The sequence below is a fragment of the Herbidospora sp. RD11066 genome (assembly GCF_054661255.1).
Window position 1 is genome coordinate 590,283 of record NZ_BAAGDO010000003.1, and the last position, 221,207, is coordinate 811,489.

Annotated in this window: 229 protein-coding genes, 4 tRNA genes, 1 other RNA gene and 1 riboswitch (2 of these 235 cut by a window edge); of the genes, 106 read left to right on the forward strand and 128 right to left on the reverse strand. The window is 68.3% G+C overall.

What is annotated here, in order from left to right; translation table 11 throughout:
• Positions 1-939, reverse strand: the start of a protein-coding gene (locus tag ACYQ78_RS14255) for a ribonucleoside-diphosphate reductase subunit alpha (protein ID WP_459801288.1). Its footprint begins 1,341 nt before the window's first position; the window shows 939 of its 2,280 coding nt (coding positions 1-939); it begins with the start codon at positions 937-939; its stop codon lies beyond the left edge, outside the window.
• 78 nt (positions 940-1,017) lie between these two features.
• Positions 1,018-1,231: riboswitch (cobalamin riboswitch) on the reverse strand.
• A 101-nt stretch (positions 1,232-1,332) separates the two neighbouring features.
• Here ACYQ78_RS14255 and ACYQ78_RS14260 point away from each other — a divergent pair.
• Entirely contained in the window at positions 1,333-2,112 is a 780-nt protein-coding gene (locus ACYQ78_RS14260; RefSeq protein WP_459801289.1) for an MBL fold metallo-hydrolase, read from the forward strand.
• Here the strand turns inward: ACYQ78_RS14260 and ACYQ78_RS14265 are convergent.
• Positions 2,086-2,664 (reverse strand): TetR/AcrR family transcriptional regulator, encoded by a 579-nt coding sequence (locus tag ACYQ78_RS14265; protein WP_459801774.1) that lies wholly within the window; start codon positions 2,662-2,664, stop codon positions 2,086-2,088. The two genes, ACYQ78_RS14260 and ACYQ78_RS14265, sit on opposite strands and share 27 nt — an antisense overlap.
• Before the next feature lie 83 nt (positions 2,665-2,747).
• Between ACYQ78_RS14265 and ACYQ78_RS14270 the strand changes: the two genes are divergently transcribed.
• Complete coding sequence (locus tag ACYQ78_RS14270) at positions 2,748-3,587, forward strand: SDR family NAD(P)-dependent oxidoreductase (protein WP_459801290.1); 840 nt, start codon at positions 2,748-2,750, stop codon at positions 3,585-3,587.
• Positions 3,588-3,819: 232 nt separating this feature from the next.
• Positions 3,820-6,267: a lamin tail domain-containing protein gene (locus ACYQ78_RS14275; protein ID WP_459801291.1), complete on the forward strand. Its 2,448-nt coding sequence runs from the start codon at positions 3,820-3,822 to the stop codon at positions 6,265-6,267.
• Positions 6,268-6,329: 62 nt separating this feature from the next.
• Here ACYQ78_RS14275 and ACYQ78_RS14280 read toward each other — a convergent pair whose 3' ends face one another.
• From ACYQ78_RS14280 to ACYQ78_RS14305, 6 genes are all read right to left on the reverse strand, one after another.
• Complete coding sequence (locus tag ACYQ78_RS14280) at positions 6,330-7,394, reverse strand: hypothetical protein (RefSeq protein ID WP_459801292.1); 1,065 nt, start codon at positions 7,392-7,394, stop codon at positions 6,330-6,332.
• Between the two features lie 7 nt (positions 7,395-7,401).
• Positions 7,402-8,484, reverse strand: coding sequence for an aldo/keto reductase (locus ACYQ78_RS14285; RefSeq protein WP_459801293.1), 1,083 nt, complete (start codon positions 8,482-8,484; stop codon positions 7,402-7,404).
• A 90-nt stretch (positions 8,485-8,574) separates the two neighbouring features.
• The gene (locus tag ACYQ78_RS14290; RefSeq protein ID WP_459801294.1) at positions 8,575-9,033 is read right to left on the reverse strand and encodes a protein-tyrosine phosphatase family protein; all 459 of its coding nucleotides are present in this window, start codon (positions 9,031-9,033) and stop codon (positions 8,575-8,577) included.
• A gap of 7 nt (positions 9,034-9,040) precedes the next feature.
• A complete protein-coding gene (locus ACYQ78_RS14295) occupies positions 9,041-9,571 on the reverse strand; it encodes a hypothetical protein (protein ID WP_459801295.1) in 531 nt (176 codons plus the stop codon).
• A complete protein-coding gene (locus ACYQ78_RS14300; RefSeq protein ID WP_459801296.1) occupies positions 9,568-10,932 on the reverse strand; it encodes an ATP-binding protein in 1,365 nt (454 codons plus the stop codon). Before ACYQ78_RS14300 ends, ACYQ78_RS14295 begins: the two co-directional genes overlap by 4 nt.
• Entirely contained in the window at positions 10,929-11,606 is a 678-nt protein-coding gene (locus ACYQ78_RS14305; protein WP_459801297.1) for a response regulator, read from the reverse strand. The genes ACYQ78_RS14300 and ACYQ78_RS14305 overlap by 4 nt, the downstream gene beginning before the upstream one ends.
• 135 nt (positions 11,607-11,741) lie before the next feature.
• Between ACYQ78_RS14305 and ACYQ78_RS14310 the strand changes: the two genes are divergently transcribed.
• Entirely contained in the window at positions 11,742-12,056 is a 315-nt protein-coding gene (locus ACYQ78_RS14310) for a hypothetical protein (protein WP_459801298.1), read from the forward strand.
• The gene (locus ACYQ78_RS14315) at positions 12,053-12,679 is read left to right on the forward strand and encodes a class F sortase (protein ID WP_459801299.1); all 627 of its coding nucleotides are present in this window, start codon (positions 12,053-12,055) and stop codon (positions 12,677-12,679) included. Before ACYQ78_RS14310 ends, ACYQ78_RS14315 begins: the two co-directional genes overlap by 4 nt.
• On the opposite strand, the gene ACYQ78_RS14320 is transcribed toward ACYQ78_RS14315, so the two are convergent.
• On the reverse strand, positions 12,634-13,827 hold the full coding sequence (locus ACYQ78_RS14320; RefSeq protein WP_459801300.1) for an MFS transporter: 1,194 nt from the start codon (positions 13,825-13,827) through the stop codon (positions 12,634-12,636). The genes ACYQ78_RS14315 and ACYQ78_RS14320 overlap by 46 nt on opposite strands.
• Positions 13,828-13,914: 87 nt before the next feature.
• Between ACYQ78_RS14320 and ACYQ78_RS14325 the strand changes: the two genes are divergently transcribed.
• Positions 13,915-14,520 carry a CGNR zinc finger domain-containing protein gene (locus tag ACYQ78_RS14325; RefSeq protein ID WP_459801301.1) on the forward strand — a complete coding sequence of 202 codons (606 nt, stop codon included), beginning with the start codon at positions 13,915-13,917 and terminating at the stop codon, positions 14,518-14,520.
• On the opposite strand, the gene ACYQ78_RS14330 is transcribed toward ACYQ78_RS14325, so the two are convergent.
• Complete coding sequence (locus ACYQ78_RS14330) at positions 14,507-15,460, reverse strand: helix-turn-helix transcriptional regulator (protein ID WP_459801302.1); 954 nt, start codon at positions 15,458-15,460, stop codon at positions 14,507-14,509. The two genes, ACYQ78_RS14325 and ACYQ78_RS14330, sit on opposite strands and share 14 nt — an antisense overlap.
• 61 nt (positions 15,461-15,521) lie before the next feature.
• Here ACYQ78_RS14330 and ACYQ78_RS14335 point away from each other — a divergent pair, with 61 nt between their 5' ends.
• Positions 15,522-16,025: a DinB family protein gene (locus ACYQ78_RS14335; RefSeq protein ID WP_459801303.1), complete on the forward strand. Its 504-nt coding sequence runs from the start codon at positions 15,522-15,524 to the stop codon at positions 16,023-16,025.
• Here ACYQ78_RS14335 and ACYQ78_RS14340 read toward each other — a convergent pair.
• Together ACYQ78_RS14340 and ACYQ78_RS14345 are read right to left on the reverse strand one after the other, a co-directional pair.
• The gene (locus tag ACYQ78_RS14340) at positions 16,015-17,775 is read right to left on the reverse strand and encodes a discoidin domain-containing protein (RefSeq protein WP_459801304.1); all 1,761 of its coding nucleotides are present in this window, start codon (positions 17,773-17,775) and stop codon (positions 16,015-16,017) included. The two genes, ACYQ78_RS14335 and ACYQ78_RS14340, sit on opposite strands and share 11 nt — an antisense overlap.
• Positions 17,736-19,400: a cellulase family glycosylhydrolase gene (locus ACYQ78_RS14345; protein ID WP_459801305.1), complete on the reverse strand. Its 1,665-nt coding sequence runs from the start codon at positions 19,398-19,400 to the stop codon at positions 17,736-17,738. Before ACYQ78_RS14345 ends, ACYQ78_RS14340 begins: the two co-directional genes overlap by 40 nt.
• Before the next feature lie 402 nt (positions 19,401-19,802).
• Between ACYQ78_RS14345 and ACYQ78_RS14350 the strand changes: the two genes are divergently transcribed.
• The 4 genes from ACYQ78_RS14350 to ACYQ78_RS14365 all read left to right on the forward strand — a co-directional run bounded on the left by ACYQ78_RS14350 (position 19,803) and on the right by ACYQ78_RS14365 (position 22,900).
• Positions 19,803-20,390 carry an SRPBCC family protein gene (locus ACYQ78_RS14350; RefSeq protein ID WP_459801306.1) on the forward strand — a complete coding sequence of 196 codons (588 nt, stop codon included), beginning with the start codon at positions 19,803-19,805 and terminating at the stop codon, positions 20,388-20,390.
• A gap of 90 nt (positions 20,391-20,480) precedes the next feature.
• A complete protein-coding gene (locus ACYQ78_RS14355) occupies positions 20,481-21,221 on the forward strand; it encodes a carbonic anhydrase (protein ID WP_459801307.1) in 741 nt (246 codons plus the stop codon).
• A gap of 106 nt (positions 21,222-21,327) precedes the next feature.
• A complete protein-coding gene (locus ACYQ78_RS14360; RefSeq protein WP_459801308.1) occupies positions 21,328-22,296 on the forward strand; it encodes a 5'-nucleotidase C-terminal domain-containing protein in 969 nt (322 codons plus the stop codon).
• A 67-nt stretch (positions 22,297-22,363) separates the two neighbouring features.
• Positions 22,364-22,900: a DUF6461 domain-containing protein gene (locus tag ACYQ78_RS14365; protein WP_459801309.1), complete on the forward strand. Its 537-nt coding sequence runs from the start codon at positions 22,364-22,366 to the stop codon at positions 22,898-22,900.
• Here ACYQ78_RS14365 and ACYQ78_RS14370 read toward each other — a convergent pair.
• On the reverse strand, positions 22,897-23,259 hold the full coding sequence (locus tag ACYQ78_RS14370; protein ID WP_459801310.1) for a nuclear transport factor 2 family protein: 363 nt from the start codon (positions 23,257-23,259) through the stop codon (positions 22,897-22,899). The two genes, ACYQ78_RS14365 and ACYQ78_RS14370, sit on opposite strands and share 4 nt — an antisense overlap.
• Before the next feature lie 78 nt (positions 23,260-23,337).
• On the opposite strand from ACYQ78_RS14370, the gene ACYQ78_RS14375 reads away from it, so the two are divergent.
• The 3 genes from ACYQ78_RS14375 to ACYQ78_RS14385 all read left to right on the forward strand — a co-directional run bounded on the left by ACYQ78_RS14375 (position 23,338) and on the right by ACYQ78_RS14385 (position 25,791).
• A complete protein-coding gene (locus tag ACYQ78_RS14375; protein WP_459801311.1) occupies positions 23,338-23,886 on the forward strand; it encodes a DUF1707 SHOCT-like domain-containing protein in 549 nt (182 codons plus the stop codon).
• 59 nt (positions 23,887-23,945) lie between these two features.
• Positions 23,946-24,803 (forward strand): helix-turn-helix domain-containing protein, encoded by an 858-nt coding sequence (locus ACYQ78_RS14380; protein WP_459801312.1) that lies wholly within the window; start codon positions 23,946-23,948, stop codon positions 24,801-24,803.
• A gap of 73 nt (positions 24,804-24,876) precedes the next feature.
• A complete protein-coding gene (locus ACYQ78_RS14385; protein ID WP_459801313.1) occupies positions 24,877-25,791 on the forward strand; it encodes an SMP-30/gluconolactonase/LRE family protein in 915 nt (304 codons plus the stop codon).
• Here ACYQ78_RS14385 and ACYQ78_RS14390 read toward each other — a convergent pair.
• Positions 25,781-26,500, reverse strand: coding sequence for a TetR/AcrR family transcriptional regulator (locus ACYQ78_RS14390; protein ID WP_459801314.1), 720 nt, complete (start codon positions 26,498-26,500; stop codon positions 25,781-25,783). The genes ACYQ78_RS14385 and ACYQ78_RS14390 overlap by 11 nt on opposite strands.
• 98 nt (positions 26,501-26,598) lie before the next feature.
• Here ACYQ78_RS14390 and ACYQ78_RS14395 point away from each other — a divergent pair, with 98 nt between their 5' ends.
• Positions 26,599-26,820, forward strand: coding sequence for a hypothetical protein (locus ACYQ78_RS14395; RefSeq protein ID WP_459801315.1), 222 nt, complete (start codon positions 26,599-26,601; stop codon positions 26,818-26,820).
• 17 nt (positions 26,821-26,837) lie between these two features.
• Entirely contained in the window at positions 26,838-27,125 is a 288-nt protein-coding gene (locus ACYQ78_RS14400; RefSeq protein WP_459801316.1) for an antibiotic biosynthesis monooxygenase family protein, read from the forward strand.
• Between the two features lie 13 nt (positions 27,126-27,138).
• Here the strand turns inward: ACYQ78_RS14400 and ACYQ78_RS14405 are convergent, their stop codons facing one another.
• Positions 27,139-28,014 (reverse strand): oxidoreductase, encoded by an 876-nt coding sequence (locus ACYQ78_RS14405; protein WP_459801317.1) that lies wholly within the window; start codon positions 28,012-28,014, stop codon positions 27,139-27,141.
• An 87-nt stretch (positions 28,015-28,101) separates the two neighbouring features.
• Between ACYQ78_RS14405 and ACYQ78_RS14410 the strand changes: the two genes are divergently transcribed.
• Complete coding sequence (locus ACYQ78_RS14410; protein ID WP_459801318.1) at positions 28,102-28,458, forward strand: MerR family transcriptional regulator; 357 nt, start codon at positions 28,102-28,104, stop codon at positions 28,456-28,458.
• A 2-nt stretch (positions 28,459-28,460) separates the two neighbouring features.
• Positions 28,461-28,817: a DUF488 domain-containing protein gene (locus ACYQ78_RS14415; protein ID WP_459801319.1), complete on the forward strand. Its 357-nt coding sequence runs from the start codon at positions 28,461-28,463 to the stop codon at positions 28,815-28,817.
• A 16-nt stretch (positions 28,818-28,833) separates the two neighbouring features.
• Here the strand turns inward: ACYQ78_RS14415 and ACYQ78_RS14420 are convergent, their stop codons facing one another.
• Positions 28,834-31,143, reverse strand: coding sequence for a hypothetical protein (locus tag ACYQ78_RS14420; RefSeq protein WP_459801320.1), 2,310 nt, complete (start codon positions 31,141-31,143; stop codon positions 28,834-28,836).
• A gap of 115 nt (positions 31,144-31,258) precedes the next feature.
• On the opposite strand from ACYQ78_RS14420, the gene ACYQ78_RS14425 reads away from it, so the two are divergent.
• The 4 genes from ACYQ78_RS14425 (at position 31,259) to ACYQ78_RS14440 (ending at position 34,695) form a co-directional block, all read left to right on the forward strand.
• Entirely contained in the window at positions 31,259-31,687 is a 429-nt protein-coding gene (locus ACYQ78_RS14425) for a hypothetical protein (protein WP_459801321.1), read from the forward strand.
• Positions 31,681-31,893: a helix-turn-helix transcriptional regulator gene (locus tag ACYQ78_RS14430; protein ID WP_066359887.1), complete on the forward strand. Its 213-nt coding sequence runs from the start codon at positions 31,681-31,683 to the stop codon at positions 31,891-31,893. Before ACYQ78_RS14425 ends, ACYQ78_RS14430 begins: the two co-directional genes overlap by 7 nt.
• 5 nt (positions 31,894-31,898) lie before the next feature.
• A complete protein-coding gene (locus tag ACYQ78_RS14435; protein ID WP_459801322.1) occupies positions 31,899-32,825 on the forward strand; it encodes an NAD(P)-dependent alcohol dehydrogenase in 927 nt (308 codons plus the stop codon).
• A 112-nt stretch (positions 32,826-32,937) separates the two neighbouring features.
• Positions 32,938-34,695 carry an endonuclease/exonuclease/phosphatase family protein gene (locus tag ACYQ78_RS14440; protein WP_459801323.1) on the forward strand — a complete coding sequence of 586 codons (1,758 nt, stop codon included), beginning with the start codon at positions 32,938-32,940 and terminating at the stop codon, positions 34,693-34,695.
• Between the two features lie 506 nt (positions 34,696-35,201).
• On the opposite strand, the gene ACYQ78_RS14445 is transcribed toward ACYQ78_RS14440, so the two are convergent.
• Genes ACYQ78_RS14445 through ACYQ78_RS14455 form a run of 3 tightly spaced genes read right to left on the reverse strand, consistent with a single transcriptional unit; the run spans position 35,202 to position 36,261 of the window.
• Positions 35,202-35,498: a hypothetical protein gene (locus ACYQ78_RS14445; protein WP_459801324.1), complete on the reverse strand. Its 297-nt coding sequence runs from the start codon at positions 35,496-35,498 to the stop codon at positions 35,202-35,204.
• 2 nt (positions 35,499-35,500) lie between these two features.
• Entirely contained in the window at positions 35,501-35,935 is a 435-nt protein-coding gene (locus ACYQ78_RS14450) for a MerR family transcriptional regulator (protein WP_459801325.1), read from the reverse strand.
• Positions 35,932-36,261, reverse strand: a complete 330-nt coding sequence (locus tag ACYQ78_RS14455; RefSeq protein WP_459801326.1) for a hypothetical protein — start codon at positions 36,259-36,261, stop codon at positions 35,932-35,934. Before ACYQ78_RS14455 ends, ACYQ78_RS14450 begins: the two co-directional genes overlap by 4 nt.
• Before the next feature lie 154 nt (positions 36,262-36,415).
• On the opposite strand from ACYQ78_RS14455, the gene ACYQ78_RS14460 reads away from it, so the two are divergent.
• Both ACYQ78_RS14460 and ACYQ78_RS14465 read left to right on the forward strand, forming a co-directional pair.
• Positions 36,416-36,781, forward strand: coding sequence for a hypothetical protein (locus tag ACYQ78_RS14460; protein ID WP_459801327.1), 366 nt, complete (start codon positions 36,416-36,418; stop codon positions 36,779-36,781).
• 34 nt (positions 36,782-36,815) lie between these two features.
• Positions 36,816-37,565, forward strand: coding sequence for a class I SAM-dependent methyltransferase (locus ACYQ78_RS14465; RefSeq protein WP_459801328.1), 750 nt, complete (start codon positions 36,816-36,818; stop codon positions 37,563-37,565).
• On the opposite strand, the gene ACYQ78_RS14470 is transcribed toward ACYQ78_RS14465, so the two are convergent.
• Together ACYQ78_RS14470 and ACYQ78_RS14475 are read right to left on the reverse strand one after the other, a co-directional pair.
• The gene (locus tag ACYQ78_RS14470; RefSeq protein ID WP_459801329.1) at positions 37,546-38,208 is read right to left on the reverse strand and encodes a response regulator; all 663 of its coding nucleotides are present in this window, start codon (positions 38,206-38,208) and stop codon (positions 37,546-37,548) included. The two genes, ACYQ78_RS14465 and ACYQ78_RS14470, sit on opposite strands and share 20 nt — an antisense overlap.
• The gene (locus tag ACYQ78_RS14475) at positions 38,205-39,293 is read right to left on the reverse strand and encodes a sensor histidine kinase (RefSeq protein ID WP_459801330.1); all 1,089 of its coding nucleotides are present in this window, start codon (positions 39,291-39,293) and stop codon (positions 38,205-38,207) included. Before ACYQ78_RS14475 ends, ACYQ78_RS14470 begins: the two co-directional genes overlap by 4 nt.
• Positions 39,294-39,455: 162 nt before the next feature.
• Here ACYQ78_RS14475 and ACYQ78_RS14480 point away from each other — a divergent pair, with 162 nt between their 5' ends.
• Together ACYQ78_RS14480 and ACYQ78_RS14485 are read left to right on the forward strand one after the other, a co-directional pair.
• Positions 39,456-39,785, forward strand: coding sequence for a DUF6223 family protein (locus ACYQ78_RS14480; protein ID WP_459801331.1), 330 nt, complete (start codon positions 39,456-39,458; stop codon positions 39,783-39,785).
• Positions 39,786-39,854: 69 nt separating this feature from the next.
• Positions 39,855-41,093 (forward strand): APC family permease, encoded by a 1,239-nt coding sequence (locus ACYQ78_RS14485; protein WP_459801332.1) that lies wholly within the window; start codon positions 39,855-39,857, stop codon positions 41,091-41,093.
• Here the strand turns inward: ACYQ78_RS14485 and ACYQ78_RS14490 are convergent.
• Positions 41,086-41,427, reverse strand: a complete 342-nt coding sequence (locus ACYQ78_RS14490; RefSeq protein WP_459801333.1) for a helix-turn-helix domain-containing protein — start codon at positions 41,425-41,427, stop codon at positions 41,086-41,088. The genes ACYQ78_RS14485 and ACYQ78_RS14490 overlap by 8 nt on opposite strands.
• A 271-nt stretch (positions 41,428-41,698) precedes the next feature.
• Between ACYQ78_RS14490 and ACYQ78_RS14495 the strand changes: the two genes are divergently transcribed.
• Entirely contained in the window at positions 41,699-41,977 is a 279-nt protein-coding gene (locus tag ACYQ78_RS14495) for a hypothetical protein (RefSeq protein ID WP_459801334.1), read from the forward strand.
• Between the two features lie 94 nt (positions 41,978-42,071).
• On the opposite strand, the gene ACYQ78_RS14500 is transcribed toward ACYQ78_RS14495, so the two are convergent.
• From ACYQ78_RS14500 to ACYQ78_RS14530, 7 genes are all read right to left on the reverse strand, one after another.
• Positions 42,072-42,305 carry a hypothetical protein gene (locus ACYQ78_RS14500; protein WP_459801335.1) on the reverse strand — a complete coding sequence of 78 codons (234 nt, stop codon included), beginning with the start codon at positions 42,303-42,305 and terminating at the stop codon, positions 42,072-42,074.
• A gap of 74 nt (positions 42,306-42,379) precedes the next feature.
• Complete coding sequence (locus ACYQ78_RS14505; RefSeq protein WP_459801336.1) at positions 42,380-43,075, reverse strand: hypothetical protein; 696 nt, start codon at positions 43,073-43,075, stop codon at positions 42,380-42,382.
• Complete coding sequence (locus ACYQ78_RS14510; RefSeq protein ID WP_459801337.1) at positions 43,072-43,977, reverse strand: ABC transporter ATP-binding protein; 906 nt, start codon at positions 43,975-43,977, stop codon at positions 43,072-43,074. The genes ACYQ78_RS14505 and ACYQ78_RS14510 overlap by 4 nt, the downstream gene beginning before the upstream one ends.
• Complete coding sequence (locus ACYQ78_RS14515; RefSeq protein WP_459801338.1) at positions 43,974-44,348, reverse strand: GntR family transcriptional regulator; 375 nt, start codon at positions 44,346-44,348, stop codon at positions 43,974-43,976. Before ACYQ78_RS14515 ends, ACYQ78_RS14510 begins: the two co-directional genes overlap by 4 nt.
• A gap of 133 nt (positions 44,349-44,481) precedes the next feature.
• On the reverse strand, positions 44,482-45,366 hold the full coding sequence (locus ACYQ78_RS14520) for an alpha/beta hydrolase (RefSeq protein ID WP_459801339.1): 885 nt from the start codon (positions 45,364-45,366) through the stop codon (positions 44,482-44,484).
• A 149-nt stretch (positions 45,367-45,515) separates the two neighbouring features.
• Positions 45,516-46,304 carry an SDR family oxidoreductase gene (locus ACYQ78_RS14525; protein ID WP_459801340.1) on the reverse strand — a complete coding sequence of 263 codons (789 nt, stop codon included), beginning with the start codon at positions 46,302-46,304 and terminating at the stop codon, positions 45,516-45,518.
• A 36-nt stretch (positions 46,305-46,340) separates the two neighbouring features.
• Positions 46,341-46,703 (reverse strand): nuclear transport factor 2 family protein, encoded by a 363-nt coding sequence (locus tag ACYQ78_RS14530; protein WP_459801341.1) that lies wholly within the window; start codon positions 46,701-46,703, stop codon positions 46,341-46,343.
• A 78-nt stretch (positions 46,704-46,781) separates the two neighbouring features.
• Between ACYQ78_RS14530 and ACYQ78_RS14535 the strand changes: the two genes are divergently transcribed.
• The 5 genes from ACYQ78_RS14535 (at position 46,782) to ACYQ78_RS14555 (ending at position 50,180) form a co-directional block, all read left to right on the forward strand.
• A complete protein-coding gene (locus ACYQ78_RS14535; RefSeq protein ID WP_459801342.1) occupies positions 46,782-47,576 on the forward strand; it encodes a MerR family transcriptional regulator in 795 nt (264 codons plus the stop codon).
• 216 nt (positions 47,577-47,792) lie between these two features.
• Positions 47,793-47,921 (forward strand): hypothetical protein, encoded by a 129-nt coding sequence (locus tag ACYQ78_RS14540; protein WP_459801343.1) that lies wholly within the window; start codon positions 47,793-47,795, stop codon positions 47,919-47,921.
• A 240-nt stretch (positions 47,922-48,161) separates the two neighbouring features.
• Positions 48,162-48,857 (forward strand): hemerythrin domain-containing protein, encoded by a 696-nt coding sequence (locus tag ACYQ78_RS14545; protein WP_459801344.1) that lies wholly within the window; start codon positions 48,162-48,164, stop codon positions 48,855-48,857.
• Positions 48,858-48,932: 75 nt separating this feature from the next.
• Positions 48,933-49,526: a TetR/AcrR family transcriptional regulator gene (locus ACYQ78_RS14550; RefSeq protein WP_459801345.1), complete on the forward strand. Its 594-nt coding sequence runs from the start codon at positions 48,933-48,935 to the stop codon at positions 49,524-49,526.
• A gap of 411 nt (positions 49,527-49,937) precedes the next feature.
• A complete protein-coding gene (locus ACYQ78_RS14555; RefSeq protein WP_459801346.1) occupies positions 49,938-50,180 on the forward strand; it encodes a hypothetical protein in 243 nt (80 codons plus the stop codon).
• A gap of 114 nt (positions 50,181-50,294) precedes the next feature.
• Here ACYQ78_RS14555 and ACYQ78_RS14560 read toward each other — a convergent pair whose 3' ends face one another.
• The 3 genes from ACYQ78_RS14560 to ACYQ78_RS14570 all read right to left on the reverse strand — a co-directional run bounded on the left by ACYQ78_RS14560 (position 50,295) and on the right by ACYQ78_RS14570 (position 52,925).
• Positions 50,295-51,203, reverse strand: a complete 909-nt coding sequence (locus ACYQ78_RS14560) for a CU044_5270 family protein (RefSeq protein WP_459801347.1) — start codon at positions 51,201-51,203, stop codon at positions 50,295-50,297.
• The gene (locus tag ACYQ78_RS14565; protein ID WP_459801348.1) at positions 51,196-51,768 is read right to left on the reverse strand and encodes an RNA polymerase sigma factor; all 573 of its coding nucleotides are present in this window, start codon (positions 51,766-51,768) and stop codon (positions 51,196-51,198) included. Before ACYQ78_RS14565 ends, ACYQ78_RS14560 begins: the two co-directional genes overlap by 8 nt.
• A gap of 203 nt (positions 51,769-51,971) precedes the next feature.
• Entirely contained in the window at positions 51,972-52,925 is a 954-nt protein-coding gene (locus ACYQ78_RS14570) for a GlxA family transcriptional regulator (protein ID WP_459801349.1), read from the reverse strand.
• A gap of 77 nt (positions 52,926-53,002) precedes the next feature.
• Here ACYQ78_RS14570 and ACYQ78_RS14575 point away from each other — a divergent pair, with 77 nt between their 5' ends.
• Positions 53,003-53,935, forward strand: a complete 933-nt coding sequence (locus ACYQ78_RS14575) for an NADP-dependent oxidoreductase (RefSeq protein ID WP_459801775.1) — start codon at positions 53,003-53,005, stop codon at positions 53,933-53,935.
• 188 nt (positions 53,936-54,123) lie between these two features.
• On the opposite strand, the gene ACYQ78_RS14580 is transcribed toward ACYQ78_RS14575, so the two are convergent.
• Positions 54,124-54,849 (reverse strand): PP2C family protein-serine/threonine phosphatase, encoded by a 726-nt coding sequence (locus ACYQ78_RS14580; protein WP_459801350.1) that lies wholly within the window; start codon positions 54,847-54,849, stop codon positions 54,124-54,126.
• A complete protein-coding gene (locus ACYQ78_RS14585; protein ID WP_459801351.1) occupies positions 54,846-55,652 on the reverse strand; it encodes a GntR family transcriptional regulator in 807 nt (268 codons plus the stop codon). Before ACYQ78_RS14585 ends, ACYQ78_RS14580 begins: the two co-directional genes overlap by 4 nt.
• Positions 55,653-56,238: 586 nt before the next feature.
• Between ACYQ78_RS14585 and ACYQ78_RS14590 the strand changes: the two genes are divergently transcribed.
• The 3 genes from ACYQ78_RS14590 (at position 56,239) to ACYQ78_RS14600 (ending at position 59,316) form a co-directional block, all read left to right on the forward strand.
• Entirely contained in the window at positions 56,239-56,865 is a 627-nt protein-coding gene (locus ACYQ78_RS14590) for a hypothetical protein (RefSeq protein WP_459801352.1), read from the forward strand.
• On the forward strand, positions 56,865-57,176 hold the full coding sequence (locus tag ACYQ78_RS14595) for a hypothetical protein (RefSeq protein ID WP_459801353.1): 312 nt from the start codon (positions 56,865-56,867) through the stop codon (positions 57,174-57,176). Before ACYQ78_RS14590 ends, ACYQ78_RS14595 begins: the two co-directional genes overlap by 1 nt.
• Before the next feature lie 1,153 nt (positions 57,177-58,329).
• Complete coding sequence (locus ACYQ78_RS14600) at positions 58,330-59,316, forward strand: hypothetical protein (RefSeq protein ID WP_459801354.1); 987 nt, start codon at positions 58,330-58,332, stop codon at positions 59,314-59,316.
• Between the two features lie 39 nt (positions 59,317-59,355).
• Here the strand turns inward: ACYQ78_RS14600 and ACYQ78_RS14605 are convergent, their stop codons facing one another.
• Entirely contained in the window at positions 59,356-60,678 is a 1,323-nt protein-coding gene (locus tag ACYQ78_RS14605; protein WP_459801355.1) for a hypothetical protein, read from the reverse strand.
• Between the two features lie 686 nt (positions 60,679-61,364).
• Between ACYQ78_RS14605 and ACYQ78_RS14610 the strand changes: the two genes are divergently transcribed.
• Positions 61,365-61,925, forward strand: coding sequence for an NUDIX hydrolase (locus ACYQ78_RS14610; RefSeq protein ID WP_459801356.1), 561 nt, complete (start codon positions 61,365-61,367; stop codon positions 61,923-61,925).
• Here the strand turns inward: ACYQ78_RS14610 and ACYQ78_RS14615 are convergent.
• From ACYQ78_RS14615 to ACYQ78_RS14640, 6 genes are all read right to left on the reverse strand, one after another.
• Positions 61,906-62,598, reverse strand: coding sequence for a hypothetical protein (locus ACYQ78_RS14615; protein WP_459801357.1), 693 nt, complete (start codon positions 62,596-62,598; stop codon positions 61,906-61,908). The two genes, ACYQ78_RS14610 and ACYQ78_RS14615, sit on opposite strands and share 20 nt — an antisense overlap.
• A gap of 521 nt (positions 62,599-63,119) precedes the next feature.
• Positions 63,120-63,192 (reverse strand) — tRNA-Ala (locus tag ACYQ78_RS14620).
• 63 nt (positions 63,193-63,255) lie between these two features.
• Positions 63,256-63,948, reverse strand: coding sequence for an HAD-IA family hydrolase (locus ACYQ78_RS14625; RefSeq protein WP_459801358.1), 693 nt, complete (start codon positions 63,946-63,948; stop codon positions 63,256-63,258).
• 5 nt (positions 63,949-63,953) lie between these two features.
• Positions 63,954-64,073 carry a DLW-39 family protein gene (locus ACYQ78_RS14630; RefSeq protein ID WP_212735470.1) on the reverse strand — a complete coding sequence of 40 codons (120 nt, stop codon included), beginning with the start codon at positions 64,071-64,073 and terminating at the stop codon, positions 63,954-63,956.
• Between the two features lie 533 nt (positions 64,074-64,606).
• Positions 64,607-64,981, reverse strand: a complete 375-nt coding sequence (locus ACYQ78_RS14635) for an ATP-binding protein (RefSeq protein ID WP_459801359.1) — start codon at positions 64,979-64,981, stop codon at positions 64,607-64,609.
• A 39-nt stretch (positions 64,982-65,020) separates the two neighbouring features.
• Complete coding sequence (locus tag ACYQ78_RS14640; protein ID WP_459801360.1) at positions 65,021-65,533, reverse strand: DUF305 domain-containing protein; 513 nt, start codon at positions 65,531-65,533, stop codon at positions 65,021-65,023.
• Positions 65,534-65,621: 88 nt separating this feature from the next.
• On the opposite strand from ACYQ78_RS14640, the gene ACYQ78_RS14645 reads away from it, so the two are divergent.
• Positions 65,622-70,022 carry a HAMP domain-containing protein gene (locus ACYQ78_RS14645; protein ID WP_459801361.1) on the forward strand — a complete coding sequence of 1,467 codons (4,401 nt, stop codon included), beginning with the start codon at positions 65,622-65,624 and terminating at the stop codon, positions 70,020-70,022.
• On the opposite strand, the gene ACYQ78_RS14650 is transcribed toward ACYQ78_RS14645, so the two are convergent.
• Both ACYQ78_RS14650 and ACYQ78_RS14655 read right to left on the reverse strand, forming a co-directional pair.
• Positions 70,019-71,290: a sensor histidine kinase gene (locus tag ACYQ78_RS14650; protein WP_459801362.1), complete on the reverse strand. Its 1,272-nt coding sequence runs from the start codon at positions 71,288-71,290 to the stop codon at positions 70,019-70,021. The genes ACYQ78_RS14645 and ACYQ78_RS14650 overlap by 4 nt on opposite strands.
• Entirely contained in the window at positions 71,287-71,955 is a 669-nt protein-coding gene (locus ACYQ78_RS14655) for a response regulator transcription factor (protein WP_459801363.1), read from the reverse strand. The genes ACYQ78_RS14650 and ACYQ78_RS14655 overlap by 4 nt, the downstream gene beginning before the upstream one ends.
• A 112-nt stretch (positions 71,956-72,067) precedes the next feature.
• Here ACYQ78_RS14655 and ACYQ78_RS14660 point away from each other — a divergent pair, with 112 nt between their 5' ends.
• The gene (locus tag ACYQ78_RS14660; RefSeq protein WP_459801364.1) at positions 72,068-72,685 is read left to right on the forward strand and encodes a hypothetical protein; all 618 of its coding nucleotides are present in this window, start codon (positions 72,068-72,070) and stop codon (positions 72,683-72,685) included.
• Positions 72,686-73,010: 325 nt separating this feature from the next.
• On the opposite strand, the gene ACYQ78_RS14665 is transcribed toward ACYQ78_RS14660, so the two are convergent.
• The 3 genes from ACYQ78_RS14665 to ACYQ78_RS14675 form a co-directional block, all read right to left on the reverse strand.
• Entirely contained in the window at positions 73,011-73,958 is a 948-nt protein-coding gene (locus tag ACYQ78_RS14665) for a cation diffusion facilitator family transporter (protein WP_459801365.1), read from the reverse strand.
• A 56-nt stretch (positions 73,959-74,014) separates the two neighbouring features.
• Entirely contained in the window at positions 74,015-74,380 is a 366-nt protein-coding gene (locus ACYQ78_RS14670) for an ArsR/SmtB family transcription factor (protein ID WP_459801366.1), read from the reverse strand.
• 96 nt (positions 74,381-74,476) lie between these two features.
• On the reverse strand, positions 74,477-74,827 hold the full coding sequence (locus ACYQ78_RS14675; RefSeq protein WP_459801367.1) for a PRC-barrel domain containing protein: 351 nt from the start codon (positions 74,825-74,827) through the stop codon (positions 74,477-74,479).
• A gap of 127 nt (positions 74,828-74,954) precedes the next feature.
• On the opposite strand from ACYQ78_RS14675, the gene ACYQ78_RS14680 reads away from it, so the two are divergent.
• Positions 74,955-75,266, forward strand: coding sequence for a DUF5709 domain-containing protein (locus ACYQ78_RS14680; RefSeq protein ID WP_459801368.1), 312 nt, complete (start codon positions 74,955-74,957; stop codon positions 75,264-75,266).
• Between the two features lie 103 nt (positions 75,267-75,369).
• The gene (locus tag ACYQ78_RS14685) at positions 75,370-76,182 is read left to right on the forward strand and encodes an SAM-dependent methyltransferase (RefSeq protein ID WP_459801369.1); all 813 of its coding nucleotides are present in this window, start codon (positions 75,370-75,372) and stop codon (positions 76,180-76,182) included.
• On the opposite strand, the gene ACYQ78_RS14690 is transcribed toward ACYQ78_RS14685, so the two are convergent.
• On the reverse strand, positions 76,179-76,367 hold the full coding sequence (locus tag ACYQ78_RS14690; protein ID WP_459801370.1) for a DUF5999 family protein: 189 nt from the start codon (positions 76,365-76,367) through the stop codon (positions 76,179-76,181). The two genes, ACYQ78_RS14685 and ACYQ78_RS14690, sit on opposite strands and share 4 nt — an antisense overlap.
• 378 nt (positions 76,368-76,745) lie before the next feature.
• Between ACYQ78_RS14690 and ACYQ78_RS14695 the strand changes: the two genes are divergently transcribed.
• Positions 76,746-77,117: a ribosomal maturation YjgA family protein gene (locus tag ACYQ78_RS14695; protein ID WP_459801776.1), complete on the forward strand. Its 372-nt coding sequence runs from the start codon at positions 76,746-76,748 to the stop codon at positions 77,115-77,117.
• Here the strand turns inward: ACYQ78_RS14695 and ACYQ78_RS14700 are convergent.
• The gene (locus tag ACYQ78_RS14700) at positions 77,053-78,999 is read right to left on the reverse strand and encodes an MMPL family transporter (RefSeq protein ID WP_459801371.1); all 1,947 of its coding nucleotides are present in this window, start codon (positions 78,997-78,999) and stop codon (positions 77,053-77,055) included. The two genes, ACYQ78_RS14695 and ACYQ78_RS14700, sit on opposite strands and share 65 nt — an antisense overlap.
• A gap of 83 nt (positions 79,000-79,082) precedes the next feature.
• On the opposite strand from ACYQ78_RS14700, the gene ACYQ78_RS14705 reads away from it, so the two are divergent.
• Genes ACYQ78_RS14705 through ACYQ78_RS14715 form a run of 3 tightly spaced genes read left to right on the forward strand, consistent with a single transcriptional unit; the run spans position 79,083 to position 81,107 of the window.
• Positions 79,083-79,496, forward strand: coding sequence for a MarR family winged helix-turn-helix transcriptional regulator (locus ACYQ78_RS14705; protein ID WP_459801372.1), 414 nt, complete (start codon positions 79,083-79,085; stop codon positions 79,494-79,496).
• A gap of 38 nt (positions 79,497-79,534) precedes the next feature.
• Entirely contained in the window at positions 79,535-80,131 is a 597-nt protein-coding gene (locus ACYQ78_RS14710; RefSeq protein ID WP_459801373.1) for a dihydrofolate reductase family protein, read from the forward strand.
• Positions 80,132-80,174: 43 nt separating this feature from the next.
• On the forward strand, positions 80,175-81,107 hold the full coding sequence (locus ACYQ78_RS14715) for an NAD(P)-dependent alcohol dehydrogenase (RefSeq protein ID WP_459801374.1): 933 nt from the start codon (positions 80,175-80,177) through the stop codon (positions 81,105-81,107).
• Here ACYQ78_RS14715 and ACYQ78_RS14720 read toward each other — a convergent pair.
• The 4 genes from ACYQ78_RS14720 to ACYQ78_RS14735 all read right to left on the reverse strand — a co-directional run bounded on the left by ACYQ78_RS14720 (position 81,097) and on the right by ACYQ78_RS14735 (position 84,696).
• Complete coding sequence (locus ACYQ78_RS14720) at positions 81,097-81,420, reverse strand: DivIVA domain-containing protein (protein ID WP_459801375.1); 324 nt, start codon at positions 81,418-81,420, stop codon at positions 81,097-81,099. The two genes, ACYQ78_RS14715 and ACYQ78_RS14720, sit on opposite strands and share 11 nt — an antisense overlap.
• A gap of 6 nt (positions 81,421-81,426) precedes the next feature.
• Complete coding sequence (locus ACYQ78_RS14725) at positions 81,427-82,506, reverse strand: ZIP family metal transporter (RefSeq protein WP_459801376.1); 1,080 nt, start codon at positions 82,504-82,506, stop codon at positions 81,427-81,429.
• Positions 82,507-82,657: 151 nt separating this feature from the next.
• Positions 82,658-84,154, reverse strand: coding sequence for an aldehyde dehydrogenase family protein (locus tag ACYQ78_RS14730; protein WP_459801377.1), 1,497 nt, complete (start codon positions 84,152-84,154; stop codon positions 82,658-82,660).
• 41 nt (positions 84,155-84,195) lie between these two features.
• Positions 84,196-84,696: a PadR family transcriptional regulator gene (locus ACYQ78_RS14735; protein WP_459801378.1), complete on the reverse strand. Its 501-nt coding sequence runs from the start codon at positions 84,694-84,696 to the stop codon at positions 84,196-84,198.
• 27 nt (positions 84,697-84,723) lie between these two features.
• On the opposite strand from ACYQ78_RS14735, the gene ACYQ78_RS14740 reads away from it, so the two are divergent.
• Positions 84,724-84,918: a hypothetical protein gene (locus ACYQ78_RS14740; protein ID WP_459801379.1), complete on the forward strand. Its 195-nt coding sequence runs from the start codon at positions 84,724-84,726 to the stop codon at positions 84,916-84,918.
• Between the two features lie 67 nt (positions 84,919-84,985).
• On the opposite strand, the gene ACYQ78_RS14745 is transcribed toward ACYQ78_RS14740, so the two are convergent.
• Positions 84,986-89,023: an nSTAND1 domain-containing NTPase gene (locus ACYQ78_RS14745; protein ID WP_459801380.1), complete on the reverse strand. Its 4,038-nt coding sequence runs from the start codon at positions 89,021-89,023 to the stop codon at positions 84,986-84,988.
• A 91-nt stretch (positions 89,024-89,114) separates the two neighbouring features.
• Between ACYQ78_RS14745 and ACYQ78_RS14750 the strand changes: the two genes are divergently transcribed.
• Positions 89,115-91,328: an FUSC family protein gene (locus ACYQ78_RS14750; RefSeq protein WP_459801381.1), complete on the forward strand. Its 2,214-nt coding sequence runs from the start codon at positions 89,115-89,117 to the stop codon at positions 91,326-91,328.
• Here the strand turns inward: ACYQ78_RS14750 and ACYQ78_RS14755 are convergent.
• Genes ACYQ78_RS14755 through ACYQ78_RS14770 form a run of 4 tightly spaced genes read right to left on the reverse strand, consistent with a single transcriptional unit; the run spans position 91,325 to position 94,173 of the window.
• Positions 91,325-91,837, reverse strand: coding sequence for a CAP family protein (locus tag ACYQ78_RS14755; RefSeq protein WP_459801382.1), 513 nt, complete (start codon positions 91,835-91,837; stop codon positions 91,325-91,327). The genes ACYQ78_RS14750 and ACYQ78_RS14755 overlap by 4 nt on opposite strands.
• A 39-nt stretch (positions 91,838-91,876) precedes the next feature.
• Entirely contained in the window at positions 91,877-92,368 is a 492-nt protein-coding gene (locus ACYQ78_RS14760) for a CAP domain-containing protein (protein WP_459801383.1), read from the reverse strand.
• A gap of 36 nt (positions 92,369-92,404) precedes the next feature.
• Positions 92,405-93,841, reverse strand: a complete 1,437-nt coding sequence (locus ACYQ78_RS14765) for a multicopper oxidase family protein (RefSeq protein ID WP_459801384.1) — start codon at positions 93,839-93,841, stop codon at positions 92,405-92,407.
• Positions 93,823-94,173 (reverse strand): hypothetical protein, encoded by a 351-nt coding sequence (locus tag ACYQ78_RS14770; RefSeq protein WP_459801385.1) that lies wholly within the window; start codon positions 94,171-94,173, stop codon positions 93,823-93,825. The genes ACYQ78_RS14765 and ACYQ78_RS14770 overlap by 19 nt, the downstream gene beginning before the upstream one ends.
• A 112-nt stretch (positions 94,174-94,285) precedes the next feature.
• Between ACYQ78_RS14770 and ACYQ78_RS14775 the strand changes: the two genes are divergently transcribed.
• Both ACYQ78_RS14775 and ACYQ78_RS14780 read left to right on the forward strand, forming a co-directional pair.
• Positions 94,286-95,392 carry a sensor histidine kinase gene (locus ACYQ78_RS14775; protein WP_459801386.1) on the forward strand — a complete coding sequence of 369 codons (1,107 nt, stop codon included), beginning with the start codon at positions 94,286-94,288 and terminating at the stop codon, positions 95,390-95,392.
• Positions 95,389-96,045 (forward strand): response regulator, encoded by a 657-nt coding sequence (locus ACYQ78_RS14780; protein WP_459801387.1) that lies wholly within the window; start codon positions 95,389-95,391, stop codon positions 96,043-96,045. The genes ACYQ78_RS14775 and ACYQ78_RS14780 overlap by 4 nt, the downstream gene beginning before the upstream one ends.
• Here the strand turns inward: ACYQ78_RS14780 and ACYQ78_RS14785 are convergent.
• From ACYQ78_RS14785 to ACYQ78_RS14795, 3 genes are all read right to left on the reverse strand, one after another.
• Positions 96,032-98,182 carry an MMPL family transporter gene (locus tag ACYQ78_RS14785; protein ID WP_459801388.1) on the reverse strand — a complete coding sequence of 717 codons (2,151 nt, stop codon included), beginning with the start codon at positions 98,180-98,182 and terminating at the stop codon, positions 96,032-96,034. The genes ACYQ78_RS14780 and ACYQ78_RS14785 overlap by 14 nt on opposite strands.
• A gap of 12 nt (positions 98,183-98,194) precedes the next feature.
• A complete protein-coding gene (locus ACYQ78_RS14790) occupies positions 98,195-98,740 on the reverse strand; it encodes a TetR/AcrR family transcriptional regulator (RefSeq protein WP_459801389.1) in 546 nt (181 codons plus the stop codon).
• Between the two features lie 61 nt (positions 98,741-98,801).
• Positions 98,802-99,635, reverse strand: a complete 834-nt coding sequence (locus tag ACYQ78_RS14795) for an alpha/beta hydrolase (RefSeq protein WP_459801390.1) — start codon at positions 99,633-99,635, stop codon at positions 98,802-98,804.
• Between the two features lie 75 nt (positions 99,636-99,710).
• Between ACYQ78_RS14795 and ACYQ78_RS14800 the strand changes: the two genes are divergently transcribed.
• Positions 99,711-100,262, forward strand: coding sequence for a GNAT family N-acetyltransferase (locus ACYQ78_RS14800; RefSeq protein WP_459801391.1), 552 nt, complete (start codon positions 99,711-99,713; stop codon positions 100,260-100,262).
• Positions 100,263-100,285: 23 nt separating this feature from the next.
• Here ACYQ78_RS14800 and ACYQ78_RS14805 read toward each other — a convergent pair whose 3' ends face one another.
• Positions 100,286-101,419 carry a glutathione-independent formaldehyde dehydrogenase gene (locus ACYQ78_RS14805; protein ID WP_459801392.1) on the reverse strand — a complete coding sequence of 378 codons (1,134 nt, stop codon included), beginning with the start codon at positions 101,417-101,419 and terminating at the stop codon, positions 100,286-100,288.
• Between the two features lie 157 nt (positions 101,420-101,576).
• Here ACYQ78_RS14805 and ACYQ78_RS14810 point away from each other — a divergent pair, with 157 nt between their 5' ends.
• Genes ACYQ78_RS14810 through ACYQ78_RS14820 form a run of 3 tightly spaced genes read left to right on the forward strand, consistent with a single transcriptional unit; the run spans position 101,577 to position 105,117 of the window.
• A complete protein-coding gene (locus ACYQ78_RS14810) occupies positions 101,577-102,959 on the forward strand; it encodes a serine hydrolase domain-containing protein (protein WP_459801393.1) in 1,383 nt (460 codons plus the stop codon).
• A 9-nt stretch (positions 102,960-102,968) separates the two neighbouring features.
• Positions 102,969-103,625 (forward strand): response regulator, encoded by a 657-nt coding sequence (locus tag ACYQ78_RS14815; protein WP_459801394.1) that lies wholly within the window; start codon positions 102,969-102,971, stop codon positions 103,623-103,625.
• 4 nt (positions 103,626-103,629) lie between these two features.
• Positions 103,630-105,117 carry a sensor histidine kinase gene (locus ACYQ78_RS14820; RefSeq protein ID WP_459801395.1) on the forward strand — a complete coding sequence of 496 codons (1,488 nt, stop codon included), beginning with the start codon at positions 103,630-103,632 and terminating at the stop codon, positions 105,115-105,117.
• A 55-nt stretch (positions 105,118-105,172) separates the two neighbouring features.
• Here the strand turns inward: ACYQ78_RS14820 and ACYQ78_RS14825 are convergent, their stop codons facing one another.
• Positions 105,173-105,595 (reverse strand): hypothetical protein, encoded by a 423-nt coding sequence (locus ACYQ78_RS14825; protein ID WP_459801396.1) that lies wholly within the window; start codon positions 105,593-105,595, stop codon positions 105,173-105,175.
• A gap of 168 nt (positions 105,596-105,763) precedes the next feature.
• Here ACYQ78_RS14825 and ACYQ78_RS14830 point away from each other — a divergent pair, with 168 nt between their 5' ends.
• Entirely contained in the window at positions 105,764-106,021 is a 258-nt protein-coding gene (locus tag ACYQ78_RS14830; RefSeq protein WP_459801397.1) for a DUF6343 family protein, read from the forward strand.
• Here the strand turns inward: ACYQ78_RS14830 and ACYQ78_RS14835 are convergent.
• Complete coding sequence (locus ACYQ78_RS14835) at positions 106,014-106,640, reverse strand: winged helix-turn-helix transcriptional regulator (protein ID WP_459801398.1); 627 nt, start codon at positions 106,638-106,640, stop codon at positions 106,014-106,016. The genes ACYQ78_RS14830 and ACYQ78_RS14835 overlap by 8 nt on opposite strands.
• A gap of 68 nt (positions 106,641-106,708) precedes the next feature.
• Here ACYQ78_RS14835 and ACYQ78_RS14840 point away from each other — a divergent pair, with 68 nt between their 5' ends.
• The 4 genes from ACYQ78_RS14840 to ACYQ78_RS14855 are packed head-to-tail and all read left to right on the forward strand — an operon-like array spanning position 106,709 to position 110,380.
• Positions 106,709-107,080 carry a VOC family protein gene (locus tag ACYQ78_RS14840; RefSeq protein WP_459801399.1) on the forward strand — a complete coding sequence of 124 codons (372 nt, stop codon included), beginning with the start codon at positions 106,709-106,711 and terminating at the stop codon, positions 107,078-107,080.
• Between the two features lie 39 nt (positions 107,081-107,119).
• Positions 107,120-107,539, forward strand: coding sequence for a hypothetical protein (locus ACYQ78_RS14845; protein ID WP_459801400.1), 420 nt, complete (start codon positions 107,120-107,122; stop codon positions 107,537-107,539).
• A 41-nt stretch (positions 107,540-107,580) separates the two neighbouring features.
• The gene (locus ACYQ78_RS14850) at positions 107,581-108,156 is read left to right on the forward strand and encodes a TetR/AcrR family transcriptional regulator (RefSeq protein ID WP_459801401.1); all 576 of its coding nucleotides are present in this window, start codon (positions 107,581-107,583) and stop codon (positions 108,154-108,156) included.
• 58 nt (positions 108,157-108,214) lie between these two features.
• Entirely contained in the window at positions 108,215-110,380 is a 2,166-nt protein-coding gene (locus tag ACYQ78_RS14855) for an FtsX-like permease family protein (protein WP_459801402.1), read from the forward strand.
• Positions 110,381-110,908: 528 nt separating this feature from the next.
• Here ACYQ78_RS14855 and ACYQ78_RS14860 read toward each other — a convergent pair.
• The 11 genes from ACYQ78_RS14860 to dnaA all read right to left on the reverse strand — a co-directional run bounded on the left by ACYQ78_RS14860 (position 110,909) and on the right by dnaA (position 126,468).
• Positions 110,909-112,930, reverse strand: coding sequence for an NACHT domain-containing protein (locus ACYQ78_RS14860; protein WP_459801403.1), 2,022 nt, complete (start codon positions 112,928-112,930; stop codon positions 110,909-110,911).
• A 662-nt stretch (positions 112,931-113,592) separates the two neighbouring features.
• Positions 113,593-113,862: a hypothetical protein gene (locus ACYQ78_RS14865; RefSeq protein ID WP_459801404.1), complete on the reverse strand. Its 270-nt coding sequence runs from the start codon at positions 113,860-113,862 to the stop codon at positions 113,593-113,595.
• Between the two features lie 537 nt (positions 113,863-114,399).
• A tRNA-Ile gene (locus ACYQ78_RS14870) sits at positions 114,400-114,473 on the reverse strand.
• Positions 114,474-114,555: 82 nt separating this feature from the next.
• Positions 114,556-115,464: a DUF3566 domain-containing protein gene (locus ACYQ78_RS14875; protein WP_459801405.1), complete on the reverse strand. Its 909-nt coding sequence runs from the start codon at positions 115,462-115,464 to the stop codon at positions 114,556-114,558.
• Complete coding sequence (gene gyrA / locus ACYQ78_RS14880; protein WP_459801406.1) at positions 115,461-117,980, reverse strand: DNA gyrase subunit A; 2,520 nt, start codon at positions 117,978-117,980, stop codon at positions 115,461-115,463. Before gyrA ends, ACYQ78_RS14875 begins: the two co-directional genes overlap by 4 nt.
• Before the next feature lie 37 nt (positions 117,981-118,017).
• Positions 118,018-119,964: a DNA topoisomerase (ATP-hydrolyzing) subunit B gene (gene gyrB, locus ACYQ78_RS14885; protein WP_459801407.1), complete on the reverse strand. Its 1,947-nt coding sequence runs from the start codon at positions 119,962-119,964 to the stop codon at positions 118,018-118,020.
• Between the two features lie 335 nt (positions 119,965-120,299).
• Entirely contained in the window at positions 120,300-120,809 is a 510-nt protein-coding gene (locus tag ACYQ78_RS14890; protein WP_459801408.1) for a DciA family protein, read from the reverse strand.
• Positions 120,799-121,971: a DNA replication/repair protein RecF gene (recF, locus tag ACYQ78_RS14895; RefSeq protein ID WP_459801409.1), complete on the reverse strand. Its 1,173-nt coding sequence runs from the start codon at positions 121,969-121,971 to the stop codon at positions 120,799-120,801. Before recF ends, ACYQ78_RS14890 begins: the two co-directional genes overlap by 11 nt.
• Positions 121,972-122,020: 49 nt before the next feature.
• Positions 122,021-122,968, reverse strand: coding sequence for a phosphogluconate dehydrogenase (NAD(+)-dependent, decarboxylating) (gnd, locus tag ACYQ78_RS14900; RefSeq protein WP_459801410.1), 948 nt, complete (start codon positions 122,966-122,968; stop codon positions 122,021-122,023).
• Positions 122,969-123,026: 58 nt separating this feature from the next.
• Positions 123,027-124,163 (reverse strand): DNA polymerase III subunit beta, encoded by a 1,137-nt coding sequence (dnaN, locus tag ACYQ78_RS14905; RefSeq protein ID WP_459801777.1) that lies wholly within the window; start codon positions 124,161-124,163, stop codon positions 123,027-123,029.
• Between the two features lie 601 nt (positions 124,164-124,764).
• Entirely contained in the window at positions 124,765-126,468 is a 1,704-nt protein-coding gene (gene dnaA, locus ACYQ78_RS14910) for a chromosomal replication initiator protein DnaA (RefSeq protein ID WP_459801411.1), read from the reverse strand.
• Between the two features lie 453 nt (positions 126,469-126,921).
• Between dnaA and rpmH the strand changes: the two genes are divergently transcribed.
• The 9 genes from rpmH to ACYQ78_RS14955 all read left to right on the forward strand — a co-directional run bounded on the left by rpmH (position 126,922) and on the right by ACYQ78_RS14955 (position 132,740).
• Positions 126,922-127,059: a 50S ribosomal protein L34 gene (gene rpmH / locus ACYQ78_RS14915; RefSeq protein WP_155339926.1), complete on the forward strand. Its 138-nt coding sequence runs from the start codon at positions 126,922-126,924 to the stop codon at positions 127,057-127,059.
• 68 nt (positions 127,060-127,127) lie between these two features.
• A complete protein-coding gene (rnpA, locus tag ACYQ78_RS14920) occupies positions 127,128-127,484 on the forward strand; it encodes a ribonuclease P protein component (protein WP_459801412.1) in 357 nt (118 codons plus the stop codon).
• Positions 127,481-127,759: a membrane protein insertion efficiency factor YidD gene (gene yidD, locus ACYQ78_RS14925; RefSeq protein WP_459801413.1), complete on the forward strand. Its 279-nt coding sequence runs from the start codon at positions 127,481-127,483 to the stop codon at positions 127,757-127,759. Before rnpA ends, yidD begins: the two co-directional genes overlap by 4 nt.
• Positions 127,760-127,763: 4 nt before the next feature.
• A complete protein-coding gene (gene yidC / locus ACYQ78_RS14930; RefSeq protein WP_459801414.1) occupies positions 127,764-128,711 on the forward strand; it encodes a membrane protein insertase YidC in 948 nt (315 codons plus the stop codon).
• Between the two features lie 14 nt (positions 128,712-128,725).
• Positions 128,726-129,220, forward strand: coding sequence for a Jag family protein (locus ACYQ78_RS14935; RefSeq protein WP_459801415.1), 495 nt, complete (start codon positions 128,726-128,728; stop codon positions 129,218-129,220).
• 178 nt (positions 129,221-129,398) lie between these two features.
• The gene (gene rsmG / locus ACYQ78_RS14940) at positions 129,399-130,076 is read left to right on the forward strand and encodes a 16S rRNA (guanine(527)-N(7))-methyltransferase RsmG (protein ID WP_459801416.1); all 678 of its coding nucleotides are present in this window, start codon (positions 129,399-129,401) and stop codon (positions 130,074-130,076) included.
• Positions 130,077-130,280: 204 nt separating this feature from the next.
• Positions 130,281-131,162: a ParA family protein gene (locus ACYQ78_RS14945; protein WP_459801417.1), complete on the forward strand. Its 882-nt coding sequence runs from the start codon at positions 130,281-130,283 to the stop codon at positions 131,160-131,162.
• A 75-nt stretch (positions 131,163-131,237) separates the two neighbouring features.
• Complete coding sequence (locus ACYQ78_RS14950) at positions 131,238-132,194, forward strand: ParB/RepB/Spo0J family partition protein (RefSeq protein WP_459801418.1); 957 nt, start codon at positions 131,238-131,240, stop codon at positions 132,192-132,194.
• A gap of 384 nt (positions 132,195-132,578) precedes the next feature.
• Positions 132,579-132,740: a LexA family protein gene (locus ACYQ78_RS14955; RefSeq protein ID WP_459801419.1), complete on the forward strand. Its 162-nt coding sequence runs from the start codon at positions 132,579-132,581 to the stop codon at positions 132,738-132,740.
• A 343-nt stretch (positions 132,741-133,083) separates the two neighbouring features.
• Here ACYQ78_RS14955 and ACYQ78_RS14960 read toward each other — a convergent pair whose 3' ends face one another.
• Together ACYQ78_RS14960 and ACYQ78_RS14965 are read right to left on the reverse strand one after the other, a co-directional pair.
• Complete coding sequence (locus tag ACYQ78_RS14960; protein ID WP_459801420.1) at positions 133,084-133,830, reverse strand: alpha/beta hydrolase; 747 nt, start codon at positions 133,828-133,830, stop codon at positions 133,084-133,086.
• A gap of 1,013 nt (positions 133,831-134,843) precedes the next feature.
• The gene (locus ACYQ78_RS14965) at positions 134,844-135,881 is read right to left on the reverse strand and encodes a threonine aldolase family protein (RefSeq protein ID WP_459801421.1); all 1,038 of its coding nucleotides are present in this window, start codon (positions 135,879-135,881) and stop codon (positions 134,844-134,846) included.
• Positions 135,882-135,912: 31 nt separating this feature from the next.
• Here ACYQ78_RS14965 and ACYQ78_RS14970 point away from each other — a divergent pair, with 31 nt between their 5' ends.
• Entirely contained in the window at positions 135,913-136,341 is a 429-nt protein-coding gene (locus tag ACYQ78_RS14970) for a DUF4279 domain-containing protein (protein ID WP_459801422.1), read from the forward strand.
• Between the two features lie 1,090 nt (positions 136,342-137,431).
• Here ACYQ78_RS14970 and ACYQ78_RS14975 read toward each other — a convergent pair.
• A complete protein-coding gene (locus ACYQ78_RS14975) occupies positions 137,432-138,382 on the reverse strand; it encodes a D-alanine--D-alanine ligase family protein (RefSeq protein WP_459801423.1) in 951 nt (316 codons plus the stop codon).
• A gap of 59 nt (positions 138,383-138,441) precedes the next feature.
• A complete protein-coding gene (locus tag ACYQ78_RS14980; RefSeq protein WP_459801778.1) occupies positions 138,442-139,674 on the reverse strand; it encodes an aminotransferase-like domain-containing protein in 1,233 nt (410 codons plus the stop codon).
• Between the two features lie 273 nt (positions 139,675-139,947).
• Here ACYQ78_RS14980 and ACYQ78_RS14985 point away from each other — a divergent pair, with 273 nt between their 5' ends.
• Positions 139,948-140,568, forward strand: coding sequence for a GNAT family N-acetyltransferase (locus ACYQ78_RS14985; protein ID WP_459801424.1), 621 nt, complete (start codon positions 139,948-139,950; stop codon positions 140,566-140,568).
• A gap of 66 nt (positions 140,569-140,634) precedes the next feature.
• On the opposite strand, the gene trxA is transcribed toward ACYQ78_RS14985, so the two are convergent.
• The 8 genes from trxA to ACYQ78_RS15025 form a co-directional block, all read right to left on the reverse strand.
• The gene (gene trxA, locus ACYQ78_RS14990) at positions 140,635-140,958 is read right to left on the reverse strand and encodes a thioredoxin (protein ID WP_459801425.1); all 324 of its coding nucleotides are present in this window, start codon (positions 140,956-140,958) and stop codon (positions 140,635-140,637) included.
• Positions 140,959-140,988: 30 nt separating this feature from the next.
• Positions 140,989-141,918 carry a thioredoxin-disulfide reductase gene (gene trxB / locus ACYQ78_RS14995; RefSeq protein WP_459801426.1) on the reverse strand — a complete coding sequence of 310 codons (930 nt, stop codon included), beginning with the start codon at positions 141,916-141,918 and terminating at the stop codon, positions 140,989-140,991.
• Between the two features lie 115 nt (positions 141,919-142,033).
• Positions 142,034-142,906, reverse strand: a complete 873-nt coding sequence (locus ACYQ78_RS15000) for an anti-sigma factor family protein (protein ID WP_459801427.1) — start codon at positions 142,904-142,906, stop codon at positions 142,034-142,036.
• Complete coding sequence (sigM, locus tag ACYQ78_RS15005) at positions 142,896-143,540, reverse strand: RNA polymerase sigma factor SigM (protein WP_459801428.1); 645 nt, start codon at positions 143,538-143,540, stop codon at positions 142,896-142,898. Before sigM ends, ACYQ78_RS15000 begins: the two co-directional genes overlap by 11 nt.
• Positions 143,541-143,636: 96 nt before the next feature.
• The gene (locus ACYQ78_RS15010) at positions 143,637-145,118 is read right to left on the reverse strand and encodes a protein kinase family protein (RefSeq protein WP_459801779.1); all 1,482 of its coding nucleotides are present in this window, start codon (positions 145,116-145,118) and stop codon (positions 143,637-143,639) included.
• A 199-nt stretch (positions 145,119-145,317) separates the two neighbouring features.
• On the reverse strand, positions 145,318-146,931 hold the full coding sequence (gene murJ / locus ACYQ78_RS15015; protein WP_459801429.1) for a murein biosynthesis integral membrane protein MurJ: 1,614 nt from the start codon (positions 146,929-146,931) through the stop codon (positions 145,318-145,320).
• 41 nt (positions 146,932-146,972) lie between these two features.
• On the reverse strand, positions 146,973-149,036 hold the full coding sequence (locus ACYQ78_RS15020) for a DUF6049 family protein (RefSeq protein ID WP_459801430.1): 2,064 nt from the start codon (positions 149,034-149,036) through the stop codon (positions 146,973-146,975).
• 37 nt (positions 149,037-149,073) lie between these two features.
• The gene (locus ACYQ78_RS15025; RefSeq protein WP_459801431.1) at positions 149,074-149,577 is read right to left on the reverse strand and encodes a YbaK/EbsC family protein; all 504 of its coding nucleotides are present in this window, start codon (positions 149,575-149,577) and stop codon (positions 149,074-149,076) included.
• Positions 149,578-149,691: 114 nt separating this feature from the next.
• On the opposite strand from ACYQ78_RS15025, the gene ACYQ78_RS15030 reads away from it, so the two are divergent.
• Positions 149,692-151,107, forward strand: a complete 1,416-nt coding sequence (locus tag ACYQ78_RS15030) for a CCA tRNA nucleotidyltransferase (protein WP_459801432.1) — start codon at positions 149,692-149,694, stop codon at positions 151,105-151,107.
• A 2-nt stretch (positions 151,108-151,109) separates the two neighbouring features.
• Complete coding sequence (locus tag ACYQ78_RS15035) at positions 151,110-152,327, forward strand: adenosylmethionine--8-amino-7-oxononanoate transaminase (RefSeq protein ID WP_459801780.1); 1,218 nt, start codon at positions 151,110-151,112, stop codon at positions 152,325-152,327.
• Here ACYQ78_RS15035 and ACYQ78_RS15040 read toward each other — a convergent pair.
• Positions 152,311-153,612, reverse strand: a complete 1,302-nt coding sequence (locus tag ACYQ78_RS15040; RefSeq protein ID WP_459801433.1) for an MFS transporter — start codon at positions 153,610-153,612, stop codon at positions 152,311-152,313. The two genes, ACYQ78_RS15035 and ACYQ78_RS15040, sit on opposite strands and share 17 nt — an antisense overlap.
• Before the next feature lie 91 nt (positions 153,613-153,703).
• Between ACYQ78_RS15040 and idi the strand changes: the two genes are divergently transcribed.
• A complete protein-coding gene (idi, locus tag ACYQ78_RS15045; protein ID WP_459801434.1) occupies positions 153,704-154,291 on the forward strand; it encodes an isopentenyl-diphosphate Delta-isomerase in 588 nt (195 codons plus the stop codon).
• Positions 154,292-154,338: 47 nt separating this feature from the next.
• Here the strand turns inward: idi and ACYQ78_RS15050 are convergent, their stop codons facing one another.
• Positions 154,339-155,418 (reverse strand): inositol-3-phosphate synthase, encoded by a 1,080-nt coding sequence (locus ACYQ78_RS15050; protein ID WP_459801435.1) that lies wholly within the window; start codon positions 155,416-155,418, stop codon positions 154,339-154,341.
• Positions 155,419-155,439: 21 nt separating this feature from the next.
• A complete protein-coding gene (locus tag ACYQ78_RS15055) occupies positions 155,440-156,036 on the reverse strand; it encodes a PadR family transcriptional regulator (RefSeq protein WP_459801781.1) in 597 nt (198 codons plus the stop codon).
• A gap of 837 nt (positions 156,037-156,873) precedes the next feature.
• Here ACYQ78_RS15055 and ACYQ78_RS15060 point away from each other — a divergent pair.
• The 3 genes from ACYQ78_RS15060 (at position 156,874) to ACYQ78_RS15070 (ending at position 161,867) form a co-directional block, all read left to right on the forward strand.
• Positions 156,874-159,264, forward strand: a complete 2,391-nt coding sequence (locus ACYQ78_RS15060; protein ID WP_459801436.1) for a transglycosylase domain-containing protein — start codon at positions 156,874-156,876, stop codon at positions 159,262-159,264.
• A gap of 70 nt (positions 159,265-159,334) precedes the next feature.
• A complete protein-coding gene (locus ACYQ78_RS15065) occupies positions 159,335-160,660 on the forward strand; it encodes a glycosyltransferase family 87 protein (RefSeq protein WP_459801437.1) in 1,326 nt (441 codons plus the stop codon).
• Position 160,661: 1 nt separating this feature from the next.
• Complete coding sequence (locus tag ACYQ78_RS15070) at positions 160,662-161,867, forward strand: glycosyltransferase family 87 protein (protein WP_459801438.1); 1,206 nt, start codon at positions 160,662-160,664, stop codon at positions 161,865-161,867.
• A 37-nt stretch (positions 161,868-161,904) separates the two neighbouring features.
• Here ACYQ78_RS15070 and ACYQ78_RS15075 read toward each other — a convergent pair whose 3' ends face one another.
• The gene (locus ACYQ78_RS15075; RefSeq protein WP_459801439.1) at positions 161,905-162,675 is read right to left on the reverse strand and encodes a deoxyribonuclease IV; all 771 of its coding nucleotides are present in this window, start codon (positions 162,673-162,675) and stop codon (positions 161,905-161,907) included.
• 111 nt (positions 162,676-162,786) lie between these two features.
• Here ACYQ78_RS15075 and ACYQ78_RS15080 point away from each other — a divergent pair, with 111 nt between their 5' ends.
• A complete protein-coding gene (locus ACYQ78_RS15080; protein ID WP_459801440.1) occupies positions 162,787-162,963 on the forward strand; it encodes a hypothetical protein in 177 nt (58 codons plus the stop codon).
• A gap of 54 nt (positions 162,964-163,017) precedes the next feature.
• On the opposite strand, the gene ACYQ78_RS15085 is transcribed toward ACYQ78_RS15080, so the two are convergent.
• Complete coding sequence (locus ACYQ78_RS15085; protein WP_459801441.1) at positions 163,018-163,326, reverse strand: hypothetical protein; 309 nt, start codon at positions 163,324-163,326, stop codon at positions 163,018-163,020.
• A gap of 166 nt (positions 163,327-163,492) precedes the next feature.
• Between ACYQ78_RS15085 and rpsF the strand changes: the two genes are divergently transcribed.
• From rpsF to rplI, 4 genes are all read left to right on the forward strand, one after another.
• A complete protein-coding gene (rpsF, locus tag ACYQ78_RS15090) occupies positions 163,493-163,783 on the forward strand; it encodes a 30S ribosomal protein S6 (protein ID WP_459801442.1) in 291 nt (96 codons plus the stop codon).
• 68 nt (positions 163,784-163,851) lie between these two features.
• Positions 163,852-164,412 carry a single-stranded DNA-binding protein gene (locus tag ACYQ78_RS15095; RefSeq protein WP_459801443.1) on the forward strand — a complete coding sequence of 187 codons (561 nt, stop codon included), beginning with the start codon at positions 163,852-163,854 and terminating at the stop codon, positions 164,410-164,412.
• Positions 164,413-164,477: 65 nt separating this feature from the next.
• Positions 164,478-164,714, forward strand: coding sequence for a 30S ribosomal protein S18 (rpsR, locus tag ACYQ78_RS15100; RefSeq protein WP_030452635.1), 237 nt, complete (start codon positions 164,478-164,480; stop codon positions 164,712-164,714).
• An 18-nt stretch (positions 164,715-164,732) separates the two neighbouring features.
• A complete protein-coding gene (rplI, locus tag ACYQ78_RS15105) occupies positions 164,733-165,179 on the forward strand; it encodes a 50S ribosomal protein L9 (protein ID WP_459801444.1) in 447 nt (148 codons plus the stop codon).
• 70 nt (positions 165,180-165,249) lie between these two features.
• Here rplI and ACYQ78_RS15110 read toward each other — a convergent pair whose 3' ends face one another.
• Positions 165,250-166,560, reverse strand: a complete 1,311-nt coding sequence (locus tag ACYQ78_RS15110) for an MATE family efflux transporter (protein WP_459801445.1) — start codon at positions 166,558-166,560, stop codon at positions 165,250-165,252.
• A 259-nt stretch (positions 166,561-166,819) separates the two neighbouring features.
• On the opposite strand from ACYQ78_RS15110, the gene dnaB reads away from it, so the two are divergent.
• Positions 166,820-168,181, forward strand: a complete 1,362-nt coding sequence (gene dnaB, locus ACYQ78_RS15115) for a replicative DNA helicase (RefSeq protein ID WP_459801446.1) — start codon at positions 166,820-166,822, stop codon at positions 168,179-168,181.
• Positions 168,182-168,188: 7 nt separating this feature from the next.
• Here the strand turns inward: dnaB and ACYQ78_RS15120 are convergent, their stop codons facing one another.
• The 5 genes from ACYQ78_RS15120 to ACYQ78_RS15140 all read right to left on the reverse strand — a co-directional run bounded on the left by ACYQ78_RS15120 (position 168,189) and on the right by ACYQ78_RS15140 (position 171,939).
• On the reverse strand, positions 168,189-168,917 hold the full coding sequence (locus tag ACYQ78_RS15120; RefSeq protein ID WP_459801447.1) for a metallophosphoesterase: 729 nt from the start codon (positions 168,915-168,917) through the stop codon (positions 168,189-168,191).
• Between the two features lie 10 nt (positions 168,918-168,927).
• Complete coding sequence (locus tag ACYQ78_RS15125) at positions 168,928-169,383, reverse strand: SRPBCC family protein (protein ID WP_459801448.1); 456 nt, start codon at positions 169,381-169,383, stop codon at positions 168,928-168,930.
• A gap of 27 nt (positions 169,384-169,410) precedes the next feature.
• The gene (locus tag ACYQ78_RS15130; RefSeq protein ID WP_459801449.1) at positions 169,411-170,181 is read right to left on the reverse strand and encodes a helix-turn-helix domain-containing protein; all 771 of its coding nucleotides are present in this window, start codon (positions 170,179-170,181) and stop codon (positions 169,411-169,413) included.
• A gap of 58 nt (positions 170,182-170,239) precedes the next feature.
• Positions 170,240-170,995 carry an ABC transporter permease gene (locus ACYQ78_RS15135; protein WP_459801450.1) on the reverse strand — a complete coding sequence of 252 codons (756 nt, stop codon included), beginning with the start codon at positions 170,993-170,995 and terminating at the stop codon, positions 170,240-170,242.
• 86 nt (positions 170,996-171,081) lie between these two features.
• Positions 171,082-171,939 (reverse strand): ABC transporter ATP-binding protein, encoded by an 858-nt coding sequence (locus tag ACYQ78_RS15140; protein ID WP_459801451.1) that lies wholly within the window; start codon positions 171,937-171,939, stop codon positions 171,082-171,084.
• 133 nt (positions 171,940-172,072) lie between these two features.
• Between ACYQ78_RS15140 and ACYQ78_RS15145 the strand changes: the two genes are divergently transcribed.
• From ACYQ78_RS15145 to dnaN (ACYQ78_RS15155), 3 genes are all read left to right on the forward strand, one after another.
• On the forward strand, positions 172,073-173,557 hold the full coding sequence (locus ACYQ78_RS15145; RefSeq protein WP_459801452.1) for a sensor histidine kinase: 1,485 nt from the start codon (positions 172,073-172,075) through the stop codon (positions 173,555-173,557).
• 6 nt (positions 173,558-173,563) lie between these two features.
• The gene (locus tag ACYQ78_RS15150; RefSeq protein ID WP_459801453.1) at positions 173,564-174,211 is read left to right on the forward strand and encodes a response regulator transcription factor; all 648 of its coding nucleotides are present in this window, start codon (positions 173,564-173,566) and stop codon (positions 174,209-174,211) included.
• A gap of 67 nt (positions 174,212-174,278) precedes the next feature.
• Positions 174,279-175,370: a DNA polymerase III subunit beta gene (gene dnaN / locus ACYQ78_RS15155; protein WP_459801454.1), complete on the forward strand. Its 1,092-nt coding sequence runs from the start codon at positions 174,279-174,281 to the stop codon at positions 175,368-175,370.
• A 3-nt stretch (positions 175,371-175,373) separates the two neighbouring features.
• Here dnaN (ACYQ78_RS15155) and ACYQ78_RS15160 read toward each other — a convergent pair whose 3' ends face one another.
• From ACYQ78_RS15160 to upp, 6 genes are all read right to left on the reverse strand, one after another.
• A complete protein-coding gene (locus ACYQ78_RS15160; protein WP_459801455.1) occupies positions 175,374-176,060 on the reverse strand; it encodes a FadR/GntR family transcriptional regulator in 687 nt (228 codons plus the stop codon).
• 103 nt (positions 176,061-176,163) lie between these two features.
• Positions 176,164-177,492: a helix-turn-helix domain-containing protein gene (locus ACYQ78_RS15165; protein WP_459801456.1), complete on the reverse strand. Its 1,329-nt coding sequence runs from the start codon at positions 177,490-177,492 to the stop codon at positions 176,164-176,166.
• A gap of 145 nt (positions 177,493-177,637) precedes the next feature.
• Entirely contained in the window at positions 177,638-178,168 is a 531-nt protein-coding gene (locus tag ACYQ78_RS15170; RefSeq protein ID WP_459801457.1) for a PH domain-containing protein, read from the reverse strand.
• Entirely contained in the window at positions 178,165-178,332 is a 168-nt protein-coding gene (locus ACYQ78_RS15175) for a hypothetical protein (RefSeq protein ID WP_157519910.1), read from the reverse strand. Before ACYQ78_RS15175 ends, ACYQ78_RS15170 begins: the two co-directional genes overlap by 4 nt.
• Positions 178,333-178,405: 73 nt before the next feature.
• Positions 178,406-178,600, reverse strand: a complete 195-nt coding sequence (locus ACYQ78_RS15180) for a three-helix bundle dimerization domain-containing protein (protein WP_459801458.1) — start codon at positions 178,598-178,600, stop codon at positions 178,406-178,408.
• 95 nt (positions 178,601-178,695) lie between these two features.
• On the reverse strand, positions 178,696-179,334 hold the full coding sequence (gene upp / locus ACYQ78_RS15185; RefSeq protein WP_459801459.1) for a uracil phosphoribosyltransferase: 639 nt from the start codon (positions 179,332-179,334) through the stop codon (positions 178,696-178,698).
• A gap of 139 nt (positions 179,335-179,473) precedes the next feature.
• On the opposite strand from upp, the gene ACYQ78_RS15190 reads away from it, so the two are divergent.
• The 4 genes from ACYQ78_RS15190 (at position 179,474) to ACYQ78_RS15205 (ending at position 181,034) form a co-directional block, all read left to right on the forward strand.
• On the forward strand, positions 179,474-179,962 hold the full coding sequence (locus tag ACYQ78_RS15190; RefSeq protein WP_061290611.1) for a tRNA adenosine deaminase-associated protein: 489 nt from the start codon (positions 179,474-179,476) through the stop codon (positions 179,960-179,962).
• 19 nt (positions 179,963-179,981) lie between these two features.
• Positions 179,982-180,464: a tRNA adenosine deaminase-associated protein gene (locus tag ACYQ78_RS15195; RefSeq protein ID WP_459801460.1), complete on the forward strand. Its 483-nt coding sequence runs from the start codon at positions 179,982-179,984 to the stop codon at positions 180,462-180,464.
• A gap of 23 nt (positions 180,465-180,487) precedes the next feature.
• Positions 180,488-180,922: a tRNA adenosine(34) deaminase TadA gene (tadA, locus tag ACYQ78_RS15200; protein WP_459801782.1), complete on the forward strand. Its 435-nt coding sequence runs from the start codon at positions 180,488-180,490 to the stop codon at positions 180,920-180,922.
• Positions 180,923-180,946: 24 nt separating this feature from the next.
• Positions 180,947-181,034, forward strand: a tRNA-Ser gene (locus tag ACYQ78_RS15205).
• Between the two features lie 47 nt (positions 181,035-181,081).
• Here ACYQ78_RS15205 and ACYQ78_RS15210 read toward each other — a convergent pair.
• The 3 genes from ACYQ78_RS15210 to ACYQ78_RS15220 all read right to left on the reverse strand — a co-directional run bounded on the left by ACYQ78_RS15210 (position 181,082) and on the right by ACYQ78_RS15220 (position 182,651).
• Entirely contained in the window at positions 181,082-181,372 is a 291-nt protein-coding gene (locus ACYQ78_RS15210) for a type II toxin-antitoxin system VapB family antitoxin (RefSeq protein WP_061290615.1), read from the reverse strand.
• Positions 181,373-181,405: 33 nt separating this feature from the next.
• The gene (ypfJ, locus tag ACYQ78_RS15215) at positions 181,406-182,263 is read right to left on the reverse strand and encodes a KPN_02809 family neutral zinc metallopeptidase (protein ID WP_459801461.1); all 858 of its coding nucleotides are present in this window, start codon (positions 182,261-182,263) and stop codon (positions 181,406-181,408) included.
• 302 nt (positions 182,264-182,565) lie between these two features.
• A tRNA-Ser gene (locus ACYQ78_RS15220) sits at positions 182,566-182,651 on the reverse strand.
• An 89-nt stretch (positions 182,652-182,740) separates the two neighbouring features.
• Between ACYQ78_RS15220 and ffs the strand changes: the two genes are divergently transcribed.
• Together ffs and ACYQ78_RS15230 are read left to right on the forward strand one after the other, a co-directional pair.
• Positions 182,741-182,838: signal recognition particle sRNA small type (gene ffs / locus ACYQ78_RS15225), an RNA gene on the forward strand.
• Positions 182,839-182,869: 31 nt separating this feature from the next.
• Positions 182,870-185,488, forward strand: coding sequence for a DNA polymerase III subunit gamma and tau (locus ACYQ78_RS15230; protein ID WP_459801462.1), 2,619 nt, complete (start codon positions 182,870-182,872; stop codon positions 185,486-185,488).
• 5 nt (positions 185,489-185,493) lie between these two features.
• Here the strand turns inward: ACYQ78_RS15230 and ACYQ78_RS15235 are convergent, their stop codons facing one another.
• Positions 185,494-185,973, reverse strand: coding sequence for a hypothetical protein (locus ACYQ78_RS15235; RefSeq protein ID WP_459801463.1), 480 nt, complete (start codon positions 185,971-185,973; stop codon positions 185,494-185,496).
• Positions 185,974-185,985: 12 nt separating this feature from the next.
• Positions 185,986-187,320, reverse strand: coding sequence for a helix-turn-helix domain-containing protein (locus ACYQ78_RS15240; protein ID WP_459801464.1), 1,335 nt, complete (start codon positions 187,318-187,320; stop codon positions 185,986-185,988).
• A 279-nt stretch (positions 187,321-187,599) separates the two neighbouring features.
• On the opposite strand from ACYQ78_RS15240, the gene ACYQ78_RS15245 reads away from it, so the two are divergent.
• The 5 genes from ACYQ78_RS15245 to ACYQ78_RS15265 all read left to right on the forward strand — a co-directional run bounded on the left by ACYQ78_RS15245 (position 187,600) and on the right by ACYQ78_RS15265 (position 191,496).
• Complete coding sequence (locus ACYQ78_RS15245; RefSeq protein ID WP_459801465.1) at positions 187,600-187,932, forward strand: YbaB/EbfC family nucleoid-associated protein; 333 nt, start codon at positions 187,600-187,602, stop codon at positions 187,930-187,932.
• Positions 187,933-187,934: 2 nt separating this feature from the next.
• Positions 187,935-188,534, forward strand: coding sequence for a recombination mediator RecR (gene recR / locus ACYQ78_RS15250; RefSeq protein WP_459801466.1), 600 nt, complete (start codon positions 187,935-187,937; stop codon positions 188,532-188,534).
• On the forward strand, positions 188,527-189,060 hold the full coding sequence (locus ACYQ78_RS15255) for a DUF5063 domain-containing protein (protein WP_459801467.1): 534 nt from the start codon (positions 188,527-188,529) through the stop codon (positions 189,058-189,060). The genes recR and ACYQ78_RS15255 overlap by 8 nt, the downstream gene beginning before the upstream one ends.
• 91 nt (positions 189,061-189,151) lie before the next feature.
• Positions 189,152-190,426 carry an aspartate kinase gene (locus ACYQ78_RS15260; protein ID WP_459801468.1) on the forward strand — a complete coding sequence of 425 codons (1,275 nt, stop codon included), beginning with the start codon at positions 189,152-189,154 and terminating at the stop codon, positions 190,424-190,426.
• Entirely contained in the window at positions 190,423-191,496 is a 1,074-nt protein-coding gene (locus ACYQ78_RS15265; protein WP_459801469.1) for an aspartate-semialdehyde dehydrogenase, read from the forward strand. Before ACYQ78_RS15260 ends, ACYQ78_RS15265 begins: the two co-directional genes overlap by 4 nt.
• Here the strand turns inward: ACYQ78_RS15265 and ACYQ78_RS15270 are convergent.
• Positions 191,493-192,020: a hypothetical protein gene (locus ACYQ78_RS15270; RefSeq protein WP_459801470.1), complete on the reverse strand. Its 528-nt coding sequence runs from the start codon at positions 192,018-192,020 to the stop codon at positions 191,493-191,495. The genes ACYQ78_RS15265 and ACYQ78_RS15270 overlap by 4 nt on opposite strands.
• Before the next feature lie 267 nt (positions 192,021-192,287).
• Between ACYQ78_RS15270 and ACYQ78_RS15275 the strand changes: the two genes are divergently transcribed.
• Positions 192,288-192,908 carry a TetR family transcriptional regulator gene (locus tag ACYQ78_RS15275; RefSeq protein ID WP_459801471.1) on the forward strand — a complete coding sequence of 207 codons (621 nt, stop codon included), beginning with the start codon at positions 192,288-192,290 and terminating at the stop codon, positions 192,906-192,908.
• A gap of 40 nt (positions 192,909-192,948) precedes the next feature.
• Complete coding sequence (locus ACYQ78_RS15280) at positions 192,949-193,692, forward strand: bestrophin-like domain (RefSeq protein WP_459801472.1); 744 nt, start codon at positions 192,949-192,951, stop codon at positions 193,690-193,692.
• On the opposite strand, the gene ACYQ78_RS15285 is transcribed toward ACYQ78_RS15280, so the two are convergent.
• Positions 193,673-195,172, reverse strand: a complete 1,500-nt coding sequence (locus tag ACYQ78_RS15285; RefSeq protein WP_459801473.1) for a hypothetical protein — start codon at positions 195,170-195,172, stop codon at positions 193,673-193,675. The two genes, ACYQ78_RS15280 and ACYQ78_RS15285, sit on opposite strands and share 20 nt — an antisense overlap.
• A gap of 91 nt (positions 195,173-195,263) precedes the next feature.
• Here ACYQ78_RS15285 and ACYQ78_RS15290 point away from each other — a divergent pair, with 91 nt between their 5' ends.
• On the forward strand, positions 195,264-196,211 hold the full coding sequence (locus tag ACYQ78_RS15290; protein ID WP_459801474.1) for an LLM class F420-dependent oxidoreductase: 948 nt from the start codon (positions 195,264-195,266) through the stop codon (positions 196,209-196,211).
• Positions 196,212-196,271: 60 nt separating this feature from the next.
• Complete coding sequence (locus tag ACYQ78_RS15295; protein WP_459801475.1) at positions 196,272-196,637, forward strand: YkvA family protein; 366 nt, start codon at positions 196,272-196,274, stop codon at positions 196,635-196,637.
• Between the two features lie 244 nt (positions 196,638-196,881).
• Here ACYQ78_RS15295 and ACYQ78_RS15300 read toward each other — a convergent pair whose 3' ends face one another.
• From ACYQ78_RS15300 to ACYQ78_RS15310, 3 genes are all read right to left on the reverse strand, one after another.
• Positions 196,882-198,078, reverse strand: coding sequence for an amidohydrolase family protein (locus ACYQ78_RS15300; protein WP_459801476.1), 1,197 nt, complete (start codon positions 198,076-198,078; stop codon positions 196,882-196,884).
• 69 nt (positions 198,079-198,147) lie between these two features.
• Positions 198,148-198,942 (reverse strand): SURF1 family cytochrome oxidase biogenesis protein, encoded by a 795-nt coding sequence (locus tag ACYQ78_RS15305; protein WP_459801477.1) that lies wholly within the window; start codon positions 198,940-198,942, stop codon positions 198,148-198,150.
• A 19-nt stretch (positions 198,943-198,961) separates the two neighbouring features.
• Positions 198,962-199,444 carry a winged helix-turn-helix transcriptional regulator gene (locus ACYQ78_RS15310; RefSeq protein WP_459801478.1) on the reverse strand — a complete coding sequence of 161 codons (483 nt, stop codon included), beginning with the start codon at positions 199,442-199,444 and terminating at the stop codon, positions 198,962-198,964.
• Positions 199,445-199,492: 48 nt separating this feature from the next.
• Here ACYQ78_RS15310 and ACYQ78_RS15315 point away from each other — a divergent pair, with 48 nt between their 5' ends.
• Positions 199,493-199,990 (forward strand): N-acetyltransferase family protein, encoded by a 498-nt coding sequence (locus ACYQ78_RS15315; protein WP_459801479.1) that lies wholly within the window; start codon positions 199,493-199,495, stop codon positions 199,988-199,990.
• Entirely contained in the window at positions 199,987-200,574 is a 588-nt protein-coding gene (locus tag ACYQ78_RS15320) for a TetR/AcrR family transcriptional regulator (RefSeq protein ID WP_459801480.1), read from the forward strand. Before ACYQ78_RS15315 ends, ACYQ78_RS15320 begins: the two co-directional genes overlap by 4 nt.
• Here the strand turns inward: ACYQ78_RS15320 and ACYQ78_RS15325 are convergent.
• Positions 200,531-200,848, reverse strand: coding sequence for a hypothetical protein (locus ACYQ78_RS15325; protein ID WP_459801481.1), 318 nt, complete (start codon positions 200,846-200,848; stop codon positions 200,531-200,533). The genes ACYQ78_RS15320 and ACYQ78_RS15325 overlap by 44 nt on opposite strands.
• Positions 200,849-200,937: 89 nt before the next feature.
• Here ACYQ78_RS15325 and ACYQ78_RS15330 point away from each other — a divergent pair, with 89 nt between their 5' ends.
• The gene (locus ACYQ78_RS15330; RefSeq protein ID WP_459801482.1) at positions 200,938-202,377 is read left to right on the forward strand and encodes a DUF7059 domain-containing protein; all 1,440 of its coding nucleotides are present in this window, start codon (positions 200,938-200,940) and stop codon (positions 202,375-202,377) included.
• 231 nt (positions 202,378-202,608) lie between these two features.
• Here ACYQ78_RS15330 and ACYQ78_RS15335 read toward each other — a convergent pair whose 3' ends face one another.
• Positions 202,609-205,542 carry an AfsR/SARP family transcriptional regulator gene (locus ACYQ78_RS15335; RefSeq protein WP_459801483.1) on the reverse strand — a complete coding sequence of 978 codons (2,934 nt, stop codon included), beginning with the start codon at positions 205,540-205,542 and terminating at the stop codon, positions 202,609-202,611.
• A gap of 170 nt (positions 205,543-205,712) precedes the next feature.
• Here ACYQ78_RS15335 and ACYQ78_RS15340 point away from each other — a divergent pair, with 170 nt between their 5' ends.
• Positions 205,713-206,237 (forward strand): hypothetical protein, encoded by a 525-nt coding sequence (locus ACYQ78_RS15340; RefSeq protein WP_459801484.1) that lies wholly within the window; start codon positions 205,713-205,715, stop codon positions 206,235-206,237.
• A 189-nt stretch (positions 206,238-206,426) separates the two neighbouring features.
• On the opposite strand, the gene ACYQ78_RS15345 is transcribed toward ACYQ78_RS15340, so the two are convergent.
• Positions 206,427-207,074 carry a GNAT family N-acetyltransferase gene (locus ACYQ78_RS15345; RefSeq protein WP_459801485.1) on the reverse strand — a complete coding sequence of 216 codons (648 nt, stop codon included), beginning with the start codon at positions 207,072-207,074 and terminating at the stop codon, positions 206,427-206,429.
• A 162-nt stretch (positions 207,075-207,236) separates the two neighbouring features.
• Complete coding sequence (locus ACYQ78_RS15350) at positions 207,237-208,547, reverse strand: pyridoxal phosphate-dependent aminotransferase (protein ID WP_459801486.1); 1,311 nt, start codon at positions 208,545-208,547, stop codon at positions 207,237-207,239.
• A gap of 97 nt (positions 208,548-208,644) precedes the next feature.
• Between ACYQ78_RS15350 and ACYQ78_RS15355 the strand changes: the two genes are divergently transcribed.
• Together ACYQ78_RS15355 and ACYQ78_RS15360 are read left to right on the forward strand one after the other, a co-directional pair.
• On the forward strand, positions 208,645-209,589 hold the full coding sequence (locus ACYQ78_RS15355) for a LysR family transcriptional regulator (RefSeq protein ID WP_459801487.1): 945 nt from the start codon (positions 208,645-208,647) through the stop codon (positions 209,587-209,589).
• A 9-nt stretch (positions 209,590-209,598) separates the two neighbouring features.
• On the forward strand, positions 209,599-210,267 hold the full coding sequence (locus ACYQ78_RS15360; protein ID WP_459801488.1) for a ribonuclease HII: 669 nt from the start codon (positions 209,599-209,601) through the stop codon (positions 210,265-210,267).
• Here the strand turns inward: ACYQ78_RS15360 and ACYQ78_RS15365 are convergent.
• The 11 genes from ACYQ78_RS15365 to ACYQ78_RS15415 form a co-directional block, all read right to left on the reverse strand.
• Complete coding sequence (locus ACYQ78_RS15365) at positions 210,251-210,892, reverse strand: potassium channel family protein (RefSeq protein ID WP_459801489.1); 642 nt, start codon at positions 210,890-210,892, stop codon at positions 210,251-210,253. The two genes, ACYQ78_RS15360 and ACYQ78_RS15365, sit on opposite strands and share 17 nt — an antisense overlap.
• A gap of 50 nt (positions 210,893-210,942) precedes the next feature.
• Positions 210,943-211,329 carry an SCO5389 family protein gene (locus ACYQ78_RS15370; protein ID WP_066375573.1) on the reverse strand — a complete coding sequence of 129 codons (387 nt, stop codon included), beginning with the start codon at positions 211,327-211,329 and terminating at the stop codon, positions 210,943-210,945.
• A gap of 34 nt (positions 211,330-211,363) precedes the next feature.
• Entirely contained in the window at positions 211,364-212,290 is a 927-nt protein-coding gene (locus ACYQ78_RS15375; RefSeq protein WP_459801490.1) for an ATP-binding protein, read from the reverse strand.
• A gap of 59 nt (positions 212,291-212,349) precedes the next feature.
• On the reverse strand, positions 212,350-213,870 hold the full coding sequence (locus ACYQ78_RS15380) for a serine/threonine-protein kinase (protein ID WP_459801491.1): 1,521 nt from the start codon (positions 213,868-213,870) through the stop codon (positions 212,350-212,352).
• A gap of 79 nt (positions 213,871-213,949) precedes the next feature.
• Positions 213,950-214,342 carry an RrF2 family transcriptional regulator gene (locus tag ACYQ78_RS15385; protein ID WP_459801492.1) on the reverse strand — a complete coding sequence of 131 codons (393 nt, stop codon included), beginning with the start codon at positions 214,340-214,342 and terminating at the stop codon, positions 213,950-213,952.
• Positions 214,343-214,347: 5 nt separating this feature from the next.
• Entirely contained in the window at positions 214,348-215,205 is an 858-nt protein-coding gene (locus ACYQ78_RS15390; protein WP_459801493.1) for an ABC transporter permease, read from the reverse strand.
• Positions 215,195-215,980, reverse strand: coding sequence for an ABC transporter ATP-binding protein (locus tag ACYQ78_RS15395; RefSeq protein WP_459801494.1), 786 nt, complete (start codon positions 215,978-215,980; stop codon positions 215,195-215,197). Before ACYQ78_RS15395 ends, ACYQ78_RS15390 begins: the two co-directional genes overlap by 11 nt.
• Complete coding sequence (locus ACYQ78_RS15400) at positions 215,977-217,062, reverse strand: ABC transporter substrate-binding protein (RefSeq protein WP_459801495.1); 1,086 nt, start codon at positions 217,060-217,062, stop codon at positions 215,977-215,979. Before ACYQ78_RS15400 ends, ACYQ78_RS15395 begins: the two co-directional genes overlap by 4 nt.
• Positions 217,063-217,173: 111 nt before the next feature.
• Complete coding sequence (locus ACYQ78_RS15405) at positions 217,174-218,409, reverse strand: LCP family protein (protein ID WP_459801496.1); 1,236 nt, start codon at positions 218,407-218,409, stop codon at positions 217,174-217,176.
• A 66-nt stretch (positions 218,410-218,475) separates the two neighbouring features.
• Positions 218,476-219,882 carry an LCP family protein gene (locus tag ACYQ78_RS15410; protein ID WP_459801497.1) on the reverse strand — a complete coding sequence of 469 codons (1,407 nt, stop codon included), beginning with the start codon at positions 219,880-219,882 and terminating at the stop codon, positions 218,476-218,478.
• Between the two features lie 71 nt (positions 219,883-219,953).
• On the reverse strand, positions 219,954-220,973 hold the full coding sequence (locus tag ACYQ78_RS15415) for a LacI family DNA-binding transcriptional regulator (protein WP_459801498.1): 1,020 nt from the start codon (positions 220,971-220,973) through the stop codon (positions 219,954-219,956).
• Between the two features lie 211 nt (positions 220,974-221,184).
• On the opposite strand from ACYQ78_RS15415, the gene ACYQ78_RS15420 reads away from it, so the two are divergent.
• Positions 221,185-221,207: the 5' portion of an ABC transporter substrate-binding protein gene (locus ACYQ78_RS15420; RefSeq protein WP_459801499.1), read on the forward strand. The gene runs 1,738 nt beyond the window's last position; 23 of the gene's 1,761 nt are visible here — the first part of the coding sequence; the start codon lies at positions 221,185-221,187; the stop codon falls past the right edge of the window.

The following is a 221,207-nucleotide window of genomic DNA, read 5'->3' on the forward strand; positions in this document are numbered from 1 at the left end:
GCGGGCGTCCTCGCCGGTGTTGTCCTTGAGCTCCAGGAACTCCTCGACGTCGGGGTGCCAGGGCTCCAGGTAGACGCACGCGGCGCCCTTGCGGCGGCCGCCCTGGTTCACCGCCGCCACCGAGGCGTCGAGGGTGCGCAGGAACGGGACGATCCCGTTCGAGTGGCCGTTGGTGCCCTTGATCAGGGCGCCCCTCGACCGGACCCGCGACCAGGAGATGCCGATGCCGCCGGCGAACTTCGACAGGTGGGCGACCTGGGCGTACCGGTCGTAGATCGAGCCGAGTTCGTCGCGGGGAGAGTCGACCAGGTAGCACGACGACATCTGGGTGTGCCCGGTGCCCGAGTTGAACAGCGTCGGCGAGCTGGGCAGATAGGCCAGCGACGACATCAGGCGGTAGAGCTCGACCGCTTCCTCGGGGGTCTGGGCGAGGCCGCAGGCGACCCGGAGGAGCCAGAACTGGGGGGTCTCGACGGGCAACCGCGTCTGGGGGTGGCGGAGCAGGTAGCGGTCGTACACGGTTCTGAGACCGAAGTATTCGAAGCGGTGATCGTTGGCCGGGTCGACCACGGCGTCGAGCAGGTCGGCGTGGTCGGCCACGAAGGCGGCGGTGGGGTCGCCGATCAGGCCGAGGGCGTGGCCTTCCTTGATCGACTGGCTGAACGTGTCGGCGTCCACCTCTTTGGTGATGTACGCCGCCAGCAACCGTGCGGCCAGCCGGGAGTACTGCGGCTCCTCGCCGATCATCTCGGCGGCGGTCTGGATCGACAGACGGTCGAGTTCGGCGGTGGTGGCGCCGTCGTACAGGCCGCTGATGGTCCTGGTGGCGACCCGGAGCGGCTCGACGTCGGCGAGCCCGCCGGAACAGCCTTCGACCGCACGCACGATCCTGGTCACGTCGACCGGTTCGAGTGATCCGTCGCGCTTCTTGATGCGCATTCCCGCGCTCGTCCTCTCCTCGCGAACACACCGAGGCGCGCGGGCACGAGGGCACCGGGCGGGGCCGTCCCACGCGGCCTCGGTCCAAAGCGGTTGGCAGGTCTTCGGACTCGCGGGCGTGCTCTGTACGAGCGCCTACCGGCCGTCGCTTCCCAGACCCTCGAAGGATCCAGTGCTCGATGACGGCTTTCGTTCCCACTCACCGCTGCGGGGCAGTCCCGGATTCGCACCGGGTTCCCTCTTGCGACGCCCCACCTGGCCGGTGAGGCGAACCAACGCGTGGGACACCATATATGGGATCGATCTCAGCTGCCACATCAACATCTGGTGCCCGATTGTGCTAGTAGTGACCCCGCCCGAGGGCTCCTGGACGGGTGTGCGCAGGATGGGATGATGGAGTCCGAACGGAAAACCTGCACCGTACGGCTGGTCGGCGGGCCCACCGCGCTGCTGGAGATCGGCGGCCTCCGACTGCTCACCGACCCCTGCTTCGACGGGCCCGGACCGATCGCCAGCGGCACCCGCACCCTCATCAAGACCGCCGGTCCCGCCGTCTCACTGGAGGAACTGGGCGATCTCGACATCGTCCTGCTCTCCCATGACCAGCACGCCGACAACCTCGACCGTTCGGGCCGGGCCCTGCTCGACGAGGTGCCCGAAGTGCTCACCACCCCCGAGGCCGCCGCACGGCTCGGCGAGGACATCACCGGGCTGACGTCCTGGGAGCACCAGACCTTCGAACGCCCCGACGGCGGCTCGTTGCGCATCACGTGGGTGCCCGCCCGGCACGGCCCACCGGGCACGGAAGATCTCACCGGGCCGGTGACGGGCTTCGTGCTGACCGCTTTCGATCTACCCGCGATCTACGTGAGCGGCGACAACGCCGACCTCGAAGCCACCAGGGAGATCACCGAGCGCCTCGGGCCGATGGACGCGGGCCTCTTCTTCGCCGGGGCCGCGCGGACCCCGCTGGTCGACGGCTTCCTGACCTTCACCGCCGAGGAGGTCGTGGAGGCGACGCTGATCATGGGCGCCGAAGTGGTGATCCCCGTCCACATGGACGGCTGGCAGCACTTCACCGAAGGCCCCGGCGACCTGTGGGACGCCTTCGAGAAGTACGAACTCGACGACCGGCTGGTGCTGCTGTCAGCCGGTGATTCCTTCAGTTTCTAGGGTCTTCACGTACGCCCCCACCGCCGCGACGACCGCCCTGCGATGGCGGGCCCGGCGCGCCTCGTCGTGGGGGGCGCCGAGGGTGCGGATGGCGGGCGGGGTGATGCTCCACGCCTGGGCCACGGCCAGGGCGATCATCAGGGCGTCCATGCCGCGCTCGGCGTCGAGGCCCAGCGCCTCGGAGACCTCCCCCGACTTGCCCAGGTGGGCGGCGAGTTCGGCCTCGGAGGCGTCGGGGTGCTCCAGGGTCTTCCACTGGGTCAGCCGCAGCAGGCCGGGATCTTCGGCGAACCGGTCGAACAGCGCCGCCGCGTAGCCCGGCAGGTCGGACGGGGTGAACGGGACGACGTCGGCCAGGACCCGCAGGCGGGCGTCGAGGACGGCGTCGAACAGGGCGTCCTTCGACCCGAAGTAGGCGTAGATGGCCTGCTTGTTGGCCTCCGCCGCCTTGGCGATGCGGTCGACCCGGGCGCCGGCCAGACCGCGTTCGACGAACTCGTCGTAGGCGGCGTCGAGCAGGCGGGCACGGGTCGCGGCGGAGTCGTAGGCCATCACACCTGGATTCTAAACCAACCGGTTGGATTCTATGGTTAACTAAACCATCTGGTTGGTTTAATCCATCGAAGGGATCGATCATGCGCGCAGTGGTGACCGGCGGGGCTTCCGGCATCGGATACGAGACCGCGCTCGGCCTGGCCCGCGCCGGGGCCGAGGTGACCCTCGCGGTCCGGAATCCGGAGAGCGGTCTCGTCGCCGCCGAGCGGATTCGCGAGGCGACCGGGCGGAAGGTGGCGGTCGGGCGGCTCGACCTGGCCGATCTCGGGTCGGTGCGTTCCTTCGCGGACGCCTGGGACGGGCCGCTCGACGTCCTGGTGAACAACGCGGGGATCATGGCGCTGCCGGAGCTCACGCGTACCGGCGACGGGTGGGAGTTGCAGTTCGCCACCAACCACGTCGGGCACGCCGCGCTGGCCATCGGCCTGCGGCCCTCGATCCCCGACGGGGGCAGGATCGTGGTGGTCGCCTCGGCCGCCCACCTGATGTCTCCGGTGCACTTCGACGACGTCCACTTCGAGCGGCGGGCCTACGACCCGTGGCAGGCCTACGCGCAGTCGAAGACGGCCAACGTGCTGTTCGCGGTGGGGGCGGCGCGGCGGTGGCCCGGACTCCTCGTCAACGCCGCGCATCCGGGCGGGATCATGACCAACCTCCAGCGGCACCTCGACGACGCCCAGCTCGACTTCGTCGGCGCGAAGGACGAGCAGGGGAACGTCCTGGAGGTACCGCCCGGGTGGAAGACGCCCGAGCAGGGGGCGTCCACCTCGCTGCTGCTGGCCCTCGGGGAGGTCGAGGTCAGCGGGCGCTACTTCGCCGACGACCAGGAGGTGCCGGTCGGGCCTTCGCTGGCCGATTACGCGGCCGACCCGGTTCTGGCCGACCGGCTCTGGGACGAGACGGCCCGGCTCCTTGGCTAACTTTGACGTTCATTCACCGTCGGCGGCTCACGAACACTTCACCGCGATTGTCGGCAAGCCGTATCCGAATGTCGTCAAATCGCTGTTTGCGCACGTCGCAGGCCCCGAGAAGTGAAACGTCACGGAAAGAAACGGAGAACTCCTCGGTAGTAGCAGAATGTGCCATTTCCAAGAGATATGGGCTGGCACCATGCTCTCTGAGGAACACTGTCCTGAGGAGGAGCACACACCCGTGGCAAAACCCAGAGCCCGCAGGCTGATCACGGCGGCCAGCCTGTCGTCGTTAATGCTCGCGGCATCGCTGAGCGCCCTTCCCGCCGCGAACGCGCTGTCGTCCGACGTCGTCATCTCCGCGGTCTACGGCGGCGGCGGCAACTCGGGCGCGACCATCAAGAACGACTTCATCGAGCTGGCCAACCTCACGGGCAACCCGATCAACGTGTCCGGTTGGAGCGTTCAATACGCCTCGGCCGCCGGTGCCGTCTTCCAGATGACGAACCTCTCGGGCACGATCCCGGCCAACGGCAAGTACCTCGTCCAGCAGGCCGCCGGCGCCGGCGGCAGCCTGAACCTGCCGACCCCCGACGCCACCGGCTCGATCCCGATGTCGGCCACCTCGGGCGTCGTCGCGCTGGTCACCGCGCAGATTCCGCTGGTCGGCTGTGGCATCTCCTGCTCGACCGCTCCGAACGTCAAGGACCTCGTCGGCTACGGCGCCACCGCCAACGTCGAGACCCTCGCGGCCCCCGGCCTCACCAACTCGACGGCCGCCGCCCGCTCCGGCTCGATGATCGACACCGACAACAACTCGGTCGACTTCTCCGCGGGCGTGCCGAAGGCCACCAACACCGCCGGCACCACGGTCACCGCGGGCGACACCGGCGGCCCGACCGACCCGACGCCCGGCACGGTCAGGATCCACGACATCCAGGGCTCCGGCCGGATCTCCCCGATCGTCGGCACGAACGTCACCAACGTGCCCGGCATCGTGACGGCCGTCCGCACCACCGGCAGCTCGCGCGGTTTCTGGTTCCAGGACCCCACGGCCGACGCCGACCCGCTGACCTCCGAGGGCCTGTTCGTCTTCATGGGCACGACCTCTCCGACGGTCGTCCCCGGTGACGGCGTCCTGGTCTCCGGCCGGGTCACCGAGTTCCGTCCGGCCACCGGTTCGCAGGCGCTGACCGAGCTCGGCGGCACCATCGTCACCACCAAGGTGTCGAGCGGCAACACGCTCCCCGCGCCGGTCCCGGTCAGCCTGCCCGCCGTCTACACCAAGTCGGGCGCCCTTGAGGCGCAGCCTCTTGAGCCGTCCTCGTACGTCCTCGACTACTTCGAGGTCCACGAGGGCATGCGGATGACCGTCGACCAGCAGACCAAGCTGGTCAGCCCGGTCAACACCGAGTTCGGCGAGCTCTGGGTGACCTACACGCCCAGCCACAACCCGACCCCGCGTGGCGGCCACATCTACCTGAACTACGCCGACAACAACGCCGGCCGTTTCTTCATCCAGTCGCTCATCGGCGCCCCCGCCGCCAACGTCGGCTCGACGCTGGCCGCCGGCACCACCGGTGTCATGGACTACCAGAGCTTCGGCGGCTACGTCCTGCAGGCCACCCAGCTCGGCGCCATCACCGAGGGCGGCCTCAAGCGCCAGAAGGTGACCCCGGCCAAGAAGGCCGGCGACCTGTCGATCGCGACGTACAACGTCGAGAACCTCACCGTCGCCGACTCGGCCGCGAAGTACCAGCGTCTCGCCGAGGCCGTCGTCACCAACCTCGGCACCCCGGACATCCTCGCCCTCGAGGAGATCCAGGACAACAACGGCACCGCCACCGGCACCGTGGCGGCCGACCAGACGATGGCCAAGTTCATCCAGGCGATCGTCGCGGCCGGCGGCCCGACCTACGACTGGCGCTCGATCGACCCCAACGAGGGCAACGACGGTGGCGCCCCCGGCGGCAACATCCGCCAGGTCTTCCTGTTCAACCCGGCCCGCACCACCTTCGTGGACCGTCCGGGCGGCGACGCCAACACCGCGGTGACCGTGGTGCGCGAGCGTCCGACCAGCAACCAGGTCTACCTGTCGGCTTCGCCCGGCCGCATCAACCCGACGTCGTCGGTGTGGGCGTCCAGCCGCAAGCCGCTCGTCGGTGAGTTCCTGTACGACGGCAACAAGCAGCTGTTCGTCATCGCCAACCACTTCAACAGCAAGGGCGGCGACCACCCGCACTCGGCAGCCGTCCAGCCGCCGAACCGTACCTCCGAGGTCCAGCGCATCGGCCAGGCGACCGAGGTCCGCAACTTCGTCGCCGACCTGGCGACCAAGTCGGCGAACCAGGCCCGCGTGGTCGTGCTCGGCGACATCAACGACTACCAGTTCAGCCCGACGCTGGCGACGCTGACCGACAACGGTTCGCTGCTGAAGGCCCTGATCAACGACCTGCCCGAGGGTGAGCGCTACAGCTACATCTTCGACGGCAACTCGCAGACGCTGGACCACATCCTGGTGAGCCCGAACATCAAGGGCTACGCCTACGGCGTGGTGCACATCAACGCCGAGTTCGCCGACCAGGCGTCCGACCACGACCCGCAGATCCTCCGGATCCTGACGGGCTGCAACACCGAGCCCCTCCCCGAGCGCTGCCGCCCCGGCAGCCCGGTCGTGGACGTCGAGTAACACCCCGTTTCAGCAAGTGGCGAGCGCCCGTCCTCTTCCCCGGGGGACGGGCGCTCCGTCTTTCAACAGGGGTCGAGCCGCGCGTGGTCGCGGTCGCAGAGCGGGTCCCAGTGGCGGGCGGCGTGCATGATCGAGGCGGCCAGTCCGGGGTGGGCGGCGGCCCAGAGGTCATCGAAGACGTAGAACTGCCGGAACCCATTGGGGTGGACGTGAAGCGTCGCCTGGATCAGATGGTCGCTCTCGAGGATGACGGCCCGGTCGGGGAACCGCCATCCGGGCAAGGTGAACGTCTCCATCAGATCCATCGCGGCGGCATGGGCGACCGGATGGGAGTTCGTGAGATCGGGCGCCATCTCGAAGACGTCCGGAGTGGAGTGAGGTCCCACGTATGACGCGTCGTGGATGAAGGGCCACAGGTTGCGCCGCTCCAGTGCGGCCCGGATGCCCGAGTCACCTGGGGAGATCAGCGCGCGAAGAGCGATGAACTCTCCGTCCCATTCCGGCTTGTCGGCATCACGCAGAGCCGCCGTCAGACCGGGTAGCCGGACGCCCGGCACCATCGCCATGGGGGACCAGCCGAACCAGATCCCGTCGATGTCCAGAACGACCAGGTAGGTGGCACCCTCCCCGCCTGAGAACTTCTCGGTGAGCGCGTCGACCGGATCGGGAGGCGTGAAGCCGCCCGCTTCCGTGACGTCGGTCGGCAGTTCGGCATTCTCGGTGCCGAGATAGGCCCAGCGGTCGGGGGCGGCGGCGAACGCGTCGTCGTCGAGCAGGTAGAAGGCCAGCTCGATGTCATCGTCGTCGGTGAGCGCCCGGACGTTTCCCTCGCCGACGTTGAGCCTGCGCTCGACATAGAGGTGCTTTCGGAGGAAATCGGGAAATTCCTCCCGGCCACCCGGGAGGATCAGCTCTCTGCCCGGGTAGGCCGATTTCTGCTGGAAGATCGAGGCCAGGCCGTAGATGTCCACTCCGATCTCCCGTGTCAGCCAGTCGAGGAGGGCTTCCAGGTCGGTGGGGGCCTGGCTCCGTAATCGCCGGAACCATTCGTAGACGGTCGGTTCGGGAAAGTGGCGGATCCACTTTCCCTGAGGACCTTCGTAGGCGCTTCGGTAGATCAGGTACACGCGTTCATCAATAGCGCACCGAGCTCTGGAGCAGGGGCGGGTAGACGATCGAGGATTCGCCGTCGACGGTCGTTCCGGCGAATTGGAGCATCGCGCGGGTCTCGCCGTTGACCGCCGCCGGATATCCCAGGGTGGGCGCCGAGATATCGTCCAGGACCTTGAGCTGTTCGGGGGTCAGGGTCACGTCGAGCGCCGCGAGGTTGCTCTCCAGGTGGTCGACCCTGCGCGCGCCGACGATCGGCACCACCGTGCCGGGGCGGGCCCGCAGCCAGGACAGGGCGACCGCCGCCGACGACGCGCCCGCCTGGTCGGCGACCTCGGCCAGCACGTCGATGACCTGGTAATCCGCCTCGGTCGGGCCGCCCACGTAGCCCGTGCGGGCCGAGTCGGTGACCTCGGCGCCTCGGCGGTACTTGCCGGACAGGAAGCCGTTCTTCAACGGGCTCCACGGGGTCAGGGCCAGGCCCTGGTCCAAAGCGAGCGGGGCCACTTCGCCCTCGACCGTCCGGGCCAGGAGGGAGTATTCGACCTGGAGGGCGATCAGCGGGGTCCAGCCGCGCAGCGACGCCATGGTCTGGGCTTGGGCGGTCACCCACGCCGGGGTGTTGGAGAAGCCGATGTAGCGGATCTTCCCGGCCTGGACGAGGTCGTCGAGGGTCCGCATCGTCTCTTCCAGCGGGGTGTTGCGGTCCCAGTTGTGGAGCCAGTAGAGGTCCAGGTAGTCGGTCTGGAGGCGGCGCAGGCTCTCGTGGAGCTGGGCGATGATCGAACCACGGCCGGCGCCGCCGCCGTTCGGGTCGCCGGGATACATGTTGCCGAAGAACTTCGAGGCCACGACCGTGTGGCCACGCAGGCCCGGTCGCGCCGCGAAGTAGTCGCCGAGGATCTTCTCCGAGTGGCCGTTGCTGTAGAAGTTGGCCGTGTCGACGAAGTTCCCGCCCCGGTCGAGGTAGGTGCCGAGGATCTTCTCCGACTCCTCGACGTCGCATCCGGCCGAGCCGGGGTCGTCGCCGAAGGTCATCGCCCCGAGGGCGAAGGGGCTGACCCGGAGGCCGGAGCGTCCGAGGGTGACATAGTGGTCGAGCGGCATTTTCGTGCTCCTTTCGTCTACCTCCCACCGAAGCGCTGAGATGCAAAGGAAGGTAGAACGATCCGCTCGACCTCTTGCCTGATCCTGCCGCTAGCGGGAATCGAGGCCGGTCGTCAGGTAGTCCACGAAGTGGGTGTTGTGGAGCGCGAGGGGTGATCTCCGGGTGCGGATGAGGGGGATCACGTCGTCGAGGGCGTACCCGAGGAGCAGGAGGGTCTGGGCCACGACGAGGCCCGAGCGGTTGTAGCCCGCCCTGCACCGCACGAGCACCCGCTGCTCCGAGCGGACCGCTTCGGCGGTGAATTCGGCCATCGTCACGACCGTGCGGACCTGTTCCGGGGTCAACGGGCCGTCGGGGACGTGGCAGACGTGGTGGACGGCCGGGTCGTCGGGGCCGTGGCCGTCGAGGCGGATCATGCTGACGACCACGTCGAACTCGTCGGTCACCACGACCGGGAGCAGGCCGGACGGGTCGCCGCGGAAATGGCCGCCCATGGACAGTCTGGGGATGATCTCGTGCCAGGGTTCGGTGTCGTAGGGGATGTCCACGGATCCATTATTCGGCCGCGCGGGGAAATTCCGAGCAGCGGAACGAGCCGAAGCTCGCTCTCCCCCGCCGCACCTCGACCGTGACCGCGTCGGGGTCGATGTTCGAGCGCGCGGCCACGGCGGCGGCGGCCGTGCAGGTGAGCTGGCCGGCCCACAACGTGCGGTCGCGCTGGGCGGCGATGGTCTCGCGGGGGACGGGGACAGGCGCGGCGGCCGAGTCGGGGGTCTCGACGGTGATGCGGACCTTGGCGGCGTCGGCGGTGACGGCGCCCAGGGTGCCGATCCAGGTTTCCAGTTCGGTGGCCAGGCCCAGTTTCCGTTCCGGTTCGCTGGGGCCGTCGATCAGTAGATTCAGAGTCTCCTTCAGCGACGGCCACGGCATCGGGCGGGTGACGGCGCGCAGGCGCTGGCCCGACACGAAGTAGAGCCGCATGCTGGGCTGGAAGCCGCTGGCGGGTTCGCCGCCGTCCTGTACGCCCGTGGGGCTGATGCCACAACCGGTCAGCACCAGCACGACGACCAGCAGGATTCTTCTCATCGCGGTTCCCTGGGCAGGGTCAGGCGGAACAGCGCGCCGCCCTCGGGGCGGTTGACGACCTCGATCGTGCCGCCGTGGAGGCGGGCGTTCTCCAGGGCGATGGCCAGGCCCAGGCCACTGCCGTCCGATCTCGTACGGGCGGCGTCGGCCTTGGAGAAGCGGTCGAAGACGTGGGGGAGCAGGTCGGGGTCGATGCCCGGCCCCGAGTCGGCGACCTCGATGGCGAGGCCCTTCAGCGTGATGGTCACGGGCTGGGCGCCGTGCCTGAGCGCGTTGCCGACCAGATTGGCCATGATGACGTCGAAGCGGCGCGGGTCGAGCCTGATGCGGACGCCGGGGTCGATGGCCACGGTGACGTCCGAGGTCCATCCTCGGGTACGCAGACTCGCCGCCACCGCCTCGGCGACGTCCACGTCGTCGACGACCAGACCGGCGGCGCCGGCGTCGAAGCGGGAGATCTCCATCAGGTCTTCGACCAGTTTGACCAGGCGGCCGACCTCCAGGTTCAGCAGGGCGGCCGCCTCCGGCAGGTCGCCGTCGAGCCGTGCGGCCTCCTCCTCGATGACGTCGGCCATGGCGAGGATCGAGGCCAGTGGGGTGCGCAGTTCGTGGGAGACGTCGGCGACGAACCGGCGGGCATTGCCCACGCTCGATTCCAGGGCGGCGGCGGTGGCGTTGAAGGTCTCGACGAGCCTGGCCAGTTCGTCCCGGCCGGTGGCCTTGAGGCGGGTGTCGAGTTCACCGGCGCCCAGGCGGCGGGCGGCGCGGTCGAGATCACGTACAGGTCTGAGGACTCCACCGGCGGCGACCAGCGCGAACAGCACGGCCAGCAGCAGCACGGGCACGACGCCGTTGCGGGCGGCGGCGACCAGCGCCTCCTGGTCGGCGGCCTCGGCGTCGAGCGAGGAGATCAGGTAGACCTCGACGCCCGACGGCGTGCCCTCCCGGCGGAGCAGCACGGGCGTGCCCACCACGAGATAGGCCGAGCCGTCGCGCACCACCCGCTGGTAGACCAGCCGTTGTTCGGCGGTGACGCGTCGCCGCAGGTCGGGACCGAGAGGAGCGGTTCCGTCGCCGGAGGCCACCAGCCCGGAATCGCCGTAGACGGCGGCGCCGGTCGCCTCCAGGAACGCGGGGGCGACGCCGTTGGCGAGCTGCTGGAGGGCCGCCTTCGACGGCGGGTGCTGCATGTTCTCGGTCAGGGTCGAGACGCGGAGCCGGAACTCGTTGACGACCGACCACTCGGTGCGGGTAAGCATGAGGTCGCGGGCCTGCTTGTAGACTAGCCCGGCCGCCGTGAGCGCGCTCAACCCGGCCAGCACGGCGAACACCACGACCAATCGGGCCCGAAGCCCTCTCACAACGGTCCGAACCGATATCCGAACCCGCGCACGGTCTGGACGAACCTGGGCTGGGACGGAACGTCCTCGATCTTGGTGCGCAACCGCTGGACACAGGCGTCGACAAGTCGCGAGTCGCCGAGGAAGTCCAGGTCCCAGACCGATTCCAGGAGCTGCTGACGGCTGAACACCTGCCCCCGCGACGCCGACAGTTCGAGCAGCAACCGCAGCTCCAGCGGGGGGAGAATCAGACCGACCCCGCTCTTGGCCACCGTCAGCGCGCCCCGGTCGATCACCAGGTCGCCGTAGACCTCCTGGCCGACCGCCGAAGGGGCCGCCCAGCGCCGCAGGACCGCTCTGATCCGGGCCTCCAGCACGCGCGGCCGCACCGGCTTGACCACGTAGTCGTCGGCGCCGGCCTCCAGACCGCTGACCACGTCGAGGTCGTCGCCCCGGGCGGTGAGCATGACGATCGGCAGGTGGCCACCGGCTCTGATCCGGCGGCAGACCTCGAAGCCGTCGAGGCCGGGGAGCATCAGGTCGAGGACGACGATGTCCATCGTTGTCTCACGGAGCCGTCGAAGGCCCTCCTCGCCGGTCTCGGCGGTCGCGACCTCGTGGCCGTGGCGGCTCAGCGACAGGCGCAGTCCTTCGCGGACGGAACGGTCGTCCTCGATGAGCATCACTCGGGCCACGGGACCCAGTATCCGGCTTGATCAGCGCATATCTGGTCGAAAGCGGCGTTCATTACACGCTCATGACATTCCGCTCATGGCCCGCGGACATCGCGCTGCCAGGCTCCCGGGTCGAGACCAGACCCTGGAGGATGTATGCGATTCACTCTGGCCGCCACCGGCCTCGCCATCGTGGCCACGCTCGCTTTCGCCGCCCCGGCCGCCGCTTCGCCGTCGCCGGTGCCCGAGCAGACCCGGGCCTCGGCCGAACCGGCGCCGGTGCCGTCCGAGCGGTCCCGGGCCGACGCGTCCCCCGCGCCGGTGCCGCGGCGCGGGGACAGCCGTCCGGTGCCCGATGGTGCTCCGGAGACGGGGGGCGGCATGCCGGTCGCCCTCCCGCTCGGCGGGGTCCTTCTCGTGGCGGGGGCCGCGACGGGCCTGATCGCCCTGCGGCGTCGTAGCGCGGCGTGACCCGCAGGGTCCTCGGCCTGGCGGCCGCCACCCTCACCGCGACCGGGGCCCTGCTCGCGGGCGGCACCCTCCTCACCGAGGACCCGCCGCCGCCCGCACCACCCGCGCGGGAGTCGGCCGCCCTGCCGCCGGCTCCCGCGCGGACCACGCTGACCAGGGCACGGCCTGTTCGGATCGATGTCGGGAGCATCGGCGTACACACCGAACTGATCATGCTCGGGCTCAGGCCCGACGGCACCGTGCAGGTGCCGTCGGAGCCTGAGGAGGCGGGCTGGTACGCACCCGGCTACTCCCCCGGCGAACCCGGCGGCGCGGTGATCCTCGGGCACGTCGACGGCGGCGGCCGTCGTGGCGTCTTCTACGACCTCGGCCGGATGCGGCGCGGCGACGCCATCGACGTCACCCGCGCCGACGGGCAGGTGGCCCGGTTCACGGTCAGGTCGGTGGAGCGGGTGCCGAAGAACGACTTCCCTTCAGACCGTGTGTACGGCCCCCTCGACCACCCCGGCCTGAGATTGGTGACGTGTGGAGGAGACTTCAACCCGGCCACCGGCCACTACCGCGACAACGTGATCGTCTACGCCGACCTGACGGTCTCCGACAAGTCGGTCCGCAGCGCGTAGGGCACGAACACCGCCAGCACGACGACCGAGACGACGCTCGCCAGCGCGAACACCGCGCGCACCTCCCAGAGTTCGGCCGCGACCCCGGCGAGGGCGGCGCTGACCGGGATGACGCCCCAGCTGATCATGCGGGACGCCGCGTAGATGCGGCCGAGCAGGTCGGGCGGGGAGAGGTTCTGCCGAATCGTGGCGACGAGGATGCGCCACACGCTCGACCCGGCGCCCGCCGTGATCGCCCCGGCCGCGACCGCCCAGAGGGGTGCGTCGAGCGCGATCGGCAGCACGAGCAGCACCGTCCCGACGGCGTCGGCGATGAGCAGGCGGGTCACGCCGAACCTCAGCCGGAGGCGTTCGACCACGGCCGACGCGATCAGCCCGCCGACGGCCATGCCGGTGAGGATCAGCCCGTAGTGGGCGGGGGTGAGGCCGAGGGGGCCGGGGGCGAGGGCGTACACGACGAAAAGGGCCGTGTGGATCGCCCAGGGGATGTTCATGGCGGCCGTGAAGAGGGTCAGCGTGCGCACGACCGGCTGCCCCCACAGGTGCCGGAACCCCGCGACGACCTTGGTGTTCCCGCTGCTCACCGGGGCCTGGCGCAGGACCATCAGGGCCAGGCCCGCGACGGCAAGGGCGTAGAGGCCCGCGCTCAGGCCGGTCGCCAGCACGAGGCCGACCGCGGCCAGCAGGCCCGCGAGGGGCGGGCCGACGAGCTGGTTGGTGAGGTTGATCGTCGCCTCGATGCGGGCGTTGGCCCGGTTGCGGCCCTGCTGGTCGACGACGAGCGGAATGGTCGAGGTCAGCGCGGTGTCGACCAGCGTCTCGGCCGCGCCGAGCAGGATCGCGGCGGCGAGCAGTCCGGTCAGGGACAGCGTTTCGGTGAGGAAGGCGACGCTGATCCCGGCCAGCAAGGCGGCTCGGAGCAGGTTGACTCCGGCGAGAAGCAGGCGGCGGTCGACGCGGTCGACGATCCATCCGGCGTGCAGGCCGAAGATCGGCCAGGCGAGGGTGAGCGCGGCGGTGACCGCCGCGACGCCGCCCGGTGAGGCGCCGACGCCGAGCGCGAGCAGCGGCAGGACGAACAGGGCGATGCCGTCACCGAGGTTGGCCGCGCCGGTGCCGAACCACAGGGCGTTGAACGATCGGCCCATCCGATTCTCACCTTTCAAAGGCATTTGATCGGTCATAGCGTGCAGCCTGATGTTCTTACCTGTCAATGGTGTTTTAATGGTGAGATGATGGAGGTCGAGCTGGTCGGCAACGCGTTCTGCCTGGACTTCACGAACACGGTCAACACCCGCCCGATCGCCCGCCGCGACTGGCTCGCCACTCCAGAAGAGGCCCTGACCTGGTCAGAGGCGGCAGGGCATCCGCTTGGACAAAGCGAGTCCGGCGCAGACGAAGCCCGCAACCTTCGCGATCCGGCGGAAGCAAGTACGACCCGGAGGCGCCACGATCTGGCCGATGCCCGTGAATTCCGCGAGACGGTGTTCCGGGTCTTTCAACCCTTGGCCCATGGCTCCGAGGCCCCCCAAAATGACCTTGATCGGATCGTCGAGGTCTATGGGGAGGGCGTTGCCCGGGGGCGACTCCATGGACATGACGGAAATTTCCGGCTGGAGTGGGGGCCGCCGCGGACCGTCGAAACCCTGATGTGGGAGGTGGCCGCCTCCGCGATGGAGTTGCTCACGCACGGGCCGCTCGATCGGCTCGGGGAGTGCCCCTCGTGCTTTTGGTTGTTCCTGGACGTCAGCAAGAACCGGCGCCGCCGCTGGTGCAGCATGACCACCTGCGGAAGCCGTGACAAATCACGCCGCTACTACGCGGGCATCAGGCCCGACTGAAGCGCGCACCCCATTCCCGCACCTGTTCCGCCAGCTCCGGCGGGTGCACCACCCGGAACTCCGCCCTGACGAGCCCCAGTGCCATGACCGGCCAATCGAGGGAGTTCGTCGTCATCTCCATGCGGCACCGCCCGGCGCCGATCGCCTCGACCGTGCACCATCGCCCGATCCGCTCCCGCACGGCCTCGGCCGGCGCCTCGATCACCGCCTCGACCCGATAGGGCTGCGGCGTGTTCTCCAGCCCGGCCTTCACGAAGGCGGCGGCGTCGGAGGCCGGGAGTTCCCGGGGCCTGAACCGGTCGCCGGTCTTCTCCGGACCGGTCATCCGGTCGACGCGGAAACTCCGCCAGTCGTGCCTGGTCAGGTCGTAGGCCACCAGATACCACCGGAAGCCCGTGCAGACGAGCCGATGCGGCTCGGTCAGCCGCTCGGACCCCCGGCCGTCGGCCGCCGTATACGAGAACCGGAGCTGCTCCTGGTCGCGGCAGGCCAGCGCCACCGCCGTCAGGATGTCCGGGTCGATCCCCGCCCGGGGTGAGCCGCTCCAGCCGCTCGGCACGGTCATGGTCCGCAGCGCCTCGACCCGGTGCCGCAACCGGGCCGGCATGACCTGGACGACCTTCGCCAGCGCCCGTACGGAAGATTCGGCGATGCCCTCGACGGCGCCCTGCGCGGCGGCCTGGAGCCCCACGGCCAGGGCCACCGCCTCCTCGTCGTCGATCACCAGTGGCGGCAGGGCGGCTCCGGCGGCGAGCTGGTAGCCGCCGTCGACGCCGCGTTGCGACTCGACCGGATAGCCCAGCTCACGCAGCCGGTCGACGTCGCGGCGCAGCGTGCGGACCGACACCCCGAGCCGTTCGGCCAGCTCGCCGCCGAGCCAGTAGCGCCGGGTCTGGAGCAGGGAGAGCAGCCGCAGGGTCCGGTTGCTGGTGTTCGCCATGGTTCGATTCTGGTGGTCGTACAGGACAGGAAGTGACCGCTATCGAGGCCAGACTTGAGGCATGGACGAACGCAACGACATCCTCTCGACCCTGGCCAAGCACCGGGGCTTCCTGCGCTACGCGGCCCAGAACCTGACCGACGAGCAGGCCGCCGAGCGAAGCACCGTGAGCGAGCTGTGCCTGGGCGGCCTGATCAAGCACGTCACCTCGGTCGAGCGCGGCTGGGCCGAGTTCATCGTCGAGGGCGCGAAGGCGATGGACGACTTCAGCCAGATGACCGAGGCCGACTGGCAGCGCCGGGCCGACGAGTTCCGCATGCTGCCGGGCGACACCCTCGAAGGCGTCCTGGCCGAATACGAGAAGGTCGCGCTGAAGACCGACGAGCTGGTCGCGAGCCTGCCCGACCTGGGCGCGGCCCGGGAACTGCCCAAGGCCCCGTGGAACACGGAGGAGAGCTGGACGGTCCGGCGAGTGCTGCTGCACATCATCGCCGAGACCGCCCAGCACGCCGGTCATGCCGACATCATCCGTGAAGCGATCGACGGTCAGAAAACTATGGGGTGACCGCGATGTTGGTCAGTCCCGTCACCGCGTTGGTGACGGTGTTGGAGGCGTGGACGATGTTGAGATCGCCCGCGCACTTCGAGGTCGACGTGATCCTGATCGCGTAGGCGCCCACCCCGCCCAGGTCGGAGCGGTTGCCCCGCCAGACGTTGCCGCAGCCGTTCTGGAACGACGGCGTCGTGGCGGGGTTGTGGGTCTCGTACCCGTTGACGAACGTGCCCGGCGAGCTGAACGTGCCGATGTTGTTCTCGATCAGGTAGTCGATGCCCTTGGCGTCGATCCAGGAGTCGGCCGAGTTCTGGCCGGAGATCCCCCGGCCGTTGAAGGTGTTGCCGCGGATCACTCCGCCGAACGTGCCCTCCTTGATGTCGACGTGCTCGGCGGCCACGTTCGGCCCGATGGTGTTGCCGATGACCTGCACCCGGTCGCTGCGGTCGACGCCGCCGACGTTGCCGTGGCAGGCCCAGTTCGAGTTCGCCGAGCCGATGTAGACGGCCTCGCCGTAGCCCGGCTGGACCAGCCCGGTGTTGTCGATGCGGGAGTTCTGGATCACTCCGTCCGCCGACGACCTGCGGAAGTGCACCGCTTCGTCCTCGACGTGGTGGACGTACACCCCGTCGATCGTGACGTGGTGGGAGTTGTCGAGGACGATGCCCTTCTTGGAGTCCTTCACGGTGAAACCGGTCAGCTTCCAGTAGGGCGCGTTGAACAGCCAGAGCCCGTAGCCGGAGTCCCAGCCGCTCGTGGGCGCCGGGCAGGAGGGCGCCGTCCCGGACGGCCCGTCGTTGACCAGCACGGCGCCCGCCGGGCCGGTCAGCGTGATGGGGGCCGACGCGGTGCCGGCCCGCTGGGTGAGGAACGCGCCGTGGTACTCACCGGCCGCCAGCCGGATCGTCTGCCCCGGCTGCGCGTTGCCCAGAGCGGCCACGAGCTGCGCCGACGTCGAGACGTCGACGGTCGAACCGCCGCCGCCGCTCCCGGTCTGCGCGCTGATCTGGTTGCTCGCCGCCGACCGGTTCCCGGCGGCGTCCCTGGCCCTGATCGTGTACGTGTACGAGGTCGACGCCGCCAGCCCGGTGTCGGTGTGGCCGGTCCCGGTGACGGTGGTCACCAGGGTGCCGTTCCGGTAGACCTCGTAGCCGGTCACCCCGACGTTGTCGGTCGAGGCGTTCCACGCCAGCGTGACGCTGCTGCTGGTCGTGGCCGTGCTCCGGAGGTTGCCCGGGACGCTCGGCGCGGTCGTGTCACCGCCGCCGCCGGCCGGGGATCCGTACACCTCGAACTCCCAGAGGGAGTAACCCCACACGGTGCCCCGCGCGGTGCCGTAGACCCGGACGTAGCGCCCGGTTCCGGACACGGTCAGGTCGTCGATCGCGCCGTTGCCCGTGGTCGTCGAGAAGATCGACGACCAGCCGTCGGTCCCGTTGGCCGAGACCTCGATCCGGTACGCCGACGCGAAGGCCGCCTCCCAGTTCAGTCTCACCCGGGAGATCGTGTGGGAGGAGCCGAGGTCGACCCTGATCCACTGCGGGTCGACCCCTTCGGCCGACGCCCACCGCGTGGCCGTGTTCCCGTCGAACGCCAGGCTCGCGGGCAGCGCCGCCGCCTCGATCGACGAGGCCGTGGCCGGCTTCCCCTGGGAGACCAGCGTGTCGGCCGCCCACGAGGAGGTCCCCGGCACCAGCACCGCGGCCACTACGGCCGCGACGGTCAGAAGTCGTCGGCGGTACGAATGCGGTCGCGCACCCATACACCCGCCTCCTTCAACCGAGAGGTGCCCGTGTACGGCCCGCTGGAGCAGGTCCCCGAGGTGAAGACGGCGCCCGTGCGGTTGTCGTCGGAGTAGTTCCAGTTGACCCAGCTGATCTTCTTCTGGGCCATCAGGTCGATGTACTGCTGCGACCGGCTGAAGTTGTTCGGCCCGTCACCGGAGGCCTCCTGGGTGCCGAACTCGGTCACGAACATCGGCAGCAGGTCGGCGGCGCGCGACAGCGCGTTCAGGTAGATGGTGCCGTGCGAGGCGGCGTAGAAGTGGAAGACGTACATGATGTTGGTGCCGGTGACCGGGTTGGCGCGGATCGTGTCGGTCTGGTCGCCGGGGCCGGAGACGCCGAGCGACGACCAGTCGGGGGTGCCGACCAGGATCGGGGCGTCGGGGTCGTTCGCGCGGATGGTCGGGATCAGCTGGTTGGCGTAGTTGCGGACGACCGACCAGGTGACGCCGCTGCCGTTGGGCTCGTTGGCGATCTCGTACAGGACGTTCTTCTTGGCGTTGTGGCGCTGGGTGATCTCGGTGAAGAAGGTCCGCGCCCTGGCCAGGTTGTAGTTGGGGTCACCCGGGGTGAGCATGTGCCAGTCGACGATGGCGTACATGCCACGGGCCGACGCCTGCTCGATCAGGCTGTGCACGCGGTCGGTGTAGAGACGCGGGTTGGTCTCGTAGCCGCCCTCCTGGATGTACATGGAGATGCGCAGGACGTCGGCCTTCCAGTCGGTGGCCAGGGCGTCGAGCGAGGCGGTGTTGAGACACTGGTTGTACCACTGGATGCCGTGGCTGCTCATGCCTCTGAGCTGGATCTGCTTGCCGTTCTCGTTGCAGAGCTTGGTCCCGCAGACCCGCAGCTGCCCGTTGGCCGCGACCGGCGTGCTGCCGGAGGTGCCACCCGTGGTCTGCACGGTGACCGCGGTGCTGACCGCCGACCGGTTGCCGGCGGCGTCCCGCGCCCGGACGGTGTACTGGTAGGACGTGTTCGCGGTCAGCCCCGTGTCGGTGTGGGTGGTCCCGGTGGCGGTGGCCACCTGGGTCCCGTTCCGGAGCACCTCGTAGCCGGTCACGCCGACGTTGTCGGTGGAGGCGTTCCAGGCCAGCGAGACGCTGGAGGCGTTCGCGCCGGTGGAGCGCAGGCTGCCCGGCACGCTCGGCGCGGTGGTGTCACCGCCACCCGAGGCCGGGTTGCCGTAGACCTCGAACTCCCAGAGGGAGTAACCCCACGCGGTGCCACGGGCGGTGCCGTACACCCGGATGTACCGCCCGGTGCCGCCGACGCCGAGGTCGTCGATGGCGCCGTTGCCGGTGGTCGTGGAGAAGATGGACGTCCAACTGTCCGTACCGTTGGGCGAGACCTCGACCCGGTAGGCCGACGCGTACGCCGCCTCCCAGTTCAGCCTGACCCGCGAGACCGTGTAGTTGGCGCCCAGGTCGATGCGGATCCACTGCGGGTCGACGCCTTCGGCGGAGGCCCACCGGGTGGTGGTGCTGCCGTCCACCGCCTTGCCCGCCTCGAACCCAGCGGCCTCGATCGACGACGACGTGGCCGCCTTCCCGCCGGAGATGAGCGGGGGCGGAGGGGCGGCTTTCGCGGGGGCGCTCGCCATGGACAGGATGGCGAGCGTGACTGCTACGGCAGCCGCTCCTAACGAGCGGCGACGTCTGGGGCGATCGTGCATGTGCACTCCCTGGCAAACAGCGGACTGAACAGTTAGGAAGGTTTCCTAACTTGACGGGGAGCGTAAATGACGAGTAATCCCGACGCAAGGGTCCCCTGGAATGGGAGCGCGCCCACCACGGGTCAAGATGGTTGATTATTCAACGGATTGCGGTCGAGTGGTCGCTGTCCGCTTTCTGGCACGATGTGCTCTTTATCCATGCCGATCAGGGGACATATTGGCAATCACTGACAGATGTGATCATGGGAGGTGTGTTCATGTCCTGAATGCGATAAATGTTCTGCCATGAACACGAGGCTGCTTCGTCTGTTAAGCGCTCCCCTCCTCGCCATGTCCCTGCTGCTCTCGGTCTTCGGTGCGCCGGCGCGTGCCACGACCGACCCCCTCGCGCAGGAGTGGCTGGACACTTGGAACACGTACAAGTTCACGCAGGTCGCGAACCCGCTGCCAGCCGGCCGGTCGCGCGCGTCCCAGAGCATCTCCATCACGATCAACGCGCCCCGCGCTGAAGTCTTCGCGAAGTACTCCAACTTCAACAACCACATCGGTGCGAACCCTGTGCTCCAGCAGGTCATCACCCACAGCGACAACACCGCGCTCGGCCGTCGGGCCAAGAACCTCACCGCCATCGAGGTCATCCCGGCGTCGCCGGCCCCGATCACGCTGAACACGCACGCGCGTCAGGTGCTGCACCTGGCCGACTTCTTCTACACGGTGGACTCGTGGTCGACGGGCTACATCGTCACCCACCAGAAGATCACCTTCGAGAAGGTCGGCCCGCTCAAGACCAAGGTGACCGAAAACCTCACCTTCGAGACGCCCACCGAGCTGATCGACCTCGCACTGTCCTCGGGCGTGGCCGCGCACCAGGGCATCCAGTCGGGCCTGAAGCAGCGGATCGAGAGCGGCGACCTCTAGGCCCTCCCTGATCCACCGACGGCGACCGCCACCTGGCAGCGGTCGCCGTACACCGTTTTGACCTTTCGCTGGGCTCTGCGATGAGCCCGCGTGGACAAGATCCAGGTCATGGACGGTATGGGGCGAAGGACGCTACTGGCAGGAGCCGTTTCCCTCACGCTCGGCGGCTGCGCGACGGCCGAGACGACGCTGAGGGCGGTGCCGGTGTCGACCGCGTCCCAGGCGTATCCCGACTCGCCGAAGTCGGCCTTCGACCGCCTGATGACGGGCAACCGCCGCTGGGTGACCGGCGCCCTGCAGCACCCCGACCGCGACCCGACCCGGCGCGAACTCCTGGCGGCCAAGCAGCAGCCCTACGGCGTGGTGCTCGCCTGCATCGACTCCCGCGTCCCGCCCGAGCTGGTCTTCGACACCGGCCTCGGGGACCTGTTCGTGATGCGCACCGGCGGCCAGACCACCGGCCCCGTGGTGACGGGCTCGGTCGAATACGGCCCGATGACGAGCGGGACCCCGTTGATCGTGGTGCTGGGACATCAGAGGTGCGGGGCGGTCGAGGCGGCGTACAAGGCCCTGAAGGACGGTAAGCCCCTGCCGGGGAACCTGCAGGCGATCGTCGAGGCGCTACGGCCCGCCTACGAGCAGACCGCCGCCGAGGGCAGCGCCGATCCGGTCGAGACGATGGCGAAGACCCAGGTCAAGCTGACGGCCGACGCGCTGCGCGGAAACCGCGACCTGTCGCCGCTGGTGAACGGCGGCAAGCTGGCCGTCGTCAGCGCCTACTACTCCCTGGACACGGGCAAGGTCGAGGTGCTGAACGGCGCCCCGTCCTAATCGAATTCGTGCATTCAAAAGCCGTCAATTTCCGACAGGCGCGGAATTGTCGGTCGGTGTTATTAGTCTCTGGCCCGTCCTTGTCGCATCGACAGATGGGAATACCGTGAGATTGTTCCGCAGGATCGGCGGGCTGGTGGCCGTTTTGGTGCTGGTGGCGGGTGCATTCGCGCCTGCCGCGCAGGCCGAGCCATTCGCCACGAATCCGGTGCAGAAACTCACGCTCGCCTTCGAACGCACCACCGCGTCGAAATGCCCGGTGACCTTCAACGTCTACGGCACCTTCGAAGGGCTCCCTCCGGGTCTCCAGCTCATCCGCCACCGGATCGTGGGCACCGAGCAGTGGAAGAACCTCAAGTCGCCCAGCAACCACAACGGCAGTTTCACCGCCCTGCTCGCCACGCTCAACTGGGAATACGACTTCGAGAACCCCGGCCCGTGGTCGGTCCAGGTCGAGCTCGCCCAGCCTGACGGCCTCGTGTCCAACACCCTCTACTACTTCAAGTGCGAAACGCCTGATGGGCAGGCGACTCTGGCCGAGGCGACCGAGCCCATCGTCCGCACCGCCAGTGGCGGTCCCCTGGCCGAGCTGGTCGCCGACGCCCACCTCGACGCGGTCCGGTCCCGATCGGGCGCCGACGCCGCCCTGGTCAGCCGATACGGGTTCCACCTCGACCTCGACGCGGGCCCGATCACCTTCGAGGAGGTCTACGCGACCCAGCCCGCCGGGCTGGCGATCGACGTGTGGACGGTCACCGGCGCCGCGCTGAAGACCGTGCTCGCCCATCCGAACCCGCAGGGCTGGGTGCTCACGCCGTCGTCCACGCTCCGCTACACGCTGGAGGGCGGCGCCGTCACCGAGCTCACGCTCAACGGCGTCCCGGTGGCCGACGACCAGGTGCTCAGAATCGCCGCCAATTACATTCTGGTCGGCGGCTACGAAGGTTTCCCCCGATGGGGCGGTGCCACCGGCGTCTATCGCGGCGGGCCCGACGACCGGGGAGCGCTGGCGACATATCTGGCGAAGAATTCACCGATCGATTCACCGGCCGGTGACCGGGTCACCATTCGATAGAAAGGGAATTCGGCCGCCGCTTTCGCCCGCGGCGAAGGCGGCGGCCGCATCTGTCATGATCCCTCGTATGACCGACTACTCCTGGTTCTCCTCATCCCATCTCGCGGAGGCCTTCAGCTTCATCTTCGTCCGCGGATATACGCCCGAGAAGCTCGTGACCCACCTGGGCGGCCAGGTCGGCGACTTCACCTGGATGACGTTCGACGAGTCGATCAACGACGGCGACGAGCGGTACATCGCGGTCACGGGCATCGGCGACTGGGCGCTGATCGCGCTCTACAACAGCTGGCTCGCCGCCAACGATGACTTCACCGTGCCCCTGTCGGCGGGCACCCGCGTGGTCTCCCTCTACCGCCTCGACATCAAGGATCTCGAAGACTTCCGCTGGATCGAAGACGGGGACATCCGGTTCGGCCACTGGGCCCAGGAGGGCTACTCCGAAGAGGTGCCCGCCGAACTCACCGAACTCATGAAGGAGATCGGCGACGACCACGACCTCTACCGGGGGCCCGGCCTGAGGCTGATCGAGCACCTCACCGGCGTCCGGCTCACCCCGGAGATCTTCGACGACGCCCGCTACCTCGCCGGGACGCTCCCCTCCTAGGGCTCCGCGCGACCGGCGGGGGCGGGGAAGGGGTCGGCGAAATACTGCGTCTCGTACGTCACCAGCCCGCCGACGACCTCCATCACGCTCACCGAGTGGGTGGGCACGCCGTCGTAGGTGATGACGACCTCGCTCACCCAGAGACCGCCGCCGCCGCGGATGCGCTGGAGCGAGAAGTGGCGCTCGGCCGGATGCCCGGCACGCTGCGCCTGGATGGCCGCCCGCCCCCGGAACCGCTCACCCGACTGGGGATAGTCGAGGATAGCGTCGTCGGCGTACATGTCATGCTCGGCCTCGGCGTCGCCGCGTTCGGACGCCTCCCAGTGGCCCCGGATCCGTGCCCGGACATCGTCGTCCACGACCCCAGGGCCTACCCCGTCCCCCTTAAGGATGAGTCGTTCACCCCGTAAATTGTTGACCATCGGAAAGGTGGCCGCATGGACCTGACAGCCCGAGCCTCCGACCAGGACCGGGAGGCGACCGTCAGACGCCTGCAACAGGCGTTCGCCGATGGCCGCCTGGCGTCGGCGGAGATGGAACTGCGCGTCGAGCGCGCCCTGACCGCCGTGTCCCACGGTGATCTGGTGCCGCTCACCGCCGACCTGCCCGAACGCCCCGGCGAGGCGGTGACCATCACCTCGAAGGCCGGCAAGATCACGCGCTCGGGGCAGTGGCGGGTCCCCCGGGTGCTGCGGGTCGAGTCGGTCTACGGCCATCCCTACCTCGACCTGAGCGAGGCGATGATCGAATATCCCGAGATCGTCATCGAGCTCCACCTGAAATACGGCTCGGCCAGCATCACCCTGCCGCCGGGCATGAGCGCCGACACCAACGACGTCCACTGCGAATGGGGCAGCGTCAACTCCGACGTCCCGGGCTCGCCCACACCGGGCCGGGCCCACGTGCGGGTGTCCGGCAAGCTCGGCTACGGGCGGCTCCGCATCCGCTCCCGCAGCGCGCGCAGGCTCCGCTGGTTCGGCCGCTGAGCGAGCCTCACCCCGGCAGGGTGTGGCTCGGCTCCGGCGCCGCCGCGAATACTTGAGCCATGAACACACGACGGCCGCTCGGGGAGTTCCTCCAGACGAGGCGCTCCCAGCTCCGGCCCGAAGACGTGGGGGTGCCCACCTACGGCGGCCGCCGCCGCGTCCCCGGGCTGCGCCGTGAGGAACTGGCGCTGCTGGCCGGGGTCAGCGCGTCCTACTACTCGCGGCTGGAGCAGGGCCAGTCGTCCAACGCCTCACCCGAAGTGCTCGACGCCCTGGCCCAGGCGCTCCGCCTCGACGACGCCGAACGCCGTCACCTGCACGAACTCGCCGCCGGTGGCCGCCGCAAGGCCGCTCCGCGCAGGCCCGCCCCGGAAAAGGTGAGCCGGGCGACCCATCAGCTGATCGCGGCGCTCGGCGACGTGCCCGTGGTGGTGCTCGGCCGGCGCGGCGACGTGCTGGCCTGGAACACCCTGGGTCACGCGCTGTTCGCGGGCCATCTGGCGCAGCGCCCCAACATGGCCCGCCTGGTGTTCCTCGACGCGCACACCCGTGACCTCTACGCCGACTGGCCCGCCAAGGCCAGGGGCGTGGTGGCCACGTTGCGGATGGCGTCGGGGCGTCACCCCGACGACCCGCTGCTCACCGCGCTGATCGGTGAGCTGACGGTCAAGAGCCCCGAGTTCGCCACGATGTGGGCCGATCACCGGGTCAAAACCGCAGGTGACGCCGTGTACGAAATGCGCCACCCCCTCGTCGGCACCCTGCACGTGACCCAGCAGACCCTGCGTACCGCCGATGACCAGTCGGTGGTCGTCGCCACCACCGAGGCAGGGTCGCCCTCGCGGGCCGCGATGACCCTGCTCGTCCACAGCGTGGTCACCGGACAGCCGGCCCGGCACACCCAGCCGACCGGCTGATCCCCCCTCGAAGAAGCAGGCGCTCCGACCGGAGCGCCCGATGCCGCACGCCCTCATCCAGACAGGACCAGAGATGCGCAACAGCCTGCTCGCCCTCGCGCTCGCCGCCGGAATCGGCCTGGTGGCCGCACCTCCCGCGAACGCGACGCCGTCGTCCCGGATCGCGGTGCACTTCGACATCACGAAGGGCCGCCAACCGGAGAACATCGCCCTCGCCCCCGACGGCACCGCCTACGTCACCTTCGCCTCCGCCCGCCAGGTCGCCTCGGTCAGCCCCACCGGGAAGGTCCGGATCCTGGCGACCCTCCCCGACGGCGGCACCGCCGCCCCCGTGCTCGGCTTCGCCCTCACCACCGGCATCGTCCGCACCGCCGACGGCACGCTCTATTTCCTGTACGCCAGCGGCGACGCCGCCACCACCGGCCTCTACCGCCTGAGCCCCGGCCGCGAACCCCGGCGGATCGCCGCCCTCCCGGCCAGCGGCCTGCCCAACGGCCTGGCCTACGACGAGAAGACCGAGACCTTCTACCTGACCGACTCGGTCCTCGGCACGATCTCCACCGTCCCGCTCAAGGGCGGCACCGCCCAGACCTGGTCGTCGGCCAAGGAACTCGCCGCCGCCGGCTTCCTCGGCGCCAACGGCATCAAGGTCAAGGACGGCGCGGTCTGGGCCACCAACCTCGACGCGGGCACCCTGCTCCGCATCCCGATCAAGCACGGCCGCCCCGGACCCGTGCAGGTCGAGGCCACCGGTCTGGCCGGCATCGACGACATCGCCTTCACCCGCGACGACCAGGTCATCGCGACGTTGAACGCGCCCAACAAGGTCGTCCGCATCGACGAGCGCGGCCACGCCACGACCCTGCTCACCGAAGGGCTCCAGAACCCCACCTCGGTGGCCGTACGCGGCCGCACCCTCTACGTCCTCAGCGCGGCCTACCTCACCGCCACCGACCCCAACCTGATCATCGCCCGGCTCAGCCGCTGAGAATGCGGTCGAGGTGGTAGTCGAGGACGCGCCGCACGTCGGCCCGGGTGCGGCGCCGGTGCAGCAGGTCGAGCCCGAGCCCGCTCACGCCACCGACGAGCAGATCGGCCTCCCGGGCCGCGTCGACCGAGGTCCGGGCTCCGGCCGCCGAGATCAGGGCGGCGACCAGTTCCTCCAGCGGACGGCCCGCGTGCAGGAACACCGCCGCCAGCGCGGGGTCGGTGAGGCTCCGGGCGTAGTAGGCGGTCATCACCCGCAGGCTCATGCGGCGCCGGTCGTCGAGGGGGAGCAACTCCTCGAGAGTGGCCCGCAGCAGCACGCGGGGATCCGACACGCCGGGCAGCGCGGCGATCCGCTCCTGACCTCGGCGCTCGTTCTCCTGCTGGAGCATCCGCAGGGCGCTCACCAGGAGATGGTGCTTGTCGGCGAAGTGATACTGCACCACCCGGGGTGACACCCCCGCCTCGGCCGCGATCTCGCGGACGGTGGCCATCTGCAACCCGCGCTGGGCGGCGATCCGCCAGACCGCCTCGGCGATCTGGCGCCGCCGCCCGGCCGGTTCGGGCTCGGCGGGCACCGGCACCGGCGGGTTCCGGCGGGACCGGTAGGCCTTCGCCTGGCAGGCGCGCGAGCAGTAGACCGGACGCCGCCCCCGGGTGACCGGCCGCACCGCGCCACGGCAGACTGGGCACGTCATTTCGTCACGCACGACCCCAGCCTATTCGCCTGAACATCGTGACGTATCGGCTGTTGCAGCGGCTCTCTCGATGGTGTCATTGATACGTTCGTATCACGAGGGGGCGGAAAATGAACGAGGCCTGGTATCGGCTGGCCATGCTGCTCACGCTCGTCGCGGGCGTCTGGGAGGGCCCGATAGCGATCATCTTCCGGGTCTTCACCGACAAGGACCCGAGCTGGCTCGTGGCGGCCAACTACCTGCCGGAACCGTGGTGCTATGTCGTCGCCGTCGCGGCGGCGGTGGTCGCGTTCGTGGTGATCGCCGTGCTGGACACCGTCCACAAGAAGTAGCTTCATATATTGGCGCTATGGCGAAGACAGTAGAGATCACCAGATTCCGCGTCGCCCCGGAGCGCACGGCCGACCTCCTGGCCGCCCGCAAAGGGATGATCGCCGACTTCGAGGCCGACCGTGAGGGCTTCCTGGGCGCGAAACTCGTCGAGCTGCCCGGCGGCGAATGGCTCGACATCGTCGAGTGGCGTTCCCCGGCCGACTTCGCGGCCTCCCGCGCCAAGGGCGGAAACCTGCCGGGGATCCAGGCCTTCTTCGCCGCGATCGGCGAACTCGTCTCGTCGGAAGAGGGCACCCTGCACTGAGACTGCACTGAGGTCACCAGCGGATGCCGGTCAGCTCCTCCGAACGCTCCCAGAGCCGCCGCCCGAGCTCGGGATCCCTGGCCGCCGCCGACAGCTCGACGACCTGGGGATACCCTGACCGTCCACCCTTGCCATCGGGCCCGATGTACGAGCCGGAGGCGAGGCCGGGCTCGGTCGCCGCGTAGAGCTGGGGTAGCGCCCCCATCTCCTGGCTCTGCGCGAGCAGGGCGCCGGAGACCCGCATGAAGACCCCGGTCAGCCCGGTGCCCTTCCGCTGCATCGGCGTGTTGCTGTAGCCCGGATGCGCGACCACGCTCGTGATCCCGGGGTCCCGCCGGGCGAGTTCGACCCCGAAGGCGGCGTTGGCCAGCTTCGACGCCGCATAGGCGGCCAGAGGTGTGTACCTGCGGGTCCACGCGACGTCGTCCAGCCGAAGTTCGCCTTTCTCGTGCAGGTACGACGTCACCGTCACCACCCGCGGCGCCGGCGACCGCCGCAGCGCGGGCGCCAGCAGCGCCGTGAGCGCGAAGTGCCCGAGGTGGTTGGCGGCGAGATGCCGCTCCGCGCCCAGCTCGGTCACCGCGTGACCGACCATCGAGATCCCCGCGTTGTTGACCAGCACGTCGACCTCGTCGATCTCCTTCGCCACCCGGCGGATCGAGTCGAGCTTCAGCAGATCGACCTGCCGCACCTCGACATCGCCCCCGCTTCTTCGAAGCTCTCTCGCGACTTCCTCCCCTCGCCTTGGGTCACGCACGGCGAGCAGCACCCGGGCGCCGTGCGCCGCCAGCTCGCGCGCCGTCACCAGCCCGAGCCCGCTCGTCGCCCCCGTCACGACGAAGGTACGACCCTTCTGATCGGCCATCTTTTCCACGTTCCACCTGGTCATCTCGTTGCTCTCCTTCTCGTTCCAGCAGGTCGGACGCGGAAAAGCTAAACCTTTCCATTAATGTGAAGGTCAAGCGAAGGAGAGCTGATGAAGATCGGAGACCTGGCGGCCAAGACCGGCGTCCCGCCCAGGCTGCTGCGCTACTACGAAGAGGTCGGCATCCTGCACCCCTTCCGGAGCGCCAACGGCTACCGCACCTACGGCGAACCGGCAATCGACCGCGTTCTGCAGATCCGCGAACTCCTCGACGCCGGTTTCACCACCGACATGATCCGCGAGATCCTCCCCTGCCTCGGCTCCCCGACCCCCGAGACGTGCACGGCCAACATCGACATCGGCGCCCTCCAGCGGCAGCTCGGCGGCATCGAAAAGCGCATCGACGTGCTCCAGCGCAACCGCAACGCCATCAAGACCTACCTGGAAGCCTGCGGCGTAGTGTCGTAGACATGAGCGAAACCGAGGTTCGGGTCCGCCGGGTCTACGAGGAGCCGTCCCCCGACGACGGCACCCGCGTACTGGTCGACCGGCTCTGGCCACGGGGCCTGGCCAAGGCCAAGGCGGGCCTCGACGAGTGGTGCAAGGAGATCGCCCCGTCACCGGAACTCCGCGACTGGTACCACCACGACCCCGACCGCTACGCCGAGTTCTGCCGCCGCTATCAGAGCGAACTGGAGGAGCCGGAGCGGGCCACGGCCCTGGCCCATCTGCGCGAACTCGCAGGCGAGGGCGTCCTGACGCTGCTCACCGCGACCAAGAAGGCCAACTTGAGCGAGGCGGCCGTCCTGGCTGACATCCTGCGTTAGTGCATGACCTGGAGAGTTACTTCCGGTAGGTGACGGGCTTGTCGTTCTTGCCCGGGAAGGCCATGATCAGCAGTCGTTGGCCGCCGTCTTGCACGCCCTTCCACTTGAACCAGTCGTAGTGCACGCGGATCCGGTAATGACCCGCTCGGCCGTTCAGTGACAGGTCGGGGAACGTGGTGCCGCTCAGACCGTCCATCAGCACGATCTCGCCCGTGGGGCTCTCGTAGCCGACCTCGACGACGTGGTCCCAGCCCTTGGTCTCCACCGGCGGCCGGCGGCCGTAGGTCTCCAGGGTCACGCAGATGTCGTAGTCGGAGTGTGTCAGGACCATCAGGTGGCCGGGGATCGCCGCCGCCAAGCCGTCGTCCTGGGCTTTTTCCAGCAGGCCGTCGTCGAACGGATCTCCGCCGTCCTCGCTCGGCTCGTACGCTTCGAGGACCCCGTAGTCCGTCCATTGGGGTTCCTTCAGGCGGACCGCCTTCGCCGCCTTGATGAGCGGCCGGTGACGTGGACTCTCGTCACACATGCGCTGACTGTCGGCCTCCCACTCCTCCATCTCCCGGTCCTCTTCCGCGGACGCGGCCGCGGCCACGGCGCCGGCGCTGGGGCAGACCTCGGCGAGCGGGTAGGTCAGCGCGTCGCGCGTCAGGCCCCGCGCGGTCAGGTGGCGGGCGACCTCCTGGGGTTCGTCGCGGGTGTAGATCCCGCACAGCCAGCGGGCGTGGGTGAGGATCATGGCGTCGGGCGTGCCGGCCGCGAGGTTGATCACGCCTGATTCCCGGAGGGAGCAGATCAGACGCTGGTGCCCGGTGGGCTGAGGCAGCTCGGGCTCGCCCCGCCAGGGCTCGGCGGGAGCGCAGTCCTCGGCCGTGGTGACCGTGCCGCGGGCCAGGTCCGCCACGGGCGCGAACACGAGCGCGACCAGCGTGACGACCTGGGCCACGACGATCACGCGGCGGCGGACGGGCCGGGACAGCGGGGTCGGATAGAGGATCGGCAGGAGAAGGGCGGAGGCGAGCAGGGCCGCGCCGTACCAGGCCGGTGAGATGCCCAGGAAGTTCTCGGCGAACAGGCTGTCCGGGTAGATCTGCGCACCGTCGTAGAAACCGTCGAACTCGCCCGTCACCGGCTCCGCCGTGAGCGCGCTGACGAACGCCACGACGGCGGCGACGATCAGGGTCAGCCTCGTGAACCACAGGGTGCGCGGGGTCCGGCGGAGCACGGCGGCCAGGATCAGCAGCGCGGGCAGGCCGACACCGACGGCGACGTCCACGCCGAGCCAGGTCAGCGCGTTGCCGGTGCCGCCGTCCACCCGGAAGAAGCGCTCGATCACGCCTCGGGGCCCGATCCAGTGGTATCTGCCCTGCGCGAGATTGACGGCGGCCGGGATCACCGGCAGCGCGACGGCCACGGCGGCGAGCGGCCACCATCGGGCCGCCGCCCGCACCGGCGCCGGTTTCGGGTACGGCCGGGGAAGCGGGTTGGCCAGGTCATGGGCGGTCCTGGCGTCCCACACCAGCCCGAAGACGCTGACGGCGCCGAGAAGAGTGAAGATCAAGAAGGTGTCCGGGAAGCCGTTGCCGCCGTACGACACGATCCCGGACGGCTGGACGACCGTCATCACCTGCGCGACGACGCCGATCCAGACGGTCGCCGCGCTCCAGCGAGGATCCTTGGCCTGGGCGATCAGGATCGACGCCGACCACGCCAGCCAGACCAGGCCGAACCCGCCGATCAGGACCAGGATCTCTCCAGCGGAGGAGAAGCTCAGGAAGTCGGCGATCTCCTGACCCAGGCTGCTCGCCACGGCGATGGTCCCGGCGACGAGCGAGAACAGCCGTAAGCCACGGGAGACGCTGTCCCGGAGCACCAGGAAGAACAGCCAGACGACCGCCCCCTGCACACAGCAGGAGACGATGCCGGTCACCGTCCAGACCCAGTAGATCTCCCAGGCGTAGATCACCGGGGAGAGGACCATCATGAGCAGGCCGTAGCCGACCCCGACGTACAGGGCGAGCCGCAGCAGCCCGACCTTCCCGCCCCGCTCGGTCAGCTCGCCACGGGTACGCCCGCGCAGCACCTGCCACAGGGCCCAGGCCTGAACCGCCCCGACGAGGATCAGGACGAGCGCCAGCCCCCACGAGACGGGAGGAGGCGCGCCTTCGTCAGGACCGAAGAACCAGTTCATGCCGGAGTCCCGGGTGACGACCGTACGGAGAAGATCGCCGTGGACGGTGGTGAGCGCGAGCCCACCCAGCACGGCGACGACCGCGAGATAGCCGAGCGCGACAAGACCGGCGATCCTGCCGAAACGATAGCGACGCACAGCAACCTTCAGTGACGAGCCGGGACAAAGCGGCCCCACGCTAGCAGCCCCCACCGACGGAAACTGATGTAAAGAAAACTAGACACGGTGTCTAACTTGCTTTACCTTCAAGAGCATGACAATGTTGGAGAAGAGGGCCTGGATATACCTGTCCGTCACCCTCGTCATCTACTGCGGCTACATCGTCGCCATCCTCACCCGCAAGGGCGCCGGCGCGCTCACCGACGTCGACTACGTCCCCGTCCTCCTCTGGTCGCTCGGCATCTCCATCGTCAGCTCGATCGTGGTGAGCATCGTGAGCGCGATGTTCGGCGACCGCAGCACCCGCACCGACGTCCGCGACCGGGAGATCGACCAGATGGGTGACCGCGTCGGCCAGGCCTTCACCGTCATCGGCGCCCTGGGCGCGTTCGTCCTGGCGCTGCTCGAAGCGCCCTACTTCTGGATCGCCAACATCATCTACCTGGGCTTCGCCCTGACGATGATCGTCGGCTCGCTGGCCAAGGTCATCGCCTACCGGCGAGGCGGGTTCCAGCAGTGGTGAAACCCACGAAGGTCACCAACACCATCCGCGCCCTGCGCTTCGCCAACGGCGAGATGACCCAGGCCGACCTGGCCGACCGTCTCGGCGTCACCCGGCAGACCGTCATCGCCATCGAACAGGGCCGCTACTCACCCTCGCTCGAAATGGCCTTCCAGATCGCCCGCGTCTTCGACGTCTCCTTGGAAGAGGTGTTCCAGTACCCGTGAAAGCCATGGTGCACAGAACCTACGGCAGCCTTGAGCAGGCCGAACTCCCCGTCCCCGTCCCGAAGGACGACGAGGTCCTCATCCGCGTGAAGGCCGCCGGGGTCGACCCCGGAGTCTCCTACCGGATGACCGGCGTACCGTACCTGATGCGGCTTTTCGGCTTCGGCCTGACCAGGCCGAAGCAGCCCATCGCGGGAGGCGACGTCGCCGGCGTCGTCGAGAAGGTCGGCGCGAAGGTCACCCGCCTGAAGGCGGGCGACGAGGTCTTCGGCGCCGCCGTGGGCGGCTTCGCCGAGTACGTCGTCGCCAAAGAGAACCTCCTGGTGCTGAAACCGGCCAACCTGACCTTCGAACAGGCGGCCGCCGTCCCCACATCGGCCCTCACCGCGCTGCGCGGCGCCAAGGAGGCGGGGACGGGCAAGAAAGCCCTGGTCATCGGCGCCGCCGGCGGAATCGGAACGTTCCTGGTCCAGCTGCACGAGGGCGAGGTCACCGCCGTGTGCAGTGGTGGAAAAGCCGATCTTGTACGTGAACTCGGCGCCACCCACGTCGTCGACTACACCAAAGAGGACCTCGGCACCGGCACCTATGATGTGGTCTACGACGTCTACGGCAGCCGCGACGTGAACGTTCTCCGCAGGCGCCTCACCCCTCGCGGGCAGTTGATCATCCTGGGCGGCATGTCGAAGGGAAAGGTGACCGGCCTCGGCCGCCAGTTCCGGGCGCTCGGCCTCAACCTGTTCGTGAAACAGCAGCTCAAGGTACTGATCGCGCTCCCGACCCTGGCCGACTACGAAGACCTGCGCGAACGCCTCGCCGCGGGCACCCTGGTCCCCTACGTCGACCGGACCTACCCGCTGGCGGAAGCGAAGCAGGCCATCGACCACGTGATGGCCGGCCACGCGAAGGGCAAGAGCGTCATCACCCTGTGACGGGCCCCCAGTGTTGGGCCGTGGTTCGGCTCGGCGCGACCGGGATGTCACTCGGCGGGCACGCCGGATGCGGACGATCGCGGGCGTCCGCCCCTCGCTCCCGGGAGCACGCATGCGACGACTTCTCGCCCTGGTGCTGGCCGTCCTGGCCGTCACTCTGACCGTCCGGCCCGCCCAGGCCGCCGCCGACGGGACGCTGACGGTGACGTCGGCATCCGTCACGGTCGGCTCCGACATCCGGTTCGCCTACTCCACGCCCCGGCCGAACGCCACGAACTGGGTCGGGCTCTACAGCGATCCCGGCAACGGGCCCGTCAACGAGACCAACGTCGGCCCGTCGACCAAGTGGGTGTACGCCGCGTCCGCCAACGGGACCGGCACGCTGCCGACCGCGGGGCTGGCCCCCGGGAACTACAAGCTCTTCTACCTGTACAACGACGGGTACACCTGGCTCGCCCAGCCGGTCTCACTCCAGTTGACCGCGCCCTCGTCGGGCACGCTGACACTCTCCTCGGCCACGGTGGCGTCGGGCAGCCCGATCCAGCTCGGCTACTCGACGACCAGGCCGAACGCCAAGAACTGGGTGGGGCTCTACCGGAACCCGGGCAACGGCCCCGTCAACCAGGCGTACGTCGGGGCCTCGCTGGCCTGGACGTACACCACCGGCTCCAGTGGCTCCGCCTCCCTGCCGACCTCGGGGCTGGGCGCGGGCGACTACATCGTCTACTACCTGTACAACGACGGGTACACCTGGCTCGCCCAGCCCGTCACGCTGCGGATCACCGGCAACACCGCGCCGCGCTTCCCCGCGTCGGCGTTCACGCTGCGCAACGCCAAGGTCGGCACCGCCTACTCGGCGACGGTCGGCGGGCTCGTCCCGGGCGCCACGTTCACCAAGACCTCGGGTCCCGCCTGGGCGTCGGTGTCCTCCTCGGGCACGGTGACCGGGACGCCGACCTCGGCAGGCGACGCCGTCCTCGGCATCCGGGCCGTCACCTCCTCCGGTACGGCCGACGCGACCGTGACGGTCCGCGTACAGTCGGGCGCGCTGGTGCCGCAGCTGAAGGCGCTCAGCTGGAACCTCTGGCACGGCGGCACCCAGGTGGCCAACGGCCTGGACAGGCAGCTGAAGTTCCTGCTCGAAAGCGACGTCGACGTCGTCGGGATCCAGGAGAACGAGGGCTCGGCCGCCCAGACCCTCGCGTCCGCCCTCGGGTGGTCCTACTTCCAGAACTCCGACACCGCCGTCCTGAGCCGCTACCCGATCACCGCCACGACCCCGACCGTCGCGGGCAGCGCCGTCGCCGCCAAGATCAACCTCGGCGCCCGTTCCCTCCGCCTCTGGAGCGCCCACCTCGGCTACACGCCCTACGGCCCCTACGACGCCTGCTTCGGCCGGATGACCGTCCAGCAGCTCCTCAGCCGTGAGTCCAGCTCGGGCCGTACCGGCCAGATCAACGCCATCATCAGCGCGATGTCCGCCGACCTCGCCGCCTCGGCGACCACCCCGGTCCTCCTGACGGGCGACTTCAACGCCCCGTCCCACCTCGACTGGACGTCGGCGAACCCCCACTGCGGCTACGGCTCGGTCGCCTGGCCCACCTCCACCGCCCCGGCCAACGCGGGCCTCACCGACTCCTACCGCCAGGCCCACCCCAACCCGGCGACCCACCCGGGCATCACCTGGTCACCGATCTTCAAGACCTTCACCGGCGGCTACGGCTACAACTCCCACACCGGTGAACCCGAGCCCCAGGACCGCATCGACTTCGTCCACTACCGAGGCCCCCTCACCGTCCTCTCCTCAGAAACCATCGCGGAAGGAACCTCCGACCACGCCGCGGTCCTCACCGTCTTCCAGGTCAACTGAGCCACCCGGGCCCTGATCCCATCCGACCGGATGGGATCAGGTTCCACGAGTCGTTGTTCTGCAGGGCATCGCGGACGGCCTCCGGTCGATGAGGTGGAGAACTCTCTCGGCCTGCAGGTCAAGGGTTCCTGGCGGGTTGTGCGGCGTGGCCGGGCCGTCCGGGCCCAGTTGCAGGAACCAGCCCAGCGCGACCAGCAGGCGAAAACCTCGCACCCGCTCGGAGTCCAGGGCGCTGTCGTGACGGGAGATGTGCTCCGCGACCTCGGCGATCTCGAAGGCCCTGGGCCGGATTCGCCGCAGTCTGCAGCGCGTCCTTACCGATCAGCGCCCAGCCGATCAGTGCCAGCAGCCCGACCACGCCTGCGGCGCTGAATCACCCCGCCTCGCCATGACCGCATCTGAGCCATCCTGCCGAAGCACACCGGCAAGGGGCGCGAACCGTGACGAGCGCGTGAAACTGCTCGCTCTTAAGCAACTGCTGTGCGGTCGTACGACTTCCCTCTGACTCAACACCGACCGCAACCGCATGAGCTGCCGTGTTCTTCGCGTTCAGTTCTTCTTCGATGCAGCCACCACATGCTCGCCGCGGCCGCGAGCAGCGATCCGGCGGCCACCAAGAGCGTCGATTCGGCCAGCGCCGCACCGGCGCTCGTGAGCAGACCCGCGCCGATCAGGATCGGGAGGGCGCAGCAGGCAGCGCAGGCCAGCAGCGCCAGCGTGGCGGCGATCTTGCTCCGGCGAGGTGGACCGTCGTCATTCCGGGTGACGACGGGCAGCGTGGGGCGGCCAGGCGGAACGGCCATGATCAGTTCTCCTCGGAGACGTGGTCCGCGGCGAGGTCGGCCAGCGGCAGCGGGCAGTCCGGGCAGGTGCAGTCGGTCAGGCTGTCGCAGCCTGCGGCGACCACCTGTGTGAGTGCCGCGCGGATCGTGGTCAGGTCGGCGATGCGGGCGTCCACCTCGGCGATCTTGGCTTCGGCGCTGGCCCGCAGATCGGGGGTGAGATGACCGCGCCGGCCGGTGTCGATCAGCCCGGCGACCTCGTCGAGGGTGAAACCGAGGCGCTGGGCGGCCTTGATCACGGTCAGCAGCGTGACCGTCTCCGGCGGATAGGCGCGATGTCCGCCGGGGCTCCGCCGGGGTTCGGAGATCAGGCCGCGGCGTTCGTAGTAGCGCAGGGTCTGCGGATTGACCCCGGCTTGCTCGGCCACCTGCCCACTCCGCAGGTACGGGCCGTTCACGTCTCCCCCAAAGATCCGCTCAGGCGGGTCTCGAGTGCGTCCAGAACCGGCGTCCATTCCGGCGGCACCGCCACATCCAGCGCGAGGCTCCCGGCGGCGACGGTCAGGGTGAAGGTGAAGAAGGAGCAGCAGCCGTTCTCCCGCACGGCAAGATCGGCGGTCCTGGCGGCGTTCTCGGGGCTGAAGACGAGATCCAGCGTGAGCCGGGCCCGCTCCGGTCTGGCCACCGAACGAACCGCCTCGCGGAAAAGACCGTCGAACTCGGCCACCCGCAACGGCCTCTCGGCGGCCGGCAGAGTGCAGGCGGAGGGCGTGTCTGGTGTCATGTCCCGACGGTAAGCCTGTACCCAGGTACCGGATGCAATGGGCGAACGAATCCGGTCACCCGTATCCGATGCCGAAATTCGATCGGGTAACGGCGGCCAACGCCTCTTAAGTCTCCTACGTCCTGTAGTGACTCACTCATTACAGGAGCCCCAGATGTCCGAGCAGCCTCATTACCCGCCGCAGCAGCAGTACCCGACGGGCTTCCACCCTCAGCAGCCCACAGGTCCCCACCCTGCCTACGGCCAGCAGCCTCCGATGGCGTACGGAGCACCTGCCGCGATGCCCTACCCGGTGGCCCAGTACGCACCCCAGCCCTACCCACAGCAGCCGGTGTACGTCCAACCGGTGTACGTGCAGCAACCCGCGCCTCACGCCATGCCGATCTACCCTCGGATGTCCGTCACTGCGCCCCGCTGGACCGTCGGCGAGATCTTCTTCGTTCTCATCACCGGCGGGTTGGCGTGGCCCTTCATCTACCTCAGCCACCGGGGCCGGAAGACCGTGACCCGCCACTACTGATTCCGGCGGCCCTGGGTCGCATACGTTCGCTTGCATGGTTGACGCAATGTTCGGGAATCCGCGCCTGGCCGCCATCTACGACCCGCTCGACCCGGACCGCGGCGATCTCGACGCCTATCTCGCGATGGCAGACGAGTTCGGCGCGCGATCGGTGCTGGACATCGGCTGCGGGACGGGCGTGTTCGCGCTGCTGCTGGCCGGGCGCGGGATCGCGGTCACCGGGGTCGACCCGGCGCGGGCGTCCGTCGACGTCGCGCGGGGCAAGCCGGGCGCCGAGCGGGTGCGCTGGCTCGTCGGCGACGCCGGAGACCTGCCGGCGATGCAGGTCGACCTGGTGACGATGACCGGGAACGTCGCCCAGGCCATCATCGACCCGCAGCCGTGGCGGACGACGCTGCGCGGCGCGCACGAGGCGCTGCGGCCCGGCGGGCGGCTGGTCTTCGAGACGCGCGATCCGGCTCAGCGGATATGGGAGGCGTGGGCGCGGTGGTCGCGCGAGACCACGTACCGCAAGACGGACATTCCGGGTGTCGGCCAGGTCGAGTGCTGGGCCGAGCTGACGGACGTGAGCCTGCCGCTGGTCAGCTTCCGGGGCACGCACGTCTTCGCGGACGGAGAGGTGCTGATCTCGGAATCGACGCTCCGGTTCCGCGAACGTGCGGAGATCGAGCGGGACCTGCACGAGCACGGTTTCGTCGTCGAGGACGTCCGCGACGCACCCGACCGGCCGGGCGGCGAGTTCGTGTTCGTGGCGCGACGTGAGATCAGAGGTTCCGTGGGGTGACGAGGCCGGACTCGTAGGCGAGGATCACGAGCTGGGCGCGGTCGCGGGCGTGGAGCTTGGTCATGGCCCGGTTGACGTGGGTCTTCGCGGTCAGCGGGCTGATCACCATGTGGTCGGCGATCTGGTCGTTGGACAGACCCTTCGCCACCAGGGCGACGGCTTCGCGCTCCCGGTTGGTCAGCTCCTTCAGCCCACGGGACACCCCGGGGTGAAGCGGCTGCGTGACGTACCTGTCGATGAGTCTGCGGGTGATCGACGGGGCCAGCAGCGCGTCGCCACGCGCGGCGACCCGCACGGCGTGCAGGAAGTCCTCGGGCACGATGTCCTTGACGAGGAATCCGGCCGCACCGGCGCGCAGCGCGTTGAAGACGTATTCGTCGAAGCCGTAGTTGGTCAGGACGACGACGCGCACCCCGGAAAGGGCGGGTTCCGCGGCGATGCGCCGGGTCGCCTCGATGCCGTCGAGGACCGGCATCTGGATGTCGATGAGGACGATGTCGGGCACCAGCCGCCTGGCCAGCGCGAGACCCTCCTCCCCGTCGCTCGCCTCGCCCACCACCTCGATGTCGTCTTCGAGGTCGAGGAGCGCCCGGAATCCGCTGCGGAGGAGAGGCTGGTCGTCGACCAGCAGGACCCGGATCATGCCGGCACCGGAAGTTCGGCCTGGACGGTGAAGCCGCCCTCGTCACGCGGTTCCGCGCGTAACCGGCCGCCGAGGGCGGTGACGCGTTCGCGCATGCCGAGCAGCCCGACGCCGGGAACCGGGGCGGTGCCGGGTGTGGCCCTGCCGTCGTCGTCGACACGGATGACCAGGGCGCCGGGACGATAGTCGATGCGGACCGAAGCCGTCGCGGCGGCGGCGTGCCGGGCGACGTTGGTCAGTGACTCCTGGACGATCCGGTAGGCGGTCCGGTCGACCGCCGCCGGCAGGTCCCGCCGTTGGCCCTCGATCGTCAGCCGCGCGTCCAGGCCGGTGGTGCGGGCGCGTTCGACCAGGTCGTGGATGTCGTCGATCCCCTGGGGCGGATTCCCGCCGTCCTCGCGTAGCGTCTCCAGGGTCGCGCGCAGCTCCCGGGCCGCCTCACGACCGGCCTCCCGGATCACCAGCAGCGACTCCGGCACCCGCTCCCCGCGCTTCTGCGCGACGTGGACGGCGGCCTCGGCCTGCACCTTGATGACCGAGATCTGGTGGGTGAGCGAGTCGTGCAGCTCCCGTGCGATGTGCAGCCGCTCCTGGTCGGCGCGGTGCCGGGCGGTCTCCTCACGGGTCCGCTCGGCTTCGTCGGCTCGCCGTTCGGCCTGCCGCAGCGCCTCACCAGCGGCGCCCGCCGCGATCAGCCAGGCCAGTTCCAGGGCGCCCCTGGCCTGCGCGAACGCCTCGCCCGTGTCGTGCAGGCCCGAAGCCATGGCCGCGAGGGGGAGGGCGACCAGCATGATCACACTGGCGGCCACGGTGACGGTGCGGTGCCCGGCCCGTACGGCGGCGTACACCGCGAAGAGGTAGGCGACGGCGGGCACGTCGAAACCCACCGCCTGGTAGCCGACCGCGCACGCCCCCGTGACGACCAGGACGGCGACCGGAGCCCGGCGCCGCGCGACCAGGGCCAGACCGCCCACGACCAGCAACGCATACCCGAGTAAGGCGGAATCGGGCCCGGACAGCCCCGTGACCAGCAGCGCCGTCGCCACACAGACGGCGATCGCCCAGTCGGTGACGGCGGTGCCCATAGGCGCACCATAACCCGGCGTCCACACGGGAGAATCCTGCGCGCGGACGATCGGCTGGCTACCGCGGATGCGGTACCGATTGTCTGCGCACGCCGGACGACGGGCGGCGGGTCGGGTGGACATGATCGGGCTCATCCACCCGTTCGGAGCTGGGAGCGCCACATGTCGATCCACCTGATCCTCGCCGATCCCGTCGGCGCGTACACACTGACCGGCGGCCGGGTGTGGTCCTTGGTGGCCGCACTGGTCGCGCTGGCCGGCGCGGTCATGGGCGGGCTGGCCCTGTCCCGCGCCCCTCGTGACAGGCGGGGGACCGTCGTCGCGCTGGTGACGGGACCGGTCGGCGTCGTCGTCGGCGGCCTGGTCGTGGCCACCGCCGAGGGCGGTCCCGGAACCGGTTCAGGAATCGTCGGAGGCGTGGTGGCCCTGGTACTGGGCCTGATCGCCACCACCCTGGGAACACTGGCCATGGCCCGTAACCGCCGGCCATGACCCTCGATCAGCGTTCACGCTGGTCCTATAGCCTGCGTCCGATAGCGAACCCGGCGCTGGGAGTGAGTCATGGACACGTCCACGCTGAAGCGGCGCCTGGGGGTGTTCGACGCCGTGATGATCGGCCTCGGCTCGATGATCGGAGCCGGGATCTTCGCGGCGCTCGCCCCCGCCGCCTCGGCGGCCGGATCAGGGCTCCTGCTCGGACTGGCCCTCGCCGCGGTGGTCGCCTACTGCAACGCCACCTCCTCCGCCCGGCTCGCCGCCCGCTATCCGCAGTCCGGCGGAACCTACGTCTACGGGCGGGAGCGGCTCGGCGAGTTCTGGGGCTACCTGGCCGGATGGGCCTTCGTGATCGGCAAGATCGCGTCCTGCGCGGCGATGGCCCTGACGGTCGGCTCCTACATGTGGCCCGGCCAGGAGCACGCGGTCGCGGTCGCGGCGGTGGTCGCGCTGACCGCCGTGAACTACGTCGGCGTGCACAAGTCGGCGCTCCTGACCCGCGTGATCGTCGCCGTCGTCCTGGCCGTCCTCGCCGCCGTGGCCACCGTCTGCCTCACCACCGGCGCCGCCGACGTGACCCGGCTCGACATCGGCGCGGACGCCTCCTTCACCGGCGTGCTCCAGGCCGCGGGCCTGCTGTTCTTCGCCTTCGCCGGGTACGCGCGCATCGCCACCCTCGGCGAGGAGGTCCGCGACCCCGAACGGACCATCCCCCGCGCGATCCCCCTCGCGCTCGGCATCACTCTGGTCGTGTACGCACTGGTGGCCGTCTGCGTCCTGCTGGTCCTCGGCCCCGGCCTGCTCGCCCACACCACCGCTCCGCTGGTCGAAGCCGTTCGGGTGGCCGGCGCCCCGGCGCTGACGCCGTTCGTGCAGATCGGTGCCGCGGTGGCCGCGCTCGGCTCGCTGCTCGCCCTGATCCTGGGCGTCTCGCGCACCACTCTGGCCATGGCCCGCGATCGGCACCTGCCGCACGTCCTGGCCGCCGTCCACCCCCGATTCCAGGTGCCCCACCGCGCCGAACTCGCCGTGGGCGCGGTCGTCGCGGTCCTCGCCGCCACGACGGACGTGCGGGGCGCGATCGGCTTCTCGTCGTTCGGCGTGCTGGTCTACTACGCGGTCGCGAATGCGTCCGCCTGGACCTTGAGCGCCACCGAGGGCAGGCCTGCCCGCATCGTGCCAATCGTCGGTACGGCCGGCTGCCTGGTCTTGGCCTTCGCCCTGCCCCTGAACTCCGTGCTGACAGGCGCGGCAGTGATCGCGGCCGGGGCCGCCGTCTATGGGCTGCGCAAAGTACTCACCTGAATATGGACACCACCAGAGGCTCGATTTCGGTGATGTCGTCGTCGACGATGAGCTCGACGCGGAACCGCACTCCCATCGCCGCACCCAGGCGTACCAGCGTGGCTATATCGGGGATGCCGCCCCCGCTCTCAATGCGAGACAGAGCAGGCTGGGACATCCCCGCCCGTTCCGCTACGACTTTCTGGGACAGACCCCGGCGTCGGCGGATCTCACGCAACTGATCACCGAGCTCGAGGTCACGGCCCGCCTGCTCGTATTCGGGGTGAGGCTGCGCATCTGCTTCCATCTGGCGCAGACGCTTCGCCTTGTAGGTTTCCCAACGGCTGTGACTCATCGTGCGCTCCTCTCGAAAACGTGCGTGACCGTGACCACAAGGTCAATCGCCAGGTCGTCCGGTCGAGAGCAACGCGCGGTTCATGGACACCCTCGGCGTCTCTCAGCTTCTTTACATGATCGCCATCGGCGACACCGCCCGTGACGAGGTAGTCGTCCACATTCCCATGAAGCATCACGTCTGCCCGCTTCTTGAGTAGGGGGCGACTCATGCGCGGGGTCGTTGGGAGAGGGACCTTGGCGGGGAGTCACCTTCGACAGAGGAGAGCACCATGGCCAGGAAGGTCGCCACCATCGGGGTAACACTGGACACCAACCCGCCACGCCCCTCGGGCGGAGCGGGCGAGGTCGTGGTCCAGGTCGGCTCCGCCGAGGTTCTGCTCGAGTGGAAGGACGGCGTGATCTCCGACGTCCGTGCCATCGGCGAGAGCGCCCCCATCAACGAGATGCAGACCGTGGAACAGGAGACCGGCGCCATCGTGTGCTACCGCTGCGCGGTCGACACCGAGACCGGCGCCTGGTGGTGCTGGCAGGTGATCTGCGGCACCTGAGGGCTTCACGAAAGGTGATCGCCCGGCATCTGCAGCGGTCCCAGCTGTGAATTTCGGCGGTCACCGCCCGGGAGGTGACCGCCTGGCGCGACGCTCAGGAGTCGCGGCGGGCATTCCTGCGCGACGCGATGAAGACGGCCCAGGCGGCCACACCCAGGCCCGGACCGAAGAACGAACCCAGCCCGATTCCATAAGTGAGGTCGTCGAAGGAACCCCCGACGACGACGCCGACGAGGAGGCCGAAGACAGCGCCGAATGCGATCCAGATCCCGAGATTTGCCCAGATCCCGAGACCTGCGGCGGGCGGGGGCGTGTCATTGTTCGTCATTGCATCTCTCCCGAGGACGGTGGCGGACAGGGCTGACAATCCGGCGGCCCATCACGGCCGAGTGCCCGCCGCGCCTACGCCGTCGCACGGCGGATGAGCCTGTACCCGCCGGCCGCGCACGCGGCGGCCACCAGGACCGGCCAGCCGGCGAGCAGCGCCGTGGGGGACTGGTCGAGCAACCAGCGGCCGATCGCGTGCCATTGCCGGGTCCACGTGATCAGCGCGGCGGCCAGCCCGAGCGCCGTGAACGTCAGGGTGAGGCTGGCGAGGACGCCGGTCGTGCCCCAGCGCAGGTACAACGTGCCGAGCAGGATTCCGAGGTGGGTCACGACCAGCATGGGTACGGCGTACCCGAGCAGGAGCAGCACCGGGTTGGCGTCATCCATGAACGGCAGGCCGAAGAAGCGCATCCCCCACCCCCAGTAGCCGGTGGCCTGTTCCACGGCGTGCAGCAGGCAGAGCACCAGCGCGTAGAGCACCGACTGGACGACCGCGAGCAGCGACCAGGCCAGGTAGAACTCCCGGCGGGTCACGCTCATGCCCAGTGCGTACGGGAAGATCTGGGTGACCGAGACGGTGGCCAGCCCGATCGCGCCGCCGCACAGGCCGACCACACCGGCGGTGGTCGTCACACCGTCGCCCGGGTCGTGGTTCGCCATGACGCCCAGCAGGTTGATGACGAACGCGACGGCCGTCATGCCCCACGTCCAGCCCACGATCTGCGGCCAGGCCGGCATCTGGAGACGGGCCACCTGAAGGATGCGGTTCATCGGGCGGCCTCCCGGTCCGCCGGCGCCGTTGGCGTCGGCGGTACGGTCAGGCGGACCACGAGTTGCTGCAGCGATAACGGCTCCAGCTCGACGTTCAGCGTCCGCGCGAGCGCCTTCGCCTGCGGTCCGAGCCCATCGAGGACGGTCGCCCGGGTCAGGCCGCTCAACCGCTCGCGGTGCAACTCGGTGCGTCCGGCGGCGAACCCGTCCACGGCCTCCGCCTGTCCGGTGGCCGCCACCGCCCGCCCGCGCAGGTCGTCGGCGTCCTCGTCGAGCAGCAGGCGGCCACGGTCGATGAGCAGCACCCGCTCGACCAGATCGCTCACCTCGTCGATGAGATGGGTGGACAGCACCACGGTGCGGGGATGCCCGGCGTAGTCGGCGAGCAGGCGGTCGTAGAAAAGCTGCCGGGCGGCCGGGTCGAGCCCGAGGTACGGCTCATCGAAGAACGTCAGGGGCGCCCGCGCGGCCAGCCCGACGGTCACGCCGAGGGCCGACAGCATGCCCCGCGAGAGCCTGCGGACCAGCCGCCCGGCCGGTAACTGGAAGTCCGCGGCGAGGCTGTGCGCGAACGTGTCGTCCCAGTTCGCGAACAGCCGGCGTGCGGTGTGTAAGACGTGGCGCACGGTGTAGACGTGGGGGTAGCGCTGGCTCTCCCGGACGAAACAGACCTTCGACAGGACGGCCGGGTTCTCCGCCGGTGGCGCGTCGAAGACCGACACACTCCCCGACGACGCGAACGCCTGCCCGGTGAGGATCTGCATCAGAGTGGTCTTGCCCGCCCCGTTGCGCCCGAGCAGGCCGTAGATCGTATGCTCGGCCAGCGCGAAGCTCACGTCGTCGAGCGCCGTGACGTCACCAAAGCGCTTGGTCAGCCCGTGTGCGGTTGCCACCGCCGTCATCCCAGGTCCCTTCCGACAACCGCACCGGATGAATCGATCATCTTCATCAGCTCGTCGTGGCCGATGCCGAGCTTGCGGGCCTCGGCGAGCAGGGGTTCCACGTACTGCTCGGTGAACCGTTCCCGTCGCCGCTCGCGCAGCCGGTCCCGGGCGCCACCGGCGACGAACATGCCGATGCCGCGCCGCTTGTAGAGCGTTCCGTCCGACACGAGTTGGTTGACGCCCTTGGCCGCGGTGGCCGGGTTGATCCGGTGAAAGGCGGCAAGCTCGTTGGTGGACGGGACTTGGGCCTCCTCCACCAGCGACCCGTCGATGATGGAGTTCTCGATCAGCTCGGCGATCTGAAGGAAGATCGGTCGGTCGTCGTCCATCGTTGGCTTAGCCGCCCAACTGGTTAGCTACATGTGTAACTAACCATGCAACATGGCCCCGCGGCCGTCAAGCCCGCCCAGGGCGGTGGCCCATCGGTGTCGACTACGTACCGGCCTTGATCCCCGAAAGTCTCTACGTGCTCATCGCGCCGCTGCTGCCGGGAACCACGACGTCGAACCCGTGGAACCCGCCGGGCCAGACGTGCAGTTCGACGTTGCCGCCCGCCTGCCACATGCGGCCGGCGTAGGCGACGTCCTCGTCCCGGAACGTTTCGGCCGACCCGACGTCGACGAACGTGGAGGGCAGGCCGGAGAGGTTTGCGGCGCGGGAAGGCGCGGCGTACGAAGACACGTCCGCTCTTCCGCGAACGCCGTCGCCGAGGAGCGCGTTCCACCCGGTCTCGTTCGAGGAGCTGTCCCAGATGCCGAGGCCGCGCATCTGCTGAGCGGAGGGCGAATCGTTGCGGTCGTCCAGCATCGGCGACAGGAGCAGCTGGGCCAGGATGGCCGGGCCGCTGCGGTCGCGTGCCATCAGGGTGACAGCCGCCGCGAGGCCGCCGCCGGCGCTCGCACCGCCGATGACGATACGCTCAGAGTCGATGTTGAGCTCGTGGGCGTGATCCGACAGCCACAGCAGGCCCGCGTAGCAGTCCTCGACGGGACCGGGGTGGGGTGTCTCGGGTGCGAGCCGATACTCGACCGAGACCAACGCCATGCCCATCGGTTCGGCCAGGTTCAGCATCTCCCCCAGGCCGAACCGGTTGTCTCCGACGATCATGCCGCCTCCGTGGACGTGGTAGATCGCCGGAGTCGGAGTCGCCGCGTGCTTCGGGAGACAGATCAGCAGCGAGATGTCCGGGTCCCCGTCCGGCCCTGGCACCGCCCGCTCCTGCACGCTGTAGGCGCCACCGCGCGAGAGGATCTCGTCGGTCGGGGTCTCCACCCCGGGGACGGGCTTGCGCATCTCGACGATGTTGTCCGAACGGTACGCGTCGGGAGGGCGCAGGCTGGTCAGCATCTCAACGACAGGAGCGAGCTCCGGATCGAAGGGTGGTGGCGGTCCGTGACTTGCGCAGTCATATGTTCTCCTTGCTTCTGCTTGCGCAGGAGGGGTTCGGCAGCCGGATCGAGCCGTTGGCGAGTGGCTGCTCGCAACCGCCTCCTGGCTCAGACGGTCGGAACAGTCCCGCCGTCGATCACGTACTCGGCGCCCACGATCGCCGAGGCGCGGTCCGACACCAGGAACCCGACCAGGTCCGCGATCTCCTCGGTGTTCGCGAATCGCCCCAGGGGTACTCCTCCCAGGGAGTCGTAGATGGTCTGCTTGGCCGCTTCACGCGTGAGCCCGTTGCCCTCGGCGATCCGGTCCACGAATCGTTCGTAGGCTTCGGTCTCGATCCCGCCGGGGCTGATCGCGTTGACCCGCACGCCGCGCGGCGCGAGCTCGTTGGCAAGTCCCTTGCTGTACGTGCGCAGGGCAGCCTTCGCGGCCGCGTACGCCAGGGACGCGTCGTACAGGGGTAGTTCACGCTGGATCGAGGTGAAGTGCAGCACCACGCCCGCCCCAGACTCGATCACCGCCGGAAGAAGAGCTCGATCGAGCCGCACCGCTCCCAGGAAGTTGAGGTTCAACTCGGTGAGCCACTGGTCATCGGTGATGACCGCGAACCCACCGGCCGGCGTCGACGCACCTCCGACGACGTGCACCAGGATGTCGAGTGCGCCGCCTGCCTCACCGATTCGAGCGGCCACGGCATCGGTGCCCTCGATCGTCGTCACGTCCGCTTCGATGAATCGATCGGGGTGCTCGTACCCGTCGGGCATCGTTCGCGCCGTCACGTACACATCGGCGCCCATTTCTCGGAGCCTCTCCACGACGGCCTTGCCCGAGCCCTTCGAACCGCCCGTGACCAGCGCCCGGCGACCGTCGAGACGATCGCGATCTGAACTAGACATTTCTCTCCACTGAAGATCGACGTAGCGCGGATTCGGTCAGGCTGTGTGGTTGGCGATAACGAGTTCGGCGACGAGGCCATCCCGCAACGCGAACCGGTAGTCGAGTTCGGCGACGCCACCCGGGAAGGTGCCCTCGAGCCGCACGGTCACGACCCAGTGGGCGTCATCGACGCGGCGAGCGCCGATCTGTTCGGTCGTGTACTCGAACTCGGACCCGGCGTCCCGCAGGAACGCGTGGACCTCTTCTCGGCCGCGGAAGGTCTCGTCCTGGTCGACGACCACCGCGTCCTCGGTGAGGAACGACGAGGCGGTGTCGGCGTCGTGGACGACGTGGGCGGCGAAGAACTCACGCACGGTGGTCGGGAGCAGATCGGACGGAAGATCGGTGTGCTGTGTCATGAGCCCACCGTGCGACCTCACGGAGAGAGAGGGTCAAGCCGTGGACTCTCCCCCTGGGAGAGAGTCCACAATGTGGGGGTGCTGACCATCGGGGAGTTCTCGCGGCTGACCCACTTGAGCGTGCGGACACTGCGCCGGTATCACGAGGCGGCCCTGCTGGAACCCGCCGTGGTGGACGAGATCACCGGTTACCGCTACTACGGCGTCGACCAGATCCCGACCGCGCAGGTCATCCACCGGCTCCGCGAGCTCGACGTCCCCCTGAGCGATGTTCAGCGAATCCTGCGGACCCCCGACCCCGGTGTCCGGGCGGCCCTGGTCGCGGACCACCTGCAACGCCTCGAGGACGAACTCGACCGCACCAGGGCCGCAGTCGTGTCGCTGCGGCGCCTGCTCCGGCCCGACCCCGCGCCGATCGACGTCGAGCTGCGTGCGCAGCCCGCCCGGACCGTCGCGGCGGTGGAGGCTGTAGTCAGCGGTCGCGACGTCACGACCTGGTACGCAGGCGCGATGGCCGAACTGGAGGCGGCCGTCGGCGCCGCCACGACCGGACCGCCGGGCGGCTGCTACGACAACGCCCTCTTCGAACAAGAGCGCGGTCACGCGCTCGTCTACCTACCGACCGCTGCGCCACCTTCCACCGGACGCGTGCACCCCGCGATTCTCCCGGCCGCGGAGCTGGCCGTCACCACCCACGTCGGCGAACACGACGGCATCGAGGTCACGTACGGCGCGCTCGGGACCTGGGTGGTGGAGAACGCGATGTCGGTGGCCGGGCCGGTGCGAGAGGTCTACGTCGTCGGCCCTCGTGACACAAGCGATCCCGCAGCATGGCGCACCGAGATCGGCTGGCCGGTCTTCCGCGTCACCTGAAGCGAACAGTTGTGGGACTGCGTTGTGATTGGCGTCCGTTCACCTCCAAGATCGAGGACGGGATCTTGTTTATAGAGGGGGTGGCGGAAATACCACTCCGGTCAGGTCCGTTGGGACGGGGCGCGGGAGCGGCTGGCGTGGAGTCCCCTCTGTGCTGAAGGCGTCCAGCAGATAGCCGACGAGCCGCCTTGAGGTGGCGGCTGCGGAACTCGACGCATGTTGCACTACACCGCTGTTGGCCATGAGTACCAGAGCGAGATCGTCGAACGCGAAGTCATGGCGGAGCTGGCCGGAATTCTGCGCGCGCTGGATGAGTTGCCGGAATCCGGCTATGCCCTGCCGTAGTTTCTCCTCGATTGCCATCCCCTGGGGAAGCTGCCCGACAAAGGCGGCGCTGAAGCCGTGCCTGCATCGCGGTGAGCCCTTCCACGGCCGAACGAAGGCCTCGCCAGGCGTCGGGGTCGGCCAGGGCAGCTTCGACGATGGCAGCGCACTGAGCGAAATGCGCCGCCTTCTCAGGAGCGCGTCGCCACGATCACAAGAACCGTTTTTCTCAATCAAGCAGTTGATGGATACACTGATTCCATGACACTGACACCGGCACCCGCGGGCAGGCCGTCGTTCAATGGGCCGAAGACCTGCGACGTCAGCGGGATGTTCGACATGCACCGGATGCTGCAGCAGTCGTTCGACGAGGCCACCGGCTTCGTCGACGCCGTCGCGGAGGGCGATACCCGGCACGCGAGGGTAGTCGCGACCCAGCTGCACCTGATCTCCAACGCGCTGCACGCCCACCACGAAGGCGAGGACGAACAGCTCTGGGACAAGATCGACCAGCGGGCACCGGCCTGCTTCCTGCACGTGGAGCGGATGAAGGTCCAGCACGCCGAGATGCTCACCCACCTCCAGGCGCTGGACCGGGCGGTGCCGGCGTGGCGGGCGAGCGCGTCGGCCGCCGACGCGGTGCCGGTGCGGACCGCACTCGCCGGCGTCACCGCCGCGCTGGCCGCGCATTTCCCCGATGAGGAGGCCACCATCGTGCCCTTGGTGGAGCACGTGGTCACCCAGCCCGAGGCGGACTGGTTCGAGAAGCACGGCCGCAAGGCGGTGCCCAAGGGACAGGGCTGGAACATGCTCGGCGCGATTCTGGCCGCACAGCCCGACGGCGGCACCGCGTGGCTCAAGAAGCACATGCCCGGGCCGCTCGGGCTGATCTGGCGGTTCGTCGGCGCGCCGCGCTACACCCGGTTCCGGGCGGCCCTCGCGGGGGCCCGCCCGTGACGACGATCGTCGTCCATGAGCAGGCACTAGGCTTCGGACCAGGGGCGCAACCAACGCTCGGGGAGGCGACCACGCATGCCGGACACCAGGCGTAGGGCCGTCGACGGGGAGCAGCGCCGCGCGCAGATCGTCGACGCCGCTCAGCAGGCCATCGCGACCCAGGGCTTCGAGGGCCTCCGGGTCCGCGACATCGCCGGCCAGGTCGGCATCAACATCGCCACCCTGCACTACTACTTCCCGACCAAGGAGGCGCTGGTCGGGGCCGTGGCCGCCCGGATCGCCCGCACGCTCGAACCGGTCCCCCCCGTCCGCCACGACGACGCGCGACGGGCACTGGTCGAGGACGTCGACCGCATCCTCGCCCGCTTCGAGGCCGACCGCAGCCAGTTCGTCGTGCTCAACGAGGTCTACGCCCGGGCGGGCCGGGACGGCAACCTCTACGAAGTACTGCGGCCCAGCGACGAGGCGTGGGAGGCGCACCTGCGGGCGATCTTCGTCGCGGGCCGCGAGCAAGGCAGCTTCCGCGCGGACCTGGACCCGGACGGCGCGACCACGCTCGTGATGGGCTTCTTCAAGGGCATCGTCCACCAGATGGACCGGCCGCTGTCCGACATCCGCCGGGCGACCGAGGAGATGCTGCGGGCGATGACCGCCTGCGGCCCGGGATGATCATGGCAGGGATGGGACTGGTTGCCCCACTCCGAGAGCGACTTCATCTTCGCCATCCTCGGCGAGGATCTCGGCCTCCAGGCTGCTGTGGAAGATGCGCGGAGCGTCAGCCGGCGCGGCAGACGGACATCCCGCCAGAAGCGCCAATCATGTGACGTGAGGCGGCGCACCGCTGGGACGTCCATCCCGTTCGCTCCTGCTCTACCGGCTTGCAGCGGGACCGCATCCCGCACGGTGCCAGTCAACCGTCTGACATTCGCATTCGATGGGTATGCCCATGCGTTTCCGTGACGATTAGGGGTTTCACCCCGCAATCCGGCCGCTGGCCGGCGGTTCGATGTCCGTACTCAGGCACCGGACCGCCAAGCGGGCGCTTCCAGATTGTCCCCGCCGGTACGGCTGAGCCGCGTGGTGGCCGTGGCCAAAGCGTGCGGACCGGTTCGGGGACTGGCCCTGCTCGACGACCTCGACCACCGATTCCAGCTCGGCCGGGACCCGCTGATCCGGCACCGCGAACGCACGGTCCGCGCCCACTTGCTCCAGATGACCGGCGACACGATCGGGGCAGCGAGGCTGTATCGCGAGGCTACCTCCCTGACCGGCAACCTGATCGAGCAGCGATACCTTCTCGACACGGCCGACCTGTTGGGCTGAGAACGCGGGCCGACTCGTTGCACAGCCCTCGATCATCTGGAGGTCCGTGGAGTGGGGCGTGAGCACGTGCTCTCGGTGTATCGCCCGCTGCCGACGTTGGGTTCGTGCGGATGGTTATTCGTTCTCGGCGGGAGGTTGGACCACCTCGGGGAGGTCGTCGGTCCATTCGGCGGTGGAGATCTCGATCACGCTGTCCGGCCCGTTGACGATGCTGCGGAGCAGGCCCGTTTCCGAGTCGACGACCAGGGTGAACGCGGCTCCGTCGATGTCGACCTTTACTCCGTGGCCGCCGTCGACGTCGCCCGCGTTCGACACGATCGGCAGGGACGCCAGCGCCCGCAGGACGCCCGCCCTGACCTCCGGTGAGACCGGCACGTCGTAGAGCAGATAGTGCATCGACAGGGCGACGTAGCCGTCCTCGCCGATTCTGGGCTTTTCGCCCTTCAGACCGTCGCGCATGCCCTTGAGCGCCAGTTCCTTCAGGGCCTCCGGGTCGGTGGGGAGGTCCTGTAGCTGCTGGTAGGTGAACGACTGGTCGAGGATCCAGTAGTCGTTCGACAGCGGGTTGTCCATGGCCTTGCCGTCGCCGGTGCCGCCGAAAAGGTGGCCGTCGGTGCGGCGGTACCACCATTCCGCCCGCCACGGGCCGTCCGGCTTGCCCTTGACCGTCTTCGCGGAGCCTTCGTGCTCGATGACGACGTGCCAGTACTTCCCGGGCTCGTCCGCGGCCCGTTCCGCAGTGTCGGCGGCGGCGAGCAGGATCTGCCGGCCCGTCAGCTGCACCGGCCGGCTCGCGCTGGGCTCCGCCCGGGTCGGCGCGGGCAGGGGAGCGGCCGTGGGCAGCATAGTGATCACGGCGGCGGCCGAAGCGCCGAGGGCGAGCGCTCCGACGGCCAGCCGCCAGGGACGCCTTCTGGGGGCGGGGTGACGGGTGGCGTTCATGAGGCGGTGGCGCCCCTGGTCGATCGTGTCCTGCGAGGGGTCCTTGGCCAGCGCGACGCGCAGGGACTCAAGGTCATCCATTGAACGACTCCTTGCCGATCAGTTTGCGAAGCTTCGTACGGGCACGGCTCAGCCGGGAGCCGACCGTGCCGTAGGAGATGCCGAGTGCCTCGGCGACCTCCTCATGGGAGAGCTGGGCGAGCGCCACGAGCAGCAGAACGTCGCGTTCCCCCCGGTTCAGCGACGCCAGCGCTCGCACCAGGTCGGCGTGCAACCGGGCCGCCGCGACGGACGCGAGCACCCGGGTCTCGTGGCTCTCGGTGTCCGGCTCGGCCCCCGTACGAGCCAGTGCCTGGTAGTGCCGGGCCTCTTTGCGGCGGTGCCGGGCGACGAGATTGGTCGCGATCCCGAACAACCAGGGGCGCAGGGCCCCGCGTTCGGGCTCGAACCTGGCCCGCAGCCGGAAGGCGGTGAGGAAGGTCTCCGCGGCGAGATCGTCGGCGGCGTCCTCGCCGAGCCGTCCGGCCACATAGCGGTAGATGTCACGGAAGTAGCGGTCGTAGACGCGGGTGAACGCCTCCGGATCCTGGCGGAATCCGGCGACGAGCTCGTTGTCCCTCACGTGCTCGCCGATATCGGTCGTCATGGGCGCCCTCCGGGCGAAGCGGTCATCTGACATCTGCACTCCGCCGGAGGTACGAATCGCTTTCCCGCCCTAGTGTGCAGGCGGAAATTCGTGCAGGTCACAGGGGGGCCGTGGTCGGCATTGGTGGTCTGGTGGACGGCTGTGCGAAGCCGTAAAAGAAAAAGAGCTTTGGCGAGCGAAGCGAGATGCGGTTCGAGCGAGGACTAGCCGCGGAACGTGTGCCGGTAAGCCGTGGGGGACACGCCGATCACGGTGGTCAGGTGCTTGCGCATGGACGCGCCGGTCCCGAAACCGGCCTGCTCGGCGACGCGGTCGACGGGGAGGTCGGTGGTCTCGAGCAGGTGGCGTGCGCGTTCGACGCGCTGCTGGATCAGCCACCTGCCGGGAGTCATCCCGACCTCGTCGCGGAAGCGCCGGGTGAAGGTGCGGACACTCATCCGCGCCCGTCCGGCCATCTCGGTGAGCGGGATGGGCCGGTGGAGTCGCTCCAGCGCCCAGACGCGGGTCTCGGAGGTGGTGGCCGCCGACGCTTCGGGCACCGGACGCTCGATGAACTGCGCCTGGCCGCCGTCCCGCCACGGTGGCACGACGCAGAGCCGGGCGACCCGGTTGGCCACTTCGCTGCCGTGGTCACGACGCACCAGATAGAGGCACAGGTCGACACCGGACGCGACTCCGGCCGCGGTGAGCACCTCACCGTCGTCGACGAACAGCACGTCGGAGTTGACCTTGACGCTGGGGAACATCCGCTGGAAATGCTCCGCCTCGGTCCAGTGGGTCGTCGCCGGCCGCCCGTCGAGCAGGCCCGCGGCGGCCAGGACGTAGGAGGCGGTGCAGATCGACACGATGCGGATGCCCGGCCGGAGACGGTCGAGCATCCCGGCGACCTCGTCGGAGAGCCGGGCTCTGTCGTCGAGGGGGCCGCAGGAGAACGGGGGGATGACGAGCGTGTCCGCCGTCGCGAGGATCTCGCCGCCGTTCTCGACCGTGACGCTGAAATCGGCGGCGGTCCTGACCGGTCCCCCGTCGACGCTGCAGGTGAGCACTTCGTACAGCGGCTCCTCATCGGGGCCGACGGCGGTGCCGAAGATCCTCACGGGGATGCTGAGCTCGAAGGGGTAGACCCCGTCGAGCGCCAGGACGACGACGCGATGCATGGCCAGATCCTTGCAAATATTGGCAGTCGGGCCAATCGCCGGGGTGCCTCGGCCTTGGCAGCCTGAGGGACATGAGAATGCGCGCGATCGGCCAGGACTCCCTCGGCGGCCCTGAAGTGTTGAAGATCGTCGAGGTGCCCCGGCCGGAGCCAGGCCCCGGTGAGGTGCTCGTCCGAGTGCACGCCACGTCGGTCAACCCGACCGATTTCTGGCACCGGGTGACCGGCGGGCTGGCGGGAGGGCCGATCCGGCTCGGCTGGGACGTCTCCGGCGTGATCGAGGAGGTCGGGCTGGGCGTGACCCTGTTCGAACCCGGGGAGGAGGTGTTCGGCATGCCGTTGCAGCCACGGCCCGCCGGCACCTACGCGGAATACGTGGTCACCCCCGCGCGGCACCTGGTCCGCAAGCCGGCTTCACTGTCCCACGTCCAGGCCGCCGCCTTGCCGCTGGTCGCGCTCACCGGATGGCAGGCGCTGGTCGACACCGCCCGCGTGCGCCCCGGCCACCGCGTGCTGGTCCATGCCGCGGCGGGCGGGGTCGGCCATGTCACGGTGCAGATCGCCAAGGCGCTCGGCGCCTACGTCATCGGCACCGCCAGTGGCCCCAAGCACGATTTCGTGCGAGGCCTCGGCGCCGACGAGGTCATCGACCACACGCGCACCGACTTCGCCTCGGCGGCCCGTGACGTCGACATCGTGGTCGACACCATCGGCGGCGAATACGGCCCGCGCTCTCTGCGGACGCTGCGCGAGGGAGGGCTGGTCGTCTCGCTCGCATCTCCGGCCGAAGTCGGGCTGTCGGTTCATGCGCGCGCCCTCGGGTTCCGCTCTACTTTCATGATCGTCGAGGCTGATCAGGCGGGGATGCGGGAGGTCGCGGCTCTGGTGGACTCAGGCCGGCTGACGCCTGAGCTTCACACGGTCCTGCCGCTGGAGCAGGCTGCCAAGGCCCACGAGATCGGGGAGACGGGCCGGACGACCGGCAAGATCGTCCTCACGGTCGCCGACTGACCTCGCCGCCCTGGCCAGGGAGATCATGACCCTCATCCGCTCCGGCGTCCTCCCGCCCCACTGGCATGCGGCGCGATATGGGTGCGGCGTATCGCGTCGTGTCGGCGATCGGAACGGCACCCATCCGCAGGTTTGTACGTGCCGGTCGGAAGGATCACCGGCGAGGCGAAAAGCTCTTGGAGAATCCGTCAGCCCGCGTGCACATCGACGACGATCACGGTGATGTTGTCGGGACCGCCATGATCGATGGCCAGCGAGACAAGATGGTCGGCCACATCGCCCGGGTCGGTCGATGAGCACAGGGCCTCGCGCATGAGATCCGGGGGAACCACCGCGCTCAGTCCGTCCGAGCACAGAAGGAACCGGTCACCGGCCTGCATCTCACGGATGTTCAGATCAGGAGAACGACCATCGGCCCGGCCGTCGAGGAAGCGGGACAACCTCGGCGGAAGGTTCGGAACGTCGTAGGCATCGGAGACCAGGTTGCCGTAGATGTGGTCTTCGGTGATCGGGATCATTTCAGGCTTGCCATCGGCGGTGTCGCCGTCTCGAAGGAGGTAGGCACGGGAGTCACCGACGTTCGCCAGCGCCGCCATCGGCCCACTCACCAGCATCGCTACCAGCGTGGTTCCCATTCCCGCAGATTCCGGCTCAGCTTCGACCTTCTCAAGCAGGGCCTGATTCGCCGAGAAGACCATCCGCCCTAGAACAGTGAGCAGATCCGCAGCCGCGGTCTCTTCGTCGTACGACCGCAAGGCGTCGATGACCGTGTTGCTCGCAAGGTCACCGGCCACATGGCCGCCGAGCCCGTCGGCGACGGCGAACAAGGACCGGCCGCAGTAGAAGGCGTCTTCGTTGCGCCGCCGGACCAGTCCTACGTGAGTGCGGGCGGCGGCGACGACGGTGAGGCTCATCGTTCACCCGCCTCCGGCCACGGGCTCTGGGCCGACTCGTCGCGATGGAGGACATGCACCGTCTCCACACGGTCGCTGGCCACGATGTACTCAGTCACCTCGATGGGCTTGCCGTCTCCTCCCGAGGTCCCCACGCGCACGATCTCCAGTACGGGCAGGCTGGTGGGAATCTCCAGCAGGGTCGCCTCGTCCTTCGTCGGCATGCGAGCGCGGTGAATCTCCATCCAGGTGATGGGCCAGTGGCCGGCCTTCTCCAGCCGATGCAGCCACTCACCCGGACTGGTCGCCGCTGCGTCGAGCTCTGGCACTCCCCCGACCCCACGCGGGTGGATCCACGAGACACCGATCTGGAACGGCGGCTCGGACTCCGGCCCCGTGACGCGGAACCTGCGCATCACCGAGCTGCCCGCCGGGACGCCGAGGAGCTTCGCGATCCTCTGATCGGTCAGCGGCTCGATCGACGCGGTAGCCGGAACGTGGTGCTTCCACACCTCCTGGCCCGAGGCCGAAGGGAAGGAGTAGCCGGGTCCGTCGGCGGCGACGTTTCGCTTCACGAGGTTCCCCCGGGGTCTGCGCAGCCGCATCATGCCGTGCCGGACGATGATCCCCCGACCCTGGACGGCCCAGACGAATCCTTCGGACTCCAGCACGCCGATCGCCCGGCCGACCGTGTCCCTGTTGGCGCCGTACTCCGAAGCGAAGTCGTCCAGACGAGGGAGCTTGGCTCCGGGTTCCCACTCTCCGGCCTCGATCCGCGCTCGGATCTGCGCGGCGAGGTCCAGGTATCGAGAGTGCACGGCCATTACACAACCCTATCTTCCATCGAAATTGTCTTGGGATAATTGACAGCAGGATGGCGAGGTCCGACTATAGTCCCAAGCCAATCGCCTCATGAAACGCTCGAGCAGCCACCCAGGCTGACGCGGACGACAGTCGGCCCACGAGGCGCACCCCCGAAGAGAGCGGGCTCGCTCGACGCGGCCGGCGCTGGAGCGATCCCTCGACCAGGAAGGCATTTCTGACCCGTCGAACCTTAGCCCCCCATCCGAACTCGAGCCATTGGCGAGCGACGGCAGACCCAAGCCGACTCGCTAAAGCGCAGCTACTTGATCCGGCGCATGGACCAGAGCGAACACCTCAGCACCGAATCGCTTTGAGGGCCCACCGACCGGCCGACGCCATGCGACAAAAGACCATGTCCGGCATGGCCGCTTAACCCACCCCACAAGGCCTCAAGACAGCCGAGCAGCCTCGTGCGATCGGCGTCTATACGCACGCCCTCGACTGTCACTCTCCGTAACTAAGTCTGCACAAGCGAACGCGCGAAAGCGGGCCCGTCCGGCGCTGCAACGACCGAACGAGCCCTTGATCAGGATGGAGCCCCGACCCATGGTCGGCCCTAGTGCGACCCTCGAACGAGGCATCGCGCAGTCGGAGAACTGCGTCTGCTTCGGCCAATCGCCGCCCATGCCCCTCGGATGTGGCACCTGCGGCCACGCCCCCTACGCACACGCATGCTCTCGCCAGCACGACCACGAGTACGTCCCGCCGAGTTCCGACCAGGCGGCCGAGCGTTTGGCCACCCGTCGTGCGGCCGGACCTCAGCCGCTTCCCCGTCCGACCGCTCCCACGGCTGTCACCCCCTCGGACGAGACCCCCGCGCTGGTGCCCTCTCAGCGTCGCCGGAACACGGTCATCTCCCGGACCAGGCCGACGCCCCACCGGCCCCCGAACCACTCCTTCACGTCGGGAACTCGACGCCTCGCCACCTTTTTCGCCCGCGTACCGGAGGTCCGCGCCATGCACAGCACCGCGCCCAAGGTTCCCGACACCTGGAGATACCTGACCAGCGACGTCGGCCGTCTGTGGGCTTGGCGGAAGGAGGCCTTCGACGAGATCGCGCAGGAGGCGGGCGCCACTCCTGCCGTCGACGCCGACGACCTCGCCGCTCTGGCCAGGGCGATCAACAGGCAGGAGCGGATCGCCGAACAGGCCGGCGAGGAGCGCCCGTCGTGATGCTGCTGCGGAAAGTCATCGAGCGTTTCCGGCGCCCCAAGGGCCACCATCACCCAGGCTCATCCCGCTCCACCCGGCGGAACCGCCGCATCGACCACTACACCGGGCACCGATTCGCCGACGAACTCAACCACGAGCATTTCGGCTGGCTGGTGATCTGGCTGACCTGGCAGCGCGAGTTCTGCGCCATGGCCCAATGGCCGGTCGACAGTCCTCTAGTCGTCACCGCCACCACCCCGAAGGAGCTTCGCCGCGCCGTCCTAGAAGCGGAGATGACCCTCATCCGCTCCGGCATCCTCCCGCCCTATTGACCACGCAGCGCGATACGGGTGCGGCGTATCGCGCCATAGCGCGTACGGCCCCCGGTTGGTCTGCGAGATGTGTGCTCGCATCTTGTCGGCGATTGACCGGCGCTCATCCGCCGGTTGAGCAGATTGTTCGTGTCGACCGAAAGCTCATAGCCATGGTCGATGACACTGCCGCAACGAGCCTGGCCGTCGGTTCCGCAGCCTACCCGTCGTGTAGTTAATGGTCAGCCGTGGAAGTCGGGTGGCCAAAGGCCAGGCGAAGCCGTAAAGAAAAGTGGATTTGACGAGCGAAGCGAGCAGCGGCCCGAGCGAAGCGAGGCCCTGCCGGGGAGCGCGAGGGGGCGGAGCCCGATCGCCAGGAGCGCAGCGACCCGGAGCGCCAGCGACGCCGGACGCGAAGCGGCCAGGGGGAGCGCGAGGGGGCAAAGCCCTCTCGTATCGGGGGGTTCGGGGGGTCGTCCCCCCGTAGACGAACGGAAACGGCTTGTGAAAGCCGCCCGAAGGGCGTCAACCACAAGCCGTTGAAGAGAGAGTGGAGCCTAGGAGATTTGAACTCCTGACATCCTGCTTGCAAAGAACCTTTTCGATCTTGATCGATCTACATAGGTGCAGTTCAGAGGCATGATCGCGATCGCCTTGAGTGACGCCGAATCTCCGCTACGCCCCGCCTCATCGGGCACGGCACGGGCACGGGCACGACAGCATGAACTGGAACCACTTGAGTTCATCCAGCTTACGAATTGAATGCGGAAGATCTAGAGGCCCTTATCGCTAGACGACCTGATCCCATGCTAAGTACCCCTCACCTGGCGAGCCTCAATCAGCGCATGATCCGGATCTTGTCTCCCTGTTCGACGGACGATCGCGCGATCACTCCTGCGTTCTGCGATGGGCCACGACGGCAGAGCATAGCTAACGGCTTCCATACCAGAAAGGATCATTTCGCACGAACCGTCAAATATATTCCGTTTAGTTCTTTTCGTCCGATTGAGGTACATATCCAGAGTACAGATAGGCACATATCGCCACAATAGCATCTAAAATACCCGAATATGTCTGCATCAAAAGGGGATTAAAGTCACACCCCATAAAGCCCACTCTGTCACGTTTCGATAAGTGAGACTCCTCGATTGGCGCGGACTCTTAACATATCGCCATGGTCACACTCTTAATTTTTGCTCCCCCGCCGCCAGCCACCAACTCGGACCCATGGGACATATTTTTGGCGATTGGCGCCATTCTCGGAGCGATCGCGGCGATTCAGCAAATGGCATCAGCTGTGGCAAAGTATCGCCACAGGAAGGAGCAGAGGCTCCTGATGGAAATCATGAAAGATAAGCTCAGCGCCGAGTCTGCAAAATCTGAAGCCGAGTATGCAAGGAAAGAGGCCGATAACTTATCTGCTATACATGAAATGCTGCGTAGGCAAATCGAAGAAGATGTCCCGCGAGAAGCTCGACGGTTATATATCGAGCACAGGTTGGACGTTTTAGGTCGAGCCATTTCGGAGCAGTACAAGGAATACCATGCGTTACAAAACGAAGCAGCCGGGTTCAAGAATGCCGAGCTAGATGAGCGGCTTGCCTTCGTTGTCAAAGAAACAATCCTGCCGAATCACATAATTCGAGCTAGGCGAGAAAGGTGGACACTCGCCCTTCTTATAGGTGTGGTACTTCTAACAATCTCGCCGTTTGAGCTCCAGAGGATCGCCTCTTTTTTCACATCACAACCATTCTATATTTTGAGCTATTCATATGAATACGAGCTAAGCGCCGTCAATCTGTCGGTCGCTGGAGTTATTCTAGTGTGGGCATCTATCTTTACGCTTCTCGCTAAATTCCCAACAAATCTCCAAATTACTATCCGAGGTTTGCGTGCACCCCGATGGTTGCAGTTCTCAATCCTGCTGGTTGGCCTTCTGCTAATAATGATAGGTAACGTGTTTTCCGATGTTGCCGGCCGCGCATTCGAAGCGGGTAACTACACTATGAGTGAAGAGCCATATCAGTTGGCTGCCGCATGTCTTCATCTGGCGTCTTTTGTGATTGGCGCACTTGTGGCATTCGTTTATTGGCCGAAAGGACGTAGGCTAGTTTCACGCCTTCGGCAGGTTTCATTGAAGGGGCAATCGCGGATTAAATAGTCAGCGGTCTTGCTGGAGGCAGTGACATCTATCAGTAATCTACCAAGATCTAGTTCCCCAGCGCAGATCTTCAAACATTGTCTCAAGACTTTTGTCACTCGCAATCGAGAAGATGCTTTCCGCCTCCAGAAGTCGCTTAGCCGTCCACGTTACTGCATCCTGCATTTCGCGGACGAAGTCGCCTTCCTCTAACTTTCTACTTTCGCCTCCATGGGCCACGATGCTCCTGACTGCATAAATTTCCTCATGCTTTCGAGCCCTATCTGCCCGTTTATCGGGATCAGGGTCAAGCAGGGCAAATCTCTCCTTCATAGCCCGTCCAGGTAATGCCGACTTCGCTCCGAGCAAAGCATCTAAAGCGACTCCTGCAGCAAGCGCCGAGTCGTCCGTAGACTCCGACCAGAAACTCTCGGAGAACCAGCGCGCAGCAACCTGGATTCTTCGCGATATATTACTTTCGCTGGCTAGACATTTTTCTATAGAGCTTCTTAGGAGATCGTCTGCCAAAAGATCTTCTAAGGGAACACGCTCGGGGCTGTACCAGCGATGAGCACGAGATACACCAAGTTCGTCCTGTATGAATGGCTGGCACGCAAGGTCGACTGTGTCGTTGGATATCTTGAATGCCTCGCCAATGACAGTCCTGTCTAGAGTGAGGCCACGCACTCCAGGCCTATTCGATGCACCACGTACCGAAAAGAGACCATGCTTCTCTTTATCGGCTTCGAGCAGCAGGGATAGATCCACCAATAGGTGGAACTTCTGTTCTGCCTGAGTAAATGCGAGGCTTCTCTGTCCGGGAACCAGCGCAGCAAACCCCACGATAGGGGGCCTATGCTTCTGGGTTCCCATGTAGTCGATTAATTCCTCGATCGAAGATCCAGTCCTTCCGCCCATACCGCCAACGACATTTGCAAATTCCTCCCCCAATATGCCGATGGCCAGTTTTTTAGCAATGCGTATAGGAGGCCCTTTCCACTGAACGTTGGCTACAGGAAAGACCACAAGAGAAGGCTTGCTGTACAGTAGCCTTTCAAGGCTAGAACCAGCTAATGCTTCTGCGTTCTCGGCGTTAGAGACGTGAGCAATTAGCGAGGCAACTACTCCCCAGATCTCTTCCGAATCCCAGCGCTCTCTAATTCGGACCTGTCCTGTCAGAGCGCTCATCAACTCCTCGTATTTTATGAGGCCCTCAGCAGATAAGCTAAAAACCTCATCCGCCAAAGAAATAGCCGCCTTCCCGGAACGCCTATAACTTTCGACATGCCACCCATAATTCCAGGCCCGGCGCCCCGGAGATGGCGCAATGCCCTCGGCCGCACTCACAAGTAGCTCGACGGCCCTAGCTAAAGCCTTTTCCATGTGAACGAGTATTGCACTTCTATCGCCAAGTTGCTGGACAATTGATCCACACACGGCCATAGGAGCCCGCTTCTGCTTGTTGCGACTTCAGGCCGACGGCAGGACGAATCCTCTCAATCACGTACAAATACACCCATTGTGCAAGTTGGGTAAATTCGCTCTATTTGTTACTTTTATCCACTTTGTGAACCATTGACCACACTGACATGCTGCATGGCATCTTGTGTTGCAGTCGCCTCAACTCTTCGGGTGCCATACCGTCCTGCTCCCGCTAGCTGCCAACTCCGGGACTGTCGGGCAGGTTCTGTCAAGGATGGCTTCGCGTGTCCATTCGCCGGTGACCTTCCGCCTGTGCTGGTTGTCCTGCCTGCACAGCCGTCCTTGACGGGTTCTGCCTGCCCCGGATAATCGGCCAGCGGGTGCAGGCTTACGGCGGGAAGGCGGCGGGCCGACCTACGGCGCGTTCGTTCGGCAACGGCGAAAACGTAGGTCGGCGAACGGCCCGGGCCGCTGCTGGCCGGGACCGGCGCCCACGCCGCACGCCCGGGCGGCGGGCGGCAGAGGGCCGTTTACGGCGGCGCGGCGCGCCGCCGTCTTGATCCACACAAGAACTATTCGGCAACTGTGACGGCAGCGTTGTGCAGATGCCGGTGTGCGGTTACGAGCTGTCCCGGTAGCGTCACGGTGTGGCTTCCAATGACGAGCGGTCGCGGTGGGTCGTGCACGGGGAACGGTTGGTCTACGACAATGAGTGGATCCGGCTGGGCCTGGTCGACGTCGAGATCCCGGACGGTGAGCGCTTCGAACACCACGCCGTCCACCTGAACCGGGCAGCCATCGCCGTCGTTCTCAACGATGAAGACCACGTCCTGCTGATGTGGCGGCACCGCTTCCTGTTCGACCGCTGGGGCTGGGAACTCCCCGGCGGCCTGGTGGAGGTCGGCGAAGACCCGATGACCACGGCCGCCCGCGAGGTCGAAGAGGAGACCGGCTACCGCCCCTCGTCGATTGAGCCTCTGGTCACCTACCAGCCCATGGCCGGCATGGTCGACTCCGAACACCTGCTCTTCCTGGCCAGAGGTGCCGAGTACGTCGGTTCCCCGACCGGCGAGGTAGAGGCCGACCTGATCGAGTGGATCCCCATCAGCGACGTCCAAGGGATGATCGCCCGTGGCGACATCTGGACCTCGGGAACCCTGATCGGCCTGTACGCCGCCCTCGCCAAGCTCAGTTCAGCGACCGATTGAGCAGCCGCGCCAACTCATCCACCCGTCGTCGCTGCCGACGTGACCCGGTCATCGTCGCCAGTTGTTGCGCCCTCTGGATATGGGGCAACGCCGCATCCGGATCACCACCCGCCAGCAACGCATGCCCGAGGTCGCACCGCACCCCGGCCTCAGCCCGATTGAACGTCCCGTCCATCCCCGCCAACGCCCCGCGTAGATCCTCAACGGTGTCAGGATCAGCGAACCGAACTAGGCAGTTGCCCCGCCAGCGCGCCAAGTGATGCCGGTTGAGCGCGAGGTAAGGCAACTCCGGGTCCGCCCGGTCATCCTCGGGGAGCAGTCTCGCCGCCTGGTCCAGAGCATTCCGACAGGTGACCTCATCGCCAAGGACCGATGCGGCTTCGGCCTCGGCAGCTGATAGCCGCGCTCGCAACAGGGCGGGTATCTGTCCGCGGTGGGTCTGGTGAACGTGCCGGTTCAGCTGGACCGCCTCGGCCGGTCGTCCGATCTCGATCAGCGTGTACGCCTGCTCGCCCGATACATGTGCGGGAACAGCCGGCCTTTCGGCCTCCTGGGCCACTGACTTGGCACGCTCGTAGTGATCCCAAGCGTCGTTGACCGCCCCAGTGTCGATGGACTGCCACCCGGCTAGCGAACTCGCCTCGGCCAGCACCTCGGCGAGTTCGGCCCGCACCCCAGGCCGTACCGCTGATGGTGCGCCCGATTGATCTGTGCGATGTGTGCCGCATTTTGTCGGCGATCGGACCGGCTCCTATCCGCCGGTCGAGCATCCGCAGGTTGATTCGTGTCGGTTGAAAGGATCATGGCCATGGTCGAATCGATGACATTGGCCGCGTCGAGCCTGGCCGCCGAGTCGTCGGCCTACTCGTCGTGCTAATGGTCGGCTGTGGAAGACGTGGAGCCAAAGTCGAGGCGAAGCCGTAAAGAAAAGTGATTTGACGAGCGAAGCGAGCAGCGACCCGAGCGAAGCGAGGCCTTGCCGGGGAGCGCGAGGGGGCGGAGCCCGATCGCAAGGAGCGACAGCGACCCGGAGCGACAGCGACGCCGGACGCGAAGCGGCCAGAGGGAGCGCGAGGGGGCGAAAGCCCCTTCGCAGCGGGGGGTTCGGGGGGTCGTCCCCCCGTGGACAAACGAGAAACGGCTTGTGAAAGCCGCCCCGCAGGGGCGTCAACCACAAGCCGTTACGAGAGAGAGTGGAGCCTAGGAGATTCGAACTCCTGACATCCTGCTTGCAAAGCAGGCGCTCTGCCAGCTGAGCTAAGGCCCCGATTGACGCCCGCTCCAAGCAGACGTCGCTACACCGTAGCAAGGATCTCAACCTGCCCGCCACTTACAAGACGGCGGCCACGTCACTCCCCATCACCACGGCGGGAAAATCGGCGATCGACTCCAGAATGTGCGTGGCCCCGCCGGCGGCCAGCCGATCACGGCTGTGCACCCCCGTCAGCACCCCCGCCACCACGGAAGCCCCCGCCCGCCGAGCAGAAACCATGTCACTCTCGGTATCGCCAGCCACGGCGACCGCCCGAACGTCCTCGATCCCCAGCTTCAGCACCGCGGTAAGGATCATGTCCGGGTAAGGCCGCCCACGCCCGCAGTCCTCAGGCGAGAGGGCGAGGTCGACCTTGTCGTACCACCCCAGCGCCCCCAGAACCCGCCCCATCGTCCCCCGGGAGAACCCGGTCACCAGGGCGATCTTGATCCCGGCCCCGCGCAGCTTCTCGAGGGCCTCGACCGTGCCCGCGAGCGGCGTGACCCCCGCGCGCTCGATGGACCCCTCGTAGGACCGCTCGAAGGTCAGGTTGGCGGCCTGGGCCTGTGCTTCGTTGTCGGGGAAGATCCCCCGGAAAACGTCGATCTTGGGGCAGCCCCGGGACCGGTGCACGTGCACCATCGCGCGTGCGTAGGCACTGGTCCCGGGAACGATCCCCTGTGTCGCGATCGACTCGGCGAACGCCCGTTCGACCAGGGCGATGTCGCCGATCGTGGTGCCCGCCAGGTCGAGGCAGGCCAGCTTGATCACGAAGATCAGTTCTCGCTGCCGGTCGCCTCGGTCCAGAGGTCGAGCTCGGCCCGATCGGCCTGGACCTTGCGCCAGAACAGCAGGCCAACGACGGCAACGATGGCAAGAAGAAGCAGCTTCTTCATGGTGATGACCCCATTTCCCGGGTGTGACAAACGCCCGGTTCCGCCCCCGGGCCGCGCGCCGAATACAACACTTTATCCCCCCGAGGATTTTCGCCGCGAAAGCCGTACCGAGGAGGACTCCGCTATCAGCGAAAGAGACGAGACCCGAGGTGAGCAACGAGCTTAGCCTCGCACCAACCCCCGCGTCAGCCGCACTGGGGGCTCCCCCGAGCCCCCAGGAATCGCCCCGGCGCGCCTTCCCACCCACTGTCGGGCCACTTCCAACTACCGATTTCTCTGTACGACCCCACGACCGCACCCACCGGAAATCAGTGTCCCCAGCCCCAAGGCTCCCGAGAACCCCACACCCTGATGGCAAGCGCCACTCCCACCGCCAGGCACCGTGGCCTTTCCCGGCCCCACACCGACCACGACCGCCACCAAGCAACACGTACAAGAAGCTCAGGACTGCGGGACCCCGGCTATCAGCCGCACCGTGGCCTCTCCGGCCCCACACCAACCCCGACCGCCGCCAAGCAACACGTACAAGAAGCTCAGGACTGCGGGACCCCCGCCGTCAGCCGCACCGTGGTCCCTTCGGGACCCGTGCTGACCACGATCGTCGTCAGCCGGTGCATCAGCCACAGCCCGCGCCCGCCCGTGGGAGTCCGTGACGGCCCCGTCGCGATCCCCGGTCCGCCGTCGGACACCTCGCACAGCACCCGCGCGCCCTCGCGCCACAACCGCAGCACCCTTGGCGACTTCGCATACCGCACCGCGTTCGTCACGGCCTCGTGCACGGCGAGGACGTAGTCGTCGAGGCCCATGCCCGACAGGCCCACCGCCCCGACGCAGTCGTGGACGGATCGGCGCACCTCGAGCACGGTCGTCTGGTCGAGGTCGAGGGAGAGGAGGAGGTCGCCTGCCACAGATGGCTCGCCTCCCAGGATGTCGACTGACACCCAACCCTAGGCCAGTTGACGCTCGATCTCCGCGACCATCTCCTCCTGATCGCGGACCAGCCGCCGGGCAAGATCTGCCGTAGGCGAGTGGTCGCCGACCGCGAGGACGATGCGGGCGGAGGTCATGCCGGCGTCGAGGTGCCTCGTCATCAGGCCGAACCAGGTGCGGTCGAACGCCTGACCGGTGAGGTCGCGCAGCTTGGTGAACTCGGCGTCGGTGATGTTGCCGGGGCCGATGGGGCGGGCTCCGGGGGGAGGCGGGGCGACCTCCCACATGGACAGCCAGTTGGCCATCATCTGCAGGTCGGCCCGGCCCTGCGATCGGATTTCGAGCGAGGTCGCTTTGACCCAGTCGCTGTACGCCCTTCCCTGCGCCAGTTCGGCCAACTGCACCGTCTGGCGATAGTTGGGAATCATCTCCAGGGAGAAGCGGACGTCAGGATCCGATGCATCAGTGCCGGAACAGGCGACGACCAGCGTCAGCATGAGGCTGGTCGCGAATAACCGAATCGCGCTCATCAGCCGTAGGTACGCAGGATGACCGGGCTAGGTTCAGTGTCTACGGTGGAAAAGCCAGAAATTCTCACGGGCAGGACATGGAGCGAGCGTGGACACGATCAAGCGTGAACGAGAACTCGATCTCCGACAGTTGCTCGCCGGTCTGACGGCGGTCCGTGACGGTGACTTCGGCACCCGGCTGCCCAACGACGGCGACGACGGCCTGCTGAAGGAGATCGCGACCGTCTTCAACGGCATGGTCGACCAGCTCTCCCTGTTCACCAGCGAGGTCACCCGCGTCGCCCGGGAGGTCGGCACCGAGGGCCAGCTGGGCGGGCAGGCCGACGTACCGGGCGTGTCGGGCACGTGGAAGGACCTCACCGACTCGGTCAACGCCATGGCGGGCAACCTCACCGACCAGGTGCGTGACATCGCCCAGGTGGCGACGGCGGTCGCCAAGGGCGACCTGAGCCGCAAGATCACTGTGGACGTCCGGGGCGAGATCCTGGAGCTCAAGAACACCCTGAACACGATGGTCGACCAACTTTCCAGCTTCGCCGACGAGGTCACCCGCGTCGCGCGAGAGGTCGGCACCGACGGACGGCTCGGCGGCCAGGCCGACGTGAAGGGCGTGTCCGGCACCTGGCGCGACCTCACCGACTCGGTGAACTTCATGGCCGGCAACCTCACCGACCAGGTGCGCTCGATCGCCCAGGTCACCACGGCCGTCGCCAAGGGCGACCTCTCCCAGAAGATCACCGTGGACGCCCGGGGCGAGATCCTCGAACTGAAGAACACCATCAACACGATGGTCGACCAGCTCTCCAGCTTCGCCGACGAAGTGACCCGAGTAGCCCGCGAGGTCGGCACCGACGGACGGCTCGGCGGCCAGGCCGACGTGAAGGGCGTCTCCGGCACCTGGCGCGACCTCACCGACTCGGTCAACTACATGGCGGGCAACCTCACCGACCAGGTCCGCAACATCTCCCAGGTGGCCACCGCCGTCGCCCGGGGCGACCTGTCGCAGAAGATCACGGTGAGTGCGCGCGGTGAGATCCTCGAACTGAAGAACACCCTGAACACGATGGTCGACCAGCTCTCCAGCTTCGCCGACGAGGTCACCCGCGTCGCCCGAGAGGTCGGCACCGAAGGACGGCTCGGTGGCCAGGCCGACGTGAAGGGCGTGTCCGGCACCTGGAAGGCGCTCACCGAGTCGGTCAACGTCATGGCCGACAACCTCACCGCCCAGGTCCGGTCGATCGCCGAGGTCACCACCGCCGTCGCCAAGGGCGACCTGACGCAGAAGATCCGGGTCGACGCCCGCGGCGAGATCATGGAGCTCAAGGAGACCATCAACACGATGGTCGACCAGCTCAGCGCCTTCGCCGACGAGGTCACGCGAGTCGCGCGCGAGGTCGGCACCGAGGGCAACCTCGGCGGCCAGGCCACCGTGCGAGGCGTTTCGGGCACCTGGAAGGACCTGACCGACAACGTCAACGTCATGGCCTCCAACCTCACCAGCCAGGTGCGGTCGATCGCCCAGGTCTCCACCGCCGTCGCCAGGGGCGACCTCAGCCAGAAGATCACCATCGACGCGAAGGGCGAGGTCGCCGCGCTCGCCTCGACGCTGAACACGATGGTCGACACCCTGAGCGCCTTCGCCGACGAGGTCACGCGAGTCGCCCGAGAGGTCGGCACCGAGGGCCAGCTCGGCGGCCAGGCCCGGGTGCCCAACGTCGCGGGCACCTGGAAGGACCTCACCGACAACGTCAACTCGATGGCCAACAACCTGACCAACCAGGTGCGGAACATCGCCCAGGTCACCACGGCCGTCGCCCAGGGCGACCTGACCAGGAAGATCGACGTCGACGCGCGCGGCGAGATCCTGGAGCTGAAGACCACCATCAACACGATGGTCGACCAGCTCTCCAGCTTCGCCGCCGAGGTCACCCGCGTCGCCCGTGAGGTCGGTTCGGAAGGCCGGCTCGGCGGCCAGGCCGAGGTCGAAGGCGTGTCGGGTACGTGGAAGCGCCTCACCGAGAACGTCAACGAGCTGGCCGGGAACCTCACCCGGCAGGTGCGGGCCATCGCCGAGGTGACCAGCGCCGTGACCTCGGGCGACCTGGCCCGGTCGATCACCGTCGACGCGTCCGGCGAGGTCGCCGAGTTGAAGGACAACATCAACTCGATGGTGAAGTCGCTCCGCGAGACGACCCTGGCCAACAAGCAGCAAGACTGGCTCAAGACCAACCTGGCCGGCATCTCCGGCCTCACCCAGGGCCACCGCGACGTCGCCGTGGTCGCCGAGCTGGTCATGAACGAACTGGCGCCGCTGGTCAACGCCCAATACGGCACCTTCCTCCTGGTCGAGGAGACCGGCGTCCTCCAGGTGGTCGGCAGCTACGGCCACCGCGACCACGACCGCCGCTACGAGTTCGGCGAGTCGCTGGTCGGCCAGGCCGCCGCGGCCAGGGAGACGATCCTGGTCGAGGACATCGCCCCCGGCTACCTGACGATCTCCTCCAGCCTCGGCGCGGCCGGTCCGGTCAACCTGATCGTGCTGCCGATCGTGGTGGAAGACCAGGTCCTGGGCGTGATCGAGCTGGCCAGCCTCAACCGCTTCACCCAGATCCACCGCCTCTTCCTGAGCCAGCTCGTCGAGACGATCGGCGTGAACGTCAACACGATCGTCGCCAACGCCCGCACCGACACCCTGCTCGGCGAGTCACAGCGCCTGGCCACCGAACTCCAGGTCCGGCAGGAGGAGCTCCAGAGCTCCAACGCCGAACTGGAGGAGAAGGCCGAACTGCTGGCCCAGCAGAACCGCGACATCGAGACGAAGAACAGCGAGATCGAGCAGGCCCGCCAAGAGCTCGAAGACCGGGCCCAGCAGCTCGCGCTGGCGTCCAAGTACAAGAGCGAGTTCCTCGCCAACATGAGCCACGAGCTGCGGACACCTCTGAACTCGCTGCTCATCCTGGCCCAGCTGCTCGCGCAGAACCCGGCCCGCAACCTCACCGCCAAGCAGGTCGAATACGCCAATGTCATCCATTCGGCCGGAACCGATCTGCTCCAGCTCATCAACGACATCCTCGACCTGTCGAAGATCGAGGCCGGCAAGATGAACATCACGCTGGAGGCCATGCCGCTGCGCCAGCTGCTCGACTACGTCGAGGCGACCTTCCGGCCGCTGACCACGGAGAAGGGCCTGCGCTTCGACGTCATCGTGGCGCCGGACGTCCCGCTCCAGCTCCTCATGGACGAGCAGCGCCTCCGCCAGGTGCTCAGGAACCTGCTGTCGAACGCGGTCAAGTTCACCGAGCGCGGCTCGGTCGAGCTGCGGATCGAGCGGTCGGACAACGACACGCTCGCCTTCCACGTCGTCGACACCGGCATCGGGATCGCCGAGGGCAACCTGTCGCAGATCTTCGACGCCTTCCAGCAGGCCGACGGCACCACCAGCCGCCGCTACGGCGGCACCGGCCTCGGCCTGTCGATCAGCCGGGAGATCGCGGCGCTGCTCGACGGCGAGATCAAGGCGGTCAGCAAGCTCGGTGAGGGGTCGACCTTCAGCCTGTTCATCCCGCTGGCCGAGGCGATCCCGATGAGCCAGCCGCAGCGCCTCGACCCGCCGCGCCGGATCGTGCGGATCCCGCTGACCCGCGAGGGCCGTCATCTGCTGGTGGTGGAGTCGCGGCCGAACGGGCTGCTGGCCCAGCTCGCCGAATCGGTGGTCGCCGACCTCGGCGAGTCGCACGGCCCGGTGTGGGTGTCGACCGCGAACGACCCCGATTCGGCGATGACCGCGCTGATGCAGGGCGGCTACCAGTGCATCGTGCTCGACCTGGGCATGCCGCAGGACGCCGCCGCCGAGTTCCTCAGCCGTCTCGACGAACACCACGCGCTGCGGGAGCTCCCGATCCTGGCCCACCACACCCGCACGCTCACCCGCCCGCAGGAGAACCTGCTCCAGGGCCGGTCGAACACCCAGCCGCTGGAGCGCCTGCCCAGCCTTGACGAACTACGCGAACGCATCACTTTGCACCTGACCGCACAGGATCCGGGCGCGGTGCTGCCGCTGGTGGAGGCCAGCCCCGACGAGCGTCCACAGGCTGTGGAAAACGTCGACACCGGCCTGGTCGGCCGGAAGGTCCTGGTGGTGGACGACGACGTCCGCAACGTCTTCGCGCTGACCAACATCCTGGAACTGCACGGCATGCAGGTCCTGTACGCGGAGAACGGGCGCAAGGGGATCGAGGTGCTGAGCCGCCACGAAGACGTCGATCTCGTCCTGATGGACATCATGATGCCCGAGATGGACGGCTACGCCGCCACGGCCGCCATCCGCAAGATGCCGCGCTTCGCGCACCTGCCGATCATCGCCGTCACCGCCAAGGCCATGCACGGCGACCGCGAGAAGACCCTGTCAGCGGGCGCCAGCGACTACGTCACCAAGCCCGTCGACGCCGAGGAACTCATCACCCGCATGCAGCAGTGGCTGGAGTTCTAGGGGAGGGTCATCCGGAACAGGGCGCCGCGCGGGCTGTCCTCGATCGTCAGCGTGCCGCCATGGGCGGTCACGACCTCCCGCGCGATGGCGAGCCCGAGCCCCGCCCCTCCGGCGTCGCGGTCGCGGGCCTCGTCGAGGCGGGTGAACCGGTGGAAGACCGTCTCCCGGTGCTCCCGCGGGATGCCCGGCCCGTCGTCGAGCACTTCGAGGAGGGGGCCGGGCGCGACACGTACAGAGACGGTCTGTTCGCAGTGCCGCGCCGCGTTGACCAGCAGGTTCGTGATCGCCCGGGTGAGCTGCGCGGGGGAGCCGCGCACCACGACGCCGGGGGCGATGTCCAGATTCGTCGGTACGGGAATGCGCAGCGCCTCCTCCGTCGCGAGCTGCCCCAGATCGACCTCCTGGAGGCGCAGCGGCTCCCCGGCGTCGAGCCGGGCCAGCACCAGCAGGTCGGCGGCGAGCGACTGCAACCGGGTGACGTCGGTCAGCGACTCCTTGGCCAGCGCCGGGGCGTCGCGTTCGCCGAGTTCGAGGCGGGTGCGCAGCGTGGCGATCGGGCTGCGCAGCTCGTGGGCGGCATCGGCGACGAAACGTTTGTGCAGGTCGACGGCGGTTTCGAGGCGGTCGAGGGTGCCGTTGACGGTGGTGGCCAGCGCGGCGATCTCGTCGTGGGCGTGCGGCTCGGGCACCCGCTGGTGCAGGTCGCGGGCGGTGATGTCGGCCAGCTTGGCCCGGATCGCCGACACCGGCGCGAGCGCCCGCCCGACCGAGAACCAGGTCAGCCCGGCCACCATGGCCAGCAGCAGCGGGATGCCGATGACCAGCAGCCAGATCAGCGTCTGGAGCGCCAGTTGCGTCGGCGCGAGGGAGGCGCGGACCGAGACCGTGGTGCCCGCGTCGAGCGTCCGGGTGGCGGTGACATAGCCGTCGCCGCTGACCGTGCCGAAGGGGATCGCCGTACCGGCCTGGGCCACCTCGCTGGCCACGGTCAACGTCGGCATCTCCGGGTTGGCCTGGGTGACCATCACGTCGGGATCGGTGACCACGATGGGCCCGAGCGGAACGGCACCGATCTCCACGGGCTGCGCGGGCGCGGCCATCAGGGTCGTCCCGATCTGCTCGGCCTTCCGGCCCGCCTCGTCGGCGGTCCCGCTGACCAGGCTGGTGCGCAGCACCCCGATCAGCACCGCGGACGCGATCCCCAGCGCGACCGCGACGATGAGGGTGACGGTCACGGTGGCCCGCAGGCGCACCGACCAGCGGCTCATGATTCCAGCCGGTAACCGGCGCCCCGGACGGTGACCAGCGACGACTTCCCGAAGGGGGCGTCGATCTTGCGGCGCAGGGCGCTGATGTAGACCTCGATGATGCTCGGATCGCCGTCGTAGGCGAAATCCCACGCCTGGGCCAGCAGGTCGGCCTTCGAGACGACCTCCCCCGGACGTCTGGCCAGCGCGTGCAGCACCGCGAACTCCTTCGGCGTGAGGGCGATCGCCGTCTCTCCCCTGCGGCAGCGCAGCCCGGCGGGGTCGACCACCAGGTCCCCCACGGTCAGCGCGACCGGCCGGGCCGAACCGCCGCGCCGGACCAGCGCGCGGAGCCTGGCCAGCAGGACCACATAGGAGAACGGTTTCGAGAGGAAGTCGTCGGCGCCGGTGTCGAGCGCCTCGGCCTCGTCGTATTCGCCGTCCTTGGCGGTGAGGATCATGATCGGCGTCCAGTTGCCGTCGTCGCGCAGGCGGCGGCAGACGGCGTAGCCGTTGAGCCGGGGGAGCATCACGTCGAGCACGATCGCGTCGTAGTCGTGCTCCCCCGCCAGCCAGAGCCCTTCGGCGCCGTCGTGCGCGACGTCGACCGCGAACCCTTCGTCGGCCAGGCCCGATTTCACCAGGTCGGCCAGACGGCGTTCGTCCTCCACCAGCAGCACGCGCATGGCTCCACCTTGGCAAAGGGGACCTAAAGCGAACCTGAAGAGGCGGCCTTCAGGCTGGCTTCAGGTACGCGGGGCCACGCTGGCGATCATCCGAACGAAGGAGATGTTCCACATGAAACATCGACGCCTGGCCGCCGCAGGCCTGCTCGCCCTGGCCGTGACCTTTGGCGTGACGGGAGCCGCCAACGCCACCGACGACGCCCCCACGCTGACCGCGGTCGCGGGCACCATCACCTGCACCGCCGTCCACAGCGGGAACGTCCAGGTCAAGGACGGCGTCATCACCGTCGACGGCAAGGAGGTCGCCGCGGTGAGGGCCGCCGAAGCGGTTCCGGCCCTGCCCGGCAAGCCGGGAGCGCCCGGAGACCTCGGTGAGGCCGGTGTGGCGGTGGCCGTCGCGCCGTTGCCCGATGAACCGGGCAAACTCGCCACGACGGTGACCATCGCCGAGCCGGTCCCCGGCCAGGAACCCGCCGGGCCGATCAAAATGGGCGAACTGACGGCTGTTCCGGCCTCCCCGATGCCCGTTCCTCCAGGTGAGATCGGCACCACGATGGCCAGACCGGCCCTCCCGGAGGGCGCGTCGTTCGGCACCGCCACGGGCGGCGAAGGCAAGGCGTCGTTCGACGAGAACGGCCCGAAGCCCGTCGAGGGCGCCTCGGTGGTCTGCTTCAACGGAGACGGCGAGCAGCCCGAGCCATCTGAGACGCCCACGGCACCCGAGGAGTAGAAGTCGGGGACCGGTGACTCCCGGCACGCGATCCGGTCGCCGTTGACGGCGACGATCGGGGGTCGCCTCGGATTCACTCACGTGTGGAGGGTCTGCTCACTGGAAGGTGCCAGGCGCCGACGATCTTGTTCTTCGTCTCACCTGCTCGTGACGGCGAGGCGAAGAGCGGTTGGTTGGCGCCGGATACGGCGCGGGACTGCGACGGTGGGCGGTGCCGGCCAGGCGGAGCCGTAACGGAAGAAACGGCTTTGAGGCTTCTGGCTTTTGGAAGGAATCCGCCGCCCCGGACCGAGCACCGGCTCTCGGATGCCGACGAGGCCGGTGCTCATTCTTCGCTGCGATGGACGGGACCATGCGGGTCGGCGCAGTGGTCGTCGCCGATGGTCAGCAGGTCGGGGTGGGCGTGGTCGACCTGGAGGGTGGTGTGCTCGATGCCGTAGGCGTCGTGGACCAGCCGCTCGGCCGCGAGGCGGGCGGCGTGGCAGTCGGCGCCGGGCCGGACGAGGATGTGCGCCGACAGCGCGGCGTATCCCGAGGTGACCTCCCAGATGTGCAGGTCGTGCACCTCGACCACATCGGCGATCCCGGCCAGCCGCCGCCCGGTCTCGGCCGGGTTGAGGCCGACGGGGGCGGCCTCCATGAACACGCGTCCGGCGTCGCGGACGAGCCCCCACCCGGCCTTGATCATGAGGAGTGCCACGACCAGCGCGGCCACGGCGTCGGCGCGGGCCCAGCCGGTGAAGTAGACGACCAGACCGGCGATCGTGGTCGCGACGAACGCGAACAGGTCGTTGAGGATGTGCTGGTAGGCGCCCTCGACGTTGAGCCGCGACCGGTCGGCCCGGCGCAGCAGCCAGGTCGCGATCAGGTTGATCACGATGCCGGCGAGGCCGGTGAAGACGACGAACAGGCCCTCGACCTCGGGCGGGAAGATCAGCCGGCGCACGCCTTCGTAGAGGAAGAAGGCCGCCAGCAGCAGCAAGGTGATGCCGTTGACCTGGGCCGAGATGATCTCGGCGCGCTTCAGGCCGTAGGTGAAGCCGCCGCGCGGCGGCCGGGCCGCGATCCGCATGGCCACGAGCGCGAAGAAGATGGCGAACGCGTCGGTCAGCATGTGCCCGGCGTCGGTGATCAGCGCCAGCGACCCGGCGATGAAGCCGATAACCACCTCGACGGCCATGAAGGCGACGATGAGCACCAGCGCCGCGCTCAGGTAACGCCGATCGGCGTCCTGCGAAACCGCGTGGCCGTGGCCATGACCGTGGTCACTCATCGATCCGCCCTCCGTGAGCAGCAGCCGGATGGCCTCCGCCGCCCGAAATCAACAGGTCACTCATCAGGCTTCCCGTCGTGTCTCATGTGGGTGATGGCCAGGTCGAACAGCAGGCGCACATGCGAGTCGGCCAGTTGGTAGTAGGCCATCCGCCCGGCCCGGCGCACCTTCACCACCCGGTGGGTGCGCAGGAGACGCAAGGCGTGGGAGGCCGCCGACATGCTCTGGCCGGTCGCCGCCGCCAGGTCGCACACGCACATCTCACCGCCTTCGAGCAGGGCGGCCAGCAATCGGAGCCGCCCCGGATCGGCCAGCAGCCCGAACACCTCGGACAACTCGCCGACCAGGTCGTCGTCGGGCATCACCGAGCGGACGTGCATCACCCGCTCGGCGTCGACGCACGCGTCGGGCGCCAAGGTCACTTCGACACTTGAACGATTATTCATACGTTAACTGTAAAACAACGGGCCGCCCCCCGGAAGGGGGACGGCCCGCGGTGTTGGTTGTGGACTACCCGGTCAGAAGCGGTTGTAGTAACCGCCCAGCTGATCGCGGTACATCGGATCCTTGAAGGTCATCTCGTCGTACTCGGGGGCGTTCTTGATCTCTTCCTTCGTACGCGCGACGTAGACCTTCTGCTCCTGCGGGTCGATCTGGGTGACCGTCCCGGCCGGGAGCACGACCTTCTTGCCGAAGATCCAGGGACCCGTGTCGACCAGGAGGTAGCTCTCGCCGACCTCGTAGTTCGACTGGTCCACGGAGCCGATCTTTCCGTCTGTCGCCTCGACCGTGAAGCCGGTCACGTCCAGGGTCGTGGTGGGATCCTGTACGCCCTGACGGTAGGTCCAGAGGTGTTCGTTCGGCTGCATGTGCCTTCGCTCTCCTTTGTGGGGTTTGCGGTTGTGGCACCACCCCTACTGCCCGCCCGAACCGGACCAAACATGTCGTTTCGCGGCGATCGTCCCGGGCAACCCCTGACTGAAGGGGGCGAAAGCCATGAACGAACCCGATGACCAGGGCATTCAGGATGTCGATCTCGACGCGGAAGACGAAGTGGAAGACGCCGACCACCCGATCGGCCTCGACGACACCGACGAGGACTCCCTCGACCGGCGCCTGGCCGCCGAACGGCCCGAGGCCCATCTGCACCACGCCCGCGACGAACGCGTCTCGGCCGGCCGCCTGGTCGACCCGGACGAGGGCGCCCGCGAGGACGACGAGGACGAACTCGTCGGCGAAGACGCCGGAGACGACGACGGCCGTTATTCGGCGGAGGAAGCCGCGATGCGGGTGGAACGAGACATGTGATCTAGGCCACAAATCCGGAAAAGTCGGGTCATGATCCGCGTGATGGAGCCTCGTCCCATAACATCCGTTAAAAACCGAGGCTCCAGCCGCGAAGGAGAAGGACGTGACGTCCGAGGAGCAGGCTCCCGCCGGAATCGATCCGACGGTTCCGAGCGTGGCGCGGATCTACGACTACTGGCTCGGCGGCAAGGACAACTTCGCGTCCGACCGCGCGGCGGCCGACAGGTTGATCGAGTTCGTCCCCGACGCCCGGGAGATGTGCCGGGAGAACCGGGCCTTCCTGACGCGCACGGTCTCGTTACTCGCCAAAGAGGGCATCGGCCAGTTCGTCGACATCGGCAGTGGGCTGCCCACCCAGGACAACACCCACCAGGTGGCCCATCGGGTGAACCCCGAAACGCGGATCGTGTACGTCGACAACGACCCCATCGTGCTGGTGCACGGCCGGGCCCTGCTCGAGGACAACGGGAACACCCGGGTCGTCAACGGAGATGTGCGGCAACCGGCGGCGCTGCTGAACAGCGCCGAGGTGACGGAGCTCATCGACTTCAGCAAGCCCGTCGCGGTGCTGCTGCTCGCGATTCTGCACTTCGTCAGCGACGACGACGAGGCTTCGGCGATCATGGCGGCGATCCGGTCGGAGCTCGCGCCCGGGAGCTACGTGGTGATGACACACGGCTTTCCCGGTGAGCTGCAGAACGACACGCTCGAATCGGTGCGGGAGGTCTACGCGAAGACCGCCTCCGGCGGCATCGCGGGCCGTTCCCGCGCGCAGGTCGCGAGTTACTTCGAGGGTATGGAGATCCTGGAGCCCGGAATCGTGCCCAGCGAGGCCTGGCGCCCCGACGTTCCGTGGGACGTTCCGGTCGACTTCACCAAACACGGCGTGCTCGGAGTGGTCGCTCGGGTGCGCTAGGCCATCGCCGGTGCGCGGTGCGGAGTGCAGACGGTGCAGTCGGGCATGATCAGCCCGGTGTCCTCGAACAGCACGACGCCGTTGCACAGGAGGCTCCAGCCCTGCTCGGGGTGGGCCGCCACGACGTGAGCGGACGCGCGGTCGGGAGCGTATGCGGACGGGCAGTTCGGGTGGTGCTGACACATGATGGGCACCTCTTCCCAGGTGGTGCGTCTTTCGTTGGTAGGTGGTCGATCAGTAGGGCAGCAGCCGGCCTGACGGGGTGCGGAGGTCGAGACTCGGCTTCGGCGCCTTCGGCGGCTTCGGCCGGATTTGGATCATCTTCATCCTCATCACGATCCTTTAGCTGTAGGTCGGACCGACTCGGACGTGCACCCCTCCATCATCTCAACCGGGACCGTCAGTTTCCTGGTCTTTTTGCGGGTTCGGGATGCTTCTCCGGACTGGCTGCCGGTCCATGAACTTTTCGCTTCAATCGTGCTAACGGATGACCTTCAGGTCGTAAAGGTTCAACTCTCTTGTCGATCAAAGCCAGGCGACTCGCGGCGGTGGCCGCGTCCCTCGTGATCGTCGCTGCCGGTCTTACCGTTCGGGCGGTCTTCGAGGGACCTTTCGCCAAATACTGCGGCACTTCGTTGTACTCATCCTTTATAACCACTTTTGCCGTTGCATGGTTCCCCAGGACGCGACCTTTTCTCGCCGGTGGGGCGTCGGTGATCTTCTGCTGGGCGGTTGAGTTCGCCCAGCTCACGCCCCTACCGGCAGACCTCGCGGCCCGATTCCCCGTATCCGCAGTGGTTTTCGGCACCACCTTCAATGCGCCTGATCTTTTCTGGTACGTCGTCGGCGCACTCGCGGCGGCCGGATTTTTTACCTTGCTGGACCAGAGGAATTCGAGGGCGAGAGATGACGATTCTCGACGATCTTTGACCTAAGCCCAGAAGGCCACCAGATCCGGTCTCCCGCGTCGATCGTCAGTGCCGTCAGAAGCACCGACCGGACCACGAACGTGTCGAGCAGGACACCGAAGGCGACGATGAATCCGATCTCGGCCAGCACCACCAGCGGCAGCACGCCCAGCACGGCGAACGTCGCGGCGAGCACCACACCGGCCGAGGTGATGACCCCGCCGGTGGCCGAAAGGGCGATCAGGGCGGCCTTCCTGGTGCCGTGTTCAGTTGTCTCCTCGCGGACGCGGGTGATCAGGAAGATGTTGTAGTCCACTCCCACGGCCACAAGGAACACGAACGCCAGAAGGGGCACGCCTGTTTCCGTCGCGGCGAATCCGAAGACGTGCTCGAAGATGAGGCCGGAGATCCCGAGCGTGGCCCCGAACGAGAGCACGACCGTGGCGATCACCAGCAGCGGCGCGACCACGGCCCGCAGCAGGATGCCGAGGATGACCACGATGACGACCAGGATGAGCGGGATGATCAGCCGGGCGTCGTGCTCGGAGGCGGTCTCGGCGTCGAGGGCCTCGGCGACGGTGCCGCCGATCTGCGCGCCGGGGATCTCGCGCAGCCGCTCGACCGTCGCGGGGTCCTTGACCGCGCCGTTGATGAGGGCGTTCGGGCCGGTGACCACGGGCTCGGCCAGGGCGGAGACGCCGGGGTCGGCGGCCAGGGCGGCCCTGACCTGGGCCGCCTGACCGGCGGGGGCGATGACGACGAGCGAGCCGTCCTGGGTGGCGGGGAAGTTCTTGGCGAGCAGTTCGGCGCCGACGACCGATTCGGGGCGGCCGGTGTAGGTGTCGGCGTCGGCCAGCGGGCCGATGGTGATGAGGCTCAGCGTCCCGGCCATCGCGGCCAGCACGACCGAGGTGATGATCCAGGTCCGGCGCGGGCGGCGGTCGACGGCCGAGCCGATGCGGCTCCAGATTCCGGCCTGCTGCGAGGCGGTGCCGTACCGGGGGATCTGGGGCCAGAAGACGCCGCGCGGGACCAGCACGAGCAGGGCCGGGAGCAGCGTCAGCATGGCGATCAGGGCGCAGACCACACCGGCGGCGCAGACCGGGCCGAGACCTCGGGTGGCGCTCTGGTCGGCGGCGAGCAGGCAGAGCAGGGCCGCGACGACGGTGGCGGCGCTGGCCACGATGGCGGGGGCGGCGCGCTTCCAGGCCACGGTCATGGCGGCGACGCGGTTCTCGTGGCGGGTGAGCTCCTCGCGATAGCGGGCCACGAGCAGCAGCGCGTAGTCGGTGGCGATGCCGAAGACCAGCACGAGCAGGATGCCGCCGCTCTGCCCGCTGACCGTGAAGTCGGCGTATCTGGCCAGCAGGTAGGCGCCCGCCTGGGCGCTGACCAGCGCGGCTCCGGCCGAGAAGAAGGGGATCAGCCAGAGCAGCGGGCCGCGGTAGGTCAGCAGCAGCACGATGATCACCACGATCGAGGTCGCGATGAGCAGCGTCAGGTCGATCGAGCCGAACACCTCGATGGCGTCGGCGCTCTGCCCGGCCGGACCGGTCACGTAGGCGCCGGGCCCGGCGCGTTCCCGCAGCCGGTCGACCTCGGAGGTCAGCGCCTCCAGGTCGCCGCCTTCCAGCGGCACGACCGCCCGCACGACGTTTCCGGAAGCCTCGGCCTGCGGGAAGAGCTCGCGGACCTCCTCGACCGCCTTGTCCTCCCAGACGATGATCGCCGGGATCGCACCGCCCTGGGCGAAGGCCCGTCTGGCCTGCTCGACCTGGGTCGACTCGGCGCTCGCCGGCAGGTAGGCCGAGGGGTCGTTGTTCCTGACCTCCGACAGCTTCCCGCTCAACATCCCGGCTCCGGCCAGTAACACCAGCCAGATCGCCAACGTCAGCCACGCCCGCTTCATCCTGCGCTCCTCTGTAAAAGCTAAGGGACCTTAGCATCCACTTCGCGGGAGCGGGCGCATCGGTTGCATCGGACAATCGATTCATGGACGACCTGCCCACCTGGCCCACCGGACGCCTGCTACTGGTCGCCGCCCGGCTGGTCGAACGCGAGTGGAACCACGTCCTGGCCGGTCACGGGCTCACCCACGCCGGGTTCCTGGTGCTGCACACCCTGGCCGAGGGCCCGCTGGCCCAGCGCGAACTCGCCGCCCGCACCTATGTCGAGGAGCAGACCATCGGCCCGGTGCTCGAACGCCTCGAACGCGCCGGGCACGTCACCCGCGAACGCGACCGCGCCGACCGCCGCCGGGTCGTCGTCACCCGGACCGCCGCCGGAGCCGAGGTGTACGACGGCCTCACGGCCTCCGGTGCCGCCGAGTCGATCATCACCGTCCGGGACCTGGGGGAGTTCCGGGAAGATTTGATAAGAATCATCACGGAAATACGCCCTATGTAGGCGTTTATACCAATCGGCAGGCGAACAGGGCCTTCAGCATGGGGAAGGTCATCACGCAGGCGTCCATGTCACTCGACGGCTACATCGCCGATCCGGAGGACCGGACCGGCCCCCTCTTCGACTGGCTGTGCCTCGGCGACGTCGAGGTGGTCGGCCGGGAGCCCGACTGGGTCTTCGACCTCACCCCCGCGAGCGCCGAATATCTCAAGGGCGTCTTCGCCGGCACGGCCGTGATGATCATCGGCCGCCGGCTGTTCGACCTGACCAACGGCTGGGGCGGCCGTCCGCCGGTCGCCGACCACGTCTTCGTCATCACCCACCACCCGCCGGAGGACTGGCCCTACCTCGACGCGCCCTTCACCTTCGTGACCGACGGCCTCGCCGGGGCGGTCGCCCGCGCGAAGGTGCTGGCCGGAGACCGCGACGTGGCCGTCGGCGCGGGCAGCCTGGCGGGCCAGGCGCTGCGCGAGGGGCTGATCGACGAGGTGCTCGTCGACCTGGTCCCGGTGATCATCGGCTCGGGCATCCCGTTCTTCTCGGGCTTCCACGCGACCCCGGTGACCCTCGACGACCCGGTGGTCATCCCCAGCGACCGCGTCACCCATCTGCGGTTCAGGGTGTCGTCCCCGATGTAAAGAAAAGTAGACATCGTGTCGAAGTTGTTTTACCTTCGGAGACATGAAAGCCATCGTGCACAGGACCTACGGCCACCTCGAATCGGCCGAGTTACCCATCCCCGCCGTCAAGGACGACGAGGTGCTGATCCGGGTGAAGGCCGCCGGAGTCGACCCCGGCGCCCACCACCGGATGACCGGAACCCCCTACATCCTGCGGATCATGGGCTTCGGCCTGACCCGGCCGAAGCAGCCGATCGCCGGGGGCGACGTCGCCGGGATCGTCGAGAAGATCGGCGCGAAGGTCACCAGGTTCGCGGTCGGCGACGAGGTCTTCGGCACCTCCGAGGGCAGCTACGCCGAGTTCGTCGTCGCCAAGGAGAAGCTGCTGGCGGCGAAACCGGCCAACGTGAGCTGGGAGCAGGCCGCCGCGGCGCCCACCTCGGCGGTCACCGCGTTGCGCGCCGTCAAGGCGGCGGGCCCGGGGAAGGCCCTGGTCGTCGGCGCGGCCGGTGGGGTCGGAACGTTCCTGGTCCAGCTCCACCAGGGTGAGGTCACCGCCGTGTGCAGCGGCGGGAAGGCCGATCTCGTGCGGAGTCTCGGCGCCGCCCGCACCGTCGACTACACCAAGGAAGACCTCGGCACCGGCCGCTACGACGTGGTCTACGACGTCTTCGGCGGGCGCGACCTCAGGGTGCTGCGCGAGCGGCTCACCCCGCGCGGGAGGCTGATCCTCCTCGGCGGCAAGCCGGTGGGGAAGCTGACCGGCCTGCGGCGTTCGTTCCGGGCGATGGCGCTCAACCCGTTCGTCCGCCACCAGCTCAAGGTCGTGTTCGCGTTCCCGACCACCGACGACTTCGAGGAGCTGCGCGAACGCCTCGCGAACGGCACGTTGGTCCCCGTGCTCGACCGGACCTACCGGCTGACCGAGGCGAAGCAGGCCTTCGACCACGTGATGGCCGGCCGAGCGAAGGGGAAGAGCGTCATCACGCCGTGAAAGTCGCCACCTCCCTGATCAGCTCGTTCACCCGGGTGGCCTGATGATCGAGGCCCGCCCCCACCTCTCCCAGTAGCTCGGCCGCCGCCCGCAGCAGCTCTTCGGCCCGCCGCTCCCTGCTCTCCGCCGCCGCCATCACCTTGGCGGGATCGACGGTCACCATCGCGGCCAGCCGCTCGTTCTCCTGGTGCAGCCACCGCAGGCTGCTCTCCACCTCGTTGAGGAACACGTCGACCTCGGCCAGGTCGTATCCCTCACGCAGGCGTCCGGTCGTGAACACCTTGGTACGCACGTCCTCCGGCGTCAGCACCATGCCGGGTCACCCCTTTCTCGCTACGGCATCGACGAGATAGTCACGTTGAGTTCCGGTCAGCTCCCCGACCGTGGACGACTCGGGGATGCCGTGCGCACTCAGATCCCGCCCGTTCATCCGGCCGCGCAGCAGCCACCAGATCGACGTGTGCCTGGTCAGCCGGTCGGTGCGGGCGAGGATCTCGGCCAGGCTGAGCCGCCCGGTGGTCAGCGCCCAGCGCAACTGGGATCGGTCTTTCGGCGTGAAGTCGGGCGACGGCTCGGGCACCGGCATCGGCACCGTGACCGGCCGCCGGATCATGGCCGCCACCTGCGAGGTCGCCTCACCGGCCGGAGCCGGCAACCACTGGGCGACCGCCAGCGTGGCGGCCAGCGTCGCCGCCACCGCTCCGGCCGACAGCGCCGCCCGGCGCGGCATCCGCCCCGACTCGCCGCCCGCCAGGCGGAACCCGACGATGGCGGTGCGCAGCAGCACCCCGGCGACCGTGCCCAGCAGGATCGGCGTGGCCTGAGGCGGAACCGGGCTGGTCTCGGCCACGAGGATGCCCGCGGCCGGGCTGAGACAGGCCAGGAACATCCAGAAGCCGACCTTCTTCCCGGCCAGGTCGAGCATCGCGGTCAGCGCCAGCCCTTCACTGACCGAATGCACCAGCAACGCCAGCAGGACGACCGCCGAGGCCCCGGTCAAAGTAAGCGTGGCCCCCTCGATCGCCCGGTGGACGGCCAGCGCGACCGCCGTCCCGGTGCCACCGAACAACGCCGCCGTGGCGACGGCCTTCACCCGGCGATGGACCCCCGCCGCGTGCCGGGCCGACTCCTTGGCATGGTCGTGAGCACACCCCTCCCGGGTGAAATAGGTGATCACCACGAACCCGAACACGATCGCCAGCCCGATCACCCACAGGGGCACGTTCTGCTCGATCGCGTCGTCGACGGCGTCGGGGACGATCTCCCCCAAGGCGGTGACGAGCATCAACGCCGACGCGATCGCAAGACCGACGCTCACTCGCATCGAACTTCGCCGGGCCAGCCACGACCCGGCAAGTGTGGCCACCGCGACGAGCACCGCCGCGAGCCAAACCGACATGACCATTCAACACCTCTCCGCAGCCATATGACCTGCGATGATTACGGAGAGTAGATAGCCTCAACACGATCCGTTTACACATTTGATCATGTGTTCACACGCCACCGGCCGCAGTGCGGTGGCGCAATGCGGCCGGTGATGAACGGGGTGATTACGGGTGAAGCTGGGTGCAGACCGACTTGACCTCGGTGTACGCCTCCAGCACCTCATGGCCCATTTCGCGGCCCCAGCCGCTCTGCTTGTAGCCGCCGAACGGCAGCGCCGCGTCGAAGACGTTGTAGCAGTTGATCCAGACGGTTCCGGCGCGCAGGCGCTTGGCCAGGGCGTGGGCCTTGTTGACGTCGCGCGTCCAGATGCCGGCGCCGAGGCCGTAGGCGGTGTCGTTGGCCTGGGCGGCGAGTTCGTCGAGGGACGAGAACGGCGACGCGACGACGACCGGGCCGAAGATCTCCTCCCGGACGACGGACATGTCGGGCGTGGTGTCGGTGATCACCGTGGGCTGCACGAAGTAGCCCTTGTCACCGTGGCGCTGGCCGCCCGCCACGGTCCGGGCGCCGTCGGCGCGGCCCGACTCGAGGAAGCCGGTCACCCGGCGGAACTGCTCGTCGGAGACGAGCGGCCCCATCTGGGTGTCGGGGTCGAGGCCGGAGCCGAGCTTGATGCCGCGCGCGATGGTGGCCACGCCGTCGACGACCTCGTCGAAACGGCTCTCGTGGACGAACAGGCGCGACCCGGCCACGCAGCACTGGCCGTGGTTGAAGAAGATCGCGTTGGCGGCGCCGGGGATGGCCAGGGCCGGGTCGACGTCGTCGAAGACGACGTTGGGGCTCTTGCCGCCCAGCTCCAGGCTGACCTTCTTGAGGTTGCCCGCGGCGGCCTGCACGATCAGCTTGCCGACCTCGGTCGAGCCGGTGAAGGCGACCTTGTCGACGCCGTCGTGGGCGGCCAGCGCGGCGCCGGCGGTCTCACCGTAGCCGGGGAGCACGTTGACCACGCCGTCGGGCAGGCCCGCCTCGGCCATGATCTCGGCCAGCCGCAGCGCCGACAGCGGCGTCTGCTCGGCGGGCTTGAGGATCACGGTGTTGCCGGTGGCCAGCGCAGGGCCCAGCTTCCAGGCCGCCATGAGCAGCGGGAAGTTCCACGGGATGATCTGCGCGACCACACCGATGGGCTCTCTGAGGGTGTACGCGTGGAACTCCGACCCCGGCATGTAGGGCACGGAGAGGCTGATCGTGTTGCCCTCGATCTTGGTGGCCCACCCGGCCATGTAGCGGAACAGCTCAGCCGCGAGCGGGATGTCGGCGGCGCGGGCGACCGAATAGGGCTTGCCGTTGTCGAGCGATTCGAGCTGGGCCAGCTCGTCGCCGTACTGCTCGACGAGGTCGCCGATGCGCCAGATGATGCGGCCCCGGTCGGAGGCGGTCATCCGGGACCAGGGTCCCTCTTCGAAGGCGGCGCGGGCGGCGCGAACCGCGCGGTCGACGTCTTCCTTGTCGGCTTCGGCGATGTGGGCGAGCGTGTCGCCCGTGGCGGGATTGGGGGTTGCGAAGGTGCGTCCGGAGGCGGCGTCGACCCACTGGCCACCGATGAACAACTGGCGGGGAGTCGAGATGAAGTCCTGAACGCTCTTTTCCAGGGTGACCGTCATCAGCGTCGGTTCCCTTCCTACTAGACGTAGTCACCAACTAACTACTCGGTGGTGGACTCCGCAAGTTTCAGGGCCGCTACGGCCGTCTCATATCGCCACAAAGCGACGGCCTGATCTAGGCCATGAGCGGATTCCCGCTGGTCAAGGAGGTGGGTCACAATGGGCCGCAATGTTTCGGCCTGGGCGTCGAGGAGGTCACGGGGGTCCGTTCCGGCCCACTGGAGCAACGCGAGTTTTACCAGGAACTCGGTGCGGATCTCCCTGATCCTGCCGACCGGCGTGAACAGCCATTCTTCGGCGCGGTCGTGTCCGGAAGGGGTCGCGCGCAGTAGCCGCCGGGCCGGTCCCCTGCCCGGTTCGATGCCGAGCGGCTCGGCCAGGCCACGGGTCGTCAACGCGTCGAGCGCGCGGTAGACGAGGGGCCGGGGGATGTGCCAGACCCTGCCGATGGGGCCCGCGGGCGCGGTGAGGCGGGCGAGGGCGAAACCGTGGGCGGGTTCGTGCGCGAGGAGGCAGAGGACCACCCACTCGGAGTTGTTCACAGCCGACAGCGTAGTCTCAATGTGACTATGAAGCCCCAGCCCAACGCGATCTGCATCGGTGGCCCGAGCCACGGGTTGTTGCTGACGATCACGCAGGAGATCGGGATCCTCGACGTCGAGGAGTCACAGTACCGAGTGACCACCCGGCGCCTCCATCATCCCTCGTGCCGCGAACCCTTCGTCGTCCTGGCCTGGGCCGAAGACCCGGGCCTGGCCGGATAGGCCATCTGACCTGGAGAAACGGCCGCAGCCGAGGATCCTTGCCAGGCGGGGAGCCACCCCAAAGTGCTCATCGGCATGTGGGGCGGTAGTCCAGGGCCGGGATATATCGATTCCATTCCTCGCGGGTGAGGTCGCGGCCGACCTGGGCGCACATTTTCGCCGCCAGGGCGTCGGGGTGCAGGGACCAGCGGATGATGCGACCGTCTTCTCCCCCGGACACGAGTTCGCCGGTGGCCGTGAACGCCAACCCCCTGATCGGCGCGGTGTGGCCGGTGAGTCTGGCCGTCATCTGCGCTGAAGGCAGGTCCCACACGACGACGGTGTGATCGTCACCCGCCGAGGCCAGAGTCCGGCCGTCGCGGCTGAAGACGAGGGTCTGGACCGGGGCGGTGTGCCCGGTGAGGGTGCGCTTCTCCTGGCCGGAACCCGTGTCCCACATCTTCACGGTGTGGTCGGCGCCCGCGGTCGCGATGGTCTTGCCGTCGGGGCTGAAGGCCACGTCCAGGATCGAGCCCTGGTGGGTGCGGAGCGATCGCACCTCCTTGTCGGCGGCGAGATCCCATAAGAGCAGGTCACCGGCCGGGCCGGTCGAGACCAGCAGCGGGGCGGTCGGGCTGAAGGCCAGCGCCGATGGGAGTTGTCCGGGCAGGGGAGCCTCGGACAACGAAGGCAGAGACCAGCGAAAGCGGCCCAGGGCGGTGGCGGCGACGAACCGGCCGCCGGGTTGGAAGGCGACGTCGGTGGAGGCGCCGAGGCCCGGATAGGTCGTGGTGGCGGTCTTCTTGAAAGTGGCCAGGTCCCACAGGGTCAGGGTGTGGCTGCGGGTGACCGAGGCCAGTGATCGGCCGTCGGGGCTGAAGGCGACGGCTCGTACATGATCGGGATGGTCGGCCAGAGTGGCGATGGGGGTGCCGCTCGCATCCCATAATCGGACCGTCTCGTCGCTGCTCACCGAAGCGATCACGGTGCCGTCGGGGCTCGCCTCGATGTCGTTGACCGCGCCGCTGTGGCCGGTGAACGGGGGGACCGGGTCCTGTCTGACCACGATCGTGCGGCCCAAGCCGGCCGAGGCCATCAGGGTGGCGTCGGTGCTCAGGGCCAGGGAGAGCGCCTCGGTGCGGCTGCGGTCCTGGTAGGTGGCGACGGCTTCGTGGCGGGTGAGGTCCCAGACGGTGATCAGGCCGTCTTCGTCGGCCACGGCGATCCGGCCGTGCGCGGGGGCGGACATGTCCCAGGTGTAGGGGGACCGGTGGGGCAGGCCACCCAAGTCGGTGATCTCGGTGGGGGTGACGCGCCAGAGGCGTACCCCCAGGTGGGAGGAGCCGGTCGCGAGGGTGCCGTCGGAGGCGTCGAAGCCGAGACGGTGGACGTTCTCGGTGTCGAGCGTGCCGACCTTCTCCCCCGTGGACACCGCCCAGACGGCCGGGTGTTCGCCGAGCCCACCCGAGCTGACCAGCACCTTCCCGTCGGGGCTGAAGGCCAGGGCGGCGATGTCGGCCCGGTTGCCCTTCAGCAGGCGCGCCGATCCCCCGGCCACCATCTCGACCACGTTCCCGTCGGCGAAGGCGAGCCGGTCGCCGTCGAAGGCGAGCGCGTCGGTCAGGTGGTCGCGCCTCTCGCGGAGGATCTCGGCGCCGGTCGCGAGGTCGCGCACCACGACGGCCCCCGCCGACGACCCGAGCGCGGGGGAGCGCACGACGTAGGCGAGCGACCGGCCGTCGCGGCTGAAGGCCACCCCCCGGCCGTGGCCGCCGCCGGGTTCGGTGAACCTGCTGATCAGGGCTTTGGTCCGCGGGTTCCACACGGTGACCGAGCCGTCTTCACCGGCGGCGGCGAGCCGGGAACCGTCGGGGCTGAAGGCCACCGCGAAGATCGCCGGGCCCTCGGCGTTGAGTTCGATGCTGCGCCGGGCCGCCGCCGACACGCTCTCCAGGCCGCCCCGGGTCTCCGCCTCGGGATTCAGTTTGTACGCCGCCACCGCCAGCAGCCCCGCCAGGTCGGGATCGGTGGCCAGCAACGACCGGGCCAGCAGCGAGACCTGGCGGGCGGTCGCGGCCATCTGCTGGTATCCGGCCTCGCCGGCCTCTTCGAGGGCGACCGCGCCGCCGGTCACCGCCAGCAGGAACAGCGCCGCCATCCCGGCCAGCAGGCGTTGCAGCGTGCGGGCCCTGCGCTTCACGGTGTCGCGTTCGGCCCGCTCCTGGCCGGAGCTCGCGGTCAGGAACGCCGTCTCGACGTCGTTGAGCTCCTGTGGGTGATCATTGGCCCAGGTCTGGGCGGCGAGGAGACGTACACCCCGATAGAGCGCGCCCGGATCGCGGCCGAGATCCTCCCAGGTCTGGGCGGCGTCGGTGAGACGGCGGTGCACGACCAGGTGTTCGCGGTCGTCGGTGAGCCAGCCGTGTAATCGGGGCCAGGCGCGGATCAGCGCCTCGTGGGCGACGTCGACGCCGTCTTCGGTGAGCACGATCAGGCGGGCGGCGGCCAGCCGGTCGAGCACCCGGGCGATCGTCCCGGGGTCGGCGACGCCGGTGAGTTCGGTCTGGGAGATCGGCCGCCGGGTGTCCTCGGTGCCGTCGCCGAGGGCGGTCAGCCGCAGGAAGATCCGCCGGGCGGCCTGCCGTTCGGCGGGGGAGAGCTCGCCGTGCACCCGCTCGGCGCTCTGCGCGATGGCGCCCCTGACCCCGCCTGCCGCCTGGTATCCGGCCAGCGTGAGGCGGGCGCCCTCGCGGTTGCGCCAGGTCTCCATCAGGGCGTGCGAGACGAGCGGCAGGCTGCCGGGCTCCCCGGCCGCGTCGGCGACCAGCATGGCCGGGAGGTCGGGATCGACGGCCAGTCCGGCGAGCTCGGCCGGTCCGGTGACGATCTCGCGCAGCCCGGTCGCCGACAACGGGCCGACCAGGAGCTGGGCCGTGCCAATGGCGTCGGCCAGGCCGGGGAACCGGGTGAGGTGGGCGAGGAAGTCGGCCCGCACCCCCAGGACCACGTGGGCGTCGAGGTCGAGCAGGGCCGCGACGAACCGGTGGCGCTCGTCGTCGTCGGCGCAGAGCGTGAAGATCTCCTCGAACTGGTCGACCACGACCAGCGGCTCGCCGTCGATCTTGTCGAGGCTCTCCATCGGGAACGCCCCCGGCGTGATGATCAGCGCCTCCCCCGGCCAGCCGCCGAGCAGCCCGGCGCGCAGCAGCGACGACTTCCCGCTCCCCGACGCCCCGAAGACCCCCACCACGGGCCGCGCGCCGACGAGCTCCCGCAACCGCCCGACCAGCTCCGACCGCCCGAAGAACCACTCGTGGTCATCGGGCTGAAAGGCCATCAGTCCCCGGTACGGACACACATCCGACACCGCGCGATGGATCGCCGCGGCGGGCAGCAGATCGTCGTCGCCCCGGAGCATCGCCTCGTGGAGCCGCTGCAACGCCGGGCCCGGCTCGATGCCGAGCTGGTCGTCGAGCTCCTCCCGCGTCTGCCGGAACACCTCCAGCGCCTCGGCCTGCCGCCCCGACCGGTAGAGGGCCAGCATGAGATGCCCGCGCAGGCTCTCACGGAACGGATGCTCCCTGGTCAGCACGGCCAGCTCGGCGGCGACCTCCACATGGCGGCCCAGCCCGAGCTCGGCCTCGGCCAGCCGCTCGGCCACCACGAGCCGGGTCTCCTCCAGCCGCCGCGCCTCCTCGGCGATCGCCGGAGCGTCGAGGAACTCGGCGAACGCGGGCCCGCGCCACAGGTCGAGCGCCGCCTTCAGCAGCTCGCGCGCCCGCTCCGGGTCGCCGCTCTCCAACGCCTCGACCCCCTGGTGGGCCAGCCCCCGGAACCCGACCGCGTCGAGCCCTTCCGGGATGATCGCGTAGCCGCCGGGCCGCCCGGCCACCAGATCGGCGCCGAACGCACGCCGCAACTGGTGGACGTAGAGCTGCACGTTGCGCCGGGCCGACGCCGGGGGACCGTCCCCCCAGACGACCGCGATCAGCCATTCGGTGGTGACCGGCTGGCCCGCTCTCGACAGCAGCGCGGCGAGCAGGAGGAGATACTTCGGTGCGCCGGTGACGGGCACGGTCACACCATCGCGGGTCACGGAAAGCGGCCCCAGAACCCTTACGTCCACGCGACACGCACCTTGTCCGACTGATGATGATCTGTCAATTCCAGCGTAAAGGCCCGCTTCGAACAGTCCCTGACGTCGCAGAATGCGCGATATGGGGTGGTTGAGAGATCGGGATCCGGATTTCACCACGGTGCGCAGGGCCGCCCGTGCGGCGGTGGTCATGCCGGTCGTGTTCGCGTTCGCCGATCTGGTCGTCGGCAACGCGGGGATGTCGATGTTCGCCTCGTTCGGCTCGTTCGCGATGCTGCTGTACGTCGACTTCGGCGGGTCGATCCGCGACCGGGTGATCGCGCAGTTCTGGCTGGTGCTCGCCGGGACGGTGCTGATCATCGTGGGCACCCTGGCCGCCCAGACGATGGTGGCGGCGGTGCTGACGACGGTCGCGGTGGTGTTCCTGGTCCTGTTCTCCGGCGTGGTCAGCTCGGTGCTGGCGGGGGCGTCGACCGCCTTGCTGGTGTCGTACATCCTGCCGGTGACGATCCCGGTGCCCCTGTCGGAGCTCGACGACCGGCTCTACGGCTGGTGGCTGGCGGGGGTGGCGTCGATGGCGGCGATCGCACTGCTGTGGCCCGCGCCGGTGCGCGACCCGCTGCGGCCGAAGATCACGAAGGCTCTCACGCTGCTGGCCGAGCGGATCAGGCTGGAGGTCGCGTGCGTCTCGGGCGGGCTGCCGCTGAGCGAGAACCCGCCGCTCCGCGCGCTCGCCGAGCAGGGCGACGAGGCGGTCCGGGACCTCAAGGACACCTTCTGGAGCACCCCCTACCGCCCCGCCGGGCTGACCACGACGGGCCGCGCCGAGGTGCGGCTGGCCGGTCAGGTGACCTGGCTGCACTCCCTGCTGGAGCGGGAGCCCTTCGAGGGCGGGCCCGGCCCGGTCGACCCGGCGGTCTGCGAGGTCGAGACCGCCGCCGCGCAGGTCCTCGAACGGTCGGCCACCCTGCTCGACTCGGCCGGTCGCGACGACCGGCTCGCCGGGGAGACCCGGCGCCTCCACTGGGCCAGGCTGGCGATGGAACGCGAGGTCACCACCGCGCGGGTGCCCGGCGACCCGGCCGCCTTCGTGGCCTCGCTCGAACCGTCGTTCCGGGCCCAGGAGATCAGTTTCGCCATCTCCGAGATCGCGGCGAACGTCGAGATCGCGGTGGCCGCCGAGGCCAGGTCGTGGCGCGACCGGCTGCTCGGCCACCAGCCCGGCGGGCTGTCGACCCGCCTGACCTCGGCCCGCGCCCGCGTCGCCGCCCACACCGACCCGCATTCGGTGTGGCTGCGCAACAGCATCAGGGGCGCCATCGCGCTCAGCCTGTCGGTGCTGGTCGCGACCGTGATCGGGGTGGAGCACTCGTTCTGGGTGGTGCTCGGGGCCATGGTCGTACTGCGCTCCAACGCGGTCACCACCGGGCAGAGCGCGCTGCGGGCCCTGGCCGGCACGACCATCGGGTTCGGGATCGGCGCGTTCGTCCTGTGGGCCGTCCACGGCCACGCGGTCTTCCTGTGGATCCTGCTGCCGATCTCGATCCTCATCGCCGGGCTCGCGCCGACCGTGATCACCTTCATGGCCGGTCAGGCGGGGTTCACGGTCCTTCTCCTGATCCTGTACGAGATCATCGCGCCCGCCGGCTGGAGGACCGGCCTGATCCGGCTGGAGGACCTCGCGGTCGGCTGCGCGGTGAGCCTGCTGGCCGGGGCGCTGTTCTGGCCCCGCGGCGCCCGCGCGGCGCTGGGCCGGGCGCTCGACGAGGCGTTCACCGACACCTCGCGCTACTTCCGGGGCGCCGTCGACTTCGGCGTCACCCGCTGCGACCTCACCACGCCCTCGGCCTACCCGGCCGACGACCGCGTGCAGGCTTTGGGCGCGCTGCAACGGCTCGACGACGCCTTCCGCGGCTACCTGGCCGAGCGCGGCACCAAGATCCTTCACCTGTCGGAGGCGTCCCGGCTCGTGGTCAGCGTGACCGTGCTGCAGTACGGCGCCGAGGCCATCGTCGACCTGTGGAAAGGGGAGAAGGGCATGACCGACCGCGATCGCGAGGCCGCCCGGACGGAGATCTTCACGGTGGCCGATCCGGTGGTGTCGTGGTTCGAGGAGGCCGGCAGGTCGCTCGGCCGGGAGGGCCCGCGCCCCGATCCGCTCCCCTACGACCAGGCCGCCGAGGCCCGCCTCATCGCCGCGGTGAGCCGCGACCTCAGCGACGACGACGGCAGGGCGACGGCGACCGGGGTCAGGATCGTGTGGACCGCCCACCACGTCGACGCCGTCCGCCGGTTGGCGGACGGGGTCGCCGAGGTGCTCGCCGAGATCCGTTAGGAGACGGGCCGGCCCACGTTCTGCGGGAACTGGCCGAGCCAGTTGCCCGGCGGGGTGTAGCGGGCGACGACGAACTTCGACGCCCTCGGGAAGATCGTGTTCGCCGGGCACGACCCGACCGCGACGGCCAGGTTCGTGCTGCTCTTCCAGACGACCTGGGTGAAGTGACCCGTGGCGCCCGAGAAGCCGGGGTTGTTGTAGTCGTAGAGCCTGGCCTCGTCCATCCAGGCCTTCACCGCGTCACGGACGATCGTGGCGTCGTCGGCGACCTTGGTCGAGGCGTAGAGGTTCTCGCCGTAGGCGCCGTTCGGCTGGGAGTGCTGGAACCGGCACTGGTTGGCCCACGTCTGGGTGGCGGGCAGGATGGCCGGGTTCCAGGTCAGCGGAGCGGCGCCATATTGCGCACGGGCCGTGTTGTGGCTGGCCAGCGCGGCGTCCTTGACGGTCTCGGCGAAAGCCGGGGCCGGGATGACGGCCAGGGCCGCCGCGACCACGAGGTATTTGATCATGCGATCAGTCGTAGTCGCGGGGCTCCGGGCGATCAATCATCAAAGGGCGGCTTTGACCGCCTCCTGGCCCGGGGTGTACCGCGCGACCACGAACTTGGTCGGTGAGCCGAAGATCGCACCGGCCGGGCAGTCGGCGATCGAGACGGCCATCCGCCCGGTCTTGGCGCCGATCGTCTGGGTGTAGTGGCTGACCTCGCGGGAGTAGCGGTGGTTGCGCGCGTCGAACTTCATGGCCTCGGTCGCCCACGCGACCACGGCGTCACGCAGGACGGTGGCGTCGTCGTCCTGGGCGGTGGTGACGTACAGGTTCTCGCCGTAGCGGTTGCCGTGGTCGGAGGGGGTGAACGAGCAGGTGCGCGCGTGCGCCTTGGTCTCCTCGCGGAGCTCCGCGTCCCATTCGACCGGGCCGGCGCCGTAGAAGGCGCGGGCCTCGTTGTGCAGGCTGGTCGCCGTGTACGGCACGGTGTCGGCGGTGGCGGGGAGCGCCGGGGCCAGGGCAGCGGCGGCGGCGATGACGAGGTATTTGATCACCACTCAATGTGATCGAAGTGACTATCCGTGATCAACCTAGACAACGTCAAAGTCCGCCATCATGGCCATGTCCTCGTGTTCAAGATTGTGGCAATGCAGCATGTATCGCCCTCGGTGCCCGTCGAACCGCACGGCGACCTCGACGGTCTCGTAGGGCCGCACGTCCACGGTGTCCTTCCAGCCCTGCTCCTCCCGGCCGAGAACCTTGAAGCGGCCCAGGTGCACGTGGACGGGATGGTGGAAGTCGCTGACGAACCGCCAGATCTCGGTCGTGCCCAGGCGGGGCGCGGCCATGGAGTACCCCGGGGTGTAGGGGCGGCCGTTGATCGTCCAGGTGCGGTCGGTGACGCGGAAGTCGAAGGTCCGGCGGGCGACGGGGTTGTCCACAGGCTGTGGACGCGCGAGCTCGCCGGGCACCCGGCTGTCGTCCTTCGCCCGGCGGGTCACGGTGAAGCGCATGACGTCGCCGCCGAGCAGGTCGGTCAGGGTGACGTGGGAGCCGACCGGATAGCGGGCGAAGTCGACGATCACGTCATAGCGCTCGCCGGGGGCGATGGTGATCGTCTCCCGGTCGAGCGGGCGTTCCAGCAGGCCCTGGTCACTGCCGATCTGGGTGAACGAGCCACCCGGGCGCAGCGCCAGTTGGTAGCGGCGGGCGTTCGAGGCGTTCAGCAGCCGCAGCCGATATCTCACCGCCTCCACTTCCCTGTACGGCCACGGCACCCCGTTGACCAGCACGACATCCCCCTCGACGCCTTCCATGAACTCGGGCCGCACCCCGTGGCGCAGCAGCAGCGAGGGATCGAGCGCCGGATAGCGGAACGACCCGTCGGCCTCGAACGACCGGTCGCAGATCATCAGCGGCAGCTCCCGGTCGCCCTCCGGCAGGCCGAGCCGCGCCTCCTCGTCGTCCCTGACCAGGAAGAACCCGGCCAGACCCTGGTAGACCTGCGGGCCGGTGAAGTCCATCCGGTGGTCGTGGTACCAGAGCGTGGCGGCCGGCTGGTCGAGCGGGTAGAGGTAGTCCCTCTGCCGGTCGTGCAGGGTGAACCCCTCGTGGTGGTGCGGCCGGGTCGAGCCGACGACCAGGTCGGTCGGGTGGCCGTCGGAGTCGGCCGGGGTGACGCCGCCGTGCAGGTGGGTCGAGGTCGGCACGGCCAGCTCGTTGCGGACGGTCACCACGGTTCGTTCGCCTCTTCTGAGGTCGAAGGTCGGGCCGGGGAAGGTGCCGTCGTAACCCCAGATCTCCGTGGTGGTCCCCGGGATGATCTCGACCTTGGCGGGGCGCTGGGTGACGACGTACCGGCCGGGACTTTGCGGTGTGGCCGTTCGGGGGACGGCCAGCGGCCGGGTGAACTTCGGCGGGAGCGGGAGCCTGCTCCCCATGCGCTCGCCGGAGATCTCGGCGCCGCACCCGGCCACCAGCAGCAGCCCGAGGAAACCGCGCCGGGAGATCATCGGGTCACCCGCCACAGCAGCAGCGTCATGACCGCCGAGCCGCCGAAGATCGCCATGCCGAGCGGGAAGTGCACCGCCAGATCACGCGACATCCCCACCCAGATCTGCACCGACTCGGCCACGACCAGCGCGACCGCCGCCCACAGCGGCCACACCACCCGGCGGCGCCGCCAGAACAGGAAGGCTGTCCCGAGCAGGACGTAGCTCAGCGAGTGGGTCACCCCGGCGTTGCCCTCGTGCAGGTCGAGCATGTCGACGTCGCCGGTCACGAACAGCCCGGCCAGCAGCGCCTGGCCGAGCACCCCCGCCAGATGCAGCGCCGAGGTGATCCTCAGAGTCCATCTCATGGACGGTCATGCTGGTCCGCCGCGGCCTGCGGATCGTCAGGCCGCAGATGGGTCTGCGATGTACATCCCGGGATGTACGCCCCTCGACCGGTTCTGACCTACCGTGACAGACGTGTTGCCCTGGAAGAACGACACCGTGCTCGCCCTGCTCGTGCTCACCCTGGGCGTGGGCGGGACCTACGGCCGGATGTCCAGCTCCGGGCTGGTCGAGCGGCCGATCGACACCCTCGGCCTGACGCTCATCCTCGTCTCGTCGGCGGCGCTGGTCTGGCGCCGCCGCGCTCCCCTGGCGGCCGGGGCGGTGGCCGTGGAGTGCGCGGTCATCTACTACGGCCTGCAGTATCCGGGGGTGTTCGCCGCCGCGCCCGCCCTGATCACCGTCTACACCGCCGCCAGCATGGGCCGCCGCAGGCTGGCGATCGCGCTGGCCGTGGTGCTGGCCGCCGGGATCAGCGTCATCGTCGGACTGTCGGCCACCGACCCGGAACCGGGCGGGCTGAGCCTGCTGAGCGGCTGGCTGGTGGCGGTCTTCGTGCTGGGCGAGGTCACCCGGAGCCGCCGCGCCTATCTGAACGAGGTGGAACACCGGGCGGCCGAGGCCGAGCGCACCAAGGAGGAGGCGGCGCTGCGCCGGGCGGGCGAGGAGCGCCTGTGGATCGCGCAGGAACTCCACGACGCGCTGACCCACACGATCTCGGTGATCAACGTGCAGACCTCGGTGGCGCTGGAGATGCTCGACCGCGACCCAGCGCAGACCCGGTCGTCGCTGCTGGCGATCAAGGAGTCGGGCCACGAGGCGATGAGCGAACTCCGGTCGACCCTGGGCGTGCTGCGCCAGCCGGAAAGCCCTTCGGCCGGTCTCGACCGGCTGCCCGCGCTGGTCGAACGCGCCGAGGCGGTCGGCCTGTCGGTGCGGTCGACGGTGACGGGGGAGCCGGTCGCGTTGCGGCCGGAGAGTGACCGGGCGGCGTACCGGATAGCGCAGGAGGCCTTCACCAACGTGCTGCGGCACGCGGGCCCCGCCACGATCACGCTGACTGTTTCACATGAAACCAGCAGGGTGGTGCTGATGATCGCCGACGACGGCACCCCCGGCGACGCCGAACCCGGCATGGGCCTGATCGGCATGCGCGAACGCGCCGTGGCCGTGGGCGGCTCACTGGAAGCCGGCCCGCAGGCTCAGGGCGGTTTTCTGGTACGAGCGGAGCTCCCCCGATGATCCGGGTCCTGCTGGCCGACGACCAGCCGCTGATCAGGGCCGGTTTCCGCGCTCTGCTGGAACTCTCCGACGACATCACCGTCGTGGGGGAGGCGGGGAACGGTGGCGAGGCCCTGGAGCTGTGCCGTTCCCTGAAGCCCGACGTGGCGCTCCTCGACGTGCGGATGCCCCTGATGGACGGCATCCAGGCCACCCGCAAGATCGGCGCCGACCCCTCGCTCGATTCCGTGCGGGTGGTCATCCTCACCAACTACGCCCTCGACGAATACGTCTTCGCCGCGTTGCGGGCGGGCGCGAGCGGCTTCCTGGTGAAGGACATCGAGCCCGCCGAGCTGACCCGGTCGGTGCGGGTGGCCGCCGGGGGAGACGCGCTGCTCTCCCCCGCCGTGACCCGGCGTCTCATCGAGGAGTACGTCGCCACCCCGCCCCGCCCGACCCCCGCCCCCGGCCTGGCCAGACTGACCGACCGGGAGCGGGAGGTGCTGCGGCTGGTGGCGACCGGCATGTCCAACGAGGAGATCGCCACTCATCTCGTCATCTCCTACGCCACCGTGAAGACCCACGTGAGCCGGATCATGGCCAAACTCCTGGCCAGAGACCGCGCCCAGCTGGTGGTGCAGGCCTATGAAAGCGGCCTGGTCAGACCGGGGTAGCCTCCCGCTCCAGGGGGGCCTGCGAGAGGTGGTGACGCAGCTTCTCGCCCTCGACGTCGAGGTCGGGAAGGATCTTGTCGAGCCAGCGGGGGAGCCACCAGGCGGCCTTGCCCAGCATCGACATGACGGCCGGCACGAGCACCATCCGCACCACGAACGCGTCGATCAGCACGCCGATCGCCAGCGCGAAGCCCATCGACTTGATGATCGGGTCTTCCATGAACACGAACCCGCCGAAGACCGAGGTCATGATCAGGGCGGCGGCGGTGACGACGCGGGCGTTGTGGCCCATGCCGTTGATCGTGGCCTGCTGCGGGGTGTCGCCGTGCACGAAGTCCTCGCGCATGCGGGAGACGAGGAACACCTCGTAGTCCATCGCGAGGCCGAACAGGATGCCGATCAGCAGGATCGGCAGGAAGCTGACCAGCGGCCCCGGCTGGTCGACGCCGAGCAGGCCGGCCAGGTGGCCCTCCTGGAAGATCGCCACGGTGATGCCGAACGTCGACCCGACCGTCAGCAGGAACCCGAGGGCGGCCTTGATCGGCACCAGGATCGACCGGAAGACCAGCATCAGCAGCAGCACCGACAGGCCCACGACGAGCAGCAGGTAGATCGGCATCGCCTCGCCGAGCTTGTCGGAGACGTCGATGCCGAGCGCGGTCGCGCCGGTCACCGCGATGTCGGCGCCCGCGATGGTGGCGAGCTTGGCCCGGATGTCGTGCACGGCCTGCTCGGTCTCGGCCGAGGTCGGGCCGTTCTTGGGGATGATCGCGACGAGCGCGGTGGTGCCGTCGGCGTTCGGCTGCGGCGGCGTGGCCGCGAGCACACCCGGCACCTGCATGATCATTCCAGCCGCCTGGCCGGCGATCGCGGTGGTGGTGGCGGCGTCCTTGGTGGTGACCACGGCGATCAGCCGCGAGTTGAAGCCCTCGCCGAAGCCCTCGCTGGTCAGGTCGTAGGCGGCCCGCGCGGGGCTGCCCGGCTTGGCCGAACCGGTGTCGGGCAGCGCCAGCCGCAGGTCCTGGGCGGGCAGCGCGAGCACGCCCAGCACGGCGATGCCGATGACCAGGATCGGGATGCGCAGCTTGGTGACGAACCGGCCCCAGGTGTAGCCGAAGCCCTCCTTCACGACGCCCTCGCCGTTGCGCACCTTGCGCGGCAGCACCTTGGCGCCGGTGAAGGCGAGGATCGCGGGCAGCAGCGTGATCGCGACGAACACGGCGACCGCGACGGTCCCGGCGGCGGCCAGACCCATGATCGTCAGGAACGGGATGCCCGCCACGAACAATCCAGCGAGGGCGATCACGACGGTGGCGCCGGCGAACACGACGGCCGAACCGGCGGTCCCGGTGGCCCGGCCCGCGGCCTCTTCTGGGGCGAGCCCCTCGGTGAGGAACTGGCGGTAGCGCGAGGTGATGAAGAGCGAGTAGTCGATGCCGACCGCCAGACCCAGCATCAGGGCGAGGACGGGGGTGACCGAGGTGAGCTCGACGGCGCCGCTGAGTGCGTACAGACCACCCATGCCGACGCCCACGCCGACCAGCGCGTTGAGCAGCGTCATCCCGGCCGCGACCAGCGAGCCGAGCGTGATGATCAGCACCACGGCGGCGATGAGCACGCCGATGGCCTCCGAACCGCCGACCTCGGGCGGGGCCCGCAGCACGTCACCGCCGTGCTCGATCTGCATCCCGGTGACTCCGTCGCCGACCTTCAGGTAGGCGTCGCGGGTCGCGGTGGCGAGGTTCTCGGCCGACTCGGCGAACTGCACGGTGATCAGGGCGTAGCGGCCGTCGGGGGAGATCGACTTGGCCTGGAACGGGTCGATCGCGGCGACGACGCCGGGGACCGACGCGGCCTCCTTGACCACCGGCGCCACGGCGGCCGGGTCGAGCTTGGCGCCCTCGGGGGCCGCGATCACGATGGTGCCGGTGGCACCGCTGGCCTGGGGGAAGTCACGGGCCAGGGAGTCGAGCGCCCGCTGCGACTCGGTGCCGGGCATGCTGAACTTTTCGCTCGACGGCCCCATGAACAGGGCCGCGCAGACACCCATGAGAGCGAGCAGCAGCACCCAGACGGCCACCACCCGCCCCCGGTTGCGGAAGGAGAACCGGCCGAGCCGGTAGAGCAAGGTCGCCATGAAAGCTCTCTTCTAAGAGGACAGGCCGAGCGTGCGGAACGCTCCATCGGTCAGTTCCGAACGCATGGTCTCGTCGGGGATCGAGACCCCCCGGGCCGTCGTCAGGAAGATCCCCAGCAACGCCATCCAGCCCGCCACCCTGGGCTCCTGTTCGGGCACGCGCCCGACGAGCGCGTCGACGAGTGACTCGGTCACGTCGTCGACGCAGGGCAGATCGGGGTGGTCGAGCATGGTGTCGACGTCGAGCAGCAGGATCTTGACCTGGCGGCGGAAGCGCAGCGACATGTCGACCACACCGGCGATGGCGGTCCTCGCCGCCACCTCGCCGGAGAGGGGCGCCAGCCGCTCGAGCAGCGTCTCGAACTCCTGCCCTACGGGGGCGAAGAGCTCGCTGAGGATCGCGTCCTTGTTCGTGAAGTGATAGAGCAAGGACGCTTTCGAGCAGCCCACATCCGACGCGATGTCCTGCAACGACGTGCCCCGGAAGCCGTGCGCGGCGAACAGGCGCAGGGCGGCTTCGAGGATGTCGGCACGCATCGAGGTGGCGGATCGGGTCACACCACCACGATAACTGACCGATCGGACAGACCTGTCCGATCGGTCAGTAAGTTAACGCGGTCTACACAAAGCGCTGCACGAAGTTCAGCGCGGTGTCGGCGACCTCACGCCAGCCCGAGTCGATGGTGAGCGAGTGCCCACGGCCGGGGACCTCGATGATCTCGGTGACGTGGTGCTCGTTCTTGTGCTGGATCTTGTACGACGCATTGGCGATCGCCCACGGCACCGTGTGATCCTTCTCACCCGAGATGATCAGCAGCGGCCCCCGGTTCTCGGCGTGGCTGTCGACCTTGACCTCGCTCCACGGGTTGAAGTTGGCGACGGCCGCCTGGAACAGCGGCGCCCCCGGAGCCGCGACGGCGAACTCGTCGAACAGCTCGCGGGCCTCCTCTTCGGTGACGGCGTTGGCGAAGGCGTACCGGAACTGCTCATAGGTCAGCGGCACGGCCCGGTGGCGGTTCGCCGGGTTGCCCAGCACCGGCGAGCCCGCCCGCAGCGTCGAGAACGGCAGCGGCAGCACGCCCTGGAACGGCGCCGGGTCGATCGCCACCGACGCGGCCGACAGCCCGCGCCCGGCCAGGATCTGGGTGAGCAGCCCGCCGAAGGAGTGCCCGACGACGACGGGCTTGCGGTCGAGCTTGCCGATCAGATCGGCGAAGTGGTCGGCGACCTGCCCGACGGTCTTGTTCGCGAACACCTCGGGGTGCTCGCGCGCCTCCTCGACGGTGTGCGGGTCGTCCGGCCAGCCGGCCGTGACCGGCGCGAACCCGGCTTCCTCGAAGACGGCCGCCCATCTGTCCCAGCTACTCGGCAGGAGCCACAGGCCGTGGACGAATACCGCCGGGATCTTGCCGGTGGCGTTGGCCTGCTGGACGAGTTCGAGATCGTGGCTCATGAGATCCTCCTTGAAAAAGCCGCAGTACCGTACATACCACCTGCGGATTTCTCGGACATGACGTGAGGGCCCCTCATGGACGAACCGATCCTGACCCCGCTGTCCCCCGACGACCTCGACGCCCACCTGACGGGCGAAGACGACCAGCTGATCCGCTGGTACACCGGCGGCCCCTCGACCCGCGAAGCCACCGCGGACTACCTCCACCACTGCATGACCCAATGGAAGATTCACGGCCCGCTGCGCGCTTTCGGCATCCGCGTGAACGGCGTCCTGGCCGGAACCCTCGATCTCCGCTTCGGCGCCGACGAGGTCAACATCGCCTACGGCCTCTATCCGGCGTGGCGCGGCAAGGGCCTGGCCACGCGTTCCGTTCTCCTCGCCTGCCGGTACGCGTTCTCCGAGGGCGCACTGCTGCTAGTGATCAAGGTGGAGCCCGGGAACACGGCGTCGTCGGCCGTGGCCGTGCGGGCAGGCTTCGCCCACACGGGAACGGTCGTCGAAGACGGCACCGTGTTCACCCGCTACGTCTTGGCCCGTGACGGCGCGGCACCGGGAGCGGCCGGTTGGCGCCGAGCGCGAAGCGGGCCGGAGGCGGCGGGCGGTGCCGGCCAGGCGGAGCCGTAACGGAAAATGAGCCTTCTGCCTGTTCAGGGGTGGAGGACCACCTTGGTCCAGCCCTCGTCGCGGGCGTCGAAGTGGCGGTAACCCTCGGGCCCCTCGGAGAGCGGCAGTTCGTGCGAGACGATGAACGACGGCGTCGCCCTGCCGGTGTGGATGAGGTTCCGCAGCCGCCGGTTGTACGCCTTCACGTTCGCCTGCCCCGTCCCCATCGACTGGCCCTTGAACCAGAAGTGCCCCATGTCGAACGGGATCTTCCCGGCCCGCGCCGCCTCGTCGGCGTTCCCGGGGTCGTCGGGCAGGAACAGCCCGACCACGCCGATGCCCCCGGTGGGCCGCACCGACATGACCACGCTGTTCAGCGCCGCGTCGGACTTCTCCCCACCCTGTGGATCGTGCGCCTGGTAGCCGACGCACTCACACCCCCGGTCGGCCCCCTCGCCGTCGGTGAGATCGAGGATCTGCTCGACCGCCGACCCCGTGGAGTCGTCGATCGGAATGCACCCGATCTTCTCGGCGACCTTCAGCCGATCGGCCTGCCGGTCGACGACCATGACCTTGCTCGCCCCCTTGAGCAGCGCGGAGTAGGCCGCCATCTGCCCGACGGGCCCGGCGCCGTACACGACGCACGATTCGCCCGGACGCAACCCCGCCAGCTCGGTCGCGTGCCACCCGGTGGGGAAGATGTCCGACAACATGACGTAGTCGTTCTCCTTCTCCCTGGCGTCGTCGGGCAGCCGCAGGCAGTTGAAGTCGCCGTACGGCACCCGCAGGAACTCGGCCTGCCCCCCTTCGTAGGGCCCCATGCCGGCGTAGCCGTAGGCGGCCCCCGCCACGCCCGGGTTGACGGTCAGGCAGAAGCCGGTGAACCCGGCCTCACAGTTCTTGCAGTGCCCGCAGGCGATGTTGAACGGCAGGCACACCATGTCGCCCACCGTGATCCGATCGACCGCCGACCCGACCTCGACGACCTCACCGAGGTTCTCGTGCCCGAGCACACGCCCGGTCTCCATGCTGGTGCGGCCTTCGTACATGTGCAGGTCAGAGCCGCAGATGTTCGCGGTGGTGACCCGCACCAGGACGTCGGTCGGGCGTTCTATCCGGGCGTCGGGAACGTCTTCGACGACGACTTCCCGGGGGCCCTCGTACACGAGCGCCTTCATGATCACACCTCCGTCGCTTCGTCCTGTCGGAGGCGCGGTTCCCGGGATAAGCGGACAATTACCTCATAAGCGACAAAAGTTCACCTGACGAAAGTCAGATGAGGTCCTTCCGATCGTCGGCAGAGCGGCCGCCCCACCGGCTCCTAGCGTTCCTCACATGCGAAAAGTCGCGGCGATCGCCGCTCTGACCGGTGTCCTGCTCACGGCGGGACCCGCGAGCGCCGGGACCGGCGAACTGACCTCGGCGGCGATCGACGCCTATGTGCGCGGCTACATCGAGCGCACCCACCTGCCCGGTGCCCTGGTCGCGGTCACCAAGGGCGATCAGGTCGTCCACACCGCGGGATACGGCCACACGGCGGATGGCGAGGCCATCACGAAGGACACCCCGATGCCGCTGGCGTCGCTGTCCAAGTCGTTCACGGCACTGGCCGTGCTGCGGACGGGGATCGACATCGACGCGCCCGTCCAGAAATACCTGCCGGAGTTCACCATGGCCGACCCCCGGGCCGGCCGGATCACCGTACGCGACCTGCTCAACCAGACCTCCGGCATGAGCGACCAGACCTTCCCCGAGCTCACGCTCCCCGCTCCGGACACGCTCAAGGACGCCGTCGCCATGCTGCGCACGGCCTCCCTGACCACCGACCCCGGCACGAAGGAGACCTACCACAACCCCAACTACGCGGTCGCGGCCCGGCTGGTCGAGGTGGTGACCGGCGTGCCGTTCGCCGACCACATGGCCGCCACCGTCTTCGGCCCGCTCGGTATGACGTCCACCAGAACGGTGAACACCACCCGGGACCTGCCGGGCGCGGGCGAGGGCTACATCCGCGCGTACGGGCAGCTCATCAGGCGTTCCCACCCGAAATGGTTCGTCAACGGCTCGTTCGGCGTCGTCAGCACCGCCGCCGACATGGCCAAGTGGCTGATCGCCCAGAACGGCTCCGACGCGACGATCGAGATGACGCACACCCCCTCCGGTGTCGGCGGCAGCGACTACGCCATGGGCTGGAAGACCGGAAAGACCGCAGGGGGCGCGCCCCAGATCCGGCACACCGGCTGGCTGCTCACCCACAACTCCGCGCAGACCCTCCTGCCCGCGAGCGGATACGGCATCGCCGTCGTCACCAACACCGGGATGATCTCCGGCGACGACTCCATGATCATCACCGACGCCCTGGTCGACCTCCTCGAAGGCCGCCCCGACGAAGGTGCCGTCCCCTTCAGCACGACGGTGGACCCCTGGCTGGCCGCCCTGACGCTGCTCAATCTCGGTCTCGGCGTCCTCGGCGTCCTCCGGGCCCGCCGCTGGGCCGGCCGCTCGTTGTGGCGCCTGATCCCTTACGCCCTGCCGATCGCGTTCTTCGCCGGTCTCGCCCACGTGATGGGCTTCCTGCTGAACCGGGTGGGCACGATGGACCAGATCACTTACGGCTGGCTCGCGCTCTACGTCTGGGCCGCCACCGGTGCGCTGGCCGCCGCCGCCGTGGTGGTCGCCCGGCTCGTCCACACCAGTAGCCTGGGACGCCCCCGATAGGAGCGCGCGATGATCCGGGTGTTGCTGGCAGACGACGAGGCACTGATGCGGGCCGGGCTGGCCGCCATCCTCGGCACGGCCGGCGACATCGAGGTCGTCGCGGAGGCGGGCGACGGTCGCCAGGCCGTCGACCTGGCCCTTCGGCACCGCCCGGACCTCTGCCTGCTCGACATCCGGATGCCCGTCCTCGACGGCCTCCGGGCGGCGGCGGAACTCCGCCGGGTCCTCCCCGAGGTCGCCGTCGTGATGCTCACGACCTTCTCCGAAGACGAACACGTCACCGGAGCGCTCGCCAACGGCGCGTCCGGCTTCCTGCTCAAGTCGGGCGACCCTCGCGAACTGATCAGCGGCGTCCGCGCCGTGGCCGAAGGCGGCGCCTATCTCTCCCCCGCCATCGCGCGACGCGTCATCGCCCGCCTCGGCACCGGACCGCTCGGGCGACAGGCCGCGGCGAACGCCCGGGTGGCGGAGCTGACCGTCCGCGAACGCGACGTCCTCGCCCTGGTGGGCGCGGGCCTGTCGAACGCCGAGATCGCCGGCCGCCTGCACCTGGTCGAGGGCACGGTCAAGGGATACGTCAGCCAGATCCTCGCCCGTCTCGACCTCAGGAACCGCGTCCAGGCCGCGATCCTCGCCTACGAGGCCGGGCTCGTTCCCGAACAATAGGGACATGCGGTTCTCCCGTCTGTTCGACGTCGGACTGTGGCTGGTGACGTGCGCCCCTCCGGTCGTGGCGGCGACCTCCCTGCACGGCCGCGAGGTGATCACGGCCGCGGTGAGCGTCCCGCTGCTCGGCGCCGCCGTGGCGGTGAGCCGGAAACGCCCGCTCACGGCACTGGCCGTGCCGGTGGCGCTGAGCCTGCTCCAGGACGTGCAGATGTTCACGCCCGTCTACTGGACGACGCTGGTGATCTTCGCTTACCTGGCCGGTCACCGGACGATGGACTCCCGCCCGGCCCTGTGGTTCTTCGCCGGCGTCGCGGTGACCGGACTGCCGCTGTCGGCGCTCGTCCTCCGCGACCTGTGGGGCTGGCCGACGCAGTTGCTGACGCTCCTGCTCACCGTCGGCCTCCCCTGGCTGGCCGGCCGTTACCGCAGGCAATATGCGGAACTCGTCGGTACGGGCTGGCGCCTGGCCGCCCGGCTGGAACACGAGCAGCGCGCCGTCGCCGACCGCGCCCGCATCCGCGAACGGGCCCGCATCGCCGGCGACATGCACGACTCCCTCGGCCACGAACTGACCCTGATCGCGCTACGCGCCGGCGTCCTGGAACTCGACCCCGCGCTGGACCCCCGGCAGCGCGCCGCCATCGGCGAACTGAGACAGGCCGCCGGAACCGCGACCGAACGCCTCCGCGACATCATCGGCGTCCTGCGCACCGACGACGAAGAACCGATCTCGCCGGACGAGACCGCCGAGTCCCTCGTCGCCCGCGCCCGCGACTCCGGCATGACCGTCACCCTCGAACGCGTCGGCGACCCGGACGGCCTGCCTCCCATGGTCGGTCTCGCCGTCCACCGCCTGCTCCAGGAAGCCCTGACCAACGCCGCCAAACACGCCCCGGGCGCCACCGTCCACGCCCGGCTCACCCGGAACGAGACGACCGTGCGCCTGGCCGTGCTCAACTCCCCTGCGGCGACGGCATCCCTGCCCGGCGTCGCCTCGGGCGGCTCCGGTCTATTGGGCCTGGGGGAGCGGGTCCGACTCGCGGGCGGCACCCTGCGCACCGGCCCGACCCCCGACGGTGGCTTCGAACTCGTCGCCGACCTGCCCGCCGTCGACGGCGCGCCCCCACGGCCGAGCACCTCCACCACGGAACTGGGCCGGGCCCGGCGCCAGGTGCGACGCCGCCTGCTGCACACCGTCGTGGTCCCGCTGGCGGTCCTGGCCGGGATCGTCCTGCTCACGATCCCCATCAGCATGGTCACCGCGTCGTTCTCGGTCCTGGACCAGGTCGCGTACGACCGCCTGAAGGTGGGCGCCCCGGCCACCGGCCTGCCCGCCTTCACCAGAGACGGCCCCCCGGACGACGCACCACCCGAGTCCCAGGGCCAGAACTGCGTGTACTACAGCACGAAATCGGCCTCCTCCAACGCCTATCGGCTCTGCTTCACCGACGAGCGTCTCGTCTCCAAAACCGTCGTCGGACACGAGTGAGGGCCCGGACCATGAAAGGTCCGGACCCTCAGACGATCAGCACCCCGTCTGACGATTAACGGAAGTGCCAGCCACCCCAGCCGAACGAGCTGCCGTGACCGTAGCCGCCGCGGACGCGGAAGTCGTCGACGTTCTTGCCGAAGACGATGTGCTTGCTGAAGAAGTCGTCCGTCTTGTAGCGCTTGTAGTGCGACCAGCGGCCGTTGTCCTTGTACCAGACGTCGAAGAAAGCGAAGTCGCGGTCGTCGTCGTCACGGTCCCAGAAGCGGATGTCGAGCCAGTAGCGGCCGCTCTTCTTGCCCCACCGGTAGTCGAAGCGCCCGTCGCCCCGCTCGAACCGGTCCCAGCTGGAGCCCGCCGGGGAAGCCGAGACCGTGGTCGCCGACGCCGATGCCGCTGCGGCCGGGACGACGGCAACCCCCGTGGCCACGACACCGGCCAGGACGGTTCCGAGGAGCAGCTTGCCAACCTTCTGCACTTTTTCCTCCGTTTGAGTCGCTGTCCGGAAACCCCTGATGTGTTGCGTTTTCCGGACGACGCAAACGCTAGGTCGGAGCCCCAGGCCCCCTCTGCGCATAACTACGCACAAGCCGCTGAGCACGTATTACTGCACATAAGCCAGCCCAGCCGGGAAAGGGGGAGGCGTATGAGAAACGTTCGCGACAAGTTCTGGGACACCGTCTCGCCCACGTCGGAGCGACCGGAAAGCCCGCTCACCCTGCGCATCGCCCTGGCCGCCTTCGGCCTGATCGTCTGCGCGGCCCTGGCCGTCGTGGCCTTCCTCGCCGGAGTCCTGGCCCTGGGCATCATCCTGGCCGTCCTCGCGTTGATCGCGGTCGTCGACCTGGTCGCGGTGATCCGCCGCCGCCACAAGCGCGGCAACCGCCACTCGTTGTTCAGCTGACGCGCAAGAGCGCGCGCAGAGCCACCGGATCACCGGTGACGACGGCCCTCCCGTCGGCGACGGCCGCGTCGAGCAGGGCCGAATCGTCGAGCAGCGCGTTGAGGGTCTTCGGGTCGGTACGCAGGCCCGCCTCCGCTTCGTCGGATTCGCCGGGTTCGACCCGCACCCGGCCGTCTTCGGCCCGGACGGTCCACACGCGGTCGCCGAGCTCGATGCGGCAGGTGATCGCGGCCGCGGGCCTGGCGGCGCCCCGCAGATAGAGCATGACCGAGGTGGCGCTGAGAGTCGTCGGCTCGGGCGGCAGTGGAAGGCCGATGCCCCACCCGCCCAGAGCGAGCACGATCGGCTCCAGCTCGCGGCCTCGTGCGGTCAGTTCGTACACCCACGAACTCGCCGGTGCCGGCAGCCTGCGGCGGCGAAGAACATCCCGCCCCTCCAGCTCGCGAAGCCGGTCGGAGAGCAGGTTCGAACTCGCTCCGGGAAGCGCCCGGCGCAACTCGGTGAACCGCTGCGGCCCGAGGAGCAGTTCCCGGACCACCAGCAGCGCCCACCGTTCCCCGACGGCGTCGAGGGCCCGCGCGATCCCACAGGCATCCCCATAGCTCCGGCTCGTTGGCACGGCACCCCTCGTTGGCTAGGTTGTTAACAAAGACTAGCAAGTTGTTATTAACAACCAAGGAGTCGACCATGGGACAGCCAGTCGTCCACTTCGAGATCATCGGCACCGACCCCGCGAAGCTCCACGAGTTCTACCGCGAGCTGTTCGACTGGAACTTCCAACTGGGCGACACGATCAGCCGGAACATCTCCCAGCCCGGCCTGTACGGCTTCGTCAACACCGGCCCCACCGATCTCAACGGCGGCGTCGGCGGCGGCCCCGGTCACCGGCCTCACGTCGTCTTCTACGTGGGCGTCCCGGATGTGGAAACCGCCCTCCGGAAGGCCGAATCCCTCGGCGGAACCCGCCAGATGGGCCCCGACGGCACCCCCGGCACCTTGGTGGTGGGCCACTTCACCGACCCCGAGGGCAACCTGATCGGCGTCGCCGGCGCACGTTAGGGATTGAATTTTTTATCCACCTGTATAACTATTACTCACATGGATAACAAAGTACTGCTGCACCTCCAGCGCATCCGGACCCTGTTCATCGGAATGGCGGTGGTGTCAGTGGCCACCTTGATCACCGCCGCCGCACTGCGGAACCACCCCGACCTGGTCAACTGGGTGGTGTGGATCCGCAGCGCCGCCGTGGCCGCCGCCTCGCTCTGGCTGATCGCGCTGGCCGGACAGGCGATCAGAGGCAAGCGCTCGGCCTACGTGAGGATCAGGACCATCTCGATCCTCGGCACCATCGGCATCGTCCTGATCTGCGTGGCCCCCGACAGCGGCTACCCGCTGTGGATGAAGTTCGACCAGGGCCTCATCGGCCTCCTGCTGGCCGGAGTAGCGATCCTGGCCACCCGGCACGCCGTCCGAGCCGCGTTCCCGAGCCCCCGCCGGCCTGGCAAACTGACCTGACCAGGCTCGGCGGGAGGGCCACCGAAGCGGAAAGGCCCACCATGCCCGCACCGGTCGACCGAGCCAGCGCGACCCAGGCCCGCAGAGACCAGATCGTGCAGGCCACGATCGAGGTCCTGGCAGAGCGCGGCTTCACGGGAACGAGCTTCGAAGCGATCTGCGGCCACGCGGGCCTGAGCAGCAAACGCCTGATCTCCTACCACTTCGCCACCAAAGACGACCTGCTGGCAGCCGTCCTGACGAAGGTGCTCACCGATGCGGCGGCGTACATGCACCCGAAGATCGTGACCGCAGAGAGCTCCCGCGAGAAGCTGGCGACCTACATCCGCACCAACGTGGAGTTCATCGCCGCCAACCCCGCCCACATACGCGCGGTCCAGCAGATCGCCTTCAACACCCAGCCGACAGGTGCCGGAAACCCAGCCCTGGCCCTACTGGCCCAACTGTTCGACCAGGGCCGCGAAGCAGGCGAGTTCCGCGCCTTCGACCCCCACCTCATGGCCATGACAGTCCGCGCGACCATCGACGCCGTAGCCGACCGCCTGGTCACCGGCCTCGAACCCGTCGCCGCCGCCGAAGAACTGGTCACCACCTTCGACCTGGCCACGCGAAGCTGACGCGCCCTTGCGGGACAACCCCCTGTCCCGGCGATTCCCCGGCGGCCACGCTGAGACCGTGTGGCACTGGATCCTGCTCGACGCGCGCGCCCGCCGGCGATCTCTCCTGGTCCTCGTCCTGATGGTCGCGGTGACCTGCACGGTCGTCGTAGCCGTCCTGTCAGGCGCCCATCGCGGCGCGTCGGCGGGCGATCGGCTGGAGGAGGCCACGACTCCCGCCACGGCGCTGGTCCAGCCGAACCAGACCGGCTTCGACTGGTCCGCCGTGGCGCGCCTGCCCGGCGTCGCGGCCGTCTACCCCTTCCGCCTGACCACGCTCTCCTCAGAGGGACCGTCGATCGGCTACCCACCGGAGCACGAGATCGGCGTGGTCGAACACCCGGTGCTGATCGAAGGCCGCGAACCGACATCCGCGGACGAGACGTGGGCCTCACCCGAGTTCCTCGCCGCCAACGGCCTGACGATCGGTAGCCAGGTCACCGTCCACGTGGGACCGGACAAGATCCCCCAGCCGTTACGCGTGGTCGGCGCCGCCAGAAGCCCGCTCATGCTCATGTATCCGGAACTCCGCGTCACCCCGGCCTTCGCCGCCAGGTACGCCCACATCGAAACCGACGTACCCGTCAACGCGGCCATCCGGCTCACCGGCGGCGCAGCCGCCCTCCCCGCCTTCCGAGAGAACTTCGCCGTTCTCACCAACCGAACGGACATCGAGATCCTCGACCTGGCCGCCATCCTGCGGCACACCGAAGACGCGGCCGCCTTCGAAGCAGTCGTCCTCGCCGCGCTCGGCGGCACCGCGCTACTGGCGGGCCTGCTGTTCACCGCACAGTTGGCCGGACGCCACGCAGCAGGCTCGGCGCCCCAAATCCGGACCCTACGAGTCCTGGGAATGTCGTCCCGCCAAGCTCAGGTCGCCTTCTCCGCCGCCCCGGTCGCCGCATCGGCCGCCGGAACCCTGCTCGGGATCGCCGCCGCACTCCCCCTGTCGCTGCTCTTCCCCCTAGGCGGAGCAGCAGCCTTGGAACCCGACCCGGGAGTGTACGCCGACTGGCCCGTCTACCCAGCGGTCGCCGCCCCAGTGCTGCTCGCGGCGGCCTTGGGCGCGATCATCCGCCCCGGCGAAGGCCGCAGAGCGCACCGATCAACACTGGCCCGGCTGGCCGACCGCGCAAGAGCGCCGGTTCCCGTCGTGTACGGCATGCGACTGGCCTTCGAGCCGGTCAGACCCGCCCTGGCCGGAGTGATCGCGGGCGTCGCCGGAGTGATCGGAGCCCTGACCTTCCAGGCCGGCGCCCTGGACGCCGCCGACGACCCACGACGGTTCGGCCAGACCTTCGAACTGGCCACGATGACCGGCCTCGACAGCGAGGAGTGGCCGACGTCCCCCGCCGACGCGTGGACGGCGAACGACGCCGTCACCGGGGTGAACGATACGTACATGGGAGTGCTCTCCACCGGAGACGTCTCGATCCCGGTCTTCAGCTACGCCCCGCTGGCCGGCAAAGCACTGCCCACCGCATTACTGGCAGGCCACATGCCCACCGACGAGACCGAGATCGCCCTGGCCCCAAGAACCGCCGCCGCGCTGGGCGACCCCGACGTGGTGGCCGGACTGCGAGTAACGGGCCACGTACTCGTACCGAAGGCCCCGCACAACGACTACGACGACGGCGCGTGGGTGACCAAGCCCGGCTTCGACCGACTCTTCCCAGGCGGCGGCTTCACCTTCCACTTCATCCTGGCATCCGTGCGCCCCGGCACCGACCCGGCCCAGCTGGGCGGCGACCCGATCGACGAACCCCAACGCCAGACCTCGATCCGGAACGTGGTCATACTCCCCGGCCTACTGGGCGTCTTCCTCAGCCTCCTCGCCGCAGGAGCCACCGAATACACATCCGGCTCGACGGTACGACGCAACGCCCGCGACTTCGCAGCCCTCCGGGTATTGGGCCTGACACCTGCACAAGCCCACCTGACCGTCCTATCCCAGGCACTCGCCCTAGCGGTGGCGGGCCTGGTCGCGGGAGTCCCGCTGGGGATCGCACTCGGCCGGATGACGTGGCGGGTGGTCGCCGACCTGACACCGGTCGCGTACGTCCCTCCCACGGTCCCGTCGCCGACCCTCATCCCGGCCGTCGTGGCGGTCGCGATGGTGCTGGCCTGGCTACCAGCCAGACGTGCAGGCCGACTGCCTCTCGGGGCCACATTGAGAACCGAGTAAATCCTCGTACGACGGATGGCCGACCAGGCGAAGCCGTAACAGAAAAGGCAAGAAACTCGACCCGAGCGAAGCGAGGCCTCTCAGGGAGCGCGAGGGGCGGAGCCCTTCGGAAAGAGCGAAGCTACCGGGAGCGACAGCGACCAAAGGACGCGAAGCGGCCAGGGGGAGCGCGAGGGGCAAAGCCCTCTCGTATCGGGGATCGTCCCCCCGTATAAACGACGAAGGAGACCATGGAAAAGGTGCCCGAAGGGCACCAACCACAGGTCTCCTACTCTCCGAGTGGGGCTACCAGGACTTGAACCTGGGACCTCGTCCTTATCAGGCAAGGCGGGTGGAGTCGAGATCAGGGGCAATACCTGCTCTCACCTGCACGGATAGTCCATGGGCTTCCACGGCGGTCCACCGGCTTCCGGGTCGATTGTCACCCAGTTAGACACCCGGCGAGGGGGCGGTTCTCCCTTGGTCCGGGCTTGTGCTCGCTCGTTCTGCGATTCCCGGTCGCACGGGCGGCAACAACCTGGTGCGTTGTCACTTTGCGGCCCTATGCTGACGTGCCAGGTACTCCTGAACTTCTCTGTGACGGAACTGGTAAAAAGTTCCGGAACGACGCAGCAGACCGACCTGGTGACAATCGTCAAGAAAGCGGGCGAGTCGCCATGGAAGCGGATTCTTGCTCAGCCGTGTACTACATGCGAGAAGAATGACATAACGCACGGCTTTGCACCCGAACGTCAATCCGGCCACCAGGCCGAAGGTCACGCCAGCCACGCTTCCCAACGCGATGCCGAGCGGGCTTCCGAATTTGGCTCCGATGGATACGCCGAAGACAAGACCGAGGGAGACACCGACCAAAACGGTAACTGCGGCGCTGAAGGTCAGTTCATTACGGATACCGCTTCGGGGGGTTAGATCATAAGGAACCTTACGTCGACGTTGATAGCCAACCAGGTCGAATAGGCTCCCGATCGATATCCACAGGACCACTGATGAGAGGGCCGTCATCAGTACGACGGGAATCAGTCCGGCGGAGCCGACAGTGACTATCCCGAAGAGAAATCCAAGCCCTAGGCTGGCCAAAATGGCAGGATAGGAAACGGCCGCGCGCTGCGGCCATGCCTGCCAGAACACGAAGGCGAGGGATCCGAGGATCGATGGACCGCCAAAAAACGGGGCGACTACCCGACCGACCGGACCATACATCAGCGCAACCTGATTGCCGACAAAAAGGACCAGAGCCAGCAGGAGAGCGTTTATATAAAGAGGACGTCGTCCGCCAGAGAGCGGCCACAGCTCTAGCGGGGCGATGTCGACGTCCGGCAGAGATCTCCCGCGGATTATTAATTCGCTTTGAGAGTTACGGTCGAGATAGGCCGCGATAGTCGCCAGATAATCTCGAACGCGATTGGCGGCAATGCCGGCGACTTTCCTTTCATCGCCCACAACTGCCGGAATGTAGTCCGTGATCAGATGATCGCGGATTTTCTCTTCCGAGTCCATTTCCGGGCCGACCAGCTCGGACGGGTTTCCTCCACTACCGTCTCCATAACGGGAACTGTAGACGGTGGACGCGAGCACAAGCCTCCAGGGGGTGCTGAGCGCAGCGGCAAGAGGGCGACCGGGTTTCATCACGTCGAAAACCGGTCGCCAAATGCTCACATCCGAGGCACGAGCCCTTAAGAATCTCTTCGCTTCTGCTGGGTCCACAGGGAGGAGTTCGGCGTGGATCGCATCCTTAACAGAGGTATTCGATTCACGCAGCCTGGCATATCGGTCGGTTCGGCAGGTCGCTATCAACTTCCCTTTGTAGCGACCATCAACGTAGGCATTAAAGGCGTTGATCGCGTACGTAATTCTACGTATACTTTGACGGTCGTCACGGTCGTCACGGTCCATCTCGTCTAATGCATCAAATACGGGGATGATCATCCCCGCACGAACGAGCCTCCATGCAGCGGTCTTTGATAATCGATACTCTTGCGTTATGAATCCCACCACCCATTTGGATACCGCATCAGCGACCGGATGACGGATGTCAAGATCGGCTGCAGGAATCAAAATAGGTACGGGCTCATTCTCAGAGGGCTTGTTGATCCATTTCAGGATTACATCCATGGCAAGTACTGTTTTCCCCGAACCACCCGCTCCGGTGATCACCATCCGATGCGGCTCATTGTCGAGGTAATAGCGAATAACATCTTCCCAGAGAATATTTTTTCGAGAAGGCCTAGAACTCTTACTACCCTGCAATTCCGAGTTAATCCGACAATGGATGTCGATGGCCCGAGTTTCGCCTCCGAGAGCATGGCGCCTTGACTGCGCCAGTTGATATTTGATCTCCTCCCTAAGGTCGTTGGCGACATCCTTGACGTTGAAGTTTCGCTTGGATTGGTATATCTGGGAAGCAGTGAGCCCGACTGAAAGCAGGGCAAATATCGCCGAAATCGGATCAAATGATCCAGATTCGGTCGTCCGCAAAACATAGATAACGACTGCTGCGATCAGAGCAACCACAGCGCCGATGCCCAATGCACTGCCCCATATGCGCCTCATGCTCATGCAAGCTACCGGCCAGATGTCCGCTGCGTATCGGAAATGCCTGGGCAGGTTGACATCATTCCTCCAGGCTGTGACCGATTTATTACCTTTGACACTTATTTACTTTTTGCCGACTGAGGCCTGCATGCATGGTCCAAGCGGAAAATCCGGCTGGCAACCTCCCAAGTAGCCGAAGGCCGGCTACTTGGCCCTTCTGAATCGGGCGCGGGGAGGTGGCGCAGCCGGGACCGGCCGAAGAGCCGCACGCCCGGCCGCGCCAGGCCGGACCGCGCCCCGACGCCCGCAGGACGGCGGCTTGAACCAGTAAAGAAACCCTGAGCCACTACGCGTCAGGATGACCCGTCCACCTTCGGCAGACTTCGGAGCGCTCCGGCCCAAATCCTGGTCAGGAGACACACTCACGCTGGTGGTTTCGAAGTGCCCGGCCGCGCCACGAATCTCGGTCATCTCCAGCACCTAGCCGTCACGGCCGCACATGATCCGCCGGATCAGCAGAATCGGCGCTCCGGCCTCGATCTCCAGCCGTTCCCGCTCGTTCTCATACGGCATTCAGGCCATCACGGTGACCTCCCGCAACACCGGCCCTCGCCCCTTCTCCAGATGCCGACAAACGGCGTCAAGCTCTCCGACGAGATCGGCTCGCATGAAGTCCGGGATCAGATCAGCGTTGAAAACGAGCTGACCTCAATGCGGATCCACACCTTCGCGTGGAACCACACGCTGTACCGCCGCAGCACAGAGTGCCCGGTCCGCAGCCCCATCAACATGGCCGTCTCACGGTCGGCCGGCAACACGCTGCCGAAGCCGTACACATCGACTTTCGGCAGCTCTGGATCAGGGATGGGCCACCGTTGCCACCCCTGGCTCTGGCCCTCGCTGTTGTAGGCGTTACTGGCGATGTCGTAACCAGATTCGACGCCCAGCATGATCAGATACCGATCCGGCGCCGATCGCCACGAACGTCCCTCGCCCCCGAACGAAGCACCGTGATCACCCCTAAGGACCTTGATCGAGTCCTGAAGAGCGTCCAGAGGCGTTGTGCCGCTCGCGCCCAAGGCTGTCTCGCCTAGCAACGACCTGGAGCGAGAAGGAGGCTCTCAAGATGGTTCTCACATGGACCAGAGGGCAAGTCATGACTCCACGAACCACATCAGTCCTGTGGCCCTCGAGCGGCCACACAGAGGTCGGGTGGCTGGCCAGGCGGAGCCGTAACGGAGAAAGAAATCAGTTCGACCCGAGCGAAGCGAGGCCCTCCAGGGAGCGCGAGGGGCGGAGCCCTTCGCAAGGAGCAAAGCGACCCGGAGCGACAGCGACGCAGGGACGCGAAGCGGCCAGGGGGAGCGCGAGGGGGCGCAGCCCTCTCGTATCGGGGGGGCTCGGGGGGTCGTCCCCCCGTATAAACGACGAAGGAGACCATGGGGAAAGCGGCAAAGCCGCTAACCACAGGTCTCCTACTCTCCGAGTGGGGCTACCAGGACTTGAACCTGGGACCTCTTCCTTATCAGGGAAGCGCTCTAACCGTCTGAGCTATAGCCCCTCATCGACCGGCTTTCGCGCGGTGACGGGGTAAAGCTTACCGTGTTCCGCGGTGTGGTCGCACCGCGGAATCACGACTCGAACTACTCGGCTTCCGAGAAGGTCACTTCGACGCCGCCGACCAGGTCAGCCGACAGGTTGTAGATCACAGCCCCCAGGGTAGAGAGCGCCGTGATCAGAACCACGTTCACCGCCCCCAGCAGCGCCGTGTACCCCAGGATCCGCACCGGCTCGAACCAGGTGGCGATGTTGAACGAGGCCGCGGCCCCGCCCTCGCCCTGGGTGAGCTGGTTGACGGCCTGGACGAAGGCGTCGAACACGCCCATGGCCGACAGCACGCCGTAGAGCACGGCCACGGCCACGAACAGCACGACGAAGCACACCAGCGAGACCACGAAGCTGAACTTCATGGCCGACCACGGCTCGACGCGGCGCAGGACCAGGTGGGCCTTGCGCGGTGCCCGTCCGGAGGAGTCCTTCGGGGCGGTGGAGATGACGGGACGCTCGGCGGTGACCGGCTCGACCGACGGACGAGAGGACGTCACGATCGGCTCGGGGGCCGAGACCGGCGTGGGCAGACGGGGCGCCTTGTAGGCGGCCGTCGGCTCGTCGCCGGCCAGGCGGTTCTGGTCACCGTTGGGCGACTGGGGCCGCGACCACGGCTTGTTGTCGCCGCCCGACGGGCGGATGCGAAGGGTGGAATCGTCGGACTTGGGCTTCGGGTCGTCCTTGGGAGTGTCCCGAGCGCTCTGGGGCGCTCTGGGCGTCTCCTTCTTCGGAGGCTGCCCAGGAGTCCCCTGCGCCGGTCCCTGGGCCGCGCCCGCGGGCTTGGGTCCCGCCGCGGGTGGTGGGCCGGGGACCTTGGGGGTCTCGGCCGTGTTGTTCTCGTCGTCGATCCGGGCGGATACCCCGTCGCGCATCGACGACGAGGCAGCCGAGGTAGACGCGGGTTTCTTGGCCGCCCCGGTGTTCGTCTTGCCCGAGTTGGTCATTGCTCGTCTCCTGCCCCGTTCTCAGTCTCCACCGCTTCGGCAGTCTCCAACGCTTCGGCGTTCCGGGCTAGGGCCACCACGCTGTCGCCTTCCGCGAGATTCATCAATCTGACCCCCATCGTCTGACGGCCGGACTGCTTGATCTCTACGGCGCTGGTCCGGATCACTCCACCGGCGGAGGTGATCGCGAAGACTTCGTCTTCGGGTCCCACCATGACGGCTCCGACCAGCTTGCCACGGGCACTGACTATTTTCGCCGTCAGTACGCCCTTTCCGCCCCGGCCTTGCAGCGGATAGTGCTCAACCGGTGTGCGCTTCGCATACCCGCCCTCGGTGGCGATAAGCACGTCATCACCGTGGCTCATGACATTCATGGCCAGAAGTTCATCAGTGTCGACGAAACGCATACCGATCACACCGCTGGTGGCGCGGCCCATCGGACGGAGCGCCTCGTCGGAGGCGGTGAAGCGGATCGCCTGGGCGTTCTTGGAGACCAGCAGCAGGTCGTCTTCCTCGGAGACCAGCCGGGCCGCGATGACCTCGTCGTCGTCCCGGAGGTTGATGGCGATCAGGCCGCCGGACCTCGGGGAGTCGTACTCCGAGAGCCTGGTCTTCTTCACCAGGCCGCTGCGGGTGGCCAGGACGAGGTAGGGGGCCACCTCGTAGTCGCGGAGGTCGAGGACCTCCATGACCCGCTCGTCGGGCTGCATGGCGAGGAGGTTGGCGAGGTGCTGGCCGCGGGCGTCGCGGCCGGAGTCGGGCAGTTCGTACGCCTTGACCCGGTAGACCCGGCCCTTGTTGGTGAAGAACAGGAGCCAGTGGTGGGTTGTCGTGACGAAGAAGTGCTCGACGATGTCGTCCTGGCGGAGCTGCGCGCCGCGGACGCCCTTGCCGCCGCGCTTCTGGGCGCGGTAGAGGTCGGTGTTGGTGCGCTTGGCGTAGCCGCCGCGGGTGATCGTGACGACCATCTCGTCTTCGGCGATCAGGTCCTCGATGGACATGTCGCCTTCGTACGCGATGATCTCGGTCTTGCGCTCGTCGCCGTAGCGGTTGATGATCTCGCCGAGTTCGTCGCCGACGATCTGACGCTGGCGGCTCGGGCTGCTCAAGATGTCGTTGTAGTCGGTGATCTGGACCATGAGGCCCTCGTATTCGTCCTGGATCTGCTGGCGCTCCAGGGCGGCGAGCTTGCGGAGCTGCATGTCCAGGATCGCCTGGGCCTGCGTCTCGTCGATCTCCAGCATGTCCATCAGGCCCTGCTGGGCGGCCGAGGCGGAGGACGAGCGGCGGATCAGGGCGATCACGTCGTCGAGGCGCTCCAGGGCCTTGAGCAGGCCGCGCAGGATGTGGGCCCGCTCTTCTGCCTTGCGCAGCAGGTAGCGGGTCCGGCGGACCACGACCTCGATCTGGTGGCCGATGTAGTACTTGACGAACTGGTCGAGGCTGAGCGTGCGGGGCACGCCGTCGACCAGGGCCAGCATGTTGGCGCCGAACGTGGTCTGGAGCTGGGTGTGCTTGTAGAGGTTGTTCAGCACGACCTTGGCGACCGCGTCGCGCTTGAGCACGACCACCAGGCGCTGGCCGACCCGCGACGACGACTCGTCGCGCACGTCGGCGATGCCGTTGATCTTGCCTTCCTTGACCAGCTCGGCGATCGACAGCGCCAGGTTGTCGGGGTTGACCTGGTAGGGCAGCTCGGTGATCACCAGGCACTGGCGGCCCTTGTTGTCCTCTTCGACCTCGACGACCGCGCGCATCGTGATCGAACCGCGGCCGGTGCGGTAGGCGTCGTCGATGCCGCGCTTGCCGACGATCAGCGCGCCGGTGGGGAAGTCGGGGCCCTTGACCCGGGCGATGAGCCCTTCGAGGAGCTCCTCTTCACTCGCCTCGTAGTTCTCCAGCGCCCACTTGACCGCTTCGCCGATCTCCCGCAGGTTGTGCGGCGGGATGTTGGTCGCCATGCCGACCGCGATGCCGGCCGAGCCGTTGACCAGCAGGTTGGGGAAGCGCGACGGCAGGACCATCGGCTCCTGGGAGCGGCCGTCGTAGTTCGGCTGGAAGTCGACGGTCTCCTTGTCGATGTCCCGCAGCATCTCCATGGCGATGGGGGCGAGCTTGCACTCGGTGTATCGCATGGCCGCGGGCATGTCGTTGCCCGGGGAGCCGAAGTTGCCCTGGCCGTCGACCAGCGGGTAGCGCAGCGACCAGGGCTGGGCCAGCCGGACGAGGGTGTCGTAGATCGAGCTGTCGCCGTGGGGGTGGTAGGAGCCCATGACGTCGCCGACGACGCGCGAGCACTTGAAGTAGCCGCGGTCGGGGCGGTAGCCGCCGTCGAACATGGCGTAGAGCACCCGGCGGTGCACCGGCTTGAGGCCGTCGCGCACGTCGGGGAGGGCACGCGAGACGATGACCGACATCGCGTAGTCCATGTAGCTGCGCTGCATCTCCGACTGGATGTCCACCGGTTCGATGCGGTCAGCCGGCGGCGGGCCCGGAGGCAGGTTAACTTCCGTCACGTCAATCCTTCACAGGGTGGGGTTCGGCTGCCGCGGTCTAGACGTCCAGGAAGCGCACGTCGCGCGCGTTCCTGATGATGAACTCCCGGCGAGGGGCGACTTCCTCGCCCATGAGGACGGTGAACATCTCGTCGGCCTGGGCGGCGTCGTCGAGGGTGACCTGGAGGAGCAGCCGCGTGTCCGGGTTCATCGTGGTCTCCCAGAGCTGGTTGGCGTTCATCTCGCCAAGGCCCTTGAAGCGCTGCACGTTGTCACGCGGACGGGGGTCGGGCTTGCCGGAATCGATGCCCGCCTGGATGACGGCGTCGCGCTCGCGGTCGGAGTAGGCGTAGGACGCGTCTTCGCCCTTCCGGTCCCACTTGATCTTGTAGAGCGGCGGCTGTGAGAGGTAGACGTGACCGGCTTCGATCAGCGGGCGCATGAAGCGGAACAGCAGGGTGAGCAGCAGCGTCGTGATGTGCTGACCGTCGACGTCGGCGTCGGCCATCAGGATCAGTTTGTGGTAGCGGAGCTTCGAGATGTCGAACTCGTCGTGTACGCCGGTGCCGAGCGCCGTGATCAGCGACTGGACCTCGGTGTTCTTCAGCACGCGGTCGATGCGCGCCTTCTCGACGTTCAGGATCTTGCCGCGGATGGGCAGGATCGCCTGGAAGCGCGAGTCGCGGCCGCCCTTGGCCGAACCACCGGCCGAGTTGCCCTCGACGATGAACAGCTCACACTTCTCGGGCTCGCTCCACTGGCAGTCGGCCAGCTTGCCGGGCAGCCCCGAACCGCTCTCCAGCAGCGACTTGCGGCGGGTCAGGTCACGGGCCTGACGGGCGGCGATGCGGGCGCGGGAGGCCTGGAGAGACTTGCTGATGATCTCCTTGGCCTCGCCGGGGTTGCGCTCGAACCAGTCGCGCAGGTGGTCGTTGCAGGCCTTCTGCACGAACGACTTGGCCTCGGTGTTGCCCAGCTTGGTCTTGGTCTGGCCCTCGAACTGGGGCTCTGCCAGCTTGACCGAGATGATCGCGGTCAGGCCCTCGCGGACGTCGTCACCGGTGAGGTTGTCGTCCTTGCCCTCCTTGAGGAACTTCTGCTCGCGCGCGTAGCGGTTGACGATGGTCGTCAGCGCGGCGCGGAAGCCCTCTTCGTGGGTGCCGCCCTCGGCGGTGTTGATCGTGTTGGCGAAGGTGTAGACCGACTCGGAGTAGGAGGCGTTCCACTGCATGGCGATCTCGACCGAGATGCCCTCGCCGTGCTCCTCGAAGTCGATGACCGAGTTGTGCACCGACTCCTTCTTGGAGTTCAGGTGGGTGACGAAGTCGGACAGGCCGCCCTCGTAGAAGTAAGTGATCTCTGTCGGCTCGTCGTCGGAGCCGTGGTCGGGCCGTTCGTCCCTGATGACGATCGTGAGGCCCTTGTTGAGGAAGGCCATCTCCTGGAAGCGGCGCGAGAGCGTCTCGAAGTTCCAGGTGGTGGTCTCGAAGATGGTGTCGTCGGGCCAGAAGGTGATCGTGGTCCCGGTCTCCTCCGTGGCCTCGCCCTGGATCAGCTCGGTGACGGGTTTGGAGTGCAGGTAGGACTGCCGCCACTCGTGGCCGTCGCGCTTGATCACGGCCTCGAGGCGGCTGGACAGCGCGTTCACGACCGAGATGCCCACGCCGTGGAGACCACCGGAGACGGCGTAGGACTTGCCGTCGAACTTGCCGCCGGCGTGGAGGACGGTCAGCACGATCTCGAGGGTCGGCTTCTTCTCGGTCGGGTGCTCGGCGACCGGGATACCACGGCCGTTGTCGACTACCCGCACGCCGCCGTCGGCGAGCAGGGTGACCTCGATGTGGTCGCAAACCCCCGCCAGGGCCTCGTCGACGGAGTTGTCCACAACCTCGTACACAAGGTGGTGGAGACCGCGTTCTCCGGTCGAGCCGATGTACATACCCGGGCGCTTGCGAACCGCCTCAAGACCTTCGAGAACGGTGATTGAGCCTGCGTCGTAGGACAAGTGCGAAATCCTCCTGCCGCGGACACGCGGAAGGGAAACATAGGATGGCTCCCTGCCGTGCCCGTCACCGTCGTGAGTGCCCCGATGCGCTCACCCTGGGGAATCGGCTCGCCACGGCCGGGGTGACACGCAAACGGACGTGTCCTTAAGTCCACTTTCATTCTACCGGCTCCGGGAGCCTCAGGTGGCATTGACGGGGGCTGTGATGCCTTCTAATGCGATGATCTTGGTTTTGGTGTGACACCCCGGCCACAGGGGTTCAACGCGTCAGACGCGATTTCGAGCCGGTGCAAGACTTTTCCACAAGAGATCACATGATCTTGTGGAAGCCCGCGTCAGCCGAAAGTGTCACCCGGTCCACGGCTTCCCTTCACCCGGATGTGGCCTGCCTGTCGCGGAGGCGCGAGGTTGGGCCCGCGGACCTTCACAGCGGTCACCGTGCCCTCTCCCAATTCCTCGTTCAGCCTTCTGACCAGGGTGGGAGCGAGCAAACGTACTTGCGTCGCCCAGGCGGTGGAGTCGGCCGAGACGATGACCTCGCCGTCTTCGAACGCCTCGGGACGGGTGTGCAGCCCCAATTCGGCCCCGACGATCTCCCGCCAGCGCCCGAAGACCCCGCCGATCGCGACCGGTTCCTCCCATCCCCGGGAGGCCAGCAGGTCGGCGATCGCCGCACCGAAAGTCAGCGGATCACCTGAGTCGCGCTTGGGGCCGCCCTTCTTCTTGCGCGGCTCGGTGCGCGGCAACTGCCCCCGCCGCTGCGCGTCGGCCTTCGCCTGGGCGAGCTTCTCCCGCGCCAGCGCCGCCCCCTTGGCCGCCGACTCCTTCGGATCGTCACCCGACACGGGTCACACTCCCCTCGGTGACGTCGAACCGGGCACCGCTCAGTTCTTTCGGTACGTCTTCCGCCACCGCCGCCGTGATCAGCACCTGCTCGGCCGGGGCGACGATCTCGGCCAGCCGCCGCCTTCTCTGCGAGTCGAGCTCCGCGAACACGTCGTCGAGGATCAGCACCGGATCGCCTCCTTCGGAACGCAGCAGGTCGTAGGCGGCCAGCCGCAGCGCCAGCGCGAACGACCACGACTCCCCGTGGCTGGCGTAGCCCCGCGCCGGCAGCTCACCGAGCTTCAGCAGCAGATCGTCGCGGTGGGGACCCACGAGGGTGACCCCCCGCTCGATCTCCTGCGCGCGTGCCTCGGCCAGCGCCTGTCCCAACCGTACGGCGAGTTCCGCGCGGTCCGTCCCCAGGTCGGCGTCGTCTGTGGAAAACCATCGGTAACCGATCTCCGCCGGTACGGAACCGGGCGCCAGTTCCGCATACGCCTTGGCCACGAGGGGTCGCAGGTTCTCCACAAGGTCGAGCCGGGCGGCGAGCAGCTCGGCGCCGTGGCGGATCAGGTGGGAGTCCCACACCTCGAGTGTGGACAACGTGTCCCCGGCACCGGCCTGGGCGAAGGCGGCGTCGTCCATCTGCCGGCGGGGACTCCTGCGGCGGGCCTGCGAGGCGGTCCGGAGCAGCGCGTTGCGCTGCTTGAGCGCGCGCTCGTAGTCGGCCCGGACCCCGGCGAAGCGGGGGTGGCGGGCGACGAGCAGGTCGTCCATGAACTTGCGGCGCTCCGACGGGTCGCCCTTCGACAGGGCGAGGTCCTCGGGGGCGAACAGGACGGTCCGCAGCACCCCGAGCGCGTCTCTGGCCCGTGAGACCGGCGCGCGGTTGACCCTCGCGCGATTGGCCTTGCCCGGGTTGATCTCCAGCTCGACCAGCGCGCGCCGCTGGTCACGCTCGATCTGGGCGCGGATGACGGCACGGGCGGCGCCGTGGCGGACGAGGGGGGCGTCGGTCGCCACCCGGTGCGACGCGTGGGAGGCGACGTAGCCGATGGCCTCGACCAGGTTGGTCTTGCCCTGCCCGTTGGGCCCGACGAAGGCGGTAACCCCGGGTTCGAGCGCCAGCTCGGCGGTGGGGTAGGACCGGAAGTCCGTCAGCGACAGGTGGGCGGTGAACATGCCGGTAACGGTAACGGGCTCCCGCCGCGAAGCGGGAGCCCGGCCGAATTCAGGAGCGGTCGGCTTCGGCGATCGGGGTGTCGGCCGCGCCCGGGGCGTCGGCGCCCTTCTCGTATTCGCCTTCCGCGGCAGTGACGGCGTGGCCGCCGAACTGGTTGCGGAGCGCGGCGACCATCTTCATCGCCGGGGAGTCGTCCTGCCGGGAGGCGAAGCGCGCGTAGAGCGCGGCCGTGATGACCGGCAGCGGCACCGCGTGGTCGACCGCCGCCTGGACGGTCCAGCGGCCCTCTCCGGAGTCCTGGGCGAAGCCCTTGAGGTTCTCCAGCCCGGGGTCTTCGTCGAGGGCCCGGGTGAGCAGGTCGAGCAGCCACGAGCGGATGACCGTGCCGTGCCGCCAGCTTTTGAACGCTCCAGGCACGTCGGTGACGATGTCGGTGGCCTCGAGCAGCTCCCAGCCCTCGGCGAAGGCCTGCATCATGCCGTATTCGATGCCGTTGTGGACCATCTTGGCGAAGTGGCCGGCGCCGATCGATCCGGCGTGGACGAAGCCGTCGTCGCCCTCGGGCTTGAGGGCGTCGAAGATCGGCTGCAGCCGGGCGATGTCCTCGGCCGTGCCGCCCGCCATGAGGGCGTAGCCGTTCTTCAGGCCCCACACGCCGCCGGAGACGCCGACGTCGACGAAGCGCAGGCCCTTGGCGGCGAGTTCCTTGCCGTGCTTCTGGTCGTCGACGTAGTGGGAGTTGCCACCGTCGATGATGATGTCGCCTTCGGCGAGTTCGTCGGCCAGTGCCGCGATGGTGGCCCGGGTGGGCTCACCGGCGGGGACCATCACCCAGACGGCGCGTGGCGCCTCCAGGCGGTCGACGAGCTCTTTGAGGCTGCCGACGTCGCTGACGCCGGGATCGCGGTCGTAACCGACGACCTCATGACCGCCGCGGCGGAGCCGCTCGGCCATGTTGCCGCCCATCTTGCCCAGCCCGATCATGCCAATCTGCATGAGCACCCCCTCAGGGTTCCATCTTCCGTCATGCCGATTGGCTCGTCCTACCCGGGGATCAGCTGGACAGGCGAATGGGCATGATCAGGTAGCGGTAGTCAGGTATGCCCCCATCTTCCACAGGTTTTCCACCGGTGAGGATGGCGGGCTTCGTCGAGGTGGTGAACTGCAGGCGAGCAACGTCCGAATCGATGGCGCCGAGGCCTTCGAGCAGGAACTGGTGGTTGAAGGCGATGTTGATCTCGTCGCCGGTGAACTCGACGGGCAGGACTTCCACAGCCTGTGCCTCGTCGCCGCTGCCCGCTTCGAGGACGACCTCGTCGCCCCGGAAGGCCAGCCTCACCGGGGTGTTGCGCTCGGCGACCAGGGCCACGCGCTTGACGGCCTCGACGAAGGCGCTGGTGACCAGATCGGCATGGCAGGAGAACTCGGTCGGCAGCAGCGAGCGGTATTTGGGGAACTCGGGGTCGAGCAGCCGGGTGGTGGTGCGGCGGCCGGAGCTGCTGAAGCCGATCATGCCCTCGCCCTTGCCGCCCACGGAGCTCAGCGCGATCTCGACCTCGGCGCCGGTGACCAGCGACTTGGCGGTGTCGGCGAGGGTGCGGCCCGGGATCATCGCGATCGCCTGGAAGTCGGGCTGGTCGGGCTGCCAGCGGAGCTCGCGCACCGCGAGGCGGTAGCGGTCGGTCGCGGCCAGCGTGACCGTGTCGCCGTCGATCTCCATGCGGACGCCGGTCAGCATCGGCAGCGTGTCGTCCTTGCCCGCCGCGGTGGCCACCTGGGCGACGGCGGAGGCGAACACGTCGCTGCCGATCCGGCCCGCGGCGGGCGGCATCGCCGGGAGGGAGGGATAGTCCTCCACCGGCATGGTCAGCAGGGTGAACCGGGCGCTGCCACAGGTCACGACCGCCTTGGCGCCTTCCACCACGAAATCCACAGGCTGTGCAGGAAGGGCCCGGGTGATCTCGGCGAGCAGACGGCCCGACACGAGCACCACTCCGGCCTCGCCGGTCTGCAGCTCGAGGGTCACCTCCGCGGAGACCTCGTAGTCGAACCCGGAGAGCTTGAGCTGCTGGTCTTCGGTGACCTCGAGGCGCATGCCGGCGAGAACCGGCACCGAGGGCCTGGCGGGGAGGCTGCGTGCCGTCCACGCGACGGCTTCGGCGAGCACGTCTCGGTCGACCCGGAACATCACGTGGATCAGCCTCCTGTGGTGGGTAGGGACGGCGTCGGGGCGGTGATGGCTCTGGGGAGCGGCGACGCGGGGCTCGGGGGTGTGACTGCCCATCTTCGTCGGTTGCCGGGAGGTGTCAACTCCGGGATTTTTTGCTCCGGGCTCAGCTCGAAGGTTGCTCTTGACTTTCCCCTAGGTAGAGAGATTGGTCGTCTTAATAGGTGCTGTGGAAACTGTGGACAACACCTATATCCGCAGGTCAGAGCCTGTTTATTTTCCACAGGGCCTGTGGACTCACTGTGGATTACTCAGAGCGTTCTGGGGATAACTTTTAGTTACCCACAACCCGTCCACAGGTTTGCACCCAGTTATCCACCGGTTACCCACAGCTTATCCACAGGTTGTCCACATGAGACACGCCCGACACGGAGTGTGTTTTTTCCACTACCCACAGGCCATCCACAGCGTGTCCACAGGTTATCCACCGCTGGAGGGGGGTTTCTCCACAGGTTATCCACAAGGTTGTCCACAGCCCGGCGTGGCCTGTTGATCTAAGAGATACGTGAGCTCAGCACGTCAGAGAGGTGTTCCGTGATCCACAGGGTTATCCACAGGCTGTGAATCAAGCGTTGCGCGCGCGCTGCTTAATGCGGGTCGTCAGCTCGTTGACCTGGTTGTACATCGAGCGGCGCTCGGCCATCAGCGACCGGATCTTGCGCTCGCTGTGCATAACAGTGGTGTGGTCACGGCCGCCGAACTGCGCGCCGATCTTCGGCAGCGACAGATCGGTGAGCTCCCGGGCCAGATACATGGCGATCTGACGTGCGACCACCAGGGCCCGCGAACGCGATCCTCCACAGAGGTCGTCGAGCGAGACGCCGAAGTACTCGGCGGTGGTCGTCATGATGAGCGCGATGGTGATCTCGGTGCTGGAGCCCTCTTCGGTGATGAGATCCTTCAGCACGATCTCGGTCAGCCCGATGTCCACGGACTGCCGCTGGAGCGACGCGAACGCCGTCACCCTTATCAGTGCGCCTTCGAGCTCACGGATGTTGGTGGCGATCCGCGAGGCGATGTACTCCAGCACGTCGGGCGGCGCGGCCAGGCCCTCCTGGATCGCCTTCTTGCGCAGGATCGCGATGCGGGTCTCGAGCTCGGGCGGCTGGACGTCGGTGATCAGCCCCCACTCGAAGCGGTTGCGGAGCCGGTCTTCCAGCGTGACCAGCTGTTTCGGCGCCCGGTCGCTGGAGATCACGATCTGCTTGCTGCTGTTGTGGAGCGTGTTGAAGGTGTGGAAGAACTCCTCCTGCGTCTGCTCCTTGCCCTCCAGGAACTGGATGTCGTCGACGAGGAGGATGTCCACAGCCCGGAACCGCGCCCGGAATCCGTCGGCCTTGTGGTCGCGGATGCTGTTGATGAAGTCGTTGGTGAACTCCTCGGAGCTCACGTAGCGCACCCGCGCACCTTCATAGAGGCTCTGCGCGTAGTGACCGATCGCGTGGAGAAGGTGCGTCTTCCCCAGCCCCGAGTCCCCATAGATGAAGAGTGGGTTGTACGCCTTCGCCGGCGCCTCGGCCACCGCGACCGCCGCCGCGTGGGCGAACCGGTTGCTGGCACCGATGACGAACGTCTCGAAGGTGTACTTCGTGTTCAGCCGCGCCGGCTCCCCCGGCTTACCCCCAGAGGGGCGTGGCGGAGCCTTGTCGTTCTTCTCCTCAGCCTGTGGATATTGCGTGTACGGCTGCTCGGCGGGCGGCGGCGCTCCTGGGACTCCCTGTGGGCGGCCCTGTGGAAAATCGGCCTGCTGCTCCGAGGGCTCCTGATGAAACCCCTGGCGGAAGCCCTGCGGAGTTTGCACAGGCTGTTGAAACCCATGATCCCCAGCCTGGGGAAAACCACCGGAACCGGTGTTCTGGGGATAACCGCCGGGTGTCCCGCCCTGGGGAAAACCGCCCGTCGGGGTGCTCTGGGGAAAACCGGGTGTGCCGGTCTGGGGGAACGCGGGCCCGCCCGCCTGGGGAAAACCACCCGGACGGCCGTAGTTCTGCTGCTTGGGCTCCGCCTGCGTGGCGGTCGGGTCGACCATCACCGCGATCCGGACCGGACGGCCGAACTCCTGCGACAGCGCCTGCACGATGAGGGGCCGGAGCCGCACCTCGATGACTTCCTTCGCGAAGTCGTTGGGGGCCGCCAGGAGAATCGTGTCGTTGATCAGCCCCGATGGCTGCGTCATCTGCAGAAACGCGCGCTGCTGCCCCGAGACGCCCTGGTCCAGGAGAGTGGTGAGCGCTCTTGCCCACAACTGGTTGAGGTCGACGCCGTCCACCGTTCGGCACTCCTCCCTGACGCGGCCCCCGCGAAAGCTCGCCGCGTATCGTTTTCCACACCCGCCTCGCCCGGTCTGGTCCCGGTGGCGCCGGCCTCCGCTGTGAGTTTCCACAAAAGATCCACAGGAGATCCACAGGTGCTCTGGGTGTGGAGGAAGGCCAGAAGGCCTGACAGTAGCGGTGTGCGCGACCTGCCTTCAAGACGTTGTCCACAGCCTACTGGCAGTCGTTGCCCACAGGGTGTGGATGACCCAGAGGATTGTGGATAACTCCACGGCCTGTGGATAACTATGCGTTATTCCGGGCGCCGGTTTGACCATTGGGGCGTGTAGCCCGTAACGTGACCCGGTCGGCTTATCTCGGGACGGCTCTTTCGCATGCCCTGCGCCCGCCTGAGCCGTAAACTTTGGTGACCGCCCTAACGACAGGGCACATCTAGCCTGGAGCCCATCGTGAGCAAGCGTACTTTCCAGCCGAACAACCGCCGTCGCGCGAAGACCCACGGCTTCCGGCTGCGCATGCGCACCCGCGCCGGCCGCGCCATCCTGGCCGCCCGCCGTCGCAAGGGCCGTCACGACCTCACCGTCTGACCGGCACCTCGTAGCAGCCCCGCCCGCCGTCATCTCTGACGGCGGGCTACTTGTTAAGGAAGTATCCGGTGCTCCCGCCCGCTTCCCGCATGCGCCGAGGCGAGGAGTTCGCCGAGGCCATCCGGCGTGGGCGCCGCGCGGGCCGGCCCTCTCTGGTCGTCCACCTCAACGAGGCCACGGCCGACGAGGCCCCGATCGTGGGGTTCGTCGTCAGTAAGGCCGTGGGCGACGCCGTCACCAGGAACAGGGTCAAACGGAGACTCAGACACCTGATGCGGGCACGTCTGCATCTCCTTCCTAGAGGTAGCCTGCTGGTGGTACGCGCCAATCCACCGGCTGCGTCCGCGCGCAGCGAGCACCTGGCCGCCGATCTCGATGTCGCGCTCCAGCGACTGATACGGCGGCCGCGGGACGGACGGTCATGACAACCGAGCAGCCCCAACCGGTCACGCCGGTTTCGAGTGCTGCCCGCGTATTGATCGTCCCGATCAGGTTCTACCGGGCGTTCATCAGTCCCCTTCTGGGGCCTCGATGCCGCTTCTACCCCTCTTGCAGCGCGTACGGTCTCGAGGCGATCGCCGTGCACGGGGCGCTGCGCGGGTTGTGGTTGACCATCCGTCGCATCGGCCGATGCCACCCCTTCCACCCCGGCGGGTTCGATCCCGTGCCCCCTCGACCCCACGACAAGCAAGGGAGCTAGCTCGGTGGAGCTGTCCTGGCTGAACTGGCTTTATACGGCCATCGCCTGGGTGATCACCCATATTCACAACTTCTACAGCCTGTTCCTCCGCCCGGACAACGGGCTGAACTGGGCTTTGACGATCATCACGCTGACCGTGGCGATGCGGATCCTGATCTTCCCGCTCTTCCTGAAGCAGATGCGATCGTCCAAGAAGATGCAGGAACTGGCGCCGAAGGTCCAGGACCTTCGCAAGCGCTACAAGAACGACAAGCAGCGCATGAACCAGGAGGTCATGCGCGTCTACCAGGAGGCGGGCGCCAACCCCCTCGGTGGCTGCCTGCCGATCGTGGCCCAGTTCCCGATCTTCATCTCGATGTTCACGGTGCTGAACGCCATGGCCCACGGCCAGCCCCGGTTCGGCATGACGCAGGAACTCGTCGACAGCGCCCGCGCCGCCCACATCTTCGGCGCCCCGCTCCCGGCGACGTTCTTCACCAGCGGCGCCGACATCGAGGGCTACGGCGCCGACCCGGTCATCGCCAAGATCGTCCTGGTCATCTTCGTCGCGATCTCGTCGCTGACGACGTTCCTCACCGTCCGGCAGAGCGTGTCGCGTTCGATCGCGCAGATGCCCGACAACCCCATGGCGCAGCAGCAGAAGATCCTGATGTACATCTCGCCGCTGTTCGCCGTGTTCTCCCTGAACTTCCCGCTGGGCCTGATCCTCTACTGGGTCACCACCAACGTGTGGACCCTCGGCCAGCAGCACTGGTTCTACAGCCGCAACCCGATGCCGCAGTTCGACGCCAAGGGCAACCTGATCCCGTTCGAGCCGAAGCCGGGCTTCTTCGCGCGCTTCCGCAAGACCCCGCCCGCTCCCGAGCAGCCGGCGGAACCTGAGCCTAAGATCGTCCGTCAGCAGCCGACGCGGCAACCACGTAGCAAGCGGACCGGCAGCAAGAAGCCGTGAGAAGGAGTTCCCACGTGACCGAAGCCGAGGAGACCGTCAAGGCGGCTCCCAGCGTCGCCGCCCTGGAAGCGGAGGGCGAGATCGCCGCCGACTATGTCGAGGGTCTGCTCGACATAGCCGACCTCGACGGCGACATCGACATGGACGTCGAGGGCGACCGCGCGCTCGTCTCCGTGATCGGTCTCAAAGGTGGCGACCTGGTCGGCCCCGGGGGTGAGGTCCTGGAGGCCCTCCAGGAACTGACCCGCCTGGCCGTCCACCGGCAGACCGGCGAGCGCTCCCGGCTCATGCTCGACGTCGCGGGCTACCGCGAGCAGCGCCGCGCCGAACTCACCAAGATCGGCCAGGCGGCCGTCGACGACGTCAAGGCGTCGGGCGAGCCGAAGGCCCTCAAGGCGATGACGCCGTTCGAGCGCAAGGTCATCCACGACGCGGTCGCCGCCGCCGGCCTGCGCAGCGAGTCAGAGGGGGAGGAGCCCCGGCGTTTCGTCGTGGTCCTGCCCGCCTGATACTCCACCCTGTGGAAACCGCCGCCCCGTCCCGGGTCGGCGGTTTTCTTGTCTGTACGGCTCACGCCTGGGCTTTTGGCCAGCCGCGCACAGTTGTCCACAGGCAACACACCGCAGTTTCCACAGGCTTATCCACAGGCTTCCTGGCCGTCGTCCACCGCCCGATACCCTACGAGGGATGACCGAAGAATTGAGTGACCAGCAGCCTCCCGAAGCCGCCCTCGCGGTGTTCGCAGGCGAGGCCTTGGCCCAGGCGGAAACCTTCGCCTCCCTGCTGGCCGGGCCGGGGGTGGTGCGCGGGCTGCTCGGCCCTCGGGAGGTCCCCCGCATCTGGGACCGCCACCTGTTGAACTGTGCCGTGATCGCCGAAGTGGTGCCGCCCGACGTGAAACTCGTCGACATCGGCTCGGGCGCGGGCCTGCCGGGCATCGTCCTGGCGATCGTCCGCCCCGACGTCACGGTGACGCTCCTCGAACCGCTGCTCCGGCGGACCGTTTTCCTCGAAGAGTGCGTCGAGACCCTCAAACTGCCCAACGTCGAAGTGCTCCGCGGCCGAGCAGAAGAACTGAAGGGCAAGCGGCAGTTCGACGTCGCCACGGCCCGTGCCGTCGCCCCTCTCGACCGCCTCCTCGCATGGTCGCTCCCCCTGCTCCACGAGGGCGGAGAGCTGCTGGCGATGAAGGGTGAACGGGCCGCCGAGGAATTGGCGGGAGCCGAGGCCCAATTGTCCGCTCATGGGGCAAAGACGGCCGAGCTTGTCACGGTCGGGCGCGGTAAAGTCGATCCGCCTGCAACTCTTGTCCGCGTCATCGCCGGCGCCGGTTCACGAGGTGCACAGCGCCGACGTAAGAGGTAATCGAGGTCGGGCCGGGAACGATCGAATCCGACCTGGGACGACCCGAGGAGCTCGCGGCGACGCTGCTGAGCGCGGCCTGAAGGGGGTGGGGCCGCACTTCCGCTCCGAACTCGCCGGCCCCGGCCGGTCGAAAGGACGACCAAGGTGTCCCAGCCCCCGCTAAGCCCCGGTGATTCCCCGCTGGTTCGAGAGGCACTGAGTTCTGTGGTTTCACGTGAAACAGCCGCGCCCGGCAAGCCGGCCGCCGACGGCCCCGTCGGATACTCCTCCGGCCGCGACGGAGACTGGCCACGCCCGCCCAAGACCCGGGTGATCTGTGTGTGCAACCAGAAGGGCGGGGTGGGGAAGACGACGAGCGCCGTCAACCTGGCCGCGGCCCTCTCGATGCACGGGCAGCGGGTCCTCGTGGTCGACCTCGACCCCCAGGGCAACGCCTCGACGGCATTGGCCACCGAACACCGCGCCGGGACACCTTCCATTTATCAGGTCCTCGTGGAAGACCTCCCGATGGAGTCCATCGTGACCCAGGTCCCGGACATGCCGGGCCTTTTCTGCGCCCCCGCCACCCTCGACCTGGCCGGCGCCGAGATCGAACTCGTACCGATGGTCGGCCGTGAGACCAGGTTGCGCCGCGCCTTCGCCGCCTACGAGTCGGCCCAGATGGACTACATCCTGATCGACTGCCCCCCGTCGCTCGGCCTGCTGACGGTCAACGCGCTGACGGCCGCGCAGGAGGTCCTGATCCCCATCCAGTGTGAGTACTACGCGCTGGAAGGCCTGACCCAGCTCCTCCAGAACGTCGAGCTGGTCCGCGTCCACCTGAACCAGCCCCTCAACGTGTCGACGATCCTGCTCACCATGTACGACGGCCGCACCCGCCTGGCCTCCCAGGTCGCCGAGGAGGTCCGCTCCCACTTCGGCGCCACCGTGGTCGACGCGGTGATCCCCCGCAGCGTCCGAGTGTCGGAAGCCCCGAGTTACGGCCAGTCGGTCATGACCTACGACCCCGGTTCGAGCGGCGCGATGGCATATATGGACGCGGCGCGCGAGATCGCCTATCGCGGTGCGGCGGTCGCGGAGGCGTGAAGCTGTAGCCTTCTACAATCGTGCGCGACGGTGAGAAACCGACGCGGCGTTTCTTTGGTGCGGTGAGGAGCAAGGGTGAGTCAGCAGCGTCGGGGACTCGGCAAGGGCCTGGCCGCCCTCATCCCCAACGGCCCGGTGGTCCAAGACCCGGGAGTCGTCCCGGCACCCGCACCTCCAGGTGACCGAGATCTCGTGCCGGTGGCCGGGGCCCACTTCCAAGAGATCCTGATCAGCCAGATCATTCCCAACCCACGCCAGCCCCGAGACATCTTCGACGACGAACGCATCAAGGAACTGTCCGAGTCGATCCTCGAGGTAGGCCTCCTCCAGCCGATCGTCGTCCGCGCGGCGGGCAGGGACCAATTCGAACTCATCATGGGCGAGCGCCGCTGGAGGGCCAGCAAGCTGGCCGGCCTGGAGCGCATCCCCGCGATCGTCCGCAGCACGAGCGACGACGAGATGTTGCGCGAGGCGCTGATCGAGAATCTCCAGCGCGAGCAGCTCAACGCGCTCGAAGAGGGGGCGGCCTACCGCCAGCTCCTCGACGACTTCGGCGCCACCCATGAGCAGCTGGCCAAGAAGGTCGGTCGTTCCCGCTCCCACATCACCAACGTCCTGCGCCTGCTGAACCTCCCGGTGAACGTCCAGGTCCGCCTGGCGGCCGGCTCGATCACTCCGGGGCATGCTCGGGCCCTGCTGGCCTTGGGCGACCCGGCTGCGCAGGAGCGTCTGGCCGACCGGATCGTGGCAGAGGGCATGACGGTCCGGACGGTCGAGGAGATCGTGTCGATGGGGGAGGCGACGGCCGGTCCGGCGCCGCGGAAGCCGAAGACGAAGCGGCCGACTGCGCCGGCGCTGGTGTCTTTGGCGGATCGGCTGTCGGATCACTTTGAGACCAAGGTGAAGGTTGATTTAGGGCTTCGGAAGGGGCGGATCGTGGTGGAGTTCTCCACTATCGATGATCTGGAGCGGATCATCGGGACGATGGCGCCTGACGCGGCCGACCAGATGCGCGGGCTGGAGAGCGACTAGGTTTCACGTGAAACAGCTCCTCGGGGATTGGATCCCTGGGGAGCTGTTTTGTGTTTGGTGGGCTTGGTGGGCTTCCTGGGGCTCGGGGGACCCATGGTGAGGGGCTGCCTTGGTTTCACGTGAAACCGATGGCGGCTGGAGAATCCGGCTGGCCTATCGACCTAGGACTCCTCGCGGCAAGCCGGAGACGAAGCGGCCGACGGCGCTGGCGTTGGTGTCTTTGGCGGATCGGCTGTCGGATCACTTTCGATGTCGAGGTGAAGGTTGATTTAGGGCTTCGGAAGGGGCGGATCGTGGTGGAGTTCTCCACGGTCGATGATCTGGAGCGGATCGTGGCCTTCCACTTCAGCCAACCGATGAACCCAACGTTGCGAGACGCCGCTGATGTCAAAGCCGATCCACCTAGTCCCGGGTCAGATCGTTGCCGCGATGATCGACGGGGAGGCGACTGTGAAGGTGTTCCTGCGTCGCGACGGTCACGTGTACCTGGAACCGTGCAACCCCGCCTTCGACGTCATCGACGTGGCCAGCATCAGCACGCTGTAGGGCGTGGGCATTGGTCACGTAGCCGCAGGTTTCGAGGCTCCCGGGTCACGACCGCGAATCGTCCACGGCGTGGTGCCCATGTCGGGCCCTTCTTCGGCAGATTCGTTGGTAGAGCATGAGACGAAGCTGCTGTGACGCGGGTGTCGATTCACGGGACCTCTGATCTCCAACCCAGCGTGCCGTGAGCGAGTTATCTGCGTGGGCAACTCCGTGGTCTTGTCCGTTGCAGGGACTTCCGGAGCTACTGCCTTCCAACACGTCGTTGGGAGCCGCGTCTGTAGGCGAATGCTGTGATGCGCTGATCGGGTGCGGAAGCCCGATCAGCGCATCATGGGTGGCTGGGTCAGGTCAGGTGCCGGGTGAAGAAGCGCAGTGAGCTATCGACCTCGAAGGGCGGGATTTCCACATGCTTGCCGGGGTTGGCGTGGAGCGTCTTCTCGGGTGAGCCGAATCGATCGAAGAGGGCCAGGCTTGCTGCACGGGGAACCATTTCGTCGTCCCACTGCACTAGGAACTCCAGCGGGATGGTGATTCGCTCGGCGCCATCGGCGGCGGTATGCGTACCGTTCAGGCCCAGGACCGCTGCACGGACGCGTGGCTCGGCGGCGACGAAGGGAATGCCGAGAGCGCACCCCATCGAGATCCCCCAGTAGCCCACCGGACCGGGTCCGACGTGGTCGAGCTTCTGGACTTCGTCCAGGATCGCCTGCCACTCGGGGGCGCTCTGGCCGGCGATGAGTGCATGGAGTTCGGCGAGGATCGGCGTCGCGTCGCCGCCGCTCTGGAATCGGGTGCGCATCTCGGTGAGGAGCCGCTGGTGCTCGGCACTTTGGGGTCGGCCGCCGTGGGCGGGGGAATCGACGGCCACGACGGCGAAACCGCACTCGGCCGCGAAGCGGTGGGCTCGTGCGACGACGCCGGGGGATTGCTTGTGCTGGCCGCCGCCGTGTCCGATGAAGATCAGGGGACGAGAGCCGGTGGCGGACTCTGGAGACCACAGCACGCCGGGGATGTCCCCGAAGCTGAAGGGGAGGGTGAAGAGTTCTTCAGTGACGCCGTTGGTGGACGTCTGGGAGATGAAGCGCAACATGCGCGTTCGAGCCTTTCGAGATGCCTTCTGCGGGCACTCCCTAGCCCATGAGATGGAGGGAGTCCCGACCTGTCACAGCGTTGATCGGTCTCACCTCCTCAGTCCGCAGCAGCACCTGGCGACGCCGAAGCTACCACGAACCGGTGTCATCCGTCCTTTGGCATCGCCGACGAACGCCGCTGATGTGGTGCGGGCGCCCCGCGTTGTTTCACGTGAAACAGTGCGACTACGCCAGGGCTACGCGGTCCTCGCCGCGTAGAAGGAGTACCGCTGGCGCTAGCTCGATCCCTTGAGGTCTTCGGAAGCCGCTCATTCGCTGGACGTAGGAATTGCGCTGCACGAGCGAGAGTGAAGGTCAACGCAAGACGCACACCTTGCTGGCACCCGCGGAGTGAGGTGGCTCAAGTTGGAACCAGAGCTGAGAGTTGCTTCGCCCGAGCAATGGAAGGTACCTCTCGTTGCACGCCAACATCGATGTGTGGTCGTCTCTGCTCGGCCGAGGCGATGGAAGTGCATGACACTCGGCGGGCATCGGAATCGTTCTGCCAGGGACTAGCGCCTACTGAAGAATGAGGCCAGCTGAACTCGACATCGGTGCGGGCGAAGTGGGTCACCTGCTCAGGGGGGACGATGTTCGTCACCTGCCCCTAAAGGCGGCGCATCGCCCCTTCACGCGGGTACTTGGGCCGTCGAGTAGCGCTGTTCGGTCTCTTGGAGCCACCAGCCAAATAGGCCTTATCGCTCGCTGACTCCAACGCCCGCCGCGCTGACGGAGACGACGCTCTCATCGTGTTGGAGTTCTCAAAGTGACCGAGCTTCGTTTGGCACGCGGCGGCCAGACGACAACCGCAGCGGTAGGAGAAGCCACCAAAGTCGTCGACGGTCAGCGCGGTGAATCTCTACCGGCGGGCATTCCAACACTCACAGGACGACGGCTAACGCCGACGCCGACCGTTCACCCGAGGACATCGCGATGGGGCCAGGCGCGCTCCAGCCAGCCCCATCGCGATGTTTCACGTGAAACTAAGCGCCTCGTGTGTAGCCGCGATCAGCGCATCGACATCCTCTTCCGTCGTGTCGAAGGACGTAACCCACCGCACGACTCCCCCGGCCTTGTCCCACAGTCCGAAGGTGAACCTCTCCAGCAGGTACGCGATCGCCTTCTCCGGCAGCACCGGGAACACCGCGTTCGACTGAACCTCGTACCGGAACTTCACCACCGAAGCCACCCCGTCGGCCAGCCGGTGCGCCATCGCGTTGGCGTGCGAGGCGTTCCGCAGCCACAGGTCGCCGCGCAGGAGGGCGGTGATCTGAGGGGAGACGTACCGCATCTTCGAAGCGAGCTGCATGCCCTGCTTGCGCAGGAAGAGCGCACCGGGCGCCAGTTCCGGCCGCAGGACGATCAGCGCCTCGGCGCCCAGGGCGCCGTTCTTGGTCGCGCCGTAGCTCAGAACGTCCACTCCGCAGGCGGTGGTGATGTCGGCCAGGCCGCAGCCGAGTTCGGCGGCCGCGTTGGCGAGCCGCGCGCCGTCCATGTGGAGGAACAAGCCGTTGTCGTGGACGACCTCCGCCAGCGCCGAGATCTCCTCCGGCGTGTAGACCGTCCCGCACTCGGTCACCTGGGAAATGGAGACCACACGTGGCTGCGACAGGTGTTCGTTGCCGATGGCGCCGAGCTGGGCCAGGACGTCGGCCGGGCGGAGTTTTCCGTCGTCCGTCGCCACGGTGAGCAGCTTCGTGCCGAGTATCCGCTCGGCGGCGCCGGCCTCGTTGCCGTTGATGTGGGCGCTGGCCGGGCAGATCACCCCGTCGTACGCCCGGAGCATCAACCCCAGCCCCACTACGTTGGCGCCGGTCCCGTTGAACATGGCGTAACCGTGCGCCTGCTCCCCGAAGACCTCTCGGACGGCGCTCTCCATGTCGGCCGTCCACGGGTCGCTGCCGTAAGGAAGCGTGTCGCCCTCGTTGGCCGCCACGACCGCGGCCATCACTTCGGGATGAACACCCGCATGATTGTCACTACCAAAACTTTTCGCATGAACCACCCGCACAGCCTAGGTGAGCTCCCCTCAATCGAATGACGTGGCTACCGTGATCGTCGAACAACGCGCCTACTTCATGATCCAGTCGGAACACCTCGACCCCGAGTCGATCACGCGGCGCCTGGGGGTCACTCCGAGCCGATCCGAGGTCAAGGAGTCGAAGCAGAGTCGCCGGACAGGGCGCCTCGTGCCGCCCCGCCACGAGTGGATCGTCGATGCGGATCTGCCCGAGACCGCGTCCCTCGACGATCAGGCCGACGCCGTCATGGCCCGCCTGGCCGGCACCTTCGATCGCATCGGTGAACTGACCGCCGAAGGGTGTGAGGCCACCCTCGTCATGTTCCGCTCCTTCGAAGCCGGGCCGAGCGCGACCAAGCCGGGGCTCCTCCTGACCCCGGAAATGCTGGGACTTCTCGTCACGGCTGGAGCGTATGTGTGGATCGACGAATACGGCTTCGACGACGACTGACACGTCCATGCGGGAGTGAAGCGGGCCGAGCATCATCACGGGGAGGTCGGTCCCCGACGTCGACCAGCTGCGCACCGCCTCGTCCAGGGTCGCCAAGGCGGTGGCCACCGTGCCGAGCCTGTGTGACGTCGCTTGGAAGTCCTAACAAAATGACCCCGGCACTCGGGCCGCTCGCCGTTCCCTTGCGCCGACTATGCAGGTGACGCACCTCGCCGCACCGGCGCCGAGACCGGTGACGCTCATTTTGTCAGGAGCTCTTAGAGGTCCTCACACAATGACTCCGGGGCCTGACAACTCGCCGTTGCCAAGCGCCGACCATGCAGGTGATGCATCTCGCCGCACCGGCGCCCGATTCAGCCGACTTCATTTGTTAGGAGCTCTTAGCCCCTGCTCGTCTGATGAAAGCGGGATCCGCCCGATGACTTCTTCGCGACGTCCAGGGCACCAGCATGATCGAAATCCAGCACCACACGTCCCGCCTGCTCCGGATCATCGCCGACTTCGCCATCGAACGCATCATCAGCGTTCTCAGCGACACGGAATCCCTAAAGCGGCACGCAGGCGCTCGGCGACAGCGGTGATTGTCCTTCTGCCCAGAAGGCAGGAGCGGGATGCCAGATCTTGCGGCGCCGAACGAGGTGGAACCTCCTGCCGACTCCCAAACCAGCCTCACGACTGCGGGACGTCACGCCGCCCTGATGGTGAGTTCCTGGAGGTGGCCCTATCGGCAGCGAGGTTGGGTGGCCAAGTCTCTGGCTGGACGCCCCTCGTATGTGGGTATGCGGCGCCCTTTAGCACCCGACTTAGCACCGACGCCAAATGCGGTTGCCACTGGCGTAGCCTGCGGTCAGCAGGCAAGAGCCCGCGACGTCGCCACCAACTGGCCCTATCAAGCCCCGACCACGCCGAGTGCGAAACCCCACTGCGGTCACCAGGGCCAAGCCATGATCGTCACGGACTCTTAGAAGCCCCCAACACAATGACCCCGGTGCCCGACGACTCGCCGTTGCCAAGCACCGCCCATGCAGGTGATGCATCTCGCCGCACCGACGCCGGATTCAGCTGGCTTCATTCTGTGAGGAGGTCCCCGCTACCCCCGCCGCGCCGCGATCTCCAGCAGCCCCCGGCACAACGCCCCCAGGTCCCGCCCCGCAGCCTCAGCCGCCATCGGCAGCAGCGACGTCTCCGTCATCCCCGGCGCCACGTTCACCTCGAGGAACCACGGCTTCCCATCACCATCGACGATCAGGTCAGTCCGCGACACATCCCGCAGCCCCAACGCCGAATGCGCCGCCACCGCCATCGCCTCACACGCCGCCATCGCCTCATCCCCCAGCCGCGCCGGCGCGAAGAACTCCGTCCGCCCGGCCGTGTACCGGGCCGCGTAATCATAAGCCCCGCCATCGGGCACGATCTCCACAGGCGGCAGCGCGACGGGCCCGTCGCCGAGGTCGACGACGGACACCGCGACCTCCACGCCCTCGATGTACGTCTCGATGAGCGCCGTGTCCCCGTACGCGAAACACCCCACCATCGCGGCCGGCAGCTCTTCGGCCGACCGCACGATGGACGCCCCCAGCGCAGACCCACCCCGAGAAGGCTTCACGAACAGCGGCAGCCCCAGAGACTCGACGATCCGCGCAAGAACGGAAGAAGCCCCCAGGTCATGAAAGGTCTCTTTGGGAAGCGCCACCGAATCGGGCGTGTTCAGGCCCCACGACCGCACCACCGCCTTCGCCGTCGGCTTGTCGAAGGCCACCCGGCACGCGTCAGGCGCCGCCCCCACGTAAGGCACCCCGAGGAGCTCCAGCACGGAACGGATCGCGCCGTCCTCCCCGGCCCCGCCGTGCAGGGTCACGAAGACGGCCGTGGGGCGTTCGGACAGCACGGTCGGGACGAGGGTGGAGTCGGTGTCGCGGGTCTCGACGTCGACGCCCTGGGCGCGCAGGACCTCGGCCACCCGCCGGCCGGACCGGATGGAGACCTCCCGCTCGTAGGACAGTCCCCCTGCCAGTACGAGCACGTGTCCGAGATCGCTCATAGCCCGGCCTTTCTCCGATTCCTGTACGGCTAGCCCGAACAGGCTAGCCGTACAGACGATCAGGCGAGGTCCGGACCGGGTGTGTCCACGCCGGAGTGGCCGTCGCGGGACCGGGTGCCGAACATCTCGACGGTCCGCAGTTCTTCTTCGATGACGCCGGCGAGCCGCCGGACGCCCTCGCGGATGCGGTCGGGCTGCGGGTAGCAGTACGACAGCCGCATGTGGCGGGAGCCCGAGCCGTCGGCGTAGAAGCCGGTGCCGGGGACGAACGCCACGCGTTTGTCCACAGCCTGGGGAAGCATCGCCTTGGAGTTGAGCCCCTCGGGGAGGGTCATCCACACGAAGAATCCACCGGCCGGTTTCGTCCAGGTGCAGCCTTCGGGCATCTGCATCTCCAGCGCGCCGAGCAGGGCGTCGCGGCGTTCGCGGTAGAGCTCGCGGAAGGTCTTGATCTGCTCGCGCCACGGCTGCGTGGCCAGGTATTGGCCGACGGCGAGCTGGGTGAACGTCGAGTGCGACAGCACGGCCGACTCCATGGCCAGCACGAGCTTCTGCCTGATCGCGTGAGGTGCGAGAGCCCAGCCGACCCGGAAGCCGGGGGCGAGGGTCTTGGAGAACGAGCCCAGGTAGACGACCCCGTCGGGGTCGTCGGCGCGCAGGGCCCGGAGCGGTTCGCCGTCGAAGCCCAGCATGCCGTAGGGGTTGTCTTCCACGACGAGGATGCCGGCCTTCTGGCAGATCTCCAGGACCTGCCGGCGCCGGACCAGGTTCAGGGTGACCCCGGCCGGGTTCTGGAAGGTCGGGATCGTGTAGAGGAACTTGATGCGCTGCCCGGAGGCGTGCAGGGCGTAGATCGTCTGGGCCAGGGATTCGGGGATGAGCCCCTGGTCGTCCATGGCGATGTGGACGACCTTCGCCTGGTAGGCCGAGAACGTGCCGAGCGCGCCGACGTAAGAGGGACCCTCGGCCAGGACGATGTCGCCGGGGTCGACGAAGATGCGGGTGATCAGATCGAGCGCCTGCTGCGAGCCCACCGTGACGACCACGTCGTCGGCGCCCGCGTCGATGCCCTCCATGCGCATGACCTCGCAGATCTGCTCACGCAGTGCGGGGTCACCCTGGCCCGAGCCGTATTGCAGGGCTTCGGGGCCGCGGCGGTTGACCAGGTCGGCGACCAGTTCACCGACCACGTCCAGGGGGAGCGCCGTGACGTAGGGCATGCCGCCGGCGAGCGAGACCACCTCTGGCCTCGATGCGACGGCGAACAGAGCTCGGATCTCGGAGGCGACCATCCCGGTAGCTCGTGCGGCGTACCGATCGACGTAGGCATCGATGCGTGACCCGTGGGTCGCGGGTGTCCGACCGTGATCCGTCTCATTCGTCACGGTCCACCTCCGTTTCATAGGCGTTAATTAGAGGGTAAGGCAGCCGACTGAACGGTCCGCAATCGGTATCAGCATGAGAGAAGGGGCGCCGGGTGCGCGCCGAATTCCCGTTCTGGCTGGGAGCACCGGCTACTATTCCAGCAAAACTGCCGGGACCAATGCCGGGAATAGGGGCGTCACGTGTCGCGTCGGCTGGCCAGCATCACGCTCGACAATCTTGATGACCTGCCGCGCAGGTGTCGCAATTGCGTGTTCTGGGAGCTCGACCCCATGGGGGGCGAGCGGGCCGCGCAGGCCGGGGAGCCCAGCTTGGAGAAGGAGGCGTGGGTCTCCGCCACGCTGCTCGAATGGGGCTCCTGCGGCAAGATCGCATATGTCGACGGCGTGGCCGCGGGGTTCGTGCTGTTCGCGCCGCCGCTTTACGTCCCGAGATCGGTGGCTTTTCCCACCTCACCGGTGAGTTCCGACGCGGTGCTGCTGATGACGGCCCACATCATTCCCGAGTTCTCGGGCGGCGGGCTCGGGCGCATGCTCGTGCAGGGCGTGGCGAAAGATCTCACCCGCCGGGGTGTACGCGCGATCGAGGCCTTCGGCGACCTCAAATGGGAGCAGCCGGGGTCGTGCGTGACCCCGGCCGACTACCTGCTGTCGGTGGGGTTCAAGACCGTCCGGCCGCATCTGCGGTTCCCCCGCCTGCGGCTGGAGCTGAAGACGGCCGTCTCGTGGCGTGAGGACGTCGAGGTGGCCCTGGAGCGCCTTCTCGGCTCCATGTCACCCGAACGGGCGCTGCGGCCCGTCTGAAACGATCTGAGAGCCGTACAGAACCAAAAAGAAAGCCCTCCCCGCGGGGAGGGCTTTCAAACGTGCTTAGACGATGCCGTCGAGCTCGCGCAGGAGCATGGCCTTCGGCTTGGCGCCGATGATCTGCTTCACGACCTCGCCGCCCTTGTAGACGTTCATCGTCGGGATCTGCAGGATGCCGTAGTCACGCGCGATGTCCGGGTTCTCGTCGATGTTGAGCTTCACGACGGTCAGCTTGTCGGCGTGCTCGTTGGCGATCTCCTGGAGGATCGGCGCGACCTGGCGGCACGGCCCGCACCACTCGGCCCAGAAGTCGACGATGACGGGCTTGTCGCTCTGGAGGACCTCCGCCGTGAAGTCGGCGGCGGTGACGTTCTTGACGGTGCCCACGATGGCTCTCCTTGAAAAAATGGTTCGGAACTATTCCTGGTCGGTGAGCCAGCGCTCCGCGTCGAGCGACGCGGCACAGCCCGTGCCGGCTGCGGTGATGGCCTGCCGGTAGGTGTGGTCGACGAGGTCGCCACAGGCGAAGACGCCGGGGATGTTGGTCTTGGTGGTGGGGGCCTCGACCTTGACGTAGCCCTCGTCGTCGAGGTCGATCTGGCCCTTGACCAGCTCGCTGCGCGGGTCGTGGCCGATCGCCAGGAACAGGCCGGTGGCCTCGACGGTCGTCTCTTCGCCGGTCTTGAGGTTGCGGACGAGCACGCCGGACACCTTGGCGTCGCCCAGGACGTCGACGACCTCGCTGTCCCACAGGAAGCGGATCTTGTCGTTGTTGAACGCCCGCTCCTGCATGATCTTGCTGGCGCGCAGTTCGTCGCGGCGGTGCACGACGGTGACCGTCCGGGCGAACCTGGTCAGGAAGGTGGCCTCCTCCATGGCGGTGTCGCCACCGCCCACGACCACGATGTCCTGGTCGCGGAAGAAGAACCCGTCACAGGTGGCACACCAGGACACGCCCTTGCCGGACAGCCGCTTCTCGTTGGTCAGACCGAGCTCGCGGTAGCCGGAGCCGGTCGCCAGGATGACGGACTTGGCGTAGTAGGTGTCGGTGTACGTCTTGACGACCTTGGGGTTGGCCTCCAGGTCGACCTCGAGGACGTCGTCGGCGATCAGCTCGGCGCCGAACCGCTCGGCCTGCTTGCGGAAGTTGTCCATGAGGTCGGGGCCCATGATGCCGTCGGGGAACCCGGGGAAGTTCTCCACGTCGGTGGTGTTCATGAGGGCGCCACCGGCGGTCACCGAGCCCTCGAACACCAGGGGACGTAGATCGGCGCGGGCGGAATAGACGGCCGCCGTGTAGCCGGCGGGGCCCGACCCGATGATGATCACGTTACGGACGTCGCTCAACGCTCTGCCTTTCCTTCATGTCTGCACGGGCGTCAACAGATCCTAGGCGTCGGCGATTCCCGCCACGCATGACGAAGGCCCCGCGGTATTCCGCGAGGCCTTGATCAGTGAAAACTCAGTTCCAGGTCGCGAGACCCTCGGGGCGCAGATTGTGGCAGTTGGAGCCGACCACGACCACGCGGACCGCGTTGATCGTCTTGTCCTCCCAGAAGGCCATGATCGTGGCGTCCTGCCCGTTGTAGAAGGCCCGGTCGACCGCTATCGGCTGGCGGTCGAGCTCGTTGGCCTTGCGCGCCACGCACTTGTCGGTCTGTTCGTCGCTGTTGCTGCCGGTGCCGGGCTCGGGACCGAAGTAGCCGAGCAGCGGGCCGTTCAGCTCGCGCGAGGTGTAGTTGTGGCCGCTGGCCCGGACCGCCCAGGCCGACTCGGCCGTCTTCTGCGGCGTGCGCTCGGGCGAGACCGCGGGCCCGGCCTGGGTCTGGACGACCCCGCCGTCACCCGTACCGGACGCCACCAGCTGCGTGGCGAGCCCGACTCCGCCGAACACCACCGCGGCCGCGGCGGCCGCCGTGATCGGCATGGCCCAGGCCCGGCGGGACTTCTTCCGGCGAGCGGCCGCCGGTGCCAGCGGCACCACGAGAGGCTCGACGACCGGCTCGGAGATCGGCTTGACGACCGGCTCGGCAGGCTGTTCCCAGGGCGAGTCCTTCATGAGCTCGTCCCAGTTCGGCTCCTCGACGAGGCGGAGGCCACCCCGCTGCGCCTCCGCTTCCAGGGCCCGGTCGATGCGCATCGCGACGCCCAGCGGCATCGCGGTCACCGGGACCGCTGAGAGGAGTTCGCGAACCGCGGCCAGACCGGCGAGGCTTTCCCCGCAGGCGTCGCAGATCGCGAGATGCGACCGGACCTCCAGGGCCGTCACGTCGTCGAGGAGTCCCTCGGCGAGCTCGGCCAGGATCTCCAGGTCGTAGTGCGTGTCACCCGTCACGAAGTTCTGCTCCCTTCGGGGATGAGACGCGAGTGAGGTCTGATCGGTTCCGCAGATGCGAAAGAATCGGGGCAAGTTTCGCGCGCCCCCGCGCACATCGACTCTTCACCGTTCCGGACGGCACGTCCAGTACGGCCGCGGCGTCCTCGACCGAGTAGCCCATCATGTCGACGAGCACCAGCGCGGCCCTCTGGTCGGCGGGCAGCAGCTTGAGCGCGGCCGTGACCTCGAGAGACACCTCGCGCTCGGCCGTCTGGTCGGGCAGCGGCATGTCGCGTTCCGCGGCCTCGATGAGCTCGTCGTCGGCCACCGGACGGACCGATTTCCGGCGCATACGGTCAAGACAGGCGTTGACCACGATCCGGTGCAGCCACGTCGTGACGGCGGCGTCGCCCCGGAAACTCTCGGCCTTGCGGTAGGCGGAGACGAAGGCGTCCTGGACCGCGTCGGCGGCCTCGTCGGGGTCGCCCAGCGTCCGCAGGGCCACCGCCCACATGCGGTCGCGGTGGCGCTTGACGATCTCGCTGAACGCCGCGGTGTCGCCCTCGATGTGACGGGTCAGCAGATCGGCATCACTCAGCACCGGCCGATCCGATGGATCGGCCGGCTGGGGAAGGTCTGGCGGCGAGGTCACTGGTCTGCCGATCCCGAGGGGTTCACGTGCACGATGGTGCCACCATACTTCCCTCTGCGATTGGCAAAGCGCGTAAACCAGATCAAACCGGCCTGCTCAATCCTTCAAGGCCAGGAGCTTCACGTCGCGGATCATGGTGCGGAAGCCGTTGTTGTGCGGCGGCAGTTCGGTGAACCACACGAGCAGGTAGCGGGTCTTCGACGAGCCGTTGAGGTCGAAGGTGACCTTGCCGGTGACCTTCGGCCGGGTGAGGAAGGTCTTCAGGCTGTCGGCCTCGGGGGAGGTGCCGGTGCGCAGCTCGACGGTGCCGCCCGACTCGCCGAAGTCGATCACGGCCTGGGTCAGCCGCATCTCCTTGCCCAGGTCGAGCAGCAGGCCGACGCCCTCTTTCAGGCGGCCGAAGTCGGGGCCGCCGTAGGTCTCGGTGTGCCAGTCGGTGGTCGCGGAGCCGTCGATGGCCAGGGCGGCCAGCTCGTTGCGCTCCTCGCCGTCGCCGAGCGGGTCGAAGCCGACCGCGCCGGCGATCTTCACCTCGGTGGGCTTCACGGCGGTGTTCTCCTCCGCCGCGGACGTCGGGGACGCCGAGGGGACGGCGGGCTCGGTGCCCAGGCTCTTGCCGAGCGTCCAGGCGCCGACGCCGACCACGACCATGGCCAGCAGGACCACCACGGTCAGCAGGAACCGCGACAGCATGGGGGAGCGGCGCGGGGGCGGCGGGCGGTGGATGATCGGCGGCATCGCGGGCCGGCCCAGCGTGTCGACCGGCTCGGAGCGCAGCTCGATCGACGGCGGGACGGTCGAGACCGAGGCGGGCGCCGGGCGGGGCACCTCGGCCAGCGCCTCGGCGATCTCGTCGGGGGTGTCCATCGGCTCGGCGCCCCGGCGCAGGCTGAGGATCCGGGCCGCGATCGTGTCGAGGTAGCCGGGCACACCCGCCGTGACCTGGCGCGGGGTGCAGTAGTGGTGGTCGTCGACGGGGGCCTCGGGCAGGCCGCAGTCCTCGCTGGAGGGCCAGTGGCCGGTGAGGGCGGCGTAGAGCAGGCGGCCGAGACCTTGGGCGTCGGCGTGGGCCATCTCCTCGTCGGACAGGCCGTCGGTGGCGTCGAGGATGGCGGCGTCGACGCCGACCCCGAGCAGCTTGACGGTGTTCCCTGAGGTCCACATCAGGCGGCTGGGGGTGAGGTTCAGGTGGGCCAGACCGTGGGCGTGGGCGTGGGCCATCGCCTCGGCGGCCTCGGCGACCAGGGCGGCGCCGCGCTCGGCCTCGAGCGGACCGGCCGACAGCAGGTCGAGCAGGCTCTCGCCGGAGACCCACTCGCTGACGACATAGGCGACGCCGTCTTCGTCGGCGGCGTCGAAGACCTGGGTGAGCCGGGGGTCGGTGAGCCGGGAGGCGGCCCGCGCGGCGGTCACGACCTCCGACTGGCGTTCGAAATCGGGGGAGAACGTGTGGACGGCCACCGGCCGTGCCAGCACTTCGTCGATGGCCTTCCACAGGGTGGCCCCGGAAGACTCCTTCACCCGGTCTTCCAGGCGGAAACGATCAGCGAGACGGGTTCCGGGTTCGACAGTGGACATGCTCACGCCGCCGCTCCCAAGAACGGCAGTCGATTCCGGGTGGATCCGCCCACACCTGCCCGCTTCCGCTCGACACTGTTCCTGCTACGTCTCTACCGCGTCCCCTGTGGCGCACCATGCTAGTGCCGCGCCGGTCTTGCCCGCCTTCCCCTTCGGAGTCGCATCAACCGGACCTTAAGCCCCGTTGGCACGGAAACCGTTAGCGTCCTACCCGTCTCGTCACCATTCCAATAATGGACCGCACTTCCGGAATGCCCAGACGGTGCGCGATAACAAGGTAGACACCAAGCGCGAGACCGCCGCCGACGACGAGCACGGCCAGCGAGCTGAGCACGCTCACCTCGGTGATCCGCACGCTCCCCCACAGCACCGCCAGCGCCACGAGGGCGGCCGGGATGGCCGCGAGGTACATGCGCATCAGCCCCGAGGCGACGGCCCGCCCGCCGAGCCCGTTGACCCGACGCGACGCCAGCACCCACGTGAGGACGCACGCCAGAACGTATGTCACGGTGAACGAACCCGCCAAACCCATGACAACAAGGTCGGGCGGGATGGTGAAGTACAAAGTGAGCCCAATTGCCGCGTTGACCACGACGTTCGCCCCCGCGATCACCGCCGGAGTGCGGGTGTCGCCGAGACTGTAGAAAACCCGCAGCAGCAACTGGAAGATCGAGAACGGCACCAGCGCGAGCCCGAACACCTGGAGCACGTTGCCGATGTAGATGGCCTGCTCGATCGAGACCGCCCCGCGGCCGAAGATCAGCACGGTCACCGAGGGCCCGAGGACCATCAGCAGCAGCCCGGCGGGCACGATCAGCGCGCTGACCGTGCGCACCCCCCCCGCGAACTCACGCCGGGCCGACTCGAAGTCCTTGTCGTGCATGTAGCGGCTGAGCTGGGGGAGCAGGGCCGTGATCACGGACACCGCGATGATCCCGTACGGAAGCTGGAAGAGCTGGAAGGCGTAGGAGTAGGGCGTGATGCCCCGGCCGTGCACGCCCGCCGCGTCGGCGGCCGCACCGGCGCCGACGGCCAGGTTGGTGGTGACCACGAAGCCGATCTGGTTGATCACCGTGAAGGCGAGCGCGCCCGCGCCGAGCCGGGCCATCTCCCCCAGGCCCGCGTTGCGCAGGTCGAACCTCGGCCGGAACTTCACCCCGGCCCGCAGCAGCGCGATGACCAGCACGATCGCCTGGGCCACGATGCCGGCGGTGGTGCCCAGGCCCAGCAGCATCAGGTCGGCCTGGGTGACCAGGTCGACGTTGGAGGGGCCGCCGCTCAGCAGGTAGGCCGCCGCGACGCCGATCACCACGATGTTGTTCAGCACCGGCGCCCACATCGGGGCGGCGAACCGGTCGCGGGTGTTGAGGATCGCCCCGGCCACGGCGCCCACGCCGAAGAAGGCGATCTGGGGGAGGATGAACTGGGCCATCGTCACGGCCGCCGCGACGCCCTCGGGGGGGAGCTTGTCGGCGTACAGGAGCACGAGGGGTTTCGCCAGCACGACCGCGATGATCGCGACGGCGGTGAGCCCGAGCGCGGCGACGGTCAGGAGCCGCTGCTCGTAGGCGGCTCCCCCGTCGGGGTCGGTCTTCTGCCGCCGCACGATCGCGGGCACCACCACGCTGCTCAGCACGCCGGTGATCAGCAGGTCGAGCAGCACGAACGGGATCATGTAGGCGACGTTGTAGGCGTCGCCCAGGATCTTGACGCCGATGGCCGAGGCCAGGATGGCGGTCCGGAGGAAACCGGTCAGACGCGACACGAGTGTGCCCGCCGCCATGATCGCGCTCGCGCGAAGCATCCGGCTCATCGATCGACTCCTTGATCCACCCGGCGACAGCGAGACGAAGGCTACGCCCCTTGGGGCTCCTCCTGCTCCCTGGGCATCGGCACGGGCGCCGGGAAGACCGGATCCTTGCGCTGATGGCGGCGCAGCAGCCGCATCACCACGGCGGCCAGCATGATCGTCACCGCCACGCCGACGATGACCAGGGCAATGCCGGTGTACCCGGTGGCGGAGATGACGATCTTCGTCGGCTTGCCGTATTTCCGGCCGTCGGGCGTCAGGAGCTGCACGTCGAAGGTGGCCCGGCCGTGGTCGGCGGGCACCACGACGGGGATCTCGAACGACCCGGCCTTACCGGCCTGGACCTCGGCCTGCTCCTGGGTGAAGATCCCGCCGGGCGCCTCGACCTGGAGCTGGTCGGGGTCGCGCGACTGGACCTCGAGGTTGAACTTCACGTTCTCGCGCAGCGTGTTGCGGACCGTCACCAGGATGCGGCCGTTGTTGCCGGCCACCGCGAACGGGTCGTCGGCGCCGACGATGAAGACCTTGTCCATCTGCTTGACGATCGCCGAGTTGAGCTGCCGGGCGAACCCGGGCGCCTTCTTGCCGCCCCGCCACGACGCCGAGGTGAGCCGCAGCACCGCCCGGTCGTAGGTCCGCTGCCCGCTGGTCGGCAGCGCCATCGCGACCTCGGCCGTGCGGTCGAGCTTGCGAACCCCGCTCATGTACGACTTGGGCAACTCCACCTGCCGCGCCTGCGCCGGATAGATCAGATCGCCCACCGGCGCGTTCTTGGCGGGCCGGATCGAGGCCAGCGACACGTCGCGCACCCACGGCAGCGGCTTGAGCAGCGCGCTCATGAACGTCGGGTCGGGGTTCCACAGGTGGTTGGACGGCATCGCGATCAGCGGCGCCGCCTTGCCCGGCGTGAGCCCGTTCATGGCGGTCTCGGCGATGTAGCGCTGCCGGGCCGCCACGGTCGCCCCGGCGGCGCGGCCGTCGGTGCCGAGCAGCCCGCTGAGCACCGGATCGGCCGTCTGCACGATCACCGGCCCGCTCACCGTGTCGACCACCCCGGCCGAACCGGCCCGCGCCACGGTCGCCGTCGGCGGCACCGCGGCCTGGGCCAGCAGCACCGTGTCGACGCCGTTGACGGCCAGCGCGTCGAGGGTGTCGCGGTCGATCACACCCCCGACCGGCCAGACCGTGGACGTGGTGGCGGAGGTCAGCTTGAGCAGCTGGTTGGTGGCGAACGACCCGACCAGCAGCGACGTGGGCGTGGTGGTGTCGAGGCCGTTGTGGACGATCGCCCCGAGGTCGGCGTCGGCGTAGGGCATCGCCATCACGGGGTTGTCGGCCAGCGCCGACCGCAGCGACGTCACCCACTCGCCCCCCTGGGCGAGGCCGGCCTTGGTGGTGCCGTCGGGCAGGAAGTAGGGGCGCGACACGCGCTGGGCGTCGTCGAGCACCGACCCGTCGACGAACCAGGTGGCGGTGTCTTCGGTCGCGGTGGCCAGCGCCAGCAGGTTGTTGAGGCGGCCGTCGCCGAACAGGTCGTCGTTGACGAACGTCTGGTCGTCGGCCCGCTTCGGCTGGGCGGTCAGCGGGAGGGCCAGCGCGAGCCGGGTCGGCTTCACGGCGGTGCCCTTGGGGACGAACGTCACGAAGGTCCGCTCGACGCCGACGACCTGCTCGGTGGCGCCGTCGACGGCCTCCACCTCCAGCGGGTAGACGCCCGCCTGCGAGATGCCGAGCTCGGCCGGGGTGAAGGTGACCGTGAACGGCAGCTTCCCGGTGCCGTCGAGCTGGGTGGGCGCCACCTTCGTGTTCCACGACGTGGTGAAGATGGTCTGGCCGGTGACATAGGCGGCCATGTCGGCCCGCGAGGTGAAGGGCCGCCCGGCGGCCCACTTCAGCCTGACCCGGACGAAGCTCTGCGGGATCCCGGTGACCGCGCCGGCGATGGTGATGACCTGGTCGGGCCGAGCTGGGGACTCGGGGCTGAACTCACTCAGCGTGACCGGGTCGGCCGCGCGTGCTGCAGCCGCGGCGGCCTCCGGGGCCGCCGGGATCGCCAGGCTCGCACCGGCGAGCAGAAAGGCGAACAAGACGGGACCGAGGCGACGCACGCCCTGAATGCTATAGGCCCCGGCCATATGGCCGATGTCAGCTTGCCAGGCCGTGACCGGCGAGCTCCACGGGCTTTCCCGAGGCCAGAGGGAAGAGATGCACAGCGCGTAGTCGCAAGGCTGTCATGCGTTCGCCCGTGGCGGTGTGGACGAACTCGTCGGGGTCGGTGGCGTCGACCAGCCGCCGGTCGATGAGGAGGGTGAGCTTCTCGGGCAGCAGCAGCGGGCAGACCAGCCCGGCCGCGTAGTCGGTGACGGCGTTGACCGTGTAGGAGGAGGCGGGGCGGACCCGTTCGGCGCCTAACGCGGAGGCGATCACGCCGGGCCGGGGTTTGCCGGCCACCGAGCTGATGACCGCGACCGATTCGCGGCAGCCGCGCGTGGTGACGTCGAAGACGGTGACGGTGACGCACGTCTCGGGTGGAACACCCAGCATCTCGGGCAGTTCGTCGGCGGAAGTCAGGACGCGGGGAAGCCGTACGATTTCATGGTGGATTTGACGGGCGAGGAGCCAGCGATGGATCGCGAGGGCGTCCTGCATTTGGTGTGCTCCTTCTCCCGGCCCCCGACAGATCTGCACTGAACGTAGCCTGCTGATCGCCATAGGTGTATTAGCCCAGTGGCACCTGTTCCGTAACCGAAGGACCTACCCAGCTTGTCCCCTACAAACCCGATAGAGAACGCTCTGGCCGACCTGCTCCGCCGGATCGAACCCGTCGCCCACGAACTGGGCGACCTGTTCGCCAAGCACGGCCACGAACTGGCCCTGGTGGGTGGGCCGGTGCGCGACGTGCTGCTCGGCCGATCGGGGGCCGACCTCGATTTCACCACCGACGCCCATCCTGGTCGAGTCCTGGAGATCGTGCGCGATTGGGGCGACGCGATCTGGACGATCGGCATCGACTTCGGCACGGTCGGCGTACGCAAGGGCGACTGGCAGCTCGAGATCACGACCTACCGCAGCGAGTCGTACGACCCCAAGTCGCGCAAGCCCGAGGTCGTCTACGGCCAGACGCTCGAAGCCGACCTGGCCCGGCGCGACTTCGCGGTCAACGCGATGGCGGTCCGGCTGCCCGGCCGCGAGTTCGTCGACCCCTACGGCGGCCTGGGCGACCTGGCCGCCAAGGTGCTGCGCACACCCGGCACCCCGGAGCAGTCGTTCGACGACGACCCGCTGCGGATGCTGCGGGCGGCCCGGTTCGCCTCGCAGCTCGGGTTCACCGTCCACCCCGACGCGGTCAGGGCGATGACCGAGATGGCCGACCGCATCGAGATCGTCTCGGCCGAGCGCATCCAGGCCGAGCTCGACAAGCTGATCTGCGGCGCCCACCCGCGCGAGGGCCTGGCCCTGCTGGTCGACACCGGGCTGGCCGACCACGTGCTGCCCGAGCTGCCCAAGCTGCGGCTGGAGATCGACGAGCACCACCGCCACAAGGACGTCTACGAGCACACGCTGATCGTGCTCGACCAGGCGATCGCCCAAGAGGTGGCCGGGCCCGACCGGGTGCTGCGCTGGGCGGCGCTGCTCCACGACATCGGCAAGCCGAAGACCCGCAGGAACGAGCCCGGCAACCGGGTCTCCTTCCACCACCACGAGGTCGTCGGCGCCCAGATGACCAAGCGCCGGATGACCGCTCTGCGGTTCCCGAAGGAGGTCACCTCCGACGTGGCCCGCCTGGTCGAGCTGCACCTGCGCTTCCACGGCTACGGCACCGGCGAGTGGACCGACAGCGCGGTCCGCCGCTACGTCCGCGACGCCGACCACCTGCTCGACCGGCTCCACAAGCTGACCAGGGCCGACTGCACCACCCGCAACAAGCGCAAGGCCGCCGCCCTGGCCCGCACCTACGACCAGCTCGAAGAGCGCATCGCCAAGTTGGCCGACGAAGAGGAACTGGCCAAGATCAGGCCCGAGCTCGACGGCAACGAGATCCAGGAGATCCTCGCCATCCCGCCGGGCCCGATGGTCGGCAAGGCGTACAAGTTCCTGCTCGACCTCCGGATGGACGAGGGCATGCTCGGCAAGGACGTCGCCCGTGCCCGCCTCTTGGAATGGGTGGCCCAGCAGTGAACCTGGCCGAGCTGGATAGGAAGCACGTCTGGCACCCGTATGCGACCGTGCCGCCCGCCGTGCCCACTCATGTGATGGAGGGCGCCGAGGGGGTCCACCTCACGTTCGCCGACGGGCGTGAGGTCATCGACGGCATGTCGTCGTGGTGGGCCGCCATCCACGGCTACCGGGTGCCGGAGATCGACGCCGCGATCACCTACCAGCTCGGCCGCATGGCCCACGTGATGTTCGGCGGGCTCACCCACGAGCCGGCGATCCTGCTGGCCGAGAAGCTGGCCGCGATGACCGGCTTCGAGAAGGTCTTCCTGGCCGACTCGGGCAGCGTCGCGGTCGAGGTCGCGATCAAGATGGCCGTCCAGGCGACCGGGAAGCGGCGGCTGCTGACGGTCCGGGGCGGCTACCACGGCGACACGTTCGGCTGCATGTCGGTCTGCGACCCGGTCAACGGGATGCACCACATCTTCACCGGCGCGGTGGCCGAGCAGGTCTTCGCGCCGGTGCCGCCGCTGGGCTACACGGCCGGGGTCGACCAGGCCTACCTCGACGAGGTCGACCGGCTGGCGGGCGATCCGGCGGTCGGGGCGATGATCCTGGAGCCGGTCGTCCAGGGCGCCGGGGGGATGCGGTTCTACAACCCGGCCTACCTGCGGGCGTTCCGGGAGATCTGCGACCGCCACGGGCTGCTGCTGATCGCCGACGAGATCGCCACCGGCTTCGGCCGCTCCGGCGAGCTGTTCGGCTGCGGCCATGCGGGCGTCAGGGCCGACATCATCACCGTCGGCAAGGCGCTGACCGGCGGCTACATGACCATGGCCGCCACCCTGACCACCCCCGAGATCGCCGAGCGCATCGGGCTGCTGATGCACGGGCCGACGTACATGGGAAACCCGCTGGCCGCCGCCGCGGCCGGCGCCTCACTCGACCTGCTGGCCGAGCGGCCCTGGCGCGAGGAGGTCCGCCTCATCGAGGAGACCCTGCGCAAGGGCCTGGCTCCGGTGCAGGCGTCGGTCGCCGATGTACGCGTCCTCGGCGCCATCGGGGTGATCGAGTGTCACGAGCCGGTCGACATGAAGAAGGCGCAGGACGCCGCGCTGGACCACGGCGTCTGGCTGCGCCCCTTCGGAAAACTCGTCTACGCGATGCCGCCCTACGCCTGCACCCGGGCGGAGGTGGCGGCCATCGCCGCCGCGATGGTCGCGGCGGCTACGGCTTCACTGTGAGCGGCTCCGCCTGCCGGACGACCGGAAGAACGGCCAGCCGGTAGGCGGCCGCCGCCACGAGATAGAGCACGGTGATCAGTGCCAGCACGAGGAACGACCGGCCGTCGGCGGGCAGCAACAGCGCCGACAGGGAGACCCCGACGACCATCATGCCGTTGAACAGCAGGTCGTAGATCGAGAAGACCCGGCCACGGTAGGCGTCGGCGATGCCGCGCTGGACCACGACGTCGGTGCAGATCTTTCCGCTCTGGCCCAGCACACCGGTGACGAACCCGGTGACCAGGAACCCCCACTGCTGGAAGGGGACGCACAACAGGAACTCCAGCACCCCGCACAGGGCCAGGGTGATCGGGATCCACGTCTCGATCCGGAAGTGCTGGGTCGCCCACGGCGTGAGGAACGCCGCAGCGAAGTAGCCCAGCCCCGAGGTCGCCACCACGCCGCCGAGCGCCATCAGGCCCACTTCGGTGTCGGTGGTGAAGTAGTAGCGGTAGAGCATCAGCACCATGCCGAGCGACATGCCGTAGAGGACCCGGTGGGCGGCCATGCTCCCGAGGGCCGCAGCCGGGCCGCGGCGGTGCGCGACGTAACGGACGCCGTCGACCAGGCCGCTGAGGACGTTGCGCACGGCGTCGCGGGCCTGTGGACGGTCGGGGTCGAACGAGGGACCGAGCAGCTCCCGGCTCATCTTCCTGGCGACCATCGCGCTGGAGGCGAAGATCACACCTGAGGTGAGCAGGATCACGGCGGTACCGATGTGGTCGGGCCCCAGGATCCATCGCATCACGAACCCGAGCCCCGCGCCCACGAACGTCACGACGGTCCCCGAGGTCGGCGTGACCGCGTTGGCGATCATGAGGGTGTCTTTCGGTACGACGTGGGGCAAAGAGGCCCCGAGCGCCGAGAGGAAGAACCGATTCACACCCAGAACGCCGAACGCGGTGGCGTAGAAAAGCCAGTCGGGGGCCTGGACGACGACCACGAGGGCCGACAGGAGCAGGAGTGATGCCCGGATGAGCGGGGCGATGACCAGGATCTGCCGCCGTGACCAGCGGTCGATGAAGACCCCGGCGAACGGGCCGACGATCGAATAGGGCAGCAGCAGGACCGCGAAAGCGGCCGCGACATCGGCGACCGACGTCTGCTTCTCAGGACTGAAGAAGGCATAGCCGGCCACCGCGAACTGGAAGATCCCGTCGGAGAACTGCGAGACCAGGCGGGTGCCGAAGAGCCGTCTGAAGTCCCTGCCTCGCAGAACGATACGAAGATCTGAGACGTAGGACACGTTGGTCAGCCTACGCGCGGCCCAAGCCTGGGACATCAGGGTCATCCCGGATAGGGCAGAACCGGAACGGAAGAGACCGTAGTCTCATTGCGTGACGAACGATGAACACGTCGTGCTTGTTGACCCTGAGGGCAACGCGGTGGGCACCGCCCCCAAGTCCACGGTCCACGGCACTGCCACCCCCCTGCACATGGCCTTCTCCAGCTACGTCTTCGACGCGTCGGGCAACGTCCTGCTCACCCGGCGGGCCGACCACAAGATCACCTGGCCCGGCGTGCTGACCAACAGCTGCTGCGGCCACCCCCTGCCCGGCGAGGGCCTCCCGTCGGCCGTCATTCGCCGGCTGTCCCACGAGCTTTCGCTGACCGTTTCCACGGTCGACCTGCTGCTGCCCCGCTTCTCCTACCGCGCGGTCATGCCCGACGGCACGGTCGAACACGAGCTGTGCCCGGTCTACCGCGCTCTGGTGGGCGAGGAGCCGACCGCCAACCCCGACGAGGTCGGCAGCGTCCTGTGGATGCCGTGGAAGGAGTTCTCCGACCGGGTGCTGGCCGGAGAGCTGGAGATCTCTCCCTGGGCCACCGAGCAGCTCCCCCAGCTGGTCGCCCTCGGGCCCGATCCCCTCACGTGGCCGATCGCCGATCCGTCGGAGCTTCCGGCCGCCGTACGCGATCTCTAGAAAAGCCGAGGGGCCCCGGGAGATTCCCGGGGCCCCTCGGCTGTGGTCTAGCGTTCGACCTCGCCGCGGATGAAGGCCTCCACCGCGTCGCGGGCGTCGTCGTCGGAGTACTGCTCCGGCGGCGACTTCATGAAGTAGGACGATGCCGACAGGATCGGCCCGCCGATGCCCCGGTCAAGGGCGATCTTGGCGGCGCGCACGGCGTCGATGATGACACCCGCCGAGTTGGGCGAGTCCCACACCTCGAGCTTGTATTCGAGGTTGAGCGGGGTGTCGCCGAACGAACGGCCCTCCAGGCGGACGTAGGCCCACTTGCGGTCGTCGAGCCACGGCACGTGGTCGGACGGGCCGATGTGGACGTCGGCCTTGGCCATCTCGTGGGGGATCTGCGAGGTCACCGACTGCGTCTTGGAGATCTTCTTCGACTGGAGGCGCTTACGCTCCAGCATGTTCATGAAGTCCATGTTGCCGCCGAAGTTGAGCTGGTAGGTGCGCAGCAGCTCCACACCGCGGTCTTCGAACAGCTTGGCCATGACCCGGTGGGTGATGGTCGCGCCGACCTGCGACTTGATGTCGTCGCCGACGATCGGCACCCCGGCGTCGGTGAACTTCTGGGCCCACTCGGGGTCGGAGGCGATGAAGACCGGCAGGGCGTTGACGAAGCCGACCTTGGCGTCGATCGCGCACTGCGCGTAGAACCGGTCGGCCTCTTCCGAGCCCACCGGGAGGTAGGAGACGAGCACGTCGACGCGGGCGTCCTTGAGCACCTGGACCACGTCGACCGCGTGGTCGTCGGACTCCTGGATGATCTCGCGGTAGTACTCACCGAGGCCGTCGAGAGTCGGGCCACGCTGGACGTTCACGCCGAGCGGCGGCACGTCGCAGAACTGGATGGTGTTGTTCTCGGAGGCGAGGATCGCCTCGGAGAGGTCGCGCCCGACCTTCTTGGCGTCGACGTCGAATGCCGCCACGAACTCGACATCGCCGACGTGGTAGTCGCCGAACTGGACGTGCATGAGGCCCGGCACACGCATGGCCGGGTCGGCGTCCTTGTAGTAGTGGACGCCCTGCACCAGTGAGGCGGCGCAGTTCCCCACACCTACGATGGCTACGCGCACCGAACCCATCGCACTCGCTCCTTTGGATCGTTATTCATCGGAACCGGGACGTTCGTCCCGTTCTGATTGGCTTTTATCGGCGGCTTGCGCCCGTTCTGTGTTGATCAGCTCGTTGAGCCAGCGGACCTCGCGTTCGACCGACTCCAGCCCGTGGCGCTGCAGCTCGAGCGTGTAGCTGTCGAGCCGCTCGCGGGTGCGGGCCAGGGCCGTGCGGACGTTTTCCATTCGTTCCTCCAGGCGGCTGCGCCGCCCTTCGAGGATCCGCAGGCGTACTTCGGCCTCCGTGTGACGGAAGAACGCGAAGTGGATGCCGAAGCTCTCGTCCTCCCAGGAGGACGGACCCGCCTGGGTCAGCAGCTCCTGAAGGCGCTCCTTCCCTTCGGCGGTGAGCTTGTAAACGATCTTCGACCGTCGGCCGAGGACCACGTCGTCCGGGGGCTCCTCCTCGACGATCAGGCCGTCGTTGAGCAAACCCTTCAAGCATGGGTAGAGCGAGCCGTAGGAGAACGCGCGGAACATCCCGAGCAGGGTGTTGAGGCGCTTGCGCAGCTCGTAACCGTGCAGCGGGTTCTCGTGGAGAGAGCCGAGGACGGCGAGCTCCAGGACACCGCTTCTGGACCCGGTCACTGGAACCACCTCCTCGGTATGCATGAGCGATGTATCGAGCTGATACATCTGCAGGATACGTCGCGTCGTTATAGCGTGCAACGTGGTCAACGGTTGGGCACGATTTGGCAAAGGGACGTAATCTTGCCCACATGTGGTCACAGCGGACGGGAGTGGCAGGAGGGTCGATGCGACCCGGAACCATGCCCGCACGCTGGGTAAAAGCACGGTCAGCAAGGGCCCCGATGGCCCATGAATCCGGCGAATACCCCTCTGGGTCGCCGGAGACCTGTCAAGGTTGTGACCGGAACCGTCTGGTGGTCTCGTACGTCCTCGGGACAGACGCCGAGTAGACGTCGATGAACATTCCCCACGAACTTTGATCGAGGACGCGTGAGTAACAGCAGCTATGGCCCGGGGCAGACGGGCGGCCCCTCGGAGGGTGCCGGACCGGCGCCCCGACCTGGGCGGCGCCGTCGCTCGCCCGCCGAATCGGCTCCCCCTCAGGCACCTCAGGCCCCGCAGCAGCAGCCGACCGGCGGCTGGGGACAACCCCCCGCCCCACCGCAGTTCGCCCCGCAGCACCCCGCCCCCCGGCCGTCCGCTCCGGGCCGCCGCCAGGAGGCCGCCTTCGAGGACACCGCCTCCATGGGCGCCGTTCCACCGCCCGCGGGTCCAGGCCGTCCAGGACCTGGTGGTCCCGGTGTGGGTCCAGGTGCAGGTGGGAGTCCCGGTCAACCCACGCGCATAGGCCGTCCACCCGGTGGCAACCTGCCTTACCCGCAGGGCCCGAAGCCGGGCGCGCCCGGCGCCACCGGCGGTTTTCCGCAGCGTCCCGTCGAGGGTGAGTCGACCCAGATGATGGGCGCCAACGGCGGTCGCCGCCGTCGTGGCGGCCCGCCGCAGGCCCTGCCCGCCGGTGGCCCCGGCGGTCCTGGTGGTCCGGGCGGGCCGAAGGGTCCCGACGACTTCGACGACGATGACGACGAGCCGCGCCGCCGCACCGGCTGGCGCCGATTCGTGCCGAGCTGGAAGATCGTCGTGGCGGGTGTCACGGTGACGATCGCCGGCGTGTTCGGGATGATCGCGATCGCCTACGCGAACACCCCCGTCCCCGACAAGAACGACGCGCAGGCCGAGGCGCTCTCCCAGGGCAGCACCATTTACTACGCCGACGGCAAGACGCCGATCGCGCACCTGGGCACCAAGCGCGTCATCGTCGACATCTCCAAGATCGCCCCGGTGTTCCAGGACGCCGTCATCGCGATCGAGAACGACACCTTCCGCGAGGACGCCGGCATCTCCATCCCCGGCATGTTCCGGTCGGTGTGGATGACCGCCACCGGCCAGCAGCTCCAGGGCGCCTCGACGATCACCCAGCAGATGGCCCGTAACTACTACGACGGCCTGAGCCAGGAGGTCTCGTTCAAGCGCAAGGTCATGGAGATCTTCGTCGCGGTGAAGATCAACAAGACCATGGAGAAGGACGAGATCCTCGAGCAGTACCTGAACACGATCAACTTCGGTCGGGCCTACGGCATCGAGGCCGCCACGCAGGCCTACTTCGGCAAGAAGATGACCGCGGCCAAGCTCGACGTGAACCAGGCCGCCTACCTGGCCGCCCGCATCCAGACCCCCAACTGGGACGCCGACGCCCCCGGCCTCCAGGCCCGCTTCAAGGACGTCGTCAACGCGATGGCCCGGGTCAACCCGGAGAAGTACGGCGACCTGCCGAAGACCGCCAAGTTCCCCAAGACCACCAAAGACCCCAGCCTCAACGAGATGGGCGGTCTGAAGGGCTACATGGTCTCCGTGGTCATCCACGAGCTCAAGGGCCGTGACCTGACCGAAGACCAGATCAAGAGCGGCGGCTACAAGATCGTCTCGACGTTCGACCAGAAGCTCATGCAGACGGCCCAGAAGGTCGTCAAGAACGTCATGAAGAGCGTCCCGAACAACCGCGAGGTGCACGCGAGCCTCGCGGCGGTCGACCCCACCAACGGCCGGGTGATCGCCTTCTACGGCGGCGACGACTACGTCAGGGACAACTGGAACGAGCCCTTCGACTCGGCCAAGCAGGCCGCCTCGGCGTTCAAGCCCTACGTCCTGGCCGCCTGGCTGGACGCGGGCTACAGCCTGAACAGCTGGCTGCCCGGCAACAAGACGGTGCCCGAGGTCATCCCCGGCCAGGCCACCGGCGGTTTCACCAACGACCACGGCGGCCCGTCGTCGATCAACGCGATCACGGCGACCTCGGCGTCGGTCAACACCGCCTACGTCTCGATGGCCTACAAGCTCGACGAGATGTCCGGCAAGATCGGCGAGCTCGACTCGGTGAAGCAGATCGTGCTCGACGCCGGGTTCTCCGAAGACCGGATGACCAAGGACATCGACGAGCACCACTACCAGTTCTCGATCGGCTCGGCCCCGGTCACCGCGGTCGAACAGGCCGCCGGATATTCGATCTTCGCCAACGCCGGCAAGCACGTGAACTACCACACGGTCAAGGGCGTCTACCTGGGCAGGGAGCTCAAGTACCCCGAGCGCAAGCCGGTCAAGCAGGTTATCTCGCCCGAGGCGTCCGCCGACGCGGTCGTCGCGCTGGAGGAGGTCCTCAAGTCCGGTACGGCCGGAGGCCAGGGCATCGGCCGCCCGGCCGGCGGCAAGACCGGCACCAACAACGAGGAGAAGGAGGCCTGGTTCGTGGGGTTCACCCCGCAGGTCTCCGCCGCCGTGGGCATGTACCGCGAGGAGTGCCGGACCAAGTCGGGCAAGGTCGTTCCTCCGGTCTGGGCCCGCTGCCCCTACTGGAAGGGCAAGACTCCGGAGACGGGCGACCCCAAGTTCACGATGGCCAACCCGTACAGCGAGCCCTACGAGGTGTCGCTGGGCTTCGCCGGTGCGAGCTTCCCGACGCGCATCTGGCGGGAGTTCATGCTCGAGGCGCACAAGAACAAGGAAGTCGCGCAGTTCCCGCCGAAGGCCGGGATCGGCACCCCCGAGGACATCGTGCCCAGCCCGACTCCGACGCCCAAGCCGGAGGAAGAGGTCATCGACGATCCCCAGGGCGGTCTTCCCTGGGAGGACGACGGCCAGCCCGGCGAGAGCGAGTGCTTCCCCGGCAGCCCCGACTGTGAGGTCGACATCCCCGACGGCGGCGCCGAAGTCCCCTTCGACGACCCGTTCAGTTCACCGGTCACACCGCCGCAGCCGCAGGCCAATCCGGCGTCCACAGGGCGCCGGTCGTAAGGTCCGGACTCGTCCAGGTCGGGGTGTCGCAGGTACAGTGCGACACCCCGACTCCTGATCGAATGGCCTCATGATGACCCGGACGACAGAAGCCCCCGGGCCGCGCGCCGCGGTGACCAACGGACTCATTCCGTACGTACCGCTGGCGCTGCTGGCCTCGTTGGGTGCGATCCTGGCCTATTACTGGAAGTCGGCCTGCCGGTTCGGCGGGGCCTGGAACTCCGGGATCGATCAGTACACGAACTTCTGCTACACCGACATCTATCCGCTCTGGTTCGCGCGCGGCCTGAATGAAGGAAAGATCCCTTACATTCAGGGCGACGTCGAATATCCCGTCGGCATCGGCGGGATCATGGAGTTCGTGCGCCGCCTGTCGTTCGGCGACGCCGTCGTCTTCTACGACATCACCGTGGTCATCATGGGCGTCAGCCTGGTGATCGGTGTTCTGTGCATGGCCGCGCTGGCCGGGCCGACCCGCAAGTGGGACGCCCTCTGGTACGCACTGGCGCCCGCGGTCATCCTGTCCGCGTACATCAACTGGGACCTGGCCGCCGGAGCGCTCGCGCTCGGCGGGCTGCTCGCCTGGTCCCGGGAGAAGCACTACTGGGCCGGGGCGCTGCTCGCGCTGGCCGTGGCGACCAAGTTCTACCCGCTGATGTTCCTCGGGGCGATCTTCCTGCTGACCGTGCGGACCGCCAAGTGGGTGCCGTTCCTGCAGATGCTGGGCACGGCGGTCGGGGTCTGGCTGGCGGTCAACGTGCCGATCATGATCGCCAACTTCGACGGCTGGACCCGCTTCTACACCTTCAGCAGCGAGCGCGGCGTCGACTGGGGCGGCCTGTGGTTCTTCTTCCAGAAGTACCAATGGGGCATCCTGGCCGACGGCGAACACCTGAACCTGATGGCGATGATCGCGGTGGGCATCCTGCTGCTCGGCATCGCGATCCTCACGCTGACCGCGCCGACCCGCCCCCGGCTGATGCAGATCTGCTTCCTCGCGCTGGCCGCTTTCATGATCACCAACAAGGTCTGGTCGCCCCAGTACGTGCTGTGGCTGATGCCCTTCGCGGTGCTCGCCCGGCCGAAGTGGCCGTCGCTGGCGGTGTGGCAGGTCACCGAGGTCTGGTACTTCTTCGCCATCTGGCTCTACTTCGTCGGGATGGACCCGGCCCACGCCGCGCAGGGCATCGGCGACGGCCCCTACTTCCTGGCCGTGTGGGCGCGGGCGCTGGCGGTCGGCGCTCTGATGGTGCTCGTCGTGCTCGACATCCTCATGCCCGGCCGCGACGCCGTCAGGGTCGCCGGGATCGACGATCAGGCGGGCGGGGTCTTCGACCGGGCGCCTGATCGGTTCGTGCTGCGCCGTCGACAGGTTCCAGCGACCGAAACGAGCTGAGATGCGCTACGCGGTGCCGGTGTGGCTGCTGACCCGGGTGCTCATCTTCCTGGCCGCGATGCAGATCATTCCGGTGGGCTTCCCCATGTCGTTCGAGAACGACATCAGGCTCTACTCCGACTGGTCGGACATCCTGCTCACCGGGCAGTTCCCGGACAACGACGAGAAGTGGCAGTATCCGCCGTTCGCGGCGGTGCCGATGCTGGTGCCGCACCTGCTGCCGTTCTTCGACTACCTGGTGTCGTTCTTCCTCATCGCGATCCTGTGCGACCTGGGGATCCTGCTGCTCATCTGGCGGTTCTGCCGGCGCACCGGCGGCGGGTCGGGGGCGATCTGGGCCTGGGTGTTCGGGCCGATCCTGCTCGGGCCGCTGCTGATCGCCCGCTACGACCTGATGGTGGCGATCTTCGCGATGGCGGCGCTGACGGCCTCCACCGACCCGGCGGTCCGGGGCGCGTTCATCGGCATCGGGTTCTCGATCAAGGTGTGGCCGATCGCGCTGCTGGCCGGGATGCGCCGCTGGCGCGAACTGTTCACCGGCGGCCTGTCGGCGCTGGCCGCCACCGTGGTGGCCTGCGGCGCGACCGCGCTCGTCATGCCCAACGCGCTCGACTTCCTCACCGCCCAGCAGGAACGCGGGCTCCAGGTCGAGTCGATGGCGGCCACGCCGTTCGTGCTGCTGCGCGCCCTCGGCCTGTGGGACGGCTTCTCCACCTACCAGCACGGCGCGATGGAACTCGCCGGCCCGGGGGTCGAGACCGCCACCCAGCTGGCCATCCTGGCCACCCCGATCGCGGCCGTGCTGCTGGTCGTGTGGTGGCTGCGGGCCCACCCGACCGAGGCCACGTTCTACGACGCGGCGCTGACGACGGTGCTGTTCCTCGTCCTCACCAGCAGGGTCCTGTCACCGCAGTACATGATCTGGCTCATCGGCCTGGCCGCCGTGGTGTTCTCGGTGCCGGGGTCGAGCCAGAAGCCGGTGGCGTGGCTGCTGCTGGCGGCCACCCTGCTGACCGGGATCACCTATCCGTGGGTCGAGGAACACTATTCGTGGAAGGGCGAACTGCCCGGCACGCTCGTGCTGGTCGCCCGGAACGCCGTGTTGCTCGTGGCGGCGGTGCTGTCGTTCGAGCGGCTGTGGCGGAGCACCCGCCGCCCTCTCCAGGGTGTGGACGAACCCGAACTGGAGCCCGTACCCACTTCTTGATCCCGGGAATCCGCAGATTTTATCCACAGGCTGTGGATTAAAGGTTCTTCCTGAGGAAGGCGATGTCCTCGGCCTGGCCGTCGCCGGGCGTCTCCACCACGATCGGGGCGCCCGCCTGACGGCAGATCTCCAGGATCAGCTCGGGGTCGATCTGCCCGTGGCCCAGGTTGGCGTGGCGGTCGGCGCCCGAGTCGAAGGCGTCGCGCGAGTCGTTGCAGTGGACCAGGTCGATGCGGCCGGTGATGGCCATGACCCGGTCGACGATGCCCGTCAGGTCTTCACCGGCGGCGTGGGCGTGGCAGGTGTCGAGGCAGAACCCGATCTTCTCGGGCTCGCGGGCCTTGGCGGTCACGGCGTCCCACAGCCGGGCGATCGAGTCGAGGTGGCGCGACATGGCGTTGTCGCCGCCCGCGGTGTTCTCGATCAGGACGGGGATCGGGCAGTCCATGCGCTCGAAGACCTTGGCCCAGTTGTCGTAGCCCTTCTGCGGGTCCTCCCCCTTGTTCAGGTGGCCGCCGTGCACGATCAGCCCGGTCGCGCCGATCTCGGCGGCCGCCTTGAGCTGCCCCTCCAGCAGCTTGCGGCTGGGGATCCGGATGCGGTTGTTCGTCGTGGCGACGTTGACCAGATAGGGGGCGTGGACGAAGACCTGCACGTCGGAGTCTCGGATCGCGTCGGCGCTCTCGGGCATGACCGGCCCCTTGAACCCCTGCGGATCACCGAGGAAGAACTGGACCACCTCCGCCTCTCGGGCGGCGGCGTGCGCCAGCGGGTCGTCTTGGTCGACATGAGCTCCGATTCGCACCATGCCTTCGAGCCTAACGGGGTTTTCGAGGGCGTTTCAAAGGTGATCGTCCGGGCAGTCGCGAGTGCGGTTGACGCGCCCTGTGACTCGCGCGTCGCGACATAAGGAGACGACATGCGCTACCGGGTCGGGAGTTTCCTCCTGCTGATCTACATCCTGGTCGGCATTTATGTGGCGTGGGTCTACGACTACCTCACGCCCGGCATTCTTCGCACGATCGCCGAGGCCATTCTTTCGATCTTCCTCTGGTTCCTCGTCCTGCTCGGCGTGGACCTGCATATCGGTGGATAGCTTCATGAAAAAGGGCCGTGGCGGGAGTGCCACGGCCCTTTTTACGTACGTTCGTCAGATGAAGCCGCCATGGGCGATGCCCAGCCCGGCGCCGACGAAGGAGCCCACGATGCCGATGATGTTGAACACCCGCTGAGGCGTCGTCACCGAGATGAACTGGGAGAACAACCCGCCGAGGAAGCCGACCGCGCCCAGCCACGAGGCCGGGACGTGCAGGACCACGATGAACCCGAAGATGAAGGCGAAGACCCCGATCGCGAACACCGACAGACACAGGGTGTTCTGAAGCCTGTGGGGCCGGCCGTCGGTGTTGAGCGTGAGCCTGCGCGGCGGACGTGCGACGGGATCCAAGATGTGTGGCATTGGCGCCACCCCCTTCTCCTATCCTCCCTTGAGGATTCCCGGACCGGCCGGGACACAACCGCCGCCCTGGTAGCCTTGACAGGCCGCGTCTGCTAAAGACGCGTGTTTTTCCTCCTGTCACGGCAAGTCGTCGTGGCCGCAGAGTCCAGAGGAGGTTGGATTCCGCATGCGTCGATACGAGATGATGGTCATCCTCGACCCGTCCCTCGATGAGCGCACCGTGCAGCCCTCACTCGACCAGTTCCTGGCCGTCGTTCGCAACGACGGTGGCACTGTCGAGAAGGTTGAGGTCTGGGGTCGTCGCCGGCTGTCCTACGACATCGACAAGAAGGCCGAGGGCATCTACGCCGTCGTCGACCTGTCGGCCGAGCCCGCCACGATCAAGGAGCTGGACCGTCAGCTCAACCTCAATGAGGGCATTCTTCGTACGAAGGTGCTGCGTCCCGAACTTCACTGACGTTTTGTCGGAGCCTGGCTTTACGCTGGGCGACTAATACGTCGGCGGGATACGAAAGGCAACGACCGATGGCAGCAGGCGACACCACAATCACCATCGTCGGCAACCTTGTCGACGACCCGGAGCTCCGCTTCACGCCCACGGGGCAGGCGGTGGCCCGATTCCGCATCGCGTCCACTCCGCGGTTTCTCGACAAGCAGACCAACGAGTGGAAAGACGGCGAGGGCCTGTTCCTCACCTGCAACGTCTGGCGACAGGCGGCGGAGAACGTCGCCGAGAGTCTCCAGCGCGGCATGCGGGTGATCGTGCAGGGCCGGCTGCGCCAGCGGTCGTACGACACCAAGGAAGGCGAGAAGCGCACCGTCTACGAGGTCGAGGTCGACGAGGTCGGCCCCTCGCTGCGCAACGCCACCGCCAAGGTCAACAAGACGGCCCGTCAGGGTGGCGGCGGTGGAGGCGGCTTCGGCGGCCCCGCCAACGACCCCTGGGCCTCGGCGTCCCCGGCTCCGTCCGGTGGCGGCGGCTTCCAGGGCGGCGGTAACAGCGGCGGTGGCGGCGGCTACGGCGGCGGCAGCCCTCAGGGCGGCGGCGGCTTCGGCGGCGACTACAGCGACGAACCGCCTTTCTAAACTCCACCCGTTAATCACCGAGCGACCATTCCCGCTTCGTGCGGGGCTCTGAAAGGAGCACCACGATGGCCAAGCCGGCACTGCGCAAGCCCAAGAAAAAGGTTTGCCTGTTCTGCCACGACAAGATTTCCTACGTCGACTACAAGGACACGGGCCTGCTGCGGAAGTTCATTTCCGACCGCGGCAAGATCCGCGCCCGCCGGGTGACGGGCAACTGCACTCAGCACCAGCGTGACGTCGCCACCGCGATCAAGAACGCCCGCGAGATGGCGCTGCTGCCCTACACCTCGACCGCGCGCTAAGAAAGGAGCCTTGGACAAATGAAGCTCATTCTGACGACTGAGGTCTCCGGCCTCGGCGCCCCCGGCGACATCGTCGAGGTCAAGAGTGGCTACGGCCGCAACTACCTCATCCCGCGCCAGTACGCGATCCTGTGGACCCGCGGCGCCGAGACCCAGATCTCCTCGATCAAGAAGGCGCGCGACGCCCGCGAGATCCGCGACCTGGGCACGGCCAAGGAGGTCGCCGGTCAGCTGGGCGCCCTCAAGGTCAAGCTGAAGACCAAGGCCGGCGCTTCCGGTCGCCTCTTCGGCTCGATCACCACGGGCGACATCGCCGACGCCGTCAAGGCGGCCGGTGGCCCGATCCTCGACCGTCGTCGCATCGTCATCGACAACGCGATCAAGACGACCGGCACCCACCGGATCAGCGTCAAGCTGCACCCGGAGGTCGCCGCCTCGGTCGACATCGAGGTCCTGGCCAACTAGGCCGGTCTTTTCGACACGAGCCCCTTCCGGCCTCGCCGGAGGGGGTTTTGTCGTTGCGGGGCCGTCGGGGTCAGGCGCTGGTGGTCTTCGTCGTGGTCGGGCCGCCGATCAGCCATTTCGAGCCGTAGGCGCGGGTGCCCAAAGTCATCAGGCGGGCGGTCATCCACACGCCGATGGCCAGCCACAGGCCCGGCAGGCCGCCCGCGAGCAGCGCGAACGGCAGGAAGGCCACGGTGGTGGCGACCGCCGCCCAGGCCAGGTAGCGCTGGTCGCCGGCGCCGATGAGCACTCCGTCCAGGACGAAGACCACGCCCGCCAGCGGTTGCTGCACGGCCGCGATCCAGAGGATCGACCCCAGCGCGGCGGTGACGGCGGCGTCGGCGTCGAACAGGCCGGGGACGAACGGCCCGGCGGCGAGCAGGCCCAGGGCGAGGACCACGCCGGAGCCGATGCCCCACAGGGTCATCCGCCAGGTCGCCCGCCGGGCGTCCGTCAGTGCTCCGGCGCCGAGTTGGCGGCCGATGATGGCCTGGCCGGCGATCGCGATGGCGTCCAGGGCGTAGGCGAGCAGGGTCCAGATCTGGAACATGATCCCGTGCGCGGCCACCTGGGCGGTGCCCATCCGGGCCGCCATCACGGTGGCAACGACCAGCACGATCCGCATGCAGAGCGTCCGGATCAGGATCGCGACCCCGGCCAGGCCGGACGCCTTGATGCCCGTGACGTCGGGGCGCAGCGAGGCGCCCTCCCGCCGGGCGCCCCTGACCACCATGACCAGGAAGGTCACCGCCATGAGGGTCTGCGCGGCGGCCGTGCCGGAGGCGGAGCCCGCCAGACCCCAGCCGAGCCCCAGGACGAACCAGGCGTTCAGCGCCGCGTTCAGGGCGAACCCGCCGACGGAGACGACCAGGGGAGTCAGGGTGTCCTGGAGGCCGCGCAGGACCCCCGTACCGGCGAGGACCAGCAGCATGCCCGGGGCGCCGAGCAGGCTGATCCGCAGGTAGGTCACGGCGTCGCCGACGACGCCGGGCTCGGCGCCCACCAGCCCGACCAGCCACGGCGCCAGCGGCCAGACGACCACGACCACGACGACCCCGATGCCCGCCGCCAGCCACAACCCGTCCATCCCCCGCTGGACGGCCTCGCGCCGCGCCCCCGCCCCGATCCCCCGCGCCACGGCGGCGGTGGTGCCGTAGGCCAGAAAGACGCATAGATTGACGACGGTCGCCAGAATCGTGCCCGCGACGCTCAAAGCGGCGAGCGGGCCCGTGCCGAGGCGCCCGACGATGGCGTAGTCGGCCAGCAGGAAGAGGGGCTCGGCGACGAGCGCCGCGAACGCGGGGATGGCGAGCCGGAGGATCTCGCGATCGTCGGGGGACATGGAAGTCATTCTGCCTGGGACAAAAAATCTTTTATCCACAGGGGGTGGATAACGTTTCAGCAGCTCAGAACGTTATCCACAGACTTGTGGAAAGGTTATACACAGGCTAATCCCCAAGCTGCCCACACCCTTGGGGCTGTCGTCCACAGGTTGTCCACAGGGTTATCCACAGGGCTGCGTTGCCGTTGGTGTGAGGTGGCGGGAAACTGTCGGAGGCGTCATCTACAAAGAGAGTGGGTGAGCGAGGGGGGAGGGCAAAGTGAGCGTCGTCGACTTCTCCGGCGGTCCTTCCGAGCCGTCGTTCGAACGAACCCCGCCTCACAACATCGAGGCCGAGCAGTCCGTCCTCGGCGGCATGATCCTCTCCAAAGACGCCATCGCCGATGTCGTCGAGGTCCTGCGCGCCGACGACTTCTACCGGCCGGCCCACCAGATCATCTACGAGATCATCACCGACCTCTACGGCCGGGGCGAGCCCGCCGACGCCGTCACCGTCTTCAGCGATCTGCAGCGCCGGGGCGAGGTCGGCCGCGTGGGCGGCGGCGCCTACCTCCACACGCTGACCGCGGTCGTCCCCACCGCCGCCAACGCCGGCTACTACGCGAAGATCGTCCGCGAGCAGGCCGTGCTCCGCCGCCTGATCGAGGCCGGCACCCGCATCGTCTCCTACGGCTACGGCGGCCAGAACGAAGAGGTCGACGACCTGGTCGACCGCGCCCAAGCCGAGATCTACAAGGTCACCGAGCGGCGAACCTCCGAAGACTACCTACCGCTCTCCGAGATCATGCCCGCCGCCCTCGACGAGATCGAGGCGATCGGCAGCCGTGGCGGCCACATGGTCGGCGTCCCCACGGGCTTCCAAGACCTCGACGCCCTGACCAACGGCCTCCACCCGGGCCAGATGATCGTCGTCGCCGCCCGCCCCGCCATCGGTAAGTCGACCCTGGGGCTAGATTTCGCACGATCTGCGGCCATTAAGCACGGTATGACCACTGTGGTCTTCTCGCTGGAAATGTCCAGAAACGAGATCACCATGCGTCTGCTGTCCGCCGAGGCCAGGGTCGGCCTCCACAACATGCGCGCCGGCACCATGACCGACGACGACTGGACTCGCATGGCGAGACGCATGGGCGAGGTCGCCCAAGCGCCGCTGTTCATCGACGACTCCCCCAACATGTCGATGATGGAGATCCGGGCCAAATGCCGCCGGTTGAAGCAGCGCAACGACCTCAAGTTCGTGATCGTCGACTACCTCCAGCTGATGAGCTCCCCGAAGAAGACCGAGAGCCGCCAGCAGGAAGTGTCGGAACTGTCCCGAGCGCTCAAGCTGCTGGCCAAGGAGCTCGAGGTCCCGGTCATCGCGATCTCCCAGCTGAACCGTGGCCCCGAACAGAGAACGGACAAACGTCCCCAAGTTAGCGACCTTCGCGAATCGGGATCAATCGAGCAGGACGCCGACATGGTCATCCTGCTGCACCGCGAAGACGCCTACGAGCGCGAGTCCCCCCGCGCCGGCGAGGCCGACCTGATCGTGGCCAAGCACCGAAACGGACCGACCGCCACGGTCACCGTCGCCTTCCAGGGCCACTACAGCCGCTTCGTCGACATGGCCGCCCACTGACGACGCCCTACGGAACCACCCGATAGTGCGTGACCAGGTGTTCCCCGTCGTAGATGTGCAGCGCGAACCACGGCGGCTGTTCCATCGACACCGGCGGGCGTGACTCGCTCTCATAGGGCGTGAACGCCGTGCTCACCACGCCGGGCCCGACCAGCAGGGGGAGCCCGGCGAAGGTTGTCGCGGCCCCGGTGTGGGCGTGGCCCGAGAACACCGCCACCACGTTGTCGTGGCGCCCGAGCACCTCGGCCAGGTCGGCGGGGTTGCGCAGGCCGATGCCGTCGACATAGGGGCTGTGCAGGGTCGAGGCCTGGTGGTGCATGCCGACGAACGCCTGCCCGGGTGCCTCGGTGAGGGTTTCGTCGAGCCAGGCGAGGGTGGGGTCGTCGAGGCGGCCCTCGGCGCGGCCGGGGATGCTCGAGTCGACCAGGACGAGGCTGATCGACCCCACCCGCAGCACCTGGTTCACCGGGTCTTCGCCGGTCGAGTCGAGCAGGACCTCGCGGAACGGGCCGCGGGCGTCGTGGTTGCCGGGGCAGACGATCGTCGGGTGGCGGGTGGTGAGGAGCTTGCGGGCGATCTCGTATTCGGCGGGGGCGCCGTTGTCGGCGACGTCGCCCGTCACGATCACGGCGTCGACCGCGAGGCCGTCGATGTGGCGCATGACCCGCTCGGCTCGTTCGGTGGCGCGGGGGCCGCCGTCGATGTGGGTGTCGCTCACATGGGCCACGACGATCATCTCGACCTCCTTAGACGGGTCCTCCCACGCTACCCGTCAGCCTTTCGACGAGGATGCGCGCTCGGGCGAGCTGGACCTTGCGGGCCTCACCGGCCGCGAATCCCATGAGGAGGGAGGGGGCGGACAGGTTGAGGACGTCGTCCACGCGGGTGCCGGAGCCTTCGGAGCTGAGGGCGAAGCGGTAGGCCATGCGCACCCCGCCCGGGCTCTTGACGTCTCCCCACACGGCGCTGTCGTCGTTGAAGAGCTCGACCGCGATGGGGTTGTGCCACTTGATGACCTTGAAGAACTGGAACCGTTCGATGGAGACGTACCTGACGACTCCTGGGGTCGACCTGTCCACGTCCTTGACGGCGACGACGATCGGGGAGAGCCCGATGTAGTTCTCCGGGGTCGTCAGGTGTTCCAGGACGACCTTGGGTTCGACGTCTATGTGGAACGTGTTCTTCAACACCTGGTCCGGCACGCTGGGCCTCCGGGGTAGAACCTGATCTTATCCCGCGAATTGTGTCACTTCTCGGCGGGTGTGATCGTCGGCCGGAAAGAACGATTCGATGGCCAACTCGGCCACGGTCACGTCAAGGGGCGTGCCGAAGGTGGCCATGATGCTGAAGAAGCGCAGTTCGCCGTCTTTGTGGCGCAGGCGGAGCGGGATGAAGATGTCGCGCGGCCCGGGGAACTCCACTTCGGGTTCGGGCTGGTCGCAGGGGTAGCCGCGGAGTTCCTCGTACAGGGAGGAGAGCTCGGGGTCGCCGGTGAAGGCGATCTGGCGGCGGAGGCGGTGGAGCAGGTGGGCGCGCCATTCGCCGTGGTTGACGATGCGCGGGGCCAGGCCGTCGGGGTGGAGTGAGGCGCGCAGGACGTTGGCGGTCAGGTCGGGGTCGATGTCGCCGGCGAGCAGCGTGAGGCCGGCGTTGGCGTCCACGAGGTTCCAGCGCTGGTCGACGACGACGGCGGGGAAGGGCTCGTGGCCGGTGAGGACCTGCCGGATGGCCGCCTGAATGGCGGCCATCCGGGGGGAGCTGAGGGAGGTCTCGCCGTAGACCGGGGCGAAACCGGCTGACAGCAGCAGCCGGTTGCGCTCCCGGAGCGGCAGGTCGAGACAGTCGGCGATGCGCAGGACCATCTCGCGGCTGGGGCGGGCCCGGCCGGTTTCGAGGAAGCTGATGTGCCGGGTGGAGATGTCGGCGGCGACCGACAGGTCGAGCTGGCTGAGGCGGCGGTTCTCGCGCCACTCGCGGAGCAGCGGGCCTACTGCGGTCATCGTCACACCTCCGAACCTAGATACCGAGGGGTCAATCGGGCGATTACCCGGCGGGTAATCACGACCACCGGAAGAACCGGACGGCCGCGGCCGCGGCCGCCGCGCCCCATGCGACCATCACGCCGATGTGCAGCCACTGGGCACTTCCGTTGGCCAGCACCTCGACGATCGCGGCGCCGAACGCCCCCGACGGGGTGAAGTCGGAGACGATGCGCAGCGCGTCGGGCATCAGGTCGCGGGGGACCCACATGCCGGCGAAGAACAGGCTGGGGAAGAACGCCGCCATCCCGAGGCCCTGCACGATCCGCGAGGTGGGGCTGAGCGCGGCCAGCAGCAGGCCGATGGCGAACGACGACACCATGCCCAGCAGGAGTACCCCGGTGAAGGCGAGCGGCGCGCGGGGGAACGGGACGTCGTACACGAGATTGCCCAAAGCGAGCATGAGCACCGTGGTGAGCAGCGTCGTGGCGATGTTGATCACCAGCTGCACGCCGAGGACGGTGACGGGGCTGACCGGGGTGGTCGACAACCGGCGCAGGATGCCGCGCTCCCGGTAGACCACCAGCACGGTCGGGAGCAGGGAGAACGCGCAGGTCAGGACCGACAGAAGGATCATCAGTCCGGGCAGGTGGGTGTCGATGGGGCGTACCCCGGTGGCGGGATCGACGTCCTGGAAACCGGGGATCGTGCCGCCGAGGATCAGGAACAGCGCGAGCGGGAGCCCGATCGCGAAGAAGATCGCCGCGGGTTCGCGCAGGTAGAGCTTGGTCTCGACGGAGGTGAGGCGGCGGACCTGGGGGAGAGTGACGGCCATGTGAGGCAGAGCTCCTTGGAAGTGTGGTTCAGGTGGTCGTGGGTCGGGATCCCCGGCTGCCCGCCGGAGAGGGTGGTCGCGCCGGGTCACTCGCCGGTCAGGGCGAGGAAGGCGTCGTCCATCGAGCCGGTCTCGGTCTTGATGTTGGAGACGGCGGTGGCGGGGAGGGCGGTGACGACGGCGCGCAGGACGTTCTCGTCGCCGGTCACGGTCACCTGGCCGGCCTCGACGGTCACCGAGTGGACCTCGGGCAGGTCCTTGAGCCGGTCGACGGGGACGGTCGAGCGGAAGGTGACGCGCTGCAGGCCGCCCGACCGCGCGATCAGCCCGGCGGGGGTGTCGACGGTGAGGACGACGCCCTGGGAGATGACCGCGACCCGGTCGCAGAGGCGCTCGACTTCTTCCATGAAGTGGGTCACCAGCAGCACCGTCACGCCGCGGTCGCGGATGCGGGTGATCAGGTCCCAGGTCTCGCGGCGGGCCTGGGGGTCGAGGCCGGTGGTCAGTTCGTCCAGGATCGCGACCTTGGGGTTGCCCACCAGGGCGAGCGCGATCGAGAGCCGCTGGCGCTGGCCGCCCGACAGTTTGGCGAAGGCGACGTTGGGGTCGAGGCCGACCTCGTCGAGCAGGGTCTGGACCGGGGCGGGGTTGGCGTAGAAGGAGGCGTAGAGGTCGAGCGCCTCACGGACGCGCAGCTTGTCGGGCATCATGCTCTCCTGGAGCTGCACGCCGACCTGCTGCTTGATGTCGTCGACGTCGACGCTGACGGTCCCGCCGTCGGGCCTGCGCAGGCCCGACACACACTCGACGGTCGTGGTCTTGCCGGCCCCGTTGCGGCCGACGATCCCGTAGATCTCGCCCTCTTCCACGGAGAACGAGACGTCCTTGACGGCGATCTTGTCGCCGTACTGCTTGCGCAGGTTCTGCACCGTGATGATTGCCATGCCGAGAACGCTAGAAATCCGCGAGCTCGGAGGTAATGCGTCTGGTAACCCAGCAGGGGTGGAGGAAACCCCACCCCCTCAGGGCGCCTTCACCCACTCCCCCCGGGGCCGGGCCGGCGTCAGACTGAAGCGCATGAAGCAGGTCAGATCGCTCGGCTATGGGCTCGCGCTGTTCGCGTTGATCGTGGTCCAGATCCCGGTCGCCGTCGTGGCGATCGTCGGGGTGCTGATCTCCACGCTCCTGGGCATGGTGTTCCTCTTCGAGCCGACCATGCGGTTGATCCGCTTCCTGGCCGGGATCGACCGCATGCTCGTCCACCGCTGGGTGGGGATCGAGATCCCCGTCCCCTACCGGCCCCGGCCGCCCGCGCTGGTGCGCGGCCGCGACGGCTACTTCCACCACAAGGGCAAGCGGCACCGCAGCGCGGTGTCCCCCAAGATCGACATCATGCTGGCCTGGGCGGTCACCGACCCGGCGACCTGGCGCGAACTGATCTGGGTGATCATCGACCCGTGGACCAGGACCGTCCTGTGCCTGGGCCCGACCTATGTGATCGGGTGGGGGATCTGGGAGACGGTGACCAAGGGCCACTACTGGGGCCTCCTCGTCGCCGTCGCGGCCTTCTTCGCCGCCCCGGTCGCTCTCAAGATCTATGGCCTGTACGCCCTGGGCCTGCTCGGCCCCACCGCCAACGCCCATCTGGTCGGGCAGGTCAACCGCCTCAACCAGGTCAGGGCCGACCAGGTCGACCTCCAGGCCGCCGAGCTCCGCCGGATCGAGCGCGACCTCCACGACGGCGCGCAGGCCCGCATGGTGGCCGTCGGCATGACGATCGGCGCGGCCGAGCAGCTCGTCGACAACGACCCGGTCGCGGCGAAAGCGCTGCTGGTGAAGGCGAGGGAGTCGTCGGCGACCGCGCTTCAGGAGCTGCGGCAGCTCGTCAGGGGCATCCACCCTCCGGTGCTGGCGGAGCGGGGGCTCGCCGACGCCATCAGGGCGCTCGCGCTCGACAGCCCGCTGAAGGTCAAGGTCCACACCGACCTGATGGAACGGCCTGAGTCGCCGGTGGAGTCGGCGGTCTACTTCGCCGTGAGCGAGCTGCTGGCCAACGCCTCCCGGTACGCGTCCAAGGTGACCATCGACGTGAGCAGGCGTGGCCGGGCGCTGCGGGTGACCGTGACCGACGACGGTCCCGGCGGCGCGAAGGCCGTTCCCGGCGGGGGCCTGGCCGGCATCGAACGGCGGCTGGCGGCCTTCGACGGCGTGCTGGCCCTGTCGAGCCCGCCCGGCGCCGGCACCACCGCGACGATCGAGGTACTCGACGCGCTCGGCTCCGCCGAGGAGGACGAATCGGTCAACGCGATGCCGTCGGGCTGGCGCGGGGTGCTCTACGGCGTCTGCTGGGCGCTGTGCTGGCTGCCGCTGATCCCGCAGGGGCTCGTGGCGACGTTCATGCTGATCTTCCAGGCGGACGAGCGGTCGTGGTTCCTGGCGCTCTACATGCCCGACCCGTTCAAGTGGCCGACGGTCGCGTTCATGATCGCGCTGGGTGCGACCATGCTGGCCACGGGCATCAGACTGTCCCCGTCGCCGGGCAAGACCCCGGGCGTATGCTGACCGATCATGAGGGTCGTACTCGCCGAAGACCTGCACCTGCTGCGCGAGGGGCTCGTCCACCTGCTCCGCGCCCACGAGTTCGACGTGGTCGCGGCGGTGGAGTCGGGCCCCGAGCTGCTGGAGGCCCTGGTCACCCACCGCCCCGACGTCGCGGTCGTGGACGTGCGGCTCCCGCCCACCTTCACCGACGAGGGGCTCCAGGCGGCGCTGGCGGCGCGTAAGCAGGTGCCGGGCTTACCGGTGCTGGTGCTGTCGCAGCACGTCCAGCAGCTCTACGCCCGCGAACTGCTCGCCGACGGCACCGGCGGCATCGGCTACCTGCTCAAAGACCGGGTGTTCAACACCGAGCAGTTCATCGACGCCGTGCGCCGGGTGGCGGGTGGCGGCACCGCGATGGACCCCGACGTGATCGCCAAGCTCATGGTCAGCAACGCCCGCAACGAGCCGATCGCCCGGCTCACCCCCCGCGAACGCGAGGTCATGGAGCTGATGGCCGAGGGCCGCTCCAACGCCGCCATCGGCCAGCGCCTCTTCCTCAGCGAGAGCGCCGTGGGCAAACACACGGCCAGCATCTTCGGCAAACTCGACCTGGCCCCGAGTGACGACGACAATCGGCGGGTATTGGCGGTTTTGGCGTACCTCAATGGTCGTTGACGGCGGATTTTGTCGGTGGTGATGGGTAGCGTTTCGTCACTGCCAGTGGTGAGGTCGGAGGTCAACGGTGAAAGTCCAGGTCAACCGCGATGTGCTGGCTGAGGCTGTGGGCTGGTGCGCCCGGGTCCTGCCGACCCGTCCGGCTCTGCCGGTCCTGACCGGTCTGCTCCTCGACGCGTCCGGTGAGCTGCGGATCTCCGCGTTCGACTACGACGTGTCGGCCCGCGCCGAGGTCGACGCCCTGGTGGCCGAGCCGGGCCAGGTGCTGCTGCCGGGCCGGGTGCTCGCCGAGATCGTCCGCAGCCTGCCCGGTGAGGTCGTCGACATCACCACCAGCGGCACCGAAGCGGTGCTGACCTGCGGAAGCGCAGAATTCGGCCTGCTGACCATGCCGGCCGACGACTTCCCGATCCTGCCGCCGATGCCCGCCAAGGTCGGCGCGGTCGGCGGCGGCCTATTCGCCGCGGCGGTCGCCCAGGTCGCGGTGGCCGCCAGCCGTGACAACACGCTCCCGATGCTGACCGCGATCCGGGTCGACACCGACGGCGTCAACATGACGATGGCCGCGACCGACCGCTACCGCATCGCCGCCCGCGACTTCCTGTGGCACCCCGAGGGCGAGGCCACCACCCACGGCGCGATGATCCCGGCGAAGGTCCTGGTCGACGTCGCCAAGTCCCTGCGCGCGGGCGAGGTGAGCGTCTGCCTCGGCGGGAACGTCGCCGGATTCGAGAGCGCGGGGAAGTCGACCACGGTCCGCCTGCTCGACGAGCAGTTCATCGACTACCGCTCCCGGCTCAGCGGGAACTGGGGCATCACCGCCACGGTCAGCGTGCAGCCGTTCCTTGAAGCGATCCGCCGCGTGGCCCTGGTGTCAGGCTCGAATTCGGCCGTACGCCTGTCGTTCTCCCAGGGCCAGGTGCTGATCCAGGCCGCGGGCGACGAGATCGGCCGGGGCGCCGAGGTGATGGCGGCCGAGCTCGACGGCGACGACATCCTCATCGCCTTCCAGCCCCACTTCCTGCTCGAAGGGCTGGCCGGGGTCGAGACCGAGCAGGCGGTTCTGCACCTCGAATCGCCCACCCGCCCGGCGTTGATCACCGATGCGGGCGACGACCCGGCGTTCCGCTACCTCGTGATGTCGCTTCGCCTGCCGTGAGAACTAGTCGAGCTCACCGGTCTCGGTGAGGGCGATCAGGATGTGCTCCATGCACGCGTGGCCCGCGTGCTCGGCGGCCGTCGCGTCGCCTGAGGCGATCGCGCGCAGAATGCCGTCGTGGGGGATGTAGTTCTGCTCCAGCGACCCACCGGCCGCCGCGATGCTGGTGCGCAGCGCCGCCGAGAAGTCGACGTAGAGGTCGATCAGCACCCGGTTGTGGGTGGCCTGCACGACCGCGACGTGGAAGGCCAGGTCGGCCTCGACGAACGCGTCGACGTCTCCCGACGCCCAGGCCTGCTCGCGCCGGGTCAGCGCCGCCTGGATCTCGACGATGTCGCTGTCGCTGCGCCTCGTCGCCGCCAGCCGGGCCGCCTCGACTTCGAGGGCCCGCCTGACCTCGAGGATCTCGAGCTGCTCGGCCGCCCGGAGCCGTCGCGCCATCGCGCCGGACAGCTCACTGATGGCCCTGACGTAGGTGCCGTCGCCCTGACGGCAGTCGAGCAGCCCGGCGTGGGTCAGCGCCCGCACGGCTTCACGCACCGTGTTGCGCCCCACACCGAGCTGCTCGGCCAGAACCGTCTCAGTAGGGATCTTGCCGTTCAGCTTCCACGATCCCGAAGTGATCTGCTCCTTGAGCTGATCGATCACCTGGTCCACGAGAGACGCCCGCTGCGCCGTACGCAGACTCACAACAGTCCGCCTCCTAAGGGGAAACCAGTCATCCCATGAGTCAATGACTGGTCGACCCTAATTATTCCAGAGCTTTCGGCACAAATCCGGAGCTCCGGGAGGCTTATCGCGTGAGCACCGCCGGAGCGACGATGCCAGGCATGTTCGCGTGGACGCCCACCGCTTCGAGCGCCCTACGATACGCCTTCGACTGATCTTCGCGGGAACCGGCCTGACCCCAGAGGTCTCCCAGCTCACGCCAGGTGCGGGCCGCCTCGCGGTCGGGCGCGGGCCCGGTCGCGGTGAGGAGGTCCTGAGCCTTGCGCAGCTCGGTGGACGCATCTTGGGACCGTGCCAAACGGACTTCGGCCAGCACGAGATAGGCGGTCGCCGGAATCGTTCCGCGAATGCCGACCAGCTGGTCGAGGGCGCGATTGGCCAGTTCGCCGGCACCTTCGGTGTCACCGGAGCGCAGGCGCACCGACGACATCACGATCAGGCTTCGGGCGTGGTCGAGGTGCTCGGACGGGAACGCGCCCAGAACCGACCCGGCGGACGCGGCCAGAACATTGGCGCGGTCCAGATCGGCGTCTTCGGGATGCGTGGCCGTGATCTTCGCCCAGGTCATCGCGATGCGGGCCATCCGGACCGCCATGCGCGACGGCCGTCCGGCCGCGATCGCGTCTTCAGCGAGCTGCACCGCGAGCGCCGAGTCCTCCCCTTCTGCGGCGGTCACGCTGGCCTGCCAGAGCGCGAGGATCTCGGTCGTTCGGTCTTCGACCTGCGGCAGCCCATTGGCCACGAGCACGCGGTCGACGAACGGGAGTCCGGTCTCGGTCTCGGCAAGCGCGGCGGCGAGCTCCACGGCGAGTTCGCCCTGGGTGACCCCCAGCGACTCGACGCGGGCCAGCGCGTGTGCTCCCAGATCGCGGGCGCGGGCGAGGTCGCCGGCCCGGTGGTAACACCGGCAGAGGGCGACGGTCAGGGGCAGTGCGGCCAGGCGCTCGGGGTGGGCGCCGGCCTCCCGCCGCAGTCGTTCATATGCTTCGACGGCCCGGCCGATGCGGCCCTGCGCCTCAAGTGCGCGGGCCCGGCCGAGGCGGGCGTGAGCGGCGAGCATGGCGTTGTCTTCGCCGGCCGCCTTGACGATGTCACTGAATCGGTCGGCCGCCATGGCCGGGTCGCCGTGGTGCAGCTCGAGTTCGGCGTGCCGGAGGCCAAGCTCGGTGTCGATCCGCTGACGCGGTTCGATTCCATGAAGGAGGAACTCTGTCGTGCAGCCGAGTCGCTCGGCGAGAAGGCGGGCGACGACGGGCGTCGGCGTTCGCTTCCCCGATTCGATGAGAGAGACGTAGCTGTCGGACAGATCGGGCCCAGCGAGCTGGGCCTGGGACATGCGCCTGCTCAGTCGCAGCGCTCGGACGCGGTCGCCTATGGTTCCCTGACTCGGCATCTGTTCTCTCAGGGCAGGGGATTGGTCAATGGTCCCGCCATGATGGCACGAAGCTGTCGAATCGGGTAACCCTCCCGTCAAGAATCCCGAGGGCGAACTATGTTCGCTCCTCGGGAATCCTTGCTGGAAAGCGGCATTTCGGACGTTAGTCGTCCGAGTCGTCCTTGTTCGGGAAGATCATCTGGCAGACCTCGAGGTAAAGCGTCTCGGGGTACGGAATGTAAGGGACCGTCCGCAAGGCCTGGTCTTGACCGGCCGATTCCATGACGAATTCCCCGTAACCCAGGATCCGGCCCATGAGGTCACGCTGGAAGCTCATGTCGGTGACCTTGCCGAGGGGCATCATCGCGACCTTCCGGGTGATCAGCCCGGTGGCCAGCATCATCCGCTGCGACGTGACGACGAAGTAGTCGACCGACCACTCCGCCACCTTCCAGACGAAGCGGATCAGCAGCAGCAGCCAGGCCCACCAGATGATGACGAGGGCCTGGCCGTTGTCGCCGGCGCCGAGAAACTGGCTGGCGACTCCCGCGAGGATCAGGCCGCCGAAGATCTCGGCGACCGGCCGGAGCAGCACGGCCGGGTGGCGCCGGACCATGATGACCTGGTGCTCATGGGGAAGTAAGTATCGGTTGACTGAGGACGGGGCGGAGTCCCCGTGGGTGACTAGTCTCATGACAGTCGCGCGAAGAATTGGGCCACTGAGTTCGCGCCGTTGACAACCCCCGTGACCGCGCCGGTCACGGTGTCGGCGGCGTCATGCGGCCGCGACAAGAGGTAGAAAGCCACCAGAGCAACAGCTCCCCACTTGAGAATCTTCTTGACCTGCACTGCGGTCACCACTCCCACTGAGTCATAGATTACCCAGGCACCTGGTTCGGTAAAGCGCATAAAGCCGGAACTACCGGCCTCGCTATGACTCCGTCGCGGTAGCGAGTACCTGAAGGTGCCGGCGCGCGATGCGCTCCACCAGCCCGGGATAGGCGTGACCCGTCACTTCCACGGCCCCATGGTGGGCGGCCTGAATACAGCGCGTGACAGTGGTGGCCGGATGGACTCCGTCGAACTCGTCGCGGAGCGCGGCCTCGACCTGCTCGTACTGACTCATGGCTCTCCCTGGTGCGCGCCCCCACGTACAGCGAGTGACGCTAAAGAGACGTCGTCACTACTGTACGTACCCGAGCAGTCACCAAGTGTAACTAATCAGACGACACCGTAGAGCCGGTCTCCGGCGTCTCCGAGGCCCGGCATGATGTAGCCGAGCTCGTTGAGACGCTCGTCGAGACCGGCGGTGACGACCTTGATGGGGCGGCCCGAGTCGCGGAAGACCGACTCGAGGTGGGCCAGGCCCTCGGGGGCGGCCAGGAGACACAGTGCGGTCACGTCTTCGGCGCCGCGGGAGAAGAGGAACTCGATGGCGGCCGCGAGGGTGCCGCCGGTGGCGAGCATGGGGTCGAGCACGAAGCACTGCCGCCCGGACAGATCCTCGGGCAGGCGGGTGGCGTAGGTGGAGGCCTCGAGGGTCTCCTCGTTGCGGATCATCCCCAGGAAGCCGACCTCGGCCGTGGGGAGCAGCCGCATCATCCCGTCGAGCATGCCGAGGCCCGCCCGCAGGATCGGCACTACCAAAGGTGTGGGGCGAGAAAGTCGTACACCCTGGGTGGTGGTGAGGGGGGTCTCCACGGTCACCTCGGTGACGCGGACCTCCCGGGTGGCCTCGTAGGCCAGGAGGGTCACCAGTTCGTCGGCCAGCCGCCGGAACGTCGGCGAGTCGGTCCGCACGTCACGAAGTGTCGTGAGCTTGTGCGAAACGAGCGGATGATCAACGACATGGGTCTCCATGGGTACAAAAGGTAGCGCGAGGCGGAACAGACATCCGAACCCGCCCGGCGGTTTTGATCACAATTTGCGCGACAACCGGACGGGGGTGTCGCGCGTCTGAAACCATTACGGCCGTGATGATCGCGTCCGTGGAGACCAGATGACCGACGAAGACGTTCTTGACTTCGCCATCGTGGTCTACCGCGAAGACGACCAGTGGGAAGCCGAGATGCTCCCGGTGGCGCTCACTTCTGACCTCAGGGGCCTGCTCCAGGCCCTTCGCCAGCAGCCCAGCAGTGCCGGAACGATTGGCCTGGTGGCTGTGGGGGATGACTTCTTCGTGGCATTACGGGTCTTCGGCGAGCGGGTGAGTGTCTTCCTTTCCGACATCACCGCGTCGTGGGAGTGGCCGCTGGCACGCCAGGTCCTCGACTTCATCGACATCCCGGTGCCCGAGGAGGAGGAGCTCGACAGCGTGCTGCCCGCGGGCGACCTGTCGGTCTTCGCCGACCTCGGCCTCGACGAGATGGAGCTGGGGGCGCTGTCGGGCGACCGCGACCTCTACCCCGACGAGGTGCTGTTCAGCATCGCCGCCCGACTCGGATTCCGCGACCCCTTCGAACGCGCTGTCGACGCCATCATCGGCTGACAAACCCCGGGACCTCGCCATGCCCACGAGAACCAATCTGTTCGCCGCCGCTTTCCTGCGCACCAACGGCCGCTGGTCCGGGGCCGAGGTCGACCTGTCCGAGGCCGAGATCGCCGACGACGTCGGCGACGCGGTCAGCGAGGCCCTCGGCCTGTCGGGTGACGAACTCGTGCTGCTCTGCGTCGAGGTCGAAGACGAATGGTTCGCCCTCGTCCGCTACGAGGGCGAACTCGACCCCCGGGTGTTCCTGTCCGACGCCCAAGCCGGGGTGACCGACCCGCTCGGCGAGCTGTTCGCCGAGCTGGCCGGCATCGCCGTCGACAAGGAGACACCCGACCTCGGGGTCCGCCCCGGCGGCGACTTCGAGCTGCTGTCCGACTTCGGGCTGCGCGCCGAAGAGCTGCTGGAGCTGAGCGTCGAAGAGGGCATGCTGCCCGCCGACGTCCTGTCCGTCGTGGCCGAGCGCCTCTCGTTCGCCGAAGACCTCGACCGGCTCAGGTGACTTCTTCCCTGTACGACCAGGCGATGGGTCTGGCCCTTTCCGAGGCTCGCGAGGCTTTTCAGCGGGGTGAGGTGCCGGTGGGCGCCGTCGTCCTCCGCGAGGGCGAGGTGCTGGCGCGGGCCTCGAACACGAAGGAGTCCTCCGGCGATCCGACCGCCCACGCCGAGATCCTGGCCCTGCGGGCCGCCGCCTCGGTGGCAGGCGAGTGGCGGCTGTCCGGGTGCACCCTCGTCGTGACGCTGGAGCCCTGCACCATGTGCGCCGGCGCCGCCGTGCTGGCCCGGGTCGACCGGATCGTCTACGGGGCGGTCGACGAGAAGGGCGGGGCCGTCGGGTCGCTGTGGGACGTGGTGCGCGACCGGCGGCTGAACCATCGGCCCGAGGTGGTCATGGGCGTACGCGAAGAGGAATGTTCTTCGCTTCTGTCCGCCTTCTTCACCGCGAGGCGCGAACACTGACCGAAGTCCGGTAAGCTGCTGCGCGGTGGTGTCTCCTAGTGGCCGATGGAGCGCGCCTCGAAAGCGCGTGTAGGGCAACCTACCGTGGGTTCAAATCCCACCACCACCGCCACAGACGACGACCCGGTGTGATCATCACACCGGGTCGTTCTCGTTTTCCTAGAGTTCCAGCACCCGCGCGTGCAGCACCGAGCGCTGGTGCAGCGCCGCACGCAGAGCCCGGTGGAGCCCGTCTTCCAGATAGAGTTCGCCTTCCCACTGCACGACGTGTGGGAAGAGGTCACCGTAGAAGGTGGAATCCTTGGCCAGCAGGGAGTGCAGGTCGAGAACGGCTTTCGTGGTGATGAGAGCGTCCAGCCTGACCTGGCGGGGCGGAATCTGCGCCCATTCGCGATGCCCGAGGCGGTGCTCGGGATAGGGACGTTCGTCGCCGACCAACTTAAAGATCACGCTATGTAGTTTATGAGACGAAGGTGGCCCGGGTCAGATCGACCCGGAGAACGTGTCACATCGCGCGGGATCCCCTGATTCGTAGCCGTTCGTGAACCAGGTCACCCGCTGCTCCGAGGTGCCGTGGGTGAACGCGTCGGGGTTCACCTGGCCACCGCTCTTCTGCTGGATCGAGTCGTCGCCGACCGCCGAGGCGGCGTCGAGCGCCTCCTGGATGTCGGTCTTGGTGAAGGCCGTGGCGAAGAAGCCGGTGTCGACGGCGTTCTTGGCCCAGACGCCCGCGTAGCAGTCCGCCTGGAGTTCCACCCTGACCGACCCGCTGTCGGCACCCTCGCCGCCGCTCTGTTCGAGCGTCCCGGTCAGGTTCTGTACGTGGTGGCCGTATTCGTGGGCGATCACGTACGACTGGGCGAACGGGGTGTTGGCGGCGCCGAGCTGCGATTCGAGCTGGTTGAAGAAGCTCAGGTCCAGATAGACGTAACGGTCGACCGGGCAGTAGAAGGGCCCCACGGCCGAGTCGGCCGCCCCGCACTCCGTCTGGACGCCCTGCTCGAAGAGCGCGGTCTTGGCCGTCTGGTAGCCGTCGACCTGGGTGGCCCAGTAGTCCTGGAGGCTGTTGACCACGCCGACGACCCGGCACTCTTCGTCCTGGTCGGCGTCCGCCCCCGTCTTGCACTTGTCACCGAGATCACTGGACGGCTGAACGCCGGGGTTCTCCGCGCCGCCCCCGCCGGTGATGTCACCGGGGTTGAGGCCGAAGACGAGAGCGACGATGAGCGCGATGATGCCGGCCGCGCCACCGCCGATCGCAAGCCCGCCACCGGAGATGCCACCCCGGCCACGGTTCTCGACCTGAGAGGAGTCGAGTTGCGCTTGGTCATCGAAATCCATGACGCCCCGACTGCCCCGGAGAGGGGCGATCATGCGGGCACGACTACCGCAGAGGGGGCCGGGGGGAAGGCCGATGGTCGACCCCCTGGCCGGTGCCGGGCGGGGTCCGGGTCGCCGAGGGCGGGGCGGTGGAGTGGGCTCGTTGTGGAGCGGAGCGGGAGCGGGTGGTTGGCGCCGGATACGGCGAGTGCCGGGGGCGGTGGGCGGGGCCGGGGTGGGCGGAGCCGTAACGGAAGAAGAGGATTTTTGGCTTGGAAACGGAGAAGGGGCCGGTCGACTGTGCGACCGGCCCCTTCTGGGGGCGGAGGATAGGGGATTTGAACCCCTGATCGGTTTCCCGAAACACGATTTCCAATCGTGCGCCCTAGGCCAACTAGGCGAATCCTCCGCCGAGAAGCTTACATGACTTGGCGCATGCGCCGTCCTTTCCTTTTCGCGGCGGCGGGCACAGGTGGTCGGGGCGGCGGATAGACTGTCCTCGGACCCCTCGCGCGGCGTCATCCTGTGAACCTCCCCAGGGCCGGAAGGCAGCAAGGATAAGCGGGCTCTGGCGGGTGTGCGGGGGGTTCTTTGCTTCCGGTTCTGCTCTCCCCGAGGAGACCGTTCATGAGTCTCGCGCTCTACCGCAAATACCGTCCCGGGACGTTTGCAGAGGTCAAAGGGCAGGAGCACGTCACCGACCCGCTCCGCCAGGCTCTCAGAAGCGGGCGCATCAACCACGCCTACCTTTTCAGCGGTCCTCGGGGATGCGGCAAGACGTCGAGCGCGCGGATCCTCGCCCGGAGCCTCAACTGTGAGCAGGGGCCGACGCCCGATCCGTGTGGCGTCTGCGAGTCGTGTGTCGCCCTGGCGCCCACCGGGCCCGGCCACCTCGACGTGATCGAGATCGACGCCGCCTCCCACGGTGGTGTCGACGACGCGCGTGACCTGCGCGAACGGGCCTTCTTCGCGCCCGTGTCGGCGCGGTTCAAGATCTACATCATCGACGAGGCGCACATGGTGACCCGCGAGGGTTTCAACGCGCTGCTCAAACTCGTCGAAGAGCCGCCGCCGCACCTCAAGTTCGTCTTCGCGACGACGGAGCCCGAGAAGGTCATCGGGACGATCAAGTCCCGCACCCACCACTATCCGTTCCGGCTGATGCCTCCGGCGACGTTGAAAGCGCTGATGGAGGAGATCCTCGCGTCGGAGGCGGTGCCTTATGAGCCTGCGGCGCTTCCTCTGGTCGTGCGTGCCGGGGCCGGGTCGGCCCGGGACTCCCTGTCGATCCTCGACCAGCTCCTGGCCGGGGCCGACGAGAACGGGATCACCTACGGGCGCGCGGTCTCCCTGCTCGGTTACACCGATGGTGACCTGCTCGACGAGATCGTGGGGGCTTTCGCCCGGCGTGACGGCGGGCTGGTCTTCCAGGCGGTCAACCGGGTGATCGAGGGCGGGCACGACCCGCGCCGTTTCGCGACCGATCTGCTGGAGCGGTTCCGCGACCTCGTGATCCTGGCGAACGTTCCCGAGGCGGCGGCCAACGGGCTGCTCGACCGACCCGCCGACGAGCTGGAGCGCCTGCAAGGGCAGGCGGCGGCGATGGGTCCGGCGGAGCTGACCCGGGCGGGGGAGATCTTCAACGCCGGGCTGACGGAGATGCGGGGGGCGGCTTCGCCCCGGCTGCTGCTTGAGCTGATGTGCGCGCGGATTCTGCTGCCGGCGGTCGAAGGTGGGGAAGCGGCCATGCTGACCCGTCTGGAGCGGCTGGAGCGCGACGGGGGCGGGCAGCACGGGGGTGCGCAGCAGGCGCCCCGGCAGATCGGCAACCCGGGTTACCCAGCGCGGCCGCACCCGGGCGCTGAGCATGTCGCGGCAGCTGGCGGTGGACAGCCCGGTGTCTATCAGGCTCAGCAGCCGGGTGCTCCGCTGGTTCAGGGTGCACAGCCCGGCGGTTATCAGGGCCATGCTTCACAGCCGGGCACTCCGCAGGTCCAGGGTTCGCAGCCAGGCGCTCACCAGGGACAAGTCCAGCAGCCGGGCGCTTCGCAGGCTCAGGGCCCGCAGCCTGGTGGTTACCAGGGTCAGCCCGGCTCTCAGCAAGACCCAGCCTCGCAGGCTGATGTTCACCAGGGCCAGGGTGCCCAGGCTGGTACTCCGCATGGCCACGCTCCTGGCGTTTCCCATGGGCAAGGCTCTCAGCATGGGTCGGCCTCCCAGGCTGGCGCGCAGCAGGGGCAGGCGGCGCAGTCTGACTCGCGGAACGGTGCGGCTCAGCAGGCGAGCGCTGTCGCCTCGTCGGCTCCGGCGGGTGTGAGCCCGCAGGGCGGTGACGACTGGCCTGAGACGGTGAAGCCCGGCTCGGGTGGAGTCCCGGCCGCTGCTCCCCCGGCCGACGACTGGCCCGCGGCCGTCAAGCCGGGCTCCGGTCGGCCCGCCGCCGATGTCCCGCCAGTGGGGCAGGCTTCTGCTCAGGCCGGTTCGCCTCCCTCTCAGCCGAGCGCCCCGCAGGCGTCCGGCGGTGGTGCGGGCGTGGTCGCCCAGGTGTGGCCGCAGGTCCTTGAGGCGGTCAAGAACCGTCAGCGGGTCGCCTGGATGATCATCAACGCCCAGGGCCGCCTGCTCGGCGCCGAGGGCAACGTCGTGACGGTCGGCTTCGAGAAGCCGGGGGATGTCCAGGGCTTCCTGAAGGGCAAGCGCGACGAGGTCGTCGCCGCCGCCCTCGGTGACGTGCTCGGTGGTCACTGGCGGGTCGACGTCGTCACGGGTGGAACGGGAGGCGGCCAGACCGCCCGTCCGTCCCAGCCGTCGCCGCCACCGGCGCCCCCGCCGCCTCCCGCGCAGCCCGCCCAGCCTGTTCAGAACTCTCAGGCTGCTCCGCAGGCCCAGCCCGTACAGCAGCCTTCGCCCGCGCGGGAGGCCGCTTCGCCGCGCAGGCAGGCCGAGAAGCCGTCGACCGACGAGTCGTGGCCCGACGCGCCGACGGACGAGTTCGAACGCCCCGCTCCGCAGTCGGCCTATGAGGCCCCGCCACCCAGGGCGGCGCAGCCGGCACCTCGACCGGCGGCCTCCGCGCCCGCCCGCCAGGCCTGGCCGGACGCGGTGCCCACACGTTCGAAGAAGTCCGACGAAGACGACGTCGACCCCGACAACGACGCCGACGTCGACTCCGACGGCCTCTCAGGCCTGGCCCTGCTCCAGAAGGAACTCGGCGGCCAGGTCATCCAGGAGATCGACCACTCCTGACCGGCTCAGGCCGGAGGCCCTTCGGCTTTGATGCCCTGGACGACGTCCATCAGGTCGTCGGCGGTCAGGGGGTTCTCGGTGATGCGGACCGTCAGGGCCACTCCTGGGGAGTCGAGCCAGAACGCCTCGGTTTCGGTCGCCAGGCCCGGGGTGCCGTCTTTCGAGAACTCCTTGAGGTCCCAGGTCTCTCGTTCGTCGTATTCCGTCAGGAACTCGCGGAGTGACGGCAGGTCGGTCAGGCCGTCGCCGCGGAGGACCGCCACCCGCAGGTCGGCCTGGTGGCCTTCGGGGATCTCGCGTTCCCAGACCCGGGTGGCGAAGGACACGTCTTCCCACTCCGTTTCGAAGTCGCTGACCGCGGCTCCCGTCACCGCCGGGACGTGGGTGACGGCGAAGCCGTTGAGGGTGCCGCCGTCGCGGCCCGCCGCGCCCGGCGCGGGGGCGGAGACGGCGAGGACGGAGGCCACGAGGAGCGAGCCGATCATGGAAAAGGTCTCCTAGGAGGAGTGGGTGAGGCGGACGGACGCAGCCGCGTGGCGGTGGTCCTCCACCGGGACGATCGACATGATGCGCTCCAGGATGGCCACGTCGTCACGGCCCCCGCTCGTCTGTGCATAACTCCAGAGGTGGGTGGCGTTGCCCTTGCCCAGGATCTCCGACCTCACGCGGGCCTCCAGTTCGCTGCGTTCGCGGCGGATCTCGGGGGACTCCGAGCGCGGCAGCAGCGGGCCCTGGTAGCGGTTGACGACGGTGTCGAGGTCTCCGGTGGTCAGTGCGCGGCGGACCGTCAGGAGGTCGGCGGCGACCTCTCCCACCAGGCGATATGGCTTCGCGGCCACGGCGCCGGGGAGTTGCGCGCGGAGGCGGTGGATCTCGGCGCGGATGGTCACGGGGTTGCCGTCGTCGCCGTACAGGAGAAAAGAGAGTTGTTCGGCGGTCAGGCCGCGGGGATGGGTGGCGAGCAGGGTGAGGATCTCGGCGTGACGCAGGGAGAGGGCCACGCGGCCGCCGCCGTATTCGGCGAAGGGGGCGCCTTCGAGGACGGCCAGAGACAGCCTCGGGACGGCGCCACGACGGGGATTGACCAGGTAGGAGTCGCCGAGGAACTCCACGTCGCCCACCCGGCCGTCGGGGAGGACGACGCGGTCGCCCTCCGACGGGAGTGAAACACGTTCCCCCCGGAACCGGTCTCCGGCGATCACCCGGCCGCTGCACGACACCAGCAGGCCCGGCCGGTTGGCGTGGCGGCCGCGGATGCGCTCGTCGTTCTCCTTCATGCGCAGCGCCAGGTGGCTTTCGGCCAGCTGGGCGGCGGCGCCGACCAGGGCGACCGTGGCGGGGGGCAGCGAACTGGAGGTGCCGCTGATGTCGACGCAGCCCAGCACCTCGCCGGTGTCGGGGTCGACGATGGGGGCGCCGACGCACGACCAGCCGTGGAGGACCTCGATGAGGTGTTCGTCGGCGTAGACGCTCATGGGGGCGCCGGCGGCCAGGGCGGTGCCGATGCCGTTGGTGCCCACGGCCGACTCCGACCAGGCGAAACCGTCGGCCAGACCGATGCGGTCGCCGTGGCGGAGGACCTCGCGGTGGCCGTCGCGCCAGAGGATGTTCCCGTCGGCGTCGGTGACCACCATGATGTGGGCCGCCTCGTCGGCGATCTGCAACAGGGTGTGACGGAGGAGGGGGATCAGCTCGCGCAGGGGATGGGCGGCTCTGGCGGCGGAGATGTCGCTCTTCTCGTACACCAGTGGTGCCGCTGCGACGCCGGGGTCGACCCCGGCGGCGAGCGAGCGGCGCCATGACGCGGAGATGATCGTGTCGCGTGATCTCACAGGCCCCAACCCTCCCGGAATACTGATCCACAATCTCCAGGAGTAACCGATTGATCGCAACCTGTATGCAACGTTCCGGTGGCTACGTTTGGTTCTGCCACTCCGGGCCGCGGCCGATCCGGAGTGGAAAAGGCCGGGTCTCGGACGCTTGGAGGGGGGCCGGGACCCGGCCAGCACCGCACTGGCGAACACGCTCCGTGCTCCGGTGTCAGATGAGCGGCAAACACCGTAGGCTCGTCGGGACGAACTACGTCGCCGGTCGCTGAGGAGCGCACGATTGTGAACCCAGAAGTCAACCTGCAGCAGTTGCTGGAGCAGGCTCAGCTCATGCAGCAGCAGCTCGTCTCGGCGCAGCAGGAGCTCAACGACGCCGAGGTTCAGGGAAGCGCCGGCGGGGGCCTTGTGGTGGCGACCGTCAACGGCAGTGGCGAGCTGCTCGAACTGAAGATCAACCCGAAGGTCATCGACTCGGGTGACGCCGCCGAGACGGTCGAGACGATCGCCGATCTGGTCATCGCGGCCGTGCGCGACGCCGTCCGCGCCGCCGGTGAGCTCCAGCAGGAGAAGCTCGGCCCGCTGTCGCAAGGCCTCGGCCAGCTGCCAGGTTTCTAAATATGTACGAAGGCGTCGTCCAGAACCTGATCGACGAACTGGGTCTGCTGCCCGGCGTCGGTCCCAAGAGCGCGCAGCGCATCGCCTTTCACCTGCTGTCGGCCGATCCTGGCGATGTGAAGAGGCTGGCCCACGCCCTTCTCGAGGTGAAGGAGAAGGTGCGCTTCTGCCGCGTCTGCGGCAACGTGGCCGCCGAGGAAGAGTGCAAGATCTGTCGCGACCAGCGCCGCGACCCCCACGTCATCTGCGTGGTCGAAGAGTCGAAAGACGTCGTGGCGATCGAGAAGACGCGCGAGTTCCGGGGGCGCTACCACGTGCTGGGGGGCGCGATCAGTCCCATCGACGGGGTCGGCCCCGACGACCTGCGGGTCCGCGAGCTGATGACCCGCCTCGCCGACGGCGAGGTGACCGAGCTCATCCTCGCCACCGATCCCAACCTCGAGGGCGAGGCCACGGCCACCTATTTGGCCAGGCTCGTCAAACCGATGGGTTTAAGGGTGACACGGCTGGCCAGCGGTCTGCCTGTCGGCGGCGATCTGGAGTACGCCGACGAGGTCACGTTGGGCCGCGCTTTCGAAGGACGGAGACTGCTGGATGTTTGACGAAGAGTGGAAGGACCTGGCCGACCGGGTCGGCGGGCACGCCCAGAACTACCTCGACGGCCTGACCCGGCTGGCGGGCGGCGAGGGTGGCGACGCCATCCTGCCGCTGCTGCTGGTGGAGGTGGCCCAGGTCAGCCTGGCCGGTTCCCAGCTCGCGGCCGTGCACGACGTGATCCTGCAGGGCAACGTCGAGCCGGCCCTCAGTGAGGATCCCGACATCGACCCGCTGCGGGTGGCGCTGGCGGCCCGGCTGGGCCCGGTCGACGACTACGCCGAGGTGTTCGACCCTTACAAGGACACTGCGGTCACCCCCTACCGGCTCTCCGACGACCTGACGGCGGTGGCGGCCGACCTGATCCACGGCCTGCGTCACTACCGGGCCGGACGGCCCCTCGAGGCGATCTGGTGGTGGCAGTACTCCTACTTCAACACCTGGGGTAACCACGCGGGGGCGGCTCTGCGGGCACTGCAGGCGCTGGTGGCGCACACGCGGCTCGACGTGGCGGAAGAGGTCACTGCGGTCTGAGGTTGTCCACATGCTGGGCTAACTCAGTTGGCCCTCTGGGGCACGTAGCTAAACTGTGAACTCCACGTCCTGATTCGTTCGGAGAGATCCAGTGGCGCTCGTTGTCCAGAAGTATGGTGGTTCGTCCGTAGCCGATGCCACGAGCATCAAGCGTGTCGCGCAGCGGATCGTCGCCACGAAAAAAGCGGGCAACGAGGTCGTGGTCGTCGTCTCCGCGATGGGCGACACGACTGACGAGCTCCTCGACCTCGCCCAGCAGGTGTCGCCACTGCCTCCGGGCCGTGAGCTCGACATGCTGCTGACCTCCGGCGAGCGCATCTCGATGGCGCTGCTCGCGATGGCGATCGCCAACCTGGGCCAGGAGGCGCGCAGCTTCACCGGGTCGCAGGCCGGCGTGATCACCGACTCGACCCACGGCAGGGCGCGCATCATCGACGTGTCGCCCGGCCGCCTGCGCGACGCCCTCGACAAGGGCCACATCGCGATCGTGGCCGGGTTCCAGGGTGTCTCGCAGGACACGAAGGACATCACGACGCTGGGGCGCGGCGGTTCCGACACGACCGCCGTCGCCCTCGCCGCGGCCCTCGGGGCCGACGTGTGCGAGATCTACACCGACGTCGACGGCATCTTCACCGCCGATCCGCGGATCGCCGCGAGGGCCAGGAAGATCCCCCGCATCTCCTACGAAGAGACGCTCGAGATGGCCGCGTGCGGCGCGAAGATCCTGCACCTGCGATGCGTGGAATACGCGCGGAGGTTCAACCTCCCGATCCACGTCAGGAGCTCGTTCAGCACCAAGGAAGGCACCTGGGTCACCTCCGACCCCGCGACCGAAGGAACCGAAGTGGAGCAGCCCATCATCTCCGGCGTGGCACACGACCGGAGCGAGGCGAAGATCACCGTTGTCGGCGTGCCCGACAAGGTCGGAGAGGCTGCCGCCATCTTCCGCACGCTCGCCGACGCCGAGATCAACATCGACATGATCGTGCAGAACGTGTCGGCGGCGACGACGGGCCGGACCGACATCTCCTTCACCCTGCCGACGAGCGACGCCTCCACGGCGCTGACGGCGCTGAAGAAGATGCAGGCCCAGGTGGTCTTCGAGACGCTGCTGTTCGACGACCAGATCGGCAAGGTCTCGCTGATCGGCGCGGGCATGCGGTCCCACCCCGGTGTGACGGCGAAGTTCTTCGGCGCGCTGGCCGACGCCGGCGTCAACATCGGGATGATCTCCACCTCGGAGATCCGGATCTCGGTCATCGTCGACCAGGACCAGGTCGACGCGGCGGTCAACGCCGCACACTCGGCGTTCAATCTCGACGCCGACCAGGTTGAAGCTGTGGTTTACGGAGGAACCGGCCGATGAGCACCAAGCCCACCCTCGCCCTCGTCGGGGCGACCGGTGCCGTCGGCACCGTCATGCGCGAGATCATCTCCGGCCGGGAGGACATCTACGGCGAGATCCGTCTCGTCGCCTCGGCCCGTTCGGCCGGCAAGGTCCTCCAGGTCCGCGGTGAGGACGTCGTCGTCCAGGCGCTGGCCCCCGAGGTGTTCGACGGCGTCGACATCGCGATCTTCGACGTGCCCGACGAGGTGTCGGCCACCTGGGTGCCGATCGCGGCTGAGCGCGGCGCGATCGCCATCGACAAGTCGGGCACCTTCCGGATGAACCCGGAGGTTCCGCTGGTGGTGCCCGAGGTCAACCCGGGCGACGCCGCGAACCGTCCGCTCGGCATCGTCTCGACCCCCAACTGCACCACTCTGTCGATGATGGCCGCCATGGGCGCCCTCCACGAGGAGTTCGGGCTCAAGGAGCTCGTCGTGGCCTCCTACCAGGCCGTCTCCGGCGCCGGTGTCGCCGGTTCCGCTCGTCTGTACGACGAGGTCGAGGCTCTGGCCGGTGACCGCACCGTCGGCACCACGGCCGGTGACGTGCGCAAGGTCCTGCAGAACAAGCTCGGTGACGGCGACGACACCTTCCCTGCGCCGGTCGCGTTCAACGTCGTGCCGTGGGCGGGCTCGCTCAAGGAAGACGGCTGGGCGTCCGAGGAGCTGAAGCTGCGCAACGAGTCGCGCAAGATCCTCGGCATCCCCGGGCTGAAGGTCTCCGCGACCTGCGTCCGCGTCCCGGTGATCACCACCCACTCGCTGGCCGTCCACGCGACCTTCGAGCGCGAGATCACCGTGGCCGACGCCCACCGGATCCTGGAGGCGGCGCCGACCGTCGTCCTGGTCGACGACCCGGCCAACGGCGTCTACCCGATGCCGATCGACGTTGTGGGCACCGACCCGACCTACGTCGGCCGGGTGCGGCAGGCCCTCGACTTCCCCAACACGCTCGACCTGTTCGTGTGCGGCGACAACCTGCGCAAGGGCGCGGCCCTCAACGCGGCCGAGATCGCCGAGCTGATCGTCGCCACCGAGTTCGCCGGCTAGCGGAACAGGATGTCCCAGTGGTCACTCTCCCGGGCGAAGAGGTCTTCCTCGGGAGAGATGTAGAGCTGTGAACCGTCCCCGCGCTTGCCGTGGGGCGTCAGCTTGCGGGTGATGTAGCGGTCGAGGCAGCGGTTGGGAGCCAAGTCGATCTTCCAGCCGTTGCCGTGACTGTGGACGCCCACCGCGTGCCCGGTCTCGGTGCCGCCCGTCACGATCAGCCGGCAGCCCGACATGCGCTTCAGCTCGATCGTCTTCAGCAGGGTGCCGAGCCTGACGGTGTGCAGCGACGTACACGTCGGGCGGTTCTTGTCGACGCAGTTGCCGGTGGAGCGCCAGCCGAGGCCCGCTTTGGATATTCGGCGCATCGCGTAGTTGTGGTGGACGCGGGTGTTCATCGCGCGGCGCCAGGTCCAGTAGCGGACTTTCAGCACTCCCGTACGGAATGCGGTGCGCACCCCGGTCGGCGCCTCGACGGGCCGGAAGGTCAGTTGTGGTCTGACGCGCTGAGTGTCGGCTTCGGCCACAAGGCCAGGGAGCGAGACCAAAGCGATGACGGTCAAGCCTGCGACACACCAGCCGGTCGTGCGTTGGGTCATTCTACTTCCCCCATTACTCTCCGTAGCGCGGTGGGGGAGCTTGATCACAGGCTTAACTCCCACACCGAGACGGGAGCCACCCCCGGAGAGGCCGACTGTTTGGGGTAACTCGGCCATCATCTGGTGGGTTCATGACCTGACGGGGGCTGGAGACGTACAGTGACCGATGTGCCCAGGTCGAGCAGGGATCTCATCGTGGAGACCGCGCTGCGGCTATTCCGCGAGCGAGGGTACGACGCGACGACAATGCGCGCGATCGCGGCCGAGGCCGGAGTTTCCGTCGGCAGTGCCTATTACTATTTCGCCTCGAAAGAGCAGCTCATTCAGGCCTATTACGATCGGGCCCAATCGGAACACGAGGCGGCCTCCCGGGAGATTCTCGCGCGGGAAAGGTCGTTCGCGCCCCGGCTGCACGGCGTGCTCTCGGCGTGGGTGCGGGTCTCGGAGCCCTACCACGCGTTCGCGGTGAAATTCTTCAAGCACGCGGCCGAGCCGGACAATCCCCTGAGCCCTTTCAGTACCGAATCGGCGCCGGCCCGCGATTCCTCGGTGGCCCTTTATCGCGAGGTCGTCGAGGGCTGCGCCGATCGAATGGACCCGGAATTGCGCGGTGAACTGCCCGAACTCCTGTGGCTGTTGTCGATGGGGGTCGTGCTGTTCTGGGTGCACGACACTTCGCCCGGATGCGAGCGCACCCATCGGCTCATCGACCGGAGTGTTCCCTTGGTCGATCGTTTGGTCGCGCTTTCCTACCTGCCGGGTTTGCGTGGTGTGACACGAGATTTCATCGAGGTGGTCCGCGAATTGCGGGAATGATCTGATTACTCTCTGTCACATGGCGTGGGTCTTCTGGTTTGTGGCGATTGTCGTAGTGGCCCTGTTCGCGATGCTGACGTGGCTGCGGCGCAGCGGGCGTGACGACGAGGAAGGCGGCGCGGGGCCGATCGACTTCGCGGTCAACATCGCGCTGGCGGTCTTTCTCGTGGTCGTGGCCTATGCGGCAGTGCTGTGCCGGGATGCCATTTCGGCGTCCGACGCCGACGTGAGGGCCGAGTCGGAGAGCCTGGTGGAGCTCTATTGGGCGGTGGCCCCGCTGCAGAAGTCGGCGGAGGTGCGGGATCTGGTGCGGGCGTACACGACCCAGACCATCGAACTCGACTGGCCCCGCATGCAGGAGGAGTCCCTCGACGGCCGGACCGGCGTGACCCTCGACTCGCTCCGGACCGCGATGCTCAGGTTGCCGTCGACCGATTCCGAGCTGCGCGCCGAGGCCCTGGCCCGTGCGGCCGAGGTGTCGCACGCGCGGGCGGCTCGGGCGGACAACGCGACATCGGGGTTGGAATCGGTCTTCATGGCGTCGATGGTCATCTCCGGCCTGCTGGTGATCGCCCTGCCGTGGGCACTGCGACGGCGGCCGACGGTACCGTCGGTGATCGCCGACGTGGTCCGGGTGGCGACGGTGGTGACCGGGATCGTGGTGATCCAGCTGATTTCGCACCCGTATGGGATCGAGGGCGTGGTCGACCCCGGGCCCCTCAAGGAGGCCCAGGTCCGCTTCGACGAGATCGACCGTCTTCTCCCTAGCGGCGCCGCCGCCTGAGCACCGCCCCCGCGGCGACCGCGATCACCGCCGTGAACAGCACAACGACGACGGACTCCCGATCCGTGGGCTGATGCGCATCAGCCTGCGCCATCCGCTTCCGAGCCCGCACGATCGCCCCATCGGCCAGGGGCTCGGGGTTGATCTGAACCGGGGCTGGAGCCATGGGGGCCGGCGTATTCCCGGGAGCAGCCTGCCCCGGAGCGGCCGCGTCGGGGGCCGCCGGATCGGGCGCGGCTGGGTTGGGAGCGCCCGGATTGCCGGCGGCTGGGTCGGGAGCGGCCTGGTTGGGAGCGGCCGCGGCGGGGTTCGCGGGGTTGGCCGGTTCTTGGGCGGCCGGTGCAGCGGGCGGCTGTACTTGGGCGGGCGGATTCGCAGACTCGGAGTGACCGTTCGGCCGCTCTGCAGAGGCCGGCCTTTCGGGTTGCGCAGGGTTCTCTTTCTGTACGAGCTGAGCAGGCGCCTTGGGCTCGGTGGCTTGGCCGGGGTCCTGCTCCGAAGCGGGATTCTGGCCTTGCGGGGAAGAAACCTGCGACGGCGGAAGCGCGGCAGCAGGAGTATCCACAACAGGCTTGTCCACAGCTGGGCTATCCACAGCCCCGCTGTCCACAGCGGGGATGTTCACAGGCTGCGCTTGTGCAGTGGCTGTGTCCGCAGGAGGTCTGTCCACAGCAGCTGAATCCACAGGCGGCGTTTCCACAGCAGGCATTTCCACAGAAACGGCTTCCACAGGTGGTGTCGGAGCTTGTGCGACGGAGGGTGTGTCGGCGGCCGGTGACGACACGGTCGAAACCGGAAGCGCGACGGTGGGTGCCTGCGCGACTGGAACTGCCACCCAGACGGTGGGCACCTGCGTGACCGGAACCGGCACCAGGACGACGGGTACCTGTGTGGCCGGGATCGCCGCCACCAGGGCGGGCGTATGCGCGACGGTGGATGTCTGCGTAACAGGTACTGCCATCAAGACGACGGGCGTCTGTGCGGCGGGAACTGTCGCCACGAGGGTGGGAGTCTGCGCTGTCGGCATTGCGGCCACGACGTCGGCTGCCGGAACCGGGGCGGTGGGTTCATTTTCCACACGCGGGATTTCCGCATGCTGCTCTTCCACAGCCGGGATCTCCACAGCCGGGATCTCCACAGCCGGGATCTCCACAGGCTGGATTTCCACAGAGAGTGTTTCCACGTCGGGTACCGGTACAGGGCCGATGTCCACAGACGTGAGGTTCGTGGAACGGGTTTCCCCAGCCGTCGCCGCCGGGTTCAGGGAGATGAGGGGCAGGGCCAGGATGTCCGTCGACGGGGTCGGGGCCATGTGCAGGCGGATCCACTTTCCCTGGGTGACCGGTTCCGGGTGCAGAACCCATGCCAGGGCGGCTCTCGGCAGGCGGATGGTTTGGGTGCGTTCGCAGTTCAGCTGGATCAAAGGGCCGTGCACTTCCGCGTGACAGGACGTTCTCACTTCGACCGGGATATCTGCCATTTCTTCGTTCTAGCAGGTCAGAGGGCATTTACTTGACGTACCGAACGGTTGGTATGCTCGTGGCCTCAATCGAAGACGGCCGGGAGGCACTGTGGCGCGCTGGGGAATCACCATCCCGTTCGCGGGGAGCGGTCTCGATCGGGACCTCATCGCCGAGCTGCCGGATCTCGGTTACACCGACGCGTGGTCGGCCGAGGTCAACGGCAGCGACGGATTCACTCCGCTGGCGCTGGCCGCCGAATGGGCGCCCGAGCTGCGGCTCGGCACGGCGATCGTGCCGGTCTCCACGCGTGGCCCGGGGCTGCTGGCCATGACGGCGGCCACGGTGGCCGACCGGGCGCCCGGGCGGTTTCTGCTCGGCATCGGGGCCTCCTCCCCCGCGATCGTCGAGAAGTGGAACGCCGGCGAGTTCGTGAAGCCCTACGCCCGCACGCGCGACACCCTGCGCTTCCTCCGCAGGGCGTTGAACGGCGAGAAGGTCAGCGAGACCTATGAGACCTTCTCGGTCCAGGGGTTCAAGCTGGAGCAGGCGCCGAAGACGCCGCCGAAGATCGTGCTGGCGGCGCTTCGGCCGGGCATGCTCCGGCTGGCCGCCGCCGAGGCCGATGGGGCGATCACGAACTGGTTGGCGCCGGGGGACGTACCGAAGATCAGGGGTGAGATCGGCGACGACACCGAGCTGATCGCGCGGCTGTTCGTCATCGTCAGTGAAGACGCCGACCGGGTCAGGGCCATCGGGCGGCGGATGATCGCGGGGTATCTCACGGTGCCGGTGTACGCCGCCTTCCACGACTGGCTGGGGCGCGGTGAGGTGCTGCGGGCGATGCACGAGGCGTGGGCGGCCGGTGACCGGCAGGCGGCGTTGAAGGCGATTCCCGACGAGGTGGTCGACGATCTGATCATCCACGGCACGGCGGAGCAGTGCCGGGCGCGGGTCGGCGAATACGTTCAGAACGGGCTCACCACTCCCGTTCTGGCGCCACTCGACTTCGGTGACCAGCCGATGGACCAAACGGTGAGAATTTTGGCCCCGAAGTAACGGAACCAACGCCGCAAAGCCCTCCGTTATCGGGGCAAATGGCCGGGCAGGGAGGCAACCATGGTGAAGGCACGGCGGGCGGCACAGGCATACAAGGTCTACCAGGACATTTCCCGGCCGGGCAGCCCCGGGCTGGGCGCCCGCATCCGCGCCCTGCCCCGCATGCTGTCGGGGGCGCTGCGGGGTGACTACCGCGAGCTGGGCAAGGGCAAGCTGGCCCTGATGGGCATGGCGATCCTCTACATCGTCAGCCCTGTTGATGTCGTACCGGAGGCGCTGTTCCTGGCGCTCGGCGTGGTCGACGACTTCGGTGTGTTCCTGTGGCTGGCGTCGTCACTCCTGGGCGAGAGCGGCCGCTACGTCGACTGGGAGCGCAGGAACCTCGCCATCACCCCCGAGCCGGGAGCCGGCCACGACCGCATCTGAGCGCTGACGCCGAGGCGCCGGTGACCACGGGTGAGCCCGACCGCCACCGGCGCAATGACGCGACCTGCAGGTATCGGGGATCTCGTGCTCCCCGACCCAGAATTGGTGACGGCGAAGCCGATGATGGGGCCCACCGCGCCGAGTGCAGTCGGCCCCTGACGGCAGCGGGAGTCGCACAGGCGGGCCGCGTTCCCCTAAGCCACCCGTGCGATGTCCATGGCAGGCGGTGCCACCAACCGTTGTGTCAGATCTCTTCCTGGCGGAGCCACGCCCTCGATGGCAGCGGGTGGCCGAACAGCCGGGCCGCGTTTCCGTAGGCCACCCGGGCGATGTCCGCCGGAGGCAGGTTGCCCAGGCGCTGGGCCACCGACCGCTGGGTGTCGGGCCACGACGACTCGGCTCGGGGGTAGCCGCTCTCCAGGAGGACGTGTTCCATCCCCACCGCCATGCGCACCCCGCTCAGGGCAGTGTCGTCGAGCGTGCCGAAGAAGAAGTTGCGGCGGAGGACCTCGCTCGGGCGCAGGCCGCCGTCCCAGGCCGACTCGCTGGAGACCGGGTGGTCGAGCGCGTAGTCGGCGCGTTCGGCCAGCAGGGGGAGCCAGCCCACGCCGCCTTCCACGATCATGATGCGCAGGCCCGGGAAGCGCAGGGGGATGCCCGACCACAGCCAGTCGGCGCAGGCGAACATCGCCGTCGAGGGCATCAGCGTCGTGATGGCCTCAATGGGGGTGTCGGGGGAGGGCACGGGGGCCCACGACGAGGCGCCGGTGTGGAGGCAGACGACGGTGCCGGTCTCCTCGCAGGCGGCCAGGAACGGGTCCCAGTGGCCGCTGTGGATCGACGGCAGGCGCAGGCGGGTGGGGAACTCGGGGAAGACGACGGCCTTGAAGCCGCGTGCCGCGTTGGCCTTGATCTCCTTGGCGGCGACCTCGGGGTCGGGGAGCCACGGGAGCTGCAGGGCGATGACGCGCTCGGGGTAGGTGCCGGCCCACACGTCGACGTGCCAGTCGTTCCAGGCCTTCACCAGAGCTAAGCCGAGGTCCTGGTCGCGGGTGCGGGCGAAGGCGACACCGGCCTGGTTGGCGAGCATGCCGGGGAAGTTCAGGGCGGCCCAGATCCCGGCACGGTCCATATCCTCGATGCGCGCGTCGACGTCGTAGCAGCCGGGGCGCATGTCGTCGAAGCGGACCGGATCGAGGGTCCACTGCTCGCGAGGCAGGCCCGCGCCGACGTCGATGCCCGCGGCGGGGTAGGTCGCGCCGCCGTAGCGCCACACCTGATGGCCCGCGTCGGTGTCGACGACCTTGGGAGCCGCGTCGCGGTATTTGGCCGCGAGGCGGTTCTCGAAGACGTCGGGCGGCTCGATCACATGGTCGTCGACCGAGATGATGACAAAATCCCGCCGCCTCGGCTCAGGGTCGGGAAGCGGCGGTGTGGTCACAGCAGTCAACGGTAGGGCCAAGGAATAACGCCAAACAAGCTGGCAGGTCTCCGGTTGGTATCCGTTCGTTCACGTCACGGCGTGGCTGGTCGCCTCATCCGCCCCACCATTATCAGTGGTTTCCCGCCGATCGTGAAGCTCTCGGCGGATGAGAAGAATCCAGCCGCCGATCGCCACCCCGATGAACAGCCACCACTGCACTCCGTAGGCCAGATTGAGCCCTCCGCCACCAGCCGATTCGGGCGCCGGGACGGGTTCGGGAGCTTTTTCGGAAATCGGCTGCTGTTCGATGAGATCGACGTACCCGCCGTAGAGGGGGGAGCCGACCAGAGCGCCGATCGGGCGGTCGTTGATGAGGAGGACCTGGCCCGCCGGAAGTCCCTGGCGGTCGATGATGCCGGTCGTCTCGGTCGTCTCGGCCGGGCGGAGGCGGCCCGTCAGGGTCACCTGGCCGCCGGGGGGCGGGGGGATGTCGGGGAGGTCGTCGATGGTCGAGCCGGCTTTGACCCAGCCCCGGTTGACCAGCACGCTGCCGCCGGGGGTCGTCAGCGGGGTGAGGACGTAGAAGCCGACCTGGCTGTTCTGGGTGCGGCGGCGGACCAGGAGCTCGTGGGCGGTGTCGTAGGTGCCGGTGGCGGTGATTCTGCGGAACTTGTCTTTTTCCGGTACGGCGCCGCCCACGCTCGTCAGCGTCTCGAACGGCACCGGGGGCGCCGCGAGGTTGGTGGAGTTGCGGTCTTCGGCGGCGGAGCGGGTTTCGTAGCGGCCGAACTGCCACCGGCCGAGGAAGACGAAGGCCGGGATCACCAGCAGCACCACGACATGAAGCGCCAGCCAGCGGGGGGTCAGCAGGAACCGGTACACGCCCTACAGACTAGGGACCTCAGCCGGTGGCCTTGTAATGGGCACCCGGTCCGGGCAGCACCGTGATCTGGCGGGGGCCCGGCACGTCGTGGCCCTCGGCGCACCGCAGCTCCAGGTGGACGGGGGCGCCGCAGTCGCGGTGGGTGACCAGCAGAGACGGGCCCTCGGGGTCGGCCTCGTAGCGGTCGCCCCAGTGCATCAGGGCGATCAGTATCGGGTAGAGGTCGCGGCCCTTGTCGGTGAGGCGGTATTCGTCGCGCTGGCGTTGGCCGGGCTCCTGGTAGGGGACCTTGCGCAGCATGCCCTCGTCGACGAGACGGCTGAGCCGGGCGCTCAGGACCTGGCGGGGCGCGCCGGTGCCCTCCTGGAGGTCGGCGAAGCGGCGGATGCCGTTGAAGACCTCTCGCAGCACCAGGAAGGTCCACTTCTCGCCGACGACGGAGAGGGTGCGTTCGATCGAGCAGTTGTCGAGGTAGAACGCGCTTCGCGGCAGGACGTCCATGACATGAGTCTACTTGACAGACTCAGCTGGGCAATAAAGGCTGAGTTCATGCAGAGAACTCAGGTGGAGATCCGTCCGACGGGGCCGGATGACGCGGACGGGGTGCGGAAGTTCCTCCTCGACCTCTCGCTGCACACGCAGACCCAGCGCTTCTTCGCCGGGATCCCCCGGCCGAACAACGCCCTGCTCCGGTCGATGCTGGCCAGAGACGGCCGCCGCGACGCCCTCATCGCCCACTTAGACGACAGGGTCATCGGCCACGCCATGGCCTTCAGGAGGGACGACGAGGCCGAGATCGCCGTCGTGGTCGCCGACGAGTGGCAGAACCAGGGCATCGGCTCACGGCTGATCAGGGAACTCATCGGGCGTTCGGCCGGCACGCGCTGGCTGACCATGGACGTCATGGGCGAGAACAGGCGGGTGCTCGCCATGATCAACAAAGCGTGGCCGGATGCCGTCATGGCCGTCGAACACGGGTCGGTTCAGGTCAGAACGGGCCTCGCATTTGCAGAACAAAGCTCTGTTAGGCCACCATTGGGGGTGTGAAGAGCGCGAAGATCGGTCGAGACGGGCGAACCCGGATCATGGACGGCGCCCTGCGCCGCTTCAGCCAGGACGGCGTCTCCGCCACCACGCTGGCCAGCCTCCGCGAGGAAAGCGGCGTCAGCGTAGGTAGTTTCTATCACCATTTCGCCAGCAAAGAGCACGTATTCGGGGTGCTCTACGCCGAAATCCTGGCGATGTACCAGGAAGCGTTCATCACCCGACTTCTCTCCCACGAAGACGCCCGCGGGGGCATCGAGGCCGTCGTCGCCTTCCACATGGAGTGGTGCGGCGAACACCCCGAGCGGGCCCGGCTGCTGATCAGCGAGCGGCCGCCCCGGCGTGAAGAGCCGGGTGGCGCCGAGGTCGCCGAGTCGCGGCGGACCTTCTTCCGTCAGGTCGCCGACTGGTGGAAGCCTCACATGAAGGCCGGGCTGCTCCAGCCCGTCCAGTCGACGATGTGTTACGTGCTGTGGCTCGGCCCGGCCCAGGAGATGTGCCGCCTGTGGTTCGCCGGGGCCCACCAGCCGACCGACGAGGAGATCAGGGCGCTGGCCGAGGCGGCGTGGGCGAGCCTGCGCGGCTGACCAGCCAGGTCCGCTGGTTGAGGGAGATCTCCAGCCGCAGGTCGTGGCGCTGGCGCCGCATGCCGGGCACCGCGATCGTCCGGTTCACGGCGTAGCGCCCCCGGGCCGGGTAGCCGAAGCCCAGTTCGCCCGGCAGCACCCGCAGGTCGTCGCGGTTGCCGCAGGCCGGGCAGGTCCACGAGACCAGGTCACGGCCCCGGTTGTAGTCGTGGCACGCCCGGAAGTAGTCGTCGGGCCGGAACCGCGAGCCGCAGGCCAGGCAAGGTATGAGCATGGCAAACTCCCCGATGAAGGTTGTCCGGGTCATACGCCCGGCTGCTTGACCGCCACTTGCAAAGCGCTTACGGCGCTAGATTGCTCTGTGTGGACGCACCATCTGACCTGCTGATACGGCTACGCGACCGGTTCCTGGAAGCCGGCTACACGATCGACGGCGTACGCGAGAGGCTCGGCGACACCGCCGCCTCGGCGCTGGCCCGCGAGGAGCTCGTCCCGGCGCTGCGCGCCACTCGTGACGGCGACACGCTCGGAACCCTGATCCGGCTGTGGTGGCTCGGCGTGCCGGTCAGCACGGCGGCGGCCGACCTGCCGTTGCAGGAGCTGCTGCGCAGCGGGTTGCTGATCAAGGTGGGGGACACCGTCCAGGCCAACGTGCACATCCAGCCGTGGGAGACCGGCGGCTATGTGGTGTCCGACCGGAAGGTCCGGCCCGGTGATCCGGCGCTGCGGCGTGATCACGTGGTCGGGGCGGGCGGGGCGTCGGCGAACCTCGCGCAACTTGTTTCACGTGAATCCGTCGAGCGGGCGCTCGACCTCGGCACCGGGTGCGGGGTGCAGGTGCTCCACTTGGCCGACCGGGCGAGCGAGATCACCGCGACCGACGTCAACGCGCGGGCGCTGCACCTGGCCCGGCTGAGCTGGGGGCTGTCGGGGGTCTCCGGCGTCGAGACGCGCAAGGGGTCGCTGTTCGACCCGGTCGGTGGCGAGCGCTACGACCTGATCGTGTCGAACCCGCCGTTCGTCATCTCGCCGGCCGGGCGGCTGACCTATCGTGAGACCGGCTATCGGGGCGACGAGTTCTGCCGCGATCTCGTCCAGAACGTGCCCGCCCATCTGTCGGCCGGGGGCACCTGCCACCTGCTGGCCAACTGGCTGCACGTGCGCGGGGAAGACTGGCGTGACCGCGTCGGCGGCTGGCTGTCGGGCACCGGCTGTGACGGCTGGGTGGTGCAGAGAGACGTCCAGGACCCTGCCGAATATGTGGAGCTGTGGCTGCGCGACGCCGCCGAGCAGGGCACCCCGGCCTACCGCGACCGCTACGACGAATGGTTGGAGTGGTTCGAGGAACAGCGGGTGGAGGGCGTCGGCTTCGGCTGGATCACCCTCAACGACTCGGGTTCCCTCGATCCGGTCGTACGCATCGAGCAGCTCACCCACCAGGTCGAGCTCCCCGTGGGGACCTACGTCGACCGGGTGCTGGAGGCGATCACCACCGCCCACCGGCTGAGCGACGACGACCTCCTCCAGGCCGCGCTGACCCTGGCCGACGGTGTGCTCGAAGAGCGGGTGGGCCCGCCCGGCGCCGACGACCCGTCGGTGATCCGGCTGCGGCAGACCCGGGGGCTGAGGAGGACCGCCGAGGTCGGCACCGTCGAGGCGGCGCTGGCCGGGGTCGTCGACGGCGGGCTCGCCACCGGGCCGCTGCTCGGCGCGATCGGCGAGCTCATCGGGAGGCCGGGCCTGGCCGACACCGAGAGCGTGCGGCGGCTGATCGCCGAGGGGTTCTTCGCAATCGGGCGTTGATCGATCGGCAAGCGCCGCGGGAGACAGTGATGTCGGGCGGAGAACCCGGGGGTAGGGACTCCGCCCAGCCCGGCCGATCGTTTTCAGAGAGGCGGCTGGCAACCACCAAGGTGCACCGGGTCTCCTCGAGTGCCGGGTGGGAGCGGCGATCGGCCGGGCCATCCACGTTCCATCCCGAAAGGACTCCCCCAAGTGATCAACCACGTGCGGATGACCAGGCTCGACGACGACCTAGGTCTCGACGCGATCGCTGAGCAGCTTTCTTACGTCATCCGCTTCAGCGGACCCGAGACGGATGAAAAGGTCGAGGGCCTTCTCTAGCGCGTCCCGGCTGCGGGTGCGGCTGCCCGACCCGCGCAGCGCCTTGCCGAGAGCGGTGAGCGACTGCGCCTCGCCGTAGGGGTGGGTGATCTCCCGGCTGACCAGGAGGGCCTGCTCGGCGTGCCGGGCGGCCTCCTGGAAACGTTCGGCCGAGATCAGGGTGTTGGCCAGGCGGTTGCAGACCCGCTGCTCCCAGACCTTCTGGTTGCTGGCGCGGAAGAAGTCGAGGCATTCGGCGTGGTGCACGACGGCCTCGTTCAGGCGGCCGACGTACGACAGCACGACGCCCAGGTGGTAGCGGGCCCTGGCCACACCGGGGCCGCTGCCGATCTCACCGAAGATCTGCAGCCCCTGCTCCGAGACGGAGACCGCGTCGGCGGCCCGGCCGAGCAGCAGCAGGTCGCGGGCCGAGTAGCTGAGCACCAGCGCCTCCCCCGCCAGGTTGCCCGACGCGCGGTAGACCTTGGTGGCCCGGCCGAACCAGTCGAGCGCCTCCGGGTGTCTTCCGAGCCGTCCCGTCACCACGCCGAGCGCGTTGTAGATCTCGCCGAGCACGACGTGGTCGCCGGTGCGCTCGGCGATCTCCAGCGCCGACCGGAACTCCTGGTCGGCCTCGGCCAGCCGGTTCACCCCGAACAGCATCCGCCCCCGCACGTAGTGGGCGCGCAGTCTCGTCGGGTCGCCACCGGCCTCGATCAGGGCGCGGGTGCGCAGCTCGAACTCGCGGGCGAACGCGCCCGCCTCCAGCAGGGGCTCCATCGCGACCAACAGGTCGCCGGCTGCGGCCAGGTCGCCACCTTCCTCGGCGACCTGGCCCAGCAGGGCGAACAGGTCGTCGGCCTCGGCGGCCAGCCAGGCGACCGACTCGTCGGCAGAGGCGAACGTGTGGCCCCGGGTGCCGACGACGGTCAGGTTGTCGGCGACCTTGCTGCCCTCGTACGCGAGGCGGTGCGCGGCCCGCGCGGAGCCGAGGTAGAAGCCGAGCAGGCGTCGCAGCGCCTGGTGCCGGGCCTCCGGGGTGTCGGTGTCCTCGGCCTGGCGGCGGGCGAACAGCCGCAGCAGGTCGTGGAAGCGGTAGCGGCCCGGTGCGGGCGCCTCCAGCAGGCTGACGTCGACCATCGACTCGAGCAGGTCCTCGGTCTCGACCAGGCTCAGGTTCAGCACGGCGGCCCCGGCCGGGGTCGAGATGTCGGTGCCGTTGGGCAGCGACAGCAGCCGGAACGCGCGGGCCTGGCGGGGGTCGAGCTGGCCGTATCCGAGGGCGAAGGTGGCCGAGACGGCCAGGTTGCCGATCTTCATCTCGTCGAGGCGGCGGCGCTCGTCGGCGAGGCGGGGGACCAGCGAGGCGACCGTCCACGACGGGCGGGAGGCCAGCCGGGCGGCCACGATCCGGACCGCCAGCGGCAGGAACCCGCAGGCGGCGACCACGTCCATGGCGGCGGCGCGTTCGGCGGCGACGCGTTCGGGACCGGCGACGGCCGAGAACAGTTCGAGGGCCTCGTCGGGTTCCATGACGTCGAGGTCGATCAGGCGGGCGGCCGGGAGGTCGGCGAGCTTGCCCCGGCTGGTGATGAGCGCGGCGCAGCCCGGGGCGCCCGGCAGCAGGTGTTCGACCTGGTCGGCGTCGCGGGCGTTGTCGAGCAGCACCAGCATGCGCCGGTCGCCGAGCAGTGAGCGGAACAGCGCGGCCCGGTCGGCCAGGCCGTCGGGGATGACGTCGACGGGGATGCCGAGCGCGCGCAGGAACGCGGCCAGCGCGGTCTCCGGCGGGGTGGGCTCGCGGCCGTAGCCGCGCAGGTCGGCGTAGAGCTGGCCGTCGGGGAAGGTGTCGTGCAGCAGGTGGGCGACGTGAACGGCGAGGGTGGTCTTGCCGACGCCGCCGATGCCGCAGATCGCCGCTATCGGCACGCCGTCGATGGAGGCGGAGAGCTGGTTGCGCAGCCGGTTCACCAGGGCCTTGCGGCCGGTGAAGTCGGTCACGGCGGCCGGGAGCTGCGCGGGTTTGGGCATCTCGACGACCGGTTGGGGCTCGGTGGGTTCGTCCAGGACCGGTTTTCTGGGCTTGGCGGCGAAGGCCAGCGTCGGGTCGGCGGCGAGGATGCGGCGGTGCAGTTCGGTGAGTTCGGCGCCCGGGTCGATGCCGAGCTCCTCGACGAGGGCGTTGCGGGTGTCGGTGAAGACGTTGAGCGCCTCGGCCTGCCGGCCGCAGCGGAAGTAGGCCAGCATGAGCTGGGCGCGCAGCCGTTCGCGCAGCGGGTGGTCGTCGGTCAGCACCATCAGCTCGGAGATGACCTCGGCGTGCCGGCCGAGCTCCAGGTCGAGGTCCATCAGCGTCTCGACGGCCGCGATGCGACGTTCCATCAACCGCTCGCGCTGCGAGTCGGCGTAGGGGCCGACGGCTCCGGCCAGCGGCTCGCCGCTCCACAGGGCCAGCCCTTCGCGCAGTGTCGCGGCGGCGCGGTCGATCTCCCCCGCCTTGCGGGCCGACTCGCAGGCGTGCGCCGCCTTCTCGAACCGGGCCAGGTCGAAGGCGTCGTCGGGCAGCCGGAGCGCGTAGCCCTTGCCGACCGAGGTGAGTAACTGCGGTGGTGTACGAGGAGAGCGGTCGGGCTCCAGCGCCGTGCGCAACCGGGAGACGTAGGTGCGCAGCGCGCCCAGCGCCCGGGGCGGCGCCTCCTCACCCCAGACGGCGTCGATGAGCTCGGTCGGGGTGACCGCACGCCCCTCGCGGAGCAGCAGCATGGCCAGGATCGACCGCTGAAGGGGTGTGCCGAGGTCGAGTTCGGCATCGTCACGCCAGGCTCTGACGGGTCCAAGTACCGCGAAGCGCAGTTGACCAGCCATGAGAAGCCCTCTTTGTGCCGATCGGAAACTTTTTCGATCGAAATGATACGGCGTCAGGTCGCTCGCAATGAGGTCTCAAGGACGGTGAAAGTCCGGTGCAGGGAGGCAGACCTATCAATGAGGCGTACCCGGAAACGGGATCGTCCTCAGAACTACCCCTGGAGTTTTCCATGCGTATCCGCACTGTTCTCGGCGCCGTCACCACCGCCACCGCTCTGACCCTCGGTATGGGCGCCCTGCTCGCCACCGCCGCGCAGGCCGCTCCCCTGTCGGCCAACGACTGGGACTACGACGACGACTGGGGCTACTACTACAGCAGCAACGGCAAGGCCAAGGCCAAGGGCTCGATCGACGTCTCCTACGACGACGAGGAGTCGAACAGCGTCCACATCAGCGGCAAGCTCTACGACCGCGACTACCGGACCGAGCACCAGGGCGGCAAGTGCGGCTACGTCGCCTTCCGCTACACCTCGTGGGACGACCACGAGGACGACTGGTCGTCCAGCTACAAGACGTACAAGAAGTGCGGCACCGACGGCTACAAGAAGATCGACTTCTGGCGCTCCGACGTCGCCCAGGTCGAGGTCAAGGTCTGCCAGATCGGCCTCTACAGCAGCTACCCGACCAAGTGCGGCTCCTGGCACGAGATCTACAACGCGTGGGACGACGAGTTCGGCTACACCGCCGAAGTCTGAGTTCCCACGCTCCACATAGATAGGGGACAATCGTTCCAAAGCGAATGGTGACACGCCACCGACAGCACTTCCGCGGCAGTGAGCAGGAAACGCGGCCGGTGCGGGCGATGGTCACCGGACACGCAGCGGCCCGCCCTCCGGCATGGGGGCGGGCCGCTCGTTCCGTTTTCGGCTCGAAGGAATGGCTGATCAGGCGGCTGCGTGCGCGTAACCCATACGCGCGAGGATCTGTTCTCGTACCGCCGGCCATTCAGAGCGCAGGATCGAGTAATACGCCGTATCTCGGACCGTGTTGTCGGCGCCTCGGCTGTCCGCTCGCCGCACACCGTCGAGGTGTGCGCCGAGGGCCTCGATGGCGGCCCGGGATCGGTGGTTGCGTACGTCTGCCTTGAGGGTTATCCGGTGGACCTGCCAGGTCTCGAACGCGAGGGAGAGCAGAAGATACTTCGCCTCCCGGTTGACACCCGTGCCCTGGGCGGAGGCGCCCAGCCAGGTGTAACCGATGTCCGCGACTGACGGGACCTCGCCCACCACGCCCTTGGTACCCGGCGGCCAGGGCATGGGACCCTGCCAGTACTCCAGGTGCATCAGACGGGTGGCACCGACCACGCGGTCGGTGTGCAGCCACCGGATGGCGAAGGGCATCGTGCGGCCCTCCGCCTGCTCAGCCAGAGCGGCCTCCACATAGGAGGTCATCTCTTCCCGGCCTGCGGGAACGCGAGTAAACGAGTACGTCGCGCGGTCCTCCGCCGCCGCGTCGACGAGGTCGTCGACCGCCGCGAGGGTGAGCGGTTCCAGGCGCACGAGGCGCCCGGACAGGGTGACAAAAGCGGGCATGAGCACATGATGGGGTCTGGACGACACCTCTGGTGCCAAATGACACACGACAACTTGTGGAACCCCAGGTAGAGCGCCCACCCTAGCCATAAAACCGCAGGTCAGAGCCCTTTCTGTAAGGCTTCGGCACGGTCGCTGAGGGTAAAGATTCGACAAAGATCGTTAACGGGCCGGAGCGGGCGCCAGGAACATCCCCCTTCGTGCCCTCGACGGCTCCTTCGCGGTCAGTCCGCGGAGGGCTTCCTCCAGGTAGTCGAGCGATTCGGCCACCCACGGGAGCGCCAGCGGATCGGAGCCGTGCAGCGCCGCGAGACGCTGTTCGGCGGTCTCGCCGTACAGCAGCGAGGTGGCCACCCTGACCCGGGCCGAACGGGGCTCGTCACCGAACGCGGTGCCCGGCAGGACGCCGACGCCGTGGCGGTCGAGCAGGGTCCGGGCCAGCTCGTCGGAGCTGTCGAAACCGGGGATCTGCGGATAGAGGTAGAAGCCGCCCTGCGGCACGTCGACCTTCGCGCCCGCGCGGGCGAACCGGTCGGCGACCGCGCGGGCCACCGTGGCGTGCAGCCGCCGGGAGTCGTCGATACGTTCCACGATCTCCTCGGGCTCGTCGAACGCGTAGGCCGCCGCGTGCTGCACCGGCGCGGCCGGGGCCGACCAGATCTCACTGGCCACCGCGAGCAGCCGCTGGCGCAGCGCCCACCCGTCGGGGGTGTGCGGCAGCCGGGCCACGCCGATCCGCCAGCCGCCCAGCGCCAGCGACTTGCTCAGGCCGCTGGTGATGACGGTACGTTCCGGGGCCACGTCGGCCGGGCTGAGAAAAGGGGTGGCCTGCGGGTCGTGGACGAGATCGCGGTAGATCTCGTCGGAGATGATCACCAGGTCGAGCTCACGGGCGACTTCGGCCAGTCTCCTGACCGTTTCCGGCCGGGCCAGGCGGCCGGTCGGGTTGTCCGGGAGCGTGACGAGCACCGAGCGGACCGTCCTGCCCTGCGAGCGGGCGTGCAGCACCGCCGACCTGACCTGGTCGGGGTCGGGCACCCCGCCCTCTCCGGGCGCGGTCGGCACCAGGATCGGGCGCACTCCGACGATCTCCGCCTGGGCCGCGTAGCTGACCCAGCTCGGCATCGGCAGCACCATGTCCCCGGGAGACCTCCACTCGCCCGGATCGGCGCCGATCGCCACCAGCAGGCCGAACAGCAGCGACTTGCTGCCCGGACCGCAGACCACCAGGTCGGGATCGGTCGGCAGCTCGCGCCGCGACCAGTACCCGGCCGCCGCCGCACGCAGCGCGGCCAGCCCCGCGACCTCGCCGTAGCCGTTGCTGACACCCGCGTCGGCGAGACGGGCCAGCAACACGGGGTGAACGGGTAGTCCGGCTTCGCCGAATGCGAGGTGAAGGACCCGTTGCCCCGACCTCCGTCTTCGGGCGATGTCCTCGTTTGCGGCCAGAGTTGCCGAAAGTGTGACGTGCATACTGATTCCTCCTGAATGCTGTGGAACGTACCCACCTTGTGTGGGTACGGGCATCAGGACAAGCGAGGCTTTTCGGTGCCGGGCATAAGGAGATCCGATGCTGGATCTGCGACGTTTGACGTTGTTCTGCGAGTTCGCCCGGAGGGGCAGCATCGCCGCCACGGCAGCGTCCCTCGGCTACAGCGCGTCGGCGGTATCGCAGCAGCTCGCGGCGTTGGAACGGGAGGCAGGGGCGGCCCTCATCGACCGGACGAGCCACTCCGCCGAACTCACCGACGCCGGGCGGCGCCTGGTCGTCCACGCGGAACGGATCCTGGCCATGGTCGAGACGGCGGAATCCGACCTGTCCGCACATGCGGGGACTCCAACCGGGCGGGTCGTCATCACCGCCTTCCCCACCGCCGCCGTCGCCTTCGCGCCCGCGCTCGCCCAGTCGCTCCGGCGGCACAAGCAGCTGGCGTTCCGGCTGTCGCAGAGCCGGTCGGGGCGCGGCATGCGGGAGGTCGAGTCGGGCGAGGCCGACATCGCCCTCGTCGACGACTGGTGGGGGCGGGTGCGGCGGCGCGAGACGCTCACCGTCTTTCCGCTGCTGCGCGATCCGCTGGTGCTCGTGGTGCCGCGTCGGCACCGGCTCGCGAACCTCGACGAGCCGGTCGACCCCGCCGACCTGCGCGACGAGGCGTGGATGGCGACCCCGGAGGGCGAGCCGTCCCGCACCGCCGTCGACCGGCTGCTCACCGACGTCGGCGGGGCGCCACCGGTGGCCTGGGAGTTCGAAGGTCTCGGTACGATCCTGAGCCTGGTCGCCAAGGGGATCGGGATCGCCGCGGTACCCGCGTTGTCGTTGGCGGCCGGGGTGCGGGGGGTCGTGGTGCGGGAGTTCCCGGGGGAGCCGGTCGAGCGGGTCATCACCGCAGTGGCCCGGGAGTCGTCGGTGCACCGCGCCTCGGTCGCGGCCTCGCTCCGGGCGCTACACGTCGCGGCGCGGTATCTGGCCAACGATCTCGGCTATCTGTCCACGACCAATGGGTTCGCCGACTAGTTTTGGCCGGTGCCGTCGTACACGATCGAACGCCTGCTCACCAAGGGGAACAACAAGGTCGTCGCCGGGGTCGACGAGGTCGGCCGGGGCGCCTGGGCCGGTCCGGTCTCGGTCTGCGCCGTGGTGACCGACTTCAGCGAACCCCCCGAGGGGCTGACCGACTCCAAGATGCTCGCACCGGGTCGCCGCGAGGCGATGGTCTCGCTGCTCGAAGAGTGGGTCGTCGGCTACGGCCACGGCGAGGCATCGGTCGAGGAGATCGACACCCTGGGGATGACCGAGGCGCTGCGGCGCGCGGCCCGGCGGGCGCTGGAGGCGCTGCCGGTCAAGCCCGACGTCGTGATCCTGGACGGCAAGCACGACTACCTCGGTGCGCCCTGGCCGGTCCGGTGCGAGATCAAGGGCGACCTCAACTGCGTGTCGGTCGCGGCGGCCTCGGTCCTGGCCAAAGTGCGGCGCGACCTGTTCATGGCCACCCTCTCGGGTGCCGACATCTACGGCTTCGCGGAGAACGCGGGCTACCCGGCCCCCACCCACCAGGCCGCGCTCGCCGAGCACGGGCCGGGCGAACACCACCGGCTCTCCTGGTCCTACATGGACGACCTGCCGAAGTGGCGCCACCTGAAGCGCCACCGCGACCCTTCGGCGGGGGAGGGCCAGCTCAGCCTCTGGACCTGAGCATTTCCTTCAGTTCGCCGATTTCCTTGAGCGCTTCTCGGAGCAGGGCCTCGGTGTCGTCGCCGGTGTCGAACCTGCGGCCGAACCACGAGGCCAGGGTCGCCGTCACGACGCCCAGCAGGGCGACGCCGCCCAGCATCAGGGCCGAGCCGATGAGGCGGCCGTCGGGGGTGACCGGGTAGGTGTCGCCGTAGCCGGTGGTCGTCATCGTCGTGACGGCCCACCAGGTGGCGTCGCCGAAGGTCAGGATGTTGGCGCCGGGGGCGTAGCGCTCGACGCGCAGGATCGCCAGGCTGGCCGACAGCCCCAAGACCAGCGTCGTCGTCGCGGTGAAGGTCAGCACCCTGCGCTGGAAGCCGAGCCGCCGTTGCAGCATCCGCAGCGGCATCATCAACGGCAGCAGGATGACCAGCAGGTCGAGGGCGTTGGCCTTGACGAACGCCTTCTTGTTCGCGGCCTGGACGAACCGGACCACGTATTCGCCCAGGAACAGCAGCCAGCAGCCGATCTGGGCGAGCCAGCAGGCCAGTTTCGCGTCACGCGGGATGTCGGGGAAGAGGATCGGGGTCGCGTACGCGACCAGGAAGACGCCCGCGAAGACGAGCAATCGCCACTCGGCCCTCATGACGATCAAGTCTAGGCGGGCGCCTTCGGTTTGCCCTGGTCAACGCGCTGCTAGCAGTCGACGAGCTCCGGCTGCTGGTTGAGGATCTGGGCGCGCGCGGTGGTGAAGTCGGCCAGTTCCGCGGTGGCCGACGGGTCGAACACGGCCACTCGGTGGCAGTTCTGGAATGCCAGCTTCACGTCGAAGTGGCGTTCCAGCGCGCCCCGCATGGCGTCACTGGCGAGGCAGCGCAGCAACTGCCCCCGGGCCGCCTCGTCCGGCGGCGGGACCATGTTGTCGGCGAAACTCGCGCCCGACTCGGTCCTGGTTCTGACCAGCTCACTGATCAGCTCCCACGCGTACGGCAACGAGTCGCGGACGCACGCCACGAAGGCGGCATCGTCCACGTCACCGGCCCTGGCCTGGTCGAGCAGATCGTTCGGAACGGTCAGCGACATGAGGCTTTCTCCTCTCGGTTGGGGCTCTTTGACGTTATGCCAAGGCGACGTTCCCGAAAATGAAGTCGGGGTCGATTTGTCCGGCCAGGTCCTGGCCGGTCGCCTTGTTCGCCCAGGCGTGCGCGTTCCGCAGGTGGAACTCGTGCGCCTGGCGGCCGAACTTCGCCCAGTCCTTCTCGGCCGCGTCGACTCGGTCGAGCAGGATCCGGAGACCGGCGAGGTTGCCGGGTTCCAGGTCGTCGAGGGTGAAGGAGCGGCCCTGTTCCATGGCCCGCACGGCGGGGCTGTGGTCGAGGCAGGTGAGCAGGTCGGGGCCCACCTGGTCGCGCAGGAACTCCCGGTCGCCGGGAGTCTGGATCTTGTTGCCGACGACCGCGATCGCGACGTCGAACTCGGCGGCGTACTCCTTGTACTGGTGGTAGACGCTCACGCCCTGGCGGGTGGGCTCGACCACGAGAAAGGTGACGTCGAACTTGGTGAACATGCCGCTGGCGAACGAGTCGGCCCCGGCGGTCATGTCGACCACGGCGTACTCACCCGGGCCGTCGACCAGGTGGTTGAGGTAGAGCTCGACCGCGCCGACCTTCGAGTGGTAGCAGGCCACCCCGAGGTCGCTCTCGCCGAACGGGCCTGTCACCATCAGCCGCAGGCCCTCGGTCTCGGCCGAGGGGAAGAACGGGTCGTCGAGGGTGACGAGCCGGGAGCCCCGGCCGGGCGGGGTCGTCTTGACCATGGCCGCGGCCGACGCGATGCGCGGGTTGGCGCCGCGCAGGTGGTCTTTGATCTCGGTCAGCATGCCGCCGAGCGGGCGGGGCGGCTCGGCGCCGAGGACGAGCGCCAGGTGCTGGTTGATGTCGGCGTCGATCGCCACGACCCGGGCGCGGGTGGCCGCATAGCGGGCGAAGAGCGAGGAAAGGGTGGTCTTGCCGCTACCGCCCTTGCCGACGAAGGCAACACGCACGGGTGGTCTCCCTGATCACGACAGTGAAAATGATTGTCGTAATCAGTTTGCCACGAGTCTCAGGTCTGCGTGGGCGAGTAGGCCCGGAAGACCCTCAGCAGAGTGGGGCGCATGCGCTCCCATTCGGCGGCGGTGGTCGTCCACGTGAGAACCGTTGTCGTGGTTTCGGTGGAGATGACGCGCCGATATTGGTGATAGGTCTCGCCCTTCACCAGGTGTGTTTCTTTGGCGTTACGGACCTGGCGCCAGGTGAACTCCCAATCGGCGGCCGACCCCAGTTTCGACCCGACGGTCTTCAGGCGCAGTTTCGTGTACGCCTCCACATTCGGATAGAGGAACGCCTCGGCCTCGTGGAGGGCGGCGAGGGGATCGGTGCCGACCTGGTTCGTCATCTCTATCGACAGATGGCCCCGGTTCCTCGGGTCGACCCACCAGACGGAGTATTCGCCGACCGAGCGCTTCCACGCCCGGGGTGCCATCGTGTGCCAGCCCGCCGGGGAGTCGTACCGCTCCAGCTTGAACCTGAGTGCGGCGATCGGCGAGGGCGACGGCGAGGGGAACACGACGGGCGCGGTGGTCGGGTCGGCCGCGGCGGTGCGGGTGGTGACGACCGTCGTGTCGGGACGTAACAGGGCCCAGCCGCTGATCGCGCCCGCGACCACGACGACGGCCGCGCCGACCGCGATGAACTTCACGCGCATGCCGCCGCGCGCCGGCTTCGGCTCGGGTGGGGGCGGTGGCGGCTCGAACGCTTCCAGCGCCCGGTCGGCCGCCTCGTGGGAGGGCCGCCGCTTCGGGTCGCGGGCCAGCAGCGCCGCGAGCACCGGACGCAGCTCCTCGGGCGCGGCCGACACGTCGGCGTCGCGAGGCCCGCGGGCGGTCTTGTCGGTCGGCAGCGCCGGAGGCTTCCCGGTGACCGCGAAGTAGAGCGAGGCGCCCAGCGACCACAGGTCGGCGGCCTCTCTGACGGGCGCCTCCGGATCGGTCCGCTCGGGCGCCCGGTAGGCCGACGACGACCGCGCCGAACTCCACGACTCCCCGTGGGCGGGTGAGCGCTCGCCGACCTTCTTGGCGAACACCGGGTCGGCCGCCACGGTGCCGACCCCGAAGTCGGCCAGCACGACCCGGCCGTCGTGCCCGACCAGGATGTTGGCCGGCCGCACGTCGCCGTGCCGCACCCCGGCCGCGTGGGCGACCGTGAGGGCCGAGAGCGCGGCCCTGATCACGTGGGCGGCCTTCGGGACGTCGAGCGGCCCGTCGCTCGCCACGATCCCGTCGAGCGACCGGGACCGCGCCAGTTCCATGACGATCCACAGTGTGTCGTCTTCTTCGGCCACGTCGAAGACCGCGGCGATGCCGGGGTGCCGCAGCCGTTCGGCCTGGCGGGACTCCCTGGCGATGCGCTGGCGTAACGCGGTCTGCCTGGTCTCGCGCAGTCCGGCGGGGAGCAGCACCTCGCGGACCGCGACCGGGCGGTCGAGCAGGTCGTCGTGGCCTTCCCAGACGACGCCGGTGTTGCCCTGGCCGAGCGCCCGCACGAGCCGGTATCGCTTGACGACGAGCTGTCCCGGACTTCCCATCACGCCGCCTCTGCACCCAGGCCGGACACTACTGGACTGGGAGTCTTCCATAACTAATGGGGCAGAGGTGAGATAAGCGTCACAGGGTTGGTAGCGAGCCGCCCGCGAGGTGGGCGAGGGTGACGCCGGTGAGGACGCGGGTCTCGTTGTCGCGCAGCGCCGACCAGACCTTCTCCAGGGGTTCGGAGGCGCCGAAGAACGCCTCGTTGTCCTGGGGCACCCCTTCGATCACGACGATCACCTCGGCGAGCGTGATCTGGTCGGCGGGCCTGGCCAGCCAGTAGCCGCCGTCGGGGCCGCGCTGACTGTGGATCAGCCCGGCCCGCCTGAGCTGCAGCAGGATGTTGTCGAGGAACCTACGGGGGATGCGCTGGGCGGTCGAGATCCGCTCAGCGGGGACGGGCCCCGGAGGGGCGGCCGCGAGTTCGGCCGCCGCCCGGAGCGCGTAATGGGTGCGTGCCGACAGGCGCATGCCTGTCAGCCGATCCGCTGGTCCAGACCCCACCGCCGGCGCAGCGCGTTGTCCGCTGCGCCGAAGAGCACGTCGACCACGATGCCGATGAGCAGAATGACGATCATCGTGGCCAGGAGGCGGGCCGAGTCGGCCAGCTCACGGGCGAAGTGGAGCTGCTCGCCGAGTGACGGCTGGTTGGCGATGATCACGAGGATCTCACCGGCCATCAGCGACCGCCACGCGAACGCCCAGCCCTGCTTGAGGCCCGCCAGGAACGACGGCAGCGAGGCGGGCAGGATCAGGTGGCGGTAGAGCGAGAGCCTCCGCAGGCCCAGGACGTGTCCTGCTCTGAGCAGGATCGGTGGGGTGTAGTCGACGCCGGTGATGAGGCCGTTGGCGATCGAGGGGGCCGCGCCGAGCACGACCACGAAGGTGATCGCGTTCTCGGTGAGGCCGAAGAGCAGGATCGCGAGCGGGAACCAGGCGATCGACGGCATCGTCTGGAGACCGGTGATCAGCGACCCGAACGCGGCCCGGAGCAGCTTGACCCGGGAGACCGCCGCGCCGATGGCGACGCCGACCAGGATGGCGAGCAGGAAGCCCGAGATGGCCCGGCGCATCGTGGTCGCGATGGCGTGCCAGAACTCGGCCTCGCCCAGGCGGGTCCCGAGCTCGCCGAGCGCGGTGACCGGCCCGGCGAAGACGTATTCGGGCCAGAACTCGGCCAGGACGACCGCTTCCCAGATGACCAGGACGATCGAGATGGCCAGCAGCATGGGCCACACGCGGCCCCAGACCGCGGCGGGGATGTTGCGCTTCGCCTTGACCTGGATTTCGAGCGCGTCCAGGCCGGCGATCTGGTCGCGTGTCTCAACGGCCATGCCTGCTGACCTCCTCTTTGAGGCGGACCGTGATCTCTCCGGCGAGCTTGGCGACCTCGGGCGACTCCGTGCGGCGCGGGCGTTCGAGGTCCACCGCGTAGTCCTCGATGACCTTGCCCGGGCGGCTGGACAGGAGAACCACCCGGTCGCCGAGGCGGACCGCCTCGCGGACGTTGTGCGTGACGAACAGGATCGCCAGGTTGCGCTCGCGCCAGATGCGCTCGAGTTCGTCGTGGAGCAGGTCGCGGGTCATCGCGTCGAGGGCGCCGAAGGGTTCGTCCATCAGGAGGATGTCGGCCTCCTGGGCGAGCGCGCGGGCGAGGGAGACGCGCTGGCGCATGCCGCCGGACAGTTCGTGGGGGCGCTTCTTGGCGAACCCGCCGAGGTGGACGACGTCGAGGAGCTCGGCCGCCCGTTCCCTGCGCTTCTTGCGGTCGAGCTTGCGCAGGGCCAGTTCGATGTTGCCCGTGACGGTCAGCCAGGGGAACAGGGCCGGTTCCTGGAACATCATGGCGATCTGCTTGCCGCCGGTCTCGATGGTCCCGGTGGTCGGGCGGTCGAGGCCCGCGACCAGGTTCAGCATGGTGCTCTTGCCACAGCCGGAGGCGCCGAGCAGACAGACGAACTCGCCCTGGGCCGCGTTCAGGGAGACCTGGTCGAGGGCGAGGAGGCTGGTGGCGCCCCGGCCGTACACCTTGGAGACGGCGTCCAGCCGGACGGCGGGCGCGGTGCCCTCCGTCCGGCCGGAACCGAGCTCCTGAGTAGGAGCCGTCACTTGTCGCTCACCGCCGTCTCGCCCTTCGCGGACAGGATCCCGTTGAGCGTGGTGAGGTCGTAGATGCCGTTCAGGTCGACCGGTTCGAGCAGGCCCACCTTGATGGCGTGGTCGGCGCTGCCGACCAGCGACGAGGCGATCGGGTCGTTGGTGAACGTGATGTTCTTGAGCGCGGTGTCGAGCACCTCGGGCTTGAGGGGCTTGCCGGTCAGCTTCTCGAGCTGCGCGTTGACCGCGGTGGCCGCGCCGGCCGGGTCGGAGTTGATGAAGGCGGTCGACTCGACGTGGCCCTCGATCAGCTTCTTGACCAGGTCGGGGTGCTCCTTGGCCCATTCCTGCCGGACGATCAGGTGCGTGATCACGAACTGCTTGTTCGGCCACAGGTCGCGCTCGTCGATCAGGATCTTGCCGCCGCTCTCCTGGATCAGGCGGCTGGCGAAGGGCTCGGGCACCCACGCGGCGTCGATGTCGCCGGTGGCGAAGGTCTGCAGGGTCAGCGAGTTCTCCTGCGGCACGATCGACACCTCACCGCCACCCTTGGTGTCGGTCTTGATGCCCTTCTCGGTCAGGAGGTAGCGCAGGGCGACGTCCTGGGTGTTGCCGAGCTGCGGCGTGGCGACCTTCTTGCCCTTGAGGTCCTCGATGGAGTTGATCTCGGGCTTCACGACCAGGTAGACGCCCCCCGACGCCGCCCCCGCCACGATCTTGATCGCGGCGCCCTTCGACTTCGCCCACGCGTTGATCGCGGGGTTCGGGCCGATGTACGTCGCGTCGATGGCCCCGGAGAAGACCGCCTCGATGGCGGCGGGACCCGCGTTGAAGGTGCTCGTCTTCAGGGTGACGTTGTCGCCCAGCGCCTTGGTGAAGTAGCCCTTCTCGACGCCGACGAGGGCGGTCGAGTGGGTGATGTTCGGGAAGAAGCCGAGCCGCAGCTCGCTCTTCTCCGCGGCAGCGGTGCCACCGGCGGGAGCCGAGGCGCCTCCGTCAGCGGTGGTTCCACCCCCGCCGCAGGCGGCCGCGAGCGAGGTCACGACCACCGCGGCCAGCGCGGCGACTACCCCGCGAACCCTGCGAGCCTTCATACGCTTCTCCCTGATTCCTACTAAATAAGTCGGGTTAGGGAGTATTAAAGAGCGATCCAAGATTCCCGTCAAGCCCGGTAGGTTTTTGGACTTGGATGGGCCGGACCGAATTCAGGCGCAGGACGCGTCGAGGTCGATCGCCTTGTCGGCGGACTTCTTCGGCTTGGCGGTCGCGGCGACCGGGCGCGGGTTCAGCTCGTCGCGGACCTTCGAGCGGATCAGGTCCCAGTCGGGGTTGCCCGTCCTGATCAGCGGGGGCACGAACTGGAGGCTGGTGATGTCGGCGGCCTTCACCTTCGGGGCCAGGTCGATCAGGTCGGGCAGCAGGCTGCGCGGGATGTCGGTCGACACGAACCGCTTGGTCACGTCGGCGATGCGCTCGAAGCCGCTCAGCACCTTCAGCGGGTCGGCCTGGTCGGCCAGCGCGTTCAGCAGGCACTTCTGGCGGCCCATGCGCTGGTAGTCGTCGCTGTCGGTGCGGGAGCGGCCGAACCACAGCGCCTGGGTGCCGTTCATGTGCTGGGTGCCGGCCTTGATGAGGCCCTCGCGGTAGGCGCCGAACACGATGTCGTTCTTCACCGTGATGGTGACCCCGCCCATCGCGTTGACGATCTGGGCGAAGCCCCTCATGTCGACCATCGCGTAGTAGTCGACGTCGAGGCCGAGGATGCCGCCGACGGTCTCCTTCAGCAGGTCGGTGCCGGAGCCGCCGTGGTCCTCACCCCACTGGAAGACCTCGTTGAGCAGCGCGGACGACGGGAAGTCGGGCACCGGGACGTTCTGCAGGTTCCTCGGCAGGGAGAACAGGATCGCGTCGCCCGTACGGGTGTCGACCGAGGCCACCGTCATGCTGTCGGTCCGGGCGCCGGGGCGGTCGGGGGCGGCGTCGGCGCCGATGAGCAGGATGTTCAGGCGCGGCCTGCCCGCCCACGGGTCGGCCACCGGCGTGACGACGTGGGGTGCTTCCGGTTCGTCGGCCACGAAGACCGTGCTGACGACCTCGTTCGACACGTACGCCACCCGCGACGCGTAGCCCAGCGGCGCCGCGACCAGCGTGCACAGCCCGGCCACGGCGACCAGCGGGAGGCCCAGCCGCACCCGCCGGGGCGCGACGACCAGCCACGACCACACGATGACCCCGGCCCACGCGACGGCCAGCGAGACCGCCGCGACGACGCCCACGTCGAGCCATGGGAGAAAGCGGGACGCCGGTACGTTGCCGGCGACCACGGCCGCGGTCGAGATCAGTGCCAGATAGAGCCCCGCGAGGGTCAGGCCCGTCTTCGTGCGGCCCGTCCAGATGTGCGCGACACCCCACAGGAAAGCTGAAGCGAGCGTCAGGGCCAAGGCCCGACGAAGGCTCCGGTTTTCGCGCATGACGCCCCATATGCCCGGTTCAATACGGACTTAACGCTACTGCGTCGTGCAGGTGTCGTGTGTCGCGTCGAAGCCCTCGACGTCCTCGATCGTCGTCTTCGGTTCCTTGAGGCCCTGGTAGTCGGCTCCCAGTACCAGGACGACATGCTGCGTTGTTCCAGATTTCACGTTGAATGTCGTGGATTTTTGCAGTTCGCGGAACACCCGCACCGCGCGCGTCTGGCCGCTCGGGGTGTACTTCACGAACGTCTTCGCGTAGGGCTTGGGCGCGTCTTCGACCTTGAGGATGTGGTAGCCCCGCTGTTCGAGGATGGCCGCCACGTTGGTGGCCAGACCGGAGCGGCCCGAGCCGTTCTGCACGACGACGTGGATCTGGCTCTTGGGGATCCGCTGCTCGCCCGATTCGAGCTTCGAGGTGAGCTGGTCTTTGGCCGCCATCGTGAACAGCGTCTTGGCCTGCGGCTGCGTCCACTCGACGCGGCCGGGGCTGGTCAGCGAGTAGTGCCACGGGGTGGTGATGAAGCGGATCGCCCCGGCCTTCAGACCCTCGGCGCTCAGCGCCAGGTCCTTCAGGACCGACGGGGTCAGCTCGGGGTCGGTGGTGATCGACTTGGTCACGGCGTCGAGCAGGTTGAGCAGGGCGCCGGGGTTGGTGAGCGTCTCGCCGCTCATCGCCTTCTTGGACATCGAGGCCAGGAACATCTGCTGGCGCTGGATGCGGCCGATGTCGGAACCGTCGCCGAGGCTGTAGCGGGCGCGTACATAACCCAGGGACTGTTCGCCGTTGAGGAGCTGCTTGCCGGGCGCGAGCGTCAGCAGGGCCTTCTTGTCGTTGATGCCGGGCTCGGGTACGCAGACCGGCACGCCCCCGATCGCGTCGACCATGCCCTTGAAGCCGGTGAAGTCGACCTTCACGTAGTGGTCGATGTGGATGCCGGTGAGGCCCTCGATGGTCTTCCAGGTGCAGGCGATGCCGCCCGAGTTGAACGACTCGTTGATCATGCCCACGTGGGCGCTCTGCCCGGGGAAGCCCCTGCGGGCCCGGCACTCGGGTAACTCGACCAGCGAGTCGCGGGGGAAGCTGATCAGGGTGGCGCCGTCCCGCTTGGGGGAGATGTGGGCCAGGATGATCGTGTCGGTGCGCTCGCCGGCGAACTGGCCGTATTTGGCGTTGGCGCCCTTGCGTACGTCGGAGCCGACGATCAGCACGTTCATCGCCGGGCTGACCTTCACGGGCCGTGGGCCCAGGTCGGTCGTGGCCACCGCCTCGTGCTTCACGTTCGTGGCGACCTTCAGATAGCCCGAGACCAGGAAGCTCACCGCGCCGACCACGACCCCGAGCACGGCCGCGATCAGGACCTGCACCCACGCCACCCACAGGCGGCGGGGCCGTTCTTGGAGCGGTGTCAGCACCGGCTCCGGACGCACGTCGACCTGACTCAACGCCCAACCCCCGGGGGAAAACGGCCCGGGGCCACCCCCCGGTCACCGCTGCAAAGTGTAACGACGAATCCCTAATGCCCGGCCGAAACCGGCGGTCCGGTGCTTCCGCGAGGGTTCAGACTCGCCGCCCTATCCTCGAACGAACCGGCAGAAGAGCCGTCGATGAGACCCAGGAGCAGACGCGCCGCCTGCGCCCCGTAGGCCGGGATATCCCTGGTCAGGGCGGTCAGCGGGGGACGTACGACCTGAGAGAGGGGCGAGTCGTCCCAGGCCACGATCGACAGGTCGGCCGGGACGGTCAGACCCATCTCCTGGGCGACCGAAAGTCCGGCGACGGCCATGATGTCGTTGTCGTAGACGATCGCGGTCGGTCTGACACGCGATGACAACAGGCGGCGCGTGGCGCGGGCACCCTCCTCGCCGGTGTAGTCGGTGTGCACCACCGGGCAGTCGTCGAGGCCCGCGCAGGCGGTGGCGAACTCCCGGTCGCGCAGTGTGGTGTGGACGAGTTTCGGCAGCCCCGCGATCCGGGCGATCCGCCGGTGACCCAGCGCCACCAGATAGTCGACGGTCTCCCGCACCGGTGCCCCTTCGTCGGACCAGACCGGCACCAGCGACCCCGCCCCCGAGGGGTCGCCGATGACCACGACCGGCATGCCGAGGTCCTCCATCACGGGCACGCGCGGGTCGTCGACGTGCAGGTCGACCAGGAACGCGCCGTCGATGCGGCCCTCGCCCCACCAGCGCTGGTGCACCGCGATCTCCCCGGCGTGGTCGCCGACGACCTGGAGCATGAGCGCGAAGTCGCGCGCCGACAGCTCGGCCTCCAGGCCGCTGATGAGCTCCATGAAGAACGGTTCCATGCCGAGGATGCGGGCCGGGCGGCACAGCGCGAGGCCGATCGCGTTGGCGCGGGCGCCGTTGAGCGCGCGGGCGGCGCTGTTCGGCCGCCAGCCGATTTCATCCGCTATCGCAAGAATCCGCTGTCTCGTCGATTCGGATACACCGGGCTGACCGTTGAGCGCGTACGACACCGCACCCTTGGAGACCCCCGCCTGACGTGCGATATCAGCGATCGTCGGTCTTTTCACGAGCCCACCCCGTCGCGCAACTTAACTGGTTCAGCCCATATTGAGCTATTGACACTGATGTCATAGGGATTTTACCGTCACGGTACTTATTCGGTTCAGCCATGTATCACACGCCGGAGCGCTTTGGGAGCGCTCCCAATACGTCGGCCGGGGCTCCCACCGGCCGACCCATCGGGGTTGGCCTGTACGTGTGGAAGCAAGGAGAAGGACGATGCGGAACCGTCTTACCCGGTT

What these genes read in the sequence shown, in the direction of transcription:
- ACYQ78_RS15400 (WP_459801495.1), bottom strand. Translation starts at nt 217,062, where the DNA reads ATGAAGGCTCGCAGGGTTCGCGGGGTAGTCGCCGCGCTGGCCGCGGTG.
- ACYQ78_RS15340 (WP_459801484.1), top strand. Translation starts at nt 205,713, where the DNA reads ATGCGTATCCGCACTGTTCTCGGCGCCGTCACCACCGCCACCGCTCTG.
- ACYQ78_RS15145 (WP_459801452.1), top strand. Translation starts at nt 172,073, where the DNA reads ATGAAGCAGGTCAGATCGCTCGGCTATGGGCTCGCGCTGTTCGCGTTG.
- ACYQ78_RS14955 (WP_459801419.1), top strand. Translation starts at nt 132,579, where the DNA reads ATGTCAAAGCCGATCCACCTAGTCCCGGGTCAGATCGTTGCCGCGATG.
- ACYQ78_RS14260 (WP_459801289.1), top strand. Translation starts at nt 1,333, where the DNA reads ATGGAGTCCGAACGGAAAACCTGCACCGTACGGCTGGTCGGCGGGCCC.
- ACYQ78_RS15165 (WP_459801456.1), bottom strand. Translation starts at nt 177,492, where the DNA reads ATGCCGAGTCAGGGAACCATAGGCGACCGCGTCCGAGCGCTGCGACTG.
- ACYQ78_RS14570 (WP_459801349.1), bottom strand. Translation starts at nt 52,925, where the DNA reads ATGCATCGCGTCGTCGTCCTGGCGCTCGACGGGGTCTACCCCTTCGAG.
- ACYQ78_RS14515 (WP_459801338.1), bottom strand. Translation starts at nt 44,348, where the DNA reads ATGGACGACGACCGACCGATCTTCCTTCAGATCGCCGAGCTGATCGAG.
- ACYQ78_RS14485 (WP_459801332.1), top strand. Translation starts at nt 39,855, where the DNA reads ATGGACACGTCCACGCTGAAGCGGCGCCTGGGGGTGTTCGACGCCGTG.
- ACYQ78_RS14580 (WP_459801350.1), bottom strand. Translation starts at nt 54,849, where the DNA reads ATGAGCCTCACCGTCGTCGCCGCCGCCCGCACTCACGTAGGACTGGTC.
- ACYQ78_RS14575 (WP_459801775.1), top strand. Translation starts at nt 53,003, where the DNA reads ATGCGCGCGATCGGCCAGGACTCCCTCGGCGGCCCTGAAGTGTTGAAG.
- ACYQ78_RS15190 (WP_061290611.1), top strand. Translation starts at nt 179,474, where the DNA reads ATGACCGACGAAGACGTTCTTGACTTCGCCATCGTGGTCTACCGCGAA.
- ACYQ78_RS14560 (WP_459801347.1), bottom strand. Translation starts at nt 51,203, where the DNA reads ATGGATGACCTTGAGTCCCTGCGCGTCGCGCTGGCCAAGGACCCCTCG.
- ACYQ78_RS14655 (WP_459801363.1), bottom strand. Translation starts at nt 71,955, where the DNA reads ATGCGCGTGCTGCTGGTGGAGGACGAACGCCGTCTGGCCGACCTGGTG.
- ACYQ78_RS15385 (WP_459801492.1), bottom strand. Translation starts at nt 214,342, where the DNA reads ATGCGCCTGTCGGCACGCACCCATTACGCGCTCCGGGCGGCGGCCGAA.
- ACYQ78_RS15285 (WP_459801473.1), bottom strand. Translation starts at nt 195,172, where the DNA reads ATGGCAGATATCCCGGTCGAAGTGAGAACGTCCTGTCACGCGGAAGTG.
- ACYQ78_RS14465 (WP_459801328.1), top strand. Translation starts at nt 36,816, where the DNA reads ATGGTTGACGCAATGTTCGGGAATCCGCGCCTGGCCGCCATCTACGAC.
- rpsR (WP_030452635.1), top strand. Translation starts at nt 164,478, where the DNA reads ATGGCCAAGCCGGCACTGCGCAAGCCCAAGAAAAAGGTTTGCCTGTTC.
- ACYQ78_RS15120 (WP_459801447.1), bottom strand. Translation starts at nt 168,917, where the DNA reads ATGATCGTCGTGGCCCATGTGAGCGACACCCACATCGACGGCGGCCCC.
- ACYQ78_RS14495 (WP_459801334.1), top strand. Translation starts at nt 41,699, where the DNA reads ATGGCCAGGAAGGTCGCCACCATCGGGGTAACACTGGACACCAACCCG.
- yidD (WP_459801413.1), top strand. Translation starts at nt 127,481, where the DNA reads ATGACAACCGAGCAGCCCCAACCGGTCACGCCGGTTTCGAGTGCTGCC.
- ACYQ78_RS15135 (WP_459801450.1), bottom strand. Translation starts at nt 170,995, where the DNA reads ATGGCCGTCACTCTCCCCCAGGTCCGCCGCCTCACCTCCGTCGAGACC.
- ACYQ78_RS14585 (WP_459801351.1), bottom strand. Translation starts at nt 55,652, where the DNA reads ATGGCCGTGCACTCTCGATACCTGGACCTCGCCGCGCAGATCCGAGCG.
- rplI (WP_459801444.1), top strand. Translation starts at nt 164,733, where the DNA reads ATGAAGCTCATTCTGACGACTGAGGTCTCCGGCCTCGGCGCCCCCGGC.
- ACYQ78_RS14550 (WP_459801345.1), top strand. Translation starts at nt 48,933, where the DNA reads ATGCCGGACACCAGGCGTAGGGCCGTCGACGGGGAGCAGCGCCGCGCG.
- ACYQ78_RS14810 (WP_459801393.1), top strand. Translation starts at nt 101,577, where the DNA reads ATGCGAAAAGTCGCGGCGATCGCCGCTCTGACCGGTGTCCTGCTCACG.
- ACYQ78_RS14980 (WP_459801778.1), bottom strand. Translation starts at nt 139,674, where the DNA reads ATGGTCGCCTCCGAGATCCGAGCTCTGTTCGCCGTCGCATCGAGGCCA.
- ACYQ78_RS15255 (WP_459801467.1), top strand. Translation starts at nt 188,527, where the DNA reads ATGTTTGACGAAGAGTGGAAGGACCTGGCCGACCGGGTCGGCGGGCAC.
- ACYQ78_RS14470 (WP_459801329.1), bottom strand. Translation starts at nt 38,208, where the DNA reads ATGATCCGGGTCCTGCTGGTCGACGACCAGCCTCTCCTCCGCAGCGGA.
- ACYQ78_RS15355 (WP_459801487.1), top strand. Translation starts at nt 208,645, where the DNA reads ATGCTGGATCTGCGACGTTTGACGTTGTTCTGCGAGTTCGCCCGGAGG.
- ACYQ78_RS15110 (WP_459801445.1), bottom strand. Translation starts at nt 166,560, where the DNA reads ATGTCCCCCGACGATCGCGAGATCCTCCGGCTCGCCATCCCCGCGTTC.
- ACYQ78_RS15195 (WP_459801460.1), top strand. Translation starts at nt 179,982, where the DNA reads ATGCCCACGAGAACCAATCTGTTCGCCGCCGCTTTCCTGCGCACCAAC.
- ACYQ78_RS14720 (WP_459801375.1), bottom strand. Translation starts at nt 81,420, where the DNA reads ATGGTGCTGACGCCGGAGGACGTGCGTACCAAGGTGTTCACGACCGGA.
- ACYQ78_RS14650 (WP_459801362.1), bottom strand. Translation starts at nt 71,290, where the DNA reads ATGAGCCGCTGGTCGGTGCGCCTGCGGGCCACCGTGACCGTCACCCTC.
- ACYQ78_RS14285 (WP_459801293.1), bottom strand. Translation starts at nt 8,484, where the DNA reads ATGCCGCTCGACCACTATGTCACCCTCGGACGCTCCGGCCTCCGGGTC.
- ACYQ78_RS14770 (WP_459801385.1), bottom strand. Translation starts at nt 94,173, where the DNA reads ATGAGATGGACTCTGAGGATCACCTCGGCGCTGCATCTGGCGGGGGTG.
- ACYQ78_RS14400 (WP_459801316.1), top strand. Translation starts at nt 26,838, where the DNA reads ATGGCGAAGACAGTAGAGATCACCAGATTCCGCGTCGCCCCGGAGCGC.
- ACYQ78_RS14700 (WP_459801371.1), bottom strand. Translation starts at nt 78,999, where the DNA reads ATGAAGCGGGCGTGGCTGACGTTGGCGATCTGGCTGGTGTTACTGGCC.
- ACYQ78_RS15335 (WP_459801483.1), bottom strand. Translation starts at nt 205,542, where the DNA reads ATGGCTGGTCAACTGCGCTTCGCGGTACTTGGACCCGTCAGAGCCTGG.
- ACYQ78_RS14335 (WP_459801303.1), top strand. Translation starts at nt 15,522, where the DNA reads ATGGACGAACGCAACGACATCCTCTCGACCCTGGCCAAGCACCGGGGC.
- ACYQ78_RS15345 (WP_459801485.1), bottom strand. Translation starts at nt 207,074, where the DNA reads ATGCCCGCTTTTGTCACCCTGTCCGGGCGCCTCGTGCGCCTGGAACCG.
- ACYQ78_RS14975 (WP_459801423.1), bottom strand. Translation starts at nt 138,382, where the DNA reads ATGAGCGATCTCGGACACGTGCTCGTACTGGCAGGGGGACTGTCCTAC.
- ACYQ78_RS14715 (WP_459801374.1), top strand. Translation starts at nt 80,175, where the DNA reads ATGAAAGCCATCGTGCACAGGACCTACGGCCACCTCGAATCGGCCGAG.
- ACYQ78_RS14665 (WP_459801365.1), bottom strand. Translation starts at nt 73,958, where the DNA reads ATGAGTGACCACGGTCATGGCCACGGCCACGCGGTTTCGCAGGACGCC.
- ACYQ78_RS14480 (WP_459801331.1), top strand. Translation starts at nt 39,456, where the DNA reads ATGTCGATCCACCTGATCCTCGCCGATCCCGTCGGCGCGTACACACTG.
- ACYQ78_RS15025 (WP_459801431.1), bottom strand. Translation starts at nt 149,577, where the DNA reads ATGCAGGACGCCCTCGCGATCCATCGCTGGCTCCTCGCCCGTCAAATC.
- ACYQ78_RS14505 (WP_459801336.1), bottom strand. Translation starts at nt 43,075, where the DNA reads ATGAACCGCATCCTTCAGGTGGCCCGTCTCCAGATGCCGGCCTGGCCG.
- ACYQ78_RS15295 (WP_459801475.1), top strand. Translation starts at nt 196,272, where the DNA reads ATGGTGAAGGCACGGCGGGCGGCACAGGCATACAAGGTCTACCAGGAC.
- ACYQ78_RS14640 (WP_459801360.1), bottom strand. Translation starts at nt 65,533, where the DNA reads ATGAGCGCGATTCGGTTATTCGCGACCAGCCTCATGCTGACGCTGGTC.
- ACYQ78_RS14395 (WP_459801315.1), top strand. Translation starts at nt 26,599, where the DNA reads ATGAACGAGGCCTGGTATCGGCTGGCCATGCTGCTCACGCTCGTCGCG.
- ACYQ78_RS15075 (WP_459801439.1), bottom strand. Translation starts at nt 162,675, where the DNA reads ATGGTGCGAATCGGAGCTCATGTCGACCAAGACGACCCGCTGGCGCAC.
- ACYQ78_RS14830 (WP_459801397.1), top strand. Translation starts at nt 105,764, where the DNA reads ATGAGAAACGTTCGCGACAAGTTCTGGGACACCGTCTCGCCCACGTCG.
- ACYQ78_RS14595 (WP_459801353.1), top strand. Translation starts at nt 56,865, where the DNA reads ATGCTGCTGCGGAAAGTCATCGAGCGTTTCCGGCGCCCCAAGGGCCAC.
- ACYQ78_RS14410 (WP_459801318.1), top strand. Translation starts at nt 28,102, where the DNA reads ATGAAGATCGGAGACCTGGCGGCCAAGACCGGCGTCCCGCCCAGGCTG.
- ACYQ78_RS14340 (WP_459801304.1), bottom strand. Translation starts at nt 17,775, where the DNA reads ATGGGTGCGCGACCGCATTCGTACCGCCGACGACTTCTGACCGTCGCG.
- ACYQ78_RS15170 (WP_459801457.1), bottom strand. Translation starts at nt 178,168, where the DNA reads ATGAGACTAGTCACCCACGGGGACTCCGCCCCGTCCTCAGTCAACCGA.
- ACYQ78_RS14590 (WP_459801352.1), top strand. Translation starts at nt 56,239, where the DNA reads ATGGTCGGCCCTAGTGCGACCCTCGAACGAGGCATCGCGCAGTCGGAG.
- ACYQ78_RS15060 (WP_459801436.1), top strand. Translation starts at nt 156,874, where the DNA reads ATGATGGGCGCCAACGGCGGTCGCCGCCGTCGTGGCGGCCCGCCGCAG.
- ACYQ78_RS15095 (WP_459801443.1), top strand. Translation starts at nt 163,852, where the DNA reads ATGGCAGCAGGCGACACCACAATCACCATCGTCGGCAACCTTGTCGAC.
- ACYQ78_RS14320 (WP_459801300.1), bottom strand. Translation starts at nt 13,827, where the DNA reads ATGGGCCGATCGTTCAACGCCCTGTGGTTCGGCACCGGCGCGGCCAAC.
- ACYQ78_RS14730 (WP_459801377.1), bottom strand. Translation starts at nt 84,154, where the DNA reads ATGACGGTCACCCTGGAAAAGAGCGTTCAGGACTTCATCTCGACTCCC.
- ACYQ78_RS14680 (WP_459801368.1), top strand. Translation starts at nt 74,955, where the DNA reads ATGAACGAACCCGATGACCAGGGCATTCAGGATGTCGATCTCGACGCG.
- ACYQ78_RS14295 (WP_459801295.1), bottom strand. Translation starts at nt 9,571, where the DNA reads ATGAGAAGAATCCTGCTGGTCGTCGTGCTGGTGCTGACCGGTTGTGGC.
- gnd (WP_459801410.1), bottom strand. Translation starts at nt 122,968, where the DNA reads ATGCAGATTGGCATGATCGGGCTGGGCAAGATGGGCGGCAACATGGCC.
- ACYQ78_RS14795 (WP_459801390.1), bottom strand. Translation starts at nt 99,635, where the DNA reads ATGAGCCACGATCTCGAACTCGTCCAGCAGGCCAACGCCACCGGCAAG.
- upp (WP_459801459.1), bottom strand. Translation starts at nt 179,334, where the DNA reads ATGGAGACCCATGTCGTTGATCATCCGCTCGTTTCGCACAAGCTCACG.
- ACYQ78_RS15235 (WP_459801463.1), bottom strand. Translation starts at nt 185,973, where the DNA reads ATGATCGGCTCGCTCCTCGTGGCCTCCGTCCTCGCCGTCTCCGCCCCC.
- ACYQ78_RS14530 (WP_459801341.1), bottom strand. Translation starts at nt 46,703, where the DNA reads ATGACACAGCACACCGATCTTCCGTCCGATCTGCTCCCGACCACCGTG.
- ACYQ78_RS14750 (WP_459801381.1), top strand. Translation starts at nt 89,115, where the DNA reads ATGGGGTGGTTGAGAGATCGGGATCCGGATTTCACCACGGTGCGCAGG.
- ACYQ78_RS14415 (WP_459801319.1), top strand. Translation starts at nt 28,461, where the DNA reads ATGAGCGAAACCGAGGTTCGGGTCCGCCGGGTCTACGAGGAGCCGTCC.
- ACYQ78_RS14780 (WP_459801387.1), top strand. Translation starts at nt 95,389, where the DNA reads ATGATCCGGGTCCTGCTGGCCGACGACCAGCCGCTGATCAGGGCCGGT.
- ACYQ78_RS14740 (WP_459801379.1), top strand. Translation starts at nt 84,724, where the DNA reads ATGAAGCCCCAGCCCAACGCGATCTGCATCGGTGGCCCGAGCCACGGG.
- ACYQ78_RS14345 (WP_459801305.1), bottom strand. Translation starts at nt 19,400, where the DNA reads ATGGCGAGCGCCCCCGCGAAAGCCGCCCCTCCGCCCCCGCTCATCTCC.
- ACYQ78_RS14350 (WP_459801306.1), top strand. Translation starts at nt 19,803, where the DNA reads ATGTCCCTGCTGCTCTCGGTCTTCGGTGCGCCGGCGCGTGCCACGACC.
- ACYQ78_RS14805 (WP_459801392.1), bottom strand. Translation starts at nt 101,419, where the DNA reads ATGAAGGCGCTCGTGTACGAGGGCCCCCGGGAAGTCGTCGTCGAAGAC.
- ACYQ78_RS15010 (WP_459801779.1), bottom strand. Translation starts at nt 145,118, where the DNA reads ATGTCCACTGTCGAACCCGGAACCCGTCTCGCTGATCGTTTCCGCCTG.
- ACYQ78_RS14865 (WP_459801404.1), bottom strand. Translation starts at nt 113,862, where the DNA reads ATGCTGGGCGTCGAATCTGGTTACGACATCGCCAGTAACGCCTACAAC.
- ACYQ78_RS14445 (WP_459801324.1), bottom strand. Translation starts at nt 35,498, where the DNA reads ATGGCCGTTCCGCCTGGCCGCCCCACGCTGCCCGTCGTCACCCGGAAT.
- ACYQ78_RS15370 (WP_066375573.1), bottom strand. Translation starts at nt 211,329, where the DNA reads ATGTCGCTGACCGTTCCGAACGATCTGCTCGACCAGGCCAGGGCCGGT.
- ACYQ78_RS14660 (WP_459801364.1), top strand. Translation starts at nt 72,068, where the DNA reads ATGAAACATCGACGCCTGGCCGCCGCAGGCCTGCTCGCCCTGGCCGTG.
- ACYQ78_RS14375 (WP_459801311.1), top strand. Translation starts at nt 23,338, where the DNA reads ATGGACCTGACAGCCCGAGCCTCCGACCAGGACCGGGAGGCGACCGTC.
- ACYQ78_RS14860 (WP_459801403.1), bottom strand. Translation starts at nt 112,930, where the DNA reads ATGAGGCGCATATGGGGCAGTGCATTGGGCATCGGCGCTGTGGTTGCT.
- ACYQ78_RS14690 (WP_459801370.1), bottom strand. Translation starts at nt 76,367, where the DNA reads ATGTGTCAGCACCACCCGAACTGCCCGTCCGCATACGCTCCCGACCGC.
- ACYQ78_RS14540 (WP_459801343.1), top strand. Translation starts at nt 47,793, where the DNA reads ATGTTGCACTACACCGCTGTTGGCCATGAGTACCAGAGCGAGATCGTC.
- ACYQ78_RS14605 (WP_459801355.1), bottom strand. Translation starts at nt 60,678, where the DNA reads ATGGAAAAGGCTTTAGCTAGGGCCGTCGAGCTACTTGTGAGTGCGGCC.
- recR (WP_459801466.1), top strand. Translation starts at nt 187,935, where the DNA reads ATGTACGAAGGCGTCGTCCAGAACCTGATCGACGAACTGGGTCTGCTG.
- rsmG (WP_459801416.1), top strand. Translation starts at nt 129,399, where the DNA reads ATGACCGAAGAATTGAGTGACCAGCAGCCTCCCGAAGCCGCCCTCGCG.
- ACYQ78_RS15065 (WP_459801437.1), top strand. Translation starts at nt 159,335, where the DNA reads ATGATGACCCGGACGACAGAAGCCCCCGGGCCGCGCGCCGCGGTGACC.
- ACYQ78_RS14845 (WP_459801400.1), top strand. Translation starts at nt 107,120, where the DNA reads ATGGATAACAAAGTACTGCTGCACCTCCAGCGCATCCGGACCCTGTTC.
- ACYQ78_RS14520 (WP_459801339.1), bottom strand. Translation starts at nt 45,366, where the DNA reads ATGCTGACCAGCCTGCGCCCTCCCGACGCGTACCGTTCGGACAACATC.
- ACYQ78_RS14960 (WP_459801420.1), bottom strand. Translation starts at nt 133,830, where the DNA reads ATGTTGCGCTTCATCTCCCAGACGTCCACCAACGGCGTCACTGAAGAA.
- ACYQ78_RS14545 (WP_459801344.1), top strand. Translation starts at nt 48,162, where the DNA reads ATGACACTGACACCGGCACCCGCGGGCAGGCCGTCGTTCAATGGGCCG.
- ACYQ78_RS14435 (WP_459801322.1), top strand. Translation starts at nt 31,899, where the DNA reads ATGGTGCACAGAACCTACGGCAGCCTTGAGCAGGCCGAACTCCCCGTC.
- ACYQ78_RS14270 (WP_459801290.1), top strand. Translation starts at nt 2,748, where the DNA reads ATGCGCGCAGTGGTGACCGGCGGGGCTTCCGGCATCGGATACGAGACC.
- ACYQ78_RS15150 (WP_459801453.1), top strand. Translation starts at nt 173,564, where the DNA reads ATGAGGGTCGTACTCGCCGAAGACCTGCACCTGCTGCGCGAGGGGCTC.
- murJ (WP_459801429.1), bottom strand. Translation starts at nt 146,931, where the DNA reads ATGAGCCGGATGCTTCGCGCGAGCGCGATCATGGCGGCGGGCACACTC.
- ACYQ78_RS14755 (WP_459801382.1), bottom strand. Translation starts at nt 91,837, where the DNA reads ATGATCAAATACCTCGTGGTCGCGGCGGCCCTGGCCGTCATCCCGGCC.
- ACYQ78_RS14630 (WP_212735470.1), bottom strand. Translation starts at nt 64,073, where the DNA reads ATGAAGAAGCTGCTTCTTCTTGCCATCGTTGCCGTCGTTGGCCTGCTG.
- ACYQ78_RS15380 (WP_459801491.1), bottom strand. Translation starts at nt 213,870, where the DNA reads ATGGGAAGTCCGGGACAGCTCGTCGTCAAGCGATACCGGCTCGTGCGG.
- ACYQ78_RS15365 (WP_459801489.1), bottom strand. Translation starts at nt 210,892, where the DNA reads ATGAGGGCCGAGTGGCGATTGCTCGTCTTCGCGGGCGTCTTCCTGGTC.
- ACYQ78_RS14840 (WP_459801399.1), top strand. Translation starts at nt 106,709, where the DNA reads ATGGGACAGCCAGTCGTCCACTTCGAGATCATCGGCACCGACCCCGCG.
- ACYQ78_RS15350 (WP_459801486.1), bottom strand. Translation starts at nt 208,547, where the DNA reads ATGCACGTCACACTTTCGGCAACTCTGGCCGCAAACGAGGACATCGCC.
- ACYQ78_RS14460 (WP_459801327.1), top strand. Translation starts at nt 36,416, where the DNA reads ATGTCCGAGCAGCCTCATTACCCGCCGCAGCAGCAGTACCCGACGGGC.
- ACYQ78_RS15315 (WP_459801479.1), top strand. Translation starts at nt 199,493, where the DNA reads ATGCAGAGAACTCAGGTGGAGATCCGTCCGACGGGGCCGGATGACGCG.
- ACYQ78_RS15230 (WP_459801462.1), top strand. Translation starts at nt 182,870, where the DNA reads ATGAGTCTCGCGCTCTACCGCAAATACCGTCCCGGGACGTTTGCAGAG.
- ACYQ78_RS14500 (WP_459801335.1), bottom strand. Translation starts at nt 42,305, where the DNA reads ATGACGAACAATGACACGCCCCCGCCCGCCGCAGGTCTCGGGATCTGG.
- ACYQ78_RS14875 (WP_459801405.1), bottom strand. Translation starts at nt 115,464, where the DNA reads ATGACCAACTCGGGCAAGACGAACACCGGGGCGGCCAAGAAACCCGCG.
- ACYQ78_RS14815 (WP_459801394.1), top strand. Translation starts at nt 102,969, where the DNA reads ATGATCCGGGTGTTGCTGGCAGACGACGAGGCACTGATGCGGGCCGGG.
- ACYQ78_RS15180 (WP_459801458.1), bottom strand. Translation starts at nt 178,600, where the DNA reads ATGAGTCAGTACGAGCAGGTCGAGGCCGCGCTCCGCGACGAGTTCGAC.
- ACYQ78_RS14310 (WP_459801298.1), top strand. Translation starts at nt 11,742, where the DNA reads ATGCGATTCACTCTGGCCGCCACCGGCCTCGCCATCGTGGCCACGCTC.
- ACYQ78_RS14820 (WP_459801395.1), top strand. Translation starts at nt 103,630, where the DNA reads ATGCGGTTCTCCCGTCTGTTCGACGTCGGACTGTGGCTGGTGACGTGC.
- ACYQ78_RS15085 (WP_459801441.1), bottom strand. Translation starts at nt 163,326, where the DNA reads ATGCCACACATCTTGGATCCCGTCGCACGTCCGCCGCGCAGGCTCACG.
- ACYQ78_RS15325 (WP_459801481.1), bottom strand. Translation starts at nt 200,848, where the DNA reads ATGCTCATACCTTGCCTGGCCTGCGGCTCGCGGTTCCGGCCCGACGAC.
- ACYQ78_RS15130 (WP_459801449.1), bottom strand. Translation starts at nt 170,181, where the DNA reads ATGACCGCAGTAGGCCCGCTGCTCCGCGAGTGGCGCGAGAACCGCCGC.
- ACYQ78_RS14325 (WP_459801301.1), top strand. Translation starts at nt 13,915, where the DNA reads ATGGAGGTCGAGCTGGTCGGCAACGCGTTCTGCCTGGACTTCACGAAC.
- rpsF (WP_459801442.1), top strand. Translation starts at nt 163,493, where the DNA reads ATGCGTCGATACGAGATGATGGTCATCCTCGACCCGTCCCTCGATGAG.
- ACYQ78_RS15390 (WP_459801493.1), bottom strand. Translation starts at nt 215,205, where the DNA reads ATGGCCGTTGAGACACGCGACCAGATCGCCGGCCTGGACGCGCTCGAA.
- ACYQ78_RS14705 (WP_459801372.1), top strand. Translation starts at nt 79,083, where the DNA reads ATGGACGACCTGCCCACCTGGCCCACCGGACGCCTGCTACTGGTCGCC.
- ACYQ78_RS14785 (WP_459801388.1), bottom strand. Translation starts at nt 98,182, where the DNA reads ATGGCGACCTTGCTCTACCGGCTCGGCCGGTTCTCCTTCCGCAACCGG.
- ACYQ78_RS14600 (WP_459801354.1), top strand. Translation starts at nt 58,330, where the DNA reads ATGGTCACACTCTTAATTTTTGCTCCCCCGCCGCCAGCCACCAACTCG.
- ACYQ78_RS14725 (WP_459801376.1), bottom strand. Translation starts at nt 82,506, where the DNA reads ATGTCGGTTTGGCTCGCGGCGGTGCTCGTCGCGGTGGCCACACTTGCC.
- ypfJ (WP_459801461.1), bottom strand. Translation starts at nt 182,263, where the DNA reads ATGGATTTCGATGACCAAGCGCAACTCGACTCCTCTCAGGTCGAGAAC.
- ACYQ78_RS15050 (WP_459801435.1), bottom strand. Translation starts at nt 155,418, where the DNA reads ATGGGTTCGGTGCGCGTAGCCATCGTAGGTGTGGGGAACTGCGCCGCC.
- ACYQ78_RS14490 (WP_459801333.1), bottom strand. Translation starts at nt 41,427, where the DNA reads ATGAGTCACAGCCGTTGGGAAACCTACAAGGCGAAGCGTCTGCGCCAG.
- ACYQ78_RS14710 (WP_459801373.1), top strand. Translation starts at nt 79,535, where the DNA reads ATGGGGAAGGTCATCACGCAGGCGTCCATGTCACTCGACGGCTACATC.
- ACYQ78_RS14850 (WP_459801401.1), top strand. Translation starts at nt 107,581, where the DNA reads ATGCCCGCACCGGTCGACCGAGCCAGCGCGACCCAGGCCCGCAGAGAC.
- ACYQ78_RS14510 (WP_459801337.1), bottom strand. Translation starts at nt 43,977, where the DNA reads ATGACGGCGGTGGCAACCGCACACGGGCTGACCAAGCGCTTTGGTGAC.
- ACYQ78_RS15265 (WP_459801469.1), top strand. Translation starts at nt 190,423, where the DNA reads ATGAGCACCAAGCCCACCCTCGCCCTCGTCGGGGCGACCGGTGCCGTC.
- ACYQ78_RS14800 (WP_459801391.1), top strand. Translation starts at nt 99,711, where the DNA reads ATGGACGAACCGATCCTGACCCCGCTGTCCCCCGACGACCTCGACGCC.
- ACYQ78_RS15070 (WP_459801438.1), top strand. Translation starts at nt 160,662, where the DNA reads ATGCGCTACGCGGTGCCGGTGTGGCTGCTGACCCGGGTGCTCATCTTC.
- ACYQ78_RS15310 (WP_459801478.1), bottom strand. Translation starts at nt 199,444, where the DNA reads ATGGACGTCCTGCCGCGAAGCGCGTTCTACCTCGACAACTGCTCGATC.
- ACYQ78_RS14525 (WP_459801340.1), bottom strand. Translation starts at nt 46,304, where the DNA reads ATGTCTAGTTCAGATCGCGATCGTCTCGACGGTCGCCGGGCGCTGGTC.
- ACYQ78_RS14565 (WP_459801348.1), bottom strand. Translation starts at nt 51,768, where the DNA reads ATGACGACCGATATCGGCGAGCACGTGAGGGACAACGAGCTCGTCGCC.
- ACYQ78_RS14425 (WP_459801321.1), top strand. Translation starts at nt 31,259, where the DNA reads ATGACAATGTTGGAGAAGAGGGCCTGGATATACCTGTCCGTCACCCTC.
- ACYQ78_RS14475 (WP_459801330.1), bottom strand. Translation starts at nt 39,293, where the DNA reads ATGGGCACCGCCGTCACCGACTGGGCGATCGCCGTCTGTGTGGCGACG.
- ACYQ78_RS14265 (WP_459801774.1), bottom strand. Translation starts at nt 2,664, where the DNA reads ATGGCCTACGACTCCGCCGCGACCCGTGCCCGCCTGCTCGACGCCGCC.
- ACYQ78_RS15080 (WP_459801440.1), top strand. Translation starts at nt 162,787, where the DNA reads ATGCGCTACCGGGTCGGGAGTTTCCTCCTGCTGATCTACATCCTGGTC.
- ACYQ78_RS14455 (WP_459801326.1), bottom strand. Translation starts at nt 36,261, where the DNA reads ATGACACCAGACACGCCCTCCGCCTGCACTCTGCCGGCCGCCGAGAGG.
- ACYQ78_RS14330 (WP_459801302.1), bottom strand. Translation starts at nt 15,460, where the DNA reads ATGGCGAACACCAGCAACCGGACCCTGCGGCTGCTCTCCCTGCTCCAG.
- ACYQ78_RS15140 (WP_459801451.1), bottom strand. Translation starts at nt 171,939, where the DNA reads ATGGCAATCATCACGGTGCAGAACCTGCGCAAGCAGTACGGCGACAAG.
- ACYQ78_RS14365 (WP_459801309.1), top strand. Translation starts at nt 22,364, where the DNA reads ATGACCGACTACTCCTGGTTCTCCTCATCCCATCTCGCGGAGGCCTTC.
- recF (WP_459801409.1), bottom strand. Translation starts at nt 121,971, where the DNA reads ATGTTCACCGCCCACCTGTCGCTGACGGACTTCCGGTCCTACCCCACC.
- ACYQ78_RS14380 (WP_459801312.1), top strand. Translation starts at nt 23,946, where the DNA reads ATGAACACACGACGGCCGCTCGGGGAGTTCCTCCAGACGAGGCGCTCC.
- ACYQ78_RS14405 (WP_459801317.1), bottom strand. Translation starts at nt 28,014, where the DNA reads ATGACCAGGTGGAACGTGGAAAAGATGGCCGATCAGAAGGGTCGTACC.
- ACYQ78_RS14675 (WP_459801367.1), bottom strand. Translation starts at nt 74,827, where the DNA reads ATGCAGCCGAACGAACACCTCTGGACCTACCGTCAGGGCGTACAGGAT.
- ACYQ78_RS14440 (WP_459801323.1), top strand. Translation starts at nt 32,938, where the DNA reads ATGCGACGACTTCTCGCCCTGGTGCTGGCCGTCCTGGCCGTCACTCTG.
- tadA (WP_459801782.1), top strand. Translation starts at nt 180,488, where the DNA reads ATGGGTCTGGCCCTTTCCGAGGCTCGCGAGGCTTTTCAGCGGGGTGAG.
- ACYQ78_RS14385 (WP_459801313.1), top strand. Translation starts at nt 24,877, where the DNA reads ATGCGCAACAGCCTGCTCGCCCTCGCGCTCGCCGCCGGAATCGGCCTG.